This window comes from Nocardioides sp. WS12, from assembly GCF_014108865.1.
GTDB lineage: Bacteria > Actinomycetota > Actinomycetes > Propionibacteriales > Nocardioidaceae > Nocardioides.
Genome location: NZ_CP053928.1, coordinates 1,197,635 through 1,423,881, shown reverse-complemented (window position 1 = coordinate 1,423,881; position 226,247 = coordinate 1,197,635). Strand labels below are relative to the sequence as shown.

General features: G+C 66.9%; 214 protein-coding genes and 1 tRNA gene (2 of these 215 running past the window's edge). 90 read left to right on the top strand and 125 right to left on the bottom strand.

The genetic code is table 11. The features are described from left to right. Positions 1 to 2,408, bottom strand: partial view of a penicillin acylase family protein gene (locus HRC28_RS06640; protein ID WP_237111728.1) — the 5' portion only. Its footprint begins 217 nt before the window's first position; the window shows 2,408 of its 2,625 coding nt (coding positions 1-2,408); the start codon lies at positions 2,406 to 2,408; the stop codon falls past the left edge of the window. 154 nt (positions 2,409 to 2,562) lie between these two features. On the opposite strand from HRC28_RS06640, the gene HRC28_RS06635 reads away from it, so the two are divergent. From HRC28_RS06635 to HRC28_RS06625, 3 genes are read left to right on the top strand one after another with little or no spacing between them, the layout of a single operon-like run. Next, positions 2,563 to 2,892: an FmdB family zinc ribbon protein gene (locus HRC28_RS06635; protein ID WP_182379354.1), complete on the top strand. Its 330-nt coding sequence runs from the start codon at positions 2,563 to 2,565 to the stop codon at positions 2,890 to 2,892. A gap of 51 nt (positions 2,893 to 2,943) precedes the next feature. Further along, positions 2,944 to 3,612 (top strand): SAF domain-containing protein, encoded by a 669-nt coding sequence (locus tag HRC28_RS06630; RefSeq protein WP_182379353.1) that lies wholly within the window; start codon positions 2,944 to 2,946, stop codon positions 3,610 to 3,612. 56 nt (positions 3,613 to 3,668) lie between these two features. After that, entirely contained in the window at positions 3,669 to 4,004 is a 336-nt protein-coding gene (locus HRC28_RS06625) for an MscL family protein (protein WP_182379352.1), read from the top strand. 127 nt (positions 4,005 to 4,131) lie between these two features. Here the strand turns inward: HRC28_RS06625 and HRC28_RS06620 are convergent, their stop codons facing one another. Both HRC28_RS06620 and HRC28_RS06615 read right to left on the bottom strand, forming a co-directional pair. Beyond that, positions 4,132 to 4,299, bottom strand: coding sequence for a hypothetical protein (locus HRC28_RS06620; protein WP_182379351.1), 168 nt, complete (start codon positions 4,297 to 4,299; stop codon positions 4,132 to 4,134). After that, entirely contained in the window at positions 4,299 to 5,612 is a 1,314-nt protein-coding gene (locus tag HRC28_RS06615) for an LCP family protein (RefSeq protein WP_237111727.1), read from the bottom strand. Before HRC28_RS06615 ends, HRC28_RS06620 begins: the two co-directional genes overlap by 1 nt. 210 nt (positions 5,613 to 5,822) lie before the next feature. On the opposite strand from HRC28_RS06615, the gene HRC28_RS06610 reads away from it, so the two are divergent. Together HRC28_RS06610 and HRC28_RS06605 are read left to right on the top strand one after the other, a co-directional pair. Beyond that, a tRNA-Arg gene (locus HRC28_RS06610) sits at positions 5,823 to 5,895 on the top strand. A gap of 114 nt (positions 5,896 to 6,009) precedes the next feature. Then, a complete protein-coding gene (locus HRC28_RS06605; RefSeq protein WP_182376924.1) occupies positions 6,010 to 7,236 on the top strand; it encodes an IS481 family transposase in 1,227 nt (408 codons plus the stop codon). 321 nt (positions 7,237 to 7,557) lie between these two features. Here HRC28_RS06605 and HRC28_RS06600 read toward each other — a convergent pair whose 3' ends face one another. Next, positions 7,558 to 8,655: a lytic transglycosylase domain-containing protein gene (locus HRC28_RS06600; RefSeq protein WP_182379350.1), complete on the bottom strand. Its 1,098-nt coding sequence runs from the start codon at positions 8,653 to 8,655 to the stop codon at positions 7,558 to 7,560. A 170-nt stretch (positions 8,656 to 8,825) separates the two neighbouring features. On the opposite strand from HRC28_RS06600, the gene HRC28_RS06595 reads away from it, so the two are divergent. From HRC28_RS06595 to HRC28_RS06580, 4 genes are read left to right on the top strand one after another with little or no spacing between them, the layout of a single operon-like run. Further along, complete coding sequence (locus HRC28_RS06595) at positions 8,826 to 9,596, top strand: hypothetical protein (RefSeq protein ID WP_182379349.1); 771 nt, start codon at positions 8,826 to 8,828, stop codon at positions 9,594 to 9,596. After that, positions 9,596 to 10,207 carry a cytochrome c oxidase subunit 3 gene (locus tag HRC28_RS06590; protein WP_182379348.1) on the top strand — a complete coding sequence of 204 codons (612 nt, stop codon included), beginning with the start codon at positions 9,596 to 9,598 and terminating at the stop codon, positions 10,205 to 10,207. The genes HRC28_RS06595 and HRC28_RS06590 overlap by 1 nt, the downstream gene beginning before the upstream one ends. A 4-nt stretch (positions 10,208 to 10,211) precedes the next feature. Next, entirely contained in the window at positions 10,212 to 10,514 is a 303-nt protein-coding gene (locus tag HRC28_RS06585; protein WP_182379347.1) for a cytochrome C oxidase subunit IV family protein, read from the top strand. Positions 10,515 to 10,568: 54 nt separating this feature from the next. Continuing rightward, positions 10,569 to 11,144 carry a TetR/AcrR family transcriptional regulator gene (locus HRC28_RS06580; RefSeq protein WP_182379346.1) on the top strand — a complete coding sequence of 192 codons (576 nt, stop codon included), beginning with the start codon at positions 10,569 to 10,571 and terminating at the stop codon, positions 11,142 to 11,144. Between the two features lie 136 nt (positions 11,145 to 11,280). On the opposite strand, the gene HRC28_RS06575 is transcribed toward HRC28_RS06580, so the two are convergent. Both HRC28_RS06575 and HRC28_RS06570 read right to left on the bottom strand, forming a co-directional pair. Next, positions 11,281 to 12,042, bottom strand: a complete 762-nt coding sequence (locus tag HRC28_RS06575; RefSeq protein ID WP_182379345.1) for a hypothetical protein — start codon at positions 12,040 to 12,042, stop codon at positions 11,281 to 11,283. 380 nt (positions 12,043 to 12,422) lie between these two features. Then, positions 12,423 to 13,916: a carotenoid oxygenase family protein gene (locus tag HRC28_RS06570; RefSeq protein WP_182379344.1), complete on the bottom strand. Its 1,494-nt coding sequence runs from the start codon at positions 13,914 to 13,916 to the stop codon at positions 12,423 to 12,425. A gap of 216 nt (positions 13,917 to 14,132) precedes the next feature. On the opposite strand from HRC28_RS06570, the gene HRC28_RS06565 reads away from it, so the two are divergent. The 4 genes from HRC28_RS06565 to HRC28_RS06550 are packed head-to-tail and all read left to right on the top strand — an operon-like array spanning position 14,133 to position 18,226. Then, on the top strand, positions 14,133 to 15,089 hold the full coding sequence (locus tag HRC28_RS06565) for an ABC transporter ATP-binding protein (protein ID WP_182379343.1): 957 nt from the start codon (positions 14,133 to 14,135) through the stop codon (positions 15,087 to 15,089). A 5-nt stretch (positions 15,090 to 15,094) separates the two neighbouring features. Beyond that, positions 15,095 to 15,838 (top strand): hypothetical protein, encoded by a 744-nt coding sequence (locus tag HRC28_RS06560; protein WP_182379342.1) that lies wholly within the window; start codon positions 15,095 to 15,097, stop codon positions 15,836 to 15,838. A 22-nt stretch (positions 15,839 to 15,860) separates the two neighbouring features. Next, the gene (locus tag HRC28_RS06555) at positions 15,861 to 16,595 is read left to right on the top strand and encodes a hypothetical protein (RefSeq protein ID WP_182379341.1); all 735 of its coding nucleotides are present in this window, start codon (positions 15,861 to 15,863) and stop codon (positions 16,593 to 16,595) included. Next, the gene (locus HRC28_RS06550; protein ID WP_182379340.1) at positions 16,592 to 18,226 is read left to right on the top strand and encodes an NAD(P)/FAD-dependent oxidoreductase; all 1,635 of its coding nucleotides are present in this window, start codon (positions 16,592 to 16,594) and stop codon (positions 18,224 to 18,226) included. The genes HRC28_RS06555 and HRC28_RS06550 overlap by 4 nt, the downstream gene beginning before the upstream one ends. On the opposite strand, the gene HRC28_RS06545 is transcribed toward HRC28_RS06550, so the two are convergent. Next, positions 18,117 to 18,806, bottom strand: a complete 690-nt coding sequence (locus tag HRC28_RS06545; protein ID WP_182379339.1) for a TetR/AcrR family transcriptional regulator — start codon at positions 18,804 to 18,806, stop codon at positions 18,117 to 18,119. The two genes, HRC28_RS06550 and HRC28_RS06545, sit on opposite strands and share 110 nt — an antisense overlap. Positions 18,807 to 18,881: 75 nt before the next feature. Between HRC28_RS06545 and HRC28_RS06540 the strand changes: the two genes are divergently transcribed. From HRC28_RS06540 to HRC28_RS06520, 5 genes are read left to right on the top strand one after another with little or no spacing between them, the layout of a single operon-like run. Continuing rightward, complete coding sequence (locus HRC28_RS06540) at positions 18,882 to 19,685, top strand: hypothetical protein (RefSeq protein WP_182379338.1); 804 nt, start codon at positions 18,882 to 18,884, stop codon at positions 19,683 to 19,685. Continuing rightward, entirely contained in the window at positions 19,682 to 20,278 is a 597-nt protein-coding gene (locus HRC28_RS06535; protein WP_202033242.1) for a cytochrome c oxidase subunit 3, read from the top strand. Before HRC28_RS06540 ends, HRC28_RS06535 begins: the two co-directional genes overlap by 4 nt. Before the next feature lie 10 nt (positions 20,279 to 20,288). Then, positions 20,289 to 20,570 (top strand): cytochrome C oxidase subunit IV family protein, encoded by a 282-nt coding sequence (locus HRC28_RS06530; RefSeq protein WP_182379337.1) that lies wholly within the window; start codon positions 20,289 to 20,291, stop codon positions 20,568 to 20,570. A 50-nt stretch (positions 20,571 to 20,620) separates the two neighbouring features. After that, the gene (locus HRC28_RS06525; protein ID WP_182379336.1) at positions 20,621 to 21,322 is read left to right on the top strand and encodes a hypothetical protein; all 702 of its coding nucleotides are present in this window, start codon (positions 20,621 to 20,623) and stop codon (positions 21,320 to 21,322) included. A gap of 10 nt (positions 21,323 to 21,332) precedes the next feature. Further along, on the top strand, positions 21,333 to 22,079 hold the full coding sequence (locus tag HRC28_RS06520) for a hypothetical protein (protein ID WP_182379335.1): 747 nt from the start codon (positions 21,333 to 21,335) through the stop codon (positions 22,077 to 22,079). A gap of 9 nt (positions 22,080 to 22,088) precedes the next feature. Here the strand turns inward: HRC28_RS06520 and HRC28_RS06515 are convergent, their stop codons facing one another. Beyond that, a complete protein-coding gene (locus HRC28_RS06515) occupies positions 22,089 to 22,676 on the bottom strand; it encodes a TetR/AcrR family transcriptional regulator (protein WP_182379334.1) in 588 nt (195 codons plus the stop codon). A gap of 157 nt (positions 22,677 to 22,833) precedes the next feature. On the opposite strand from HRC28_RS06515, the gene HRC28_RS06510 reads away from it, so the two are divergent. From HRC28_RS06510 to HRC28_RS06495, 4 genes are read left to right on the top strand one after another with little or no spacing between them, the layout of a single operon-like run. Then, positions 22,834 to 23,595, top strand: a complete 762-nt coding sequence (locus tag HRC28_RS06510) for a hypothetical protein (protein ID WP_182379333.1) — start codon at positions 22,834 to 22,836, stop codon at positions 23,593 to 23,595. Further along, a complete protein-coding gene (locus tag HRC28_RS06505) occupies positions 23,592 to 24,677 on the top strand; it encodes a spirocyclase AveC family protein (RefSeq protein WP_182379332.1) in 1,086 nt (361 codons plus the stop codon). Before HRC28_RS06510 ends, HRC28_RS06505 begins: the two co-directional genes overlap by 4 nt. A gap of 23 nt (positions 24,678 to 24,700) precedes the next feature. After that, entirely contained in the window at positions 24,701 to 26,329 is a 1,629-nt protein-coding gene (locus tag HRC28_RS06500) for a hypothetical protein (protein WP_182379331.1), read from the top strand. An 11-nt stretch (positions 26,330 to 26,340) separates the two neighbouring features. Beyond that, positions 26,341 to 27,180 carry a CbbQ/NirQ/NorQ/GpvN family protein gene (locus HRC28_RS06495; RefSeq protein ID WP_182379330.1) on the top strand — a complete coding sequence of 280 codons (840 nt, stop codon included), beginning with the start codon at positions 26,341 to 26,343 and terminating at the stop codon, positions 27,178 to 27,180. Positions 27,181 to 27,285: 105 nt separating this feature from the next. Here the strand turns inward: HRC28_RS06495 and HRC28_RS06490 are convergent, their stop codons facing one another. The 3 genes from HRC28_RS06490 to HRC28_RS06480 all read right to left on the bottom strand — a co-directional run bounded on the left by HRC28_RS06490 (position 27,286) and on the right by HRC28_RS06480 (position 30,849). Then, entirely contained in the window at positions 27,286 to 29,226 is a 1,941-nt protein-coding gene (locus tag HRC28_RS06490) for an NAD(P)/FAD-dependent oxidoreductase (protein WP_202033241.1), read from the bottom strand. A gap of 91 nt (positions 29,227 to 29,317) precedes the next feature. Then, positions 29,318 to 30,085, bottom strand: a complete 768-nt coding sequence (locus HRC28_RS06485; RefSeq protein ID WP_182379328.1) for a crotonase/enoyl-CoA hydratase family protein — start codon at positions 30,083 to 30,085, stop codon at positions 29,318 to 29,320. Further along, complete coding sequence (locus HRC28_RS06480; protein ID WP_182379327.1) at positions 30,082 to 30,849, bottom strand: SDR family NAD(P)-dependent oxidoreductase; 768 nt, start codon at positions 30,847 to 30,849, stop codon at positions 30,082 to 30,084. The genes HRC28_RS06485 and HRC28_RS06480 overlap by 4 nt, the downstream gene beginning before the upstream one ends. 101 nt (positions 30,850 to 30,950) lie before the next feature. On the opposite strand from HRC28_RS06480, the gene HRC28_RS06475 reads away from it, so the two are divergent. Next, positions 30,951 to 31,715, top strand: a complete 765-nt coding sequence (locus tag HRC28_RS06475) for an enoyl-CoA hydratase-related protein (RefSeq protein ID WP_182379326.1) — start codon at positions 30,951 to 30,953, stop codon at positions 31,713 to 31,715. Positions 31,716 to 31,738: 23 nt separating this feature from the next. Here HRC28_RS06475 and HRC28_RS06470 read toward each other — a convergent pair whose 3' ends face one another. Genes HRC28_RS06470 through HRC28_RS06460 form a run of 3 tightly spaced genes read right to left on the bottom strand, consistent with a single transcriptional unit; the run spans position 31,739 to position 36,275 of the window. Beyond that, positions 31,739 to 32,884, bottom strand: a complete 1,146-nt coding sequence (locus tag HRC28_RS06470) for a CaiB/BaiF CoA-transferase family protein (RefSeq protein WP_182379325.1) — start codon at positions 32,882 to 32,884, stop codon at positions 31,739 to 31,741. Beyond that, positions 32,884 to 34,680, bottom strand: a complete 1,797-nt coding sequence (locus tag HRC28_RS06465) for an AMP-dependent synthetase/ligase (protein WP_182379324.1) — start codon at positions 34,678 to 34,680, stop codon at positions 32,884 to 32,886. Before HRC28_RS06465 ends, HRC28_RS06470 begins: the two co-directional genes overlap by 1 nt. Positions 34,681 to 34,703: 23 nt before the next feature. Continuing rightward, a complete protein-coding gene (locus HRC28_RS06460) occupies positions 34,704 to 36,275 on the bottom strand; it encodes an aldehyde dehydrogenase family protein (protein WP_182379323.1) in 1,572 nt (523 codons plus the stop codon). A 246-nt stretch (positions 36,276 to 36,521) separates the two neighbouring features. Here HRC28_RS06460 and HRC28_RS06455 point away from each other — a divergent pair, with 246 nt between their 5' ends. Then, positions 36,522 to 37,118 carry a TetR/AcrR family transcriptional regulator gene (locus tag HRC28_RS06455; RefSeq protein ID WP_202033240.1) on the top strand — a complete coding sequence of 199 codons (597 nt, stop codon included), beginning with the start codon at positions 36,522 to 36,524 and terminating at the stop codon, positions 37,116 to 37,118. A gap of 45 nt (positions 37,119 to 37,163) precedes the next feature. Here the strand turns inward: HRC28_RS06455 and HRC28_RS06450 are convergent, their stop codons facing one another. The 17 genes from HRC28_RS06450 to HRC28_RS06370 form a co-directional block, all read right to left on the bottom strand. Further along, on the bottom strand, positions 37,164 to 38,792 hold the full coding sequence (locus tag HRC28_RS06450; RefSeq protein ID WP_237111726.1) for a GMC family oxidoreductase N-terminal domain-containing protein: 1,629 nt from the start codon (positions 38,790 to 38,792) through the stop codon (positions 37,164 to 37,166). Between the two features lie 98 nt (positions 38,793 to 38,890). After that, on the bottom strand, positions 38,891 to 40,081 hold the full coding sequence (locus HRC28_RS06445) for an FAD-dependent oxidoreductase (protein ID WP_182379322.1): 1,191 nt from the start codon (positions 40,079 to 40,081) through the stop codon (positions 38,891 to 38,893). A 3-nt stretch (positions 40,082 to 40,084) separates the two neighbouring features. Continuing rightward, positions 40,085 to 40,279 carry a ferredoxin gene (locus HRC28_RS06440; protein WP_182379321.1) on the bottom strand — a complete coding sequence of 65 codons (195 nt, stop codon included), beginning with the start codon at positions 40,277 to 40,279 and terminating at the stop codon, positions 40,085 to 40,087. 28 nt (positions 40,280 to 40,307) lie between these two features. Continuing rightward, complete coding sequence (locus tag HRC28_RS06435; protein WP_182379320.1) at positions 40,308 to 41,555, bottom strand: cytochrome P450; 1,248 nt, start codon at positions 41,553 to 41,555, stop codon at positions 40,308 to 40,310. Positions 41,556 to 41,658: 103 nt separating this feature from the next. Then, positions 41,659 to 42,066 (bottom strand): SCP2 sterol-binding domain-containing protein, encoded by a 408-nt coding sequence (locus HRC28_RS06430; RefSeq protein WP_182379319.1) that lies wholly within the window; start codon positions 42,064 to 42,066, stop codon positions 41,659 to 41,661. An 87-nt stretch (positions 42,067 to 42,153) separates the two neighbouring features. Then, complete coding sequence (locus tag HRC28_RS06425) at positions 42,154 to 42,687, bottom strand: hypothetical protein (protein WP_182379318.1); 534 nt, start codon at positions 42,685 to 42,687, stop codon at positions 42,154 to 42,156. Between the two features lie 35 nt (positions 42,688 to 42,722). Then, positions 42,723 to 43,169 carry a hypothetical protein gene (locus HRC28_RS06420; RefSeq protein ID WP_182379317.1) on the bottom strand — a complete coding sequence of 149 codons (447 nt, stop codon included), beginning with the start codon at positions 43,167 to 43,169 and terminating at the stop codon, positions 42,723 to 42,725. Positions 43,170 to 43,225: 56 nt separating this feature from the next. Further along, a complete protein-coding gene (locus HRC28_RS06415; protein ID WP_182379316.1) occupies positions 43,226 to 44,560 on the bottom strand; it encodes an MlaD family protein in 1,335 nt (444 codons plus the stop codon). Continuing rightward, the gene (locus HRC28_RS06410) at positions 44,560 to 45,765 is read right to left on the bottom strand and encodes an MCE family protein (protein ID WP_182379315.1); all 1,206 of its coding nucleotides are present in this window, start codon (positions 45,763 to 45,765) and stop codon (positions 44,560 to 44,562) included. Before HRC28_RS06410 ends, HRC28_RS06415 begins: the two co-directional genes overlap by 1 nt. A gap of 43 nt (positions 45,766 to 45,808) precedes the next feature. Further along, a complete protein-coding gene (locus HRC28_RS06405; RefSeq protein WP_182379314.1) occupies positions 45,809 to 47,041 on the bottom strand; it encodes an MCE family protein in 1,233 nt (410 codons plus the stop codon). Further along, a complete protein-coding gene (locus HRC28_RS06400; RefSeq protein ID WP_182379313.1) occupies positions 47,041 to 48,075 on the bottom strand; it encodes an MCE family protein in 1,035 nt (344 codons plus the stop codon). Before HRC28_RS06400 ends, HRC28_RS06405 begins: the two co-directional genes overlap by 1 nt. Continuing rightward, positions 48,075 to 49,109, bottom strand: a complete 1,035-nt coding sequence (locus HRC28_RS06395) for an MlaD family protein (RefSeq protein WP_182379312.1) — start codon at positions 49,107 to 49,109, stop codon at positions 48,075 to 48,077. The genes HRC28_RS06400 and HRC28_RS06395 overlap by 1 nt, the downstream gene beginning before the upstream one ends. After that, positions 49,106 to 50,359, bottom strand: coding sequence for an MCE family protein (locus HRC28_RS06390; RefSeq protein WP_182379311.1), 1,254 nt, complete (start codon positions 50,357 to 50,359; stop codon positions 49,106 to 49,108). The genes HRC28_RS06395 and HRC28_RS06390 overlap by 4 nt, the downstream gene beginning before the upstream one ends. Before the next feature lie 7 nt (positions 50,360 to 50,366). Further along, complete coding sequence (locus HRC28_RS06385) at positions 50,367 to 51,257, bottom strand: ABC transporter permease (RefSeq protein WP_182379310.1); 891 nt, start codon at positions 51,255 to 51,257, stop codon at positions 50,367 to 50,369. Between the two features lies 1 nt (position 51,258). Next, positions 51,259 to 52,044 (bottom strand): ABC transporter permease, encoded by a 786-nt coding sequence (locus HRC28_RS06380; protein ID WP_182379309.1) that lies wholly within the window; start codon positions 52,042 to 52,044, stop codon positions 51,259 to 51,261. A gap of 105 nt (positions 52,045 to 52,149) precedes the next feature. Then, a complete protein-coding gene (locus tag HRC28_RS06375; protein ID WP_182379308.1) occupies positions 52,150 to 53,322 on the bottom strand; it encodes an acyl-CoA dehydrogenase family protein in 1,173 nt (390 codons plus the stop codon). Positions 53,323 to 53,345: 23 nt separating this feature from the next. Beyond that, positions 53,346 to 54,131: an enoyl-CoA hydratase-related protein gene (locus HRC28_RS06370; RefSeq protein WP_182379307.1), complete on the bottom strand. Its 786-nt coding sequence runs from the start codon at positions 54,129 to 54,131 to the stop codon at positions 53,346 to 53,348. Between the two features lie 131 nt (positions 54,132 to 54,262). Between HRC28_RS06370 and HRC28_RS06365 the strand changes: the two genes are divergently transcribed. Beyond that, complete coding sequence (locus tag HRC28_RS06365; protein WP_202033239.1) at positions 54,263 to 55,390, top strand: acyl-CoA dehydrogenase family protein; 1,128 nt, start codon at positions 54,263 to 54,265, stop codon at positions 55,388 to 55,390. A 46-nt stretch (positions 55,391 to 55,436) separates the two neighbouring features. On the opposite strand, the gene HRC28_RS06360 is transcribed toward HRC28_RS06365, so the two are convergent. Continuing rightward, on the bottom strand, positions 55,437 to 56,234 hold the full coding sequence (locus HRC28_RS06360) for an enoyl-CoA hydratase-related protein (protein WP_182379306.1): 798 nt from the start codon (positions 56,232 to 56,234) through the stop codon (positions 55,437 to 55,439). 90 nt (positions 56,235 to 56,324) lie between these two features. On the opposite strand from HRC28_RS06360, the gene HRC28_RS06355 reads away from it, so the two are divergent. Then, the gene (locus HRC28_RS06355) at positions 56,325 to 56,795 is read left to right on the top strand and encodes a PaaI family thioesterase (protein ID WP_182379305.1); all 471 of its coding nucleotides are present in this window, start codon (positions 56,325 to 56,327) and stop codon (positions 56,793 to 56,795) included. Then, entirely contained in the window at positions 56,792 to 57,604 is an 813-nt protein-coding gene (locus HRC28_RS06350) for an alpha/beta hydrolase (RefSeq protein WP_182379304.1), read from the top strand. The genes HRC28_RS06355 and HRC28_RS06350 overlap by 4 nt, the downstream gene beginning before the upstream one ends. 4 nt (positions 57,605 to 57,608) lie before the next feature. On the opposite strand, the gene HRC28_RS06345 is transcribed toward HRC28_RS06350, so the two are convergent. Both HRC28_RS06345 and HRC28_RS06340 read right to left on the bottom strand, forming a co-directional pair. Beyond that, on the bottom strand, positions 57,609 to 58,172 hold the full coding sequence (locus HRC28_RS06345; protein WP_182379303.1) for a TetR/AcrR family transcriptional regulator: 564 nt from the start codon (positions 58,170 to 58,172) through the stop codon (positions 57,609 to 57,611). A gap of 37 nt (positions 58,173 to 58,209) precedes the next feature. Continuing rightward, positions 58,210 to 58,914, bottom strand: coding sequence for a hypothetical protein (locus HRC28_RS06340; RefSeq protein WP_182379302.1), 705 nt, complete (start codon positions 58,912 to 58,914; stop codon positions 58,210 to 58,212). Between the two features lie 114 nt (positions 58,915 to 59,028). Here HRC28_RS06340 and HRC28_RS06335 point away from each other — a divergent pair, with 114 nt between their 5' ends. Together HRC28_RS06335 and HRC28_RS06330 are read left to right on the top strand one after the other, a co-directional pair. Then, on the top strand, positions 59,029 to 60,603 hold the full coding sequence (locus HRC28_RS06335; RefSeq protein ID WP_182379301.1) for an NAD(P)/FAD-dependent oxidoreductase: 1,575 nt from the start codon (positions 59,029 to 59,031) through the stop codon (positions 60,601 to 60,603). A 13-nt stretch (positions 60,604 to 60,616) separates the two neighbouring features. Beyond that, complete coding sequence (locus HRC28_RS06330) at positions 60,617 to 61,339, top strand: hypothetical protein (RefSeq protein ID WP_182379300.1); 723 nt, start codon at positions 60,617 to 60,619, stop codon at positions 61,337 to 61,339. On the opposite strand, the gene HRC28_RS06325 is transcribed toward HRC28_RS06330, so the two are convergent. The 8 genes from HRC28_RS06325 to HRC28_RS25300 all read right to left on the bottom strand — a co-directional run bounded on the left by HRC28_RS06325 (position 61,325) and on the right by HRC28_RS25300 (position 70,907). After that, positions 61,325 to 62,098, bottom strand: coding sequence for a hypothetical protein (locus HRC28_RS06325; protein ID WP_182379299.1), 774 nt, complete (start codon positions 62,096 to 62,098; stop codon positions 61,325 to 61,327). The genes HRC28_RS06330 and HRC28_RS06325 overlap by 15 nt on opposite strands. A gap of 76 nt (positions 62,099 to 62,174) precedes the next feature. Further along, positions 62,175 to 63,215: an acyl-CoA dehydrogenase family protein gene (locus HRC28_RS06320; RefSeq protein WP_182379298.1), complete on the bottom strand. Its 1,041-nt coding sequence runs from the start codon at positions 63,213 to 63,215 to the stop codon at positions 62,175 to 62,177. Position 63,216: 1 nt separating this feature from the next. Then, positions 63,217 to 64,374 carry an acyl-CoA dehydrogenase family protein gene (locus HRC28_RS06315; protein ID WP_182379297.1) on the bottom strand — a complete coding sequence of 386 codons (1,158 nt, stop codon included), beginning with the start codon at positions 64,372 to 64,374 and terminating at the stop codon, positions 63,217 to 63,219. A gap of 11 nt (positions 64,375 to 64,385) precedes the next feature. After that, complete coding sequence (locus tag HRC28_RS06310) at positions 64,386 to 65,573, bottom strand: thiolase family protein (protein ID WP_182379296.1); 1,188 nt, start codon at positions 65,571 to 65,573, stop codon at positions 64,386 to 64,388. Positions 65,574 to 65,612: 39 nt separating this feature from the next. After that, on the bottom strand, positions 65,613 to 66,023 hold the full coding sequence (locus HRC28_RS06305; protein WP_182379295.1) for a nuclear transport factor 2 family protein: 411 nt from the start codon (positions 66,021 to 66,023) through the stop codon (positions 65,613 to 65,615). 82 nt (positions 66,024 to 66,105) lie between these two features. Continuing rightward, positions 66,106 to 67,527: a wax ester/triacylglycerol synthase domain-containing protein gene (locus tag HRC28_RS06300; RefSeq protein WP_182379294.1), complete on the bottom strand. Its 1,422-nt coding sequence runs from the start codon at positions 67,525 to 67,527 to the stop codon at positions 66,106 to 66,108. Beyond that, positions 67,511 to 68,350, bottom strand: coding sequence for an alpha/beta fold hydrolase (locus tag HRC28_RS06295; protein ID WP_272902678.1), 840 nt, complete (start codon positions 68,348 to 68,350; stop codon positions 67,511 to 67,513). The genes HRC28_RS06300 and HRC28_RS06295 overlap by 17 nt, the downstream gene beginning before the upstream one ends. A gap of 232 nt (positions 68,351 to 68,582) precedes the next feature. Continuing rightward, a complete protein-coding gene (locus tag HRC28_RS25300) occupies positions 68,583 to 70,907 on the bottom strand; it encodes a LuxR C-terminal-related transcriptional regulator (RefSeq protein ID WP_182379292.1) in 2,325 nt (774 codons plus the stop codon). A 138-nt stretch (positions 70,908 to 71,045) separates the two neighbouring features. On the opposite strand from HRC28_RS25300, the gene HRC28_RS06285 reads away from it, so the two are divergent. Both HRC28_RS06285 and HRC28_RS06280 read left to right on the top strand, forming a co-directional pair. Beyond that, on the top strand, positions 71,046 to 71,846 hold the full coding sequence (locus tag HRC28_RS06285) for a GDSL-type esterase/lipase family protein (protein WP_346010501.1): 801 nt from the start codon (positions 71,046 to 71,048) through the stop codon (positions 71,844 to 71,846). After that, positions 71,843 to 72,235: a hypothetical protein gene (locus HRC28_RS06280; protein WP_182379290.1), complete on the top strand. Its 393-nt coding sequence runs from the start codon at positions 71,843 to 71,845 to the stop codon at positions 72,233 to 72,235. The genes HRC28_RS06285 and HRC28_RS06280 overlap by 4 nt, the downstream gene beginning before the upstream one ends. Before the next feature lie 206 nt (positions 72,236 to 72,441). Here the strand turns inward: HRC28_RS06280 and acs are convergent, their stop codons facing one another. The 7 genes from acs to HRC28_RS06245 form a co-directional block, all read right to left on the bottom strand. Then, a complete protein-coding gene (acs, locus tag HRC28_RS06275) occupies positions 72,442 to 74,409 on the bottom strand; it encodes an acetate--CoA ligase (protein ID WP_182379289.1) in 1,968 nt (655 codons plus the stop codon). 37 nt (positions 74,410 to 74,446) lie between these two features. Then, complete coding sequence (locus HRC28_RS06270; RefSeq protein ID WP_182379288.1) at positions 74,447 to 74,872, bottom strand: limonene-1,2-epoxide hydrolase family protein; 426 nt, start codon at positions 74,870 to 74,872, stop codon at positions 74,447 to 74,449. Between the two features lie 26 nt (positions 74,873 to 74,898). Beyond that, positions 74,899 to 75,561 (bottom strand): nitroreductase, encoded by a 663-nt coding sequence (locus tag HRC28_RS06265; protein ID WP_237111725.1) that lies wholly within the window; start codon positions 75,559 to 75,561, stop codon positions 74,899 to 74,901. Positions 75,562 to 75,632: 71 nt separating this feature from the next. After that, positions 75,633 to 77,426, bottom strand: a complete 1,794-nt coding sequence (locus HRC28_RS06260) for an NAD(P)/FAD-dependent oxidoreductase (RefSeq protein WP_182379287.1) — start codon at positions 77,424 to 77,426, stop codon at positions 75,633 to 75,635. A 129-nt stretch (positions 77,427 to 77,555) separates the two neighbouring features. Continuing rightward, positions 77,556 to 78,572 (bottom strand): hypothetical protein, encoded by a 1,017-nt coding sequence (locus tag HRC28_RS06255; protein WP_182379286.1) that lies wholly within the window; start codon positions 78,570 to 78,572, stop codon positions 77,556 to 77,558. Further along, complete coding sequence (locus HRC28_RS06250; protein ID WP_182379285.1) at positions 78,569 to 79,120, bottom strand: hypothetical protein; 552 nt, start codon at positions 79,118 to 79,120, stop codon at positions 78,569 to 78,571. Before HRC28_RS06250 ends, HRC28_RS06255 begins: the two co-directional genes overlap by 4 nt. A gap of 131 nt (positions 79,121 to 79,251) precedes the next feature. Beyond that, on the bottom strand, positions 79,252 to 80,175 hold the full coding sequence (locus tag HRC28_RS06245; RefSeq protein ID WP_182379284.1) for an SDR family NAD(P)-dependent oxidoreductase: 924 nt from the start codon (positions 80,173 to 80,175) through the stop codon (positions 79,252 to 79,254). Between the two features lie 149 nt (positions 80,176 to 80,324). Between HRC28_RS06245 and HRC28_RS06240 the strand changes: the two genes are divergently transcribed. Beyond that, a complete protein-coding gene (locus HRC28_RS06240) occupies positions 80,325 to 80,804 on the top strand; it encodes a PaaI family thioesterase (RefSeq protein WP_182379283.1) in 480 nt (159 codons plus the stop codon). An 81-nt stretch (positions 80,805 to 80,885) separates the two neighbouring features. Here the strand turns inward: HRC28_RS06240 and HRC28_RS06235 are convergent, their stop codons facing one another. Together HRC28_RS06235 and HRC28_RS06230 are read right to left on the bottom strand one after the other, a co-directional pair. Next, entirely contained in the window at positions 80,886 to 81,407 is a 522-nt protein-coding gene (locus tag HRC28_RS06235) for a MaoC family dehydratase (protein WP_182379282.1), read from the bottom strand. A gap of 25 nt (positions 81,408 to 81,432) precedes the next feature. Next, positions 81,433 to 82,689 (bottom strand): CoA transferase, encoded by a 1,257-nt coding sequence (locus tag HRC28_RS06230; RefSeq protein ID WP_182379281.1) that lies wholly within the window; start codon positions 82,687 to 82,689, stop codon positions 81,433 to 81,435. A 276-nt stretch (positions 82,690 to 82,965) separates the two neighbouring features. Here HRC28_RS06230 and HRC28_RS06225 point away from each other — a divergent pair, with 276 nt between their 5' ends. Beyond that, a complete protein-coding gene (locus tag HRC28_RS06225; RefSeq protein WP_182379280.1) occupies positions 82,966 to 84,819 on the top strand; it encodes a CoA-binding protein in 1,854 nt (617 codons plus the stop codon). A 70-nt stretch (positions 84,820 to 84,889) separates the two neighbouring features. On the opposite strand, the gene HRC28_RS06220 is transcribed toward HRC28_RS06225, so the two are convergent. Continuing rightward, positions 84,890 to 85,636, bottom strand: a complete 747-nt coding sequence (locus HRC28_RS06220) for an enoyl-CoA hydratase/isomerase family protein (RefSeq protein ID WP_182379279.1) — start codon at positions 85,634 to 85,636, stop codon at positions 84,890 to 84,892. Between the two features lie 126 nt (positions 85,637 to 85,762). On the opposite strand from HRC28_RS06220, the gene HRC28_RS06215 reads away from it, so the two are divergent. After that, on the top strand, positions 85,763 to 86,536 hold the full coding sequence (locus tag HRC28_RS06215; protein WP_202033238.1) for an FCD domain-containing protein: 774 nt from the start codon (positions 85,763 to 85,765) through the stop codon (positions 86,534 to 86,536). 16 nt (positions 86,537 to 86,552) lie between these two features. On the opposite strand, the gene HRC28_RS06210 is transcribed toward HRC28_RS06215, so the two are convergent. From HRC28_RS06210 to HRC28_RS06180, 7 genes are all read right to left on the bottom strand, one after another. Then, positions 86,553 to 87,767, bottom strand: coding sequence for an FAD-dependent oxidoreductase (locus HRC28_RS06210; protein ID WP_202033237.1), 1,215 nt, complete (start codon positions 87,765 to 87,767; stop codon positions 86,553 to 86,555). Between the two features lie 4 nt (positions 87,768 to 87,771). Continuing rightward, positions 87,772 to 87,966 carry a ferredoxin gene (locus HRC28_RS06205; RefSeq protein WP_182379278.1) on the bottom strand — a complete coding sequence of 65 codons (195 nt, stop codon included), beginning with the start codon at positions 87,964 to 87,966 and terminating at the stop codon, positions 87,772 to 87,774. Positions 87,967 to 88,006: 40 nt separating this feature from the next. After that, a complete protein-coding gene (locus HRC28_RS06200; protein ID WP_237111835.1) occupies positions 88,007 to 89,053 on the bottom strand; it encodes a cytochrome P450 in 1,047 nt (348 codons plus the stop codon). A 225-nt stretch (positions 89,054 to 89,278) separates the two neighbouring features. After that, positions 89,279 to 90,115: a mycofactocin-coupled SDR family oxidoreductase gene (locus HRC28_RS06195; protein ID WP_182379276.1), complete on the bottom strand. Its 837-nt coding sequence runs from the start codon at positions 90,113 to 90,115 to the stop codon at positions 89,279 to 89,281. Between the two features lie 193 nt (positions 90,116 to 90,308). Beyond that, a complete protein-coding gene (locus tag HRC28_RS06190) occupies positions 90,309 to 91,466 on the bottom strand; it encodes an acyl-CoA dehydrogenase family protein (protein WP_182379275.1) in 1,158 nt (385 codons plus the stop codon). Positions 91,467 to 91,527: 61 nt separating this feature from the next. Next, the gene (locus HRC28_RS06185; RefSeq protein WP_182379274.1) at positions 91,528 to 92,028 is read right to left on the bottom strand and encodes a MaoC/PaaZ C-terminal domain-containing protein; all 501 of its coding nucleotides are present in this window, start codon (positions 92,026 to 92,028) and stop codon (positions 91,528 to 91,530) included. Positions 92,029 to 92,125: 97 nt separating this feature from the next. Next, a complete protein-coding gene (locus HRC28_RS06180) occupies positions 92,126 to 93,103 on the bottom strand; it encodes a nitronate monooxygenase (RefSeq protein WP_182379273.1) in 978 nt (325 codons plus the stop codon). Between the two features lie 162 nt (positions 93,104 to 93,265). Between HRC28_RS06180 and HRC28_RS06175 the strand changes: the two genes are divergently transcribed. Beyond that, positions 93,266 to 93,718, top strand: coding sequence for a MaoC family dehydratase (locus HRC28_RS06175; RefSeq protein WP_182379272.1), 453 nt, complete (start codon positions 93,266 to 93,268; stop codon positions 93,716 to 93,718). A gap of 24 nt (positions 93,719 to 93,742) precedes the next feature. Here the strand turns inward: HRC28_RS06175 and HRC28_RS06170 are convergent, their stop codons facing one another. From HRC28_RS06170 to HRC28_RS06140, 7 genes are all read right to left on the bottom strand, one after another. Then, the gene (locus HRC28_RS06170) at positions 93,743 to 94,549 is read right to left on the bottom strand and encodes an enoyl-CoA hydratase-related protein (protein ID WP_182379271.1); all 807 of its coding nucleotides are present in this window, start codon (positions 94,547 to 94,549) and stop codon (positions 93,743 to 93,745) included. A gap of 99 nt (positions 94,550 to 94,648) precedes the next feature. Then, positions 94,649 to 95,215, bottom strand: a complete 567-nt coding sequence (locus tag HRC28_RS06165) for an HtaA domain-containing protein (RefSeq protein ID WP_182379270.1) — start codon at positions 95,213 to 95,215, stop codon at positions 94,649 to 94,651. After that, on the bottom strand, positions 95,215 to 95,412 hold the full coding sequence (locus tag HRC28_RS06160; protein WP_182379269.1) for a hypothetical protein: 198 nt from the start codon (positions 95,410 to 95,412) through the stop codon (positions 95,215 to 95,217). Before HRC28_RS06160 ends, HRC28_RS06165 begins: the two co-directional genes overlap by 1 nt. 107 nt (positions 95,413 to 95,519) lie before the next feature. Further along, positions 95,520 to 96,449 carry an SDR family oxidoreductase gene (locus HRC28_RS06155; RefSeq protein ID WP_182379268.1) on the bottom strand — a complete coding sequence of 310 codons (930 nt, stop codon included), beginning with the start codon at positions 96,447 to 96,449 and terminating at the stop codon, positions 95,520 to 95,522. Positions 96,450 to 96,467: 18 nt separating this feature from the next. Further along, entirely contained in the window at positions 96,468 to 97,250 is a 783-nt protein-coding gene (locus tag HRC28_RS06150) for an alpha/beta hydrolase (protein WP_182379267.1), read from the bottom strand. A gap of 190 nt (positions 97,251 to 97,440) precedes the next feature. Continuing rightward, complete coding sequence (locus HRC28_RS06145) at positions 97,441 to 99,039, bottom strand: NAD(P)/FAD-dependent oxidoreductase (RefSeq protein ID WP_182379266.1); 1,599 nt, start codon at positions 99,037 to 99,039, stop codon at positions 97,441 to 97,443. Positions 99,040 to 99,211: 172 nt separating this feature from the next. Continuing rightward, positions 99,212 to 100,099, bottom strand: coding sequence for an alpha/beta hydrolase (locus tag HRC28_RS06140; protein ID WP_182379265.1), 888 nt, complete (start codon positions 100,097 to 100,099; stop codon positions 99,212 to 99,214). Between the two features lie 98 nt (positions 100,100 to 100,197). Between HRC28_RS06140 and HRC28_RS06135 the strand changes: the two genes are divergently transcribed. Next, positions 100,198 to 101,370, top strand: a complete 1,173-nt coding sequence (locus HRC28_RS06135) for an acetyl-CoA C-acyltransferase (RefSeq protein WP_182379264.1) — start codon at positions 100,198 to 100,200, stop codon at positions 101,368 to 101,370. 95 nt (positions 101,371 to 101,465) lie between these two features. On the opposite strand, the gene HRC28_RS06130 is transcribed toward HRC28_RS06135, so the two are convergent. From HRC28_RS06130 to HRC28_RS06095, 8 genes are all read right to left on the bottom strand, one after another. Next, on the bottom strand, positions 101,466 to 102,248 hold the full coding sequence (locus HRC28_RS06130; RefSeq protein WP_182379263.1) for an enoyl-CoA hydratase/isomerase family protein: 783 nt from the start codon (positions 102,246 to 102,248) through the stop codon (positions 101,466 to 101,468). A 45-nt stretch (positions 102,249 to 102,293) separates the two neighbouring features. Continuing rightward, positions 102,294 to 103,388, bottom strand: coding sequence for a CaiB/BaiF CoA-transferase family protein (locus HRC28_RS06125; protein WP_182379262.1), 1,095 nt, complete (start codon positions 103,386 to 103,388; stop codon positions 102,294 to 102,296). A 62-nt stretch (positions 103,389 to 103,450) separates the two neighbouring features. Then, on the bottom strand, positions 103,451 to 104,257 hold the full coding sequence (locus tag HRC28_RS06120; protein WP_182379261.1) for an enoyl-CoA hydratase/isomerase family protein: 807 nt from the start codon (positions 104,255 to 104,257) through the stop codon (positions 103,451 to 103,453). Between the two features lie 2 nt (positions 104,258 to 104,259). After that, positions 104,260 to 105,459, bottom strand: coding sequence for an acyl-CoA dehydrogenase family protein (locus HRC28_RS06115; protein ID WP_182379260.1), 1,200 nt, complete (start codon positions 105,457 to 105,459; stop codon positions 104,260 to 104,262). A gap of 22 nt (positions 105,460 to 105,481) precedes the next feature. Beyond that, positions 105,482 to 107,095: an AMP-binding protein gene (locus HRC28_RS06110; RefSeq protein ID WP_182379259.1), complete on the bottom strand. Its 1,614-nt coding sequence runs from the start codon at positions 107,093 to 107,095 to the stop codon at positions 105,482 to 105,484. A 58-nt stretch (positions 107,096 to 107,153) separates the two neighbouring features. Further along, positions 107,154 to 108,269 carry an acyl-CoA dehydrogenase family protein gene (locus HRC28_RS06105; RefSeq protein ID WP_182379258.1) on the bottom strand — a complete coding sequence of 372 codons (1,116 nt, stop codon included), beginning with the start codon at positions 108,267 to 108,269 and terminating at the stop codon, positions 107,154 to 107,156. A gap of 97 nt (positions 108,270 to 108,366) precedes the next feature. Then, positions 108,367 to 109,146 carry a 3-oxoacyl-ACP reductase family protein gene (locus HRC28_RS06100; RefSeq protein WP_237111724.1) on the bottom strand — a complete coding sequence of 260 codons (780 nt, stop codon included), beginning with the start codon at positions 109,144 to 109,146 and terminating at the stop codon, positions 108,367 to 108,369. 33 nt (positions 109,147 to 109,179) lie between these two features. Beyond that, positions 109,180 to 109,965, bottom strand: coding sequence for an enoyl-CoA hydratase/isomerase family protein (locus HRC28_RS06095; RefSeq protein WP_182379257.1), 786 nt, complete (start codon positions 109,963 to 109,965; stop codon positions 109,180 to 109,182). A gap of 154 nt (positions 109,966 to 110,119) precedes the next feature. Between HRC28_RS06095 and HRC28_RS06090 the strand changes: the two genes are divergently transcribed. The 4 genes from HRC28_RS06090 (at position 110,120) to HRC28_RS06075 (ending at position 113,753) form a co-directional block, all read left to right on the top strand. Then, entirely contained in the window at positions 110,120 to 111,271 is a 1,152-nt protein-coding gene (locus HRC28_RS06090) for an acyl-CoA dehydrogenase family protein (RefSeq protein ID WP_182379256.1), read from the top strand. 87 nt (positions 111,272 to 111,358) lie between these two features. Then, positions 111,359 to 112,105 carry a 3-oxoacyl-ACP reductase FabG gene (fabG, locus tag HRC28_RS06085; protein WP_182379255.1) on the top strand — a complete coding sequence of 249 codons (747 nt, stop codon included), beginning with the start codon at positions 111,359 to 111,361 and terminating at the stop codon, positions 112,103 to 112,105. A 42-nt stretch (positions 112,106 to 112,147) separates the two neighbouring features. Next, positions 112,148 to 113,302, top strand: coding sequence for an acyl-CoA dehydrogenase family protein (locus HRC28_RS06080; RefSeq protein WP_182379254.1), 1,155 nt, complete (start codon positions 112,148 to 112,150; stop codon positions 113,300 to 113,302). Position 113,303: 1 nt separating this feature from the next. Then, on the top strand, positions 113,304 to 113,753 hold the full coding sequence (locus HRC28_RS06075; protein WP_182379253.1) for a VOC family protein: 450 nt from the start codon (positions 113,304 to 113,306) through the stop codon (positions 113,751 to 113,753). 32 nt (positions 113,754 to 113,785) lie between these two features. Here HRC28_RS06075 and HRC28_RS06070 read toward each other — a convergent pair whose 3' ends face one another. Beyond that, the gene (locus tag HRC28_RS06070) at positions 113,786 to 114,160 is read right to left on the bottom strand and encodes a carboxymuconolactone decarboxylase family protein (RefSeq protein ID WP_182379252.1); all 375 of its coding nucleotides are present in this window, start codon (positions 114,158 to 114,160) and stop codon (positions 113,786 to 113,788) included. A 94-nt stretch (positions 114,161 to 114,254) separates the two neighbouring features. On the opposite strand from HRC28_RS06070, the gene HRC28_RS06065 reads away from it, so the two are divergent. Beyond that, positions 114,255 to 115,442 (top strand): thiolase family protein, encoded by a 1,188-nt coding sequence (locus HRC28_RS06065; protein ID WP_182379251.1) that lies wholly within the window; start codon positions 114,255 to 114,257, stop codon positions 115,440 to 115,442. 130 nt (positions 115,443 to 115,572) lie between these two features. Here the strand turns inward: HRC28_RS06065 and HRC28_RS06060 are convergent, their stop codons facing one another. From HRC28_RS06060 to HRC28_RS06045, 4 genes are all read right to left on the bottom strand, one after another. Next, positions 115,573 to 116,784, bottom strand: a complete 1,212-nt coding sequence (locus HRC28_RS06060) for a cytochrome P450 (protein WP_182379250.1) — start codon at positions 116,782 to 116,784, stop codon at positions 115,573 to 115,575. A 35-nt stretch (positions 116,785 to 116,819) separates the two neighbouring features. Beyond that, a complete protein-coding gene (locus HRC28_RS06055; protein ID WP_182379249.1) occupies positions 116,820 to 118,430 on the bottom strand; it encodes an FAD-dependent oxidoreductase in 1,611 nt (536 codons plus the stop codon). 78 nt (positions 118,431 to 118,508) lie between these two features. Then, entirely contained in the window at positions 118,509 to 119,618 is a 1,110-nt protein-coding gene (locus HRC28_RS06050) for an NDMA-dependent alcohol dehydrogenase (RefSeq protein WP_182379248.1), read from the bottom strand. An 80-nt stretch (positions 119,619 to 119,698) separates the two neighbouring features. Next, the gene (locus tag HRC28_RS06045; RefSeq protein ID WP_182379247.1) at positions 119,699 to 121,117 is read right to left on the bottom strand and encodes an aldehyde dehydrogenase family protein; all 1,419 of its coding nucleotides are present in this window, start codon (positions 121,115 to 121,117) and stop codon (positions 119,699 to 119,701) included. Positions 121,118 to 121,775: 658 nt separating this feature from the next. Between HRC28_RS06045 and HRC28_RS06040 the strand changes: the two genes are divergently transcribed. Further along, positions 121,776 to 124,094, top strand: a complete 2,319-nt coding sequence (locus tag HRC28_RS06040; protein ID WP_182379246.1) for a LuxR C-terminal-related transcriptional regulator — start codon at positions 121,776 to 121,778, stop codon at positions 124,092 to 124,094. A gap of 327 nt (positions 124,095 to 124,421) precedes the next feature. On the opposite strand, the gene HRC28_RS06030 is transcribed toward HRC28_RS06040, so the two are convergent. Then, a complete protein-coding gene (locus tag HRC28_RS06030; protein WP_182379244.1) occupies positions 124,422 to 125,648 on the bottom strand; it encodes a cytochrome P450 in 1,227 nt (408 codons plus the stop codon). A 305-nt stretch (positions 125,649 to 125,953) separates the two neighbouring features. Here HRC28_RS06030 and HRC28_RS06025 point away from each other — a divergent pair, with 305 nt between their 5' ends. Continuing rightward, complete coding sequence (locus tag HRC28_RS06025; RefSeq protein WP_202033235.1) at positions 125,954 to 126,712, top strand: FadR/GntR family transcriptional regulator; 759 nt, start codon at positions 125,954 to 125,956, stop codon at positions 126,710 to 126,712. Between the two features lie 10 nt (positions 126,713 to 126,722). On the opposite strand, the gene trxB is transcribed toward HRC28_RS06025, so the two are convergent. Together trxB and HRC28_RS06015 are read right to left on the bottom strand one after the other, a co-directional pair. Continuing rightward, positions 126,723 to 127,706 (bottom strand): thioredoxin-disulfide reductase, encoded by a 984-nt coding sequence (trxB, locus tag HRC28_RS06020; protein WP_182379243.1) that lies wholly within the window; start codon positions 127,704 to 127,706, stop codon positions 126,723 to 126,725. A 40-nt stretch (positions 127,707 to 127,746) separates the two neighbouring features. Continuing rightward, entirely contained in the window at positions 127,747 to 128,535 is a 789-nt protein-coding gene (locus tag HRC28_RS06015; protein ID WP_182379242.1) for an NUDIX domain-containing protein, read from the bottom strand. Between the two features lie 227 nt (positions 128,536 to 128,762). On the opposite strand from HRC28_RS06015, the gene HRC28_RS06010 reads away from it, so the two are divergent. The 5 genes from HRC28_RS06010 (at position 128,763) to HRC28_RS05990 (ending at position 134,083) form a co-directional block, all read left to right on the top strand. Next, the gene (locus HRC28_RS06010; RefSeq protein ID WP_182379241.1) at positions 128,763 to 129,563 is read left to right on the top strand and encodes an SDR family oxidoreductase; all 801 of its coding nucleotides are present in this window, start codon (positions 128,763 to 128,765) and stop codon (positions 129,561 to 129,563) included. Positions 129,564 to 129,750: 187 nt separating this feature from the next. Then, positions 129,751 to 131,421, top strand: coding sequence for an FAD-dependent oxidoreductase (locus HRC28_RS06005; protein WP_182379240.1), 1,671 nt, complete (start codon positions 129,751 to 129,753; stop codon positions 131,419 to 131,421). A 27-nt stretch (positions 131,422 to 131,448) separates the two neighbouring features. Further along, positions 131,449 to 132,306, top strand: a complete 858-nt coding sequence (locus HRC28_RS06000) for a mycofactocin-coupled SDR family oxidoreductase (protein ID WP_182379239.1) — start codon at positions 131,449 to 131,451, stop codon at positions 132,304 to 132,306. A gap of 47 nt (positions 132,307 to 132,353) precedes the next feature. Then, on the top strand, positions 132,354 to 133,382 hold the full coding sequence (locus HRC28_RS05995; RefSeq protein WP_182379238.1) for a cyclase family protein: 1,029 nt from the start codon (positions 132,354 to 132,356) through the stop codon (positions 133,380 to 133,382). A gap of 83 nt (positions 133,383 to 133,465) precedes the next feature. Next, a complete protein-coding gene (locus tag HRC28_RS05990; RefSeq protein WP_182379237.1) occupies positions 133,466 to 134,083 on the top strand; it encodes a carboxymuconolactone decarboxylase family protein in 618 nt (205 codons plus the stop codon). A 107-nt stretch (positions 134,084 to 134,190) separates the two neighbouring features. On the opposite strand, the gene HRC28_RS05985 is transcribed toward HRC28_RS05990, so the two are convergent. The 3 genes from HRC28_RS05985 to HRC28_RS05975 form a co-directional block, all read right to left on the bottom strand. Beyond that, the gene (locus HRC28_RS05985; protein ID WP_182379236.1) at positions 134,191 to 135,171 is read right to left on the bottom strand and encodes a sugar ABC transporter substrate-binding protein; all 981 of its coding nucleotides are present in this window, start codon (positions 135,169 to 135,171) and stop codon (positions 134,191 to 134,193) included. A gap of 376 nt (positions 135,172 to 135,547) precedes the next feature. Beyond that, positions 135,548 to 136,594 (bottom strand): ABC transporter permease, encoded by a 1,047-nt coding sequence (locus HRC28_RS05980; RefSeq protein ID WP_182379235.1) that lies wholly within the window; start codon positions 136,592 to 136,594, stop codon positions 135,548 to 135,550. Continuing rightward, positions 136,591 to 138,138 carry a sugar ABC transporter ATP-binding protein gene (locus HRC28_RS05975; RefSeq protein ID WP_182379234.1) on the bottom strand — a complete coding sequence of 516 codons (1,548 nt, stop codon included), beginning with the start codon at positions 138,136 to 138,138 and terminating at the stop codon, positions 136,591 to 136,593. The genes HRC28_RS05980 and HRC28_RS05975 overlap by 4 nt, the downstream gene beginning before the upstream one ends. A 358-nt stretch (positions 138,139 to 138,496) precedes the next feature. Here HRC28_RS05975 and HRC28_RS05970 point away from each other — a divergent pair, with 358 nt between their 5' ends. Next, positions 138,497 to 139,279, top strand: coding sequence for a glucose 1-dehydrogenase (locus tag HRC28_RS05970; RefSeq protein ID WP_182379233.1), 783 nt, complete (start codon positions 138,497 to 138,499; stop codon positions 139,277 to 139,279). A gap of 122 nt (positions 139,280 to 139,401) precedes the next feature. Here HRC28_RS05970 and HRC28_RS05965 read toward each other — a convergent pair whose 3' ends face one another. Together HRC28_RS05965 and HRC28_RS05960 are read right to left on the bottom strand one after the other, a co-directional pair. Beyond that, positions 139,402 to 140,181: an enoyl-CoA hydratase-related protein gene (locus HRC28_RS05965; protein WP_182380479.1), complete on the bottom strand. Its 780-nt coding sequence runs from the start codon at positions 140,179 to 140,181 to the stop codon at positions 139,402 to 139,404. Positions 140,182 to 140,273: 92 nt separating this feature from the next. Continuing rightward, positions 140,274 to 141,167 (bottom strand): LysR family transcriptional regulator, encoded by an 894-nt coding sequence (locus tag HRC28_RS05960; protein ID WP_182379232.1) that lies wholly within the window; start codon positions 141,165 to 141,167, stop codon positions 140,274 to 140,276. An 80-nt stretch (positions 141,168 to 141,247) separates the two neighbouring features. On the opposite strand from HRC28_RS05960, the gene HRC28_RS05955 reads away from it, so the two are divergent. Both HRC28_RS05955 and HRC28_RS05950 read left to right on the top strand, forming a co-directional pair. Then, positions 141,248 to 142,504, top strand: a complete 1,257-nt coding sequence (locus HRC28_RS05955; protein WP_237111722.1) for an MFS transporter — start codon at positions 141,248 to 141,250, stop codon at positions 142,502 to 142,504. Positions 142,505 to 142,626: 122 nt separating this feature from the next. Next, positions 142,627 to 143,859: an MFS transporter gene (locus HRC28_RS05950; RefSeq protein ID WP_182379231.1), complete on the top strand. Its 1,233-nt coding sequence runs from the start codon at positions 142,627 to 142,629 to the stop codon at positions 143,857 to 143,859. A gap of 47 nt (positions 143,860 to 143,906) precedes the next feature. Here HRC28_RS05950 and mftR read toward each other — a convergent pair whose 3' ends face one another. Beyond that, on the bottom strand, positions 143,907 to 144,485 hold the full coding sequence (mftR, locus tag HRC28_RS05945; RefSeq protein WP_182379230.1) for a mycofactocin system transcriptional regulator: 579 nt from the start codon (positions 144,483 to 144,485) through the stop codon (positions 143,907 to 143,909). A gap of 79 nt (positions 144,486 to 144,564) precedes the next feature. Between mftR and mftA the strand changes: the two genes are divergently transcribed. The 11 genes from mftA (at position 144,565) to HRC28_RS05890 (ending at position 153,180) form a co-directional block, all read left to right on the top strand. Next, entirely contained in the window at positions 144,565 to 144,681 is a 117-nt protein-coding gene (mftA, locus tag HRC28_RS05940) for a mycofactocin precursor MftA (protein ID WP_182379229.1), read from the top strand. Then, positions 144,681 to 144,959, top strand: a complete 279-nt coding sequence (mftB, locus tag HRC28_RS05935) for a mycofactocin biosynthesis chaperone MftB (RefSeq protein ID WP_182379228.1) — start codon at positions 144,681 to 144,683, stop codon at positions 144,957 to 144,959. Before mftA ends, mftB begins: the two co-directional genes overlap by 1 nt. Beyond that, a complete protein-coding gene (gene mftC, locus HRC28_RS05930; protein ID WP_182379227.1) occupies positions 144,956 to 146,224 on the top strand; it encodes a mycofactocin radical SAM maturase in 1,269 nt (422 codons plus the stop codon). The genes mftB and mftC overlap by 4 nt, the downstream gene beginning before the upstream one ends. Continuing rightward, on the top strand, positions 146,221 to 147,483 hold the full coding sequence (gene mftD, locus HRC28_RS05925; protein WP_182379226.1) for a pre-mycofactocin synthase MftD: 1,263 nt from the start codon (positions 146,221 to 146,223) through the stop codon (positions 147,481 to 147,483). Before mftC ends, mftD begins: the two co-directional genes overlap by 4 nt. 6 nt (positions 147,484 to 147,489) lie before the next feature. Next, complete coding sequence (mftE, locus tag HRC28_RS05920; protein WP_182379225.1) at positions 147,490 to 148,176, top strand: mycofactocin biosynthesis peptidyl-dipeptidase MftE; 687 nt, start codon at positions 147,490 to 147,492, stop codon at positions 148,174 to 148,176. 24 nt (positions 148,177 to 148,200) lie between these two features. Next, entirely contained in the window at positions 148,201 to 148,962 is a 762-nt protein-coding gene (locus HRC28_RS05915) for a mycofactocin-coupled SDR family oxidoreductase (RefSeq protein ID WP_182379224.1), read from the top strand. Next, positions 148,959 to 149,663 (top strand): glycosyltransferase, encoded by a 705-nt coding sequence (locus HRC28_RS05910; RefSeq protein ID WP_182379223.1) that lies wholly within the window; start codon positions 148,959 to 148,961, stop codon positions 149,661 to 149,663. The genes HRC28_RS05915 and HRC28_RS05910 overlap by 4 nt, the downstream gene beginning before the upstream one ends. Continuing rightward, the gene (locus HRC28_RS05905) at positions 149,615 to 150,253 is read left to right on the top strand and encodes a hypothetical protein (RefSeq protein WP_182379222.1); all 639 of its coding nucleotides are present in this window, start codon (positions 149,615 to 149,617) and stop codon (positions 150,251 to 150,253) included. The genes HRC28_RS05910 and HRC28_RS05905 overlap by 49 nt, the downstream gene beginning before the upstream one ends. A 444-nt stretch (positions 150,254 to 150,697) precedes the next feature. Continuing rightward, positions 150,698 to 151,855, top strand: a complete 1,158-nt coding sequence (locus HRC28_RS05900) for an acyl-CoA dehydrogenase family protein (RefSeq protein WP_182379221.1) — start codon at positions 150,698 to 150,700, stop codon at positions 151,853 to 151,855. 622 nt (positions 151,856 to 152,477) lie between these two features. Continuing rightward, complete coding sequence (locus HRC28_RS05895) at positions 152,478 to 152,771, top strand: hypothetical protein (RefSeq protein ID WP_182379220.1); 294 nt, start codon at positions 152,478 to 152,480, stop codon at positions 152,769 to 152,771. 55 nt (positions 152,772 to 152,826) lie between these two features. Further along, complete coding sequence (locus tag HRC28_RS05890; RefSeq protein ID WP_182379219.1) at positions 152,827 to 153,180, top strand: hypothetical protein; 354 nt, start codon at positions 152,827 to 152,829, stop codon at positions 153,178 to 153,180. Positions 153,181 to 153,405: 225 nt separating this feature from the next. Here HRC28_RS05890 and HRC28_RS05885 read toward each other — a convergent pair whose 3' ends face one another. The 11 genes from HRC28_RS05885 to HRC28_RS05835 are packed head-to-tail and all read right to left on the bottom strand — an operon-like array spanning position 153,406 to position 162,416. After that, the gene (locus HRC28_RS05885) at positions 153,406 to 154,155 is read right to left on the bottom strand and encodes a 4'-phosphopantetheinyl transferase superfamily protein (protein WP_182379218.1); all 750 of its coding nucleotides are present in this window, start codon (positions 154,153 to 154,155) and stop codon (positions 153,406 to 153,408) included. Positions 154,156 to 154,181: 26 nt separating this feature from the next. Then, positions 154,182 to 154,565, bottom strand: coding sequence for a carboxymuconolactone decarboxylase family protein (locus HRC28_RS05880; protein WP_182379217.1), 384 nt, complete (start codon positions 154,563 to 154,565; stop codon positions 154,182 to 154,184). After that, positions 154,565 to 155,392 (bottom strand): NAD(P)-dependent oxidoreductase, encoded by an 828-nt coding sequence (locus HRC28_RS05875; protein WP_182379216.1) that lies wholly within the window; start codon positions 155,390 to 155,392, stop codon positions 154,565 to 154,567. Before HRC28_RS05875 ends, HRC28_RS05880 begins: the two co-directional genes overlap by 1 nt. Continuing rightward, positions 155,392 to 156,141, bottom strand: coding sequence for an SDR family oxidoreductase (locus HRC28_RS05870; protein ID WP_182379215.1), 750 nt, complete (start codon positions 156,139 to 156,141; stop codon positions 155,392 to 155,394). The genes HRC28_RS05875 and HRC28_RS05870 overlap by 1 nt, the downstream gene beginning before the upstream one ends. 14 nt (positions 156,142 to 156,155) lie before the next feature. Next, the gene (locus HRC28_RS05865) at positions 156,156 to 157,619 is read right to left on the bottom strand and encodes an aldehyde dehydrogenase (protein ID WP_182379214.1); all 1,464 of its coding nucleotides are present in this window, start codon (positions 157,617 to 157,619) and stop codon (positions 156,156 to 156,158) included. After that, positions 157,616 to 158,257 (bottom strand): nuclear transport factor 2 family protein, encoded by a 642-nt coding sequence (locus HRC28_RS05860; RefSeq protein WP_182379213.1) that lies wholly within the window; start codon positions 158,255 to 158,257, stop codon positions 157,616 to 157,618. The genes HRC28_RS05865 and HRC28_RS05860 overlap by 4 nt, the downstream gene beginning before the upstream one ends. Continuing rightward, entirely contained in the window at positions 158,257 to 158,454 is a 198-nt protein-coding gene (locus HRC28_RS05855) for a ferredoxin (RefSeq protein WP_182380477.1), read from the bottom strand. The genes HRC28_RS05860 and HRC28_RS05855 overlap by 1 nt, the downstream gene beginning before the upstream one ends. Continuing rightward, positions 158,454 to 159,827: a cytochrome P450 gene (locus tag HRC28_RS05850; RefSeq protein WP_182379212.1), complete on the bottom strand. Its 1,374-nt coding sequence runs from the start codon at positions 159,825 to 159,827 to the stop codon at positions 158,454 to 158,456. The genes HRC28_RS05855 and HRC28_RS05850 overlap by 1 nt, the downstream gene beginning before the upstream one ends. Further along, positions 159,824 to 160,600, bottom strand: a complete 777-nt coding sequence (locus HRC28_RS05845) for an SDR family oxidoreductase (protein ID WP_182379211.1) — start codon at positions 160,598 to 160,600, stop codon at positions 159,824 to 159,826. Before HRC28_RS05845 ends, HRC28_RS05850 begins: the two co-directional genes overlap by 4 nt. Beyond that, positions 160,600 to 161,820, bottom strand: a complete 1,221-nt coding sequence (locus tag HRC28_RS05840; protein ID WP_182379210.1) for a cytochrome P450 — start codon at positions 161,818 to 161,820, stop codon at positions 160,600 to 160,602. Before HRC28_RS05840 ends, HRC28_RS05845 begins: the two co-directional genes overlap by 1 nt. Then, entirely contained in the window at positions 161,817 to 162,416 is a 600-nt protein-coding gene (locus HRC28_RS05835; protein WP_182379209.1) for a TetR/AcrR family transcriptional regulator, read from the bottom strand. The genes HRC28_RS05840 and HRC28_RS05835 overlap by 4 nt, the downstream gene beginning before the upstream one ends. Positions 162,417 to 162,485: 69 nt before the next feature. Between HRC28_RS05835 and HRC28_RS05830 the strand changes: the two genes are divergently transcribed. Then, positions 162,486 to 163,331, top strand: a complete 846-nt coding sequence (locus HRC28_RS05830; RefSeq protein ID WP_182379208.1) for an LLM class F420-dependent oxidoreductase — start codon at positions 162,486 to 162,488, stop codon at positions 163,329 to 163,331. A 56-nt stretch (positions 163,332 to 163,387) separates the two neighbouring features. Further along, entirely contained in the window at positions 163,388 to 164,644 is a 1,257-nt protein-coding gene (locus HRC28_RS05825) for a hypothetical protein (RefSeq protein ID WP_182379207.1), read from the top strand. Here HRC28_RS05825 and HRC28_RS05820 read toward each other — a convergent pair. Continuing rightward, positions 164,631 to 170,147 (bottom strand): carboxyl transferase domain-containing protein, encoded by a 5,517-nt coding sequence (locus tag HRC28_RS05820; protein WP_182379206.1) that lies wholly within the window; start codon positions 170,145 to 170,147, stop codon positions 164,631 to 164,633. The two genes, HRC28_RS05825 and HRC28_RS05820, sit on opposite strands and share 14 nt — an antisense overlap. A 222-nt stretch (positions 170,148 to 170,369) precedes the next feature. Here HRC28_RS05820 and HRC28_RS05815 point away from each other — a divergent pair, with 222 nt between their 5' ends. The 4 genes from HRC28_RS05815 (at position 170,370) to HRC28_RS05800 (ending at position 174,240) form a co-directional block, all read left to right on the top strand. Then, a complete protein-coding gene (locus HRC28_RS05815) occupies positions 170,370 to 172,082 on the top strand; it encodes a sigma-70 family RNA polymerase sigma factor (RefSeq protein WP_182379205.1) in 1,713 nt (570 codons plus the stop codon). A gap of 74 nt (positions 172,083 to 172,156) precedes the next feature. Beyond that, positions 172,157 to 172,795, top strand: coding sequence for a sortase (locus tag HRC28_RS05810; RefSeq protein ID WP_182379204.1), 639 nt, complete (start codon positions 172,157 to 172,159; stop codon positions 172,793 to 172,795). A gap of 176 nt (positions 172,796 to 172,971) precedes the next feature. Continuing rightward, entirely contained in the window at positions 172,972 to 173,583 is a 612-nt protein-coding gene (locus HRC28_RS05805; RefSeq protein WP_182379203.1) for a hypothetical protein, read from the top strand. Between the two features lie 93 nt (positions 173,584 to 173,676). Beyond that, entirely contained in the window at positions 173,677 to 174,240 is a 564-nt protein-coding gene (locus HRC28_RS05800; protein ID WP_182379202.1) for an NYN domain-containing protein, read from the top strand. 94 nt (positions 174,241 to 174,334) lie between these two features. Here HRC28_RS05800 and HRC28_RS05795 read toward each other — a convergent pair whose 3' ends face one another. Then, positions 174,335 to 175,258: a DUF559 domain-containing protein gene (locus tag HRC28_RS05795; protein WP_182379201.1), complete on the bottom strand. Its 924-nt coding sequence runs from the start codon at positions 175,256 to 175,258 to the stop codon at positions 174,335 to 174,337. Positions 175,259 to 175,467: 209 nt separating this feature from the next. On the opposite strand from HRC28_RS05795, the gene HRC28_RS05790 reads away from it, so the two are divergent. Next, positions 175,468 to 176,145, top strand: a complete 678-nt coding sequence (locus HRC28_RS05790) for a hypothetical protein (RefSeq protein ID WP_182379200.1) — start codon at positions 175,468 to 175,470, stop codon at positions 176,143 to 176,145. A 96-nt stretch (positions 176,146 to 176,241) separates the two neighbouring features. On the opposite strand, the gene HRC28_RS05785 is transcribed toward HRC28_RS05790, so the two are convergent. Then, entirely contained in the window at positions 176,242 to 177,432 is a 1,191-nt protein-coding gene (locus HRC28_RS05785) for a saccharopine dehydrogenase NADP-binding domain-containing protein (RefSeq protein ID WP_182379199.1), read from the bottom strand. 116 nt (positions 177,433 to 177,548) lie between these two features. On the opposite strand from HRC28_RS05785, the gene HRC28_RS05780 reads away from it, so the two are divergent. Both HRC28_RS05780 and HRC28_RS05775 read left to right on the top strand, forming a co-directional pair. Continuing rightward, on the top strand, positions 177,549 to 178,079 hold the full coding sequence (locus tag HRC28_RS05780; protein WP_182379198.1) for a SigE family RNA polymerase sigma factor: 531 nt from the start codon (positions 177,549 to 177,551) through the stop codon (positions 178,077 to 178,079). After that, positions 178,076 to 180,145, top strand: coding sequence for a beta-propeller domain-containing protein (locus HRC28_RS05775; RefSeq protein WP_182379197.1), 2,070 nt, complete (start codon positions 178,076 to 178,078; stop codon positions 180,143 to 180,145). Before HRC28_RS05780 ends, HRC28_RS05775 begins: the two co-directional genes overlap by 4 nt. A gap of 4 nt (positions 180,146 to 180,149) precedes the next feature. Here the strand turns inward: HRC28_RS05775 and HRC28_RS05770 are convergent, their stop codons facing one another. After that, positions 180,150 to 180,980: an alpha/beta fold hydrolase gene (locus HRC28_RS05770; protein ID WP_182379196.1), complete on the bottom strand. Its 831-nt coding sequence runs from the start codon at positions 180,978 to 180,980 to the stop codon at positions 180,150 to 180,152. A gap of 38 nt (positions 180,981 to 181,018) precedes the next feature. On the opposite strand from HRC28_RS05770, the gene HRC28_RS05765 reads away from it, so the two are divergent. Together HRC28_RS05765 and HRC28_RS05760 are read left to right on the top strand one after the other, a co-directional pair. Beyond that, entirely contained in the window at positions 181,019 to 181,285 is a 267-nt protein-coding gene (locus HRC28_RS05765; protein ID WP_182379195.1) for a DUF2277 domain-containing protein, read from the top strand. Further along, positions 181,263 to 182,099, top strand: coding sequence for a Sir2 family NAD-dependent protein deacetylase (locus HRC28_RS05760; protein WP_182379194.1), 837 nt, complete (start codon positions 181,263 to 181,265; stop codon positions 182,097 to 182,099). The genes HRC28_RS05765 and HRC28_RS05760 overlap by 23 nt, the downstream gene beginning before the upstream one ends. 3 nt (positions 182,100 to 182,102) lie before the next feature. On the opposite strand, the gene HRC28_RS05755 is transcribed toward HRC28_RS05760, so the two are convergent. Beyond that, on the bottom strand, positions 182,103 to 182,789 hold the full coding sequence (locus tag HRC28_RS05755; RefSeq protein ID WP_182379193.1) for a metal-dependent transcriptional regulator: 687 nt from the start codon (positions 182,787 to 182,789) through the stop codon (positions 182,103 to 182,105). A gap of 38 nt (positions 182,790 to 182,827) precedes the next feature. Between HRC28_RS05755 and HRC28_RS05750 the strand changes: the two genes are divergently transcribed. The 3 genes from HRC28_RS05750 to HRC28_RS05740 are packed head-to-tail and all read left to right on the top strand — an operon-like array spanning position 182,828 to position 186,281. Next, the gene (locus HRC28_RS05750) at positions 182,828 to 183,547 is read left to right on the top strand and encodes a hypothetical protein (protein WP_202033232.1); all 720 of its coding nucleotides are present in this window, start codon (positions 182,828 to 182,830) and stop codon (positions 183,545 to 183,547) included. Beyond that, on the top strand, positions 183,544 to 185,178 hold the full coding sequence (locus tag HRC28_RS05745) for a glycoside hydrolase family 13 protein (RefSeq protein WP_182379192.1): 1,635 nt from the start codon (positions 183,544 to 183,546) through the stop codon (positions 185,176 to 185,178). Before HRC28_RS05750 ends, HRC28_RS05745 begins: the two co-directional genes overlap by 4 nt. After that, positions 185,175 to 186,281 carry a hypothetical protein gene (locus HRC28_RS05740; protein ID WP_182379191.1) on the top strand — a complete coding sequence of 369 codons (1,107 nt, stop codon included), beginning with the start codon at positions 185,175 to 185,177 and terminating at the stop codon, positions 186,279 to 186,281. The genes HRC28_RS05745 and HRC28_RS05740 overlap by 4 nt, the downstream gene beginning before the upstream one ends. Before the next feature lies 1 nt (position 186,282). Here the strand turns inward: HRC28_RS05740 and HRC28_RS05735 are convergent, their stop codons facing one another. Both HRC28_RS05735 and HRC28_RS05730 read right to left on the bottom strand, forming a co-directional pair. Then, entirely contained in the window at positions 186,283 to 186,747 is a 465-nt protein-coding gene (locus HRC28_RS05735) for a MarR family transcriptional regulator (protein ID WP_182379190.1), read from the bottom strand. After that, the gene (locus HRC28_RS05730; RefSeq protein WP_237111720.1) at positions 186,744 to 188,336 is read right to left on the bottom strand and encodes an MDR family MFS transporter; all 1,593 of its coding nucleotides are present in this window, start codon (positions 188,334 to 188,336) and stop codon (positions 186,744 to 186,746) included. The genes HRC28_RS05735 and HRC28_RS05730 overlap by 4 nt, the downstream gene beginning before the upstream one ends. 104 nt (positions 188,337 to 188,440) lie before the next feature. On the opposite strand from HRC28_RS05730, the gene HRC28_RS05725 reads away from it, so the two are divergent. The 5 genes from HRC28_RS05725 to HRC28_RS05705 all read left to right on the top strand — a co-directional run bounded on the left by HRC28_RS05725 (position 188,441) and on the right by HRC28_RS05705 (position 193,159). Next, positions 188,441 to 189,331: a hypothetical protein gene (locus tag HRC28_RS05725; RefSeq protein ID WP_182379189.1), complete on the top strand. Its 891-nt coding sequence runs from the start codon at positions 188,441 to 188,443 to the stop codon at positions 189,329 to 189,331. A gap of 466 nt (positions 189,332 to 189,797) precedes the next feature. Continuing rightward, positions 189,798 to 190,763 (top strand): MetQ/NlpA family ABC transporter substrate-binding protein, encoded by a 966-nt coding sequence (locus HRC28_RS05720; protein ID WP_182379188.1) that lies wholly within the window; start codon positions 189,798 to 189,800, stop codon positions 190,761 to 190,763. 11 nt (positions 190,764 to 190,774) lie between these two features. Beyond that, a complete protein-coding gene (locus HRC28_RS05715; protein WP_182379187.1) occupies positions 190,775 to 191,803 on the top strand; it encodes an ATP-binding cassette domain-containing protein in 1,029 nt (342 codons plus the stop codon). 79 nt (positions 191,804 to 191,882) lie between these two features. Further along, entirely contained in the window at positions 191,883 to 192,482 is a 600-nt protein-coding gene (locus HRC28_RS05710) for an ABC transporter permease subunit (RefSeq protein WP_237111834.1), read from the top strand. Between the two features lie 53 nt (positions 192,483 to 192,535). Then, a complete protein-coding gene (locus HRC28_RS05705; RefSeq protein WP_182379185.1) occupies positions 192,536 to 193,159 on the top strand; it encodes a hypothetical protein in 624 nt (207 codons plus the stop codon). 82 nt (positions 193,160 to 193,241) lie between these two features. Here HRC28_RS05705 and HRC28_RS05700 read toward each other — a convergent pair whose 3' ends face one another. The 4 genes from HRC28_RS05700 to HRC28_RS05685 all read right to left on the bottom strand — a co-directional run bounded on the left by HRC28_RS05700 (position 193,242) and on the right by HRC28_RS05685 (position 199,392). After that, positions 193,242 to 195,239 carry an ABC transporter ATP-binding protein gene (locus HRC28_RS05700; protein WP_182379184.1) on the bottom strand — a complete coding sequence of 666 codons (1,998 nt, stop codon included), beginning with the start codon at positions 195,237 to 195,239 and terminating at the stop codon, positions 193,242 to 193,244. Then, on the bottom strand, positions 195,236 to 196,975 hold the full coding sequence (locus HRC28_RS05695; protein ID WP_182379183.1) for an ABC transporter ATP-binding protein: 1,740 nt from the start codon (positions 196,973 to 196,975) through the stop codon (positions 195,236 to 195,238). Before HRC28_RS05695 ends, HRC28_RS05700 begins: the two co-directional genes overlap by 4 nt. Next, positions 196,975 to 197,559: a TetR/AcrR family transcriptional regulator gene (locus tag HRC28_RS05690; RefSeq protein WP_182379182.1), complete on the bottom strand. Its 585-nt coding sequence runs from the start codon at positions 197,557 to 197,559 to the stop codon at positions 196,975 to 196,977. Before HRC28_RS05690 ends, HRC28_RS05695 begins: the two co-directional genes overlap by 1 nt. 105 nt (positions 197,560 to 197,664) lie before the next feature. Beyond that, positions 197,665 to 199,392 carry a CocE/NonD family hydrolase gene (locus tag HRC28_RS05685; RefSeq protein WP_182379181.1) on the bottom strand — a complete coding sequence of 576 codons (1,728 nt, stop codon included), beginning with the start codon at positions 199,390 to 199,392 and terminating at the stop codon, positions 197,665 to 197,667. A gap of 131 nt (positions 199,393 to 199,523) precedes the next feature. On the opposite strand from HRC28_RS05685, the gene HRC28_RS25585 reads away from it, so the two are divergent. Continuing rightward, complete coding sequence (locus HRC28_RS25585) at positions 199,524 to 200,642, top strand: hypothetical protein (protein WP_182379180.1); 1,119 nt, start codon at positions 199,524 to 199,526, stop codon at positions 200,640 to 200,642. Here HRC28_RS25585 and pdxH read toward each other — a convergent pair. Further along, on the bottom strand, positions 200,594 to 201,292 hold the full coding sequence (pdxH, locus tag HRC28_RS05675) for a pyridoxamine 5'-phosphate oxidase (protein WP_182379179.1): 699 nt from the start codon (positions 201,290 to 201,292) through the stop codon (positions 200,594 to 200,596). The two genes, HRC28_RS25585 and pdxH, sit on opposite strands and share 49 nt — an antisense overlap. 91 nt (positions 201,293 to 201,383) lie before the next feature. Here pdxH and HRC28_RS05670 point away from each other — a divergent pair, with 91 nt between their 5' ends. Continuing rightward, positions 201,384 to 202,487, top strand: a complete 1,104-nt coding sequence (locus HRC28_RS05670; protein WP_182379178.1) for a citrate synthase 2 — start codon at positions 201,384 to 201,386, stop codon at positions 202,485 to 202,487. 92 nt (positions 202,488 to 202,579) lie between these two features. Here HRC28_RS05670 and HRC28_RS05665 read toward each other — a convergent pair whose 3' ends face one another. Next, complete coding sequence (locus HRC28_RS05665; RefSeq protein WP_182379177.1) at positions 202,580 to 203,236, bottom strand: FCD domain-containing protein; 657 nt, start codon at positions 203,234 to 203,236, stop codon at positions 202,580 to 202,582. A gap of 47 nt (positions 203,237 to 203,283) precedes the next feature. On the opposite strand from HRC28_RS05665, the gene HRC28_RS05660 reads away from it, so the two are divergent. The 4 genes from HRC28_RS05660 to HRC28_RS05645 are packed head-to-tail and all read left to right on the top strand — an operon-like array spanning position 203,284 to position 208,224. After that, complete coding sequence (locus HRC28_RS05660) at positions 203,284 to 204,519, top strand: MFS transporter (RefSeq protein ID WP_182379176.1); 1,236 nt, start codon at positions 203,284 to 203,286, stop codon at positions 204,517 to 204,519. Positions 204,520 to 204,578: 59 nt separating this feature from the next. Further along, entirely contained in the window at positions 204,579 to 205,220 is a 642-nt protein-coding gene (locus HRC28_RS05655) for a TetR/AcrR family transcriptional regulator (RefSeq protein WP_182379175.1), read from the top strand. A 56-nt stretch (positions 205,221 to 205,276) separates the two neighbouring features. Next, the gene (locus tag HRC28_RS05650) at positions 205,277 to 206,509 is read left to right on the top strand and encodes a lipase family protein (RefSeq protein WP_182379174.1); all 1,233 of its coding nucleotides are present in this window, start codon (positions 205,277 to 205,279) and stop codon (positions 206,507 to 206,509) included. Further along, the gene (locus HRC28_RS05645; protein ID WP_182379173.1) at positions 206,506 to 208,224 is read left to right on the top strand and encodes a hypothetical protein; all 1,719 of its coding nucleotides are present in this window, start codon (positions 206,506 to 206,508) and stop codon (positions 208,222 to 208,224) included. Before HRC28_RS05650 ends, HRC28_RS05645 begins: the two co-directional genes overlap by 4 nt. 9 nt (positions 208,225 to 208,233) lie before the next feature. Here HRC28_RS05645 and HRC28_RS05640 read toward each other — a convergent pair whose 3' ends face one another. Then, complete coding sequence (locus HRC28_RS05640; RefSeq protein ID WP_182379172.1) at positions 208,234 to 208,890, bottom strand: response regulator transcription factor; 657 nt, start codon at positions 208,888 to 208,890, stop codon at positions 208,234 to 208,236. Then, a complete protein-coding gene (locus HRC28_RS05635; RefSeq protein WP_182379171.1) occupies positions 208,887 to 210,008 on the bottom strand; it encodes a sensor histidine kinase in 1,122 nt (373 codons plus the stop codon). The genes HRC28_RS05640 and HRC28_RS05635 overlap by 4 nt, the downstream gene beginning before the upstream one ends. A gap of 131 nt (positions 210,009 to 210,139) precedes the next feature. Here HRC28_RS05635 and HRC28_RS05630 point away from each other — a divergent pair, with 131 nt between their 5' ends. Both HRC28_RS05630 and HRC28_RS05625 read left to right on the top strand, forming a co-directional pair. After that, positions 210,140 to 211,054: an ABC transporter ATP-binding protein gene (locus HRC28_RS05630; RefSeq protein WP_182379170.1), complete on the top strand. Its 915-nt coding sequence runs from the start codon at positions 210,140 to 210,142 to the stop codon at positions 211,052 to 211,054. Beyond that, positions 211,051 to 211,947: an ABC transporter permease subunit gene (locus tag HRC28_RS05625; RefSeq protein ID WP_182379169.1), complete on the top strand. Its 897-nt coding sequence runs from the start codon at positions 211,051 to 211,053 to the stop codon at positions 211,945 to 211,947. The genes HRC28_RS05630 and HRC28_RS05625 overlap by 4 nt, the downstream gene beginning before the upstream one ends. On the opposite strand, the gene HRC28_RS05620 is transcribed toward HRC28_RS05625, so the two are convergent. After that, positions 211,940 to 212,425, bottom strand: coding sequence for a GNAT family N-acetyltransferase (locus HRC28_RS05620; protein ID WP_182379168.1), 486 nt, complete (start codon positions 212,423 to 212,425; stop codon positions 211,940 to 211,942). The two genes, HRC28_RS05625 and HRC28_RS05620, sit on opposite strands and share 8 nt — an antisense overlap. 107 nt (positions 212,426 to 212,532) lie before the next feature. Between HRC28_RS05620 and serC the strand changes: the two genes are divergently transcribed. Further along, a complete protein-coding gene (gene serC, locus HRC28_RS05615) occupies positions 212,533 to 213,654 on the top strand; it encodes a phosphoserine transaminase (protein WP_182379167.1) in 1,122 nt (373 codons plus the stop codon). Between the two features lie 67 nt (positions 213,655 to 213,721). Here the strand turns inward: serC and HRC28_RS05610 are convergent, their stop codons facing one another. The 10 genes from HRC28_RS05610 to HRC28_RS05565 form a co-directional block, all read right to left on the bottom strand. Next, positions 213,722 to 213,985 carry a hypothetical protein gene (locus tag HRC28_RS05610; protein WP_182379166.1) on the bottom strand — a complete coding sequence of 88 codons (264 nt, stop codon included), beginning with the start codon at positions 213,983 to 213,985 and terminating at the stop codon, positions 213,722 to 213,724. A gap of 214 nt (positions 213,986 to 214,199) precedes the next feature. Continuing rightward, positions 214,200 to 214,505, bottom strand: coding sequence for a DUF1905 domain-containing protein (locus tag HRC28_RS05605; protein ID WP_182379165.1), 306 nt, complete (start codon positions 214,503 to 214,505; stop codon positions 214,200 to 214,202). Next, positions 214,502 to 215,455: a WD40 repeat domain-containing protein gene (locus HRC28_RS05600; protein WP_182379164.1), complete on the bottom strand. Its 954-nt coding sequence runs from the start codon at positions 215,453 to 215,455 to the stop codon at positions 214,502 to 214,504. The genes HRC28_RS05605 and HRC28_RS05600 overlap by 4 nt, the downstream gene beginning before the upstream one ends. Positions 215,456 to 215,460: 5 nt before the next feature. Further along, the gene (locus HRC28_RS05595; protein WP_182379163.1) at positions 215,461 to 216,696 is read right to left on the bottom strand and encodes an SAM-dependent methyltransferase; all 1,236 of its coding nucleotides are present in this window, start codon (positions 216,694 to 216,696) and stop codon (positions 215,461 to 215,463) included. A gap of 111 nt (positions 216,697 to 216,807) precedes the next feature. Then, positions 216,808 to 218,082, bottom strand: a complete 1,275-nt coding sequence (locus HRC28_RS05590) for a hydroxyacid-oxoacid transhydrogenase (RefSeq protein ID WP_182379162.1) — start codon at positions 218,080 to 218,082, stop codon at positions 216,808 to 216,810. A gap of 54 nt (positions 218,083 to 218,136) precedes the next feature. Then, positions 218,137 to 220,269, bottom strand: a complete 2,133-nt coding sequence (locus HRC28_RS05585) for an SGNH/GDSL hydrolase family protein (protein ID WP_182379161.1) — start codon at positions 220,267 to 220,269, stop codon at positions 218,137 to 218,139. A gap of 53 nt (positions 220,270 to 220,322) precedes the next feature. Beyond that, positions 220,323 to 221,198 (bottom strand): NUDIX domain-containing protein, encoded by an 876-nt coding sequence (locus tag HRC28_RS05580; protein WP_182379160.1) that lies wholly within the window; start codon positions 221,196 to 221,198, stop codon positions 220,323 to 220,325. Positions 221,199 to 221,333: 135 nt separating this feature from the next. After that, complete coding sequence (locus tag HRC28_RS05575; protein WP_272902669.1) at positions 221,334 to 222,578, bottom strand: geranylgeranyl reductase family protein; 1,245 nt, start codon at positions 222,576 to 222,578, stop codon at positions 221,334 to 221,336. Positions 222,579 to 222,624: 46 nt separating this feature from the next. Then, complete coding sequence (locus HRC28_RS05570) at positions 222,625 to 223,236, bottom strand: GrpB family protein (protein ID WP_182379159.1); 612 nt, start codon at positions 223,234 to 223,236, stop codon at positions 222,625 to 222,627. Between the two features lie 255 nt (positions 223,237 to 223,491). Then, positions 223,492 to 226,247: the 3' portion of a DNA-directed RNA polymerase subunit beta' gene (locus tag HRC28_RS05565; protein WP_182379158.1), read on the bottom strand. The gene runs 1,108 nt beyond the window's last position; the window shows 2,756 of its 3,864 coding nt (coding positions 1,109-3,864); its start codon lies beyond the right edge, outside the window; the stop codon is at positions 223,492 to 223,494.

Genomic DNA, 226,247 nt, shown 5'->3' with positions numbered 1-226,247 from the left:
ACGACGTCGTACCCCTCGGTCGCGTCCCAGCCGGTCGCGTTGACGAGCGAACCGCCGCCGCCGACTTCCCAGCCGCCACGGTTGAAGATCCGCTCAATGACACCGATGCCCGACTCCCCCAGCGTCGCCGAGCGGAGCTCGAGCTTGTGCAGTGCACCCCACGTCCACTCCTCGGCGTTGGGTGACTCGCGTGCGGTGAGTTCGTCGCGCGCGGCCTTCATGGACGCGCGCAGGATGTCGTCGCGACCTTCCCGGACGCCGTCGGTCTCGACGTCGTCCCACCAGCTCGCCGATCCCTTGGGCAGGATCGACGCGAGGACGGCGAACCAGCGGTCGCTGCCGTCGGGGTCGAGGGCGTCGGGCAACTCGTCGCCGAAGGTCCGCTGCAGCACCTCGCGCCACACGACGTTGAAGTAGGCGGCCGCGCCGCTCTCCGGGCCCTGCCGGTAGTTCCACGAACGCAGCAACCGCTGGCCGTCGGAGTAGTAGCCGCGCGGCAGGTCGACCCGCAGCAGGTACGGCGTCAGCACCTCGCCGATGGCGTTCCAGTCGTCGAGCTGGATCGCCCCCATGCTGCGCACGCTCAGTTCGTCGTCGGCCTCGAGGAGCTCGTTGATCCGCGCCGAGCGGTAGCCGAGGTCCCAGTCGGAGGTGAGGAACGGCGCGTACCGCTCCGGGTCGATCACCGCCTGGTTCGCGGTCGTGATGATCCCCGAGTCCGGGTCGAGCACGTTCGGAAGGGCGTCGTACGGAACGAACTCGCCGGTCCAGGCGGTGTCGCTCTTCCACCCTGCAGCGGGCATCCGGCCGTCGTTGCCGGGCTTGCGGATCGGGACGAGCCCGGTCGCCTGGTAGCCGATGTGGCCCTTCGTGTCGGCGTACACGACGTTCTGCCCGGGTACGGCGAAGTCGCTGAGCGCGGCACGGAACGACGTCCAGTCGCTGGCGGTGTTGAGCGCGAAGAGTGCGTCCGCCGTGGGCCGCGGCTCGAGTGCGGTCCAGGCGAGCGAGACGCCGTACTCCCGCTGCAGGACGTCGCTCATGTGGTCCTCGAAGGACTCGTCGCCGGAGTTCTCCGGCCCCTGCTCCGAGGCGATGTCGGTGAGCTGGTCGACCAGGCCGTCCTCGGTCAGGTCGACCGCGTCCAGTTCGTCGTCCAGCTCGGCCAGGTCGGACAGCAACGGCCCGTGGCTCGTCGAGCGCACGTCGAGGTCGATCGACGATCCGTCGCGGACCTTGATGACTTCCTTGCGTACGACGAGCGGCAGGTCCTTGCCGTCGGACTCCCACGTGTCGCCCTTGATCCGCTCGACGTAGAGGTCGGTGACGTCCGGGCTGAGGTTGGTGAAGCCCCACGCGATGTCGGCGTTGTGTCCGATGACCACGCCCGGAACGCCGGAGAAGCTGAACCCGGCCACGTCCATCGGGCACTCCGTCGAGACCGTGCGGCAGTGCAGCCCCACCTGTGTCCACACACCCGGGAGCGAGATCCCGAGGTGCGGGTCGTTGGCGAGCATCGGCTCGCCGGTGCTGGTGTGGTTGCCGTCGACGACCCAGGCGTTGCTGCCGATGCCGTCGCCCTGCCCGAGCAGTGGCGGTACGCCGGCGAGGACTCCGCGCACCTCAGCGAGGGCCGCCAGCGCGTCGGGATCGCCGAGGGGCGGACGTTGCAACAGCCTTTGCCCGCCGCCGCTGACGTCCTGGTCGAACTCGTCGCCGAGCAGTCCGCCCTGTTGGACGATCGGGTCGTGCTTCGCGTAGGGGTAGCCGGGATAGAGGTCGGCCATGCGCTGGGTGCCGACGGTTGCGGCCGTGAGGGCGCGCCCGATCTCCTCCTCCATGTTGCCGCGCAGGTCCCACGCCATCGCCTTCAGCCAGGCGATGGAGTCGACGGCGGTCCACTTCGCGGGGGTGTAGTCGAGGCCGCTGAGACCGAGCAGGCTGTACTCCAGCGACATGTCGGAGGGTGAGCGGCCGGCGAGATAGGCGTTGACGCCCTCGGCGTAGGCGTCGAGCGCGCTGCGCGTGGCCGGGCGAAGCAGGGTCAGTTCCTTCTCGGCGACGTCGCGCCAACCGAGGGTCCGCACCACCAGGTCGCTCTCGATCCCGGCTTCGCCGAAGAGTTCCGAGAGCCGACCGGCGGTGGCATGGCGTCGTACGTCCATCTCGAAGAAGCGGTCCTGGGCGTGGACAAAGCCCTGCGCGAGCATCAGGTCCGGCATCGAGTCGGCGTAGATCTGCGGGATGCCGGCCTCGTCACGGATCACCTGCACTTCGCCCTCGAGACCGCTGATCTCCAGCTCCCCGCTGGTCTGCGGCCAGGGCTTGCGCGCGACGACCCATGCCGTTGTCAGGCTGGCCACCAGCGCGATCGTGCACAACACGGCGATCACGGTCAGCCAGCGCACTGAGCGCGACCACCTTCGGGACCCCGAATCCGGGCTGGCGTGCTGATCGACGTTCTCTGCTCCCGACATGGTGGGCGTCATTGTGCCGTCTGTGGGGGTCGTGACGTAGCATTGGCACTCGAAAGTCGAGAGTGCCAACCCGGAGAATCCACCGATGCCGACCTACCAGTACCTCTGCACCGCCTGCAGCCACGCGTTCGAGCAGGTCCAGAGCTTCAGCGACGACGCGCTGACGGTGTGCCCCGCGTGCGAGGGCAAGCTCCGCAAGGTGTTCAACTCCGTCGGTGTCGTGTTCAAGGGCTCCGGCTTCTACAAGACCGACAGCCGCTCCTCGACGACCGCGTCCTCGCCGGCCGCGTCCTCCGAGGGCGCGCCCGCGGCGTCCTCTTCTTCCTCGTCGTCTTCGGACTCGGGCTCCTCGGCGCCCGCGAAGTCGACCTCGAGCAGCAGCACCAGCAGCGGCGCTGCCGCCTCTCCTGCCTGAGCCTGTGGAGGACGCCGGCACGACCGGCGCCAGCGACCTACCGTCGCGGGCATGGATTCTTGGGACCCCTCATCGGCGCGCCCGCCGCGCACCCGCGCCCAGTCCTTCGCTGACGCCCTCGCCGAGGTACGACGACGCGTGCTCCGCCGACGCCGCCTGATCGCGGTTCTGCTGATCGCGGTGGCGGTCGCTGCCTCGCTGCGTACCCTCGCGCCGCCACCACCGGCATCCACCACGATGCTCGTCGCCGCGCGTGACCTGCCGGCCGGGCAACTCCTGCGCATCGAGGACCTCGTCGAGCAACAGGTGGCTCCTGGCGTCGTACCGGAGGGGGTGGTGGGGGCGCCGGCCGGGCGCCTGCTGGCCGCCCCGCTCCGCGAGGGCGAACCGGTGACCGACGTACGCCTGGTGGGCGCGGGCCTCGCTCAATCGCCGCCTCCCGGCACCGTCGTGGTGCCGATCCGGCTGTCCGATGCGGGCCAGGCAGCGCTGCTCACCGTGGGCGACCGGATCGACCTGCTGGCCACCGATCCGCAGGCAGGAACGACCGAGGAACTGGCCCGCGAGGTCACCGTGCTGGCGGTGCCCGAGGCCGGAATCTCAGGCGACGGAGCCCTGCCCGGACGCCTGATCGTCGCCGCTGTGAGCGCGAACGACGCCCCCACGGTCGCCGGAGCGTCGGTGGCGACCTACGTGACTTATACGTGGTGTCACAGATAGGTTGCTGTCTGCTCAGAACGCCTCATCAAAGAGATCTCGGGACAGAGGAGACACAAATGGCTGGATTCAGAAAGTTCCTGCTCCAGGGCAACCTGGTCGACATCGCCGTCGCCTTCATCATCGCCACGGCGTTCGGCAGGGTCGTCACCACCTTCACCGCCTGGCTGACCGACCTGCTGCCCGACGCCATGGACGACGTCTTCAGCGACAGGACCTACTTCGGTGCGTTCATGAACTCGGTCATCGCGTTCGTGATCCTCGCAGCGATCGTCTACTTCCTGGTCGTGACGCCCTACACCAAGGCCAAGGAGCGCTTCTTCCCGGACGCGCCCGCCGGCCCGAGCGAGGTCGAACTGCTCACGCAGATCCGCGACTCGCTCGCCACCCGCTGACGGAGAGCGTCAGCTCCCGCAGCACCCAGCCTGTCGGCAGCGTGGCGGGAGGTGTCATCCGAGCAGCTTGCTGCTCCCCACTACACCGAAGACACGCTCGACCAGCAGACTCTGCGCACGTGCCGTCTCACCCTCCGTGGTGAGGCGGCACCTGTGCTTTCAGCCAGCGTTCGGACGCGGTGTCGTCGCCGTCCTTCACGGGTGACGGCGGGTCCTTCTCGTCCGAGGTCACGGTCGGCAGGACATCACCGAAGATCTCGGCGAGGCGTTGCTTGCGCTTCCACTCGGGCTCCATCAGCACAGACCTGCGCGGGCGCGGGCGTCGTCGGACATGCCCTGGGGCACGTCGGTCGCTTCGCCGCCCGGCGACGCGGTGTCCGTGGGATCCGTCGGATCGGTCGTCCCGGAAGCCGGGGGGCTCGCGCTGCCCGAGGCCGACGACGATCCGTCGGTGTTCTCACCGGCGCTGATCGAGTCGCCGAGGTACTCCTTGGTCAGGCGACGGTCGGTGCGCGCCAGGCGCCACAGCTTGTTGACCGCGGAGGTCCACTCGACCCGGCCCGGCTGGGACGTGGAGTAGACCCACGGCGTCGTGACGAAGGAGATGTTGTCCAGCCCGATGCCGTTGAACGAAGCAGCGATGTCGGCGAGCTGGGCGATGTTCTTGAAGTCGGTCTTGAGCGAGCTGGTCGTCGCGTTGACGAACTTCGTCAGCTTCACCGGCTGCGCGAGGGTGTCGGCCGCGACTGCCTTGCTGATCATGGAGGCCATGAACGCCTGCTGGCGCTTGATCCGCTGCGGGTCGGTGCCGTCGCCGATGTGGCGGACCCGGACGTAGCTGAGCGCCTGCTGTCCCTTGATCTCGCGCGTACCGGCCTTCAGCGTGATGCCGTGCTCTTCGTCCTCGATGTCCTCGGGGATGCAGACCTCGACACCACCCAGGGCGTCGACCATGTCCTTGAAGCCGTTGAAGTCGACGACGATGTAGTTGTCGACGCGGATGCCGGTGAGTTGCTCGACCTGCTGGATGGTGCAGGCCGGTCCGCCGACCGAATAGGCAGCGTTCCACTGGGCAGCCGGCTGGGCGGGGATGATGTCCCCGTTCTTCTTGTAGCACTCGGGTCGGTCAACGACCGTGTCGCGCGGGATCGAGATCCCGTAGGCGAACTTCCGGTCGGCCGAGAGGTGGAACAGGATCGTGGTGTCGGACCCGCCACCACCTTCGCCGTCGATGTCGTTGCCTTCACCGGAGCGGGTGTCGTCGCCCATCACCAGGATGTCGAGGGGACCGGTGGCGACCTTCTCGGGCCGGTTCTTCACCTGGTCCGCGAGGCTCTCGACGGTGAGGTTGCTGTTCCAGTTGTTGTAGACCATGACGACGCCGACACCGGTGGCCATGCCGAGCGCGAGCAGGCTGGTGGCAATCACCTTGAAGACGGTCTTGCCCGGCTGCGGGGCCTTGCGACGACCACGGTTGCGCGCGCCACTACCACGAGCACCGCGATCCGCCTTGGGACGGTGTTCGGCGCGTGACGTGGCGACCCGGCGGGCTCCGCCCGGCGGGCTCTGCTCACCCGCCATCGGGCGAGTGCGTTCGTCCTGCGTCATCGATCACCTGGTCGTGCGGCCGCCTCGGGGCGGGACTGCGGATTCTTCCGGTGCTTCCGAGAGCAACCGACAGCGCTTCCTCGCGCCTGGCCCACCGTACGGTCCGGTCCAAGACCGGCGGTGGATCCACCCATTCTCCCCGCTCGGCGGCCGTGGGCCCAATCCGCTTCGCGGCAGAACACTTCGACCTGACAAGATGGTCCACCGCCAGCCCCAGTAGCTCAGTGGATAGAGCAGCCGCCTCCTAAGCGAAAGGTCGCAAGTTCGACTCTTGCCTGGGGCACCGAAGCAGATGTGTTGCATCGGTTGAAGGTTGACAGTTCGCCTTCGGCTGAGGCCTTACACATGTTCGGCTGATGCTTGACGGCTGCTCCGGTTGAGGCTTGACACTCCCGGAATGCGGGAGATGAGTGTGGCTGAACAGCGTTATCAGGCCGTGCTGGCAGTGATCAGCGACGGCGAAACGGTCAAGGACGTCGCGGCCCGGTTCGGGGTCTCGCGGCAGACACTGCATGCCTGGCTGGGCAAGTACGAAGCCGGCGGGCTGGAGAACCTCGGCGATGCCTCGCACCGACCCAGGTCATGCCCACATCAGATGCCAGGAGTCGTCGAGGTCGCCATCGCCGAACTACGGCGCTTGCATCCAACCTGGGGACCCAAACGGCTGGTCTACGAACTCGACAAGAGGGACGTGGAACCGCTGCCCTCTGCCTCAGCGGTCTACCGGGCACTGGTCCGGATGTCGCTGATCGACCCGGCCGCCCGACGTCCGCGGGACCGGAAGTGGAAACGGTGGGAACGCGGCAAGCCGATGGAGCTGTGGCAGATGGACGTGGTCGGCGGCTTCGCGCTGGCCGATGGCCGCCGGGCAAAGGCACTGACCGGGGTCGATGACCACTCCCGGTTCTGTGTCAGCGCGTTCTTGATGCTGCGCGAGTCCTCCCAACGGGTGTGCGACGGCCTGGCCCTAGCCCTGCGCACCTACGGAGTTCCTGAGGAGATCCTCACCGACAACGGGAAGGTCTTCACCGGCCGGTTCAACCGGCCGCCGGTCGAGGTGCTCTTTGACCGGATCTGTCGCGAGAACGGGATCACCCACCGTCTGACCCAGCCACGCTCCCCCACGACCACAGGGAAGATCGAGAGGTTCCACCGCGCGTTGCGCACCGAGTTCCGTACCGACCGGACCTTTGCCAGCCTCGAGCAAGCCCAAGGCGAACTGGACGAGTGGGTCGCTGACTACAACGCCAACCGGCCACATCAGGCACTCGACATGGCCACCCCCTCGTCGCGGTTCTTCCGTGAGCAGGTCGCACCGGCCATCACGATCCGTCCGACCCGAACGACCAGGGAATCCGGTCATCCCGACACCGGACGCGGTGAGGGGACCTGGGTAGCGCGGCGCGCCAGCAAGCTCGGCGTGGTCTGCGTGAACTGGCAACAAGTCTGTCTCGGCGTCGCAGCCGCAGGTCGCAACATCGACGTCTGGGTCACCGACGACGTCTTGCAGTTCTACGACGGCGACCACCTCCTGCGCACCCAAGCCCGGACCAACACAGGGGAGGTGAGAGTCAAACGAGCCCAAGTCCCCGGCGGCCAACGCCGCCGTAAAGTTCAAGACTGAGTGTCAACGATCAACCGACATTGATCTGTCACCCATCAACCGAAGCTGTTCAGGGGCACCGAAGCAGAAGCGCAGGTGAGCGAGCCGAATCGGCTCGTGACCTGCGCTTTTGTCATCGTGCTCGCCCCGCCGTTCGATGTCGGACCGTGTCGCGGCGGGTCGGTCTGAGGTATGGGAATCCCCTGCCAACGGCCAATCGCCCCAGTGATCTATGGGAATCCTATGTGAAAACTCGATGGAGGCGGCGCCCTCTTTCGAGTCCCCCGCACCACCACGCGGCGGCTGGCCTCGAGCCCTCCTCGCGGATCGGGTTGGGATGGATCATGGCGTCAGGACACCGGCGACACAGTTGCCCGCAGATGTCCGTTGGAGCAGCGAGACCAAGCCCTGGACCGCGCACTCCAGGACCTTCCCAACACGAGTGACCAGGTCGTTCGACGGCGCGGTCGGGGCAGGCTTCGGAGTCGGATCGACAGGTTCTGGCCGCGATCCTGACGATTCGGCGGGCCGATCGTCTCGGCCAGGTGAGGGTTGTTCAAGCACAGCCGTTGCCCGGGTTCGGGTCGGGTTCGACCGCTCGTTGCGGTGCCCGCGCAGCGAGGAACCCTGCGCAACCAGGTAGCCGGCAACAGAGCTGTCCGCTGAGGCCTCATAGGAGCGCACAGTCGACAACACGAGCCGGACGTATGCGCCGGAATGGTTGTAGCGCAGAAGGGCCCGGCGCTGGTCGGCCATTCGGCCCAGGTGGCCCGTGCCGGAGCAGAGGTGGACCCCTGCCGCCAGCGCGGCATCGTCGATGTCCTGCGGGTTGCGGGCGCCGTCACCGTCAGCGTCCACCCCCACGACCCCCCAGGTCGTGGGGATGAACTGCAGCGGACCGACGGCGCGGTCGAAGCTGCGGTCGCCGTCGTACCGACCGCCGTCAGTGTCCGAGATGAGCGACGTCCCTCGCCGGCCATCCAGACGGATCCCGACGATGGCCGGCCGCGCCACGCCTTCGTCATCGAGAACGCTCCCCCCGGCGCGGCCATGGTCGGATTCGACCCGCCCGATCGCTGCGAGGAGCGGCCACGCGAGATGGCAGTTCTCGTCAGCGGAGGCGATGACCGTCGCTGCCCGCTGGTAAGCCGCGAGCGCAGCGGCCGGGATCTGCACCGCGGCCGCGGTCCGGACCACTCCCGGCCCCCGACCCCCGGAGGCAATCGGCCGGGCCACGCTTGCGGCGGGCTCCACCTCGACGTCCGGCACCTGCACCGGGGCACGCGACACATTGTGCTTCGATACTGATGTCCCGGCGGACGGACCACCGACGCCACTGACGTTGGCCGTCCACGTCGCCGAGACCAGGACCAACGGGAGCAACGCGGCTCCTCTGCGCACCCACGGATGGCTGGGCGCTTGACGGTGCAGGGCGTTCATCGTGACCTCCGGACTTGTTATTTGAGTCACACTGTCTCATAAGTATCGGAGCGCCGTCACGCCTTCTTTTGAAGATTTTGAGATACGACGTCGCGACAAACTATGTACAATTGTCGTATGACTTGTTAGCGTGACGAGCACCACGTCCTGCCTTCCCGAGGAGCACACCCATGTCCGCCACGACGTCCCTCTTCTCAGTGAAGAGCCAACGCGCCATCCTGTGGTGGGGAATCGGGCTCGCCGTCGCCTACGCCCTCGCGCTGATCTTTCTGATGCGCATGGTTCCGCCGCCGAGCGCCGACTGGTCTGCCGAGAGCGTCTCGGAGTTCTATCGCGACCATTCAACGAGCATCCGCTGGGGCGCCGTGATCTCCGGCTGGACCGGCGCGTTCATGATGCCGATCCTGGCTGTCGTGGCCATCCAGATGGCCCGCGTGGAGACCGGTGGAGCGAAGATCTGGAGCGCGCTGTCCCTGGTCAGCGGTGCCCTGATGTCCCTGTTCCTCGCGCTGCCTCCGATCTTCTGGGGCGCGGCGGCCTTCACCGCCGACCGGGAGCCCGAGATCACCGCTCTCGCACACCAGATCGGCCTGCTCACCCTCACTACGACCGACCAGTACTACATCTTCATGTGGGTCGGCGTGACCGTCCTGGCCCTCCGACCGGCGACCCAGTTGGTGTCAAACAATCCCTTCCCCCGCTGGTGGGGCTACCTGTCGCTCTGGATCACCGTGATGTTCGAAGCCGGTGCGTTCGCGTTCATTCCGAAGACCGGCCCCCTGGCATGGAACGGCCTGCTCGTCTTCTGGTCACCGCTGACCCTGTTCGGCGTTTGGATCACCATCCAGTGCTGGCTCCTCTTCCGCGCGCTGCGCGGCCAGGAGGATGACCAGCGTTCCGGAGCCGCAAAAGAACGCGACCTCGAGACGGCGTTCCTCTGATGGCCGGCCTCGAGGTTGACCTGCTCGCGCCGGACGCTGGCGAAGACAACCCGAAGCGCCGGGTGCCTGGCGAGGAGGGGACCTGGATCTTCATCTTCGGCGACATGTGCGTCTTTGCTGTCTTCTTCTGCGTCTTCCTGCAAGCCCGGATCTCCGACCCCAGCGGTTTCGCTGCAGACCAGGCCCAACTCAATCAGAACTACGGGGCCCTCAACACGGTCCTGCTGCTGCTCAGCTCCTTCCTCGTCGTCCTGGCGATGCGCTCGATCCGCTCGGCCGACCACCACTCCTGGACGCCGAGACTCCTGATCGGTGCCTGGTTCTGTGGCGCCGGCTTCCTGGGCGTCAAGGTGCTGGAGTACTCCGAGAAGATCAGCCACGGGATCACGCCCCAAACCAGCGACTTCTACATGTACTACTTCGTCCTGACTGGCCTGCACGCCTTCCATCTCATTCTCGGACTGATCGTGCTGACCGTGATGGTCCTGATGGCACGCAAGGCGTCACTGTCCAGGGGTCAGTTCGTCTTCTTCGAAGGCGGCGCCTGCTTCTGGCACATGGTCGACCTGCTCTGGCTCGTCCTCTTCCCGCTGATCTTCCTCGTGAGGTGAACCCATGAGCACTCTCGACACGAACGCCCGCTCCACCATCAACCTGTTCCGCTCCAAAGCCACGGTGGTCTGGGTCTTCTTGATACTCGCCACGGTCCTGTCCTGGGCCCTCGGCACTGATCACGGGTTCGTCGACGACCACACCACGGCAAGCACCATCATCATGGTCGTCGCCTTCGTCAAGGTCCGGTTCGTGGGCCTGTACTTCATGGAGCTCAATCACGCGCCCTTGGCTCTGCGGCTGTTGCTCGAGGTCTGGTGCCTGGTGGTGTGCCTAGCGACGCTGGGGTTCTACTTCGCCGCATGACCACGCAAGGAGGGACGAGCAAACGGAATGCAACCGACCACTAGCCTTTCCGGCATGGATCACTCCGCGGCGCTCCTGACGCGTGCCGCCAGGGAGACCTTCGCCCGTTACGGCGTCCGACGGTCCACGATGGCCGACGTGGCCAAGGCAGCCGGCGTCGTGCGACAGACCGTCTACAACACCGTGTCGAGCCGCGACGAGCTCGTTGAGCTCGCGATCGTGCAGTGCTGCGAAGAGCTCAAGGAGCACCTGACTACTGCAGGCGCCGGCGATCCCGACGACGTTGACGAGGCACTTCTGGCCTTCCTGATGCGCGCGGTGGACACCGCTTCGACTCACACCGAACTCAACGAACTGAATGCGGCCCTGCCCGCTGATCGGGTCAAGGAACTCTTCGGCCACTCGCACCCCATCGAAGAGCTCATCCGCGAGACGGCGCGCCCCGTCCTGGAGCGAGCCAAGTCGGCCGGGCGGCTGCGCGGCGACACGACCGTTGACGAGGCCGGGCGCTGGATCCAGGGGGTACTGACGTTCGCCCTGCTCCACGATGCCGCCCGGGGTGGGCAACTGGAGCACGTCCTGCGCACCTTCGCCCTGCCGTCGGTACTGACCGACGTCGCACACGACTGAACGCGATCGGACTGTTCAGCACCTCGTGCACGCACACCACGGCGGTGACCATCCTGATGGCATAGCTCACCACAGGGAACTCCGATCGGATTGTTCCGTTCTCGGCGAACGGCCACGGGCAACCCCTGGCAACCGGTCAGACAACGATCGGCTGCCGTCCCGAGTTCGACGACTCGAGCGTCTCGTAGTAGCGCTTCTCGGCCGTGATCGCCTTGTAGAACTGCCACCAGGTGATGAGCAGGAAGGGCACGTAGGAACCGACCGGCAGGTAGAAACCGATCGCGCCGTTCCAGGCGAACGGGCCCGAGAAGAAAAAGATCGCCAGAATCCCGGTCGACCCGATGAGCGCCATCCAGAGGTTGAGGTAGTAGAACCAGCGCGGGAACACGGAGGGGCCCTCACGCTGACTGAGACCTGCCATCGCAAGGCAGAACAGTTGCATGCTGAAGGTAGGAAAGAAGAGCAGGAACTCGATCCACGTCATGTCACTGATCAACTGGACCAGTTCGGGCGAGCGGTCAGCCCGGTAGTAGGCCCCGGCCCAGAAGATGAAGGGCAGAATGAAAGCGACCGCGTTCACGGTTCCGGCCATCGCCGAGAAAATCGCCCACAACGGGAAACGTCGCCCTTCCTCCAGCCGTGCAGTCTGGATCGCGACGAGCGCGGACCACGGGACGAGCAGGGTGGCCCCGAGGAGTCCGACGACGATGCCCAACTTGACCATGTTCAGGTTGCCGCCGTACTTGGCCATCAACTCGGCGCCAGACAACTCGGGCGAGGGCGGTGGGATGAACCCGGATAGGGGCGCGAGCCCGACGAAGAAGAGGACTCCGAATCCGATGCCACAGGCCCACATCCCGAGCTGGACCCTGTGGTGGATGAACTGCGACGGGGCCATGACATTTCCTCCGAAAGATTTGAGACTATTCGTCTTAGATTAGTGCTCAGTGATGCAGTTGGGAACCCTCGAATAGGCCTTGCCAACTCGAAACGACGGCGTGGCCCGGAGCAACGCGCCGGTCCGCTCGCAGCCGGAGGCGAGGGCAGGCAATCAGCACCGCTCCTGTTCCTCAGGGGGAGGTGGGTGCCAAGGAATCCGGCACCACCCAGCGGGCGCCACAACTCCTCGCCGTTGCCATCCGCGTCGACCTGCCCCTGAAACCAGACCAGACCGGGCGGGATCCGGCGGACGCCTCCCGAGCACGCGCTCCGCCGTGAAGTCCGGCGGCACCTCGAGTCCCCCAGGAGGTGCCGCCGGCGTCGTACCCGCTGCGTCGATCAGCGGAAGTCCATCCAATGTCCGTGCGGTGTCCAGCCGATCTGGAAGGGCAGCTCGATGCGACAGATGGGTCCGTCGCTCACGTCGTCGGTGTCGAAGATCAGGTACTCACCGCGCTTCTCGGCCCACCACGAGACGGGGACGATGATGTAGCCGTCTCCCTCGGGCGAGTCGATCTTGCGGGGTGCGAAGGTCGCCTCGAGCACGGCGGCGGGCTCGTTGTCACGGATCTGGTAGGTCGACTCGGACAGCGTCTTCATGTTCGTCACGGTGAGGTTGTTCATCTTCATGCCGCTGCGCTTGACCACGCCGCCGACCGAGAAGCCCCACTCGTAACCCTTGCCGTAGAAACGCTCGTCGACCTTCGGGAGTTCGGAAGGTCGGTCCGAGAGCTGCTCAGCACGGGCCTTGCCCGTCGTCAGGTCGATGCACCAGCGACCCAGGTTGCTCTTCGCGATCGAGAAGAACAGTGCAATGTCGTCGCCCGCAGTGAAGTCCTGCTCGAACGGGAACGGGGGCCGGTTGAAGATCGGGCCGTCGAGCTGGAGCTCGTTGCCGACCACGTTGGCCGACATCGTGTGCATGACGTACTGCGGCGGAAGGTCGGTCTTGATCCAGCGGATCTCACCGTGCAGGTCGCGGCGCGGAATGAGGCCGATGATGATCGGCAGCTCCTCGTTCCACTCCCAGATGTTGAGGTCCTTCTCGAAGCGCTTCTTGTCGACGAGGAAGGGCTGGAAGGGCATCACGACCCACTCCGGAGTCAGCCAGATGTCGTGGGCCACGGTGTTGTACGGCGCGTCCCAAAGTTCACGGGTGTCGACGGTGCCGTCGGGGCTCACGTAGTGCATGACGACGTAGGGCGCCTCGTCGCTGTACGTCCAGCCGTAGAGGACACCTGTGTCCGGGTCCCACTTCGGGTGGGCGGAGAACGTGGCGTCGCCGTAGGCGGCGGGGGTGTGCAGCCCCGAAGAGAGCTTCGGCGACCAGGGCACAATGCCGCGCGTCTCGAGGGTGATCGGATCGATGGCGATCGGTGGGCCGCCCTGCTCGCTCGAGGCGAGCATCTCGCCGGCGAACGGAAAGATGTTGATGTTGGAGACACCGCGCGAGACGCCCTGGTTGCCAGCGTCGCGCTTGACCTCGCCGTAAGCCGTGTCGCGCCAATCACCGAAGCCGCCGTCCTGCCACTCGAACATGCCCTGCTTGCGGGCCTCCTCGAGGACGTACTTGGGAGTACGCACCCAGCGGTTCTTGAAGTTGGCAACGCCGTCCTCGAACGTGATCGCCTGGACCATTCCGTCCATGCTGAGGAGCGGGTTCGGCCCCTGCTTCGTGGGGCGCTTCCACGTGGGACCCACCCGGTAGAAACCTCCAGCCAGGTCCTTGGGGATCTCGCCGTGGGTGACGATGCACTCGTCGACCGTCGCCTCGAACCGCATGGGCTGGAACGGCCCTCGCAGTGAGTTCTCGGTCGGGAGGTTGTAATTCATCGTTGCTCCTTGTTTCGACTCAAGCATCCGCTCCCGGACGAGTTCGATCCACCAGGAGCAACATTCTGAACTTGCTCGTCTCAATTTATCTTCCGCGTCCGCGCTGGTCAAGGCATGTCCGCGGCAGCCAACCCTTCGCTGACGGTTGACGTGACGCGCCTCACGCGGTTTATTTAGACAGCAAGATTCATAAATCGTCACGGAAGCGGAAAAGACATGGGCGTCGAGATCAAGATCGAGCACCTGACGAAGAGTTTTGGACGGCAGGTGATCTGGGGTGACGTCTCGCTGACCCTGCCTGCGGGCGAGCTCTCGGTGATGCTCGGCCCATCAGGCACCGGCAAGTCGGTGCTCCTCAAGACACTGATCGGCCTGCTCAAGCCCGACAGCGGCTCCGTGATCATCGAGGGAACCGACCTTGCCACGTGTCGCAAGGCAGAGCTGTTCGAGATCCGCCGCATGTTCGGGGTGCTCTTCCAGGACGGCGCGATGTTCGGCTCAATGAACCTCTACGACAACGTTGCCTTCCCCCTTCGCGAGCACACCAACAAGGGCGAGTCCGAGATCCGCCGCATCGTCATGGAGAAGATGGAACTGGTCGGCCTGACCGGCGCCGAGCTCAAGCTCCCCGGCGAGATCTCGGGCGGCATGCGCAAGCGCGCAGGCCTGGCCCGCGCCCTCGTGCTCGAGCCCGAGATCCTGCTGGTCGACGAGCCCGACTCCGGCCTGGACCCCGTGCGCACGTCGTTCATCAACCAGCTCTTCGTCGACCTCAACGCGCAGATCGATGCCACCTTCCTGATCGTGACCCACGACATCCACACGGCCCGCACGATCCCCGACAACATCGGCCTGCTCTACCACCGGCACCTGGCCATGTTCGGCCCGCGCGAGATGCTCCTCTCCTCCGAGGAGCCCGTCGTCCGCCAGTTCCTCAATGCCCAGAAGGTCGGCCCGATCGGCATGTCCGAGGAGAAGGACGCCGATGAACTGGCAGCGGAGAAGGGCATGGATCTCCCGCCTCTGCCGCCGATCGGGTCCCAACTGCTGCCCTCGAACGGCATCCCCCGGCGCCGCCAGCGCGAACCCGGTGCCTGGTGCCGTGACAACGGCATCACGCCCCCGCCGGGATCATTCACCGACGCTCAGCCCCTGGCCGCGGCTGGTCTCTGAGCTCCATGGCGAGCTACGACGCGGCGGAGACCCTGGCCTCCATCACCGACCACGCGATCCCCATCGTGGCGATCGGTGGCCTCTCGATCGTCGCCATGTGGGTATTCTTCATCGAGGCAGCGCGGATGAGCAGGCGCGACCGGGTGGCCCCGATGGCGTTGTGGATGACCGTGTTGTGGTGGCCCCATGACGGCAACTACCTGCTGCGCCACGAGGACTGGTTCCAGACCTACGACCACTGGTTCATGCAGCTGTTCTGGTTCGCGATCATCGTCACCTTCGTCTCCGAGTCGGTGTACGTCGTCCAGACGATCCGCTATGGACGCGACGAGCTCTCCCCCGGCCAGACCCAGCGTGTGCACACGCTGAGGATGGTGGGCGCGCTCGCCGCCGGAGTGATCAGCTGGTCGCTCCTCAAGGGCGCGCTCGACGACCCGCTCTTCTTGATCTCCTTCATGGGCACGCTGCTGTGGGGCCTGCCCTCCGCGGCGGCCCTCCTCGCGCGACGGCGTGGCCCGGCGGGCATGTCGGTCCTGGAGTACGAAGCATTCGCGGCGATGACGTGGTGCTACTCGATCGCCTCCGTGGGCTTTTTCGGCGACGACTTCTTCCGCTCCTGGCCCTACGTCGGGATCTGTTCAGCGGCCTGCGCCTGGAGCATCGTGGTCGTCGTACAGCTGAGGGCTGCTGGAGCCGTTCGAAGTTCGTGGACCGGAACCTCGCGCCGCGAGCTCGAGCCCGTCGCCTGACCCACCCCCGACAGGACCAGCCGTGTACGAGCCACAGACCATCCTCGACGCGATCGACGACCACACCTGGCCGATCATGATCGGCTTCACCCTCGCCATGATGCTGCAGAACGTCGCCATGGTCACCGCGGTCGTGATGACCAGGCGCGAGGGCTGGATCTCGATCCCGCTCCCCTGCACGTTCCTGTGGTTCGCCCACGACCTCGGCGTCGTCGTCCGCTTCGACACCTGGTTCAACACCTACGACCACTGGTTCCTCAAGCTCTTCTGGGTCGGCCTGGTGACCGCCTTCCTCCTCGAGCTCGTCTTCCTCGCCCAGGCATTGCGGGTCGGACGCAAGGAGTACCTCCCGAACGGCAGCCAGCGGCAGTGGGGCGCGCTGCTCTTCGGCGGAGCCGCGCTGTTCGTGCTCTGCTGGGAGTACCAGAAGACGATCTGGGACGACCCGCTCTACCAGGCCCTGGCCGCGACCACTCTCTACGCGCTTCCCCTGGCCGTGGTCCCGCTGATCCTGCGTCGCCGGTCGGCGATCTCCCAGTCGCCCGTCATCTACGCCTGCTTCGCTGCCATGATCCCGCTCTGGTGGGGCGTCACAGCAGGGGCTTACGGCGATGCCTTCCGCACTTGGCAGTACCTCTCGTCCGGTGTCGTCGCGTTCGCGGGCCTGGTCGGCGTCGCCGTCTGGGTCAGCAGGCTCCGGGCCGACCGGGGTGCTCCCGCACCACGCCTCGACGACCTGGGCGCGAGTGCTTCGTGACGACGCAGACCTTCGACTACGTCGTCGTCGGGGCCGGTCACAACGGGCTCTCGGCGGGAGCGACCCTCGCCGCGAGCGGCCGGACCGTCTGCGTGCTGGAGCAACTTCCGATCCCGGGCGGCCTCTCCGCGAGCCACGCCTACTTGCCCGAGGCCCCGGATCACCTGCTCAGCCTGGGCGCGATGGACGACATGTTCATGGCACAGACGCCCCTGGCCGCCGAGCTCGGCCTGCGCCGCCACGGCTACGAAACGATCCCGCTCGACCACCCCTACGGCTGGGTGGACGAGGACGGCGAGACCCTCCTGCTGTGGCGCGACCCGCGTCGCGCCGTCGAGGAGATCCGGCACTTCTCACACGCCGACGCCCGCACCTACGCCGACCTCCAGGGTCCGATCAACTGGGTGATGGACCTGGTCGATCAGCTGTTCATCCAGCACCCGTCGGCCTGGGGCAAGCGCGACTTCGCCCGCTACCTGCTGCGCCACCGCCCCGACCGCGCCACCCGCCGCCTGCTGGGACAGCTGGCCACCCTGAATGCGTTCGAGTGGATCTCGGAGACCTTCGAGTCCGATGCGATGCGCGGCCTGTGGGCCTACTGGTCGAGCATGATCGGGCCGTCCGACGCGATCGGCAGCGGCGCCTATGTGCTCGGCTTCGCCGGCGTGCACCGCGGTCCGGGAGTGGTGCGCCCTCGAGGTGGGATGACCAGCCTGGTCCGCGCGATGCAGGGGGTCCTCGAGGAGAACGGCGGTGAGCTGCGCCTCGAGTCAGCCGTCGCAGAGATCCTCGTGGAGGGCGGCCGGGCGGTCGGCGTACGACTCCAGGACGGGAGCACCGTGCACGCCCGCCACGGCGTGCTGTCGAACCTCGCCCCGCAGGTGACCTTCGGTCCCCTGCTGGCCCCCGAGCACCTGACCCGCACCGAACACAACCGCGTGGCGATGGTGCCGTCCAACTCGATCAACGTCGCGGCCTTCAAGATCGACATGGCCACCGGCGGGCGGATCGGGTTCCCTGCTGCCGAGCTGCGCCGCAAGCGCCGCGACGACGCCGACGTACGCAAGGCCACGCTCATGACGGGCACTCTTGAGGACCACATCGCTCAGATGCGCGCCATGCGGGTCGGCCTCAACACCGAGAATCCCCCGGTCTACATGGCGATCCTGTCGGCGGTCGACCCGACGATCGCTCCCGAGGGGGGCGACGTGCTCTACCTGAACTCCAACGTGCCGCTGCGCCCGGACGGCGGTTGGGAAACCGCGAAGGACTCGATCACCGACGCCGTCTGGAAATCGGCGCAACGCTTCCTCGGCGGCACGGACACCGAGATCGGCCGCGTGGTGACCTCACCTGCGGACTTCGAGAGCCGCTTCGCCGCCCCAGCCGGCGCCTTCTTCCACGTCGACATGCTGGTCAACCGGCTCGGCGCGCTGCGTCCCGCCCGCGGCTTCGGCGGCTATGACACGCCCGTGGCCGGCCTCTACCTCGCGGGGGCCGCTGCCCACCCGAGCGGCGGTGTCACCGGCTGGCCGGGTCGCCTGGCCGCACAACACGCGCTTCACCGAGAGGACCGAACGCCTCGGGCGGCCACGCACCAAAGATGGTCAGCATCGCCATCTCACGGATGATCGCCTCCGCCCGCGGAGGGGCGTCATCGCCGTACAGCAGGTCACCGAAAGCGGTCTGCGACATCACCAACCCGGCCACGAGCCTAACCACGATCCGCGTGTCAAAATCCCGGAATCCGCGTTGCTTCTGCTCCGTGGTCAACAGATCGGCGAATCGGTCCAGGGCCGGCCCGAGGATCCCGCCGATCGCCTCAGCAGACCCGGAGGGCGAGTCGCCCTGGAAGGACAGGAGTGCCGCGAGTAGGCCCCGGTTCGCTGCGAACACTTCGTACATGCCGCGGTAAAGGTCCGCTGCTTCTTCCACCGCGTCACGCTCTCCCGTCGGCCGTCGCTCCCAGTCAGCGACATACGCATCGAGGTGCTCGACGAATGGAGCCACGGCGGCGGCCTCGAAGAGATTGGCCTTGGATCCGAAATGGCGAAACACCATTTGCTCGGAAACCCCCGCAGATTCAGCGATCTGGCGCGTCGTCACGGAGTCGTACCCGTGCTCGGCGAACAGGTCGCGGGCCGCGGTCAGGAGCAGGTTGCGACCGCGTCCCCAGACCACACTGGCGGGCTTTCGGGAGGGCTGGCTCATCGGCCACACCCTAGGCCGACGGCACCCGCAAAAGAAATGGTGTAGTCGCACTGGATGATGGTGTACCGTTCATGTATGAGCATGACGCAGGCCACGCCACCGATTCCTACCTCGGGCCTCCTGCGGCGTCGGATGATGCCGGTCTCCCGCCTGCAGTGGTGGTTCCTGGTTGCCGGCGGCCACACCCTCACAGTGCTGTTCTTCGTGGGATGGTTCCTGCTGGCGCGGTTCTTCCCGCCACCCTCGCCCGAACTGTCGGCTGAACAGATCGCCCAGCGCTATGTCGAGGACAAGGACGGTATCCGGCTCGGCGCCACCCTGATGTTCGCCAGTTTCGCCCTGTGGGCAGGCTGGGGTGCGGTGATCATCGCCTGGGTGTGGCGCCGGATCTCCGGTGGGCGCGTGTTGGCGATCGCAATGATCATCAGCCTGACCATTGCCGAGATGGTAGGTGTGCTCTGCGCCTTCTTCTGGGCGCTGGCGGCCTTCCGTCCGGGCGAGGTGAGCGCCGACATCACCATGACGCTCAACGATGCAGGCTGGCTGATGTTCGTGCTCCCATGGCCACCGTGGAGCTTTCTGTGTGTCTGCCTGGCCATCGCCATCCTTCGCGACCGGAGCACGGACCCGCCCTTCCCCCGCTGGGTCGCCTACGTCAGCCTGCTCACGGCGCTGCTGTTCGCGCCCGCCGGACTTCCCCTGTTCTTCAAGGGAACCGAGATGGCGTACGACGGCGTACTGGGCATGTTCGTACCCTTCATCGTCTTCTTCGTCTGGGTTGAGTCCGTGACCTGGGCGATGGGTCGGAGCCTGACGACCGAGGATCCCGACGAACCCAACGTCCGGAGCTTCCCGATCGAAGCGGATGGTGCCTCGTGACCGTCGACCTGCGCACGAAGACCGCGACCGCTCGTGGACCACGCCGAATCCCGGGAGAGGCGGGCATCTGGGTCTTCATCCTCGGAGACCTCTTCATCTTTGCGCTTTTCTTCGTGACCTTCGTCGTCGACAGGTCGCAGGAGACGGCCCTGTTCGACGCATCCCGTGCCGAACTCCACATCTCCTGGGGGGCGCTCAACACCCTGCTGTTGCTGACCGGATCGCTCTTCGTCGTGTGGTCCGTCCACGCCGCGCGCGACGGGAAGCTCCCCGAGGCTTCCCGCTTCACGACCTGGGCAATGGGTTGCGGAGTGCTGTTCGGCATCAACAAGGTGGTCGAGTACACCGACAAGATCAGCTCGGGCCACGGACCCGACTCGAACATCTTCTTCACCTACTACTTCTGCTTCACCGGGCTGCACGCACTGCACCTGCTCGTCGCCCTGTGCGTACTCGGCCGTATGCGATGGCTCCTCGCCCAGCCCGACTTCGACCAGCAGGACATGGGCACACTCGAGTCAGCGGCAACTTACTGGCACCTCGTGGACTTGCTCTGGATCGTCCTGTTCGCACTGCTCTACCTGATGACCTGATGGAGTGCCCATGACTTACGCACGGACCATGTTGCGCCACCGATCGACCGTCATCTGGGCGGCACTCATGATCGCAACCATCGCCTCGTGGTGGCTGGGCACCGACCACAACTTCCTGGGTGGCCCGCAATTCGCAACCGCCGCTGTCCTGGCCATCGCCTTCGTCAAGGTCGCCATGGTGACGTCGACATTCATGGAAATCGACCACGCGCCACGACCGCTCAAGGCCTTCGTGCACGGCTGGACCATCCTGGTCTGCGCCCTGCTCGTTGTGCTCTACGTGACTCTCTGACCCAACAGACTCGGACGGCCGCGGCCGTCCTCGCCGAAAGGACACCTCCTGTGCGCCGCTCCATCCACCTCACGGCCATCTGGACGGGGCCTGCGTTCTTCGTCCTGTACCTGATCGCCTTCGGTCTCATCGCCGGATACCTCCCCCCGCCGTCGCCATCCCTGTCCGCGGCCGAGGTACAGCAACTCTTCGAGGACGACGGCCAACGGATCCGGCTCGGCCTGTTGCTGGGGATGGTCTTCTGCACGCTGCTGTTCCCGTTCTTCGGAGCCTTCTCCATCCAGATCGCCCGGATCGAGGGAAGCTCCCCGATTCTGGCCATGCTGCAATTCGGCGCTGCCGTCTTCCTGATCGCGTTCTTCTTCATCTGCCACATGCTGTGGATCGCAATGACCTTCCGGTCCTATGACGCAGCGGCGCTCCAGCAGATGAATGACCTGGCCTGGCTCATCTTCGTCATGGTGTTTCCGACCTACGTGCTGCAGATGATCTGCATCGCGGTCGCGGGTTTCATGGATCGCGACCAGGTCGCCTTCCCACGCTGGTACGCGTACTTCTGCCTGTGGGTCGGGATCGCCGGTTCGGGCGGTGCCGTTGCGGTGTACTTCAAGAGCGGGCCGTTCGCCTGGAACGGCGTCGCCGGCTTCTGGATCCCTATCGTGATGTTCGCGGCATGGCTTTGCCTGTCCGTTCCGGTGCTCGTCAAGGCCGTCAACAACCAATTCGCCCACAACCTCAACCTCGAGAGCTGAGGACATCTCCATGGAAGCACGCACCCAACGCGTCCTGATCTGGTCCGGCCCCCTGATGGTGCTCTTGTTCCTGATCTCGTTCCTGTTCCTGGCGGGCTTCATCCCGCCTTCGAGCCCGAGTGATTCCGCGGCCGACACCTACGACCTTTACGCCGGCTCGCACACCGGCATCAAGGTCGGCATGGTGTTGGCGATGATCGGCTCCGCCCTGCTCACCCCCTGGGGCGTGGCCATCAGCGGTCAGATCAAGCGGATCCGCGGCGCTCGAGCCCTGGCCGACACGCAGATGCTGTCCTCTGCACTGGGGGCGCTCACCTTCATCATCCCCATCACCTTGTGGATCGGCGCCGCCTATCGGTATGACGAGCGGAGCGCCGACGTCACGCAAACCCTCCACGACATCGGCTGGTTGCAGTTCGTCTGCGTGGTCTGGGTGTTGTTCATCCAGATGGTCGCCATCGGTTGGGCGATCCTGATCGATGACCGCGAGGACCCAGTCCTCCCTCGGTGGGTCGGGTACCTTAGCCTGTGGGCGGCCGCGGGCGTCTTCCCGGCCGGCCTGGTGCCCTTCTTCTGGGACGGGCCGTTTGCCTGGAACGGCGCCATCGGCTTCTATCTTCCCCTCGTGGCGTTCTGCTGCTGGATGCTCTCGACCAGTTGGGCGGTGTTCGTTGCCGTCAAGAAGCAGGTGGCGGACGGCACCGAGCCGGGCGTCCTTCGCGCTGGTGCGTGCGCCTGCGGTTGCCCAGAGGCATGAAACCACTCGTCAACCCGTGACGAGGGCAGGGATCAGGAAGTAACGCAGTTCGGCGGCGGTGACCTCCACCGGTTGGCCGCGCCGCGGACGAAGTGACGCCAGCACAGCCTGTATCCAGCGAGCCAAGGCGCGCGTTCCCAACTCTTCGCGAAGGATCCCTCGTTCCCGAGCACGATCGAAGTACGGCCTCAGCACGCCTTCGAGCACCTCGGTCAGTTCCGACTGACCCGCCATGAACTCGAAGGCGTGCTCCTCGGGCATGGACTGCGCCAGCAGCGTGAACTCGGGGTCACTCCCCGACAGCGTGACCATGGCTACGACGACGTCGACGATCTGGTCCTCAATCGCAAGATCATCGCGAACAGGACGTCGCTTGATCATCTCTCCCAGCTCGCGCGAACGCTCAGCCATAGCGAGGTCAACGAGATGATCGCGGCTGCGCACCCAGTCGTAGAGGGTCTGCCTCACGACGCCAGCCTCTTCAGCAATGTCGTTCATCCTGGTTCGTCGCACTCCTCTGGCACGGAAGCATGTGCGCGCTGCCTCCAGGATCCGGGCCTGAGTCGGCGTCTCGACGTTCAGAGACAGTTCAGCCATCTCGCGATCGTAAACGGTCCGTTGGTGGCCACCTCGACCATCCGGGCCACCACCCCATCTTTATGAGACTCTATTGACCAAAAGTCGCACGGGCCCTAAAGTCATAGGCGACAAACATCGGTGTTTGTCGCCTATGACTCACCTTGGGAGACACAGCATGCACAACGACGGCTTCGACCCCCGCGTCATCAGGTTCTGTGCCTGGACGGGCCTGGCCTTCGCGTTCTTTTGGCCCTTCGCTGCGTTCGTCGTCGCGCAGGGCCAGTACATCTTCCCGCCGTCGGCCGCCGACCCGGCGGCGACGGTCGTGGCCGACTACGAGGCGCACCTGACCGGGATCCGGATCGCCACGGTGATCTTCATCTTCTCCAGCGTTCTCTACACGACGTGGAGCATGGCGATCATCCAGATGGTGCGTCGCCGCGAGAAGGACTGGCCGATTCTCTACAACATCATGGTCGTCGCGGTCGCCTGCGAGGTCGTCGTCGTGATGTTCATCGGCTTCTTCTTCGGTGCCGCTGCGTGGCGACCCGGTGAGACCAGCCCTGAGGTGACCCAGGCGTTCAACGACCTCGGCTGGCTGGGCGTGCTGTTCACCGGTGCACCGTTCCTGCTGTTCCAGATCGCGCTCGCAGCGACCACGTTCCTGGCTGGAAAAGAAGCGACCTACCCACGTTGGTCGGCGTACTTCAACCTCTTCACCAGCGTCTTCATGTTCGAGGCCTGCCTGCTGCTGTTCTTCAAGACGGGCCCGATGTCGCAGGACGGCGCCCTGGTGTTCTACGTCCCGATGGTCGTGTTCTTCGCCTGGATCATCACCTTCTCCGTCCTGACGCTGAAGGCGGTCAACCAGGAAGTTGCCGTCCGCGCCGCCGCTGATCGCGAGCCGGCCCGCATTGCAACAGGCGCCTCCCGGTGACAATCCAGCGCGGCGTCGATCGGACAGGCGGGAACCCGCTGTCCGGTGGGCGCCCCACCCTCCGGGCGTCCGCTCAGCCGCCCAGCCCGGCCGTCGCGCTGGCGGTGGTCGGGGTCCTGATCTTCGCCTTCATGATCTTCGTCCTCGGGCGCTGGGTCACCGGTGAAAATTTCACGAGTACGCCGACCGGTCCGGACCCCCTTCCCTCCGGCGAACGAGCGATGCTCATCGGGCTCCAGATCGCCGTCCCTCTCGGTGCTGCGGTCTGCCTGTGGTTCTGGGTCGGTCGGCAGTGGCGCCGCGACCGCCGGCTCAACACAACCAGCATGTTCGTGCTTTCGGGAGCGATGTTGTTCTTCTGGGACATGTCGATGAACTACACATCGGTGTCCCTGTTCTACAACTCGCATCTGCTCAACCGCGGTGCTTGGGCCAACGACGCGTGGCCCGGTTGGACCAGCCCGAACGGCAACCTGCTTCCAGAACCGCTGCTGATCGTCCCGCCTGCCTACACCTGCCTGGTCTTCATCCAGGTCATGGCCATGCTCTGGCTGCTGCGCAAGGCCCGGGAGCGCTGGCCAGAGCTGGGCTTCTACCGAACCTTCGCCATCATCATCGTCGGACTGACCATCTTCGACACCGTGATCGAGGGAGCTGTCCTGCGCACCGGCGTCTACGCCTACCCCGGGGGCATCCGTGAGGTGACCCTCTGGGCCGGTGAGACCTACCAGATTCCCATGACGGAGACCTTCTTCTTCGGTGGCCTCGGCCTGGGCGCCATCACCGCGCTGATGCACTTCCGCAACGACAAGGGCCAGACGATCGCCGAGCGCGGCATCGACCGACTGTCCGTCTCGGAGCGGCAGCGGCAGTGGGTCCGCTTCTTCGCCATCTTCGGGGCCGTCCACCTGTCCTTCTTCGTCGTGTACACGGTGCCCAACCAATGGTTGTCTACCCACTCCGACCCGCACCCGGCCAACTACCCGTCGTATCTTGAGAACGGGATGTGCGCCTCGGGCGCCGACCAGGACGAGTGCCCCGGTCCAGGCGTGCCGATGCCACGTCCAGCCAGCAACCCCTGACCCGCCGGATCCCGTGACCTTCGATGGACACCCTGGCTCTGCTCGCGAGTGCCGTTGCGGGCCGCACGGTCGAACTGCGCATGTCACGGCACGGCGTGTACGCCGACGGCCGGGCGATCCACGTTCCCGAAGGCACCGGGGACGAGATCGTTGCGGCCGTCGCGTGTCAGGCGGCTCTCCTCAGTGCAGGATCCTTTGACCCGACCACGATGAAGCGTCTGGCACGAGCTGGCGATCCTGCGGCAGCCCGGTTCCTCAGCCTCGAGGTGGTACGCGCGTGCCGGACACTCGACGCGGTGCTTCCGCGCCGCATCGTCCGTGACATCGAGGCACACGCGGGTCAGGCAGACCCGACCACGTCGGCCACCGATTCCCTCACCCGCGCGTTGGGCAGGGGACCGGTGTCGGCACCTCCCCCGTGGTTCGGCGAGATGCGCCCACGGGCGGCATGCGCGCCCTCCACGCGAGCCGCTCTCGACCCCAACGAGGTCGCGGAGGCCCTCCGGCGCGCCGCCGCCGAGATGCACGACAGCGACAGCCCGGACAGCGACAGCAAGACCTCGACCGAACTTCTGGATCGACAGACCGCACGTCGCCAAGGAGCCCGACGGCGGCTGCGCCAGCGGCTGACGGCCGGGCGCGTCGATCGCAGCAACGGTGGCGAGGAGGTCGTCGCTGCCAGCCGGCGCACCATCGACGGGACCCGGGTTCCCGAACTGGGCGTGCCGATCGGCCCGGTCATGATGAGCGGACTGCAGGTGAGGGGCCGGAGCTACCCGGAGTGGGATCAGAACCTCGGTGGTTATCGGGACGCCTGGTGCACCGTCGCCGAATTCGATCCTCCCCCGGCAGACAGACCGCTTGCCACGTCGAGCGCCGATGCCTCACTGCTGGGCGCGCTCGCCAGGCTGGGTCTGCGTCACCGCCTGAACCCGCGGGAGACCGAGGGTGACGACCTCGACCTGTCGGGGCTGATCGACCATCGGGTCGATGTCGCTGCCGGCTTCTCTGGCGTACCTCGTGTCCACCGCGCCGAGCGCCGTACCGAGCCGGATCTCGGAGTTCTACTCCTCCTCGACGCCACCGGATCGACCGCTGATGAAGACGGGCCCTCGTCCGTCTTCGAGGCACAACGGGACCTGGCGGCAGCGCTCACGACGGCCTTCGACGAGCTCGGGCAACGCGTGGCGACATACGCGTTTCAGACGCGGGGACGCCACGGTGTGCAGGTCCTGCGTTGCAAGGACTTCGAGGAGACCTGGAGCGGCCGGGCACGACTCCGGCTGCAATCCGTAGAGCCAGCGGGCTTCACCCGCGTCGGCGCCGTGATCCGGCACGGAACCCACCTTCTCGTTCATCAGGCGGGCACCCGCCGGCGTCTGATGGTCGTGATCGGTGACGGCATCCCCTACGACGATGGTTATGAAGGGCCCTACGCCGTCGCGGACGCGCGCCGAGCGATCACAGAGGCCGGTGCGTTCGGCGTCGCCTGCGTGGGGCTGTCCACCACCGCACCGTCCGGCCAGTCTCTCTGGCCCGCTCACGCCGAAGGCCGGGCATCCGATCGCGCTGCCCTCGCCACTCTTGCGCAACCCCTGTTCGCCGGAGCGATCCAGCGCGCTACCCACCACACCCGCCTTCAAACCGGCTGAAAGGGACGATCATGTCCACCGCACCGACGATGACCAGCCCCATCTACCACTCGGCCGGCAACGAGGTCTCGGTCTTCGCAGCCGCTTGGCGGCGCGGGCTCGCGGTCATGCTGAAGGGGCCCACGGGCTGTGGCAAGACCCGCCTCGTCGAGCACATGGCCGACCGCCTCGACGTCACGCTGCACACCGTGTCGTGCCACGAGGACATGACCGCCTCAGACTTGCTGGGCCGGTTCCTCCTGCGCGGAGGCGACACCGTATGGGTCGACGGGCCGCTCACCCGTGCAGCCCGCGAGGGAGGCATCTGCTATCTCGACGAGGTCGTCGAAGCACGGGCAGATGCCGTCGTGGCGATCCACTCGCTGACCGACCACCGGCGCGAGCTCAACCTTGAGCGACTCGGGGGTCAGCGCATCCAGGCGGCGCCCGGATTTCAGCTGGTCGTGTCGTACAACCCCGGCTACCAGTCAATCCTCAAGGACCTCAAGCCGTCGACGCGTCAGCGGATGGTCGCGATCGAACTGGACTTCCCGACCTTCGAGCTCGAACAGAAGATCGTGACTGACGAAACAGGCATGCCCGGCGAGGAGATCGGTGACCTGCTGCGGCTGGCACAGGCAATCCGACGCATCGAGCACCCGGGCTTGCGCGAGGTCGCGTCGACCCGCACCGTCGTCGCCGCGGCAGGCCTGATGGCCGAAGGTCTCGACTTCGAAGCCGCCGCGCACACCGCAATCACCGGTCCCTTGTCGGACGACCCGGAGTTGCGCGATGGCCTGCGCGGCCTGGTCCGGGAGTTCGCGCACCGGACTCCAACTGAGCCAGGCGGCCGGCCTTCCCGGAACAGGTGACTGCGCAACCCTCGTGAAGCATCTCGCCCCATGAGGCCGTGGACCGGGTCGCAGGAGTACTGATGCCCGGACCCCGTGAGGGAGTCCGGGCATCAGTGGTCGCTGCTATCCGCGTGGGTTCGCCGTTGTCTCGTGGTAGTCCGCGAGGTCGAGCTCGCGCATCCGGTTCCACGAGTCCAGGTAGGTCCACGGACTGCTGACCACGATCCGGCCGGCCTCGTTGCGATACCACGTGGTCATGCCCGGGTGGGACCAGATGCACTGGTCCAGCTCGGCGTCGAGCTCGTGGTTGTAGGCCCAGAAGACGTCCTCGTCCACCTCCAGGCTGGCCGCCTCGCCAGAGGCGAGCCGCGCCACGGCCTGCATGATGTAGCGGACCTGGAACTCGCAGGAGAGGATCGCGCTGCCGCCGTGCCCGGCGTTGGTGTTCGGCCCGTTGAGGATGAACATGTTCGGGAAGTCCGGCACCGTCACGCCCAGGTAGGCGCGGGCGTCGTGGTCGCCCCACTGCTCGGCCAGGCTCTTGCCCGAGACGCCGTGGATCTCCATCGGCCACAGGAATTGAAGCGCCTTGAAGCCGGTGGCCCAGACGACGATGTCGGCCTCGTGCAGCGTGCCGTCCTTCGTCACGACGCCCTCGGGCACGATCCGCTCGACGTCGGTCGTCACCAGGTCGACGTCGTCACGCTGCACCGTGCGGAACCAACCGTTGTCGAGCAACGGCCGCTTGCCGTACGGCGGGTACTCCGGGATACAGGCGTCGTGGAGGTCGGTCCGGTCGCCCAGCTGCTCCTTGATGTACTTCGTCAGGTAGATGCGGTGCCGCTCGTTCTGGTCGTTGATCGACAGCTCGGGCTTGGTCCACTCGGGGTCGATCCGCAGCGACGAGTGCAACCGGTCGCTGAAGTTCCAGAACGCCCGGAGCCGGTACCAGCGCGTGTAGAGCGGAAGCCGCTCCATCAGGTGCAGCACGCCCGTCGGCACGTCGCGGTGGTAGTTGGGGTGCGGCACAGCCCACTGCTTCGACCGCTGGAAGACGACGACCTTCTTCGCGACCCCGGCGATCGAGGGCACCAGCTGCATCGCGCTCGCTCCCGTGCCGATCACGGCCACGGTCTCGCCGGCGTACTCGACGGTGGGATCCCACTCGGCGGTGTGCATGATCGGGCCAGCGAAGGAGTCGGCTCCCGCGATGTTCGGGATCGAGGGACGGTTGACCATGCCGACGCCGGTGGCGAGCACCGGCGCCGAGTACGACGTCTCGCGTCCCTCGGCGTCGACGACATCGAGCTGCCAGGTCGTGGTCTCCGGATCGAACGCAGCGCGCTTGACCTCGTGGCCGAAGACGATGTGCTCGCGGATGCCGTAGGTGTCGACGAGCCGGGCGAGGTACTGGTGCACCTCAGGGCGCTTCGCGAAGAAGCGGGTCCACTCCCCGTTGGGCTCGAAGGAGAACGAGTAGAGGTGGCTCGGGGTGTCGACGCCGCAACCGGGGTAGACGTTCTCGAACCAGGTGCCGCCGATCTCGTCGTTCTTCTCGATGATCGTGAACGGCACGCCTGCGCCCTTGAGCTTGATCGCCAGCGCGATCCCCGACAACCCGGCGCCGATGATGAGGGCCTCGAATCCCGGGGGAAGCGGGTGCGGCACGTCGATGTCGCGGGAGAGGACACCGAGTTCCTCGGCGAGCAGGTCGCCGTACTCGGCGGGAATCTCCTCGACCAGCGCGATCTCGAGCATCCGCGTGACTTCGGTCGGCGTCAGGGGCTTTTCGGCGATCAGGCCCGACTCCGCGTCGAGGATGGTGGCCAGCGCCGCCGCGCGAATCTCCGCCTGGACCTCGTCGGGCAGCGAGCCCGAGTCGTTGTCGTCGAGCACCGGCCCGCGCTGGGGACGGTAGGGCTCCTCGAGCCACTTGGCGTCGCCGGTGAGGTGGGTCAGGACAAGGAGCAGGGTGGGGATGTTCGCTTCTTCGAGCGCTGCCGCCAGACGGTCACGGTCCGGGACGGAGCCGTCCTCGACGACGCGATTGATCAACTGGGTCACGTGATTCCCCTTCGTGCTCCCGAGCGCGAGGCCAACCGCGACGCACCCTGGAATCTTATTGAACGTGTATGTCTCAATATTAACGCGCGGATCATGCGCCTGTCCACCGCGGCGAGCGCTTCTCCACGAAAGCCAGGGCGCCTTCGGCAGCATCGGCCGAGGCCCGCACCGGAGCGGTGTGCTCGACCTGACGGTCGAATCCCTCGTCGAGGCTCCAGTCGGCGGACTCCACGACGATCCGTTTCGCAGCACGCACCGCCAGCGGAGCATTGGCGCTGATCGCCAACGCCAGCTGGCGGGCCACCGCCAGCGCCTGCCCGTCGGGGGCAACCCGGTTGACCAGCCCCCAGCCCCGGGCCTCCTCGGCCGTCAACGGTTCGCCGGTCATGATCAGCTCGAGGGCGACCGCCTGCGGGATCCGGCGCGGCAACCGCAGCACCCCGCCCGCAGCAGCCACCAGACCACGCTTGACCTCGGGCAGCCCCAGCCGCGAGCTCTCCGTCGCGACCACCAGGTCGCAGGCCAGAGCGATCTCCAGCCCACCCCCCAGCGCGTTGCCCTCGATCGCAGCGATCAGCGGCTTGTCGCAGGGCTTGCGCACGATGCCGAACGCGCCCCTGCGCTCGTCGATCGGGCGCTCCCTGGTCGCCGCAAAGGCCTTCAGGTCCATGCCGGCGCAGAAGGTCGTGCCCGCGCCAGTGAGGACCGCGACGGTCACGTCACTGCGGTCGTCGACCTCGTCCAGCGCGGCAGCAATCGCCAGCGACGTCGGGAGGTCGATCGCGTTGCGCACCTCGGGGCGATTGAGGGTGATCGTCGCGATCCCGTCGGCGACCTCGAAGAGGACCGCGTCACTCATCGCGGCGACATCCGGATGGCGCCGTCGAGCCGGATCGTCTCGCCGTTGAGCATGCCGTTGTCGATGATGCTCAGCGCGAGCTTGGCGTACTCGTCGGGCTCGCCCAGCCGACTCGGGTGGGGAACGATCTTCGCGAGCGAGTCGCGGACGTCGTCACTGAGGCGGTTCAGCAGCGGGGTGTCGAAGGTGCCGGGGGCGATGGTGCAGACCCGGATCTGCTTGCCCGCCAGGTCGCGCGCGGCGACGATCGTCATGCCCACGATGCCGGCCTTGGCCGACGCGTAGGGAATCTGGCCGATCTGGCCCTCGAAGGCCGCGACCGACGACGTCAGGATGCAGACACCCCGGTCCCCGTCGACGGGCTCGTTGCGCGCCATCCGGGCCGCCGCGAGGCGCAGCACATTGAAGGTCCCGATCAAGTTGATGCCGATCACCTCCGAGTAGAGCTCGAGGTCGCCGGGCGTCCCGTCGCGGTTCACCAGGCGTACGGCGCCACCCCGGCCGGCACAGTGCACGAGCGCGCGCACGGGCGCGATGGCCTCGGCGGCGTCGTACACGGCTTCCATCTCCTCGACGTTGCGGACGTCGGCCGGCACGAACGAGACGCGGTCGCCGAGGTCCTCGACGACGGACTTGCCGTCGGAGGAAGCCAGGTCGGCGATCACGACGCCCTGGGCACCGGCAGCGAGGAGACGCTTGACGGTGGCGAGGCCGAGACCGGACGCGCCGCCCGTGACGACGGCTGAAGATCCTGAGAGGTCCATCTGGACACACCTTTCGATTTTGAGAGATACTGTCTCTATATTAGAAGGACCCGGACCTCCGGGTCAACGACGAGCGGCCGCGGCCGGCGAGAGGACACCCCATGCAGTCGACCGAGCACCTGCTCTGCGAGCGACGCGACGGGTACGCCGTCGTCACGCTCAACCGCCCCGAACGGTTCAACGCGCTCAACCACGCCCTCGTGGCCGACCTGCGCGCGCAGCTGGAGAAGCTCGAGGCCGAGGACGACGTCCGCGCCATCGTGCTCACCGGGGCCGGTCGTGCCTTCTGCGCCGGCGCCGACCTCAGCGCGGGACCCAGCGACGTCGAGGACGTGATCCGCAGGCTCTACGTCCCGCTGGTCGAGCAGATCGCCGCCATGGACACCCCGCTCATCGCCGCCGTCAACGGTCCGGCCGCAGGAGCCGGCTTCTCACTGGCCCTCAACGCCGACTTCCGGATGGCCGCGACCACGGCGTCCTTCACCATGTCCTTCGTCAAAGTCGGACTCGTGCCGGACGTCGGTGCGACCTGGCACCTGACCCGCATCGTCGGTGCCACCCGCGCCACCGAGATCGCCCTGTTGGGCCGCAAGGTCACGGCCGAGCAGGCCCTGGCCTGGGGACTCGTCAGCGAGCTCGTCCCGGCCGACGACCTGCTGCGGCGGGCCACGCTGCTCGCGGCCGAGGTGGCCGCGCTGTCCGCATCCGTGGGCCCGATCCGGCGACTTCTCCGGGCCGGTCAGCACGTCGACCTCGCGACCCAGCTCGACGCCGAGGCGACCGCCCAGGGGCGCGCCCAACAGCACCCGCACTTCGAGGAGGCCAAGCAGGCATTCGTCGAGAAGCGGGCACCCCGCTTCTGGTGAGCGCGGCCCCGGACGAGGTCCGGTCAGCTCTGGACCGCGACCCCGTCGGCGATCAGCGCGCCGACGTCCGCGACGCCCCACTGCTCGAGCACCTCGCGGGTGTCCTGTCCGATGGAGGGCGGCGCATGCGGAATGCCCGAGGACGTCCTGCTGAACCGCGGGGCCGGAGCCGGCTGCGTGACTCCCCCGACCTCGACGAACGTGTCGCGCTTCGCCAGGTGCGGGTGGTCGGCGGCCTCGGTGAGCGAGAGCACCGGCGCGACGCAGGCATCGGTACCCTCGAAGACGTCGGTCCACTCGACCTGGGTCCGGCCGAGGAACGCCTCGGCGATGGCGGTGCGCAGCGCGGGCCAGCGCTCCGGGTCGGAGCGGTCGGCCACGGCCGGGTCGAGCCCCAGCAGCCGGACCAGCTCGGCGTAGAACTGGGGCTCCAGCGCCCCGACGGCCATCCAGCGACCGTCGGAGGTCGCGTAGGTGTCATACCAGGGCTGGCCGCCGTCGAGCATGTTCACCCCGCGCCGGTCGCGCCACAGACCGCCCGCCATCATCCCGTGCAGCAGGCCGGTCAGGGAGGCGGCGCCGTCGACGATCGCAGCGTCCACCACCTGGCCGCGTCCCGAGCGTGCCGCTTCCCAGCAGGCCGCGAGCACGCCCATCACCAGGAAGGTCGAGCCGCCACCGAAGTCGCCGACCAGGTTGACCGGCGGAACCGGTCGTCCGTCCGCGTCGCCGATCGCACCGAGCGCGCCGGTGATGGCGATGTAGCCGATGTCGTGCCCCGCCGCACTGGCGAGCGGTCCCTCCTGGCCCCATCCGGTCATCCGGCCGTAGACCAGGCGAGGGTTGACGGCCCGGCAGTCGTCGGGCCCCAGGCCCAACCGCTCGGTGACCCCCGGACGAAAGCCTTCGAGCAGTACGTCGGCCCCAGCGACCAGTTCGAGCACCGCCGCCACGCCGCGCGGGTCACGGAGGTCGAGCACGACGGAACGACGGTTGCGTCGCAGCACGTCCTTCTCCGGAGGCACCGAACTGCCCTGCGGCCCGGGCCTCTCGACACGGACCACCTCGGCCCCCATGTCCGCCAGCAGCATCGCGGCGTAGGGACCCGGCCCGATGCCGGCCAGCTCCACGACCTTCAGGCCCGCGAGCGGACCGGGAGAATCGTGCATCACTCGGCGTACATCCCCTCGATCGCGTCGGCGTACTTCACGTGGATGACCCGGCGCTTGAGCTTCGCGGTCGGAGTGAGCTCGTCGGAGTCCGGCAACCAGGCCGAGCCCAGCACCGTGAACTTCTTGATCTGCTCGTTGCCGTGGAGCCGCTTGTTGGCACGCTCCACGATCGAGGCGATCTCGGCCTGCAGCACGGGTGAGGCGACCAGGTCGTCGAGATCCAACCCCTCGAGTCCGAGGTTCTTCGCGTGCACCGGAGCGGCTTCCGGATCGAGGGTGATCAGCGCACTGACGAACTTGCGCGCATCACCGATGGCGACGACCTGCCCGACCAGGGAGCTCTCTCCCCGCACTGTCGACTCGATGTTGGCCGGCGACATGTTCTTGCCGGCCGAGTTGATGATGATCTCCTTCTTGCGGTCGACGATCGCGATGAAGCCGTGCTCGTCGATGGTCGCGATGTCGCCGGTGTGCAGCCACCCCTCGGCGTCGAGTGCCTCCGCGGTTGCCTCGGGCTGCTTGCGGTAGCCAGCAAAGTTGAGCTCACCGCGACAAAGCAGTTCGCCATCCTCGGCGAGACGTACCTCGACGCCGGGCAGCGCCTTGCCGGCCGTCCCGGTCTTGTAGTCGTCCACCCGGTTGAAGACGTTGAGCGAGCCCTCGGTCAGGCCGTAGGCCTCGAGCATCGGTACGCCGACGGCGCGGAAGAACTGGGACAACTCCGGGCTCGACGGCGCTCCACCGACGAAGGCGGCCTTGATGTTGTCCAGGCCGAGTCGGGCGAGCAGCGGCGCGATCCGGTCGAGGATCGCGTCGTGGCGCGCAACCAGCTCAGCCGCCACCTCGGCGGGCACCCCACTGCCGGCCTCGACCGCGTTGACCCGCTCGAGACCGAGGTGGACGACCTCCTGCAGGGCCGCGCGCTGTTCGTCGGGCTGCCCGGCGATCATCGCCTCGATGGCGACCTGGAGCTTCTCCCACAGCCGCGGGACCGAGAAGAAGGCATCCGGGTGACTGGTGCCCAGCGCCAGCGGCACCTCCTTCATGTCGGGGCAGGCCGTGATCGTCGCGCCGTAGCCCAACGACATGTAGTGAGCAGTGATCCGGCCGCCGGCGTGCGCCATCGGCAGGAACGAGATGATGCCGTCGACCGGCATCGGCAGCGCCGCATCCAGCGCTCGCTGCTCGGCCATGACCGTGTTGTGCGACCACTGGGCGCCCTTCGGCGGTCCCGTGGTGCCCGAGGTGTAGATCAGGGTCGCCAGATCGGCCTTGTCGACGGCGCGCCAGGCCGCCTCGAAGTCGTGGTCCGGGTCGCCGGCGGCCTCGACGGCAGCGAGCGTCACGACACCGTCGGCCTCGCCATCGACGACGACCACCTTCTCCACCTGGCCCTCGAGACGCGCGACGGCGTCGAGGACCTTCGGGAGGAAGGCCAGTTCCGTCACGACGAAGCGGGCGTCGGCGTTGCCCAGCTGATGGGCGATCTGCTCGGCCGGTGAGCTGTTGAAGATCGCGAAGGGCACGGCGCCGAGGTGCACGGCGCCGAAGTCGATCATGTGGCACTCCGGTGTGTTCGGCAGCATGATCGCGATCGTGTCCTGCCGTCCGACGCCGATGCCGGCAAGCCCTGCAGCGATGCTGCGGACCCGGGTGTCCAGTTCGGACCAGGTCAGGCTGGTCGAGCCGTCGATGCTGCGCAGGGCGACCTTGTCGCCGTACGCCGCCACCGTCCGCTGGAAGGCTTCCGGCACGGTCGCCGCATCGAGCGGGCGGGCTGCGGTGTCGTTCATTTCTGTCTCCTGGTCCTGGGTGATCACTTGGCCGCGCGTCCCAGACGGCGGCGCCAGTCGTGCATGCCGAGCAGCCGGAGTGCCTTGTCGGTCACCTGGGCCTTCCGGCGCGTGTTCGGGTACCAGTGGATCTCCTTCTTGAGATGCACTCGCTCGCTCACGAACGCCTGCTGCCGGCAGTACTTCCGGATGCCGTAGGCACCGCCGAAGCGGTGGCCGAGTCCCGAGGACTTCCAGCCACCCATCGGCAGCGGGAACTGGAAGACGTTCGTCATCGCGTTGTTGACGTTCATGCCGCCGGTCTCGATGCGCCGTCCGACGCGGAGACCGCGCTCGGCATCGCTCGTCCAGATGCTCCCGGCAAGGCCGTACGGCGAGTCGTTGGCGAGGCGCACGGCCTCGTCCTCGTCGGCCACCTTCATCACGGGCAGCAACGGGCCGAAGGTCTCCTCGGTCATCGCCAGCATCGAGTGGTCGACGTCGACGAGAACGGTCGGCGGGAAGAAGAGCCCCTTGGCGAGCCGGCGACCGCCGGTCAACGCGCGAGCGCCCCGCTCGAGGGCGTCGGCCACCTGACGCTCGACGATGCCCATCTGCTGCTCGTTGGCCATCGCGCCGTAGTCGGCGTCGAAGGAGCCCTGGGCGTCGTGGCCGACGCGGATCCGGTCCACTGCGTTGACCAGTCGCTCGACGAACTCGTCGTACACCGGCGCCTCGACGTAGACACGCTCGACGGCGATGCAGGACTGGCCGGCGTTGAACAGGCCGCCCCACACCGCTCCATCGACCGCACGGTCGAGGTCGGCGTCGGCGAGCACGACCATCGCGTCCTTGCCGCCGAGCTCGAGGCTCGCCGGGATGAGCCGCTCTGCGGCGCGGACACCGATCCGGCGGCCGGTCGCAGTGGATCCGGTGAACTGGACCATGTCGACCTCGTCGACCACCGCCGCACCGGTCGGGCCGAGCCCGGACGCGAGACCGAGGACCGGCGGCGCGCCGATCTCCTCATTCCACCCGCGAACGACCTCCGCCCACGCGAGCGGGGTGACCTCGGACGGCTTGGTCATGACCGCGGCGCCGGCCATGAGCGCGCCGGGCACGTCCATCATCGGCATGGCGAGGGGATAGTTCCAGGGCGTGATGATGCCGACCAGCTGGTACGGGCGCCGGATCAGGCGCAGTCGCTTGGTGATCGCCGAGACGTTGTGCGGCGAAGGAGTCTCGTCGGCGAGGAACCTGGCACCGTTCTTCGCGTAATAGTTGATCACCTCGACGGCGACCAGGAGCTCGATCTGCGCGTCGCCCCAGCTCTTGCCCGCCTCACGATGGACCAGGCCGAGGATGTGCTCCTTGTTGTCGACGATCCAGTCGAGCCACCGCAGCAGGTGCACCTTGCGGCCTTCAGGGCCGAGAGCCTCCCACGCGGGCTGCGCGGCGCGCAGCCGCGCGGCAAGATCGGCGACCTCGGTCGCGGTCATGTCGGGCACGGTGCCGACGACGGTGTCGTCGGCGGGATTGCGGACCACGACGACCGACGGTTCCGGGAATGCGGACCGGTCCGGGGTCTCGACCGGCGTCTCAGGGGAAGCGCTCATGTGCAAAGGTTATGAGAACCGGCGTCTCAATACAAGTGGATCAGGTCGACTTGGGCAACGAATCGCGGGTTCGCGCCCCGCGAAGGTCGACACCAACAACGATTTGAGATAGGACGTCGGTAATCTAGGAGCACGGCCGCGCACCGCGGCGATGCAGCGAGAACGCCAGGGAGCCAGCCATGACCGCAGATCCCAGCCCCAAGGCGCCCCGCCCCCGCGGCCGCCCCCGCCTGGACATCGACCCGGATGCCGTCGCATGCCGTCGCCGAGCTTTTCGCCGAGGGCGGCCTCGAAGCCGTCTCCATCCTCGACACCGCCGAAAAGCTCTCGGTCAGCCGCGCGACCCTCTACCGGACCGTTCCCACCAAGGAACACCTGATCGGCATCCTCTTCGAACGGAGCACGGGCGAGCTCACCGAGAACGCCAGGGCCATGGTCAAGGAGGTTGACGACCCGGCCGAGCAACTGCTGGGCCTGGTTCGGCTGCAGGTCGACGCGGCGATCCGGATGCGTCGCTACATGCCGGTCTTCTTCGGCGGCGGCGACCTGCCCCCCGAGGTGCTCGAGCGCTGGCACAAGTGGAGCCGCGAGTTCGAGAAGATCTGGGTCAGTGTCATCAAGGACAACATGGACGCCGGGATCCTGGCCCCCGCCGATCCCGTGATCACCGCGCGACTGCTGCTCGGCTCGTGCATCTGGGTGTCGCGGTGGTACAGACCCAAGGAGAAGTACAGCCCCGACGAGATCACCGAGATCGCCGTCAACATGGTGCGCTCCCTGCAGGCCCCGAAGGCCGACTCCAGGCCGGCGAAGAAGACCGCCGCGAAGAAGCCGCAGAACTAACAGCAGCCCGGCCGGGCAACCGCTGTTGCCGGGCGCTGTGCGCGGTCAGGCCCTCCCGAGGATGAAGTCCGAGGCTCGCTCACCGATCATGTAGCACGGCGCGTTCGTGTTGCCGCCAGTGATGCTCGGCATGATCGAGGCGTCGGCCACCCGCAGGCCCTCGATGCCGCGAACCTTGAGATCGGGGCCGACCACGGCACGATCGTCGACACCCATCCGGCAGGTGCCGACGGCGTGCATGACCGAGACGACGCGACGGCGCAGGGCATCGTTCATGTTGCCGTTCGGCGCGTCAGCGCCGGGATAGATCTCCTCCTTGACCGCGCCACCGAACGCCGCGGCCGCCATGATGGCGCGAGCCATCTCGGTGCCCTCAGCCAGAACCTTCAGGTCGTCGGGCTCGTTGAGGTAGCCGTAGTCGATGAGCGGGGCGACCGTCGGGTCTGCCGACGCCAGCCGCAGTGTTCCGCGGCTCTTGGGATAGATCAGCGTGGCGAAGACGCCCAGGGACGGTCGCGGGTCCGGCTTCTGCTTGCCGTGGTCACCCGCACCCGGGTCCGGGTAGCTCCACGGAATCGCGTGCAGCTGGATGTCGGGCGCGACCGTGGCCAGGGAGCTGCGCACGAAGCCGACGGACTCGAAGATCGAGTGGTTCAGGAACGTGTCCTTGCCCATGAGGTTCCTGGCCATCCCCTTGAGGAAGAACCCCGGCGTCGACTTGTGGCTGATCGACGTCGTGTGGAACGAGAGTGGGTGGAACAGGTGGTCGTGCAGGTTGTCGCCGACCGGGAGGTCAGCGATGCACTCGATGCCGAGGCTGGCGAGGTGCGCGGCAGGACCGATGCCCGAGAGCATCAGCAACTGCGGGCTGTTGACGAAGCCGCCGGAGACGATGACCTCCTTGGCCGCACGGATCGTCCGGCGGCCACCGCCCTTCCCCTGGTCGATGACCTCGACGCCCACGGCGCGGTTGCCCTCGATGACGATCCGGGTCGCCAGCACCTCGGTCTGGACGTCGAGCGTGCGGGGAGCGAGGTCGTGGACGTAACCCCGGGTGGAGGAGTAGCGCACGCCGTCCTTGACGTTCTCCTGCATGAGGGAGATGCCCTCCTGCTCAGCCCCGTTGTAGTCGTCGTTGATCTTGACGCCGAGGGTGTCGGAGGTCGCCTGGATGAACTGATGCGTGCCCTCCTGGGCGATCTTGTTGCGGGTGACCTTGATCGGTCCACCGGAGCCGCGGAACTCGTCCTCGCCGTCCTCGAAGTCCTCGGACCGCTTGTAGGCGGCATTGACCTCGTCGGCGGACCAGCCGGTGTTGCCCTCGGCAGCCCACGAGTCGAAGTTGGCGCGGTTGCCGCGCACGTAGACCATGCCGTTGACCGAGCTCGACCCACCCATGACCTTGCCGCGGGTCACCAGCATCTCGCGGCCACCGGCGCTGACCTGGGGCGTCGACTTGTAGCCCCAGTCGAAGCCCTTCTCCAGGCGCGCCTCGAAGTGCATCGGCGCCACCATGCCCGGCTTCTTCGTGAAGTAGCCGTGCATGCCCTTGTTGTCGGACTTTCCGGCCTCCAGCATGATCACGCTGGCGCCCGACTGGGCGAGCCGGCTGGCGACGACCGCGCCGGAGCTGCCGGAGCCCACGACCACGTAGTCGGCTTCGTTGGCACGCAAATTCCTAGAGGTCGGGCGCTTGGCCATGTCAGGCTCCATCTTTTTCGAGTTCAGGACTTCGTGCGCCATCGCACGGTGAGAGTCAGGGGTGAAACAGGTCAGGAAGGAGCGGGTGCCGCCAGCTGGCGCTGGTAGCCGATGATGCTCCGGTTCATGTTGAACGCGATGGCGCCGACGAGCTCGCCGTTGCGGTGTCCCTCGACCAGGAGCGACGGTTTCTCGGGGTCCTCCGCGACGATCGTCCACGAGTCGGCGGCCCGCAGGAATCCGGCGGACTTGATCTTCACGTCGTACTGGTCGGACCAGAAGGTCGGGACCGAGGCCGTTGCGGCCATCGGCGACCGGTCGCTGATCGGGAGCAGCAGATTGACAGCGGCCAGGTCGGCCATGTCGCGGGCATTCGACCAGTGCTCGATGCAGACCGCGGCACCGTCGCCGTGGTGGTGCGGCCAGGCGGCGATGTCTCCGGCCGCCACGATCTCGGGCACGGGCTGGCCGCTCGCGTCGATCACCGTGCAGGTCGCGTCGCAGACCACGACGCTCCGATCCATGCTTAGTCCGGCGTCCTCGAACCACTCCGAGTTCGGGACCGAGCCGACCGCCACCAGCACGACGGTGGCTTCGAGCAGTTCGCCGTCCTCCAGACGCACGCCGGTCACTCGCTCCTCGCCCTCGAAGCCGGCGACTCCACGTCCGAGTCGGAAGCGGACTCCCTGCGCCTCGTGGATGGCGGCCGCACGGGCACCGACTTCGGAGCCCATGACCGGCATCGGGTAGGCGGCCACGTCCACGACGGTGACGGAGACACCCTCCTTGCGCAGGGTCGCTGCGACCTCGCACCCGATGAAGCCGGCTCCGACGATGACGACCTTGGCGTCGGCGTCGATCGCAGACCTGAATGCTGCAGTGTCCTCGAGGTCGCGCAGGGTGTGCACGCCGGAAGCAGGCATCGGCCCGTTCCAGGTGCGAGCCCGCCGACCGGTCGCGATCAGCAGGCCGTCGTAGGCCACCTCGGCGCCGTCATCGAGGACGACGACGCGACGCTCACGATCGAGCCGCTCGGCTCGGCGCCCCATCACCCAGGTCACGTCCGGTGCGTCGCCCGGCAGGGCGCACTGCTCCTCGGTGTACGTGCCGGCCAGCAACTGCTTGGACAGGGGCGGCCGGTCGTAGGGCAGGTGCTTCTCGTCGGAAACGATGGTGACCCGACCGTCGTAGCCGGCCTCACGCAGACCCTGCGCAAACCGGAAGCCAGCGAGGCCGCCTCCGACAGCCACGACGTCCTGCATCACTCAGCCTTCGATCCGGATCGCGGCGACCGGGCACATCTTGACGGCCTGGACGATGGCCTTGCGGTACTCCTCGCCCGGCTCGGCATTGAGGATCTGGACGACGTCGTCGTCCTCACCGATGTCGAAGATGTCGGGTGCGGCGACGACACAGTCGCCGTGCACCTCGCAGAGGTCAGTGTCCACGGTGATCTTCATGGTGTTCTCCTGGGAATCCGTGGTGCGGTCAGGCCGGGGTGATCGTGACGGGCAGTTCGTAGACGCCACGCGAGTAGGCGTCACGCACGTAGCTGATGGGACCGGCCGGCTCGATGCTGGAGGTCCGCTGGAAGAGCTCCTCGAAGAGGATCTTCATCTCGAGCGCGGCGACGTGCTGGCCGAGGCACTTGTGCGCGCCGCGACCGAAGCTGACGTGCGGGTTCTCGATTCGGTCGGGCTGGAACTCGTCGGGCCGGTCGAAGGCGCGCTCGTCGAAGTTCCCGGCAGCGAACAGCATGGCGACGATGTCGCCTTCCTTGATCTGCTTGCCATGGAGTTCGTGATCGCGAGTGGCGGTGCGGACCAGGTGGGTGAAGGGCGACGCGATGCGCACCATCTCCTGGATGACGGTCGGCGGGAGGTTGTCCTGGTGCGTACGCATCCAGGCCATCGCCTTCTCGTTGCGCATCAACTCGTGCATGCCGTGCGACATGGCCGTGCGCGTGCTCTCAGCCGCACCGCTGGCAAGCAGCGCCACGTTGCCGACGATCTCGTCGGCCGACATCAGCGGGTTGCCGCCCTCACCGGAGGCCACCAACCGAGACATCACGTCGTCGGCCGGGTTCGCCCTCTTCAACTCGGCGAGTTCCTCGGAGTAGACCATGAGGTTGCCAATAGCCTCCATCACCTCGTCGAAGGACGCCGTGATCCGGGTGTCGAACGGAGCTGCGAACTTGTCGACCCAGCCGAAGAATTTGGCCCGGTCCTCCTGAGGGACACCGAGAACATCGCCCAGCGCCTCCATCGGCATGTTGTGGGCGATGGTGTGAACGAAGTTGAAGGTGCCCTTCTCGAGCGCGTCGTCGACAACGTCCTTCGCGTACTTGCGGAACTTGCCTTCCAGCTTGCGCACCATCCCGGGCGTGAACGCCTTCGCGAGGACCTGCCGCTGCTCACGGTGACGGGGACCGTCGGTGGTCAGCATGGCCGGCAGGCCGCCGTTCTTCGGGTCGATGGGAACGACCTGCCAGATGTTCACGTAGCCGCGGTCGGCTGCGTAAAGCTCCGTGTTGCGATCCACCTCCCAGATGTCCTCATTGCGGCTGACCACCCATGCCCGGTCGATCAGCATCGGGTCATCGAACTCCTGCAGGAAGCAGGGCTCCTCGTCACGGAGGTGGCGATACTGTTCGAGAGGCAGGCCGAAGGTCGTCGGGTCTCCCTGGGCATAGGTGTCGTAGTCGAAGATCCGGAGTTCCGGTGCCGTGGTGGTCATCATGTACCTTTCGCTGCCGTACGCATTAATAAGCCGCGCTGTCTCAAAATGTTACGGGGCGCGACGAAAGGGTGTCAATGATCGGCAGCACATTTTCGAGACGTCAGATCTCACGGCCAATGGCGGACAGGTGCTCTCGGTAGAGCCCGTAAGCCGGCTGGAGGGCAGGGACGAGACCCATCAGCTTGGCCACACCGCCGTTCACCTTGATCTTGCGACGAGCGAGAGCAACCGGCAGATTGAGCTGCCCCAGCCAGAACTTGTGGCCATCCTCGGCTGACATCGTCAGGTCCACCTCAGCCTCCCGACCGTCTGCATCCGCTCCGACGTAAAGAACCGGAGGGTCGACCGTGGCGTCGAGCAGGAAGACGCCGTCGGGGTCCTCGTGGATGACACGGAACGACGTGTTCGCAGAAGAGAACTTCTTGCCCACCACCGGGTCGGTCGTCAGGCTCTGCATGAACGGGGTGAAGACCTCATACATCTCGTCGGACGAGGTGAAGACTGACATCGGTAATCCTTTCGGAGGGTTGGGTACTACGCCGCCGACGCAGCGAGTAGCGGCGTCGAACGGGAATCGAGGGTCAGTAGAGGTGGATCAGACGGGCTTGAGGGAACTGATCCGCCACGAACCATCCACCCAGGAGGCCTTGACGACGAGGCGGCTGCCGGCAGTCCGGGCGTCTGCGAGCTCGCTGCTCCGCGTGGTCACGTTGACGAACAGCAGCAGCTCAACTTTGTGATGGCGGGCATCGATCACCCCGCTTGCGGAGACCTTCGCGTCGGTCACCACCTGTGCCTTGGTCGCAGCCGGCGCGATCTTGTCCGTCACCAGGGACCGGTACTCCTCGGCGAAGGACCCGGTCAACCATTTCGACTCCCGCGCGAGATCACTCTCGAGCTCCCGGAAGTCGTAGCTCAGGAGTTCCTCCACGTGGGTGGTGACCACCTTGCGGGCGTCGCTTGCGCCGTGGGCGTTGTCAGCATTGCGATCGTTGACGAAAGCCAGGACTCCGGCGCCGACGAGCAGGACCACGGGGACCAGCCAGATCCTCGGGCCGAGCGTCCGCCCAGCCAGCGGGTTCCGCAGACGCCGAAGGTGCGACTGCCTTGTCGGGGTCTCATCTTCCACGACATTCTCCTCCGCTGCCGACGCTGTCGTCGCACTCATCCGACGAACTCCATGCCCGTGATCAACCAGCCGGCGTCCTTGTGTTCCAGATCGACCTTCATCCGGTAGTCCTTCGTGGTGGCCCTCTTGGCGTCGCCGTGCGTGACCTCCGCAGAGGTCGCGACCAGTATGGACGCCGCCTCGCCGTCGTATTGGTCGACGGCGACCGACTTCAGTTCGCCCGTGGCCCTGATCTTGTCGTCGTTGACGACGTCGGAGAATGTCTGTGCAAAACCTTCGAACTGACGCTTGAAGGCTCCGCTGAGCCGCTTGCCCATCGCGTCAAGCTTGGCGTCGATGGTCTCCGAATCGAGCGTGGTGAGGTCGAGCACCTGGGCACGGGCGACCGCGATCGCCTCGTCACGTCGGTCCTCGTCCTGACGGTCACCGAACCAGACGACGGCCTGCCAGGCGAGCACCGCGGCGGCAATCAGACCAACCACCACTGCAACTCGCGTGCCCGCCATCGCGCGGGAGATCCGGGTTCTGTCGGGCAATCTCATTGCGCCACCAGTCCTGTCAGAAGGTCCTGCCACGTCGTGGCGCCGGGAATGTCGCCACTGAGCAGGAACGAAGTCAGTCCGAGGTCCAGGGAGCCGGAGAGGGGCAAAGGATCGGCGCCGCGAGGCTCGTCGCCCTTGCCGCGCGAGACCACGCTCTTGGTGAACTCCAGGCCACAGATCTTGGCGGTGGCGCCAGTGCCACCGTTCGGGCAGGGGCTGTTGCGCGCGCCACGCGAGGCTCGGACATCATCCGGCTTGACCTTGCACCAGGAATCGCTCGGAGCGTCAGCCGGCGAGATGTCATCGGGGTTGCGCAAGCTCTGGGCATGCTCGAAGCCCTTGGTGCAGGTCGGAGGGTCAAAGCCCAGCTTGAACCAGAGATTGACCGGTGCCCGAGGTCCGGCCCGACGATCTACCGGAGTACCGGCGTTGAACGCCGCCGTCACGGCGGGGAACACGATGAGAATGTGCTCGATGCCGTCGCGGTACACCTTCAGCACCTCCCCGACGTCTGCCAGTTCCGAGAGCATGCCGGGAGCGACCCCGGTGAGGTCCAGGGCGAAGCCGCCAATGGCATCCATGAAGGGCTGCCCGGCTGCGATCAGGCCTTCCAGCTCCCCGTTGCTCGCCTCGAGTTGGCCAGTGAAGGACTCAAGACTGCCCGCCAAGGACCGGATTGCTGGATCGAGGTCCTGCTGGGTCCCTAGGACCGTGGTGGAGTCATCGATCAGCTTGAGCGTCTCCGGCAGGTTCTTCTGCGCAGCGTCCTGGAAAGTACTGCTGGCGTCCACGAAGAGCCCGAGGTCGTCACCCGCACCCTCGAGTGCCTTGCCGAGTTCGTCGACAACAGTCCGCAGGTCCCCGACCGGGATGGACTTCAACAGGCCATCCACCGAAGAGAGCAGGTCGTTGGTCGTCGTCGGAAGCACGGTCTGCTGCGACGGGATCCGGGCACCGTCCGCAAGGATCTCGCGGCTCGGCTCCGATGGAGGCAGGAAGTTGACGTACTGCTCGCCGATGACCGAGGCGCTGCGCACCTCGACGATGGAGTTCGCCGGAATGTCGACGCCGTCATTCACCTGGAGAGATGCCAGAACCGATCCGTCTTCCTGCAGGTCGACGGCCGTGACCTTGCCGACTTCGACCCCCCGGTAGTTGACCATGGCCTGCGGGTAGAGACCGCCCGCGTTGGTCAGCTCGACCCTCAGGTCGTAGCGCCCGATGCCGACCTGCTGGGGCAGCTTGACGTAGTAGAGGGCGGTGACCATCAGGGTGATCGCCGTGATGGTGACGAACGCAAGCAGTTTGGTCTTCGTGACGCGGGACAGCATCAGCTACCTCCCAAGAGCGGCCCGAGCAGGTTGGAAAGCAGGTCGTCGCCGCTAGACGTCGCCGACGAGCTCTTCTTGGCACCCGACTTGTCCTGGGTGAGACCACCGAGGACGTCCCCTACACCGTCGAGCAGGCCTTCCAGCGGGTCGATGGACAAGGGATTACCCGCGTCCGTGGCTGGTCCCGTGGGAGCGCCCTCGATGATGGCCGGGAACAGGCCGTCGAGAGGTGTGCCACCGAGCCAGTACTTGGTCAAGTTGCCAGGGCTGACCTCGATCTCGGTGATCAGGTTGAGGTAGTCACCGTGCACCACCTGGTCAGCCGCTCGGGTGTTGAACGGGTATGTCAGCGCTTCAACGCTCTTGGCCAGATTGTCACCATGCTTCGCCAGCGACTTGGTGATCACCGCCAGGTTGTCCAGGTTCTCCTGGAAATCCCGTTTGGTCCCGTTGATCACCCGGTGGGCCACATCACCGAAGTCATCGACGGCGCGAAGGGCGCGAACCAACTGACGTCGTTCCTCGGTCAGTGCCTGCAGCCCTCCGGGCACTTCCTCGAGGAATCGGTCAACCTTGTTGCGGTCGTTCACCACGGTTCGCGAGAGACGGTTCAGCTGAGTGAGCGTCGACGCGATGTTGTCACGCTGCCGGTCGAGGCGCGAGGTGAAACGGCTAACGGTGCGCATGAACGAACGGACGTCCTGGTCGCGGCCACCGAGAGCGTTGTTGAGCTCGTGGGCGATCGTGCGCAACTGCGGAAGGCCCCCGCCGTTGAGCAGCAGGGACGCCGCCGACAGCACCTCTTCGGTCTCGGGGTAGCGGCCCGTCCGGCTCCGGTCGATCACGTCACCAGACGCCAGATACTCCACCTGCGCCGACGTCGACTCCGCGTCCGGATCCTTGAGTTCGAGATACTCCGCGCCGAGGAGGCTCTTCTGGGCGACCGACGCCGTGACGTCGGCCGGGAGCTTCACATCACCCTCGAGCCCGACAGTCAGTGTCGCGACCCAGTCCTTCAGCTCGATCTTGCGGACCGACCCGATGGTGACCTCGTCGTACTTGACCTCCGAGTTGGGCACCAGGTTCGCCGCGTTCTCGAGCTCAACGGTGATCTCGATGTTGTCGTCACCACCACCCTTGGTGAACGGCAACGACACCGAGTTCAGACCCGTCCAACTGCAGCCGGACAGCAGCAACGCGATCATTGCGCCCAGGCTGAGCGATCGCACTTTCGCCACCGTCGCCATGTCAGTTCCCTCCCAAGAGCTTGTCGAGCTGTGCCAGCAGATCGGCGTCGTCAGTGGAGCTCGACGATCCCCCACCTCCCGAGGAACCGGAGGACGCTTGAGAATCGGGGTCGCCCGGATCCACGACACCACCGTCACCCGCCCCGTTGTTGGTCACAGGGCCAATCCCGACGGGCGGCGCATTGAGAGCGAAATATTTGAGGAGCGGGGTGAGCGCGGTCTGACAAGTCGAGCGGTCGCCGCCAGCCGCCAGGAGCGCACCGCAGATGATCTGGGCCGGTGCCTGCAGGTTGTTGACTGCCAGTTCACCGGTGACCAGCGTTCCCGACCCGCCGCGTGGGTCGAGGATCTGGTAGAAGTTCGAGACGGCGGTCGGCGCTGCCTGCAGAATGTCAGCGATCTCCTGCCGATTCGTGGCCAACAGGGACGTCGTCGACCGCAACTCCTCGATCGTCGAGATCGTGAGGTCCTTGTTCTCCCTCAAGAACCTGTTGACGTTCTTGAACGCGGAGTTGAGACCGCTGAGCGCCCCGTCCAGCACCAGCCGGTCGGCATCCAGGATCGACGCGACCTCGGCCAGCCTCTCGGCGAACTGACGCACCTGCGTGTCGCTGCCCTTGATCGCGGTGACGAACACCTGCAGATTTCGAACGGTGGCGAAGAGGTCGCCGCCGTTGTCCGACAACGTGCTCATCGCCTCAGAGACGTCGGTGATCGTCTGGTTCAGGGTGTCGCCCGTGCCCTCGAGCCACTTCGCCCCGGAGGAGATGAGGTCACTCGTGGCGCCATTCTTGTTGGCCCCACTGGGACCCAGGGCAGACGAAAGGTCGACCAACTGATCCTTGATGTCGTCCCACTCGACAGGGATCGCCGTGCGTGCCAAAGGGATGGTCGCGCCATCCTCCAGTTCCTCCCCGTCGGCCCCGACGGGACCGAGCACGATGGAACGCACCGACACGAGCGAGGACGCGACGACCGCTGCACGGACGTCGGCAGGAACAGGGTGATCAGGATCGATCTCCAGCTCGACCTTCACCCGATCGGCCTGCGGCTCGACCGAGGTGACGGTGCCGATCGGCACGCCCAATGCGGTGACGTCGTCGCCGACGTAGATCCCCTTGAACTGCGCGAAGTACGCCGTGACGTGCACCTTGCTCTGGTCCGCGAACAGGAAGCCTCCGAAGGTGAGGGCGACCGCGATTGCCAAGCCGATCTTGACCATCTTGCTGCTCATCAGAACGCACCTTGCCCTTCGAGGAGTCCGGCGAGGCCGCCGGTGCCGAGGTCCTCGGGAGAACCGATGTTGGCGACGTAAGCCTGGAAGAACGGGCCACCGGCGACGGACTCACCCAACGACCGGATGTAACCACCAGTCGCCTTGAGCGCCAGCTTGAGCGTGCTCCTGTACTCCGTCAGCAAGGTCGCCGTCTGCCGCAGTTCGGTGAGAGCCGGCTTCAGGGAGCTCTTGTTGTCCGTGGCCAGCCCATTCAACTGGACCGTCGCCTTCTGCACGTTGCGCAACAAGTTGCCCAGTACTTCCCGACGCTGACGGAGCTCGTCGAACAGCAAGCTGCCGTCACCGAGGATCGACGTGATGTCCTTGTTGCGCTCGGCCAGGATCGAGGAAACGTTGCTGGCCTTGTCCAGGAGCGCAGCCAGGTCCGAGTCCCGCGAGCTGAGCGTGGTCGACAGTGCGCTCACCCCCTCAAGGGCAGATCGGAACTCCGTCGGGGTCGCGTTGAGCACGGCGCTCACCGACTCGAACGACTTTGCCAGCGCATCCTCGTCAATCTCGGCGGTCGCAGTCGTCAGCTTGCCCAGCTCCTCGTTGACTGCGAAGCCCGCGTCGGTGCGCTCGATCGCGATGTGGTCGATGTCACCGGAGCCCAGGGGTTCGACCGCGAGGAACTTGCTGCCGAGCGCGTTGTCACTCTTGACCGTTGCCCGGGTCTTGTCGCCGAGGTCGATGTCCTCGATACCGAAGGTCACGACCACATGGTCGTCCGCCAGTTCGACGCCGTTGACCTTCCCGACCTTGATGCCGGCGACCCGTACGTCGTCGCCCGAGCGCAGGCCACCTGCCTCGGTCATGTCAGCGGTGTAGGTGGCGTTGCCCACCAGGGACAGCACCTTGCCGATGTTCAGTGCACCAGCGAGGATCGCCACGGTAAGGATCAGCCCGACGAGGCCGATCTTGCCCAGGTCCATCTCGCTGAAGGCCAGGCGCATCGGGCGAACCTTGCCATTGGACTTCTTCCGCGTTGCCATCAGCGTTGCTCCCCGCCACATCGTCCGGTGTTGTCGATGACCCACGGCGTGTAGACGTCGAGGTCCTCACCCGGCAGATCGAGCTTGAGCTTGACCCCGCACAGGTAGAAGTTGAAGAAGGAGCCGTAGGCACCGAGTCGTCCGAGCTTCTTGACCACTCGCGGATAGATGTCCAGCACCTCGCGAACGTCGTTCTCGTTGTCGTTGATCGACCTGGCCAGTCGGCCGATCTGGTCGATATTGGCCTTCACCCCGGGCCGGATCCGTTCAAGCAGGTCAGCCGTGGCAGCCGCACCCTTGTTGATCGACGCCAACGACGACCCGATTGCCTCTCGGTCCTTCGCGAACCCGTCCATCAGGCCGGCCAGGCCGACAACGAGGTTGTCGAGCTCCTCGTGGTGCCCATCGATGACGGTGAGCGCTGCTGAGAGGTTGGTGATCGTTGAACCGATCAGCTCGTCGCGCTCAGCCAGGCGGCTGGTGAATGACCCAACGTTGGCCAGCATCGATTCCACGGCGCCCGACTGTCCTTGGGTAACGTTGATGACGTTGGTGGCGAGCTCATTGACCTCGTCAGCGTCGAGGGCCCGCATCAGCGGGTCGAAGCCCTGGAAGAACTGGTCCAGATCGAGTGCCGGCTGGGTCCGCTCAAGCGGGATCGTCGCGCCCGGCTCCAGCGGCGCAGCGCCCTCGGCACCTGGCGTCAGGTCGAGGTAACGGTCACCCGTGAGGTTCGCGTACCGGATACGGGCATCGGTGGCTTCGTTCAACGCGACGTCCTCGGCGACGGTGAAGGTGACCCGCGCCCGGCCGTCATCATCGAGCGCGATCGCCTTGACGGTGCCCACCGCAACACCGTTGCCGCGCACGTCGCTCCCGGCACTGATGCCCGACGCGTCGGTGAAGAGCGCGTCGAACTCGTTGCTCGGCTGGATCCTGACTCGGCCGAAGACGATCCCGACCATGCTGATCAGGAAGCCCATCGTCAGGACGAAGGCCAGAACCTTGATCAGCGGTCCCCTGGTGATCCTCACTGGTCTACTCCATTCCGCGCCTCGAAGAGCTTCGCAAGGACCTCGCTGCCGAACCAGTCATCGACCAGGTTCGAATAGAGCTGGAGGGGGTTGTCGCCGACCCCGACCGGCTTAGCGGTGTTGGCCTCGGAGTACGTTCCCGCGGTCCCGTCGTCAAAGTCGACATGCGGCACCGTCGGACGCTCAGCCGTTGCCTCTCGATAACAGAGTGGACCGACATCGGTCACAAGCTTGGGCCGGTTCTTCTCCAAGGTGTACGGGTTGATGCTCGGCAGGAACCCCGTCTTGGCATAGAGGTAGTGCTCTCCATCGACCGTCTTGCCGAAGGCCTTGTCGATGATCTCGATGTGCGTACGAACCGACTTGATCAGGCACCCGAACTCCGGGGCGTATTCAGCGCCCAGAGCGGAGAACGGGAGCAACTGGGTGTTGAAAGCACCCAGTGGGCGCTCGACCGCATTGAGGAACCGCGAGATGGAGTCGGCGGCCTTCGGCGTCTCCTTGAGGAGGGCATCGAACTTCGCCTGGTCAGCAACCAGCGTCTCACTCGTCGTGGCGAAGTTGTCGCCGGTCTCGATGAACTGGGGGGCGACATCGGCGTACGTCCGAAACACATCCGGGGAAGCGGACAGGTCGGTCTCGAGCTCGTCGAGGTGGGGTTCGACCGCCGTGAGGTAGCTGTCCCAGTCAGTGAAGAACTGCCCGAACTTCTCGCCACGCCCCTCCAGTGCGGTCGCGGCCGCGGTCAGGGTGGAATTGAGCTTCACGGGATCGACCGCTTCCAGCACTGAGAGCCCGTGCTGGAACACGTCATTCACCTCGACGGTAACGCCGCTGGCCTTGATGACATCGCCATCGGCGATCGCTCCCTTGGCCGTGCGCTCGGCTGGCGTGCGCAAGTCGACGAACTTCGACCCGAAAGCTGTCGTGGCGCGGATGGTCGCGACGGCATCAGCTGGCACCAGAGCCGCCTTGTCGGCGTCGAGGGACACCCCGACCGCGACTGTTCCGTCCTCCTGGACCTTGGTGCTGGTCACCGCACCGACCGGGACCCCGGACATGCGGACGCGGGCACCCTTGTCGAGCAGCAGGCCACCGCGATCGGTCTGGACCGTCACGGTCACCACGTCGGCGAAGACTCGCTGGTAGGTCGCGATCAGGAAGGCAGACACCATGATGATCACCGCGAGGCCGAGGGCTCCGAGGAACTGCGTGTGATGGCGCGCATGGACTGTGCGAGAGGACGTCATTGCTGGATCACCCGGTGATGTTGAGGCTGTTGGACGAGCCGTAGAGCGCGAAGCTCAGCAGCATGTCCGCGAACAGGATGGCGATGAGGGAGAGCCGGACGGCGCTCCCGACTGCTTGCCCGACGCCGGCTGGGCCGCCCTTTGCTGTGTACCCGTAGTAGCAGCAGACAGCCATGATCACGACGGACATGCACATCACCTTCACGAATGAGAGCACGATGTCTCCCGGGATCAGGAAGGTGTTGAAGTAGTGCTGGTATGCACCGCTGGACTGGCCGAAACCGATGGTCACCACCAGCCGCGTAGCGGCATAAGACGCCAGCAGCGCCACAGCGTAGAGCGGGACGATCGAGACGAGTCCCGCGACGATCCGGGTGCTCACCAGGTACGGAATCGACTTGATGGACATGACCTCGAGGGCGTCGATCTCCTCGCTGACCCGCATCGCGCCGAGCTGGGCAGTGAAACCGGCCCCGACGGTCGCGGTCAGGGCGATGCCCGCCAGCGCCGGTGCGGCCAACCTGGTGTTGATGTAGGCGGAGATGAACCCGCTGAGCGCCTCCACCCCAATGTTGCTGAGCTGGGAGTAGCCCTGGAGCCCGAGCTCGATGCCGGCGAAGGCGGTGAGGAAGGAAACAACCACGATCGTGCCTCCGACCAACGCGATCGCGCCGCTGCCGAAGGCGACCGTCGAGATGAGCCGCAGGACCTCGCGTCGGTAGTGCATCAGCGCGTACGGAATGCCCCTGAACGCGGCGGCATAGAACCGCACTTGCTCACCGCTGTGGAACAGGGTTCGGCCAGGCGTGGTGACGATGCGCTTGAGAGCTGCCACCTGACGCGCCCGGATCTCCGCGCTGAGCGCCGTACGCTCCTCGGTCATACCGGCGAGTGCCATGTCAGCCTCCCAGCTGCAAGTAGACAGTGGTGATCGTCGAGTTGATGACCAGCAGCACCATGAGAGTCAGGACCACGGTCTGATTCACGGCTTCACCCACGCCCTTGGGCCCGCCCTTGGCGTTCATGCCGAGGTAGCAGGCGACAAGGGCGGCGGCGACTCCGAAGAGCGCTGTCTTGATCAGAGCTGTGATGAAGGCACCGGTGCCCGTGACCAGGGTCAGGTTGGCGACGAACAGGCCGGGGCTGGCGCCGCCAAGTGTGACCGCGAAGATGTAGGTGCCGATCAATCCGACCACACAGACGATCCCGTAGAGACCGAGGGAAACCACGACAAAGGCAAGGATTCGGGGAGCAACCAGGCGCTGCATGGGGTCGAGGCCGAGCACCTCCATCGCGTCCAGTTCCTCGCGAATCTTGCGCGCGCCGAGGTCGGCGCACACCGCTGTGGCGCCAGCGCCTGCGACCACCAGGACACTGCAGAACGGGCCGAGCTCCTGGATGACGACCAGACCGGCGCCGGCACCCGAGAGGTCCGTGGCGCCGATCTCCTGAAGGAGCTGGTTGATGAAGAACTGGACGACGACCGTGAACGGGATCGTCACGAAGATCGCCGGCAGGAAGGACACGCTTGCGATGAAGACCGTTTGCTCGAGGAACTCCCCCACGGCGAATGGGCGACGGAACATCGCACGCAGCGAATCGCCCGCTAGAGCAAAGAACCCACCTAACGGCACGAACTTTGCGCGCACCGGAGTGGCCTTGGGTGGCCTGACAGTGGTGGCCATTCCTCAACTCCCCTACATTTATAGAACTGTATAACTCAATAGTAAACGACGAAGTGTGATCCCGGTTACTCTCGCTACCGTCTTTTTTGAGACGGGCAGCATTTTTTATCTGTCTCGGGGTGGCCGCAGACCGAAGGTGGCCGAGATGATGTCGCGCTGGATCTCGTTCGTGCCGGCGTAGATGGTCGCGGGAATGGCCAGTCGGAGGTGGCGCTCCATGTCGAACTCCAGCGTGTAGCCGTAGCCACCCATCAACTGGATTCCCTCCAGCGCCACCCGTTTGGCCGTCTCGGTGACCTTGACCTTGGCCATCGACGTCGCACGGATCAGTTGCTCGGGAGGCCCGTCACCGGCGGCAACGCGGTGCGCGGTCGCGTAGGTGAGGGCGCGAGCCGCCTCGATCTCGATGGCGAGGTCGGCCATGCGGTGGCGGACTGCTTGGAAGGACCCGATGGGAGCGCCGAACTGCTCACGCTCGCGCAGATAGCCCAACACATCATCGAAGGAGCGCTGCGCCATCCCCAGTCCCTGAGCGGCGCAGACGATGCGCTCCCCGTTGAGCCCGGACATGACCTGCTTCCAAGCGCCGCCCTCCTCACCAATGACCGCCGACACCGGAACCTCCACGTCGGTGAAGAACAGGTCGTTGACCTCAGCGCCACCGCCCATTGTCCGGATCGGCCTGATCTCCAGGCCCGGGGTGGAGGTCGGGATCTCGAACATGGTGAGCCCGTCGTGCGGACGGTCACCGCGACCAGTGCGGGCGACGAGAAGGATCTTCGCGGCGAACTGCGCGTCGGAACACCAGGTCTTCTGACCGTTGATCCGGAAGACGTCGCCGTCGCGGACGGCCCTGCAGGAGACAGCCGCTGCGTCCGAGCCTGCCCCCGGCTCGGAGATGCTGATCGACATGACCTCGCCCGAGCAGATCGCCCCGAGGACGTCCTTCTTCTGCTGCTCGGAGGCGTAACGCTTGTAGACGCCGGCGACGGTGTGGGACGTGCCGGCACCGTGCACCGGGACCATGCCCCGCCACAACTCCTCGAACAGGATGACCTGCTCGATGATCCCGCCTCCGCTCCCGCCGTACTCCTCAGGAATCGAGACGCCGAGGTATCCGGCGGCGGCGAGCTTTGCGTAGACCGAGTCGTGGTGCTGCTCCCGGTTGTCGTCCGTCAGAGCCGAACGCTGCTCCCGGGTCCCGCACTCCTTCGCCGCGAACTGACGGACAGCCGCCGCGAACTCCTCCTGCTCCTCGGTGAAACCTCGTGCGCTCATGTCTGTCTCCGCCTTCTCCGTCTTCATCGTCCGGACCACCGGGGAGGTCGGCGCTCAACGAACGCCGTCATGCCCTCCACGCGGTCTTCACTGGCGAATGCCAGCTCCATCAGCTTTCGTTCGGCGAGCATCCCCAGCGACAGGGCGCTCTCCTCGGCCGCCAGCACCGCCCTCTTCGCGAGCCGGATCGCGATCGGCGGTCCTGCAGCAACCTCCTGGGCCAGCGCAATCGCCTCGTCACGCCAGTCGGCGGGGGCGACCACGCGGTTCACGAAACCGAGGGTGCAGGCTTCCTGCGCCGAGACCGGGCGGCCGGTGAGGACCATCTCCATCGCGCGGTGCTTGCCGATCGTGCGAGCCAGACGCTGGGTCCCGCCGCCGCCGGGCAGGATGCCGACCTTGATCTCGGCCTGGGAGAACCGGGCGGTCTCCGAGGCCACGACGAGGTCACAGGCGAGCGCCAGCTCACAGCCGCCGCCGAAGGCTGGCCCGGACACAGCAGCGACGAGCGGCGCCTCGATGTCAGCAAGGCGCATCCAGAAGCGACTCGCAGGTGCGGCGAGCACCTCGTGAAGGGTTCGCGAGCGCATGCCCTTGATGTCGGCGCCGGCAACGAACGCACGCTCGTGGCCAGCGATCACGACCGCTCCGACAGTGCTGTCCGCATCGAGCATCCGCAGGGTAGCGAGCAACTCGTCCATCAGCGCCGGCGACAGAGCATTGAGCTGTTCGGGCCGGTTGAGCTGAGCGACGACGACACGGCCGTGGCGTTCGACCAGGACACCAGGTGCATCCGACTGACTCGACATGGCGCTCCCTCCAGGCCCACACCGAACGATCCAGGTGACCGCACGACTTGTTTCTGAACCTGCTTGTCTCAATACTAGGAAGTCGTCGGGACGCACGTCAACCAGCGCCCCGATTTCAAAGGAGGAGCGCCATGCTGACCCGTACCGTCCTCGGCACCGAGCACGAGACCTTCCGCGCGACCGTTCGCGCTTTCCTCGAGGAGGAGGTCGTCCCGGAGTATCCCGCCTGGATTTCAACCGGCCGACCGTCCGACGGCTTCTGGAAGGGCATGGGCGCACTGGGTGTCCTCGGCATCGGCGTGCCGGAGGAATACGGCGGCACGCCGGGCTCCGACTTCCGGCACAGCGTCGTCGTGACAGAAGAGATCCAGCGCCTGGGCCTGGCCATCGGCGGCCTTCGGGTGCACACCGACATCTGCGTGCCCTACCTGTTGCACCACGCCTCGCACGAGCAGCGGCAGCAATGGCTCCCGCGAATGTGCGCCGGTGACGTCGTCGTCGCGCTGGGCATATCGGAACCGGGCGCCGGCTCCGACGTCAAGGCCATCACAACAAGGGCCGAGCGCGACGGCGACCACTTTGTCGTCAATGGCGCCAAGACGTTCATCTCCAACGGCGCGGCCACCGACTTGCTGATCCTCGCGGCGAAGACGGACCCCGCGGCGGGTCGCGACGGCATCAGCCTGCTGCTCGTCGACACAACAACTCCAGGCTTCGCACGCGGGCGAAAGCTGGACAAGCTCGGCGTCGCAGCCCAGGACCTCGCCGAATTGTCCTTCACCGAGATGCGCGTTCCTGTCGAGTGCCTCCTCGGCGAGGAGAACCAGGGCTTTCGCTACTTGTCCTCCAACCTGGCCCACGAGCGGCTGTCCGTTGCCGCCAACTCTCAGGCCGCAGCGGTCGCCGCCTTGGAATGGACGGCGTCCGCCCTTCGCGGGACCGGAGCCGGCCAAGAGGCGAAATTCGTCCTCGCGGCCTGCGCCACCGAGGTCGCGGCCGGTCAGTCGCTCGTCGACCACGCGATCACGGACCACGTCGCCGACCGGCTCAGCGTGGCGGACGCCGCCCTGGTCAAGCTGTTCTGCACCGAACTCCAGGGCAGGGTGGTCGACCGTTGCCTCTCCATCTCCGACCCGCGAACGGCATACTCCGTCGAATCAAAGATCGGCAACGCCTACCTCGACGGACGGGTCAGCCGGATCTACGCCGGGTCGAGCGAGATCATGAAGGTCATCGTCGCCCAACAGCTCGGCCTCTGACCGTCGTGGCGCGGCAGCCACCCCGGCACCACGCCACGACGGGGCTTCAGCGGCCCGCGAAGCGCGGGCTGCGCCGCTCCCTGAACGACGCGATCCCCTCCAGCAGGTCCTCGCTGCCGAGGGTCTGCTCCTCGAAGGCCAGGGCGAGGTCGACGACCTCGTCGGCCCGCTGACGCGAGACCTGGTTGAGGGCCCGCTTGGTGCCTTGTACGGCGAGCGGCGCGAGTCGCGCCATCCGCCGGGCGATCTCGGTCGCGGCCGGGTGGGCCTCCTCGGGGGTCTCGACGAGGTCGGTGACGACCCCGACCCGGAGCGCCGTCTCGGCGTCCAGCGGATCCCCTGTCAGCAGGTGGCGTCGAGCGCGCGTCATGCCCATCGCCTGCGGCCACACCAGGCAGCCGCCGTCCCCTGCAACCAGGCCGATGGCGACGTGGGTGTCGGCCAACACCGCGGACCGGGCGGCCACCACTGCGTCACACAGCATCGCGACGGTCGCGCCCAGACCGATCGCAGGTCCCTGGACGGCAACCACGATCGGCTGCGGCAGGGCGAGGAAGGCGTCGAGGAGATGCCGGGCGTCGCCGATGATCTCGCGCCGTACGGCTGCGTCCTTGTGCGCGGCCTCCATCAGCTCGAAGTCGCCGCCTGCGGAGAATGCCTTGCCCGTGGAGGCCAGCACGACGGCGCGGATCGAGGTGTCCGCTGCGATCTCGCGCAGCACCCGGGTCAGCTCGTGGTGGAGCTCGGGGTCGAACCGGTTCATCACCTCGGGCCGCGACAACACGATCTCGCAGACGCCCTCGGCGTCGGTCGTGAGCCGGAGGGTCTGGTGGACATCACTCATCGGGTTCTCCTTCGTCCGGCCCGGGAGGACCATCGATCCGCTATTATTGCGACGACAAGGATCAATAAGCAACCGCGAGCGGGAGCCCCCATGGACACGACGGCCCAGATGCGCACCCTTCCCCGCCACGAGGACCCGGACGACGCCTGGATCACGTGGGCGGATGCCTACCCCACGTTCTCGGCCGCCGGGCTGCACTGTCGGTCGATGGGACTCACCGAAGCCGCGTTCGACTTCGTCGGGACGCCCTTCCCCCTGAACCCGAACGGTGCGGTCAACGGCGGCATCGTGGCCCTCGCCGTCGACCAGATCATGGGCGTCATGGGTGCCCGCATCGCCCCGACCGGCAGCATGCCGGTCACCGCCGTGCTGCAGGTGCACTACCACCGGCCTGCCATCGAGCCCCTGACGATGACCGCGTCAGCGATCCACAGCGGACGCAACCTCCAGACCATCGAAGTCGTCGTCCACGACGCCCGGGGCCGTCGATGCAGCACGGCCACCGGGACGATGGCGGTCGGCACGCTCGAGCAGCGGATCGCCCCGGCAGTGAAGTCATGACGCTGATCGAGGTCGAGCCCGGCGTCCGGGTCTTCATCCAGGACCTCGGCACGCCGTCCACCCGGCCGCCGGTCGTTCTCGTGCCCGGGTTCGGAATGACCCACGAGGCCTGGGACCGCCAGGTGCGGGTGCTCTGCGCCGCCGGGCACCGAGTGATCGCCATCGACCAGCGCGGCCACGGCCGGTCCGACAAGCCACTGACCGGGTACGACGCACAGGGGCTCAGCGACGACCTCATGGCCGTGCTCGACGCACTCGGCGTGGAACGGTGCTCGCTGGTCGGCTGGTCCTTCGGGGGCCAGGTGGCCTTCCGGACCGCCGCGGCAGCCCCGAACCGGGTGCACCGCCTCGTGCTCGTCGGCTCCAACGCCGTGCGGGCGAGCCGCAGCGAGGCCTTCCCCTTCGGCGCCCCGCCCGGGCCGACGATCGCCGCGATGGTCGACCTGGAGACCCGCGACCGCTTCGCCGCCCGTCGTACGACGATCGCGGGCGGATTCGGCACAGAGCCGTCCCCGGCACTAGTTGACTGGATGGTCGCCCAGTCGCTGCAGATGCCGTCCTGGGCAGCCGTGGCCTGCTACCGCTCGATGCTCAGCGCGGACCTGGTCGACGACCTGCCAGCCGTCACGATGCCGGTCCTGCAGGTCATCGGCGAGGACGACCCGGTGCACTCGGCCCGCGGCGCCCGGTGGCTGGCCGAGCACCTGGCCGACACCCGCCTGCTGGCGATCCCCGCGTGCGGGCACTACCCGATGTTCGAAGCACCGGCAGCGCTGGACGAGCACCTGCTCGAGTTCCTCGCCGACTGAGCCCTCAGTCCACCAGCACCGAGGGCACCGCGAACCGTCGCAGCTCCCGGCGCAGGCGTCCCGGGTCGTCGTACTCCCCGAGCAGGAACAGGGCCAGCACGCCCTGCAGCCAGCGGGACGCGAGATCCACGCTGGCCCCGGGACGCAGGCGGCCGGTCGCTGCGGCCGCGTCGAGAATCGGGTGCAGGCTCTGGCCGATCAGGACCTCCAGCGGCCGCGACCCGGCGAAGACGGACTGCACCCTCTCCTCGGGCAACGCAGCGGACAGTGCGGCGAGCTCGCCGGATCCGGCGGTCACCTCGACCGCACTAGCGAGGAACTCGGCGAGCCGGTCCCCGAGGTCGTCGTACGCCGCGTGGTCGAAGGCGTCCACCCTCGCCTGGAGCTCCTCGCACACCTGGACCATGGCGAGCTCGACGAGGTCATCGCGGTTCGAGACCGACTTGTAGACGGTCTGCCGGACGACGCCCGCGGCCCGGGCGACATCCGCCATCGTGGTCGCCTCGATCCCGTGGTCGAGGAAGGCATCACGCGCGCCGCGGACCAGGCGGGCGGTGGGCGCATCCATGGTGCGGAGCCTAGTGAGCCGACCTCGGCCTGCAGCCTCAGCCGGGCTCGGTGCCTTCGGCGATCTGGCGAGTCAACGCGCGGTGCACCTCGCGGCTGATGCAGACCATCCAGATCGCGAACGCTGCCAGCGGGATGTAAATCCCGACGATGCCGTCCCACGCGAAGGGTCCGTCCTTGAAGAAGAGAACCAGCCCGGCAGGGGTGATCAGGACCGCCGCCCAGGCCGTCAGGTACGCGAGCCAGCGCGGCAGCACCGGCTCCTCGCGACGGTCGATGAGGATCGCCGCGACGATGCACCACATCTGCATCCACAGCGACCAGATGACGGTGACGAAGAGGATCCAGCCCACGTCGTGCAGGGCCTGGGTGACGGCTGCAGGGCGCTCGTCGTACCGGAAGGCCGCGGCCATCCAGACGCCGATGGGTGTGATGAACTCCAGGGACAGCAGGCCGCACGACACGAGCTGCGTCGCCGCGAGGACGCGGGCGCCCTCGATCCGCTTGAGCTGACCCGAGATGGCAGCGGCCCAGGGCACCAGCAGCGCCGAGGCGGCCATCACGACGACGAGGCCGAGCCGGATCAGGGTCGGGTCGTCGGCGTAGAGCTGCTTGATCTCCTCGGCGCTGGCGCTGGGCGCTGAGGGCGGGAAGAAGCCCATCACGAAGATGAAGGTGGCGAACCAGATGGCCACCATCAGGGGACCGGTCCAGATCAGGACCCGGTGCACGCGCGCTTCCATGGCGATCTTCTTTCCAGGGGTGGACAGGTGACATTTCTGAGACGAGACTAGTCAGAAAGGCGTCACTTGTACAGGATCTGTCGTTCTGACGCCGCATCACTTCAGGAGGACCACATGGCATCGAGTCACGACTTCGTGATCATCGGAGGCGGACACAACGGCCTCAGCGCCGCCTGCACGCTGGGCGCTGCCGGCGCTTCCGTCCTGGTCCTCGAACAACAGCCGATCCTGGGCGGGCTCTCGACCAGCCACCCCCATCTCCCCGCCGCACCGGACCACTGGTTGAGCCTCGGCGCGATGGACGACATGTTCATGTCCTGCACCTCGATCGTCGACGACCTGCGCCTGCGCGACCACGGGTTCTCCACGATCACCGTGCCTGCCCCGTACGGATGGCTCGGGCCCGACGGCGAGACCCTGTTGCTGTTCGCCGACCTCGAGCGCACGCTCGCTGAGATCCGCCGGTTCTCGACGGCCGACGCCCGCACGTACGCCGAGCTGCAGCCGGCGCTGTCGTGGATCTTCCGCGCCCTGGTGAGCGTGATGTCGCGCCACCCCGCTGCCCTGCCCAAGCGCGAGCTCGGGCGCCACCTGTTGCGCCTCGCGCCCGACCGCGCCACCCGTCGGCGACTCGGCCAGATCATGACGAGCAACCTCGTCGAGCTGATGGCCGACACCTTCGAGAGCGACAAGATGCGCTCGCTGGCGACCTACTGGGGCAGCATGATCGGCCCGATCGACGCCGACGGTGGCGGCTTCTACTGCGTCGGGCTGGCAGCGGTCCACAGCAGGCCCGGCGTGCAGCGACCACGCGGCGGCATGCGCTCGATCTCCGGCTCCCTCGAGGGCCGGGCCCGATCGCTGGGCGTGCAGTTCCGCACCGGAGTCGAGGTCACCGAGGTGGTCGTCGAGCAGGGAGCGGCACGCGGCGTCCGCCTGGCCGACGGTACGACGATCGGCGCCCGCCGCGGGGTGCTGGCCGCCGTACCTCCGCAGTCGGCGTACGGGCACCTCCTCGCCGACGGCGTCGCCGACTCGAGCGTGCGTACCAAGGTCGCGATGCTGCCGGCGAGCGGCAACAACTCGGCGACGTTCAAGATCGACCTCGCTCTCGCCGGTCGCGTCGACTTCCCGATCGCACAGGCTGCACGCGACCGGATCGACGGCCACGACCTGCGCACCGTGTCACTGATGACCGGCACCTTCGACGAGCAGATCGAGCAGCTGGCGCTGATCCGTCGCGGCCAGAGCCTGCTGCAGCCGCCCTGCTACCTGTCCGTCCTCTCCGGCCTCGACCCGAGCGTTGCTCCGGACGGGCAGGACGTCCTCTACATCGCCTCGAACGTGCCGGCGCAGCCGCGGGAGGACTGGGCGGTGGAACGGGACCATTACGCCCGCGCCGTCCTCGACGCAGCGTCGGTGCACCTGTCCGGGCTCGACAGCGAGATCGGGCGGGTCGTCACCTCCCCCGCCGACTTCGGCTCGCTCTACGCGACCCCCAACGGCTCGTACTTCCACGTCGACATGACGCCGCTGCGCCTGGCCATGAACCGACCGGCCCCCGGACTCGGCGGGTACCGCGGCCCGGTGCCCGGATACTTCCACGCGGGAGCGGGGTCGCACCCCGGTGGTGGCGTCAGCGGGTGGCCGGGACGACTCGCCGCCCAGACCGCGCTCACTGACTGCTGAGGAGCGGAGCACCATGTACGACCCGAACGACGTGATCGACCGGATCAACGACCCCTACCTGCCGCTGCTGGTGTTCACCGCGATCGCGTGGGCGACCGGTTTCGTCCAGATCGTCCAGGCCTTCCGCTGCGGCCGGCGCGACCGCGTGCCGGCGGCACCGATCGGCATGACTGCGTTCCTGCTCGCCCATGACGGCACCTTCGCGCTGCGGGCCGACTACTGGCTGCACGAGGTCGACGTCTGGTACTTCACGATCTTCTGGATCGGCATGGTCATCTCGGTCGGCATCGAGCTGATGCTCGTGCGCCAGTACCTCGCGTTCGGCCAGCCACTGGTCGCGCCCGATCTTCCCCGCTGGATGTTCGTCGGGTCCTACCTGGTCCTGCAGGCCTTCGCGTTCGTCGGTCTGTGGTGGCTGCAGTCCGTCGTGGACGACCCGCTGAAGCTGATCAGCCTCGCGGCCACCCAGATCGTGGCCGTCGTCTTCCTGGTGCCGTGGATCCTGGCCCGCGGATCGGCCCGAGGTCATTCCCGTGCCTTCGCCTGGGCAACAGTCATCGGCCCCGGCGGGCTGGCCCTCGGCCTGTTCCCGGCCCTGTCGCCGGAGCTGTTCAACAACGCCCACTTCTGGGCGCTGGCCGGATCCCTCGTGACGCTGTCGGTAAGCTACCTCTTGCTGCTTGAGCACCACCTGCGTCGGACGAGCAGGACGCCGGCTGCCTCACCTAGCACGTGACTCGGCTTCATGTCCCGCGCGCCCGTCTCGTCCAACGAACGTAGTCCCGGGCGGCGGCAGCGTGCGCTGGAGCCGGATGAGGACGACCGCCATGGCGAGGACGACGACGCTGCAGAGGAGCCACAGTCCGTCACGGAACGGCGCTCCGGCGGGCTCACTGCCGATGACGCCGGTGGTGAGACCTACGAAGAAGACACCGATGAGGAGGTAGGTGGTGGTGAGCAAGGGACTGAGGCCTGCGGAATCGCCCCGACGTGCCACCGCCTGGAAGGTTGCGGGCGCACACATCGCGTAGGTCACCAGGAACGTCATCAGGTAGATCGGGTCGTCGAGATAGGCCTTCGCCACGGCAAAAAAGATGATCCCGACGGCCAGCGCCGCGACGCAGTAGGCGGTCCACTGGCCCTGGGTGAGGCGCGGTGCGTACTCGTTGCGACCGTAGCGAACGGTCTGGCTGAAGAAGACGGCCTCGAAGCTGAACGTGACGATGAGGCCGCACCAGAACAACGGCAGCATCCACGCCCCCGCGACGCCGTCGTAGTCCGTCCACCAGTGCTCGGCGTTGACGAGGAAGCTGCCGTCGTGGGCAATGAAAATTGTCGTGCCCCACAGTGCCATCGGCGAGCACCGGTCGCGACGGGCACCCTGCACGCAGGCGTAGAAGTAGGTCCAGTTCGCCAGGAACGCGAGCGCCCCCAGCGCGCACGCCCAGATGGCGTGGTCGTTGATGGCCTGAAGGACGTCCAGTTCGTCGTACACGGCTCAGGGCCTTTCCTTGTTGCAAGTGCGGCGGCGGGGATGTGAGCGCCCGCTCGAAGCACGCGACGGCTCGCGTTCAGAGGTCAAGAGCCGACGCGAGCAACTGTCGGGGTTCGCTCGTCGCATCAGCCACGACACGCAAGAAGCGGGCGTCGCCGAAAGCGTGGGAGATCGGGTACTCGCGCATGTATCCATAGCCCCCGTGCAACTGCATGCCCTGGTCGACAGTGCGGTCGTGCACGGAGCCCGCGACGATCCGGGCAGCTGCAGCCAGCGCCGGTGTCGGTCCACCGAGAGCGAGCCCGCCCACCGCCTCGTCGACGAGGCCGCGGGCAGCCGTCAGTTCGGCACCGAGCTCGGCCAGCCGGAAGCGGGTGTTCTCAAAGGTCGCGAGCTTGCGACCGAACACCGCTCGCTCCTGCACGTAGTCGACGGTCAGGTCGAACGCCGCACGGGCCGCCGCCACACTGACGACTCCGGACCACAGGTCGAGAGCCGTCCGGAGACCCGCGGCAGGGTGTCCGTCGCCGTCGAGGGCATCGGCGGCAACGACGACATCGGCCACTGCGGACTCGTTCCCGGCGAGCAGGCGCGCATCGACCACGTCGACGGCGTCCCGCTCGAGGACGAGGAAGACCTCGGGTCGTGCAGGATCGACGACGAGGAACACTTCGGCGACCCCGGCCCCGGGAACTCCGGCGGCCCGCAGGTCCGGCCCCAACGCCACGACGCAACCCAGCATTTCACCACTGGCGAGGCCCTGGACGAGCGTTGCGATGCGTCCGTGCGCCGCAGCCAGTGGCGTCAGCGCCGGCAGTACGACGCCGACGTGGCGAGCCGTCACCAGAGCGAGCCCGGCAGCGCCGGTCGCCGCGATCTCCTCCACGAGGATCGCGGCGAAGCGCGGGTCCTCGATGCCTGCGCCGCCCAAGTCCTCGGGCACCGTGGTGGCGAGGAAGCCCCGCTCGCCGGCGGCAGGGAACAGCGTGGACGCGAATCGTCCGGCGGTCCGCCACGCGTCGAGCTCGCCGACGAGGTGGTCGGAGAGGAACCGGCGGACCGACTGGGTGAAGTCGTCGTGGTCCGCGTCGTACCCGGGTCGCCGGACGAGCTCCACGTCAGGCCCGCTGGTCGAATCGGCGGCCGAGGTACTCGGAGACGATCCGGGTCCGCTGGATCTGCGGCGTACCACCCGCGATCGCCCAACCGACGGCGTCGCGGTGCATGCGCTCGATCTCGTACTCCTCGGAGTAGCCGTAGCCACCGTGCAGCTGGATCGCGAGGTCGGTGACGCGCTTGACCATCTCGTTGGAGTAGCACTTGGCGAGCGAGGCCTCGAGCTGCTGCGGGGCGCCGGTGCCTGCGGCGAGCGCGGCGCGGTAGATGAGCAGGCGAGCGATGTCGACCTGGCTGATCATGTCGGCGAGCGAGATCTGGGTCGCCTGGAACTCGACGATCTGCTTGCCGAACTGCTCCCTCTCCTGCACGTACTTAGCTGTGCGGTCGAGCGCCTCCTGAGCAAGGGCGAGGCACATCGTGCTGTTGCCAAGCCGCTCGATCGAGAACGCCGTGAACAGCTTGCCGAAGCCGCCCTCCTCGATGATCACGTTCTCCAGCGGAACGCGGACGTCATCGAAGAACATGTCGGCCGAGCCCACCCCGCGGTGGCCCATGAGGTGCTCCTGCGGACCGAACGTCAGCCCGGGAGTGTCAATGTCGACGACGACTGCTCCCATACCCTTGCCTCCGGGCACGTCACTGAAGCGCACATAGACGAGGTACTGCTCGGCGACACCGCCACCGGAGCACCAGCGCTTGGCGCCGTTGATGACGACCTCGTCGCCCTCGATCCGCGCCTTCGTCTTCACGTCGGTCGCCGCGGAGCCCGCGTCGGGCTCGGAGATCGAGATGGCGATGATCTTCTCGCCGGAGGCGACCGGCGGCAGAAATCTCGCCTTCTGCGCCTCCGTGCCGAAGAGGTGGATGACCCGCGCTGGCCCAGCGTTCGCCTCAAAGATCGGCCATGCACAGAGTGGGTTCGCCTTCGCGAACTCCTCCTGCACGATCAGGGCATCAATCAGGGGTGCACCGGCGCCGCCGTACTCCTCGGGAAGACACATCGCCAGCAGGCCCAGTTCGGCGAGCTTCTGCCGCTCTTCACGAGGGAAGTGAGTGCGCTTTGCATCCATCTCGCGGGCGAGCGGCGCGTACTGATCCCGCGCCACCTTGCGCGCGAGTTTGCGCAGTTCTTGCTGCTCGTCGGTCAAATCGAACACCGTCAGTCTCCTCAGAATCGTTCGATGATGGTGGCGTTGGCCATGCCGCCGGCCTCGCACATGGTCTGCAGGCCGTACCGACCGCCGTTGGCCTCGAGGCCGTTGAGCATGGTGGTCAGCAGCCGGGCACCGGAGGCGCCCAGGGGGTGACCCAAAGCAATCGCGCCACCCCGCGGGTTCAAACGGTCGAGGTCCGCACCGAAGTGGTGGGCCCACGCCAGGGGCACCGGGGCGAAGGCCTCATTGACCTCGTAGTGATCGATCTGGTCGAGGCTCAGGCCTGAGCGCTTCAGCACCTTCTCGGTCGCCGGGATCGGGCCCGTCAGCATCTGGATCGGGTCGTCGCCGGCGAGGCCGAACGAGTGGAACCGGGCGCGCGGAGTGAGGCCGAGCTGGGCTGCGCGCTCCTCGGACATGATCAGCACCGCGGACGCACCGTCGGTGAGCTGCGAGGAGTTGCCTGCCGTCACGTGCCAGCCGAGCTCCGGGAACCGGACAGCCATCTCCTCGGACCAGAACGACGCCTTCAGCTGGCCGAGGCCCTCGACCGTGGTGCCGGGACGCGGCGTCTCGTCGGTGCTGACGACAGTGCCGTCCGCGAGCACGACGGGCACGATCTCGCCGCTTGCGTCGGTGCGGCACGCAAGCTCGTGGGAGCGCGCGGAGAACTCGTCGAGCATGGTGCGGTCGAAGCCCCACTTCGCCGCGATGATCTCCGCCGAGATGCCCTGGGGCACCAGCCCGGGGGCGTAGCGCTCTGCCACGGAGGGACCGAACGGGTCCTGCCCGATCCGGGCGGTGCCCATGGGGATGCGGCTCATCGACTCGACGCCCGAGGCGACGACGACGTCGTACACACCCGACATCACGCCCTGGGCAGCGAAGTCGGCGGCCTGCTGGCTCGAGCCGCACGCGCGGTGGACGGTGACCGAGGGCACCGACTCGGGGAGGCCCGCAGCGAGCCATGCCCAGCGACCGACAGGGCCGGACTGCTCGCCCACCTGGCTGACGCAGCCCGTGATGACGTCGTCGACCATCGCCGGGTCGATGCCGTTGCGCTCCACGAGCTGGCGCATGACCTGGCCGAGCAGGTCGACGGGGTGCAGGGACGACAGCGAACCGCCCGGCTTCCCGTCCCGGGGGGCTCGTCCGCGGCCGAGCGGCGAGCGAACGGCGTCGACGATGACAGCTGTATGCATGGTTCTCCTTGGTTGGGGTCCGCGATCAGGCAGCAGCCGTCAGCGCAGGAGGTCCTGACACGCCGCGGTGTCCCAGTAGTAGGCGCGGACCTCGGTGACGAGGCCTCCGGCGAAGGTCCAGAGCTCGAGAGCGCCGGACGCGATCGTGGCGCCGTTGGCCCGCCAGTCGAACGCGACCTGGGCGACGACCTGGTCCCCGCCGCCGTCGACCACGGAGACGACGGTGAGGTTCTCCGGACCCATGACCGGGTCCGGCGTGGCGAGCCCCGCGAAGACCTTGCGCAGGATCGCCCGGCCCTCGATGCGACCGCCGTACGGCAGGCCCTCGGGCCAGTGCACGGCGGCGTCCTCGTGGAAGCTGCTTTCGAGGAGCGCGTCGAGGGCGCCTGCATCACGCCCGGCGGCGGCTTCGTAGAACGCGGCGACGATCTCGTGCGGCTGGGAACTCATGCAGACTCCTCGAACGGCGTTTAATATTGAAGTGGTGCGTCTCAGAATAACGGGACGGCGTGTCCCCGTCAAAGCCGGGTCGTCACCGACCGAGTGCGAGCACCTCGTCGAGACCCTCCTGAAGGCACTCCCACAGCACGTCGGCGTCCGGGAAGACATCGCCGTCGACGTTGATGCCGATGCAGCAGGTGCCCTCGTGGGTGCACAGGGCGGCGCACATCGACGTACCAGGCAGGGGGCCGAAGACGAACATCCGCTCGAAGGGCACCCCGGCCCAGTACGTCGGGAAGGACACCCCCTGCCAGCTGCTCGTGGTGAGCGTGGCACCCGCGTTGAGCCCGGAGATCGCCGCGGCGACGACCGGCGACGGCGCGAGGTTCATCAGCGGCGTGACCTTGTTCATGATGTCGAGCGCCGGCTCGTGGCGGACCTTCAGTACCCGCTCGTGCATGGCCTGGATCCGGGCGGTCGGGTCCGCGATGCCGGCCGGCGCGGAGAAGAAGGCGCCCGTGAACCGGTTGCCCCCCATGGGGTCGTCGTCACGCCGCATCGACACCGGCATCGAGATCGGCACGTCGCCGAGGGTCGCACCGTGGCGGTCGTGGTATTTCCGCAGGCCACCCAGCACAGCGGAGACGAAGGCGTCGTTGACCGTCCCACCGGATGCCTTGGCTGCGCGCTTGAGGTCCTGGACGTCGCACTCGAGGCTGCCGAAGCGCCACTTCGTACGCGGCCCAGGCGTGAGCAACTCGCTCTCCGCTCGCGGCGGTGGCGTCGCCACCCGCGGCACGGACGAAAGGTAGGCGCCCGCTCCCCTGAGCGCAGCGCCCGGGTCCAACGCGACCTGGGCGATCGCCTTCGCCCCGCCGCGCAGGACCTTTCCGGCTGCCGCAGCCTGCCAGCGCAGACCGTTCTCGGTCGCGGCCTTCCGCGAGACCTGTGGACGCTCGGCCTCGACCGGCGCGCTTCCCGGTGCCTGGTCGGGCCCGCGATCAAGGATCCGCGAGAAGAGCTGCGTCGCGGCCGCGCCGTCCATGAGGACGTGGTGCGCCTGGAGGAGGTACGCCGCGCGCCCGCCCTCGAGCCCTTCGACGAAGACGGCCGACCACGGCGGTCGGGACCGGTCGAGCGGCGTCACGCCCAGTCGCTGCGCATGCTCGAGGAGCTCGGCCATGGTCGCCTCGCCAGGCAGCCGCACCCGACGCAGGTGGTAGTCGAGGTCGAAGTTCTCGTCGGTCGTCCACATCGGCGGACCGGTCGGCAGCAGTGGCTCGACCACCCGTTCGGCGAAACGAGGGACGATCTTGATCCCCCATCGATGGGCAGCCTGGATCCGCTCCCACGTCGGCGTCTCACCGAGCACGATGACCACGACACCAGTCCACGAGTCGGCCGGCGGCCGCTCCGTACGCCACATCAGGGCATCCAGTGGATTGAGGTTCGGCTCCCCCCAATGCGCCAGCTCCGAACGGCCTTGTTCGATGTCCTCATCTGAGATTGCCATCGCCGTACCTTGCCCATCTGTCCGTGTATCGCCTGATCCACTTTCCCCGCCCGCCATCGGGCTTCGTCCACGCGTCGGCAGCTTGCTGCTCGGCGAGAAAATCCAGGGCGAGCGCGTTGAACTCGTCCGCGGCCTCGAACATCGCGCAGTGGCCAACGTCATCAAGCACGACCAGGCGCGCTCGCTCAAGGCACGCGACCAGGCTGCGGCCAGCGGCGAGCGGGAGGATGCGGTCACGCTCGCCCCAGAACAGCAACACCGGGACGTCGACCCGTTCCGGAGCCAGACGCCTCAACTGGGCCGTACCGAGGCGCACCGCCTCCATGAACCCGGGGCCAATCGCTCGGGGCACCATCTGCGCGACCAGCTCGCTGGGCAGGTCCCGCCAACGATGGACCGCCGGAGAGAGTGCGAGCCGTCCAACAACGCTGCGCACCAGCACCTGTCGGGCTCGCGGCGTCAAAAGCACGAGACGGACCAGCCAGAACGCCGCCCGGATGATCCACAACCGCGGCCTCGACAGTTCAACGCCACCAGCCGAGACCAACACCAGGCACGCCGTCCGCTCGGGGCGCGCTGCCGCGAACGACAGCGCAACGAGACCGCCCAGTGAATGACCGAAGACCGCGACGCTCTCGATCTCAAGCTCGTCGAGCAGGCAACGAAGAACGGTGACATATCCGGAGAAGTCGGCGCCTGCCGGAAGCGGCTCGGAACCGCCGAACCCAGGGAGGTCCACGGCAATCACGCGGTGGTGCTCCCCGAGCGCCTCGAGGTTGAGCAACCAGGACTGCCAGGACCCAGCCATGCCATGCACGAGCATGAGCGGCCGACCGGTGCCGTAGTCCAGGTAGTGCACTACCCGACCACCCACGATCACGTCGTGCTCGTGCGCGCTCCAGTCGACATCGGCCCATGAACCCGCGACGGACACTGACCATCTCCTTTGAACGGCAACAGAGGCCGTTTCAAGGAATTTTGCGACGGCAAGCCTCAGTTTGGCATCGTCTGGAGAATTTAGCGACAGTCAATGTCAGAAAGCGAGCGGGCGCACCTCACGTCAGCCGGTCACGGTGCTCCGCCACCCATGAGGCGACGGCCGACCGGGAGTTGAAACCGAGTTTGCGCAGGATGTTCTCGACGTGCGCCTCAGCGGTGCGGATCGAGAGCACCAGCCGCTCGGCGATCTGCTGGTTGCTGAGGCCCTCATGGACGAGCATGGCGACCTCGCGCTCGCGCCGGGTGAGCGGGGAGACACTTGCCGCAGGATCGGGTCGCGCCTTACGCGGCCGCGACGGCGCAGCGGTCTCCCCCAGTGCATAGGCCATCGCCGCAGCCAGCCCCATCGCCGCGCCGGTGCCGACAGCCCGTTCGAAGTCCTCGGGACTCTGGATCGACCGAAGGTGGATTTCACCCTGCTCGTGCCGATCCGAGAAGTGCGGCAACGAGTGCATCGACACGCCGAGGTGATTCCAGACATCCGTCGCCGCCCCAAGGAGGGTTGCCCCCCGCTCGCCCTGATTCTGCACGGCCGCCGCCCATGCGAAGATCTCCAGGATGAGGGCAGTACCGAGCCGGTCTCCCAATTCACGCTTCAATCGCAGCGCGTCACCCAGCTTCGTCGTACAACTGTCCAGGTCGCCCTCGACGAGACCAATTAATCCGAGGATCGACAATGCGTATGCGCGCATGTAGAGCTCGCCACGAGGCTCGGTCAGCGAGACGCACCGCTCCAGCATGGCGCGCCCGCGCTGCGTATCGCCCGTGAACCCGTAAAGCATCCCGCTGGCGACGATGCCAAAGGAGCGCGACGACAGTTCGCCCAGGTCGGCCAGCCCCACGATGGAGCGTTCGATCAGCTCGATGCCGCGCCCCGCCTCTCCCACCCAAGCTGCCAGAAGTCCCTCGGCGAGATCCGACTGCGCCGTCGTCGCGACGTCTGGCTCACCGTCCAATTGACCGACCAGCAGATGCAGGCCTGCGACGATCGCACGCGCCGCGTCGATGTCGACTTGGATCAGCGCGAACCAGGCGCCCACCCGCAGGGCCACGGCCAGGCTCGGCACGTCACCCTGCGGCGCCGCGGCCAGAGCAAGGTCGATCCAGCGGCGCGCCTCGCTGACCAGACCTGCCGTGATCCAGAAGGGTTCGACCGCGCTGATCATCCGCAGCGCATCATCAGCCTCTGACTGGTCGATGGAGTACTGCAGGGCGGCGCGGAGGTTGGCGTGGTCTTCGTGCATCTCGCACAGCCAGGCGACCTGGTGCGCACCCGTCCAATCCTCCTCGAACCGCTTCGCACGCAGGAGGAAGTGGTCGCGGTGTCGACGTCGCACGACGTCCGCGCGGCCGTCCCTGCTGAGCTCGCGCTCGCCGTAGAGTCGCAGCGTCTCCAGCATCCGGAAGCGCGCGCCCTCCCCTTCGATCTCTCGGCGCACGACCGAGCGCTCGACGAGGGAGTCGAGCACGTCCAGGAAGGCCTCGTCCACCGAGGCGCCCGCTACTGCTTCGGCGGCGTCGAACCCGAAGCCGCCACGAAACACAGACAGGTCGGCCCACATCCGGCGCTCGGCGTCGGTACAGAGGTCGTAGGTCCAGTTCACTGAGGCTTCCAGCGAGCGCTGCCGGTCCGGGACCTTGCCCCGGAAACCGCGATTCAACAGTTGGTAGCGGTCCTCCAGCCGTTCGACCATGTCCTGCGGCGTCAGGACGCGGGTCCGGGCGGCTGCCAGCTCCAGCGCGAGCGGGATGCCCTCCAATGCCTGGCATAGCTCAACAATGGCAGCCGCGTTGCCAACAGTGACCTTGAAGCCTGGCTGGACCGTGGCGGCGCGTTCCACGAAGAGGCTGATCGACTCGTACTGGCCGAGCCCATCGATCGGGACGTCGGCGTCCACAGCGGGCATCGACAAAGGCGGCACCTGGAACAGGCTTTCGTTCCGTAGTCCGAGCGCGCGCTGGCTGGTGGTCAGGATGCGTACACCCGGGCAGGTGTCGAGAAGGTCCTCCACCAGTTCTGCGCACGCATCGGCGAGGTGTTCGCAATTATCGAGGGTGATCAGCGCACGGCGGTCGGCCAGGAACCCGGTGAGGAGGCCTGGGTCGAAGTCCGCCGACTTCACCTGGAGACCGATGGCTCGCGCGACGCTGTGTCCGAGCAGCGCCGGATCCTGCACGTCGGCGAGCTCGACGATCCACACCGCGTCCTTGTAAACGCGCGCGAGATCCGTGGTGATGCGATCGGCCAACCGGGTCTTGCCGGACCCGCCCACACCCGTCAGCGTGACCAAGCGATGGCGCTCGAGCAGCTTCTTGATGGTGTCGAGCTCGCGCCTCCTCCCTACCAGCGGACTCGCCCCCGCCGTGCGACCCCCGACCATGTGCCCATCACACACGGCACGAGCTCGCCGTGCAAGCGCGCCCGCCGTAGCGGCGGTCCCGGATCTGCGTGTCGTTCTACGTAGTCGTCCGCATCCGGCGCAACGACCGCGCCAGCATGGTGAGGCCAACTGCAAACGATGGGATACAGACCGATGAAACCGCGCCACTCCAACCAACAGCTGGTGAGGGTCCCCGCGCGCATCGACCCTTCTGGCGAACTACGCGGCTACCTACGCATGGCTGCAGTCGGGGATGGGCTCGCCGGCGGGTCGTCCACGGCGTGGGCTCCCCTGCTCGCGCGCGCTGCCAGACGCCAGCACGATGTGTCCTTCCATTCGGTCGCGCGACCTCGGGCGACTGCTGGCTGGGTCATTCTTGAGCAGTTGGCAGACGTCCTCGCGCACCGACCCCACGTCGTCGTCCTCGCCGTCGGGACCTACGACGTCCGCTCGACGGCGTGGGATCCCGACACCTTCGGCCGAGAGATCCTGACAGTTGGCGACGCGCTCGCCGGCACCGGCGCACTACTCGTCCTCACCAGGCTGGCGCCACTGGCCGGCCACCCTGTGCGCGTTGGCGCGGCGAACGCTGCCCTCGACGCGTTGCACGAGCGTCATGGCGGCGTCGTCGTCGACCTCGAGCATCACCCCGGTGCCCGGGACGCCGAGTTCTGGTCAGAGCCCGGGTCCCGCCTGTCGGAGCTGGGCCAACTCGCGCTGCTGCACGAGGCCGCCGCCCTGCTGAGTTGCCACGGCCTGCTGGTCGACACGGATTCGCTCGAAGGACCGGCGGGCTCCGGAGGAGCCCGTCGGGATCTACGTAACGGTCTAGGTAGTAGTCACCATGTCAGCACTATGACGACAGTCACAAACTACGAACAGGGTCGGAGCGCCACCCCGCTCCCCTTCTGGCCCCTAGGAAAGGTGACACCGTCATGACTGCAACCCTCTTCACCGCCCGTCCCCGTCTCGACCTCACCTCGCCCGCCAATGGCACGAAGCCGCGCCTCCTGGTCGTCCTGGTCGCCCCCGCGAGCGCCGTCCACCAGTGCGACGCGGCGCTTGACAAGGCCCTGCTCGCCGGCGCCGCGACCGTCACCTGCGAGGTCGACGTCACCGATCGCATGCTCACCCAGTCCGTCGGCGACGTGCTCCGGGCCATCGACGACGCATCCGCTACCCGCCCCGGCGTCCCGATCGTAATTGTGGGCCACGGGGACGCCGCAGCAGTCGCCTCGATGGCGGCCGACGCGTGCGGCGACGAAATCTCCGGTCTGGTCCTCACCCACCAGCGTTCCGAGCAGGACCCGACCCGCCACGCTGCCTGACGACACCGGCCGCCGCCATCAGCGGGCGGACCCAGACTCTCAAACCACCACACGAGCAGGGTGCGCGCGGCCTCCCGATGACCAATGATTCAGGCGACCGCGGTGATCGCGATCAACGGAACGCTCAACACCACACGACCCGTTGCTCCGGAACCAAGCCCGGCTCATCAAACCCGCTCTGCCCTTCAGCTCCAAGGGCCTTGGCGTCAATCCTCGGCGCTCGTCGATGCCCCTACAGCGATCAGATTCATCACCGTCGAGTCAGCCAGGGTGGACACATCGCCGACCTCACGGTTCTCGGCAACGTCGCGGAGCAGGCGCCGCATGATCTTGCCGGAGCGAGTCTTCGGCAACTCCGCGACGATCAGGATCTGCCGCGGCTTCGCAATCGCGCCGATCCCACGAGCCACGTGGTCACGCAACTCCTGGACGATGTCGCTTCCCCCATCGCCAGCGGCCTCGCGCAGGATCACGTAGGCACAGACCGCCTGACCGGTGGTCTCGTCATTCGCACCGACGACCGCGGCCTCGGCAACCTTCGGGTGGCTCACCAGGGCCGACTCAATCTCGGTGGTGGAGAGCCGGTGGCCGGAGACGTTCATGACGTCATCGACCCGGCCAAGGACCCAGACGTCGCCGTCCTCGTCCTTCTTCGCGCCGTCTCCGGCGAAGTACATACCCTCCCAGCGTGACCAATACGTCTCCTTGAACCGCTGGTCGTCACCCCACAGCGTGCGCAGCATCGAAGGCCACGGCTCTCGGATCACCAGATAGCCGCCAGTCCCGTCGGGCACTGACGCTCCCTCGTCGTTCACCACGTCGGCCACTATCCCGGGGATGGCGCGCATCGCCGACCCGGGCTTGGCATCACTCACCCCGGGCAGCGGGCTGACCATGATTGCGCCAGTCTCGGTCTGCCACCAGGTGTCCACGACCGGCGTACGGCCGCCGCCGATGGTCTCGCGGTACCAGACGTAAGCCTCCGGGTTGATCGGTTCGCCGACCGAGCCGAGGAGCCGCAGCGATGACAGGTCGTGCTTCGCCGGGATTTCGTCGCCCCACTTCATGAACGTCCGGATCGCGGTCGGCGCCGTGTAAAGGATCGTGACACCGTACTTTTCGATGATCTCCCACCAGCGACCCTTGTGTGGGCTGTCCGGAACCCCCTCGTAGATGACCGACGTGGTCCGGTTGATAAGAGGTCCGTAAACCAGGTAGCTGTGCCCGGTCACCCACCCCACGTCGGCGGTGCACCAGTAGACGTCGGTCTCCGCCTTGAGGTCGAAGACGCCCCAGTGCGTGTACGCCGCCCCGGTCAGGTACCCGCCCGTCGTGTGCAGGATTCCCTTGGGGGCCCCGGTCGTGCCGGAGGTGTACATCACGTAGAGCGGATGCTCGGAGTCGAAGGACTCGCACGTGTGCTCGACAGACTGCGAGGCAACCAGTTCGTGCCACCACACGTCCGTCACTTCGTCGAAGGGAATGGTCTGCCCGGTACGCCGTACCACGAGGACGTGATCCACGGCGCTCCTGCTTCCCAGCTTGGCGAGCGCCTCGTCCACAGCAGGCTTCAACGCAGAGGGGACGCCCCGACGGTAGCCACCGTCCGCCGTGATCACGATCTTGGCCTGACAGTCCTCGATTCGCGAAGCCAGCGCCTCGGCGGAGAAACCGCCGAAGACCACCGTGTGCGGCGCTCCCAGTCGCGCGCAGGCCAGCATCGCGACGACCGTCTCGGGGATCATCGGCATGTAGATCGCCACCCGGTCGCCAGCCTGCACGCCCAGGTCCACCAGTGCGTTGGCCGCCTGGCAGACCTCGTCCTTCAACTCTGAGTAGGTGATGCTCCGTGCATCATCGGCAGGCTCACCGATCCAGTGGAAAGCGACTTTGTCCCCTGCGCCCTCCTCGACGTGCCGATCGACCGCGTTGTAAGCCGCGTTCAGCCTTCCACCCACGAACCACTTCGCGAACGGCGGATTCGACCAGTCCAGGACCCGGTCCCATCTGGTGTCCCAGGTCAGCCGCTCGGCCTGCTTCTCCCAGAAGCCGAGCCGGTCCCTGGTGGCCTCCTCGTACGCCACGGCGGTCAGGTTCGCGTTGGCCGCAAACTCCGCAGGCGGCGCGAACCGGCGCTCCTCCCGGGAAAGATTGGCCAATGTTTCGATGTCCATCCGACTACTCCTCTGTGTGCTGCCAATCTCGCCGAGATCAAGCGTCGGACGCGCGCCGCTCCAGGTAGGCACCGAATCCCCCGTTGAAATTGCGGTGCCACTGGTCAGCGTCGAAATAATCACGCCACAGCGTGATCTTCCCGTCAGTCACCTTCCACCTGCCCATCACGCGTACTTCTGCGTAGAGCCCATCGTCGAACCAGTGGCGGTCCAGTCGCTCGTTGACAATCGCGCCGTCGCGCTCGATCTCGAAGTGGATCTCGTACTCCGCTCGGACAAGCCAGGTATAGGCGCTCTCGAGGCGAGCTCGGATGACGTCCCTCCCACGATTGACCGACGGCTCGAACGGGACGTTCTCGAACTCCATGTCATCGGCGCACAGCGCGAACGCGCTCTCGAAGTCGCGCGCACACAGGAACCCAATAAAGGCATTAACTGTTTGCACTGGAGTCAATCTGTTCATTCCTTCAGGCTGTTGTGTGGACTCTGCTATTTCGCCCGATGGCTGACAACGCCACCGGCCTCAGCCCGATCGGTTCTGAAGCCGTTCACCGGGTGCTGCTCATCGGCGTAACCGAAGGAGACCGCGCAGACCACCACCTGATCATCGGGGATGTCGAGCCAGGTCCGAACGAAGTCGGAGTACGCCGCGATGGCTCCCTGAGCCACCGCCCCCAGCCCAAGATGCTGGGCAGCGAGAAGAAGTGTGTTGACGTATCCCCCACAGTCGACAGCGCCGTAGGGACCCTGGTCGCGGTCGCTGGTGATCACAGCCACATGGGGCGCGCCGAAGAATGTGAAGTTCTGGAGCATCTGATGACGGCGGCCCTCCGCGTCGGCTCGATCAATCCCGAGCGCACCGTACAACTGATGGCCGGTCTCACGACGGCGCTTCTGATACACCTCCGAATAGACCGTCGGGCGCTCGATGTCCGACTTCGGCTCACTCGTGGACACATGCTCACTCAACGCCTGAGCGAAGCGAGCCGTAGCTGGACCACTGGTGAGATGGACGTGCCACGGCTGGACGTTGCACCACGAAGGAGTGCGCTGCGCCAATCCGAAGAGCTCATCGAGCGTCTCGTCCGCCACCAGTTCCCGCTTGAAGGCGCGGCAGCTGTACCGCGCAGCCAGCAGGCCGGGGAGATCCAAGGTTTCACTCCTCAGTGAAGCAAGCGAAGGCTGCCTCGGGCGGAAATGAGAGTCTCCGGCCGAAACGGCACTCACTTGGCTGACTTGTAGCCCGGCAGGATGCCCAACTGCTCGGCCTTGAGTTGAAGTGCAAGGACCGGAGAGTAGGTCCGGGCCTGCGCCACACCCGAGATCATGAACCAGAGGCCCTTCTGCGCAGTCGGCTTCCACGCGTTGCGCAATTCACCGTCTTCGCCGAATCGGGACACGTCCCCGAGTTGCGCAGCCAGTTCGTCGCCGAAGTAGCGCTGCGCTTCTGCACCCTGGTTCTTGTAGCCCGTGGCCATCACGATCGCGTCGACCGGCACATGGGTCCCGTCAGCCAGCTGAGCACCGTTCGCATCGAGCCTTAGGAGGTCCTCCGTCTGAACGAGACGGATGTCCCCGCGCGCGACAACATCGCTTGCGCCGACATCGATGTAGTAGCCGCCACCCGTCTGGAAGAACTTGTACATGAAGCCCGTGCCGTCGATTCCCGAGTCGAGCTTCATGCCGACCGCACGCAGCCGGTCGAGAAGGACCTTGTCCTTCTCCTCCATGATCTTGGTACCGGCCTGCATCGCCGGAACCATGAGCGGGTGGATGAAGTTGCCGGCCGAGATCATGTCGGCCTCTTCGATCGGGGTGCCGTCGAAGTACTGGCCATAGGCTGCATTTGCGGTCTCCAACGAGACGACGATGGACGCCGACCGCTGGAGCATCGTGACCGTCGCATCGTTCTGGTAGAGATCCAGGGCGATGTCGTGCGCGCTCGTGGCAACGCCGACGACCACGACGTTCTTGCCCTGGAAGCGGCGCCCACTGTCGAACTGCGAGCTGTGGATCACCTCTCCCTTGAAATCCTCGAGCCCTGGCAGCTCCGCGAACCGCGGCTGGCCACCGGCGCCGCCCGTTGCCACGACGACGTGCCGCGGGTGAAGGGTGCGCTCGGTGCCGTCACCGCGCCGGACCTTTACAGTCCAGACCTCTTCGACCTCGTCGTAGTCGGCGCCGAGGAACTCCGTCGACGTCCAGGTGTTCAGGTTCATGTTCAGCGCATATGCCTCGAGCCAGTTCGCGAACTGATCCTTGGGGAGGTACTCCGGGAAGGTCCGAGGAAACGGCATGTACGGAAGCTGGACCATGTCTGTGGGGTTGTGCAGCGCGAGCGAGTGGTAGCGGTTTCGCCAGTTGTCGCCGATGCGATCGTTCTTCTCGACGATGAGCGCGTCGACTCCCAGCACGCCCAGGTGCGCGGCCAGCATCAGACCGGACTGGCCGGCACCGGCGATGACCACCTCGGGCTCACGGTCCTCATAGGCAACGGACTGGGCGCGCCTGTCTGCCCAGTTGTCGGTCGACCCCTCGCGGTCGTAACCGCGACCCGGGTGACGCTCCCCGACGCCGGGTACCGGAACCCCATGGATCGAGCGAATCTTGGTGAGAACCGTCCAGGCGCGTAGCGCCGTCTCGTTGTCTTGGTTCGGCTCAAAACGGATGACACCTTGGCCCGTGCCGACGTTCGTCGTGAATTCGAAATACGCCTCGACGACCTCCCGCATGAGCCGTGACTTGAGCCGCGGCGTCGTCCGATGGAGCGCTACATGCAAGTCACGGACGTCGTGGGTCAACCTGGCGTCCAGCAGAGCCTTCGCGATCTGACCTGAGCCACCCACGTGACCGAGTCGCCACGTGAGCGCAATCAGGTCCCGCCAGTAGGCATCGTCGCAGAACAGGTCTTCGATCTGATCCGGGTCCCCGCCTTCGAGCGCCGCATTCAGCGCCTCGAACCAGTGCCCCACAAGTGGAGCGAAGTCAGTTTCAACCGCCGACTCGTTGTTCGTCATAACCGTTGCTCTCCTGATCGTCAGGCACCGGGACCCGCTCCCGGGACCCGAGGTCAATCAACTGTATTTTCTACTGTTTGGAATTCATCAAGACCGTCCGACCACGCATCTGACGAGCCCTCCGAGCAGCTACTCGAAGACGCGTGACACGGTCTTGGACACTCCATAGCTCGGAGAGATCATGCTGTGCTTGCCTTCCCCGCCGGCCACGACGAGAACGAGTTCGTCCGCAGTAACCACAGGCACGTCCGTGAAGTCATCCGCCCCGGTGTAGAGGCTTGGCCACTTCTCGGCGAAGTGTCCGTCGATGTTCACCCGCGACCAGTGACGCAGGGGAACCCGGGCGTGTCTCGCGATGTACTCCCGCGCGTCCTGGCGGGACCAGCCGTCCCCTGCGATGGTCCGCGCGTGCTCGGGCCCGAGCACGACGACAGGGGTGGAGTCCGGGAAGAAGAGCGCATCATTGGTGCCGACGTTCGCCAACGAGAACGCGATCTGCCGGAGTAGGTCATGTGCAGTGAAGCTGCGGTGATCGTTGACCTCGTGCGGACCTTCCGTTGCCACGACAGTGACCACGTTTGCGCCGTCACCAGCGAACTCCGCAGCACGCGTGGTCCAGTTCACCCCGTCGGACTCCACGCCCTTCTCGGCGAAGACCATCGACGACTTGTGGGGGGTTCCGAAGGTCGCCCGATCAAGCCCCCCGGCACGAGCGCCTCCGACGTTCTGGAGAATCAACCGCACGGCACGTCCGACACGGACGTTGCCAGCATTCCCCGGACCAAAGCATCCCTGACCACTGGTGACGCCCGCATCGGTGGCAGCAGGGCCGCTGAAGATGATCGTCGGCCCGACGGGATGTGTGGTCGCCTGGATTGCGTAAAGATTGAAGGCTGGCTCCAGCATGGCTGCGAGCGCCTCGGTAACGAGTAGGAACTGTTCGGGCGTACACCCGGTCATCACGGCGTTCGCGGCCGCGACCTCGTAGGTCAGAAGACCATTTCGCGGCGGCACCGCACCGATGACGGCCGCGGGGTCCCACCCGCGGTAGTCGAGCAGTTCGTGAACTCGTGCCTTGGTCGGCGCAATGATCGGAAGCCCGTCTGAGACCTCGGTGGAGGTCCAGTCCAGCGTGGTGGTCGTCATGACACCTTCCCCACTACCTCAAGCACCCGCGCGGCCATTCCGCGTCCGATGACTCGGGCCTCGCCCTCGGACCGCCCACCGAACGGATGCTCCCCGACAACGATCTTGGCTTCGAGGTTCGCCTCGTCGAACAGTGCCTCGGCCAGCGGGACGAACTTGTCGCTGACGAACATCACCGCCGGGATGCCGCGACTCTCCAGTTCAATGGTGTCGCGCACTGTCCAGGCGGTGCAGGACCCGCAATCCCCGGTGCCGGTCACCACGACGTCGCACTCCTGGACCAGGCGCGCCATGACGTCGGCAGCTGCAGGCAGACTGGCAGTCGGCTTCCGAATGACCGTGAAAGTGAGCTCCGTATTTGCCGCAGCCAAGGCAGCCCGTGCTTCGTCGAGCAGGAAGCGCGCGTTGGCCTTGCCGTTGTCAAGAATCCCGACGTGCAGTTTGCGCCACACCACAGGGCCGGCCGAGACCTTCCCGGATTCGTTGAGCCGGACCGCACCGCGAGGGTCGAGGAGATTCTCGGCCACCCACGAGTCTGGATCAATCACGTCGCGCCAGGATGGCACCTCGTTCTCCGCAACCACAGCCACCACACACCTCTTTCCTCGGCCGCGTCGGGACCGAACCTCCCGCGCTTGATAGATGGATCATATAAACAATTACGGTATTTGAACAGAGGTCAGCGACGCTCAGTGCCCGACGCGTTGATCGCAGGCATGGCCTCCAGCTCAGCGAGCTCCAGGATGGCGTGGAAGTTGTCGCGCACCGCCTCGATCGTGAGGCTCGCATCGGCGTAACCAGCAGCAGACGCGTACGAGATCCGGTTCACGCGACCAGCCTCGGTCTCGAAGAACTCACCCGTAGCCATGCAGTCCGAGTGGCACAGAAACGCGACGACCGCCGAGATCACCGCCGTCGAACGTTCGGCAAGCAACCGCTCATCCGCCTCGTCCACCCCCAACTGCCTGGCGATCCTGGCCCGGACACGAAGACGCACCTCGCCGGCAACACCGTCAGTCGCCTTGCTCATCTCGGTGAATGCCGCCGGATTCACAGCGTTGACGCGGACCCCAGCAGCAGCACCCTCTGCAGCGAGCTGCCTCGTCATGCCCAGCATCGCACCCTTGGAAGCCGCGTAGTGGGTCAGGTTCGGCGCGCCCACCATCGCCCCCCTCGACGCGACCATGACCACGCGTCCGGCGCCACTCGCCACCAGGTGCGGCCACGCGTGGTGAGTCACGAAGAACGCTCCGTACGCGTTGACCTTCATCGTTCGGTCGAAGATGTCAGGCGTGAGGTCCGCGAGCGGCACGTGGTGGGAAATCCCGGCATTGTTGACGATCGCATCGATTCGCCCATAGGCCCCGAGTCCCTGCTCAACAAGGGCTAGAGCCTCATCGGGGTCCGAGATGTCGTAGGTCGCGGCGACCGCTCGCCCGCCTCGTGTCTCAATCTCGGCGACAACGGATTCTGCACCTGCGACGTCGTTCACGACCACCGCGGCGCCGCGGTTGGCAAGCAGCAGGGCGTGGGACCTCCCCATTCCCGCCGCAGCGCCGGTCACGACTACGACCTTCCCGTCGAAGGACAGGCCTGTCGTCACGGAGCTCCTCCTCGGTCGCGGTGCGTCCCGGTGAGCAGATCTTCACCAGGACTGAGACGTCGATTACACTAGTTAGGTTAGATCTTTATATCAATGGACCGCGACAGGAATATTCCTGAAACGGTCGCGCCGCTAGGAGAGCAGCCGCGATGACCGAGACCTTCACCGACGCACAACAGGAAGAGATTCGAGTGTGGTTCCGCGACCACTTCGACAGGAATGTGCCCTTCTCACGCTTGTGCAACATCAATGTCGTGAGGTGGGAACGCGATGAGGTGGTGCTGCGCTCGCAGTACGCCGACGACCTGTCCGCCCACCCCGGAGTGTTCCATGGTGGGGTCATCGCAACGCTCATCGACACAGCCGGCACCTGCGCCATTCTCGCGGGACAGGACTACAACAACGGATCTCGCCTGTCGACCATCAGCCTCAACGTGAACTATCTGTCCGTGGGCCAGTCAGAAGACGTGGCGGCAACCGCGCGATGCCTCAAGAGGGGCCGGACGATGCACGTCGCCGACATCCAGGTCCACGGTGTCAACAGCGGTCGCCTCCTGGCAGTCGGCCAGATGACCGCCAGCGTTTCCGGAACGCGGTCCGGCCTACTGGGACCGCTGCCGCCTGCTTGATTCAAACCCGCCCGAGAAAGACGCATGCGGTGCCGGACGCCCGGCACCGCATGTCGCACGATGAGCCCAGCTCGCTGACATCTACTCGGCCGGCGTGCGCCGCTTCACAAGGAACCGCTGCTCTCCGAGCATCAGCAGTTCACCGCGCTGATTGTGCACTGTTGACTCGAGAATCATGACGCCCGTGTTGCGCTGCGGGACGAGCTCAGCGATCTTGATGGCCGGGTAGACCGTGTCGCCGCGATAGAGGGGCTTGAGGAACTTGCTCGACTGCTCGATGAACCCCATCATCGCCCCGCCGGTGACGAAGACAAAGTCACTGGCTCCCGGCGCAGTGAGTGCCACCATCTGCAGTCCGTGCGCCTGGAGGTCGGGCCAGCCCTTGGAGCGACTGAACTCCATGTCGTAGTGGCTCGGGTGGTTGTCACCCGAGATGACCTGAAATGCCGCGAAGGCGGCGTCAGTGACCGTGCGGCTCGGCATGTAGAACTTCTCGCCGAGGATCATGTCCTCGAAGAACCGTGGCTGGCCGCTGGTCCTGCGGAAGTTGTAGTGGTGGAAGGTCGGATCGAAATCCGTGTCCTGCTGCGCATCGGCGCTCATCGAGTCCCCTTCGGATTGGTGGTGATCACAAGGCCTGAGTCGCGATGCCGTCCGAGATCAGACCTGCGATCTCGGCGTCACTCAGTGCCAGCCAGTCCCGGAGGACGACTTCGGTGTGCTCGCCGAGCAGTGGAGCAGGTAGGACCCGGACCAGGCGATCGTCGACCTCGACGGGCCAGGTCTGCACTCTCAAGTCCTCGATCGACGGGTGCGCCACGTCCTGGAACAGGCCGCGCTCCGCAAAGCTGTTGTCCGCGAGCAGATCGCGCGTGTCCAGGACCGGGCCTGCCGGGATCTGTGCGTCACCCAGCGCCTGCATCGCTTGTTGCTTCGTCAGCGTCCTGGTCCACGCGGTGATCATCGCGTTGACCTCATCGACGTTCGCGACGCGGGCCGCGGCGGTCTCGAGTCGTGGATCGCCGATCAGCTCCGGCCGGCCGATCAGGTGCAGCAGGCGGTGCCAGTGCTCGGAGCTGGTCGACCGCGTGTAGATGAAGATGAAGTCGTTCGGACCTTCGGGACTGCAGAGGTATGTGTCACTCGGTACGTTGGCCACACTGACACCGCCGGAGCCCGCTCGCTTGGGCGGACTACCCGTCGACAGCTGCGAAGCAAACGCACCACGCAGGAAGTGCATGACCGCGTCCTGCATCGACAGCCTCAGTCGGGCACCTTGGCCGGTCCGGGCCTTACGGTTCAGGGCGCCCAGGATGCTGGTCACCATGAGCATCCCACTGCCACTGTCTGCGATGTTCAGGCCTGCCCGGATCGGGCGTCCACCCGGCTCGCCCGTCACGCTCATGACACCACCGGTTGCCTGACCAACACCGTCGAAAGCCAGGTACTTTTCGTACGCGCTGCCCGGCCCGAAGCCTTTGATCTCAGCGAAGACGAGGCCCGGGTTCACAGCGACCAGGGAGTCGTATCCGAGTCCCATCTCCTCCATCCGCCCCGGCGCGAAGTTCTCGACCACGACATCTGCCTCCGCGGCCAAGGCCCTGGCGAGCTCGATGCCCCGCGTGCTCCTGAGATTCAACGCGATCGACTGCTTGTTGGAGTTGTACTCCTGGAACCAGGCGCCATAGGGGTCGGCCCCCTTGCGCCCGATGGCCCGACCGGGGTCGCCTCCGCGGCCGGCCTCGGCCTTGACAACCGAGGCTCCGAGCCATGCGAGGGTCTGCGTGCAGGTCGGGCCAGACTCGAAGCGAGAGAAGTCCAGGACGCGGACGCCCTCGAGGCAGTTTGCAAACGTCTCGTCGGCGAGCACTCGTGATCTCCTCATGCAGATAGCGGCCAAAACCGGGCGCCTGCCAGCCGAAGATCGGGACTTCGCCAGCCGCTGAACTCCGAGGTTCCCGGAGATACAACCAGATTAGTTGAATGATTTGTGTTGTGTCAATCAGCATCACGTCTCACACCTAGACACCAAACAGTCTATTCATTAAGATAATGAGGGGTGGTGCGCACCAGACTTGCCGAGCGCCCCGGATAGTGATCCGCCGGTCGATGCCGGGAACCGATGCGGCACGACGCCGCAGCTAACGACAAAGGATGACCGATGACGGACATGCGTTCGCTGGACTGTCTCTTTGCCCCCAAGAAGATCGCCGTGATCGGCGCCTCCGACAACAAGGCCCGGATTGGGGGGCGGGTGCTCGACTATCTCCTCACACAGTTCCCCGGACAGACCTACCCGGTCAACCCAGGCAGAGCGACTGTGCAGGGCGTGCCCGGCTACCCGACCGTCGCAGACCTCCCCGAGACACCTGACCTGGCGATCGTCGCAGTACGTAGCGAGGACGTCCTCTCGGTGGTCGACCAGCTTGGCCAGCGAGGTACCGGGGCGGCCATCGTGTTCAGTTCGGGATTTGCGGAAACCGGAGACGAAGGGCGGCACGAGCAGGAAGAGATGCACGCGATCGCCAGAAAGTACGGAATGCGGCTGCTCGGCCCCAATTGCATCGGATTGGTCAACCGAAGCGAAGGCCTACTGGCGACGTTCGCCGCGATCTCAGCCCCCGCCGACGAAGGTGGCGGGGTAGCCATCGTGAGCCAGAGCGGCGCAGTAGGCGCGTTCTTCTGGCGCGAGGTCCACCGCGTGGGCCTCGGCGCCAACTATCTCTGCACCACCGGGAACCAGTCCGATGTGACCGCAGCCGAAGCGGTGTCCCACCTCATCGAGCAGCCGGACGTGAAGTCGGTCCTTCTCTTCCTGGAGGGCCTCCCGGACCCCGACGTGCTCCTCAGCGCCGGTCTTCGAGCCCTGGAGCTCGGCAAACCCATCGTTGCCATGAAGTCGGGATTCTCGGCCGGTGGCGCGGCGGCAGCCGCGAGTCACACCGGCTCGGCCCCTTCTGACGATGCGCTCGTCGAAGCGCTTCTGGAGCGTGCAGGGATCGTCCGTGCGGAGACACCGGCGGAGCTGGTGTACTTCTCGGCGGCCTTCGCTGCGGGACGCTTTCCGACTGGCAACAAGCTCGGCATCGTCACGGGCAGCGGCGGGCTCGGTGTCGTCATGGCCGACGAGGCGGCGCGGGCAGGGCTGGTGCTCAACCGTCCGAGCCCGTCCACCGAGGCGAAAATCAGGGAGCGCATTCCGCCGTTCGGCTCCTCGCGCAACCCGATCGACTACACGGCCAACTCGGTCAACGACCCGACCATCTTCGACTCGGTTGTCGACACAGTGCTCCAGGAGGCCGGCTACGACGGCGTCTGCATCTCGGGAATATCACCCACGACCTCCGCGGAGCGCGCCGCGGCCGTGCGCGACTCGGTCGAACGCAACCAGAAGCCGGCGCTGGTGCACACCGCCGACCCCGAGGTCGTCCGCTACCTGATCGCCAACGGAGTACCCGCATTCACCGATGCGCCCACCATGGTCCGCGCAATGGCGGCCTTGAGCGAGTATGCGCGCAGGCTCGCCCAGGGGTCGAAACCCGCGCCGACTCTTGCCGTCGGCCGTGTCGACGACGCTGGGGCCGGGACAGTCCTGACCGAAGACGCGTCGGCTGATCGTCTCTCCTCCTTCGGAATTGCCGCTTCTCCGTCGGCCCTGCCGCATGAGGCCGTTGAGTTTCGACTCGAGGCCACCCACGACGCTCAATTCGGTCCGATTACTTCGGTCTCACTCGGCGGCACGCTCGGCGAACTCATGACTGAGTCTGCCCACGCCCTCCTTCCGCTGCGATCCGGGGAAGCGCAGCGGATGCTCGAACGGCTGTGCCGAGGGCGTCTGACCGACGGTCCCGCCGCGCTGACTCCGGGCGGGGTGTCTCAACTGGCCGACCTGATCGAGCAGCTCAGCCTCACCATCGATTCCGGGACGGGAGTGACTCGGGCGACTCTCAATAGAGTCGTCATCAGCGGAGCCGAGGTTCGCGCGCACGGCGCAGAGGTCACCGCCTCAGCGTGACCTTACAGAGGACGTCGCCAACAGGAAGCGAGGCCAAGCCGGCCTCGCCCCCTGTGTCGGTGTCCGGACGTCAGGCCTCCCGCGCTGAACGTGCCGCGGCAAGGCCGAGTCCCTCGACCGCCAGACCGTGGCTCAGGTCATTGAGCAGCATCCGACGACGACCCAGATTGAGCGCTTCTCGCGTGTATCTCAGGACGGGGAGCGGGCGCTGCGCGAAGCACGCCGCGAGTTCCCAGGCCCGCTCGCTGACCTGGTCGAGGGGTAGCACCTCATTCACCGCACCAAGTGCTAGAGCATCCGCGGCAGTCAGCACCTGGCCCGTCATCAGGAAGTAGTTCGCCCGTGTCGTTCCAATGAGGTGGGACCAGACCAGATTGACACCGTCGCCGGGCACTCCCCCGGTCTGGAAATGTCCAGAGTCCTGGAATACGGCGTGGTCAGCCGCAATCACAACGTCCGCAAGGAGCGGAATCTCGGAGTGGATCAGCGCAGGGCCATTGACCACCCCGATGACAGGGACGTCGATTCCAACGAGGTCCTGAAGTAGACGTTTCCCCTCGTACCAAGTCGGATCCCACCCACCCCCACCTGCACTGCGCGCCTTGAAGGCAGCCATGTCCACGCCCGCACAGAAGGAACTACCGGTACCTGTCACAATTACCGTCTTGACGGTGATGTCCGCGCCAACCTCCGCGAACGCGATAGGGAGTTCGCGGTGCACCGTCGGCGTCCACAGGAGTTCCCCCCCGTCGGAGTGCAGCCGCACCTCGACGACAGCATCACGACGCGTCAACACGACCTGCTCGTAACTACCCATGAGAACTCCACAACCTGATGTCTTTAAAAGATCTGACTAGGTATTACAGTCTAGTCGATGGCCTCGGAAGGCCTTCTTAGATATAGTTAAATCTACCATCTTGGTCAGCCGATATTGGGGGTGCGTGTGGAGCAACCAGAGCAAGACGCCCGGATAACGCGAGTCCACGCCCCGAAGATCGCCAACCTCGTCGCGAGTCAGCTCCGGCGCCAGGTTCTCATCGGCACCTTGAAGAACGGCGATGTTCTCCCACCCGAGGCGGATCTCATCGACCAGTTCGGAGTCTCGAGGCCGACTCTGCGCGAGGCGCTTCGCGTGCTGGAGTCCGAGCAGCTCATCGAGGTTCGACGGGGTGCCCACGGCGGTGCGCGCGTTCGCACACCGACCACGGACGTCGCCGCGAAACATGTAGGCATCGTGCTGCAGCTCCACGGGGCGACCCTGGCCGACGTCTACAACGGTCGTACTGTGATCGAACAGCACTGCGCCCGCCTGCTTGCTGAAGGGCGCACCGACGCAGACTTGAGTAGACTCTGGGCTGAGATCGAGCACGGCGAAGCGGCGATGGACGATCCTTCGCGGTTCATACGTGCGCACACCAGATTCCACGCCGTCGTCGTCGACCTCGCGGGCAGCGCAACCCTCAATGTGCTGTCCGGGTTGCTCCGGGAGATCGTCGACGCCGGCAACTACTCGCGCATTGCCGAGGATCACGTTGCCGAGAGCCTCGGACGGGCCACACACAAGGGAGCTCGGGCTCACCGCAGGCTTGTCGAGCTGATCGAGGCAAAGGACGCCGATGGAGCCGAACAACTCTGGCAGAGTCACCTCACGGATGCAGACGACTACTTGGCCAGCGGGACGGCGAAGACGATCCTCGACCTCTTCGAGTACGTCTGAAGGTTGCGCGCTGGCCTCAGATCGAGCCCGCCTGCACGCGTTCCACAGCGTCATGCCAGGACATGTCGCTCCCGATGGCGGCCCGCCACGGAAGGATTCTCTTCACTGGCATGCCGACACTCACGACTCCGGTGATGCGGTCCGCTGTGCGGTAGACCGCGACGAAACTCCATTCAGCCAGGTCGCCCTCGACGACGAGCATCTCTTCGTGTCCCGCCAGACTCCCGTAGGCCTGCAGTTTGAGGTCGTACTGGTCGGACCAGAAGTAGGGAACTGGTGAGTATGCCGTTGGCACACCGTTTGCCAACAGGTTCCGCGCAGCTGCCATCCCCTGCTCGGCAGCATTGGTGCGGTGCTCAATCCTCGTGGACTTTCCCAGACGAGGATGGTGCCACCGCGCGACGTCGCCAGCCGCGTAGACACCGGGAGCTGCCATCAGGAACTCGTCGCACACGACACCGTTGTCCACCGTCAGACCACTGCCCTCCAACCATTCGGTGTTCGGCAGGGATCCGATGCAACTCACCACGTCGTCTGCGTCGACGACCGAGCCGTCTGCGAGCCGGACTCCAGTCACACACTCGCCGTCGACGACCAGTTCACTCACGCCGATACCGAGACGCACGTCCACGCCGTGATCACGGTGGAGGTCGGCGATCATTGCACCGACCCTCTCCCCGAACACCTGGGCCAACGGCACGGGCGCCGGTTCCAGCAGCGTGACGTTCGCGCCGACTGCGCGGGCGCTGGCCGCGACCTCGCAGCCCAGGAATCCCGCCCCGATGACCACGAGGTTGCCGCCAGGAGCCAGCCTTGTCGCAATCGCTGCGGCGTCATCAAGAGTCCTCAGCACGTGGGCGCCACGTACCGCCGAAGCAGTCGGGAACAGACGCGGCCGGACACCGGTCGCCACGATCAATCCATCGAAGTGGGCCTTTGATCCGTCGCCGAGGACGACAGAGCGATCGACGAGGTCAAGGCCCAGCGCAGGCACGCCAAGTCTCCAGTCGGCCGCCAAGGCATCCACGTCGGGCCGTGCGCGCAGCGCCAACCGATCCGAGGTCCACTCACGCTTGAGGATCTGCTTCGACAGTGGTGGCCGGTCGTACGGCAGGTGCGACTCGTCGCCGATCATCACAAGGCTGCCCTCGAAGCCCTCCCTGCGCACGGTCTCAGCGGCCGCGAGGCCCGCCGCAGAGGCTCCGACGATGACGACCTTGCGCAGAGACATCTGTTCAGTCCTGACGCAGGTGAATCGCCGCCGCCGGGCACACGGCCGCGGCTTCCTTGACGTTCTCGTGCTCATCCGCCCCAGGCGTCTCTTCCAGAAGAAGCACGAGGCCTTCGTCGTCCTGATCGAAGACCTCGGGAGCGATCAGTACGCACTGGCCGGACGACACGCACTTGTGGGCCTCGACGCTGACATTCATGGACATGGAAGTACCTCTTCTAATTGAGCCGAAGGCCGGGCTACCAGGTGACCGGTAGTTCGTAGATGCCGTTGTTGTTTCCGTCGTGCTTGAACGAGAGCTGGTCCAGCGCGGCGTCGACCTTGAGAGTCGGAATCCGCCGGAACAGGGTCGTCAGCGCGACCTGGAGCTCCACTCTCGCGAGCGGCTGGCCCAGACACTGGTGGACGCCGTAGCTGAAGGTCACGTGACGCCGCGCATCACGAAGAAGATCCAGCTTGCCTGGATCAGGGAAGACTGCGGGGTCCCAGTTCGCGGCATCGGCCGCACAGATGATTCCCTCGCCGGCCTTGATCTCCTGACCACCGATGACCAGGTTCTCGGTCGCCACGCGGCGCCGCCCAAGGTGCGGGATAGTCAGATAGCGAAGCAACTCCTCGACGGCACTCGCTACCACCTTCGGATCATCCGTCGCCTTGAGGATCTCGAGCTGGTCGGGATTGCGCAGCAGCAGCACCGCGCTGAGCGCGATCATGTTCGCGGTTGTCTCATGACCCGCGAACAGGAGGAAGGCCCCGAGCTCCGCCGCACGACGGCGGGCCACCCGTCCGTCCGAGACCAGGCGCGCAAGGTCGGAAAGCACGTCTGAGGCGCCGTTCTCCCGCTTCGATTCGATCAGCGTCTCGAGATAGTCAATGAGTTTCATGTTGGCTTCGATGCTCGCCTCAGGCGTCGAGTACCGATTGACCAGGACGGCCGACAACTCCTGGAAGAACTCGTGGTATTCCTCCGGGACGCCAAGGAGTTCACTGATGACCTCCGACGGGAGGGGCAGGGCGAAGGCAGCGACGAGGTCGGCCTCGTTGGGTCCGGCCAACATGTCATCGATGAGCTTGTCAGTGAGCGCCTGGATACCCGGCCGCATCGCCTCGACGTTCTTGACCCGAAAGGCCGGCGTGACCATGCTCCGGATGGCGCGGTGCTCGGGATCGTCCATCGCCACGAGGGACGGGGTGTGCTGCCACCGAGCCATCGTTCCGGCGCCTCGGTGGGGATACCCGGGCCTCATGGCATCCGCACTGACCCTGGAATCGCCCATGGCCGCCAGTAGGTCGGCGTGGCGGGTGATCAGCCACGGCTTGCTGCCATCCCAGATCCTGACCCGCGTCACCGGCTGAGTCTCCTGAAGGCCCAGGAGCTCGGTCGGTGGCTCGAAAGACCGGTCCCGGTCCCTGGCCATGGGGTACTCGTGCAACGCGTCAGATTCAGAAGGGCCGCTGAAGTCAACGTTCGTCATCAAGGTGCTCCTCGAAAATGGGTGGGAAGCGAGCAGCTACTTGGTCGAAGCACCGGCGTCGACCGGCAGCGAAGCGCCCGTGACGTAGCGCGCACCGTCGCTGACGATCCAGGCGATTGCGTTGCTGATGTCGATGGGATCGATCCACGCGACGGGCAACAGGTTCTTGCCGGCGTGCCGGTCCCAGACGTCTTCCTTGCCCATCTTGGTCGCGTCCTTCTCGGGGTAGAACAGCTGGTAGCTTCCGAGGTTGTGGACCATCATCGTGTCGGTGCTCGTGGGGCTGATCGTGTTCACACGGATGTTGTTCTCCGCGAGCTCGATGGCCAGGCACTTCATCATCCCGACCAGCCCGTGCTTCGCAGCGGAGTAATGGGCCACGTTCCGATTGCCCTTGAAGGCGCCGAGCGAGCCGATGAAGACGATGGACCCGCCCTTCTCGTTCTTCTTCAGGTGCGGGATGGCGGCACGCACGGTTCGGAACGAGCCGCTGAGGACGATGTCGACGACGTCGTCCCACATCTCATCACTCATGTCCTCTACGAACGAGAAGGAGACGATCCCGGCATTGGCGATCACGATGTCGAGGCGCCCCAACTCAGCGACGCCGGCGTTGACAGCGGCCGTCATGCCTGCGCCGTCACGGACATCGACCTTTGCCGACACGATTCGTCGACCGAGGGCCTCCACCAGACGAACCGTCTCCTTCAGATCGTCTTCGCTGGCCATGGGGTACCCAATGGTTGCGATGTCAGTCAGCGAGTCGAGAGCGATGATGTCGGCGCCCTCCTCGGCCAGCCGAATCGCGTGCGATCGACCCTGACCACGGGCCGCACCGGTGATCAGAGCTACCTTTCCTGCAAGGCTAGACATGTGTTCACTCGCTTCCTTCGAAACGTCGGACGCAGCGTCCCGACCGTCATCACCCCGGACTCGCACGGGGACTCAGGACGACTATACGCTGAATCAGGTAGATGAATCAATAGATATGGCTAGGTGGCGTGGTGGAGGCCGAGCAGAGACGCCCGCTTCGATCACTCGAAACGGACGCCTCGTCAATGCCCAATCAGCCTTTGACGGACGGACCGATCACACCGCGCGCAACCTGGCTCCGCAGCATCTCCGTGGTCCCTTCGACCACACGAGCAACTCGAAGGTCTCGCAGCCACTTCTCGAGCGGAACCTCCCGCGACATGCCCATGGCGCCCATGATCTGCATCATCCGGTCGACGACGCGGAAGGACATCTCGGTGCAGTAGAGCTTCGCCATCGCAGCATCCAGCCTCGCGTCCTCACCCTGGTCGTCTTTCCAGGCAGCACGCCAGGTCAACATCCGCCCGGCGTCGATTTCGACCTGAGCATCGGCCACCTGCCACTGGAGCCCCTGCCGCGTTGCCAGCGTTGCGCCGAACGTCTCGCGATCCTTCATCCACTCCACTGCCAAGCGCAGAGACTCGGCGGCAAGCCCAACGGATCGCGCGGCATAGGTCAATCGACCTCGCACGAGCCACTTGGATGCCAGCATCAGCCCTTGGCCCTCCTCGCCAACGAGGTGCGAGCCAGGCACCCGGACATCATCGAGGATCAGCTCCACCGGCCAGCGGTCCCGGATCACCGGGATCTCATGGCTGCTGAGACCAGCGGAGTCCGTGTCCACGACAAAGGCACTGATGCCTGACTGGGTCCGGGCATAGACAACGCCGTACTTGGCCTTCTCGACGTTGGTGATGAACAGCTTGCGGCCGTTGATGATCCAGTCGTCACCATCCCGCCGGGCCGAGGTCTTGATGGCCCGAGCGGGATCGGAGCCGCCTGCCTCCTCCCCGATGGCTGTGAACGACCCCCATCCGTGCTCGATCGTGGGTCGAACGTAGTTCTCGGTCAGGTAGTCGCTCTGCCCGTACAGGACGACGGGCGGACTCTGCCCAAAGGCCCCGGCTCCGGCATGGGGGAAGCACATCCGGTGCTTGCACGCCTCCTCCAGAACCACGACGAGCTGGAAGGCGCTCAGCCCCGCTCCGCCGTACTCCTCGGGCGCATCGAAGCACCAGAGATCAGCACGCCTCGCCTGCTCACGCAGGCCCGCCAGAACGTCGTCTGGCAGATACGCATCCGTGACCGGCAATGATGCCTCTGCTGGGACGACTCTCTCCGTGACGAACTTCTTGACGACGTCCCGCATCGCCTCGAGCTCTTCGGGCAGGTCGTATCCGGCGAACGTCATTTCGGATTCTCCATCGGGGTTCGGGGGCACTTTCACAGGAGCGCGAGTCGGAGCCTTCCGGCTACGACTGAAGGTCGTCGAAGTCGTTCCCGCGGATCAGGCGCACCGGCGTGAAAACCAGCACTTCCTCGTCACGCTGATTACGGACGCTCACGTGCGAGCGCACGACACCACGGCCGGGCTTGCTCGACTGGCGAGCCTCGACCGTCGAGACGATCGCATGGAGCGTGTCGCCTACGAATACCGGGCGCTTGACTGACAGGTCCATCTGCATGAAGGCCAGCCCAGTGCCATTAAGGACGTTGCTCTGCAGGATGAGGCCCTCGGCAATGCAGTAGATCATCGCACCAGGAATCAGACGGCCCGCATAGCCTGCCTGCTGGGCGTGGTCGGCGTCAAAGAACAGCGGCTCGTTGAACCCGGCCCACGTGACGAACTGGATCAGATCCGCCTCAGTGACGGTCCGTCGGGCAGTACGGAAGACCTTTCCATCCATGTCCTCCCAAGTGAGGCCCTGGCTCAGCAGCTCCGCCTGAGCCGTCTCGGTGTTGGTCGATGTCATCGTCACTTCTCCTTGTTTGCCGTCCGGCAGTACCCGAACGATGTCGTTGGGCCCGGTTCTTGTAGTTGCAGCGTCCTTGCATGGACAGTGCAGGGAATCAAGCAGGTCGCACCATGGCCGCGAGCCGGCCGGTGATCGTGTCCTCCGCCTCGCGCAGGATCCGGCGAAGTACGTCGGCCACAGGGGCCACGTCGTGAATGAGGCCCTGAGACATGCCGGCATACCAGACGCCGGCTTCCGGATCCCCAGTCTCGTAGACGGTCCGACCCCGGGCTCCGGCGACGAGATGCCGGACGTCCGAGAATTCTCCGCCGGCTTCGAGGATCTCCACGACCTCGCGACTGACCCTGTTGTCAGCGACACGAGCGGTGTTCTTCAGGGGTCGGAATATGAGCTGCGTGCTGGACGTGTTGGATTCGACAATCCGCTGCTTGATGGCGTCATGAATGGGCGCCTCGGTGGTCGCCATGAACCTGGTTCCCATGTTGACGCCGTCCGCTCCGAGAGCAAGCGCGGCGGCAAGACCGCGACCGTCAGCAAATCCCCCGGACGCGATCATGGGAATCGTGATCTGGTCGCGGGCAGTCGGAATCAGCAGCAGTCCAGGTATGTCGTCCTCGCCGGCGTGACCCGCACACTCGAAGCCGTCGATGCTGATCGCATCCACACCGATCGCCTGCGCACTGACCGCGTGCCTGACGCTCGTGCACTTGTGCAGCACCTTAACGCCGTTGGCATGCAGCAGCGGTAGGCGTTCTGCAGGGTTGGAACCGGCAGTCTCGACGATGGTGATGCCTGAGTCGATGGCCGCGTGGAGGTACTCATCGTACGGCGGAGGGTTGATCGTCGGGAGGATCGTCAGGTTCACGCCGAACGGCTTGTCCGTCAGGTCTCGGCACCGCGCGATCTCCTTCGCCAGCGCCTCTGGATCGGGCTGGGTCAGGGCCGTGATGAAGCCGAGCGCGCCCGCGTTGGCGACGGCAGCGACCAGTTCTGCGCGTCCGACCCACTGCATTCCGCCCTGAGTGATCGGCGCCTCGACGCCGAACAGCTCAGTGAAAGGCGTGGTGATCATGGGTCATCCCTTTCTCTATAGTCTTCGCTTGACCAAGGTAATAGAGTGGAATGATACAACGAATTTAGTCGATGAGTACAGGCCCAACGGCGGGCGCTGTTGTCGGCACACTCACAATTCGGCCGACCCGCGGCACCCTTCAGCGAAGACGGAGAAACCCCTGTGCACATCTTCACCCGGACAGACGAACTGCTCGAGAGCAAGGAAACGGATCTCGGCGCCAGCGACTGGCTGCTCATCGAGCAGACTCGCATCGACTCGTTCGCCGAGGCCACCGGCGACCTGCAATGGATCCACACCGATCCCGAGCGCGCAAGGACTGGGCCATTCGGAACGACGATCGCCCATGGGTACCTCACCTTGTCGCTCATCCCCGTTCTGGTGGCTCAGGTGTACCGTGTCGAAGGAGCGAAGATGATTGTGAACTACGGTCTTGACCGCGTACGTTTCCTGTCACCCGTCGCTGTGAACTCGCGCCTGCGGGCCCGACCCTTTCTCGCGAACGTGGACGTCACGGACACCGGTGCTCAGGTCAAGCTCCGCACGACCATCGAGATCGAAGGGTCGGAGAAGCCCGCCTGCATCTCCGAGACGATCTCCCGGATCTACTTCTGAGCGATTCCGTCCGCTTGTCCGCGGTCACAATTCTCGGGGCGGCCACGGCCCAAATGAGGGCGTAGTCTTGCTCACCAGGCTCTTGATTCCCTCAGCGAAGTCCGGGTGGGGCTTCAACGTGGAGTTCCACAAGTCGATCGCTGCAATGCGCGACTGATCCAGAGTCTTCTCGGTGTCGTGATGCAGTTGCTGCTTGATGGTCGCCATCGCTAGCGGCGAGCAGTTCTGAGCAAGCTCCGCCGCGTAGTCGAGCGTAGCGGGAAGAAGGTCTGCCGCTTCGAACGACCGATTCACCAGGCCGATTCGGAGAGCCTCGTCCGTCGTGAACGTTCGAGCCGAGAGCAAGAGTTCCATCGCATTGGAGAAACCAACGACCTTGGGAAGCGCCCAGGAGATGCCCTGCTCTGCCATGATCCCACGACGCGCGAAGGCCGTGGAGAATTTGGCACCGCTCGCCGCGAACCGAATGTCACAGAAAAGCGCATGGACAAGCCCCAGCCCTGCGCACGCGCCGTTGATCGCAGCGATCACCGGGGTCTTGAGGGTGGTGGGCAGCAGTGAGGGCGTACGGTCCTGTGGTCGAGTGTCCAGATGTCCCTGCGACATGTCGTCCAGGAAGTTGGCATCCATGCCCGGACAGAAGCTCCGCCCGGCGCCGGTGACCACAATGACACGAACAGCTGGATCCGCCTCGGCATCGCGGAGGGCCTGAAAGTACTCAGCCTCCATCGACAGCGTCCATGCGTTGTGGCGGTCCGGCCGGTTCCAGGTGATCAGAGCAACTCCGCGGTCAACGTTCACGAGCACGAGGGCGGACTGGGGGGAAGTCATATGGGCTGCCTTTGAGGATTCTGAGCTAGATGAACGGGAAGGATCCGAACCATCCAACGTGGTTTGATGATCGCGCTTTGCGACCGGATCTCAGCGGCGCTAGAGGGTCACCCGCATGTGCAGGGGCTCAAAGAGCTCACCGGGCGGATACACCTCGTTGAACACGGACACCGCCTCTGTACGCAATGAGGTTGGTATCAGCTGCCAGTCGCGGATGCCGTGCGCATCGACGTACCCGGGGTAACCGAGTCCGAGCATCGGACGCCGGGCACTGTCGTCGGCAAGCTCAGGGTCTGCTTCGACATCGTGAAAGCTCAACGTCGCGAGACCGTCGTCGAAAGTCACCCATGGATCAACGAGCATCACGAACAGGAACCCGAAGTGACCAGAGAAGCGGAGGTCTCCCTGGAACTTCAGCGTCCCCTGGCCAGTGCCATAATCGTAGGCGTCACTGGATGCGAGCGGGAAGTGGTACAGGCCAAGCTCCGGCGCGACTGACGCTCCCCCGCTCACCGAGCTCTTGAGGTCCGGCATCCGCGACAAGTACGCCAGAAAGCTCCGCTTGATTCCCCAGATCAGGCCCGTTGACATGTCTGCGCCGGCAAACGAACCGAGCTCACCTTTGGAAGACCGCAGATCCTCGATCGGACGCTCCACTTCCGACATCAGGAGGTCTTGGGCGGGTATTTGACGACGACCTCTTTGGGCTCGATGCCGGATTCCGACAGCAGGCTCCGGATAATGCGTTCGAGGATCGCAGGCGGCGTCAGGCAGTCTTCGCATGCATCCTCGCCGGCGGCGATGTCGAACGTCAGCACGTCGTCAACAAGGTCCACCGTGACGTGATAGTCGTCCGCAGACATCGGTTCAATGATGGGCGCCAAAGCAGTTTCGGCCGACACCTTGTCTCCTATTCGGGCGGACGGTCGGCCCCAGGGCACGACCGCGCGATATAACTGATTTATTTAGCCTAATCGTTTGAATCGGCCTCGTCAACGGCCTTCAGCGGTTTGGCGTCAGGCTCGGCGGCCGCTCGATTACCCGGTCGGATCTCCCGCCGCGCGAGGCGTTCCGCGTAGGCCTGTTGAACGTCGTCGTACGTCCACAGATGGCCTCGGGCCAGCGAAGCCTCGATGCGACTCGGGTGCGACATCAACGAAAGGCCGTCAAGGTCAACACGGAGAACCTGTCCGCGGACTCTCCCGGAAGCCGGCGAGAGGAGGAATGCGATCGCTCCCGCATTGTTCTCAGCGGGCGGGAGCGCCACCGTGCCACCGCTGAATTTGTTGGCCTTTCGGAACTGACGTGTCGACTCGGTCATCGGGGTTGTTGCAAGGGGAGCGATGGCGTTGACCCGGATGCGGGTGTCCGCAAGATCCAATGCCGTTCCGTATGTGAGGGAGGCGACACCTCCCTTGGTGGCTCCGTAGACGTTCAGGAGCGGCATGCCCGCCTGCGCACCGGAGGTTGTGTTCACGATCGAACCGGTTCCCCGAAGCCGCATCACACGCAGGGCTGACTGCGTGCCGAAAATGACGCCGAGAAGGTTGATCTCGACGACCCGGCGCACCTCAGCAGGATCCAGGTCATCGAGCTCGCCCATGACCTGAATCCCGGCGTTGTTGACCCACCCGTCCAGGCCACCGTATGCACTCACGGCCAGGTCGGCCAGACCGTCCATAGCCGCAGCATCCGCCACGTCAACGACCGCAGCCACGACCTGCGCCCCTGACGACGTCAACTGGCCGCGGATCTCCTCCAGGGACGCCGGATCGACATCGGCGATGACCAGGCGCGCCCCGAGCTCGGCGCAGTAGCGCGCATACGAGGCGCCGAGCCCGCGGCCCGCTCCCGTAATCACCACACTCAGGCCCTCAAGAGGCTTCGTCGAACTCGGCACTTGACACCCTCCTTGGGCCTATTGAGACGGGCGATCAAGCTCGGTGACCATGAGGTCGGCGAGCCGGGTCAGCCACACACGTGCATCACTGAATGCGTCGATCATTCCCAAGAAGCCATGCAGCTGGCCAGGTACGCGGAACCTCTGAACGCGACATCCAGCCGACGCCAGCCGATTGGCATACAGCTCACCCTCGTCCCTCAAGGGATCGAGCTCGGAGGTCAACACGATCGCTCGAGGCAGACCCGCCAGCGACTCTGCGTGCGCTGGCGACAACAACGGGTCATCCTTCGGCGCGTCGCCGATGTACTGGTCCCAGAAGAAGCGCACCTGGGCGCGCTCGAGAAAGTGGCCGTGCGCGTACGTTTCCAGAGACTTGCCCCGCATGGCCGAATCAAGCAGCGGATTGACCAGTACCTGCAAGGCGATCTTCGGCCTACCTGCGTCGCGCGCCTTGATCGCGACTGACGCCGCGAGGTTTCCTCCTGCGCTGCTCCCCATGACAACCAGGCGTCCCGTATCGGCGCACAGTTCCTCAGCGTGTGCCTCCGCCCACTCGACGGCAGCGAAGCAGTCATCGAGGGCCGCGGGGAACCGATGTTCAGGTGCCAGCCGATAGTCGACGTTGACGACGCTGGCCCCCGCCTCTCGTGCCAGGAACCGACACGTCAGGTCGTGCATGTCGAGGTTGCCGAGAATGAAGCCACCACCATGGAAGTACACCAGCAGCGGGTGCGGTCCATCACCGTCCGGGACGTAGGTCCGGACGCGGACACCCTTGGCAATGTCGTGTTCTGACACTCGGCGCACCGGAAGCCGACTCGCCCCATCAGTCGGATAGTTCCCGGCACGGGCACGCGCAACATACTGCTCCGCGACCGCGGGGTCGGACAGCGCCGCGGCGGGAAAACGTCGCTGCCGTCCCGCTCCCTCCAGAAAAAGTGCAACCTCCCGAGCTGTCTGAGTCCGAGTCTCCACCTTCGATACCTCCCTACCGGAAGGACAGGCCCGGGTAGCCCGCATCCGCGGCCTCGTTGGACAGCTCCACGAAACGACCGAAGCCTCCGGCGTAAGGCATGAACGTCCTCGTGCCGTCATCGCTCACGTGCACCATGTAGTTCTGCACGTTAAGACGGAGCAGCTTTCCCGACGCTGCGGCGACCTCTGCCGCCCAGTCGTCGAGGCCGATCTCGGTGGGCTCGACACGGGTCAGCCCGTTGGCCTTCATGTGCTTGATGAGTTGGACGACGTAGTCGGCCTGGAATGTGTTGAGCTGGATCATGTTGGCCAACACCGACGGACTGCCCGGGCCCGTCGGGATGAACAGATTGGGGAAACCGCTCGCCATCAAGCCGAGGAAGGTTCGTGGGCCCTTTGACCATCGGTCGCTGGGCTGCTCGCCGTCCTCGTTACGGATGTCAATCGCATCGAGGGCACCAGTGAAGGCATCGAATCCGATAGCGAAGATCAGCAGGTCGAGTTGGTAGTGGTGACCGCTCTGGGTCACGATCCCGTCCTCAACGATCCGATCGATCGGATCAGCCTTGACATCCACGAGCGTCACGGACTCCCGGTTGAACTGCTGGTAGTACCCGGTGTCCACACAGAGCCGGCGAGTCCCAATGGGATACTCCGTCGGGATAAGTCGCTCGGCCACCTCTTGGTCAACGACGATGCCGCGGATCTTGCTTCGCACGAACTCCGACACGACGGCGTTGGCAGTTGGTTCGGTGCCCTGATCGGTGAAGACGCGGTTCATGCATTGACCCCCCAGCGCCCACCGCTCCTCCAGGATGGCTTGCCGCTCCGCGGGATCGAAATCGGTGGTCGCGCCCGGCGGATCAGGGAACAGGCTTCCCGATCGGTCCGTCAGGATGCGACCGTACGCCTTCGGAACGTCGGAGCTGATCTCGTCGAACCGATCTTGGTCGAACGGGCCGTTGTGAGCCGGCACCGAGTAGTTGGCCGTGCGCTGGAACACGTAGAGTTGTTCGGCTCGGGGAGCCACTGCAGTGACGACCTGGACCCCGGTGGATCCGGTTCCGATCACCCCCACGCGCCCAGACAGGTCGACGTCACCCTCCGGCCAGTGCGCTGTCTGGTGCCAGGCGCCCTTGAAGGTCTCGAGACCCTTGAACGGAAGTTCTCGGGGCGCCGAGAGCTGGCCTGTCATCAGGACCACGTATCGACAGATGATCGTGTCGCCGTCGCTGGTCGTGACACGGTAGTGGTCCTGCTCGGGAACCCACTGCGCCGCGATCATCTTGGTGTTGAAACGGAACCGCTCCTTGACTCCGGTGCGCTCGGCGATCCAGTCAAGGTAGGCGCGGATCTCCGGCTGAGCGGCATAGCGCTCGGTCCAGGTCCACTCCCGGAACAAGTCAGGGGAAAAATAGAAGCAGTAGTACAGGGACTCGACATCCACACGGGCGCCTGGGTAGCGGTTGTGAAACCAGACACCCCCGACTCCGGAACCTGCTTCCAGGCCCTGGACGGAGAAGCCGGCATCGTTGAGCGCATGGACGGCGTAAATGCCGCCCATGCCGGCACCAACGACAACGGCGTCGACGTCGACCTCGGTGACCATCATCAATTCGTCCTTCTCTGCTGCATGGATCGGGGCGCGGTCACACGTGACGGAGTGGACGTGCCCATCGACGCGGATCGCATTAAGATCATTTAGTTATATTATCCAACGGCTCCAACGGTATGGCAGTGATCACTTGGCGTCAACCGGCGAGCGAGTGTTCACCCGTCGGTCATCAACCCACACGCCTGCCGGTCCCCTGAACGGCCACCAAACAGCGGAGAGCCGTGACCAAGGCGATCGGCTGATCGAGCATGCAGTGGTGCCCAGCCTGCGGTATCCGAACCATCGGTGTCCCCGGCGGCACTCGCTCGCGGACCTGAGCATCGATCTCCGGGCCAACAAGACCGAACTCGCCGTTCAGGAAGGCGACCGGCACTGTCAAACCCTCGAGCAGCGCGAGGGACTGGCTCTCGCGCGTGAATATCCTGCTGTCGAACTTCCACCCCCACGTCCCGTCACGCTCGCGGACGGAGTGCGCCGCGATGTGGTCGGTGACGTAGGCCAGCGCCGGCTGCGACGGCACCAACCGGAATCGAGATGTAGCCTCCGCCGCACTCGCATATCGCGAACGCGGCTTGGCCGCGACGGCATGGCGTCGCTGGATCGCCGGGTCGGGCACATCGCGAACGGCTGAATCAACGCAGACAACTGCCTTGAGCGATGACTCCGCCCGCGTTCCCACCTTGAGCGCGGGAAACCCTCCCATGCTGTGGCCGACCACGGTCCAAGGACCAGAGCCACCTGCGACCCTCCACGCACCGCGAATCTCCTGCGCCCAGACATCGAGCCCGTACTCGTCCCGCCAGGCACTGTCTCCGTGCCCGGAGAGATCAAGAGCGACGACCCGGTGATCGCTCGCCAAGAGCGGTCCGATGTGATCCCACCAACGACTGTTCCCACCGGCGCCGTGAACGAGAACCACACCGGGGAGTCTCGTGTCGCCCCACGCACGCCAGGCAATCTGAGCGCCGAGCACCTCCACCGAACCCGACTCCGGCACCTGCGCGACGGCATCGACGAACCACAGAGGAGCCGCTTGCCCCGGCGCAATTGGCCTCATCGAACCACGCTCCCAACTCGGCGATATGATATCAATCATCTTACTTAATCAGGTTTTGGGCGTCCACGCCCTTTCCTGCCACATGAAGGAGACGGACCATGCCCGAAGTTGTCATCGTTGAAGCGGTCCGGTCGGCCGTCGGAAAAAGGAAGGGCACCCTGACGCACACAGAATCGCCCGACCTGCTCGCGGATGTCTACGCTGCGCTCTTTGACCGCGTCGCCCTTGATCCGGTTCTGGTGGGGCAGGTACTCACCGGATGCGTCGGCCAGGTCGGCCAACAGTCGGGGAATGTCGGCCGGACCGCGTGGCTCAGTGCAGGGCTGCCGTTGACCGTGCCAGCGACGACGATCCAGACCCAGTGCGGATCTTCGCAGCAGGCCACCACTCTGGCTCACGGTTTGGTCGCATCCGGCCTGGTTGATATAGCTGTCGCTGCCGGCGTCGAGTCGATGAGTCAGGTGCCGCTGGGCGCCGCCAACAACGATGACTATGGCGTTGCCCGCAACGACCGCTATGCAAATCACTACGAGGTCACCTCCCAGTTCGAAGGCGCGGACAGGATCGCGCAGAAGTGGGGCCTCACCCGCACTGACCTAGAGGCGTTTGCGCTCCGGTCCCAGCAGTTGGCGGCCAGCGCCGTGGCAGACGGGCGTTTCGACAGCCAGATCGTTGCGATCGAAGCGATCAGTGTTGATGAAGGGGGCAACCGTTCCGGCACGGTCAGTTTCAGACGGGACGAGGCACCACGCGAGTCATCGCTCGAGGGCCTTGCTGGTCTCAAGACGAACCTTCCCGACGATGGCCTGCACACCGCGGGCACCAGTTCTCAGATTGCTGACGGCGCTTCCGCTCTTCTGCTGACGACCCCGGAAGCAGCCGAGCGCCTTGGCCTTCGCCCGCGAGCGCGTGTGGTCGACTCCGTCCTGGTGGGCAGCGACCCGGAGCTGATGCTCACTGGTCCGATTCCGGCGACCCACACGCTGCTCGAGCGCACTGGACTGAGTGTTGACGACATCGACGTGTTCGAGGTGAACGAGGCATTTGCCTCGGTCGTCCTTGCATGGCAGCGGGAGATCGGCGCATCACTCGAGAAGGTCAATCCCAACGGCGGCGCAATCGGTCTCGGGCATCCCCTCGGCGCCACGGGTGGCATTCTGCTGACAAAGGCGCTCAACGAGCTCGAGCGGACCTCGTCGCGCTACGGACTGGTCACCATGTGCTGCGGTGGTGGCGTCGGCACGGGAACTATCATCGAGCGACTCGACTGAGAGTCTGGCTTCCGTCGGCATCGACGGCCTCAACATGTCAGGGCGCCGAGGGTCACAAACCCCGGCGCCCTGAACACGTGTCGGATCACACCTGATCAGTTGGTCCAGACCTCCGACACCAGGTCGTGCCCGCCGCCGCCCAGCGATGCCTGCGCTCGATCGGCAAAGTCCGGATCCGTGAGCAATGGAAGCTGGATCTTGAGCACCTTCTCCAGATACTCGTCCAGACCGCTCCGGACTCCGGTGCGCCCCATCCGAGCGTAGTGAGTGACGACGTTGCGCGGCATCGGCTCGAGAGCCTGCCCTCGCGCGACGGCAACTTCCACAGCGGTGGGTTCGGCACGCTCTCCAAGTCCGAGCCGCTCTGCCACCGCTCCGTCAACCTTGCGCTGGCCGGGCAGCATCTGCCACATGGCATTCGGCGCCTTCAGACGGAGAAGGAGTTCTCCGCCAGTGCCGGGCAGAAGACCGAGGCCGCCCCAACCCTGACGGCACCATCCATCCGGGCCGAACAGACGCCAGTCGCACGCAAGCGCCATGTCGAGCCCAAGACCGACGGCGGGGCCATCGATGGCGGCGAACGTGGGCACCGGACAGTCAAGGAGAGTCCGGACAAGATTCTGGTAGATCGAGTACACGAGCGCCTTGCGCTCGGCCGCGGGCATGTCCTTGCGCGAGACCATTCCCTTCAGGTCACCGCCGGCAGAGAACGCGCCGTTCCCGGTCAGGACAAGCGCCTTGATCTCCTGATCAGCTGTGGCCCCGTTGATCGCGAGGATCAGCGCGCTCGCGTCGTCGGGAGGGAGCGCATTTCGGCGCTCCGGCCAGTCTAGGGTGATGAGCGCGCAAGCGCCCTCCTTAGTCACCTGAATACCCATGGAGTCACTCCTTCAATGTGCGGTTTCGAGCAGGCCGCCGTTGCTTCATGCAATGCGCCACGCATCCTTGACGTCCTCAATCGGCGACACCGATCCAGCGGGTACGACGGGCGGGTCCTGAACACTCCTCGAGAAGCGGGGCGCCGGGTGCGACTGAGTCTCCCCGGCGACTTCCAGAAGCGTGTTGCGAGCCGCCAGATGCGGATGCACCTGAGCTTCCGCGAAGCTGAGCACCGGCGTGACGCACGCATCGGTGCCATCGAAGGTCGCCGCCCACTCGTCACGGGTCCGTGAAGCGAAGATGTCCGAGAATCGGCTGCGGAGAGACGGCCATGTCTGCTCGTCCAGCTGCGCCGGAAGTTCGTCCTCAACCAAGCCGAGTCCCTGGACCAGCAGCGAGTAGAACTGCGGTTCAATGGCACCCACTGCGACATAGCCGCCGTCGGAGCACTCGTACGTCCCGTAGTAGGGAGCAGCGCCGTTCAGCATGTTGCTCCCCCGCTCATCAGCCCACAGGCCCCCGCTGCGCAGGCTCCACATGTGCTGCGTGAGGACCGCGACCCCATCGACCATGGCCGCGTCGATGACCTGGCCGAGGCCGGACGTGCTGCGTTCGACCAGCGCTGCGAGAATCCCGGAGACGGCCAACATCGAACCGCCGCCGTAGTCTCCAAGTAGGTTCAGGGGTGGTGTAGGCCGTTCGTCGGCACGTCCGATGGCGTGCAGCACGCCTGTGATCGAGATGTAGTTGATGTCGTGCCCGGCCTGCTGCGCGAGTGTGCCGTGCTGCCCCCATCCAGTCACGCGCGCGTACACAAGGCGGGGATTGACCTCAAGGCAGGTCTCCGGCCCCACGCCGAGTCGGTCAGTCACTCCGGGCCGGTAGCCCTCGATCAGCACATCGGCCGTAGCAACAAGGTCCAGCAGACTGTCGCGCTCTGCAGGATCCTTGAGGTTGACCTCGATGATGCGCTTGCCGCGACGCAGCAGATGATCACGCTGACGACCCCGCGCCGCCCAGCCGGGAGCTTCCACCCGGGCCACGTCGGCCCCGAGGTCCCCCAACACCATTCCCGCGTGTGGTCCGGGGCCAATGCCACCGAGTTCAATGACCTTGAGTCCGTTCAGAGGGCCTGACATGTTCACTCCTTGCGTAGCGTGCCGGCGCACTTTCGCCGGGCAGATTGACCGATCCCGAAGGATCAGGACGTGGCCTTGCCGCTCCCGGGAGCGTTGTCATCACTCGTTCCGGCCAAGAACGAGATGGTCTCGGTGGCGAGGCCGAGGTGCAGGCGCTCGACACTCGCGGCTCGCAGCGGCTGATTGAGGAGCATCTTGGTGTCCTGGACTGCCTGCGGAGGCAAGGCGGCCATCTTGTTGGCGAACTCCAGCGACGTCGACATCACCGATTCGGGCGCAACGACCCGGTTCGCGAGGCCGATCTCGAGCGCTTGGGAAGCACTCAACCGGTCACCGGTCAGGAGATACTCCTTCGCTCGGAGCAGTCCGGTGTGCAAAGGCCATACGACGGCACCACCGTCTCCGGCAACGAGGCCCACCAACACGTGTGTATCGGCCAGGAAGGCGTTCTCCGACATGACGACCAAGTCGCAGGCCGCGACCAGTGTGGCTCCCAGACCGACGGCGGCACCGTTGACGGCCGCAACTACAGGGACGTGCAGGGAGACCAGGGCTTCGAACAATCGGCCAGCCCGGCGCATGCGACGCCGACGGTCGTCGACCGACGCAGCCCACTCCCCGCGGCGCCCCCCCGTGCTGAAGGCTCGGTCACCGGCACCGGTGAGGATCACCGCGCGCACGTCGACATCATCCTCGAGCTCGGCCAGGATCGCGACCAGGTCATGGTGCATCGTCTGGTCGATGGAATTGAGTTTGTCCGGGCAATTGAGGGTGATGACACGCACGTGCGCATCCCCTGTCACGGAGACCTGGTCCGTACCGCCGAGGATCGTCCCCTCACCCGGAGCACTGGGTGCGTCGGTCGTCATCGTCAGCTCCTTCCTGCTGTAGTGGCGACCTTGGGCTCTCGCGGCATGCCGAGAAGCCGCTCGCTGATGATGTTCAAGTGGATCTGGTGCGAGCCGCCGTAGATCGACTCCGCCCGGCTCAGCAGCCATGACCGCTGGAACTGACTCAGGTTGTAGTCCTCGCCAACCAACTGGGCGGCTGGACCGGCGATCTCCATTGCCAACTCGCCCATCGACTTGTGCAGGTCGGGCCAGTAGAGCTTGAGAAGCGAGGTCTCGGCGCCCAAGGTGCCGGTGCGCATCAGCTGGGACAGCATTCGGAAGGTGTTGAGTTGCATCACCTGAAGGCCGATGGCGGTGTCTGCAAGCTTCTGCCGAAGAAGTGGATCCCGATCCTTGGCGTTCTGGCGGGCCAGTTCGACGATGTTGTCGAACTCGGACTGGAATGCCATCTGATAGTTCAGCGTCGCGACTCCGCGCTCGGACTGCAGCGTGGTCATGGCAACGTTCCAGCCGTCGTTGAGCGCCCCCACAACCATGTCTTTGCTGGTCCGAGCGTCGGTGAAGAAGACCTCATTGAAGTGGCTTCCGCCGGCCATGTTCTTGATCGGCCGGATCTCAATGCCGGGTTGGTCCATCGGAAGGAGGAGCATCGTGATGCCCCTGTGCTTGGAAGCGTCCGGGTCCGTCCGGCAGAGAATGTACATCCAGTCAGCATGGTGAGCCCCACTGGTCCAGATCTTCTGCCCATTGATGACCCATTCGTCATCAACCAGGGTCGCCCGCGTCCGCAGGCTGGCGAGGTCGGATCCGGCACCCGGCTCGCTGAACCCCTGACACCATTCCTCTTCGCACGAGAGAATCGGCGGCAGGAAACGCGCCCTTTGCTTTTCGGTCCCGTGAGCGAGCAACGTGGGGCCGATCAGGGTCATTCCGTGGACGCCGACGCGGTGCGGAGCCCCGGCCTTTGCGTACTCGTACTCAAAGACGATCCGCTCGTTCAGGGTCGCTGGTGAGCCGCCGAACTCCTCGGGCCAGCCCAGCCCCTGCCAGCCCGCTTCGAAGAGGGCCTTCTCCCAAGCACGCCGATCGTCGTGGAACTCGTCGTTCTGCGAGCCGCCCTTACCCGCCAGATGAGCGAACCGCCCGGCAAGGTTGTCCATGAGCCAGGTGCGGGCTCGCTCCGCGAACCGCTCCTCTTCCTCCGTCAAACTGAGTTCCACGCAAGTGTCCTCTCGTGATGATCTAGATGCTGGCGGCGGTGGGCAGGTTGGGCGTGGGGCCCTGCTCGTCCTCGCTGGCCAACTTGAACTTCTGGACCTTTCCTGACGCGTTGCGAGGAAGCTGCTCCAGGAACTCCACGTAGCGCGGGACCTTGAAGTTGGCCAGGTTCTCGCGGGCCCAGGCGATCAATTCGTCGGCCTCCAGGTGGGCGTCGGGCTTCCGCACCGCGTACACCATGCCGACCTTGCCGAGCCGTTCGTCCGGGACGCCGACCACAGCGACCTCGGCCAGTCCACCGTGGGTCATCAAGATCCGCTCGATCTCGGCCGGATAGGTGTTGAAGCCGCCAACGAGGAACATGTCCGTGCGACGGTCCAGAACGCAGAGGCGCCCTTGGTCATCGATGAGTCCGACGTCGCCGGTGTGAAGCCAGCCTTCTTCGTCGATCGCTTTTCTGGTCGCTTCGGGGTCTTCGAAGTACCCCTTCATCACGGTGAAGCCCCTGACCGTGATCTCACCAGCCTCGCCAGCGGCTGCCTCCGCGCCGTTGTCGTCCAGAATCCTCACCTCGATACCTGGAACCGGACGGCCGGACGAGAATGCCACCGTGTCGAAGTCGTCATGTGGATAACTCCGGGTCACGATGCCGTGCGTCTCCGTCAATCCATACGCCGAGCCCAACTCCTCCGATCCGAGCTCATCGCGGATCCGGGCAAAGTTCTCCGGTGCAAATCCTGCAGACCCGACCGAGCTGATCCGGATTGACTTCAGCCGGCTGCGGTCGACCCGCGGGTCGTCGAGCAGGCCCATGTGCAGCGGCGGGGGACCCTGGACGACGGTGATCTGTTCGTCCCCGATGAGTTTGCCCACCTCAACGATGTCGAAGACGGTGACCGGGTACATACAAGCTCCGGCCAGCACGCAGGCGAGAAGGCCCGCTTTCAGGCCGTAGATGTGGAAGTACGGGGGTACGCCAAGCACCCGGTCGCCATTGCGAATCGAAACCGAGTTCAGGTACTCGGTGTAGCCGCGCACGCTGGTGCCATGCATGAGCATGGCGCCCTTAGGCCATCCGGTCGTTCCCGAAGTGAACTGGATGTCGGACACGCTGTCGTACTCGAGGGCCGCGATCCTCTCCAGGACCGTCTCCCGGGAAACGGTCTCTCCCAGAGCCAGGAACGCGCTCCGCGTGAGTCCAGACGCCGTCTCAGGACCCCGGAGGTTGACGGCCAGGTCCACGTCATCGAGGACGCCGTTCTCATGCAAGGAACCGAGGTAATCGGTACCGAGCAGATCGGAGAACGCGAAGACCGCTGCAGCGCGTGAACGACGCAGAATGTCCGCCGCCTCCGCAGCCTTGTACCGCGTGTTCAGTGGGACGAGCACCGCACCCGCGAAGTAGACACCGAAGGCCGTGGCGGCATACTCGATCGAGTTGGGAGCCCACAGGCCGACGCGATCACCCGGCTTGATACCAGCCGCGATGAGCGCCCTCGCGGTGTCGAAAGCGGCGTCACAGTATTCTGCGAAGGTCAGCCTGACATCGCCGTCTACAAGGGCTTCAGAATCCGGCCACCGCTCCGCAGCCCTCAGCAGGGCACCTGGGATGGTCTCGGGAATGTTGCTGTCGGACATCATTCTCATCTCTTGGGCACGACGCCGCCATCGCGGCGGCCTGACAAATGCAACTGGTTCAGATTGCTCGCTGATTCAGCAGGTTTTCGCGATGCTCACTCGGCTCGGCGAAGAACGCACGCGAGGTCTGGGCACGCTTGAAGTAGAGATGGGCCGGATGCTCCCAGGTGACCCCGATCCCGCCGAGGATCTGGATGCACTCACCCGCGACATGGCACAGGTGCTCCGCTGTGAATGCCTCGGCGACGCTGGTTGCCTCGCCGAGGGCCTGGGGCTGCTCGTCCGCCGTCCGCAGCGCGTAGTGCACGACCGACCGCATGGACTCGATCTCGAGCATCATCTCCGCACACATGTGCTTGATCGCCTGGAACGAGCCGATGGGCCGGCCATACTGCTCACGGACCTTGGCGTATGCGACCGTGATCTCGAAGATCCGCTCCGCCGCTCCGAGCCTTTCGGCAGACAGAGCTGCACCTGCGTCCTCGAGCGTCCGTCGCACCACAGACCAGCCCTCCCCTTCGACGCCCAGCAGCACCGCAGGCACGTCAGAGAGAACGACCTGCGCTTGCTTACGGGTCTGGTCGAGGGTCGGCACGGAGACCACGGTCAGCCCCGGTGCCTTCGCATCAACGAGGAACAGCGAGAGTCCCGCATCCGTGCGAGCTGCCACGAGGAGCACTTCCGCCGAGGCGCCATCCAGTACGAACTGCTTGGTGCCGTCGATCCGGAACCCGTCGCTTTCGTGGCGGGCCGTCGCGTCGACCGCGTCTTCGGCCCACTGCCCGGTCTTCTCTGTGACGGCCAGAGTGGCGATCAGCTCGCCAGCCGCAATCCGGGGAAGGTACTCGGTCTGGGCCCCGACGTCGCCGCTGTGAACGAGCGCGCGAGCCGCCAGCACCACCGTCGACAGGAACGGGCCGCCATAGAGGCTCCCTCCGAGCTCCTCAAGCACCACTCCGAGCTCGGCGAGTCCGAAGCCCGCCCCGCCGAACTCCTCCGGGATGGCGAGCCCATGAAGCCCAAGCTCTTGGGCCATCCGTGTCCAGATTGCAGGGTCATAACCTTCGACGGTGTCGGCGAGCTCGCGGACCCGCTCCTCTGGCAGTGCCTTCTCCAGGAAGCTGCGCGTGATGCTGCGCAGCTCCTCTTGGTCATCGGTGAGCACCAGCTCCATTGGGTCTCCTCTGTGAACGATCCTGAGAGATGGCGTCATCCATTCCCAGCGTCATGACACGTGCTTCTTGGGGGTCTTGGCGAACAGATCCGGGCAATCAGCTCATCGTGAGGCCGCCGCTGACCGACAGCGTCTGGCCGGTGATGTAGCTCGCCCCGTCGCCGGCCAGGAACACAACGGCAGGGGCGATGTCCTCCGGCTGACCAATCCGTCCGATCGGCACCGCGCGAGCCAGGCCGTCGTACATTTTCTGACTTCGTTCGGCGATCTGGTTGAGCAGGGACGTGTCGGTCGGGCCAGGACATACACAGTTGACCGTGATCCCCTTGCGCGCCGTCTCCCTGGCAAGCGCCTTGCTGAAGGCGATGACGCCACCCTTGGTGCCGGAATAGACGACCTCGCCCGATGATCCGACGCGTCCTGCGTCAGACGAGATGGTGATGATCCGCCCTCGACCGAGGTCGATCATGGAATCCAGGACCTCGCGTGCACAGGTGATCGATCCGATGAGGTTGACATCGATGATGCGACGCCACGTCTCTTCCGTGCTCTCGACGAACGGTTCGATCTTGTCGATTCCGGCATTGTTGACGAGTACGTCGATCGGGCCGAGCTCTGCCGTGATCGCAGCCACGCCCGCGCGTACGCTGTCGCCGTTGGCAACGTCGATCTGCTGACCAATTGCCTGGACACCCAGTTCACGAAGCTCCTTGGCTACCGCCTCGGCGCCTTCGGCATTCAGATCACAGGCAGCGACCAGTGCGTTTTCCTCGGCGAAAGCCGAGCACAACGCACGCCCGATCCCACCCGCCGCGCCGGTCACCATGACCACGCGTCCCGCCAGTCCAGTGTTCGCCATGTCGTTCGTCTCCTTCATGCTCTCTGATTGGGATGTCGCGCAGGAGCGCGCCTAGAACTTCGGCTGACGCTTCTCAAGGTGGGCGGCGAGGCCTTCGCGGACTTCCGGTCCGCCAAAGCCGAAGAACTCCATGCCGAGGGACGCGTCGAAGATCGGGCCCGCATGGCGGTACCAGTTGTTGAGGCTGTACTTGGTCCACTGGATCGCGGTCGGCGCTCCAGCCGCCAGAGTGGCGGCAACCTCGCGAGCGCGCTGGTGCACCTGGTCATCTTCGACACACAGCGACACCATGCCGATCCGCTCAGCTTCCTCCCCACTCAACGGCTCGCAGGTCAGCAGGTAGTACTTGGCCTTGGCCATTCCCGCGAAAAGGGGCCAGCAGATGGCTGCATGGTCACCAGCCGCCACTCCGAGGCGGGTGTGGCCGTCGATGATCTTGGCCTTGCGGCCAGCAATCGAGATGTCCGCCAGCATCGCTACCACGAGTCCTGCACCTACCGCGGGGCCGTGGATCGCCGAGATGATCGGCTTGCTGCAGTTGATCACGTTGTAGACCAGGTCGCGTGCTTCGCGCATGGTCCGCGCGCGCATGTCGTAGTCATCGATCATCCCCTTGAGCAGTTCAAAACTGCCGCCGGAGGAGAATCCCTTGCCCGCGCCCTGAACCACGACGACCCGAACATCCGGATCCCGATCGATGACGGGCCAGATGTCCGCTATCTGGCCATGCACTTCGGGCGTCACTGCATTGAGCCCCGGTGCGTCGAAGGTAATGGTGAGGACACCGCTCTCGTCGAGCTCGGTACCGAGGCCGTCGAACTGGCTGTATGCGTTCATGTTGGGGAGGGACTTCCTTCTGGACCGACTGTCACTGGCTCTAGAACTTCTCTGCGAAGTAGTTATATCATTCTGTAGTTGTAACTACTAGTGCCGCGAAGTTCCGGGTCAGTTGGACCTGGACCGCGTGCGATCTCCCGAAGGAGCAAATGCCGTGGACTTCGGCTATACCCCCGAGCAGAAAGCCCTCGAGCAGGTTGCTCGCGAGTTCGTCTCTTCCGTCTGCCCACCCGAACGCGCGAAGGAGTGGGACGAGCAAGGCACGCTGCCTCCCGAACTTTTCAAGGGATTCGCCGACATGGAGTGGCTCGGCATCCCCTTCCCCGTTGAAGCAGGCGGTGGCGGAGGCGGTGCCATCGAACTTGCGATTCTCGCCGAGGAGCTTGGCCGGGCCAGCCTGGACGTGTCGATGTGCTTCACCGGGACAATCATCAACAGCCTTTGTGTCTTCGAGCACGGGACCGATGCGCACCGTGAGCTCCTTGCTCAAGAGGCCTTCGACGGCAAGATCAGGTTTGCCGTGTCGATGAGCGAACCCGACAGCGGGTCGGACGTCGCTGCGCTACGAACGCGAGCGGAGCGCGATGGTGGCGACTTCGTCCTCAACGGTCAGAAGATGTGGTGCACGGGTGCCGGGCTCCCGGGCACCCAGATCGTCATGTACGTACGAACCGGCGAGGGCGACAAGAAGCACGATGGCATCAGCGCCATCCTTGTCGACCCTTCGTCGCCGGGTGTCGAAATGCACCAGACGCCGACCTTGGCGCGCCACATCCTCGGCACCTACGAGCTCTACCTCTCCGATGTGCGTGTTCCCGTCGACAACCTGATCGGTCCCCTCGACGGCGGCTGGAAGGTGATGCTGACGAACCTCGAACTCGAGCGGGCGATGATGAGCGGTGCCTACGTCGGGGTCGCGCAGGCGACGCTCGATGAAATGCTCGCCTACTCGAAGCAGCGCACCCAGTTCGGCAGGCAGATCGGCAATTTTCAGGCACTGGCCCACCGGATGGCTGCACTGCAGGTCGACATCGACGCCGCTCGCCTTCTGGCCCGCCGCGCTGCCTGGATGGTGTCGGCAGGAATCCCCTGCTCGCGGGAGGCAGCGATGGCCAAGTACAAGGGATCAGAGACATATGTCGCCGCCGCCCGGCTCGGCATGCAGGTGCTCGCTGGCCACGGGTTCTCCACCGAGAGCGTCATGAGCTTCCGTTGGCGTGAGTCGATCGTGGCCACCATCTCCGGCGGCACGAGCGAGATCCAGCTCAACGGGATCGCGCGGTCCATGGGCCTGCGCAGTTACTGACCGACCGCACGCCGCCAACGGGACGCATCAACACGACCCCCTCCAAGCACTACGCCAATTCATACTCGAAGGGAAAGCTGAACTCATATGGGACTTCTGGAAGAACGCTCTGTGGTTGTCACCGGATCTGCCCGCGGCCTGGGCTTAGCAATGGCTGAACGCCTCGCCGCCGAAGGCGCGAGTGTCGTCATCAGCGACATTGACGAGGCCGCGCTCAAGGACGCGGAAACTCGGCTGCGCGATAGCGGCCTCTCTGTGTGCGCCAAGGCAGCCAACGTCACCGATGAGGATGCTGTCGAGGCGCTCATCCAGCATTGCGTATCCACGTTCGGAAAGATCGATGTCATCGTCAACAACGCAGGTATCACGCGGGACAGCGTGATGCGCAAGATGTCGCTGGCGGACTTCCGAACCGTGGTAGACGTGCACATGACAGGGGCCTGGCTCGGCACCAAGTTCGCAGCGCAACAGATGCGCGACCAGGGTCATGGTGGATCGATTGTCAACATCTCGTCGATGTCAGGCAAGGTCGGCAACGTCGGCCAGACCAATTACAGCGCGGCCAAGGCCGGGCTCATTGGTCTCACGAAGGCTTCCGCGAAGGAGGCCGCCCGCTATGGAGTGCGCGTCAACGCCGTGCAACCCGGCCTGATCCGGACTGCGATGACCGACGCGATGCCTCCGGACGTTCTCGCGGCCGGCGTGTCACAGATCCCGCTCGGCCGGATCGGCGAGCCAGTCGACATCGCCAACGCCGTCCTCTTTCTCGCGAGTGACCTTTCGGCCTATATGACCGGTTGCACGCTCGAGGTCCACGGCGGCCGCAGCATGTGATTTCACCTTCCCCGAAGACAAGGCCCAACCCAGGAGCAACACATGGACCAGGCAGATCTGAATGCAATCCTGAGCGAAGCGCGCCGCTTCATTCGAGAGGTGGCAGTGCCCGCCGAGCCAGAGATCGACGAGAAGAACGCAATCCCGGAAACGCTCCGCGCTCAGGCTGCCGACATGGGCTTCTTCGGGTTCGCCATTCCGGAGGAGTACGGCGGCCTCGGACTCACGATGCACGGCGAGGCGCAGCTCGTCTTCGAGCTGGGCTACACCAGTCCGGCGTTCCGCTCGATGTTCGGAACCAACAACGGCATTGCGGGGCATGTGCTGCTCGAGGGCGGAACGGAGGAGCAGAAGCAGCGCTACCTCCCGCGGCTCGCCAGCGGAGAGTGGATCGCGGCGTTCGGCCTCACCGAGGAGGACGCGGGTTCTGACCCGAGTGTTCTCAAGACCACGGCGGTCCGGGACGGCGACCACTGGATCATCAATGGCACGAAGCGGTTCATCACGAATGCCCCGGTGGCGGAGGTGATCATGGTGTTTGCCCGGACCACGCCAGACGTGCCCGCCAGCAAGGGCATCTCCGTATTCTACGTTCCTGTCGACACCCCCGGTCTCACTGTCGGCCCCCCTGACAGCAAGATGGGCCAGTCGGGCGCATTGACGGCGGACGTCATGCTGGACAACGTCCGCGTACCGGCGAGCGACCTGATCGGCGAGGAAGGTCGTGGATACACAACGGCCATGCGGTGCCTCGCTCACGGCCGCCTTCACATCGCGGCGCTTTGCGTCGGCCTGTCGCAGCGCTTGGTCGACGAATCGGTCGAGTGGGCGACGACCCGGCACCAGGGCGGGTCGGTTATCGCGGAGCACCAACTGATCCAGGCACTCATCGCGGACTCGCAGACGGAGCTCATGGCGGCACGCGCTCTCGTACTCCAGGCGGCCGCTGCCTATGACGATGGAACCGACAAGAAGATGGGTCCTGCGTGCGCGAAGTACTTCGCGTCAGAGGCGGTCGGGCGGATCGCTGACCGTGCCGTCCAGATCCATGGAGGTTCGGGCTACATGCGCGGCGTCGCCGTCGAGCGGTTCTACCGAGACGTGCGCCTGTTCCGGATCTACGAAGGCACGAGCCAGATCCAGCAGCTCGTCATCGCGCGCCAGTTGATCCGGAATGCCCAGAGCAAGGGCGCTTGAGATGGACGCCAACTACTTCCACGTCGCGATCGTGGTGGAGTCCCTCGAGAAGTCCCGGGAAGCCTTCAAACGCACGATGGGACTCGAGTTCACCGAGCCGAGCACCGTTGAGTTGAACGTCGCCCTGGACGGCGAGGTCGCCCAGCGCACGTTGCAGGTCTCGTTCTCCACGGCACATCGTCCCTACATCGAGCTGATCCAGCGAACCGAAACACCGTGGGACCAACTCGGTCTCAACCACGTGGGCGCCTGGTGCGAGCACCCCGAATCCGAGGTGGCCGCGATCGTCGAGCAGGGCGGACGAATCGTGACGCGACGCGTGCACCCGGACGGAACACCGTTAGGTTTCATCTACATCGAGATGCCGGGCGGAGGCGTCATCGAGGTCGTCGACAGCGCCCGAAAGGCCGACATGCAGGCGATCATGGGTCCGGACGTCAGAGTCATCTGACACAACCCTGCGGAGGCGTCTCGTGGCATGCCCTACGGGACGCCTTCCCTTTCGGCAATAACCTCTCGGAGAGCCTGATTCACGACTGAGGCTCGTGGCCAGCCCTGGTACACCGCGAACTGCAGCACGAACTCACGCAGCTCGTCAGGCGACAGGTCCCCACTCTCGATTGCCGCACGCAGATGCGCCCTGATCGCACCAATAGCGCCGACTCCGGCGGCAGCGGTCAGGCTGATGAGGCGTCGATCCCGAAAGCTCAGCCCGGGACGGGAGTACACCTCAGCAGCGACGAAGTCGATGGTCGCCTCCCGGAGTGGATCGCCCGGGTCTCCGGGGTCGGTTCCCATCACTCGGGCCCAGATCTCCTTGCCCGCGGCGCGGCGGGCCGGATCGACGGAATCACTCATGCTGACCTCCTTGTAGGCGGATGAGCCATTACTCGTCCCACCCATGCCATGGCATTGCATTGCCATTATAGGTAATATAATCTACCTTTTTATCATGCCCTCGACTACCTCCTTTCTCTACTCGTCGATCCGAACCCCCTTTGGACGATTCGGTGGGGCCTTGAGCGCTGTCCGACCGGACGACCTCGCGGCGCACGCCATCTCAGCACTCCTGGAGACCACCCCGGGCCTCCACGGAGGCTCCATCGGGGAGGTGGTGTGGGGCTGCGCGAACCAGGCCGGAGAAGACAACCGGAACGTCGGACGGATGGCAGCCCTGCTTGCCGGTGTCCCCACTGAGGTTCCTGCGACCACGGTCAACCGCCTGTGTGGTTCATCCCTTGATGCCGCCATCCACGCTTCGCGGCTGATTGAAACCGGCGACGCGGACATTGCCCTGGCCGGCGGTGTGGAGTCAATGACCCGTGCTCCTTGGGTCCTCCCGAAGCCGGTACGTGCGTTCCCGGCCGGTGACCTTCTGGCACCATCGACCACGATTGGCTGGCGGCTCGTCAATCCATCCATGCCTGCTGAGTGGACAGCCTCGCTGGGCGAGTGCAACGAACGTCTGGCAGACCAGACGGGAATCTCGCGGGACCGGCAGGACGAGTTTGCGGCCGCGTCGCACCAGCGAGCTGCAGCCGCTTGGGACGCTGGCTTCTATGACGACCTCGTTGCGCTAGTCCCAGGCGTGGATCTCGACCGGGACGAGAGCATTCGCCCCGCAACGACGGAGTCGACGTTGTCCGCGCTCAAGCCCTCATTCCGCGAGACTGGCACCATCACCGCAGGGAACGCCTCGCCGCTCAACGATGGCGCCTCGGCCTTGCTCATCGGGAGCGAAGCTGCTTCAGCCGCGATCGGGCGCGCTCCGCTGGCACGGATCGCAGGGCGTGGTGTCGCAGCCAACGAACCGCCGATGTTCGGCATCGCTCCGGTCCTCGCAGCCGAGCGCGCTCTGAAGCGAGCGGGCATCACGTGGTCCGACGTCGCGGCTGTTGAGCTGAATGAGGCATTTGCCGTCCAATCCCTGGCATGCATCGATCAGTGGGGTGTCAACCCGGAGATCGTCAATGCCAAGGGGGGAGCGATCGCCATTGGCCACCCGCTCGGCGCTTCCGGCGGGCGCGTGCTCGGCACCCTCGCCAAGCGGCTGGTCGAGTCCGGAGATCGCTGGGGAGTCGCGGCCATCTGCATCGGTGTCGGCCAAGGGCTCGCGGTCGTCCTGGAGAACGTCTCCTGACGTATCCCGCTGCCTGATAGGCATTGCCACTGAACCTGCGCGCGGTCGTCGCAACTCCCCGAACTCGAGGTGTTGCGACGACCGAATAGACCCACCGGCAAGGTCCTGGCTCATTTCGCGATCGCGACGCCTAGTGCGCCTTGAATGTCACTGGCAGCGCCACGATCTCGCGAGTGATGCCCGGCATCCGCTGGATCTCGGTGCCCTCCACCAGCTCGAAGTCGGGGATCTCACGCAGCACCGTCTCAACCATCGCGTTCAATTCCAGTCGAGCGAAGTGCTCTCCCACGCAACGGTGGACGCCGGCGCCGAACGTCAAGTGGTGGTTGATGTTCGGCCGTTCGAGGACGAACTCATCGGGACGCTCAAACACAGAGTCGTCGCGGTTCGCGGAGCCCCAGAGCATGAGGACGATGTCACCATCACTCACCTCCGCGTCACCCAGCTTCGCGTCGCCGTCAACGGTTCGCGACAGGCACGTCACCGGTGCGTCGAACCGAAGGCTCTCCTCAACCGCGCTGGGAATGAGCGACGGATCCGCGATCAACTGCTTGCGCAGCTCAGCATCCGTGGCGAGGATCGCGAAGATGTTCTTCGCGGCCGAGATCGTCGTCGGGTGCCCGGCCTGAAGCAGCGTCGAGCAAATGCCCGCGAGCTCCTGCTCCTCGAGGAGCTCGCCGTCGATCTCCACGTTGGCGACCTTCGTCAGGAGGTCGTCGCCCTCCTTGCCGCGGCGACTCATCACGGCCTCGCGGAGATAGCCGTCGATCTCCCCTGCGACTCTCATGACAGCCTCCATGTCGCCCTGAGCGGCGAGCTGAAGGACTGAGCTGCTCAGGTGCTCGAATCGCGGCCAGTCCGCTTCGGGAAGCCCGAGGAGCATCCCGAGCGCGATCGCAGGTACGGGCACGCTGAAGTCAGCGACGAGATCGAGCTCACCCTTGGCCAGATGAGGCGCGAGCGTGTCACGGGTGATCTGCTCGATGGTTGCACGCCACGGAGCCATGGCCTTGGGGTTGAAGTGACTGAGAAGGAAGCGACGGAACTTGGGGTGCCGCGGAGCGTCGATCTCGTTGGGAATCTGATTGTGCTGGCCCCGAACTCGCGGGATGTGGTCGCCGTTGGGCTCGGACTTATAGCGGTCGGTGTCCAGCGCGACCGCCTTGACGTCCTCGTAACGGGAGACGGCCCAGAAGCCACCCAGGGCCTCGCTGCGCGCCACCGGGCACTGCTCACGCATCTCGCTCATGACCTCGTACAATTGGTCGGCCATATGGGGGTTGGTGTGGTCGAAGTTGCGGGCCAGGTCGGAAACCGTCGGCACTACCTCGGACTGCGTCATGACATTCCTTTCATTTGGGGACAGCAAGGCACCGATCACAGACGCGAAGACGCCAGCAGATCAGCCGTACTGACAAACTTTGTTCGATTCCGACCGGCTTCCCGACCCAGCCGGCGTTCGCTCTTGTCGATGCGCGCCCAGCCGGCCTTGTCGACGACGTCGGGCTGCCTCTCGGCCAGGAGCCTCTGCAAGTGCTCGAGATCGTGAATCGGGTCTGGAAGCCGACCGCTGGCAAGGTCAGTGAGGATCGATTCGACGGTCTCCACGGCATCAACCTTGTTGCTGCCGATCATTCCGTTGGCGCCCCGCTTGATCCATCCGGTGCAGTACAGGCCGGCGACATCCTCTCCCGATTGCGGGTCGTAGATGCTGCCCCCTCGATGCGGGAACGTACCGGCGACCTCGTCGAAAGGCAGTCCCGCGACAGCGCGGCCGCGATAGCCGACGGCTCGCAGGACCAAGGAGGTTGCTATGGTCTCGAGCTCACCGTTGCCGCGGGAGAAGGTGACCGACTCCACCGCATCGGTGCCGTTGATCGAAACCGGCGACAACCCATATCGGAGCGTGATCGTACGGTCCTCTTCGGCCGGACTACGCACGGCCGCCGCCGCGACAGCCGCGGCTCGGTGTTCGTCGTTGGAGCGCGGGTCTGTCGGCGCACCGCCAACCTCGTCGGCCTGCGCCAGCAGCGCCACCCGCTCGATGCGATCCAGAGCAAGCAGCTCGCCGGTCGTGTAGGCGGCATGCTCCGGCCCACGGCGTGCAGCAACGACCACGTCCACGACGTTGCTGCGAGTGAGCGCGTCGATGCTGTGCAGAGCGATGTCGGTCTTGACCAGCATGTCGACGGGTTGAGCGAGGATCCGTGCAACGTCCAGGGCCACGTTGCCGTTCCCGATCACGACCACGCGCTCGCCGTCGAGCTGGAACCGATGGTTCGCATGGTCCGGATGCCCGTTGTACCAAGCCACGAACTCGCGCCCCGAGTGGCACCCAGCCAGGTCCTCCCCCGGGATTCCCAGGCTTCGGTCGTCATCAGCGCCTCCTGCCCAGAGCACCGCGTGATGGTGTTCAAGCAACTCCTCGATCGAGACGTCATTCCCGACCTCGACATTGAAGAAGCAACGCACGTTCGGCAGGCCGAGGACAGCGTTGAATCGCTCGGCGACTCGCTTGGTCTTGGAATGGTCAGGTGCGACCCCGCTCCGGACGAGCCCGAACGGCGTCGGCAACCTGTCGAACACCGACACCTTGACGTTGCTGATCCGTGCAAGTTCGGCAGCCGCGTAGCACGCAGCCGGACCTGACCCGACAATCGCGACATTCAGCGCCAGATGTGCTGCATCGAGCTCACGGCGGACCGGCTTGGGCGGCTCGCTCTTGGTGATCGGGTTGGCCTCGAAGTAGCCGGCGTTGATGTCGAGGTAGTCCTCGAGACCGTCGGGCAGGTCCCACTCTGAATTGATGGCGTCGACCGGACATTCGTTCATGCAGACGCCGCAATCGATGCAGACAGCCGGATCGATGTAGAGCTGCTCGGCCGTGGTGAAGTCCGGGTCCTCCGGCCGCGGCCGGATGCACTGGACCGGACACACGGGGATGCATGCCGCATCCTTGCAGCATCCACGGTCGATGACGAACGTCACGATTGCTCCTCTCTAGCAGGCAGGGGTCGGGTTGCGCGCCGAGAGCGCGTCCCGCCCACTCGCCCCTGTGCACGGGCTTCAGAAGGTGATGACGCCGCGCAGGTTCTTGCCCTGCCGGAGATCTTCGTATCCTTGGTTCACGTCATCGAGGGCGTAGGTCCGCGTTACCAACTCGTCCAACTTCAGTTGGCCGCGGGCGTAGTAGTCGAGAAGTTGCGGGATGACCACCCGGGCGCTGGCGGACCCGAACAGGCACCCGACGATCTCCTTCTCCATGAGCGTCAGATCCAGTCCGCTCATCGTGAACTGCATCTCGGCGGCAGGATGGATGTTCGTCACGACCACCCGACCCCGCTTCGCGGTCATGGCGAGTGCCGCGCCGACCATCTCGCCGCTTCCGACGCCCATCGTCATGATCACCTTGTCAGCCATGCGGCCGGCCGTCGCCTGACCGATGATCTCGGCGGCCTCCTCAACGGACGGGCTCGTGTGGGTGGCACCGAACACCTTGGCCTGATCCAGCTTGAAGGCAACCGGGTCGATCGCGAACACCTGGGATGCACCAGCCATGGCCGCACCCTGGACTGCGTTGATCCCGATTCCGCCGACGCCGATCACCGCGACGGTGTCGCCGGGCTTCACCCCACCCGCGTACACGGCAGAGCCCCAACCTGTCACGACTCCGCACCCGAGGAGGCACGCCTTGTCCAGCGGCACATCCGGGTCGATCTTGACGCAACTGGCTTCGTTCACGACGGTGTGCTCGGCGAAGGCGCCGACCAGGCACATCAGTCCAAGATCAGTGCCTCGAGCGTGGTGGCGCGACGTGCCGTCGAGGATCTGGCGGCCGGCGCCGAGTTGCGCACCGAGGTCACAGAGGTTGGCGTGCCCCGTCGCACAGGAGGGACAACGCCCACAAGACGGCAGGAAGCTAAACACCACGTGGTCGCCCGGCGTGAGCGTGTCGACATCCGGACCGACCGCCTCGACCACGCCGGCACCTTCGTGCCCGCCAATCATCGGGAGCGCGAACGGAAGGTCCCCCGTTACGACGTGCTCTTCGGAGTGGCACAGTCCGGAACCCACGATGCGGACCATCACCTCACCGCGCTTCGGGGGATCCAGTTCGATGTCCTCGACGCTCCACTGATTGCCGCTTTCCCACATGACGGCTGCTCTGCTCTGCATGATGCTCCTAAAGGTTCGCTTGAAGAATGTGAGAGAGGCGGGCCGTCCCGACCCGCGCTCGGAGAAGGCCTGAGGTTCCGCTAGAGCTGCAGCGACTTGATCTCGAAGAACTCCTCAAGACCGATCGAGCCGTTCTCACGACCGTTGCCCGACTGCTTGTAGCCACCGAAGGGGGCGATCAGGTTGAAGTCACCGCCGTTCACCTCGATCTGGCCGGCACGGATCTTGCGGGCGACAGCGATCGCACGGGCACGGTCGGCTGACCAGACTGCCCCCGCGAGTCCGTAGATCGTGTCGTTGGCGATCTCGATCGCTTCCGCCTCCGTGTCGTACGGCTCGATCGCCAGAACCGGCCCGAAGATCTCCTCCTTGTGGATGGTCATCGCAGTGGTGACCTCCGAGAAGATGGTGGCGCGGACGTAGTAACCACGTTCCAGGCCTTCTGGCGCCTCCGGGCCACCGGTGATGAGCTTCGCGCCCTCCTCGATCCCCGTTCGGATGTATCCGCGAACCCGTTCACGCTGGAGGTCGGAGACCAGGGGGCCCAGAACAGACGTCTCCGACGTCGGGTCACCCATGGGGATCGACTCGGCCACCTGCTTGGCAAGCTCCTCGACCTCGGCAAGCCTGGACCGCGGCACAATCAGCCGGGTCAATGCGGAGCACGTCTGCCCCGAGTTGAAGTAGGCCTTGTGGACCGCGTTCGTCACCGCCGCAGGAAGATCAGCGTCCTCGAGGAGCACGTTGGGGCTCTTGCCGCCAAGTTCGAGCGTCACCCGCTTCACCGTCTCCGCAGCCAGCTGCTGAACACGCTTGCCGGCCCGGGTAGATCCGGTGAACGTCACCATGTCGACGTCGGGATGCGCCACGAGTGCTTCTCCCACCCCCGGCCCTGAGCCGAGGACCAGGTTGAAGACACCCGGCGGCAGGCCGACTTCGTCAATGACCTCGGCGAGGACGCAGACGCCCAACGGTGTGATCTCGCTCGGCTTGAGCACGACGGTGCACCCAGCAGCCAAGGCCAGTGCGACCTTGGCGGAACTCTGCTGGAGAGGGAAGTTCCAAGGGGTGATGGCAGCAACGACGCCGACAGGCTCGCGAACGATCAGCGATTTCCCCAACGTCTGTTCGGCTTCGTAGTTTTCCAGGACCGAGGCCGTAGCGGCAAAGATCGCCGACGCGAAGCCGACCTGGATCTGCCGGGCCATGAGTACGGGCATGCCGACTTCTGCTGAGAGCAGGTCACCCAACGTCTCGCCGCGGGCGGCGAGCCCCTCAGCGATCAGGTTGAGGCACTTGACGCGATCAGCAACCGGCGTCGTGGACCAGGAGTCGAACGCGGCGCGTGCCGCGGCGACCGCGGCATCCACGTCTACCGGGTTGCAGTCGGGGATCGTGCCGATAACCTCTTCGGTCGCGGAGTTGATCACCTCGAGCCTGTCTGTGCCGTGGGGACGAACCCAGGCGCCATTGACGTAGATTTCGTTCCGGTTGTGCATTCCTGTGCCTCTCTTTGGTAGAGCATTGCTCTGCGTCGCCCGGTCCGGCAGCGGTCAGTAGGGCCGCGGGCAGGACAGGACCCCATCCGGGCCCCTGGGGCCGTCGTCAGCCAGCTGCGGTCGGCCATTGGTGGCAGGTTCCGCATCCAGCGGCGACGACCTGAGCCGGCCGTCCTGCTCTTCGGACGGCTGTTCCGCAGCGGCTTCCTGTGGGGAGCTGCCAGGGTCCGGGCCATCGAAGTCCGCATGAGTTCCGCAGAGTCTCTGGATCTGCTTCAGGCCGTCTTCCGGGCCGCTTACGGCGTAAGAGAACTGTCATCTGGACCCGGATTCATGTCAACGAACCTGAGGTCGAACCCGGTACTGATTTGTAACGCGCGCCACATGAATTACGTGTACGTACGTACCCCAGCGGGACCACCGGGACCGAAAGGCCGGAAGAATACGAACCGGCTCAAGCAGCGCGGGGGAGGGCTTCGCGATTCTCCCGGCCCACGATCACTTGCACCCCTCGGAGGCCTTGGTGCGTCGGACTTGGAGCATCTCGTCGCCCCCTGCGGAGGAGAGCAGACAGTGGAAGGTCAGCCCGGGAAATTGCGACGAGCCCGGTCTGGATATTTAAACAATGTTACCTATTAGACTGCAGGGGATGCGACACATGTGGGAGTCGACCGCGGGTCGACGGGCGGGCTACTCGCTGCCTGCGGAACTGACCAGCTTCGTTGGCCGCGAGTCAGATCTGGCGCGCGTAAGTGAACTGTTGGTTGGATCGCGGTTGCTTACGCTGACCGGCTTCGGCGGAATCGGGAAGACGCGCCTCGCATTCCGCGCGGCGGCTGACCTGAAGGACACCTACGTCGACGGGGTCCACTTCGTCGCCCTGGGTGCTGCGAGCGACCCCAACAGCGTCCCGGACATGATCGCTGCGACCCTGGGTCTGCTCGAGCGCTCGTCGCAACCAGCCATCCAGGCAGTCATTGACTACCTCAAGACCCGTTCCTCGCTGCTTCTTCTCGACAACTGCGAGCACCTCATCGACGCGTCGGCGACGGTCGCAGAGGTGCTGCTTCGCCAATGTCCTGACCTCCACATTCTCGCGACAAGCCGCGAAGCGTTGCGAATTGATGGCGAGGCCATCTACCCCGTTGCCTCCCTGAGTCTGCCAAGCCCAGATGCGCTGGATCCGTCGACTGTCGAGAGGTTCGAAGCAATCCGGCTTTTCGTGGATCGGGCACGAGCCGTGTCTCCGGACTTCGAGCTCACCGATCAGAACGCCTCCTCGGTGGCTGCGGTGTGTCGGAAACTCGAAGGTATCCCTCTCGCCATCGAGCTCGCCGTCGCCCGACTCACCACGCTCTCCCCCGCTGAGCTCGATCAACAGCTTTCAAGCCAGTGGGAGCTGCTCAGCCGCGGAAGCCGCACCGCTCCTCACCGACAGAGCACCATGGCGGCATGCATCGAATGGAGTTTCGACCTGTGCACGCCCGCGGAGCAGGAACTCTGGGCCAAGGCATCCGTCTTCCCGGACGGATTTGAACTGGACGCTGCCAAGGCTGTGTGCTCAGACCCCGCCGATCTTCGGCCGGTCACCGACACCTTGGCGTCACTCATTGAGAAGTCGATCCTGATCACGGTTCGGTACGAATCTTCGAGTCGCTTCCGGATGCTTTCCCCGATCAGACATCGCGGACTTCTCAAGTTGGAAAGTATCGGCAATGAGGAGGAACTCCGGCGCAAGTACCTGACCTTCTACGCCGATCTGGTCCAGCGTGCCCGTCAGGCGTGGATGAGCGAACGCCAGCGAGACTGGATCCATCGCCTCAGGAGGGAGAGCTCGAACATCCGGGAGGCGATTGAGCAGTGCGCGTCCTCGGCGCCTGACACTGACATCGGCATCATGACGGTGGCGCCACTCATGGAGTTTGGCCTCATCGAGGGTCAGGTCCGCCAGAACCGCAGGCTCATCGAGCGGCTGCTCGCTGCCCCTTCAAGCGACCCGGCCATCAGGTTCACGGGCCTCCGCGCAGCCTGCTGGTTGGCGTCGATCCAGGGCGACATGGATACCGCCGACATCCACCTATCCGAGGCCAAGCTTCTTGCGAGCCAGTTGGACGACGAGGCTCAGGCGCTGCTCAAGCAGGCTGAAGGTCTGGTCGCCCTGTTCTCCTTCGACTATGCACGAGCCGACCCGCTGTTGGACGAGGCCGTTCGGGCGTTCCGGGCGACGGGCAAGGGCTCAGAACTGGCGCTGAGCAGCAGCCTCCTCGCATTGAACCGAATCGTCCTGGACGACATCGATGGAGCGCTCGAGTGTTACCGCGTCGGCCACACCATCACGGAGGCAGCCGGCGAGACCTGGCAACGCTCGTGGATCCTGTGGGAAGCAGCACTGGCCCATTGGATGCGCGGAGATGTCGAAGAGGCGAAGGCCCTGTTGCGGGTCAGCCTCCCCTTGACGCGATCAATCACCGACCGGCTCGGAATGGCGGTAGGGCTCGAACTCAGCGCCTGGACCTTCGCCGAGACAGACCCTGAACGGGCCGCGAAACTGCTCGGGGCAGCCCAGAACGAGTGGGACCGGGTCGAGACATCAACCGTCGTCCTGCCCGGCTTGGACATTCCGCATCAGGCGTGCGTCTCCGGAGTGGCGGCCAAGCTGAGTCGGGAGACCCTCGCAAGGGCGACTGCTCAGGGACACCTGCTCGATCACGACGCAGCGATCGAACTGGCATTGAACGACGTCACGACCTCCGCCAAGAGGACCGGTGGGGAGTCGAGCCAGACCGACCTCACGCCACGGGAGGTCGAGATCGCCGAGTTGGTGCGAAAAGGTCTCACAGACAGGCAGATCGCAGACGTCTTGGTGATCTCGCCACGTACGGCCGAAACGCACGTTGCGCACATTCTGGCGAAACTGAAGTTCACCAGCCGCAAGCAGATCGCCCGCTGGGTTGCTGAACTCCCGGATCGGGGCTGATCAACGCTCCCAGCGTGACACCCAGGCAAGGAAGAGGTGGGCGGCGCGCGTCGCGATCCCACCTCGGCGGACCGACGCGCCCCGCTCACCTACTGGAAGACGACCGCCCGCTCAGGACAGACACCGACAGCGAGTTGGGCGGTCTCGACAAGAGAGTCCGTAACCTCACCGTTGTTGAGGACATGCGCATTCTCGCTGTCATCCGCGATGTCGAAGAGTTGCGGCGCAAGGGCGACACAACGCGCATGACCCTGGCAGCGGGCACCATCGACACTCACTCTGCGGGGCGTCATGCTCCGTCTCCGTTCAGTTCCGTGGTCATCCGGTTCACTGGACTCGTGGACCGGGCGTAAAAGTCGCCGGAAGGTTGATGTAGCCGTTCATGATTCCGAGGCTCGGGTACTTCTGGGCGCGCTCATAGTCGATCTTGAAGTCAGGGAGGCGGTTCAGGACCTCCTGGATCAGGATCTCGAACTCCATGCGCGCGAAGTGCGAGCCGATACAACGGTGCGCACCAATCCCGAATGACGTGTGCCTGTTCGGCACACGCTCAAGGTTGACCTGGTCGGGGTCTTCGAACTCTTGCGGATCATGGTTCGCGCCGAGCCAGGACATCATGACGCGCTCACCGGGAGCGAAGATGTTCCCGCGCATGTCGTATTCGTTCTTCATGGTCCTGGACAGCGCCGGCGTTGGCGCGAAGCAGCGCAGGAACTCTTCAGTCGCGGTGACGTAGAGGTCGGGTTCATCCCTCAAGCGTTGAATGGCATCGGGGTTCTGGCCCAGCCATGCAAGCGTCGTCGCGGTCAGGCTCGCCGTCGTGTCAAGGCCGCCGCCGAGTAGCGCTCGCATGTTGTCCTTGATCTGCTGCACCGTGAGCTGCTCACCCAGGACTTCTGAATGGACCAGAGCGGAAACGATGTCGTTCTCACGCGGCGAGCGGCGCCTGTCGTCGATCATGGCCTCGACGTCGGCGTCGATGATCGCCATGTTCTCGATGACCTGGTGGTGCACGTCGGGATCCGACGCGGCGTACATGTGCATGTGGAAAGTCTGCGCATACATCTTGGCATCCACGTGCTCCATGTTGTAGAGCGCGAGAGTCGCGACGGCAGGGACCTCGGAGGCGAAGTCATGCACCAGGTCGCACACACCAGTCTCGATAAACCGGTCGATCGCCACGGTAGCTGCCTGACGGACGACGGGTTCGAGATCATCGGCCTTGCTTCGCGAGAACCAGGGGAGCAGCAACTTGCGCATGGCGCCATGGAGCGGCGGGTCGTACTCGATCGGCGCAAACCGCTGCGAAGTCGGCGGAATCATGATGCCGCAGCCCGCCTGGCGGTCGTTCTCGACGTCGTGATTACTCGAGAAGTCCGTGTCATTGCGGGCCACCTCGGCGACACCTTCGTAGTCGCTGACAACCCAGAAGCCGCCGTGCTTTGAGGAGTACGCAATCGGGGATGCTTCTCTCAGCGCGTTCCACGCATCGACACCCTGCTTCGCCACTTCGGGCGAGTGGTGGTCGAAGTCAACGATGACCTTGTTGGACATGATCTGCGCCTTCTTAGAGGTTGTTCCGGATGAGCTCTACAACTGACGGGGCCTGGCCCTGTGCGATCTACAAATAATACTGTTTTGCTCAACCAGCGCAATGGTTCAACGAATTTAGATTGATACGAACCATGATCTGGCGGCACCGGCCACGCGGTTGCCGATCGGTCCATGCGCCACACCCCTGCCCGGTCCGGGGCCAGCCCCAACTACGACACGCGACGCAAACAGAGGAAACCAGTAGACTGGGCGTAAGATTCAAAGGAGTTGAACTTTACTTGAGCGAGAGGGCATACCCAGTGACGTTGGCGAGCAACGAGGACTCGAGAAGCGCCATTGAGCAGGTACGCGCTCCCAAGATGGCAGACCTTGTCGCCAAGCAGCTCCGTCGGCAGATCATCAGCGGCGCCCTTCGCGATGGAGATGCACTCCCCACGGAGACCGAGCTCCTCGAACAGTTCGGCGTATCTCGGCCAACCCTTCGCGAAGCACTGCGCGTGCTCGAGTCCGAACAGTTGATCGAGATCCGCCGTGGGGCGCGCGGCGGCGCCCGCGTGCGCATCCCCACTGCGGATGTCGCCGCGAAGAATGTCGGCCTGCTCTTGCAGCTCCGTGGAACGACCTTGGCGGACGTCCTCAACGCTCGGGAACTGATCGAGCAACACTGCGCGCCGATCCTCGCGCGGAAGCGGACCAAGTCAGACCTGGCGCGCCTCTGGAAAGAGGTCGAGCACGGCGAATCAGCCGTTCACAACTCGCGCGAGTTGATCCACGTTCACGCCGATTTTCATGGCTTGGTCGTGGAACTGGCAGGGAACGAGACCCTACGGATCCTCTACGGCCTCCTGAGGGAGATTGTCGAGGCCGGGACCTACACACGTATCGCCGAAGAGCGCACCGCATCATACAAGGGCGCGAGCTCACATCGCCATCTCGTCGAGGCAATCGAGGCCCGCGATGCCGATGCGGCCAGAGAGCTGTGGCGAACACACTTGAGCGAGGTCAGCAAGTACGTTTCTGGCGGATCAGCGAAGACCGTCATCGATCTGTTCGACTACGTCTGACAGACCCGGGTTAGAGGCCAACGGGGATGGCCGCGGCCGCGACGTGCTCCTTGTGAGCCAGGTACCGCTCAGCATCGAGGGCAGCCGCGCACCCGCTGCCGGCGGCTGTGATCGCCTGGCGGTAGGTGTGGTCGACGAGGTCACCGCAGGCGAAGACGCCGGGCACGTTGGTCTTGGAGCTCCGCCCGCTGGCCAGCACATAGCCGTCACCGTCCAGATCCACCTGGCCCGGCAATAGTTCCGAGCGCGGGTCGTGCCCGATCGCGATGAACAGGCCGGTGGCGTCGAGCTCACGGGTTTCGCCGGTCACAGTGTCGTTGAGCGTCAGGCCGGTCAACTTCTCCTCGCCGTGGATTCCCTCAACGACCGAGTTCCAGACGATGTCGATCTTCGGGTCGGCCAAGGCGCGGTCCGCCATGATCTTCGAGGCGCGCAGTTCGCCACGGCGCACGATCAGCGACACCTTGGAGCCGAACCGCGACAGGAAGGTAGCCTCCTCAACGGCCGAGTCACCGCCGCCGACGACAGCGATGTGCTGCTCGCGGAAGAAGAACCCGTCGCAAGTGGCGCACCACGAGACACCGCGGCCGGAAAGCCGGTCCTCGTCAGGGATGCCGAGCTTCTTGTAACCCGAACCCATTGCCAGGATGACGGCGTTCGCAGTGAAGATCCCCTCCTCGGTCCGCACCACCTTCACATCGCCGGTGAGGTCGACCTCGATGACGTCGTCGGCGATCAATTCGGCGCCGAAGCGCTCGGCCTGGGCGCGCATCTCGTCCATCAGCGCGGGCCCCTGGATGCCGTCACGGAAGCCGGGGAAGTTCTCGACCTCGGTGGTGTTCATCAACGCACCACCGGCGGTCACGGATCCCTCGAATACCAGCGGCGCGAGATCCGCCCGGGCGGCATACACGGCCGCGGTGTAGCCGGCCGGGCCAGAGCCGATGATGATCACATGACGGGGTTCTTGGGTGACCGCGGTGGCGTCCGACATGGTTCGTCTGCTCTCGGTGCTCGTTGTCTGAATGGCACATCTAGGGGATGACCACGTCTGGAGTGTCATCAAGAAAATATCCGCCCTCGTGCACGACAAGACGCGGCTGGATCGGCTCGATGGTCCGGGACGCGGCCTCTGCAACCACATCGGCCGCCCGGTGCCCGACCAGATCCAGACACGTGTGAATCGTCGGCGGCAGCATGGCCAGGTCTCCGTCCTTGACCATGCGCAGCGTGTCCGTCAGCGAATGCCACTCCCCCGCAGCGGCCTCGGTCGCCAGAGCACCGACGGACTGGCCATCGGGCATCCTCGCGACGAAGAATCGGGTGTCGTAGCGACGGGGTTCGAACTCAGGGGTGATCCAGTGGGCCCACGCTCCGAGCAGGTCTGAGCGGAGCACCAACCCTTGCTCGTCCAACAGGTCAGCGAACCCGATCTTCTTCGCCTCGAGAGCGTCACGAGCTCGCAGGAAGACCGGCGCTGACACGTCCCCGACCACTGTGCTCTCGTCTGGCCCAGCGAGCAGGATCCCCGTCTCCTCAAACGTCTCACGAACGGCAGCAACGACAAGGGCGACAGCCATCCTGGGCTCGCAGCTCAGGATTCCTGCCCATTCATCGGGAGTCGGTCCAGCCCAGCGGACCGGCGCCTCGTCCGAAGCCTGTACGCCACCGCCAGGAAAGACGTACATGTCAGGAGCGAACTCCATCGTGCTCTGGCGACGAAGGAAGAAGGACTCGAGCCCGCCGTCACCGTCGCGGAGGATGGCCACCGTCGCAGCATCTCGCGTCGGGGCGGGCTGGCCGACGTAATTCTTGGCGTTCACGAGCAGTGATTCCGGGACGGGTCGCATCGTGGACCTTTCTCAGGGCTATTCCGACGGCAAACCTTACACTCATTATGCTGTTTTGTGGAGCGGGCTCGCAATCGGCGTGACTCCGTTGACATTACTGGGTCCCGATGGCAGATTCCGAGTACTATCATCTAGATCATTCAATAGTTCGGCGCGCGCGGGCCACGGGGCACCGACGGCCGAGAGATGGAGCTGGCGCCGTGATCGACGTACTCGCTTCTTATGCAGGTCGTACCGTCTACGTGACCGGGAGTTCGTCCGGTATCGGCGAGGCCGTCGCACGCACACTCATCGAGGGTGGCGCCGATGTCGTCGGAGTCGACCTGAAGGAACCCGGCTACCAGGGCTTGTCGGGGTTCGTGCCGGTTGATTTGGGAGAGGCAGCCTCCATCGCTGCCGCCGCAAGTGCGCTGCCCGCCCACCTGGATGCGATCTTCCATTGCGCCGGCATCGCCACCGCCGCCGCCGACCCACTCACCGTCCTGCGCGTCAACTTCATCGGTCTCCGGGAACTACTTGAACTAACAGTCGATCGCGTGCCTCGCGGAGGCGCAGTGGCTCTCACCGCGTCCACGGCATCGCGCGACTTTGCGGACACGGTGGATGACGTGATCGGGCTGGTCCGCACCACCGGTTTCAGCGAAGCCGTCGCGTGGGCCGAGGCGCACGAGGACTACGTCACGAGCCGTGGCGGCTACCCCGTCTCGAAGGACGCCATTGCCTTGTTCACCGTTGATCGCTGCTTCGACTTCGGCGAGCGTGGAGTTCGTCTCAACACTGTCGCCCCCGGTCTGACTGCTACCCCGATCCTCGACACGGTTGCCAAGAACAAGGGCGCAGGCTTCACCATCACGCCGCCAGCACCCCTCGGCTACATCTGCACGGCGCAGGAACAGGCGAACCTGCTGATCTTCCTGAACAGCCCCTGGGCCAGCTACGTGAACGGGCTGACGATCTTCAGCGATGGCGGCGCTCTCGCTCGTCGCATCTTGCCCGACTGATCTGTTTGCCAGCCGACATGCCGCACACAAACGCCCCAGTTCGCCACTCCGACCGAGCAGTTCGTCGACACGGCTGCGAGGCGGCGCCCCTCCTCCGTCGCCGTAGTCGCCAACGTCTTGGCGCTCCGGCGAATCCGCCTGGTGTGCCACGTCCAAACCCAGAGGCTGTTCAGGAGAGGACCGATCGATGACCCATGTGATCACGCAGACCTGCTGCAACGATGCAACCTGCGTTCCGGCGTGCCCCGTCAATTGCATTCACCCCACGCCGGACGAACCCGACTACGCCACCGCGGAGATGCTCTACATCGATCCCGACGGTTGCATCGACTGCGGCGCTTGTATCGACGTCTGCCCCGTCAACGCCATCTACCCCGATTACGAGCTGCCAGATCATCTGGCACCGTTCACCGACCTCAACTCGGCCTACTTCGAGGCGCCACAACGTCGCGACTACGAGCCCGTCCACCCGCCACGGCACACGCCGACAGTGCCGCCGTCCGACGAACCACTTCGCGTTGCAGTGGTCGGCTCGGGACCAGCGGGGCTTTACGCGGCCGAGGAGCTGCTCGGCATCCGGTCCGCTGGCATCAAGGTCGATGTGATCGAGAAGCTGCCCGTTCCGGGTGGCCTGGTGCGCTACGGCGTGGCACCAGACCACCAGTCGACCAAGACGGTCTGGAACCAGCTCGCGCGAACGATGGGCAAGCCTGGCTTTCGGCTGCTCGCCAACGTGGAGGTCGGTCGCGACATCAACCATGAAGACCTCGCCACCCGCTACCACGCGGTCGTTTACGCAAACGGCGCCGATGCCGATAAGTGCCTGGGAATTCCTGGCGAGGACATGCCGGGCAGCCACTCCGCTGGCGAACTCGTGGGCTGGTACAACGGTCACCCAGACTTCGCGGAACTGCGCTTTGACTTCTCCAACGAGCGGGTCGTGGTTCTGGGCAACGGCAACGTCGCAGTGGACATCGCTCGCGTGCTGCTGAGCAGCGTGGACGACCTGCGACGTACCGACATTTCGGCAACCGCTCTCGCGCAGATCGCGGAGAGCCAGGTGCGCGAGGTCGTCATCGTGGGCAGACGTGGCGTTGCCGAAGCCGCCTTCACGACTGCCGAACTGCTCGGATTGGCTCGGGTCGAGGGCTTGTCGATCAGCTCCGAGGTCGACGAACTCAGCGCTGAAGGGTCGTTGAGCGACGTCGTCGCAAGTCGGTTCACCACGGCGCCACAGAAGAACCGTCTACTCCACGAACTCTCAGCCAGAGCCACATCGGACAGCAAGATGGTTTCCTTCCGGTTCCTTCACTCGCCGATCGAAATCGTTGGCAACGATCGCGTTGCCGGGGTGCGCCTCGCGCGCAACGAAATGGTTCGAGAGGGGACAGCAGTCGTCGCTCGACCAACTGGCGACGTGGAGGAGATCAAATGCGGGATGGTGGTGCGCTCGCTTGGGTTCCAGGGCAGACCCATTGGTTCGCTACCGTTCGACGCCCAGCGTTCTGTGCTTCCGACGCGGGAAGGCCGCGTGCTCAGCAGCGGAGGCGATCCCATTGCAGGTGTCTATGCAGCGGGCTGGATCAAGCGGGGCCCATCTGGCGTGATCGGAACCAACAAGGCATGCGCCATCGAGACAGTGCGGGCGTTGTTGGACGACTACGCCGCCGCCAAGCTCACCCCTCCCGCCGTGGGCGGTGATCTCCTTGACCTGGTTTCGCCGGCAGTCGACGTGGCGGGGTGGCGGGCGATCGACTCCCGCGAGCGCTCAACCGGCAAGGCCGAGGGCCGGCCACGGACAAAGATGACGTCAGTCACGTCGATGCTCGAGGCAGCTTCGATCCACCACCGTTCTTGACGCTCAAACAGAAGGATGTGATGGGCTATGGGCCTGCTCGACGGAAAGGTCGCACTGATCACGGGGGGCTCCCGAGGCCAGGGACGCGCGCATGCGGTTACCTGTGCACGCGAGGGCGCCCATGTGGTGATCGTCGACGTCACCAAGCCCACCACCGAGGTCGACTACGCGCTCGCCACGGACGAGGACCACCACGAGACGGTGCGCCAGGTTGAAGCCCTTGGCCGCCGATGTGTCAGCGTCGACGCGGATGTGCGCGACCAGGCGTCGCTTGACGGCGCAGTGACGCTGGCCGTGCAGGAGTTCGGCCGTATCGACATCCTGATCGCCAATGCAGGGATCTGGACAAAGGCGCCCTTCTGGGAGATGTCCGAGCAGCAGTGGCACCAATTGGTCGACGTCAACCTCACCGGGATCTGGAAGTCAGCCAAGGCTGTCGCTCCCCACATGATCGAGCGACGGTCAGGGTCGATCGTCGTGATCTCCTCGAACAACGCGATCGAGCCCCTCATCGATTCAGCGCACTACAACGCCTCGAAGTCGGGGGCGCTGGGGCTCATGAAGTCCATCGCGCTCGAGCTTGCTCCCTACGGGGTGCGCTGCAATGCCATCTGCCCAGGGTTCATCAAGACACCGATGACCAGCCACCAGCGAGCGTGGGACATGTTCGCTGGTCGGCCCGGTGGCACCGAAGCCGATATGGCGCCTGCAGGCAGGTCGTACACAGCGCTTCGCAACACGGAGGCACTCGACCCGTCGGAGATCGCGAGCACCGCGCTCTACCTCAACTCGCACCTCGCGAACAAGGTGACCGGCGTGGTCATTCCAGTGGACGGTGGGCATTTGTTGCTTCCCGCGACGAATTCGCGCCCCGTCGTGGAGTAGCAACACCAAGATTCACGCACCAGAGTCGCAACGAAGGAGACCTACACATGACCACCACCGACGCCAACGTCTCGGACAGCAGCAACGGACCCGAAGAGGACGACTGGCGAGCGGTCGCCACCCGGGTTCGAAACTGGGGTCGATGGGGCGACGACGACGAGCTCGGCACGCTGAACCACATCACTCCGGAGGCAGTGCAGTATGCCGCTACTCTCGCGCGACGCGGCAAAGTCATCCCGCTGTCGGTCCCACTCAACTCCGACGGGCCGCAGGATGCATTCGGACTGCGGCGCAATCCGGTCCACCTGATGTCGGTCGACGGCGGTGACGATGATGCGGCTGAGCACCTGCACGGCTGGGGAGGCCGCAAGGAAAAGGGCATCGCCACGCTCTATGACGCAGGCCCGGCCCGCTATGCCGATGACTGGATCATGATGCCGTGTCAGGCGGGCACCCAATGGGACGCCCTCTCCCACGTCTTCTATGAAGGGAAAATGTACAACGGATACCCTTCGTCGGCGGTCACCAGCCTGGGTGCCACCAAAGCCAGTATTGAGCCGATCGGGATGGCTGGCGGCGTGGTCGGTCGAGGAGTGCTTCTGGACGTGGCCCGGCACCGGGGCGTGGACCGTCTGGAACCGCACACTGCGATCACGCCCGAGGAACTCGACGATGTCGTGGCCACCCAGGGCGTCGAGCTTCGAACCGGCGACATCATCGTCATCCGAACGGGGTGGTGGCAGGAGTACGACGAGAAGCAGGACGGACACCAATGGTTCGTCGACACGCCGGGTGTGCACTGGCGGGTCGCGGAATGGCTCCACCTCCACAACGCTGCAGCCGTCGCGGCCGACAACATCAGCGTCGAGTCCCAGCCCCCCGCAAACGGTGTCCGGCTGTGCTTCCACATGCTCGCGATCCGGGACATGGGCATGATGCTGGGCGAGATCTGGGATCTGGAGGAGCTGGGTGCGGACTGCGCTTCTAACGGCACCTACGACTTCCTCCTCGTCGCGCCCGCCTTGCCCATCACTGGCGCTGTCGGGACGCCCGTCAACCCCATCGCCATCCGGTGACTTCGCCACGTCCCGGAACCTGCACGGGCTATCATTCATACCTGTCCCCACAGGCTCGCGCTCTCGATCCGTCCTTCGCAGAGGTGTACGACCGCTTGGTCGATGCTGCGATCCGGGCGCGCGGCCAGTTGGCTCCTCTGGATCTGGAGTTGATCGGTTTCGCCGTGAACACTGCGGCCTCCGGGCCCGGTTCGGCTGGGGCAGCGGGTCACGCCGCGGCTGCCCGGCAACTCGGTGCCTCTGACGATCTTCTCGTCGAGGTGGCCCAGATCGTGGGCGTGGTCGGGATACACACCCTTGCCTCGTGCATGTCCATCGTCGACGAACTCAGCGGTGAGCACTCAGCAGCTTCCGACGACGAGCTGGGCCGCCTCCAGGAGGACTTCGAGCGTCGCCGTGGCACATGGTCGCCCTTCTGGGAGGCATTGCTCAGCAGCGACCCTGCGTTCTTCGCGGCCTATGCCAACTACTCGAGCCACCCGATCGAGCGTGGCCAACTCCCGCCAATGCTTCGCGAGCTCATGGTCTTCGCAATGAACGCGACGACGACCAAGCTTTTCGTGAAAGGCGTGCGCGGCCACGGCGGCGCCGCGATGCGACTCGGCGCGACGAGGGAAACGCTGATCCAGGTCCTGGAACTGGTGTCCCTCGTCGGCGTCGGATCCTCGACAAGCGCGGCACTAATTCTCAGCGAGGGCTGAAACCGGCAGCCGCGGTGCTGACGACCTCACGGCGGTCTGGACGAGATCAAAGGGGTGGCGCGTGCAGTTGCACGCGCCACCCCTGGTGAAATCGATTCGCTACCGAGTCACTTGAGACCCCAGAGCGTGTTGAAGCGCTGCGGGATGTCTTCCGGCTGGAAGTAGTCCGAGATCGTCTCCTCGGTGTTTTCCTCGGTGAAGATCTGCTGCGGCATCACGGTGTACTCCGCCAGCGGGAGCTCCGCCTTCTGCACGATCCGGAATGCGGCATCCATGGTGACGTAGCCGAAGTACTTGGCAGCGGTCACGAGGCAGGCGTCGACCTTACCGTCCTTGACGTCCTGGAGATTCTCCTGCGAGCAACTGGAACTGGTGACATGAATGTCACCGCGTCCGGCCGCCTCGAGCGAGTTACGCAGGCCGACAAAGACGCTGCCGAACGGGAGGGAGAGCCAGTCCGCGTCAGCGCTGCGCTGCGCGATCGACGCCGCAGTTGCCGCGCCGTTGGTGAAGAGATCCTTCGTGCTCACGTTCTCCACAGTCATCGAGCAACCAGCACAAGCGTCGAGTGCCTTCTTGATCCCCTCGTTGTACTTGCCGAAGATGGGGATGTCCGGAGAATCGATGGCGACGACCTTCGCCTTGCCGCCGGAGCTGGCCACGATGTAGTTGCCGATCTGCTCGCCCCGCTGCTCCTGAGTGTCACCACCCCACAGGAAGTCACCGGTCGGAACGGCCGGTTGTGCCTCGATGCCCGTCGTGCCGATCGGGATGATGGCGACACCGGCCTCCTCAAAGTCCGGGATCACCGACTGCCAGACCTCCGGGGAGACCGAAGTCACCGTCGTGGCCACCGGCTTGGGGTTCAGACTCAGCACTTGCTCGAGCGCAGTGACGACCGTCTGCGGCTGGTCCTGCTTGAAGCCGATCGTGACGACCTCCCAGCCGACCTGCTTCGCAACTTCCTTGATCGCATCGGCGATCGCAGTAGAACTCTGGTCGCCACCAGTGAGGACCGCGATCGTCTGGCCACTTGCCGGCGGTGCGGGCAGCGGCGTCTTGACGCCGATTTCCGTGGCCGGCTCCATGTACGGAGCGATGAAATCCTTGGCTGCCTGGATCGACTCGGGCGAACTGCCAGAGCCTGACGAGTCATCATTCCCGTCGGATCCGCAGGCGCTCAGCGAGCCTGCGACGACAAGGCCTAGGCCAGCCATCAGAACCCGAATGACTCCGCGGGTGCGGGGTCGCTTGACCGAGTGAATCACGGTTGTCTCCTTTGAGTTGGACGTCTCGGGCGATTGCCCGGACTACCGGCATGGATTCGCCTCGTCAGCCGAGGCAGAAGCGCAGCGACCTCCGGCCGGGTCGCGCCCGGTCGGGTCGACACGCAAGGCCGGCTCCCGAATCGCCGGGCCGCATGAAGGGATATTTAGTTGCCGGTTTGCCATGGCCCCGTGGGACCTACTCGGCGTTGGCGGGCTGCGTGATGTCCTGCGAGGAGCTCGTCTTCAAGTCCTCCGCATTGTCGGGGTGCACACCACTACGTGCTCGAGGACTCCTCTTCGCATTGCGCTGTCGCCAACCGGCGAAAGCGACTGCAAGAATCAATGCCACTCCGTTGAACATGTCGTTGAGCCACGGTTCCCCGGTGACAAGCTGCATGCCCTTCACACCAGTGGCAAGGACGTACACCGCGATCAGCGTGCCCCAGACATTCGGGCGACCCGGGCGCACTTGGGTGGTCCCCAAGAAGGCCGCAGCGAAGGCCGGGAGAAGCAGTGCCATGCCGTACCCGGACGATGGACCGCTGTACGAGGCAAAGACGACGCCAGCGAAGGCAGAGATGACGCCTGAGATGATGAAGGACATCCACTGCCAGCGATCAACAGCGACACCAGCCAGCCGGGATGCCTCGCGATTGCCGCCGATGGCGTAAAGGTAACGACCGATCTTTGCGTGGTCGAGCACCCAGTACAGGACAAGACCGACCGCCAGCACCCAGAACACGATGACCGGGAACCCGAGTACACCTTCACGAGCGGTGAGGTTTCGCCATGTCTCGTCGACGACCGGCATCGGGACCGCTGGTCCCATGACGATTGCAGTCACAGCTCCGATGACAGTGGCGGAGGCCAGTGTGGCTATGAAGGAGTCGACCTTCAGACCGACGACGATCAGACCGTTCATGAAGCCCACAGCAGCTCCAACCAGGAGCGTCGCCGCGATCGCCGTCCACATGCCCCACTCATGGCGAACCTGGAGCACAATGACAACGATGGTCGCCAGGTTGGCCGTGGCGCCGACGGACACGTCGAAGCATCCAGTAGCCATCGGCACCAGCAAGGCCAGTGCCAGCAAGGCAGGAACTGCGTACGCAGAACCGATCGAGTGCGCAGTCGCCGACGTCAGGAACAGTTCAGGGCTCCAGATGCCGAACAGAATGATGAACGCAGCCCAGAGATACAGGCCGCTGAAGCGGTCGAGACCGATGTTCGGCAGACGGCTCATGCCGACGCCTCCTTCCAGGATTTTTGCATTTGCTTTCCGATCTCACCCACGTTGATGTCATCGCCCGCCAGGGCGCAGGCCAGCCGTCCTTCCGCGAGGACGAGCACCCGGTCAGAGATCGCAACCAGTTCGTCGACGTCCGCTGACGCCACGAGCACTGCGGCACCGCTGCGAGCGACCCCCACGATCTCCTCGTGGATGCGGGCGCGGGCAGCCACGTCTACGCCTTGCGTCGGCTCGTCGAGAAGGAAGACCTTCGGGTTCCGCCGGAGCCACTTCGCAATCACGACCTTCTGCTGGTTCCCACCGCTGAACAACTCAAGCTTCCGCTCGATGTCCTCAGCAGGCCGCACGTCCAACCGTCGGAAGGACTCACTTGCAAGTTCACGTTCTTTGCGACGTCGCACGAACGGGGCCCGCCAGATCGAGGCCAGGTCGCCGATGCTGAGGTTCTCGCGGGCGGTGAGCGACATGATCCCGCCAGCCGCGTGCCGGTCGGGTGGCACATAGGCCATGCCCAGCGCCATCGCGTCGGCCGGGCGGAGGGGCCGTAACTGCTTGCCGCCTACGGAAACCGTGCCGCTGCGCTCCAACGCACCGAAGATCGCGCCCAGCGCTGACTCCCGGCCCGAGCCCGTGATACCAGCGATCCCGACTACCTCGCCCGGACATGCCTCGATCGTCATACTGGCCAACGACCCCGAACCCACGCCGTTCACCGTCATCAGTGGCGGAGCGTCGAGGAACTCGAGCGGAATGGCGGGCGCCTCGACGGGGACGTCACCCTCGGCCTCGGTCAACAACTGCAGCAGGGCCGGACGATCCAGCGCGGCCACCTTGCGCCGCGCAACCGTGATCCCGTCGCGTAGCACCGAAACGTTGTCGGCGACCTGGAAGACTTCGCCGATTCGATGCGTCACATAGATGACAGCGACACCCGCGTCGGACGCCCGACGAACGAGTGCCAGCAATGTGTCGACCTCATCGGGCGGCAAGGACGCGGTGGGCTCGTCCAGCACAAGCAGACTGATCTCGCCGGGCTGAGCAGTGCCAATCGCACGCGCGATCGCCACTCCCGTGCGCTGAGAGGCCGTCAACGTGGCGACCAGTCGGTCGGGGTCGAGGTTGAGCGAGATGCGCTGCAGCGCCGAGGTGGCAATGCCCCTCGCTTCCTTGCCCAGGACTGTCCCGAACCGGGAAGGGAAATCCGCACCGATCAAGATGTTGTCGGTGATCGACAGGGTGTCCACCAACCCGAGGTCCTGGTGAACGAAGCGGCAACCGAGAGCGGCCGCATCATCCGCTGAGCCCACGTTCAACTGCTTCCCCGAGATGAACACCTCACCGCCGGAGTCGGGCCGGTGATAGCCGGACAGCATCTTGATGAACGTCGACTTGCCAGACCCGTTCCCACCCAGCAATGCATGCACTTCACCGACGGCAACCTCGAAGTTGAAGTCCCGCAGCGCATAGGTGCCGGCAAACGTCTTGCTCAGCCCGGCAACACGCAGCGCGGGCGGCGCGGTGGTGGTGGAGGCGTCCATGGAACTGGTCTCCTTCTACGAGGCGGCAAGAGACTGGGGAGTTCGACACTCTTGGCCTCGGATTTCGGGCCGAGCGGAGTGCGATGAACCGGTGAAAGTGTGGCGAGCGTAACAATAAATCAGCACAATGAACAGAATCCGCCAAATATTTGCACCTGTCCACATTCCTCGTGGAACCGGTTCCAGAAGCACGGCCTCGCCATGTCACCCCCGGCGCGCCCTCCAGTGCAGCCAGACCGCCTGCAGATCCATTCTGATCTTCCAATTGATCTAGCGGTCTCGGGCCAACGGACGTTAACGTCCGGCTAGCGTGGCCTCAGTCGTGGCTACGCCGACAGAGCCTCGAAGGAGCTTGGGCATGAGAGCAGGACTGACCGACCATGTGAGCATCGTGACTGGCGGAGCCGGCGGCATCGGCGCTGCGGTCGCACGGAGCCTGGTCGCAGACGGCGCACGCGTCATGGTCACGGATGTCCAGGATGACCTGGGCCGCTCGTTGGCCGAGGAACTGGGCGACGCCGCGACTTTCGAGCACCACGACGTCACCGACGAATCAGCGTGGGCTGGCGTCGTCGACGCGACGATCAACAAGTTCGGTCGAGTCGACTCCTTGGTCAACAATGCCGGAATCCTCGGCATGAAGCCGTTCCTCGAGATGACAGTGGCGGACTTCGACCGGGTGATGGACATCAACGCTCGTAGCGTGTTCCTCGGCATGCACGCCGTCGCCCCCGCATTCGCCCAGCAGAAGCGAGGCGTCATCGTGAATCTTTCCTCGACCGCCGGACTGAGCGGTCAGGTTGGCGGATTGGCCTACTCGGCGTCCAAATGGGCCGTCCGGGGAATGTCGAAGAGCATTGCGTTGGAACTGGGCGGTCACGGGATTCGGGTCGTCTCGCTTCATCCTGGAACGATCGTGACGCCCATGACCGAGCAGGTTGGGGCGTCCTTGGACCAACCTGCCCCGGCCAGCGCGCTCGGGCGCAACGGGAAGCCGGAGGAGATCGCCGCCGTCGTCGCGTTCCTGGTGTCGGAGGACGCTTCGTACATGACAGGGACCGAGGTCGTCGTCGACGGGGGCTGGAGCGCAGGCCTCAGCCCGGCGATGTACGGCCTCATGCGGCAGGCACGGGAACGCTGAATTCACCGGGCTCGCCAAGGGAAGGGACCTCAGGTCACCTTGCCTCCTTGAAGCACGAAGGCCCCAGCCCTTCTCCACCTGATGGCCTATCACCAGGCCATCAGGTGCATCGGGAAAGCGGCTCAACGGCCGACGAACTCAGCCCTTCCCGGCCCGTTCTCAACGAAGGAGCCCATCCCGATGCTGCGGTCCTCGGTCGCGAACAGGCCCGCGAAATGCTGCCGCTCGATCTCCAGGCCGGTCTCCAGATCGACCTCGAGACCACGGTCGATCGACTCCTTCGCCGCCCGCACGGCATACGTCGCCGCCTTCGCGAACTGGCTCGCCCAGACGACGGCTTCGGCGTAGACGTCAGCGGCTGGAACCAGACGGTCAACCAGCCCGATGGCCAGTGCTTCGTCAGCCTTCACGAACCGGCCGGAGAAGATGATGTCCTTCGCCTTGCTCGGGCCGACCAGACGGCTCAGCCGCTGCGTCCCGCCAGCGCCCGGGATCACGCCGAGAAGCACCTCCGGCTGACCCAGCGTCGCATTGTCGGCCGCGATCCGAAAGTCAGCACAGAGCGCCAACTCACAGCCACCACCCAGCGCATACCCATTGATCGCAGCCACGACAGGCTTCGGGATTCGTGCAACTGAGGAGAACGCCGTGGTCAGCCCTGAGGACCTCTGGATCATCGCCGTGTAGGACATGTCGGCCATCTCCTTGACATCGGCCCCTGCAGCAAACACACGCTCGCCGCCCCAGACCACGACGGCCTTGACATCGTCGCGCGCCGTCGCCTCGGCGGCCGTCGCACGGATCTCCTCCTGCATCGCTTCGTCGAGTGCGTTCAACTTTGGCCGGTCCAGCCGAAGTGTCCCGACACCGTTCGCCACCTCAAGCCGTACGAAGTCACCCATGGGACCAACTCCTCTCAATAATCCAGTTGTTTTAGCGCATTCTCCCATGGCTCTCACCATGACGCCAGAGATCGCGACGTTAGGCGGCCGGCTCAGATTTCGCGGACGCAACAAGCACCAAGGGCCTGGTCGACGACGAATTTCCTGAAGCGCGCGGCAGCCGGCTCCATTTCACGATCAGTGCGCCACGTCAGCCCGACCGTTCGTCGCGCTCTCGGGCTGGCGATGGCAAGGCCGATCGTGTCCGAGGAACCTGCGAACGCCTCGGGGAGAATGGCAACGCCGAGTCCGGCAGCGACCAGTCCTTCGATGGTGCCGAGGTCGGCACTCTCGAAAGAGATCGCCATCGTGATGCCAGAGTCCGCAAGTAGGTTGTCGACCAGATTGCGGAATCCAAATCCGGACGGAGTCGTGATCAGCTGGTCGTTCACGAGGTCAGACAGATCGACGCGCTTACGACGACGGAGCGCATGAGTCGGAGGCACCACGACAACCAAGCGCTCGTCCTGGAGGGTCACCCAGCCGTAGTCGCCGGGAGGTCGTGCAGAAGTGATCGCCAAGTCGACCGCTCCGGCCGCCAATTCACGCTGCATGATGTGGGCAGGTTCCTGCGAGAGGCTGACACGTACAAGTGGTGCCTCCTGGTGAAACCCCCGCAGGATCCTCGGCACGAGCGACGTCGCCATGGAGTCGAGAAAGGCAAGACGAACGGTTCCCCGTTCGGCGTCCAACCGAATTTCGACCTCGGAGAGCAGTCGGCGATAGCGCCCAATGAGTTCGCGACTCGCGTCCACAACCAATTCGCCATTGGGCGAAATGACGAGGCCGCCGGGAACGCGCTCGAAGAGCACTGCGCCGATTTCTGCCTCGACGCGTGACAACGCGCGTGACAACGTCGGCTGACTGACGCCGAGAGCCACGGACGCCGATGTGACGTGGAGGTGTTCAGCGAGCACGACCACCCATTCCAAGTCGCGAATGCGCATGCCGCATTATGCGGTCTGCGCATGCAGATACCAATTTTGATGCATTGGACGTATGCGTCGGCAGGATCCAACCTGAACCGGTGAGCACCCCAGCCGCGCCCGCCGGTGAATCGGCCGCGCCCCATGCAACTGCCGCCGCCGGCCACCGCCCGGGATCGCGCGAGTACCGACGCATCATGGTCGCGCTGATGCTGGCAGGGATGGTCACGTTCGTGCTGCTCTACGACACACAGGCCCTTCTACCAGCGTTGTGCACTTCTTTCCAGGTGACACCAACGCAAGCGACACTCTCCATGTCTTTGGCCACTGCCGGCCTCGGACTCGGGCTACTCGTGGTCGGCCCTGCGTCCGAGATGTTCGGCAGGACCCGCCTGATCCACGCCGGGGTCTGGGCAGCTGCACTGGTCGCCCTGCTGTGTCCCTTTGCCTGGTCGTGGAACTCGCTGCTCGCGCTCCGCTTCCTTCAAGGTTTCGTGCTTGCCGGCCTTCCCGCGGTGGCCACTGCCTATCTGCGTGAGGAGCTCCATCGCTCGGGTCACGCCCGGGCAGCTGGAATCTACATCGGTGGAACAGCCTTGGGTGGCATGGTTGGCCGGCTCCTCACCGCACCCATCACCGATGCCCTCTCCTGGAGGTGGGGGCTCGGAGCCGCGGCCGCTCTTGCGTTGGCGTGCGCGGTCGCAGTAGGCCTCACCCTTCCCCCCTCAACCAACTTCCGACCGCGGCGATGGGGGGAAATTGGTTTCGGCGCAATGTCTCGCGCAGTCCTGACCGATCCAGCACTGCGTCGGCTCTACGTCGTGGGAGCATGTGCGATCGGCGCGCTGGTCATCGTCTTCAACAATCTCGGCTTCCGGCTCGTGGGCGCCCCGCATCACTTGGGCATCGGCGCCATCAGCCTGTTCTACCTCGTCTACCCGCTGGGCACGCTCAGCTCCACGGTTGCCGGCGCTTGGGCCGATCGCATCGGCCGGCGCGCGGTGATGCCAGCGGGCTGCCTGCTCGCAGTCGGCGGAGTCGCACTCACCATCCCGGACTCTCTCTTGAGCATCGTCCTCGGTCTTGCCGGACTCATCGCAGGCTTCTTCGTCGTTCACGGCATCGCCAGCGGTTGGGTGGCTGCCCGGGCGCACGCAGCAGGGGGCAGCGCCAGCCAGGCCGCGTCCTTCTATCTGATTGCTTATTACGCCGGCGCCTCCGTTTTCGGCAGCCTTGGAAGCAGCGCGTGGTCGGCTGGGGGGTGGACCGGAACCGTCGCGCTTGCCCTCGGCCTCATGGTGGTTGCCGGCCTCCTGTCGCTGAGCCTGCGCAACATTCCGGTTCTGGTCCAGCACTAATCGATCGCCGGCGCCCATATTCAGTTAACTCATACAACGGTATAGTCGGAAGGGCCCACCCCTACGAGTAGTCACCGGCCGGCGATGCCTGGTCGGCTGCTCCCAAACGAAGGTCGACGTTCATGAGCGAGGGGGTGATCGGTCGCCGTTCAGCTGGCCAACTCCTCCTGTCCCGGGACTTCGGACTCTTCAATACTGCGAAGACCTTCTCCACTCTCGGCATCTGGGTACACAGCGTCGTCGCCGCGATCGCCATGTTTAGTGCCACGAACTCCACCGCTGCGGTCGGCCTCGTCAGTGCGGTGCAGTTCCTGCCACTACTCTTGCTCGCCCCATTGAGCGGCAAGTGGACAGACATGGGCAGCACGAAACGGCAACTTCTCTTCGGCAGGATCATCAGTACAGCCGGGAGTGCCGCCGTCTCCGCGTATTATCTCGTTGACCATCCGACGGGGCACCGCGCAGCGGTGATCCTTCTCGCCGCGTCGACCATCGTGGGTATCGGTGGCGCGCTCGGCGGACCAGCGTGGCAATCGGCTGTGAGTGAACTCGTCACCGTCGAGGAGCTCCCTTCCGCCATCGCCATCAACGCCTCTCCCCTCGTCGTCGGGCGCCTACTTGGCCCACTCCTCGGCGCCGGTTGCGTCGCAATCTCCGGCGACGCCCTCGGATTCGCGGTCGCCGGGCTCACACAGGTGGTCTGCCTCGCCCTGCTCATGCCGGTACGATTCCCTCGTCGTACCACAGCTGTCGATGGTGACGACACCATCCTGACCGGTGTCCGCCACGTCCTCACCCATCGCTATCTCCTCCTCATGATGTTTGCGATCACAGCTGTGGGCTTCGGCTCAGAGCCCACCTTGACCGTTGCTCCAGCCATTGCTGCTTCACTCGGCGGAGGAGCTGCGCTGGTCGGAATTCTCACCGCTTCCTTCGGCGTAGGCGCCGCCGTGGGAATGGCCATCACGGCCGGATTCGCTCCCCATTTCAGGTCTGAGGAACTTGCCCTGTGGGGGCTGACTAGCATGACAGTCGGCGCGCTGGCCATGGCCGCCTCGCCTTGGCAGTCATCGACCATGCTGGGGTTCGGACTCGTCGGCATCGGGTTCAGCATGGCGTCGACGTCAGTGGGGACAGCCGTCCAGGTCAGCGTGCCCCCACGCCTACGCGGTCGGATCATGGCACTGTGGCTTGTCGGATTTGTTGGCTCCCGCCCGCTGGCATCGGTTCTCGTCGGTATCACTGCTGACCTCACCTCCGCTCGCGCGGCCGTCCTTGTCATGGCGCTCCTCCCGGCCAGTGCGGCCTTCCTCTGCCGCCCCCGTGCGCTTCCTCCGAAGCCGGAGCTGAACTAACGAAATGGCCTCCGGTCGGGCCGGGACCCTTCCCAGCAGGGGATCCGTCAGGCGTGGCTGCGGAAGAGGACGACCCTGAGAATCTCGAGCAATTCAGCGTCACCGGCGGCGAGCCACTGCTCGTAGGCACACAGCGCCCGCGCGAGGGCCAGGTGGGAGACCAGTTGAGGCCCGATGGACCCCGCCGGTTCACCGGTGCGCACGGCGACGAAGTCCGCGATCACCTGCCGCCAATCGCCGTACCGCAGGACCGAGTGGGCCTGCAGCGCAGGGGTGTAAAGAATCAGTCGCATCCGGTCACGGTGGTCGATCGGGCCGCCTGGCGAGAAGTCGTTGAAGGCCAGGACACCGCGGAGGACAGCCTCGTTCGGGTCGAGATCGTCCGGCAAGGCAGCAAGCAGCGAACGAAAATGATCGAGGGTGGCGTCGAAGCGACCCCAGGCAATGTCGTTCTTCGAGGGGAAGTAGCGGAACAGGGTACGGCGACCGACGCCGACCTCCGCCGCGATCATGTCGAGCGTCGTACCCTCGAAGCCGTGCTCGGCGAACAGCCGGAATGCCGCCAACTCGATGTCCTCGTGCGTGGTCACCTCGGGCCGCCCCACACCACGCCGACCGTGACTCACGCACCGATCCTCTCACTCTGCCAACAACTTCTGACCGCAACCTCTTGATTATGACCCCGAGTGCATTTAATATCCAGGTATGACGCACACCACAGAACCCGCCCCGCAGGACGCCGCGGCTGACGCCACTGACCCGATCGCTGCCGAGGACCTCATCGAAGAGGTCTCGATCGATGGCATGTGCGGCGTCTACTGATGCTTGACCAGGCCTGGGCAATGTCGCCGTCGGTCGCGTTGCGACCGGAGCCGTTTGGTGCCTTGGCCTACCACTTCGGCAACCGCAAACTGACCTTCCTCAAGCGTCCCGAGCTGGTTGTCGTGGTGCGCAGCCTCGGCGAGCAGCCCGACGTGCGGTCCGCCCTCGTCGCGGCCGGCATCCCCGAAGCCCAGCACGCCGCCTACGCCAAGGCCCTCGAGGGCCTGGCCGCGACCGACATGATCCGCCGCCGTACCGCAACCGAGGACGCCGCATGACGATTGCACTTGAACGGCCCATGCGCCCGCAGGGCGGCACCTTGATCGAGCAGTTCGAACTTGGCCTCGATGCCCCGATCTGCCTGACCTGGGAGCTCACCTACGCCTGCAACCTGGAGTGCGCGCACTGCCTCTCCTCATCGGGCCGCCGCGACCCGCGCGAGCTGAGCACCGAGCAGTGCGAAGCGGTGATCGACGAGCTGCAGCGGATGCAGGTCTTCTACGTCAACATCGGCGGCGGCGAGCCCACCATCCGCCCCGACTTCTGGCAGCTGCTGCAGTACGCCGTCGACCACCAGGTCGGCGTGAAGTTCTCCACCAACGGCGTGCGGCTGACCCCCGAGCGTGCGGCGTACCTCGCCTCCCCGGCCTGCAACGGGTACGTCGACGTACAGATCTCCCTCGACGGCGCGACCGCCGAGGTCAACGACTACGTGCGCGGCCCCGGCTCCTACGACATGGCACTGACCGCCCTGCAGAACCTGCAGGACGCCGGCTTCACCGACGCGAAGATCTCGGTCGTCTGCACCCGGCAGAACATCGGCCAGCTCGACGAGTTCCAGGCCCTGGCCGACCGGTTCGGCGCGACCCTGCGCCTGACCCGGCTGCGCCCGTCCGGCCGCGGTGCCGACGTGTGGGACGAGCTGCACCCGCTTCCGCATCAGCAGCGCGAGCTGTACGACTGGCTGATGGCCAAGGGCGACAACGTCCTGACCGGCGACTCGTTCTTCCACCTCGCTGCGTTCGGTGAGTCCCTGCCCGGCCTCAACCTCTGCGGTGCGGGACGCGTGGTCTGCCTGATCGACCCGATCGGTGACGTCTACGCCTGCCCGTTCGCGATCCATGAGGAGTTCCACGCCGGCAACCTGCTCGACGACGGTGGCTTCCAGAAGGTCTGGCAGACCTCCCCGCTGTTTCAGGAACTGCGGTCCCCGCAGACCGGTGGTGCGTGCGCGAAGTGCCAGTTCTACGACTCGTGTCGCGGTGGCTGCATGGCCGCGAAGTTCTTCACCGGTCTGCCGCTCGACGGCCCCGACCCCGAGTGCGTTCAGGGCTACGGCGAGCAGGCGCTGCTCGCTGGCGACCGCGTCATCCCGGCCGCCAGCCAGGACCACTCAAAGGCCAACCCCACCCGCAATCAGCCGGTGATGCTGCAGCTGATGACCCGCCCGCCCGTCTCGGCCTGCGCCGAGAACCCCCTCGCCGGCTTCGATCCCACCCCCGCAGGCACTTCCGCCTGCGCTACCGAAAGTTGCTGTTCGTGAGCAAGCCCGACTGGCTGGAAAACCCCTGGAAGCAGAACCCTTGGTTCGAGTCCGTCGCCGTTGCCCAGGACCGTGCCCGCAAGCGACTCCCGCAGCCGGTGTACAGCGCGCTGGTGTCTGGCTCGGAGCGGGGACAGAGCGTGAACGCGAACGAGGCGGCGTTCGCCGAGCTCGGCCTCGCCCCCCACGTGGTGGGCCAACTGCCCGAGCGGTCGCAAGCAACGACTGTGTTCGGCCAGCTCATCAACAGTCCCGTGATCATCAGCCCCACCGGCGTCCAGGCCGTGCACCCCGACGGGGAAGTCGCCGTTGCCCGCGCGGCGGCCGCACGAGGCACGATCATGGGCCTGTCGAACTTCGCATCGAAGTCCGTCGAGGACGTCACCGCCACCGGCGCGACCACGTTCTTCCAGATGTACTGGACCGGCGACCGCGACACCATGATCCAACGGATGACCCGCGCCCACACTGCAGGCGCCAAAGGCCTGATCGCCACCCTCGACTGGTCATTCTCGATGGGACGCGACTGGGGAAGCCCCGAGATCCCCGAGAAGGTCGACCTCAAGGCCATGATCCGCCTCGCGCCGAAGGTAGCCACCAAGGGTCGGTGGATGTGGCAGTTCGGCAAGGAGTTCAAAGCCACCGGCAAGCTCCCCGACCTGACCGCCCCCAACCTGCGCCCCGCGGTGGGCAATGGGCAGCTGGGCGAGGCGCCGACGTTCTTCGGTGCCTACTACGAGTGGATGACCACCCCACCCCCGACCTGGGACGACGTCGCCTGGATGCGTCAGACATGGGCACAGATCTCCGGCACACCGTTCGTGCTCAAGGGCGTGTGCCGTGTCGATGACGCGCTGCGGGCCGTCGATGCCGGTGTTGCCGGGATCTCGGTGTCCAACCACGGCGGCAACAACCTCGACGGCACCCCGGCAGCGATCCGGATGGTCCGCCCCATCGCCGAAGCGGTCGGTCACGACATCGACGTGGTCATGGACGGCGGCGTACGCCGCGGCTCCGATGTGGTCAAGGCCGTTGCGATGGGAGCGAAGGCCGTTCTCATCGGCCGCGCGTACCTCTGGGGCCTTGCCGCGAACGGACAGCCCGGCGTGGAGAACGTCCTCGACGTCCTCTCCGGTGGCATCGACTCCGCCCTGCGTGGTCTCGCGCTCTCCTCGGTCCAGGACCTGCGGCCCCAGCACCTACTGATCCCCGACGGGTTCGACAGGACCCTTGGCGCCACTGCCCCTTCCACCGTCTGACCCACCATGGAGCTCTCGTCGACCGTCTCACCGCGCACCGCCGGCACGCGCCTTGTTTTGGTACCGGTCGGGTCGCTAGAGCAGCACGGACCCCATCTGCCCCTCGACACCGACACCGTCATCGCCACCGCGGTCGCGAAATGCGCCGCTGAACGTCTCAACGCGTGGGTGGCACCAGCGATTGCCTACGGCTCGAGCGGTGAGCACCAGTCCTTCCCCGGCACTGTGTCGGTCGGCACCGAAGCCCTGGCCCACACGGTCATCGAACTGGTCCGGTCCATGCGAACCTGGGCAGGTCGCGTCTTGCTCGTCAACGGCCACGGCGGCAACATCACTGCACTCAAGCGGGCCGTCGACCAGCTGACCCACGAGGGCCATGACGTCGACTGGGTGGCGTGCCGCACCGAGCAGGAGCACGGGAAGTCCGACCTGCACGCGGGCTTCGCCGAGACGTCACTGATGCTCCACCTGCATCCCTGGGACGTGCGCGTCGACCTGGCCGAGGTCGGCGACACCCGACCGCTCGCCGAGACCCTGCCGTTGATGATGAGCGGCGGCGTTGCGGCCGTGTCGGCCAACGGCGTGCTCGGCGACCCCACCGGCGCGACCGCAGGATGGGGCGCCCAGTTGTTCGAACTCATGGTCACCGCCGTCGTCGCTGCCGCCTGGCCCCCGGTGAATGCAGCACCATGAAGATCGAACGATGAGAGTCGCCTCATGAGGGTCGCACTGGTCACCGGTGCCGCCCGGGGCATCGGTGCGGCCACTGTTCGGCGACTGGCCGCCGACGGCTTCCACGTCGTCGCGCTCGATTCGTGCGCCGGTCCGCCGCTCGCCAGTCCTGGCGACCTCGAAGCACTGGTCGCCGAGCTGGGCGAGCACGTCGTTCCGGTCATCGCCGACGTACGTGACCGCCCTGCTGTCGACAAGGCCGTCGCCGATGCCGTGGCCCGCTGGGGCCGGCTCGACGTGGCGGTCGCGGCCGCTGCCGTGGTCCGCGGCGGCGTGCCGTTGTGGGAGACCACCGATGCCGACCTCGAGGACCTCTGGGACGTCGACGTCCGCGGAGTGTGGAACACAGCCGCGGCCGTCGTACCCGCGATGTTCGCTGGACCGGACCCGAGCGGCTGCCGGTTCGTGGCCGTCGCGTCCGCCGCTGGCCACACCGGCCTGTTCCACCTCGCCGGCTACAACGCCGCCAAGCACGCCGTCGTCGGGCTGGTCCGCGGCCTGGCCGCCGACCTGCAGGGCACCGGTGTCACGGCCTGCGCCGTGTCCCCCGGCTCCACGGACTCCGCCATGCTGGATGCCACCGCGGCGCTCTACGACATCGACCGCGCCGAACTCATCGAGCACCAACCACTTGGCCGCGCCCTCACCCCCGACGAGATCGCCGCCACCATCGCCTTCGCCTGCTCCCCGGCCGGTCTGGTCTGGCACGGCGCCGACATCCACGCCGACGGCGGCTTCACCGGATGAACCCGCTGCGGGTGCGCCTCGACCCGCGCACCCGCGTGCTCGAAGACGGACGACTCCTCATCGGCGGCACGCCGCTCACGGTTCAGCGCCTCCGACGCCCAGTCGCCGAAACGACATCTGACACCAAGCTGGGACACCGCTGGCTGGCAACCGGACTCGGCGTACCCGTGCTCGACGACACTCCCCCCGTGCCCCCGGATCAACTGACCGTCGTTGTCCCTGCGCACGGGCGAGCCTCACGTGTCTCTGCGTGTGTTGCTGCGCTGACCGGACTCAAGGTCATCGTGGTGGACGACGCATCGGACCCGCCGATCGACGGCGCAACCGTGCGACTGGCCGTCAACGGCGGACCCGGCGCGGCACGAAACGCCGGCTTGGCACGGGTTTCGACGCCGTACGTCGCCTTCGTCGACTCCGACGTTGACGTCTCCGCCGACGCGCTGCTCGCCCTCACCCGCCACCTCCACGGCTCCGACGTCGCCGTCGTCGCGCCACGCGTGCGCGGCACCGGCGGCCCCCGCTGGTGGCAGCAGTACGACGCCGCCTTCTCCCCCTCGACCTCGGACCCCACCCCGCCCCAGTCCGCCCCGGCTCATCGGTGTCCTACCTACCCAGCGCCTGCCTCGTGGCCCGCACGACTAGTCTGCGCGAGGTGGGCGCATTCGACCCCGAACTACGACTCGGAGAAGACGTCGACCTGATCTGGCGGCTCGCGGGTGCTGGGCACCGAGTTCGCTACGACCCATCCGTCGTCGCACACCACGACACCAGACCGTCGATCAGTGCCTGGGTGCGCCAAGTGTTCGAATACGGCACCAGCGCCGCCCCCCTGGCTGCTCGTCACGGCGACGCCGTCGCACCCGCCGTGCTCAACCCAGCACTCGGACTCGCGGGACTCACGCTGCTCCTACGCCAATGGTGGGCACTACCGTTCGTCGCTCTCGTCTGGGCCTCGACATGTCGACGCCTCGCTCGCACCGTGCCCGTGCGTGAAGCAGCCCGGCTGGCTGGCTTGAGCCTCGTCTCCGCAGTACAGCAGGAGTCTTCGCTGGTCGTCCGCCACTGGTGGCCACTGGCCACGATCGCCATCACGACCCGCCTCGGCCGCCGTGTAGCGCTCGGCGCGGTCCTGGTCGACAGCACCGTCACCCTCACCGAACGACGAGGCCTCGACCCGCTCGCCAGGCTCGGCGGCCGGCGAATCTCTGACCTCGCCTACGGCGCTGGGGTGTGGTCGGGGTCGATGCGTCAGCGGACGGTCAAGGCACTCACACTGCGCAGGTCCCGCTGACGTTCCAGCAGCAACCGCCCCGCCGCGGTTGGGCACCGGGCTATGCGAACCCAGAGCGCCGCCGCGCCCTACTCGTCGGATCAGCGCAAGAGGTGGAGAACCAAAGCAAAGCGAATCGGGCTGACCGCACCACCATCGCGAGATCGCGATCAACTGAGCGACATCGGGGTTCAACCCGTTTGAACCGACATCCCATAGAGCCGCGCCGGCTCAGAAATCCCATCGAACGAGGCGATAGGGAACGCGCGCGCGAGGTGTTGAGGTTCGGGCTCTCCCTCGGAAGGACGTCTCACCCTGCCGCAGCCTCGCCAGCAGCGGACGACCACAAACCTCAGGGCGCCCAAGTCGGTTGGTGACACACGCGACGTTGACCTCGCTAATTCTTTTAATCTATCTTAAACGAAGTTGGGCAGGCAATCGAGACCTCGGAGGTACGAACACACCATGGCAAAGCTATCGTCGGAAGAACAGGACGTCGTCGCCCTGGTGCGCGACTGGATCGACCGGGACGTGCGCGGCAAGGTGGCCGAACTCGAGCACGCCAACGAGTACCCCGAGAAGTGGATCGAGCAGATGAAACAGCTCGGCATCTTCGGACTAGCGATCCCCGAGCCGTACGGCGACGTGGCAGTGTCGATGCCCTGCTACGTCGAGGTCACCACCGAGGTCGCCCGCGGCTGGATGAGCCTCGCCGGCGCGATGGGCGGGCACACCGTCGTCTCCAAGCTGATCCTGCAGTTCGGCACCGAGGAGCAGAAACAGCGCTACCTGCCCCGGATGGCGACCGGCGAGCTGCGCGCCACGATGGCGCTCACCGAGCCCGGCGGCGGGTCGGACCTGAAGGCGATGAAGACCGTCGCCCGCCTCGACGGCGACGAGTACGTCGTCAACGGATCAAAGACCTGGATCACCAACGCCCGCCGCTCCGGCCTCATCGCACTGCTCTGCAAGACCGACCCGAAGGCAGAGCCGCGGCAGAGGGGTGTTTCGATCCTGCTGATCGAGCACGGCCCGGGGCTCCATGTCTCACGGGATCTGCCGAAGCTCGGCTACAAGGGCGTCGAGTCCTGCGAACTCTCGTTCGACGACTTCCGCACCCCCGTCGACACGCTGCTCGGCGGGGTCGAGGGCAAGGGCTTCTCGCAGATGATGCGCGGCCTCGAGACTGGACGCCTCCAGGTTGCCTCCCGCGCCCTCGGCGTGGCCCAGGCCGCCTTCGACGACTCACTCGCCTATGCCCAGACCCGCGAGTCCATGGGCAAGCCGATCTGGAAGCACCAGTCGATCGGCAACTACCTGGCCGAGATGGCGACCAAGCTGACCGCCGCGCGCCAACTGACGCTCTACGCCGCCGAAAGGTACGAGTCCGGCGAACGCTGCGACATGGAGGCCGGCATGGCCAAGCTCTACGCCTCCGAGGTCGGCATGGAGATCGCACTGAACGCCGTACGCATCCACGGTGGCTACGGCTACTCGACCGAGTACGACGTCGAGCGCTACTTCCGCGACGCCCCGCTGATGATCGTCGGCGAGGGCACCAACGAGATCCAGCGCAACGTGATCGCCGCCCAACTGGTCAAGCGCGGCCGACTCGGCCGCTGACACCGCGCGTCCCGACTCGCAATTCGGCACGCTACAAACCCGAATGGTGTCGCGTTCACGGAGCACGGCAACAAGAAGGGACTGAACCAATCTTCGGCCTCTGGCCCCGCGGTCTGGTGTGCGCCTCCACTCAGATCGCTGTGGAGACGAGGGCAGCCTCGCTGCCTACGGTGTCGGAATATTCCGACTCGATGCGCTCATGCGAGATCGCGATGCTCTTCCCCAACGGGCTGCATCGGATGCTTCAGACATCGCCCGAAGCGCGAACCGCCGGTCGGTGCGCTGGGCATCACACGACACTTCTGCGCCTGCGGGAAGGTCGGAGGTGATTTGGTACCGCTCACGGTAAGCGGCGACCGTCATCGCCCCAGCGAGCCAACGAGCGTTTGCCGCTGGATCGTCAGACGGCTCTCCCAACCGCCTCAGCCAGGAGGTCTGGCTGGCAACCGCCCGGTCCACGAGTGCGTGCGTGCGCGCGGTTCTCGATGAGCTCCGCCCGTTCAGCGATCGCCTGCCTGTCTTCATTGCTCAGGGGGCCGATCGGCTCGGGGATGAATCCCGCGATGAAGCGCGGGCGTAGCCGGCAGCCAAGCGGAGGCGCGGACGCCGCGTTCGTCAACCGGTGGCGCAGGACCGCAGCTATGTCATCGGCGTCACCCAGGCCATGTTGAACAACGATGCGGGCTACGAGACGGTCGAGGTCGTGGTGGTTGGCCTCTGCACGTCGGAGGGTAGCGACGAGCGGGCCGAAAGCAGGCGGCACCACGGCCGCGGAATGCTGCGCGGGAGTGAGACCGGAGCGCTGCAGCAGGTCGACGAAACGGTTGCGCTGGGCCTCCGCTGCGATGGTCTCGATTTCCGCGGCGAGGCGGTCGATACCTCCATGGAGTTCGTACTCGGTTTCGAGCGTCTGTAGTCCCGACAGGTGTGCTCCACTGTGCTGGAGCACACTGAGCAACACCGAACGTGCAGTGACCCACCTGAGAGTTCTGGCCCCAGTACGCGTCGCCGATGCCGAACTCGGCCCACATGGATTCCCAGTACTCCTTGAACGCCTTGATCTCCGGGTCCTCGAACAGGTCGATCGGATCACCGTCGGTCTCGATCACCAGGAAGTCGATGTAGGTGAATCCGACGGATCCGACCTTCTGCTCGGTCACCTTCCAGTTCGTGTAACTGACACCGGGATACTTGTTGAAGTGCGGGTTGTCGACCTCGCGCAGGAACTTGTCGTACGCCTCGGCGTCGCTTCCTTCTTTGATGTTGTAGGTCACCAGAAGGGTGTGCTTCTTCATGATGTTCGGATCCTTTCGATGGTGGAATGACCATCCAGAGGCTAAGGACGCCGTGAGCCCCCACACCAACAACAATCTGGTCGGGATTCACCGGAGACTGGACCGCGCCCGGGCACACAATCTCAAACGACGACGCAACCGATCCGGGCGCCAGAACGTCTCTATACATGTGATCTGGACAGCCGGAATCCTGATGTGGTCAATGGTCCTGCTCGTCGCCGCGGTGGCGATCGCACGACGCTGACCCGGTTGCACTCAGTTGTGCAGGGCGAGCGCGGCGCCGTACCCCTCGGGGACGACGACGTCGTTCAGCACCCAGCCATCGAGCGTCCGGCCCGGCGCGTCATCCGTGCCGAGGTAGTCCAGGTGCGGGTCGCGGCCCAGACCGATGCCGATGCCCTTGAGGTACGCCTCGGTCCGTGACCAGGCGCGGGTGAAACGGACGGCAGCGCGACCGCCGTCGAGCGTGCCGCGCGCGGCGGCCTCGATCTCCGCGGTCTCCTGCGGGTGCAGGACCCCGGCGAGCGCGGTCGGGTCGTCCGGGTGGATCTCGACGTCCACGCCGACCGGGACATCGGCCACCGCGACCAGGATCTGGCCGGGAGTGTGGGACAGCGAGAACTCGATCGCGGTGCCCTCGGCACGCGGGCGTCCGTGCGGTTCACCGCAACCCGGGCAGGCGTGGCGTCCCCACACGACCTTCTCCGGCGGAGTGTCGGTCGACGCGCCCACCACGAGGCGAGCGGCGGCATGGGCGATCTCATAGGCCCGGCGCAGCTCCGCCCGAACGTACTTCGACGCTTGCTGGCGCTCCGCCTCATCGAGCCAGCTGCGGCCGATCTCGAGTTCATGGTCAGCGACGCGAGCCGTGTCGATCAACCACACGCCGAGACCGGCGCCGGTGACCTCCCGCGGGTGCGGCTCACCCAGGAACGACGCGAGGGTCGCGGGGACGATCGCGATCGCGGAGCGATCAGGCACGGCTTCCGATGTTTCTCGGCTCATCACCACCGAGGTTAACAAGAGGTCGGTCAACGCCCCTGGGTCCGGTTCGCCTTTGCGATCGTCTCCTCGACGATCGAGTTGAGCTTGGCGCCGTTCGGCCATCCCGCGTAGTGGCTGACGAAGACCACGATCTCGCGGAGCGCCTCGTCGTCCAGGTCCCCCGAGGCGTGCGCGGCCGGGATCTGGATGCTGAGGACGTCGGCCGCGCCCTGGCCGGCGAGCATGCCGATCAGCAGCAGCCTGCGATCGCGGTCGGAGATGCCCGGGCGGGTCCAGATGTCGGCGAACAAGTGGTCCGCGGTGTAGCGGAAGAAGTCGCCTGCACCGTCGGTCATGTCGAAGCCGTAGACCTGTTCCATCTTCTCCAGGCCCTTGCGGCGGGTCTCGGGGAGGTCGTCGAACTTGCCCATCAGTCGTGTCCTTCAGTGGCGGAGAGCCCCAGTCCGGGGCCGAGGCGGTCGATGGCCAGTTCGGCCAGTGGTACGTCGACGCCGAGCTGGTGGGCGAGGTCGATGGCGAAGCCGAGGTCCTTGACCCCGAGCGAGGTCACGTTCGTGAACACGCCGTGCCAGAAGTCGTCGGGGTCGAGGGGGGCTGCGGTCTCGCGGTGCATGATCGCGCCCGGTCCCCCGGTGATCGCGTCCGTGTGGCGCACCACCTGGCCGAGAGCCTTCAGGTCCAGTCCCGCGGCCTCGGCCAGCCGCTGCGCCTCGGTGGTCGCGGTGAACGCGATGAAGTGGAGCATGTTGCGGGCGAGCTTGAACTTCGTGCCGGCGCCGATCGGGCCGGCGTGGACGACCAGGCTGCCGAGGGCGTCGAGCACCGGCTTAGCCGCGGCGAAGGCCTCGTCGGTCCCGCCGACCATCACAGCCAGCGTGCCATCGGCTGCCCCCATCGCTCCTCCAGACACCGGGGCGTCGAGGATCCGGTGCCCGGCGGCCGCGAGCTCGGCCGGCGTCCCGGGTGCGACCGTCGAGTGGACGACCAGCACCGTGTCGAGGGGTACGTCGGCCGCGACCGATCGAACCTGGTCGTCGTCACGCACCATCACACACACGACATCGACGTCCAGCGCGGCGACCGAGTCCACGGCAACGGCCCCGGCCGCCACCAGTTCGGCCACCGGGTCCGGCGCGACGTCGTACACCTGCAGGTCGATGCCAGCGGTGCCAGCGAGCCGCAGCGCCATCGGCTTGCCGATGTTGCCGAGACCGACGAACCCCACTCTTGTCGTCATCAGAGACGGAAGGTCTGGCCGCCGTCGACGGCCAGGATCTGGCCGGTGACCCACGACGCGTCGTCGGACAGCAGGTAGAGCAGGGCGCCGACCATGTCGTCGACCTTGCCCATCCGCTTGATGGCGAGCGAGTTGCGCACGATGTCCTTGGCCGCGTCGCCGGCCTGGGTGCGGGTGGCCTCGGTGTCCGTGGGGCCGGGGGCGATCGCGTTGACCCGGATCCGCTGGCCGCCGAGTTCGTGGGCCAGTTGCTGGGTCAGGCTGTTGGTGGCCGCCTTGGCGAGTCCGTAGAAGCCGGAGTAGAGGTAGGCCGCCGTACTCGACTGGTTGACGATGGCTCCCCCGCCGCGCTTGGCGATCTCGGGGTAGATCGCGCGGGTCATCACCAGGGCGCCGTCGAGGTTCACGCTCATGAACTTCTTGTAGTAGTCCCAGTCGACGGCGATGAGGAGGTTGAACTCCATCGCGCCGTAGATGGCGGCGTTGTTGACCAGGTGGTCGATCCCGCCGAACTCCTCCACGACGCGCGCGACGAGCGCTTCGGCGGACGCCGACGAGGACACGTCGCACGGAACGAAGACAGCCCGGCCGCCCTCCTCGTTGATCGCCGCAGCGACCTTGGCGCCGGACTCCTCGTTCATGTCGGCGACCACGACGGCCGCGCCTTCGTTGGCGAGCGCGCGGGCGTAGGCCTCACCGATGCCCTGTGCCGCGCCCGTGACGACGACGACCTTGTCCTGGAACCTCATTCGTGTCTCCTCGCTCATGCCGGTTCGGCGATCGTCTTGGTCTCGAGGTACTCCTCGAAGCCGGCCACGCCCATCTCCCGGCCGAGGCCGGACTGCTTGTATCCACCGAACGGCGCGTCGGGGCTGAACCAGACGCCGCCGTTGACGGCGAGCGTGCCGGTGCGGATCCGTGCCGCCACCGCTTTGGCCCGCCCGAGGTCCGCAGAGTCCACTGAGCCCGAGAGGCCGTACGCCGAGTCGTTGGCGATCCGGACCGCGTCGTCGTCACCGTCGTGCGGGATGACCACGAGGACCGGACCGAAGATCTCCTCCTGCGCGAGGCGCGAGGAGTTGTCGAGTCCGGCGACGACGGTGGGCTGGATCCAGTTGCCGGGCTGGTCGATGACCGCACCACCCGTGGCGAAGGTGCCACCCTCCGAACGCGCGACGTCGAAGTACGCCGCCACCCGCTCGCGCTGCAGCGGCGAGATGACCGGTCCGCAGATCGCACCGGGGTCGGCCGGGTCCTTGGCGCCGATGGCCTCCATCGTCGCCGCCGCGACCTGGACCGCTTCGTCGTACTGCGCCCGCGGGACGATCAGTCGCGTCGTGAGGGCGCAGCCCTGGCCGGCGTGGATGCAGGCCGCGAACGCCGTGCCGCCCGCCACCGCAGCGACATCGGCGTCGTCGAGCGCGATCGCCGCGGACTTCCCGCCGAGCTCGAGGAACACCCGCTTCAGGGTCGGTGCGGCCGCGGCCATGATCGCCTTGCCGACGGCGGTCGAGCCGGTGAAGGACACCATGTCGATGCGCGGGTCGGTGGCCAGTACCGCCGCCACGTCATTCGACTTCGGCGTCACCACGTTGAAGACGCCCGCCGGGATGTCGGTGTGCTCGGCCATCAGGCGTCCGAGTTCGGCCGCCACCCACGGGGTGTCCGGGGCCGGCTTCAGCACGACGGTGCACCCGGCGGCGAGCGCCGGGCCGATCTTGGCGAGGTTGATCTGGGTCGGCACGTTCCACGGCGTGATCGCCGCGACGACGCCGATCGGCTCGCGTCGTACCGTCCGGCGGGAGGGGATGCCCATCGGCGCCGCCACACCGAGGTCGGTCTCGAACTCGTAGGTCTCGGCCAGGTCGGTGACCCATTTCAACGAGTCGACCGGGACGTCGAACCCCGCCGCCATCATCATGAAGCCGGGTATCCCGACCTCGGCGGTGGTCAGCGCGCGGAAGTCGTCTGCGTTGTCGAGCAGCGCCTGGTGCAACTGGCGCAGGCAGCGCACCCGCAGCTCGCGATCGGTCGACCACGACGACTCGTCGAACGCCCTGCGGGCAGCAGCGATCGCGGCCTCCATGTCGGCCGCCGTACCGTCCGGGGCACGGCCGATCTCCTCACCGTTGGCCGGGTTGAAGATCGGGTACGACGACCCGTCGGATGCCGCGACGAGCTTGCCGTCGATCAGCTGCTGGGCAGCGGGCGTGTTGATCGAGCTCATGACGTCGGCTCCTGGGTGATGTGGTCGCCGCGCTCCACGGGTGGCGGCCAGACGGTCGAGGGCAGGTCCTTGAGGTGGTAGTGCCCGGGCACCTCGTGACCGAAGACCGACATCCGCTTCAACAGCGTGTCCGAAGCCTTGTCGGCCTTGAGGATTTCCATGAACGTGTGGGTGGTCGACGGCATGTCGAACCAGTCGCGCTGCCAGGCGATCTTGATCTGCCCGGCGTCCGCGCCTTCGGTCTGGCGCTCGACGCCGAACCAGGAACCGCCGATGCCGAGGATCTCGTACTCGCCACCGGTCTCGTCGTTGGTGATCCCGGACTTCTGCTTCCAGAAGCCCAGCACCATCGACTTCTTCTCGTCGATCATCGTGCAGACGTAGTCGTAGTGCCAGCCGTCGAAACCGTCCATCTCGATGCCGATCGCCCAGTCCCGGATCTGGTCGCGGCCCACCGCCATGAAGTGCTCGTCGTGGCTGTACATCCAGCCGTAGTTGGCGTCCTCGGCGTACCACTCGGCCATCACGCGCCAGTCGCCCGAGCGTTCGGCTTCGCGGTTGATCTCGAGCCAGGAGTCCCAGAACTCCTCGATCTCCTCCCGCGTCAATTGGCCGGTGGTTGAGCTTGTCGAAACCATCAGTTCTCCTCGATCGACAGGGCGAAGGCAGGGCAGTACTTCACGGCAGTGGTGACATCAGCGCGGCGCGACTCGTCGGGATGTTCCTCGAGTACGACGACCACGTCGGCGGCCTCGTCGAACCCGAAGACATCGGGGGCCTCGCCCTGGCAGAGCTGGTGGCCCTGGCAGACGCTGGCGTCGGCGATCACCTTCATCACGCTCGACCACCTTGGCGCCGGCGGTAGCGGACCTTCGCGGGCTGGGCGAGCTGGATGACCATCTTGGAGACGTCGTCGCGGTAGGAGTCCAGCGGCTGCACGGGCTCGAACTCGAAGTCGCGCAGGATCACCGAGAAGATCGCCTTCATCTGCATCATCGCGAACGCGTTGCCGACGCAGCGGTGCTTGCCGGCGCCGAACGGGATCCAGGTCCAGCGGTTCTGGAGGTCCTCCTGGCGCGGGTCGACGTAGCGGCTCGGGTCGAACTCGTCGGCCTTCGGGAAGTCGTCCTCGATCCGGTTCGACACCCGCGGCGAGGCGGCCAGGACGGTGCCCGCCGGGATCGTGTGACCGAGCAGCTCGAAGTCCTCCTGCACCAGTCGCATCAGGATGACCAGCGGCGGGTGCAGGCGCAGGGTCTCCTTGAGCGTGGCCTCCAGGACCGGGATGGAGCGCAGCGCCTGGAAGGACACCTCGGACCCGTCGGCGTACAGGCCATCGAGCTCGGCGACGACGTCCTGCATGACCGCGGGGTTGCGGAGCAGCTCGATCATCGCCCAGGACGCCGTACCCGAGGACGTGTGGTGCCCGGCGAACATCATCGAGATGAAGATGCCGGTGATGTAGTCGGCGTCCATGCCGACCGCGATCAGGACGTCGAGCAGGTCGCGCTCCTCCTTGGGCACCTCGCCACGCGCGATGCGGGCGTCGAGGATCGCCTGCACCTTGGCGACGAGCTGCTCCCGAGCCTCGTCACGGAGGCGGAAGTTCTCGATGTCGGCGTACGGGTCGACGTACGCGATCGCATCGGTGCCGTGCTCGAGCTGGTGGTAGACCGCGGCGAAGGAGCTGTCGAGCTGGTCGCGGAACGGCTTGCCGATCAGGCAGGACGACGTCGTGTAGATCGTGAGCTCGGCGAAGAAGTCGAGCAGGTCGATCTCGCCCTCGTCCCCCCAGCCGGCGACCATCCTGCGGATCTCCGCCTCGATGGTCTGTGCGTGCCCGCGCATCATGTCGCCGCGCAGGGCCTGGTTCTTCAGCATCTGCTGCCGCTCCTCGGGCGAGGCGTCGAAGACGACGCCCTTGCCGAAGATCGGGGTCATGAAGGGGTACGCCGCGGCCTGGTCGAGCACATTCTCCGGCGCCCGGAAGAAGGCTTCGTTGGCCTCGCCACCCGTGACCAGGACGACGTTCTTGTCGGCCAGCCGGAACCGGCCGATGTCACCGCACTCCTCGCGGACCCGGTGGAACAAGGTGATCGGGTCGACCCGCATCTCGGGGAGGTGGCCGGTGCCCTTGATGATGTCGGGCACCGACGGGTCCTGGTCGTCCAGGACGGTCGAGACCGAGGGGATCTGGTCGAGACTCATCGCTTCTCCAGTGGTGCTTCGGGGTTCACGTCGACAGGACTGATGTGCACGCCGCGCGGCGCACTGACCACCGTGACGATCGCGTCCGCGATGGCCGTGGCCTTGAGGAAGTGCGAGTGCCGGGCGTGGCCCCACTTGATCCATTCGGTGAGGACCTTCGCCCCCGCGTCTGCATCCCAGTCCGAGCCCATCTCCGACCAGGTCGGCCCCGGGCGCACGACCGATGCGCGCACCCCGGAGCCCTCGAGCTCCATCTGGAGCGCCTCGACCAGTCCCTCCAGACCGGACTTGGTGGCGCTGTAGCCCCGCATGAAGGGTCGGGCCCGCAGCGCCGTGTCGGAGGAGATGAAGACGAGGTCGCCACGCTGCCGCTCGACCATCCCCGTGCCGAAGGCGCGGATCAGGCGGTGGGCGCCCAGGACGTTGACGTCGAACTCCGCGGCGAGCTGCTCCGTTGTGGCCTCGACGACGCTGCCGGGAGCGAGCAGTCCCGCATTGCAGACCACGACCTCGGCTTCACCTAGCTCGGTGGCGACCGCGGCAGCGAACTTGTCGACGGACTCGGTCGACGCGACGTCGAGCGCGTGCACGAACGCCTCACCACCGGCGGTCCGGATCTCAGCGGCCAGCTCCTCGAGCTTGTCGACCCGGCGCGCGCCGAGCGCCACCGGGAAGCCGGCGGCAGCCAGCGCCTTCGCCGTCTCGGCGCCGATCCCCGAGGACGCACCGGCGACGACGGCGGGACGGCGGTCGGGGTGGACGGGCTTGGGCATCAGACACTCCGCTCGCGGAACGTCGTCGGCAGCGCGGCGAACCCGCGCACGTTGACCGAGTGCACGCGCACCGCACGGTCGGCGTGGACCTCGAAGCCCTCCACGCGGCGCACGAGCTCAGCCAGGACGATCCGCGCCTCCAGTCGCGCCAGGTTGGCGCCGAGACAGAAGTGCCGTCCGGTGCCGAAGCTCAGGCTCTCGCTCAACTCCTCCTTCGACCGGGAGATCAGGAAGTCGGTCGGCCTTGTGAACACCCGCTCGTCACGGTTCGCGGACCCGAGGAACAGCAGCAGCTTGGAGCCGGCCGGCATCGTCCGTCCGTGCAGGTGCACGTCCTTCGTGACGTAGCGGGCGAGCATCTGCGTCGAGGTGTCGAAGCGCAGCGTCTCCTCGACCCACGGTGCGACCAGGTCGGTCCCGGCCGACGGCGCGAAGACGGCCGCCTGCTGGTCCGGGTGCGCCGACAGGTGGAAGAGCGCGTTGCCGAGCAGCTTGGTCGTGGTCTCGTTGCCGGCCACCACCATCAGGGTCAGGAACGCGATGATCTCGTTGTCGGTCAGCCGGTCGCCGTCGAGCTCGGCCTCGACGAGGGCAGACGTCAGGTCCTCCGACGGGGCAGCGCGGCGCTGCTTCACCATCTCGCCGTAGTAGGCGAAGAGCTCGAACGCGGCTTCCATGCCGGCGGGCGGCACGTCCCTCACGCCGGCCTCGCGGTGCACCAGCAGATCAGCGAGGCGTCGTACCTCGTCGCGATCGGAAACGGGCACGCCCATCATCTCGGAGATGACGTCCATCGGGAGGCGGCCGGCAACGGCACTGATCCAGTCGACCTCACCCTGGTCCGCGTTGGCGGCCAGGGCCTCGCCCAGGTAGTGCTCGGTCAGGCGCTGCACCTCGGGCTCGAGCTCGCGCACCCGTCGCGGCGTGAACGCGGCGGACACCAGCCGACGGATCCGCGACTGCTCAGCGCCGTCCAGAGCCAGGAACGACATCACCCGGTGTGCCTCGGGACTCCACGCGCTCGCGTCGAGGGTGACGCCCATCTGGTTGGAATAGGTGGCGTCGTCGCGGAAGGCGTCGAAGACGTCGGCGTGCCGGGTCAACGCCCAGAAGTCGTCGGCCTCGCTGTGGAAGAGCGGGGCTTCGTCACGGAGCCGCGCATAGAGCGGGTACGGGTCCTCGTGGAAGTCGTAGTCGTAGGGGTCGAGAGCGATGGTCATGAGTTGCCTCGCAGGATCGTGTCGACGGCGGACGAGAGCCGCTCGGCGAACTGGTCGTAGGTCATCAGGTCCATGCCGACCTGGAGCAGCGCGCCGATGAAGGTCATCCCCAGCACGTCGAGGACGGCCGGATCGGCCGGCTGACCAGGGCGGTCCGGGTCCGCCAGGGCAGCCTCGAAGCGGGCCAGGAACTCGCCACCGATCTTGAGCCGCAGCCGCGCCACGTCGGGGTCGGTGCCGAGCAGGGCCGGGGTGACGGCGGCCGCCAGCGCCTCTTCCTCCCGGATCCTGGACGTGAGCACCCGGACGGTGGCCTGCAGGCGCTCGACGGCGGTGGCGCCCGGCTGGGGGGCGCGCACCTCGTCGGCCGTCAGGTGCCGCCAGAACAACTCGGCGAAGAGATGGTTCTTCGAGGCGAGATACGTGTACGCCGTCGCAGTGGAGACTCCCGCGCGCACCGCGACCGTGCGCACGGTCAGCGCCTCGTGGCCGACCGCTCGCAACTCCTCGAGTCCGGCGGCGAGCAATCGCTCGACGGTCTCCGCCTGACGCGGGTTGAGCCCCTGTCGCGGGGTTTCGAACACTTGACTGGACACGTGTCCAACATAGGAGACGTTTTCGTCCGACGCAAGCATTTTCCTAGAACACGTTCTACTCTTCGAGTCATGCGCAACGGCATCGTCCTCTTCACTTCCGACCGCGGCATCACGCCGGCCGATCTCGCCAAGGCCGCCGAGGAGCGGGGCTTCGACACGATCTACGTGCCCGAACACACCCACATCCCCGTCCGGCGCGACGCGCTGCACCCGACGGGCGGCGAGGACCTCCCCGACGACCGCTACCTGCGCACCCTCGACCCGTGGGTGTCGCTGGCCACCTGCGCGGCGGTCACGACGAAGATCGGCCTGTCCACCGCGGTCTCGCTCCCGGTCGAGTCCGACCCGATCACCCTGGCCAAGACCCTCGCCACGCTCGACCACCTGTCCGGCGGCCGGGTCACCATCGGCGCGGGCTTCGGCTGGAACACCGACGAGTTGACCGACCACCACGTGCCCGCGGAGAAGCGTCGTACCGTCCTCAAGGAGTACCTCGAGGCGATGCGGGCGCTGTGGACCCAGGAAGAGGCGTCGTACGACGGCGAGTTCGTCTCGTTCGGACCGAGCTGGGCCTACCCCAAGCCCCCGCAGGGCCAGATCCCCGTGATCATCGGCGCCGGTGCCGGCCCGAAGACCTTCGCCTGGATCGCCGCCCACGCGGACGGCTGGATGACGACGCCCACGACGAGCGATGTCGCCGCCAACGCCGACAAGCTCCGCAAGGCCTGGGCCGACGCAGGCCGCGAGGGCCAGCCGGACGTGCGGATCCTGGTGGCGAAGCGGCCCGAGGCCGAGGACTTCGCCGACTGGATGGCGGCGGGGGCCTCCGAGCTGATCTGGGGTGTCCCCGACTCCGACGAGACGGCGGTCATGAAGTACCTCGACAAGCTGGCCGGCCGCCTGGGGCTCGGATGAGCGACGTACCAACCGAATTTGTCGGCGATGCCGACGATTCGGAACAAAATCGGTTGGTGAACCGCAACCCCAGCCGGTACGCCGATCTGAGCCGGGCCGAGCTCGCCGTCCTCGTACCCGAACTGCTCCTGATGGGGCAACTGATCGACCGTTCCGGCATGGCCTGGTGCATCGCCGCGTTCGGGCGCGAGGAGATGGCGCAGGTCGCCATCGAGGAGTGGGCGGCCTCGAGCCCGATCTACACGCGGCGGATGCAGCACGCGCTCGGGTATGCGCCGGACGTGGCCGGGCAGGGCGACGTGGTCACCATCTTCAAGGGGCTGCAACTCGACATCGGCGCTCCCCCGCAGTTCATGGACTTCCGCTACACGGTGCACGACCCGTGGCACGGCGAGTTCCACCTCGACCACTGCGGCGCACTGATGGACGTCGAGCCGATGGGTGAGGACTACGTCCGCTCGATGTGCCACGACATCGAAGACCCCACCTTCGACGCAACCGCGGTCGCATCCCACCCGAAGGCGCAGATTCGTCCGATCCACCGGCCGCCGCGGACCACTGCCGCGATCGCCAGCGGCGCCAGTCCGCACTGCGCGTGGTCGGTCATCATCGATGACGCCCATCCGGAGGCGCAGCCGATCCCGGCGCTCGAGGTCAACGAGCGGTCGCGGGCCGCGTCGCTCGAACTCGACGCCATCGATCGGGCCGACGACGGATTGGCCGACTACCGCGGACCCCTGCTGTCCGACATCGACTTCGCCGCCTTCTCGAAATCCGCCCTCGTACGGATCGCCGACGAGATCTGTCTGCAGATGCACCTGCTCGACCGCGCCTTCGCGCTGGCCGTTGCGGAACGGGTCGAGACCGAAGCCGAACTGGACAAGATCCGGACCAAGCAACTGATCGGCGTTGCGGGGATCGGGTCCGACCGGATCGCCCGGGCGCTGGGCGTGAAGGATGCCGTGCGGCTGCTGGCCCTCCACCCGCTGCTCAATCCGGCCGCCTACGTGACGGCAGATCTCACCGACGACACCATGATCGTGCGGCCGTCGCCCGCCCACGAGGACGCAGCCTGGATCTCGCTGTGCGGCCCCGGCCGGACGGCTCCGCTGCAGGCGATCGTCCGCGCGATCGACCCGCACCTCGACGTGGAGGTGGAGCCGTTGGGTTCCGCGGACGAAGGCTGGCGCCTCACCGTCGTACGACGGAACGAGGCGGAGCCCGAGGCGGACGAAGTCGCCGTGACCCGGTTCAGCACCGGGGCCACGTTCGCGTTCGAGCCCCGGCGCTCGATCCCGATCACCCCTGTGTGAGACCGCGTTCGATCGTCGCGATCACCTTCGGGCGCAGGTCGCTGGCCGCGATCACCTCGTCCACCGAGCCGACCTCGACGGCACGGTGGATGTTGTGGACGCCGTCGAACTCGGCGGCGACCTCGGCGATCTTGTCCGCACGCAACTGGGCACGCAGGTCAGCCAGTTCGACGACCAGTAGGCCTCGCTCGCCGTCCTCGGCGCTGTCGATCCGCTCCTCGAGTGCCGCGACCCGGGGGTCGGCGGCGGCCCGCTTGGCGACCTCGGCTGCGAACACCACGGCTGCCGCCGGGGCGCCACCGAGCACGGAGGCGAAGGAGCCCTCGATGGCCAGCACGGTCATCGACGGGTTCAGCCGCTTGGAGAACACCACGAACGCACCACCGTGGTAGCGGGAGATCACGCAGAAGACGATCGGGCCGCGGAAGTTGACGATCGCGCGACCGATCTCGGCGCCGTACTCGAGCTGCAGGTTGCGCATCGACTCCGGTGACCCGTCGAAGCCCGACAGGTTCGCGAGGACAACGACCGGCCGGTTGCCCGATGCGGCGTTGATCGCTCGGGCGACCTTCTTCGACGACCGCGGGAACAGCGTGCCCGCGGTGTAGGTGTCGGGTCCGTCGGTGGGCGGGAACCCTGCGCGCGGAACGGGCTTGGACTCGATCCCGATCAGGCTGACGGGGTACCCACCGATGCGGGTGCCGACGACCACGGCGGTGTCGGCGTCGGCCATGCCGGCCCAGCGCTCGAGCATCTCGTGGTCGGCGTCGGCCAGCGCCCGCATCACGGTGCGGATGTCGAAGGGCCGCTTGCGGTCAGGGTTGTGCACCGCGGAGAAGATCTCGCCGACGGTGGTGAAGTCACCCTCGTGGGGGTGCGTGGTGATGTCGCGATCGACCGGGTCGGTCGACGGCGCGCGTCGCGGTCCGGCCTCGCCGGGCAGGACGTAGGTGTGCTCGTAGTGCGACATCAGCACGCCGAAGGCACCAGCGAGGTCGGGCACCCAGTACTGCGCCTGGCCGTTCGGGCCCATGACGCGGTCATAGCCGCCGATGCCGAAGTTGTCCTCGGCCGACACCCCACCGGAGAAGTCCAGTGACTGCTTGCCCGTCAGCACCATCGCGCTGTCCGGCGTCATCACCAGGATGCCCTTGGTGTGCATCAGCATGGTGGCTTCGGCGTTCCAGTACGGCTGGGCGCCGACGTTGATCCCGGCGACGACGATGTTGATCTCGCCACCGGCCTGGGTGAACTGCACGATCCGGCGCAGCGCATCCGCGACCCAGTCCATGTTCTCGGTGCCGCTCTCCATGGAGATCCGGGCACCGGCCGAGACGGCAAACCACTCCAGCGGTACGTCCAGCTCGTCCGCCAGGTCGATCGCTGCGATCACGCGGGCGCACTCGGGCTCTGAGAGCGCACCGAGGGACTTGATCGGATCGCCGCAGAGCACGACCCGCTTGATCCCCTCGGGGTACAGCTTCGTCGGGGTGGTGACGACCGCGACGAGCAGGGCAGCGGAGTTCTGCCCGCGCGGGCGGTCGACCGGAGACAGCAGGCCGTTGGCGTCGAAGTCGTACTCGACCAGCGAACCACCGCCGGCCAGCACGGACTCCAGTTCGTAGGGGTAGACCAGCCCGCGGCGACGAGCCCGCAGCACCTTGCCGGTGTACTCGTCGAGCGGCGCCAGCGGCTCGGTCGGCGGAGTGATCACGTCGGCGACCACGCCCGCGCCGGGCTTGGCGTGGAACCGGATCGCCACCGGCACGGGCGTGCCGTCCGGACCGGCGATGCGGCCCTCGGCGAGAACCTCTTCGATCCCCGCACCCTCGCTGAGCGGCGTGATCTTGCCCTGCAGCGCGGTGAGCTGGTCGAGGTCGGCCTCGATGACCGGCCACACGGTGACCCACACGTGGTTGACGTCGAGCTTGGTGCCCTCGCGGCCCCGCGCCGTACGCACCCGCCGGATCGCCTCGAGGCAGTTCTCGATGGCGCGCTCGGCATGAGGTACGGCGATGACGCGGCCTTCTTCGTCGCGGACGACCGCGAGCTGGCGGACCTGCGCGGCGGCGACCAGGCGGCGGTCGGCCCGGTTGGACTTGGCGACGCACTCGTAGAGCAGGACGTCGTCGGGGGCGTCGAGACGCGTGACGTCGAACTCCGACAGACGCGACAGGTTGAGCCGGCGTCCGACCATCGGGTGCATGCCGCGGATCAGGGTGTCTTCCACCAACTCGGTGGTTGAGGTGCGAGCGGAGCGAGCCTCGAAACCACCCTCCTCGGCACGGAACGTGTAGTAGCCGATCTGTTGCGGCGCGGCCGGGCAGACGACGACGGAGACGCGACGGACGCGGCCAGCGAAGTCGTGCGCGGCCAGCAACTTGGCCGCTTCGGCCGAGGCGACGTCCGGGTCCGCAGGGGCGTCCGGCCACCGCAGGTAGATCTCGACGACGTCGTCGTGGTCCTCGGTGAGGGCCGATCGGATGGCCGCGCCGAGCGGGCCTTCTGCGTCAGCGAGCTCGGACACGTCGCCGATCGTGGAGACGACGCGCGTCGCGCCCTTCTCGTCGGTGGCGTACTCGGCGTGCACGACCGGGCGTCCGGCGTACTCCTCGGGTGCGCTGAGGGTCAGGTCGTGCAGGTCGTACTCCAGGTAGTGCCGACGGATCAGCACCTCCAGCAACGGCTCCCGCTCCGGCAATCCGTCGACCAACCGGTCGCGGAGGAAGCCGACCAACGGCTCGGGGATCTCGGTGAGCGCATCGATCCGGGCGTCCCGCTCGGGGGCAGCCAGGTCGGCGAGCGCGGTGACCTCGGCGGCCACCCCTTCGAGCACGGTACGGCGCTCGTCATCGACCAGCGGCTGGTCGAACCAGGCGAACCGGATCGACCGCGCGAGGTCGCCGACCACGGCGAAGCGCAGCTGCGTGGCGCGCACCAGTCGGTCGAGCAGGGCCCGCGCCGCAACGGCATCGTCCGCAGCCGGCGGCGGGTTGCCCAGCCAGCGCTGCAGGACGCCGACCGCGACGTCGACGTCGGACGGGTGCTGCTGGGCGAGGAAGACGCGGAACACCGCGCGCTCGAGCTCGGGGGTCCGCTCGAGGTCGGTGATTCCGTAGTGGGCCAGGACCCGCTGCAACTTGTCACGGAAGTGTTCCGGCAGTGCGCCGCGCTCGGGGTCGAGGCTGCTCAGGTAGGTGTGGAAGTACTCGCGCGAACTGTGCACCCGCAGCTCGGTGTGCGGCTCGTCCCCCGCCGGGCGGTTGCGGCTGAGCTCGGCGAAGTCGGCGAACAGCGCCAGCAGGTCCATCTCGGCGCCCAGCGTCGGCGGCTGGGCCGAGGAGAGGTAGTTGGCGAGCAGCCTTCCGCGCTGGTCCGGCGCGACGTCGTACCCCATCAACTGGCCGGAGAGCACCGCAATGCTGTCGGGCTCGCTGGAGGACACCGGCTCCGGCAGGTCGAGCTCGGCGGCCGGCGCTGCGTTCGCTTCCTCAGCATCCGCGTCCCCGGTCGGTTCGAGCCGCACCAGCGGCATACCCGTCTCGACCTGGCTGCCGACCCGGACCAGCAATTCCTTGACCCGACCGGTGAACGGCGCGTACAGCGCCGTCTCCATCTTCATCGACTCCAGCACCATCACCGGCTGTCCGGCGGCGACCTCGTCGCCGACAGCCAGAGGCGTCGCGACCACCAGGGCGGGCGCGGGCGAGCGGACGACGCCGCCTTCATCCCGGCTCACCCGGTGCATCACGTCGTTGACCTCGACCATCTGGACGGGGCCGTGGGTGGCCGTCACCAGCCGGAAGCGGGCGCCGTCGACGGTGAGTCGGCCGTGGACGTCGTCAATGCGGTCCAGCACCGCGGTGACAGTGCGCACCGCGCCGCCGCCGGCGACGGTGACGCGGTAGCGCGACGGTCCAGTCTGGTTGACGGTGAGGCCGTACGTCGACCCGCGCAACTTCAGTTCGAAGGTGCGCGAGGGGTCACGCTGGACGTGCGGGCGACCACCGTGGGCGACCTGGAGGAAGCGCGCGATCTCGGCGTTCTCCTCTTCGGCGTACACCTCGATGGCGGCGGCAACGAGGGCGACGCCGGAGTGACGGGCGGCCTGCAGACGACCCTCGCCACGCACCCGGTCGATCCAGCCAGTGTCGGCCCACGAGGGCGTACCGGTGGTGACCTCGGGCTGGTCGAGGAGGTCCAGGATGAAGCTCTTGTTGGTGGCACCGCCGTCGATGACGACGGTGGTCTCGCCCATTGCTCGACGCAACCGGGCCAGCGCCTGCTCGCGGTCGGCGCCCCAGGCGATCACCTTGGCGATCATCGAGTCGAAGTCGGCGGGGATCGTGTCGCCCTCGCCCACCCCGGTGTCGACCCGGATGCCCGGGCCGGTGGGGAACTCGAGGCGGCTGATCCGGCCGGGGGACGGCGCGAAGTCGCGGTCGGGGTCCTCGGCGTTGAGCCGGGCCTCGACGGCGTGGCCGCGCTCGGACGGTCGCTCGCCGGTGAGCGGGATGCCCCGTGCGACCTGGATCTGCAGCGCCACCAGGTCGGTGCCGGTCACCTCTTCGGTGATCGGGTGTTCGACCTGCAGGCGGGTGTTGACCTCGAGGAACGCGAACGCCTGGTCCCCGGGGTGGTACAGGAACTCGACGGTGCCCGCGCCGGCGTACCCGACGGCGTTGGCCAGCCGCTCCGCGGACGCCTTGACGTCGGCAGTCTGGGTCTCGGTGAGCAGCGGGGAGGCGGACTCCTCGATGACCTTCTGGTTGCGGCGCTGCACGGAGCAGTCCCGCACGCCGATTGCCCAGGCGGTGCCCTGGCCGTCGGCGATCACCTGGACCTCGACGTGGCGGGCGTCGGTCACCAGCTTCTCGAGGAAAACGATGCCGCTGCCGAACGCACGCTGCGCCTCGTCGCGGGTCCGCTGGTAGGCGTCGGTGAGTTCCTCGCGGGAGGTCACCTTGCGGATGCCCCGTCCACCGCCACCTGCGGTGGCCTTCAGCATGAGCGGGTAGCCCACCTGGTCAGCGCTGGCCAGCGCGTCCTCGAGGGTGTTGACACCGCTGCGGCTCCACGGCGCGACGGGGACGCCGACCTCTTCGGCGATCAGCTTCGAGCCGATCTTGTCGCCGAGCTTGCGCATCGCGTCGGCGCTCGGACCGATGAAGGTCACGCCCAGCCGGTCGCACAGTTCAGCGAATGCCGGGTCCTCGGCCACGAAGCCCCAGCCGACCCAGGCCGCGTCGGCCCCGGACTCGACGAGCGCCTGCTCCAGGACCGCGAGGTCGAGGTAGGGACGGTCGGCCGCTGCTCCGAGCAGGTACACCTCGTCTGCCTCACGGACGAACGCCGATCCGGCGTCGACGTCGGTGTGGAACGCAATGGTTCGGATGACCTCGCCACGGGACGTGTCCCGTGCGTTGAGGTCACGAACGGCGTGGATGAGCCGCATGGCGGCTTCTCCGCGGTTGACAATGGCGATTCGCGAGACCTGTGGCACGGTTCTGACGCTGCCATCTCACGAGGCCCCCGTGACAGTCGAGATCCCACAGGATTCTGCCGCGATTCTTGTTGGCAGGGCTGAATGACAGTCAGGCGGTCGGCAAAAAACTGCAAGATTGCGCCCGCTCGGTGCTCTCACAGGTGTCCATGCCGCACGAGAACCCGAGGGGACCGATGTGCAATCGAGCCGGAGCGCGCCTGAATTCCCTAGGATCGCGCCATGACCTTCTCGGACGCGCCGACCGACGACGCGGATCTCGTTTCCGGCGTCCTGGCCGGGGACCGGGCTGCGTTTGCCGGCGTCTACGAGAAGTACGCCGACCGGCTCTACGACTTCGCGTTCTCGATGCTCCGCAACCGGGAGGAAGCCTCCGACTGCGTGGCGGACTCGTTCGTGGTGATGGCGGAGAAGCTCGGACAACTGCGCGACGCGAGCCGGTTGCGACCGTGGCTCTACTCCGTCGTACGCAACGAGTGCCTGCGCACGCTGCGCGGCCGAGGCCGACTGGCCCACGACGACGAATGGCTGGAAGCCATGCCTGACGAGACGAACGGACCCGAGCAGCAGGTCGTGCAGGGCGACGTCCAGGCCGAGCTCAGCGAGCTCGTCTGGGCGGCGGCCGAGGGCCTCAACGACCGCGACCGCGCGCTCCTGGACCTGCACCTGCGCCAAGGCCTCGACGGCGCCGAACTCGCCGCGGCCATGGACGTGACCCCCGCCAACGCGTACGTGATGCTGAGTCGGGTCCGCGACCAGGTCGAGCGCTCGCTGGGCGCGCTGCTGATCGCCCGACGCGGCAGCGACGACTGCGACGACCTCGCCGAACTCCTCAAGGACTGGGACGGCGGGTTCTCGCCGCTCATCCGCAAGCGCGTGGCCCGCCACATCGACGGCTGCGACGTCTGCGAGAGCCGCCGCAAGCTGATGGTCAGCCCGCTGGCCCTGCTGGCCGGCGTCCCGGCCTTCGCCGCCCCGGCTGCCCTCAAGGACCGGGTGCTCGACGACCAGCGCCTCGTCTCCTACTACGTCGACGCCCCTGTAGTCCCTGCTGCTCCCGTGGTGCCGGGTGGTCCGACGCAGGGCGACTCGAGCGACAAGCGCCGCGCCCTGCTGGTCGGCCTGATCGTGCTGCTGCTCGCCCTCGGGGGTACGGCGGCGCTGGTCCTGTGGCCCGACGGTGACGACGACCTGATCGGTGTCGACAGCCCCACCAGCTCCGCCCCGACGACGCCCGCGTCGGAGCCGACCCCGCCGACTCCCTCGGTGACCGCCTCGGGCATGCCGACCAAGTTCGCCCCGTCGCCGACCGAGCCGTCCAGCACGGCCACGAGCGATGCCCCGACCGTGGCCGCCCCGGCGGACCTGCAGGTCTCCACCCGGTCCATCCGCCTGGGCGCCAGCAGTACGTCGGGGACGACGCGGCTCAGCAACGTCGGCGGCACCGCGCTCGACTTCACCGCTCAGTCGCGGGCGAAGTGGCTGTCCGTCTCCACCGGCTCCGGTTCACTCGATCCGGCCGCCCAGACGACGCTCCGGATCCGGGCCAACCGCTCCGGGCTCTCCGAGGGCGCGCACAGCGGGCAGGTCGCCATCAACTGGAGCGGCGGCACCGTGCTGGTCACGGTGAGCCTGACCGTGAACCGGCCGCCGGTGATCGGGACGATCACTGCGACGGGGACCGACTGCACGGGCCGGGCCATCGCCGCAGCCATCACGGACAAGACCGGAGTCCGCTCGGCCCGCGTGAACTGGAGTGGTCCCAGCGGAACCGGCCAGGCGACCATGTCCTTGTCGAACGGAAAGTGGCGGGCGAACATCGGGCCATTCCCGATCGGTGGCGACGATGTCACCGCGACGATCACGGCAACCGACCGCGCCGGCCTCCGTTCCACCCGGAAGCTCAGCTTCAACGTCGACCCCTGCCCGGGCTGATCCTCGAAAACCTGCAAGGTTCGCCCCGCGACCTGCTCCTACCTGCGTAGGCACTCAACGCAGGAGGACAGGTCATGGGCATCAAGGCACGGCTGACCCGGATCGTGGCAGCGATCGGCATGCTCGCCGGACTGGCGGCCGGGACGTTCGGCATCGTCGAACTGACGCAACGGCCGGAGCCCGTCACGCCACCCCCGACGACTGCGGTCTTCGCCGACAACGCCCCCGCGCCCGTCGTACCGGCGGCTCCCGAGCCAGCGGTACGGGTCGCCGTACCGACGCGGCTCGAGGTGCCGGCGATCGGCGTGGACGAAAAACTCACCGGCCGCGGCCTCAAGGCCGACGGATCGCTCGACACCCCGGACTTCGGCAAGGCCGGCTGGTACCGCCCCGGCCCGCGGCCCGGTGAACCCGGTGGCGCCGTCGTGGTCGCCCACGTCCACGGCCCCGACGGCCCCGACGTGTTCTGGGACCTGGCCACCCTGCAGCCCGGCGACGTCATCCGCATCCACCGTGCCGACGGGATCGCGACCTTCGTCGTCGACGAGGTGGACGACGTACCGAAGGAACACCTGCCCTACGACAAGATCTGGCCGGACACCGACGAACCGCTGCTCCGCCTGATCACCTGCGGCGGCAAGCGCACCTCCGCCGGCTACCCGGACAACACGGTCGTCTACGCGCGCCTGGCCTCGACAGAATCGCTGAGCTGACCAACTGCACCGAGATCGGCGCGATGGGCATCAACCTGGTTGATGCGAATCGCGCCGATCATCTTTTTCCAGAACTTCTCGAGGTTTCTGCAAGGTCTCGCTCGCGGGTTGCTCCTACCCCCAACGAACCAAACAGACGGAGCCGCCAAGAGGCCCCGACCAACCGAGGAGACACCATGAACACGACCACCCGCACCGCGCTTCGCCTGCTGATCGCCACCCCGCTCGCTGCGAGCGCGCTCGCCATCGGCGGCTTCGCCGGGGCCGCCCACGCCGAGACCCCTGGCTTCGACCCCAACCCCGGCCCGGTCATCGTCCAGCCGCACGACGACGAGGACCCCCGTCCGGAGGGACCCGGCGACATCGCCCTGCCCGAGGACGACGAGGACCCGCGCCCCGAAGGACCCGGCGACATCACCAACCCGGAGGACGAGGACGAGCCCGAGGTCCCGGACGACAAGGACGGCCCGAACCCGGGTGACGACGAGCCCGAGGTCCCCGGCGACAAGGACGGCCCCAACCCGGGCGACGAGCCCGAGGACGTCCCGGCCGACGAGGTTCCCGGCGAGGACGTGCCCGCGGACAAGAAGGACAAGGGCAACAAGGGCGGCAAGAAGGACTCGGTCGTCGAGGAGGGCGACGCCGTCGTGGTCCCGACCCGGATCGACGCCGGCGCCGGCCCGGTCGAGGAAGAAGGCTCCGGCCTGACCTGGCTCATCGTCGGTGGCGGCGCTGTCGCCGCCGCGGGCTCCGTGCTCGCCCGGAAGCGGACGGTCGCGACCCGCTGACCCACCGCCTCACCCACGCAACAGCGGCCTCCCGGAACACCGGGAGGCCGCTGTTCGTCGTGGTCCGGGGGCAACGAGCCCTAGTCTCAGGACATGTCCGACTCCCCGCGCACGACGTACGTCCTGGTCGACGGCGAGAACATCGACGCCACGCTCGGCCAGTCGATCCTGGGTCGACGGCCCCGACCGGACGAGCGGCCGCGCTGGGAGCGGTTGCTGCAGTTCGCGAGCGAGGGTGCCGACAAGCCCGCCAACGGACTCTTCTTCCTGGCCGCCAACAACGAACTGCCCATGTCGTTCGTGCAGGCGCTGATCGCGATCGGGTACAAACCGATCCCGCTGTCCGGCGACGCCGGGGAGAAGGTCGTGGACATCGCCATCCAGCGCACGCTGGTGGCCCTGAAGGAGCGCGACGCCGACGTCCTCCTGGTCAGCAACGACGGCGACTTCGTCGACCAGATCCGCGACCTGCTGGACGGAAGCCGTCGGGTCGGTGTCGTCGGGTTCGCGGAGTTCCGCAACAACGCGTTCCTGCAGCTCGCCAACCAGGGCCTCGCCTTCTACGACCTCGAGTACGACGTGCAGGCCTTCAACGAACGCCTCCCGCGCGTCCGGATCATCCCGATCGAGGAGTTCGACCCGATGCAGTTCCTCTGACCCACCTCGAGGTGCAGGATCGCCCCCACGGGCGATATTGCACCCCGATCTGATGCGTTTTGGCGGGGAACATCGCCCGCGCGGGGGATCTTCGTCATCGGTGCCCCGGGAAGTGGCGGCGCCAGTCAGGCCGCAGTCGCGCCGGTACACCCGGCAGCCGGCGCGCGAGCAGCAGACGGTGAATCCGTTCCAGGGTCCGCCCCGGGTCGGCGTAGATCCCGGATGAAACCACAACCAGGATCCGCCACCCGGAGTCGTCGATCGCTTCGCGCCGGTCCAGGTCGGACTCCCACTGCTCGATCCGCTCGATGTGGTGTCGACCGTCGTACTCGACGATGACCTTCACCTCGGGCCAGCTCAGGTCGTAGCGGCGGTAGGACAAGCCGTCGTCCTCGCCGTAGGTGATGTTCACCCTCGGCTCAGGCAGGCCAGCGAGGAGAATCAACATGCGCAGCCTGGACTCCATCGGCGAGTCGACCTTCTCACGGACGAAGGACGCCGCCACTCGCGCGTGCGCTGCACGACGACCGGTCCAGCCAGCGCAGAAGTCGCGGAGCGCATCGATCCGGACGCGGCCGTTGCGGACGAGGTGGTCGCCGACGACCACCAGGTCGACGAGCGAGAGCTGTCCTGCGAGCTCTACGAACACCTGGGCAGGGGCCGACACCCGGATCCCATCGACAAGTACGACGCTCGGGGCCGACCCCCGCGGCACCTGGTGGCACCGCACACCGGATCGACTCCGGCGATCGCCATCGCCCGGTACCGTCACGTGCTCCTCGGGCAGGGTCGGGATCGGGATGCGCAGCAATCGCGCAGCGGTGGCATGGCTCGCAAACGCCTCCGCACAGAAGGGCAGGAGTGCTGCCTCTGCCCGAATCCCCGGCGTCAGGTCGACGTCGGCATCCAGATAGATGCCCACGTGCAATCGCTGGAACCGCGACGACTGCAGCTGCTTGTCACTCCATCCCGCAGCGAGTGCGTCGGTCCGCAGGAAGGGTCGGCGTAAGTCCGGCACCCCAGCAGGATGGCCCGGATTCCCCGCGGACGTCAGCGCTCATCCACAGGTCTCACAGAGCGCTCGGGCCCACGGCCCGGGAACCCCGAAAAAGAAATCCGGAAAGTTCTCCAGAAAATCTGCAAGGTCCTCAGGCCGGCGTGCTCTTACCACCAAGAACACCAAGCCACCGGGCTCCGCAAGGGCCCAGCCAACCTGAGGAGAACACCATGAACACCACCACCCGCACCGCGCTCCGCCTGCTGATCGCCACCCCGCTCGCCGCGAGCGCCATCGCCTTCGGCGGCTTCGCTGGAACCGCTCACGCCGACGGCTTCGAACCCGGCCCGATCATCATCGCCCAGCCCCACGACGACGAAGACCCCAAGCCGCAGGGCCCCGGCGAGATCGCCATCCCGGAGGACAACGACGACCCGAAGCCGCAGGGCCCCGGCGACATCGCCATCCCGGAGGACAACGACGACCCGAAGCCGCAGGGCCCCGGCGACATCACCAACCCCGAGGACAACGACGACCCGAAGCCGCAGGGCCCCGGCGACATCACCAACCCCGAGGACAACGACGACCCGAAGCCCGAAGGCCCGGACGACCTGACCAACCCCGAGGACAACGACGACCCGAAGCCCGAAGGTCCGGACGACCTGACCAACCCGGAGCCGGGCGACAAGCCCGAGGACGTGCCCGGAGACGAGGTCCCGGCCGACCAGAACGACGCGACCGACGAGGTTGCCGGCGTCGAGGACGTCCAGCTCCCGAACCGGATCGACGCCGGAGCCGGCAGCGACGACGAGGGTCTCAGCCTCGCGTGGATGCTCGCCGGTGGCGGCGTGGTGACCGCGGCGGGCTCGCTGCTCGCTCGCCGTCGGATGGGTGGCGCCACCCGATGATCGTCTGCTGAGAAGTGGGGACGCAGCACACGACGGCAACGGCCGACCGGTGATCCCGGTCGGCCGTTGTCGTTTTCGTACGTTCTGGTGGGAGTGTCAGCGACGTTCGAAGCTGATCCCGGCCCGCTCCAGGCGCGCGAGCAGGGTGTCGCCCATCGCGGCGGCGGTGGTGACCTGGCCCGACACGTTCGGGTTGTCGTCCAGCGCCAGGCACAGGGCCGACTCGGCGAGCATCTTCGCGGTCTCGGTGTAGCCGGGGTCGCCGCCAGAGACGCGGGTCCGCACCGACTTGCCGGCGCTCTCGGCCACGAAGTCGACGGTGAACCAGGACTTCTCGCGGCGGCTGGCCGACGGGCCCTCGCCCTGCGGCACCCGCTTGAGCAGCGCATTGCGCAGCGGCGCCACCTGCGAGGCGACGGCCAGGCTGCTCGCGCCGACGGCTCCGCCCGCGGCGTACCGCAGGGTCTTGGTGCCAGCGAAGTGGGAGTACGTGAAAGCAGGCCCGTACGACGACAGCGCGGCCCCGCTGCGCGCCACCACGAACGGGTCGATGGTCGGCAGGGGCAGCAGCCAGTAGCCGAGCTCGCCGTCGCGGCGGGGCCGTCCGGCAGTCGCGCGCGAACGGCGACCCTCGGGCCGCGGCTCCATCTTGCGGCGTGCGCCGGAGGCCTCCTTCATCTGCCGGGCGCGGGAGAAGGCGGTGAGCGCAGAATGGAAGGTGCCACCGGAGAAGCCGGCCTTGGAGCGCACCACGCCGCGCATCTCGACCGGCGCGGTCAGCTCGCCGCCGACCTCCTTCTCCAGTTCCTTGATCGTGAAGTACGCGCCGAGGTCGTGCGGGATCGAGTCGAACCCGCAGGAGTGCACGATCCGCGCCCCGGAGCCTTCGGCTGCGGCGTTGTGCTCGACGTAGGTGCGGTCGACGAACTCGGGCTCGCCCGTCAGGTCGACGTAGTCGGTGCCGGCAGCCGCGCACGCAGCAACCAGCGGGCCGCCGTACTCGATGTAGGGACCGACGGTCGTGGCGACGACCTTCGTGGTGGCGACGACCTCGGCCAGGGCGGCGGCGTCCGTTGCGTCGGCGACGAGCAGCGGCAGGTCGGCGAGGGCCGGATTCACGCCAGCGAGGCGCGACCGGACCGCTTCGAGCTTCGCCTGGCTGCGACCGGCGAGCGCCCAGCGAAGGTCCTTGGGGGCATTCGCGGCGAGGTAGTCGGCGGTCAGTCCGCCCGTGAAGCCAGTGGCTCCGAACAGGACGATGTCGTAAGGGCGAGCAGAGGAAGCCATGGCTCACTCTTTCATTGAGGTGGAAGTCGATGGAACCCCGCAGCGGGTCCGGTGCGTCATAGGTTCAGCACCAGCCACCAGGCCCAGCACTGACGGGCCAGAACAACGGAGCGCACGTGGATCCCGAGACCGAAGCGGTCTACGCCGACTATGTCGAGCAGAGTTGGCCGACCCTGGTCCGGGCGGCGATCTTCCTCGGCGCCCGGCCGCACGAAGCCGAGGATCTCGCGCAGACCACCCTGGTCCGCTGCTACACCGGCTGGGACCGGGTCAACTCGGCCGAGAACCGCGAGGCCTACGTCTACCGGATGCTCCTCAACTGCCTGCGCGACACCCGCCGCACCCGGTGGTGGAAGGACCGGCAGTACGACGACCCGCGCTCCCTCGAGCGCAGTGACCGCCCCGTGGGGGGCGATGCGGCAGAGCGGGTGGCCGTCGCCGATGCCGTGCACCGGGCGCTCGGAACCCTGACCAAGCCCAACCGCGATGTGGTGGTCCTGCGCTACTTCGTGCAACTGAGCGAGAAACAGACCGCCGAGGTACTCGGCGTGCCCGCCGGCACCGTGAAGAGCCGATTGTCCCGGGCACTCGCCCACCTGGCCTCCAATGACCACCTCCTCGATCTGTCCGGAGGGACGAAGAAATGACCGACCTCGAGAACCTCTGGGACGACTACCCCACCGGCAAGGCGCCGACCGGCGCGATCCTCGCCGCGGCGACCAAGGGACAGCAGTCGCACCGACGGCTGGTCGCCCGACCGCTGATGACGGCGGCGGCCGTGACCGGCCTGGCGGGCGCGTTCCTGACCGGGACGCTCGTCAACGACGGATCCGGGGGCGGCGGCAATCCACCGGGCGCGGAGGCGCTGCCGAGCCATGTGGCGTTCCAGGCCGACCTCGAGCCGGCGAAGAACTGTGACGACCTGCTGCAGACCTACATCGACAGGGCGCTCGACCTGGTCGGGCCGTACGGCTGGGGCGGCGGCCTGCCCATCTACTACGGGGACGGACGCGAACTGATCGACCCGGTGACGGATCAGCTCAGCGACGCCGTGCCAAACCCCACCGGCGGCATGAGCAACTCGTACAAGAGCCTCGAGCGGGGTGCCACCCCGCAGTCCAGCCGCCAGGAGAGTAGCGAGACCGGCACCAACGTGCAGGAGATGGCGGTCGACGAACCCGACACCGCCAAGACCGACGGCAAGATCCTGGCCCTGGTCCGCGACGATGCCCTCTTCGTGTACGACGTCACCGGCTCCTCCACGAAGAAGCTCGGCCGGATCGCCCTGCCGGGGATCGAGGACGCCGAGATCCTGCTGAGCGGCGACACCGTCGTGGCGATCGGCGCCGACGACGACGCCGAGGCGCGGCCGAGCGACAAGCACGTCTACGGGTACACCCAGCCGACCGGCACCCGGGTGCTGACCATCTCGCTCGCCGACCCCGCGACGCCGAAGATCGCCCACGACGTCACCTATGACGCCGGCCTGTCGTCCGCCCGCCAACACGACTCCACCATCCGGATGGTGCTGTCCTCGGGGCTGCCGGACCTCGACTTCGTCGAGCCGCGCGGCAAGCGCAGCGACAACGAGGCGCTCAAGCACAACCGCACGCTGGTCGAGGACTCGAAGATCGAGGACTGGTTGCCCACGATCACCACCGACGACAGTGCCGACGCGAAGGGCCAACAGCTCCTCGACTGCACCAATGTCGCCATCCCCTCGGACGATCTCGCACTCGACACCACCAGCGTGGTCGGCTTCGACGCCGCGTCGCCCGACAAGGTCGACGCCATCGGCCTGGCCGGCCAGACCGGCATCGCCTACGAGTCCGCGGACCATCTCTACCTCGCCACGAGCGCCGGTTGGGGCAACGGTCTGCTGGACCGGTGCGTCGAGGGGTGCATGGGCAGCCCGATCCGCGGCACGACCAGCGGGTCGTCGTACCTCTTCGACTTCGAACTGGACGGCAAGCAGGCCACCCACGTCGCTTCCGGCGAGGTCGAGGGCGCGATCCGCGACCGCTGGTCGATCGACGAGGCCGACGGCGTGCTCCGGGTGGCGGTCGGGGCCACGGAGGAGACCGGGAACTTCAACTCGATCGTCACCTTCCAGCGCGACGGCGACGAACTGGTCGAGCACGGCCGCCTCGACAACCTCGGGCGCAACGAGGAGATCAAGGCGATGCGCTGGTTCGACGACCTCGCGATCATGGTGACGTTCCGGCAGGTGGACCCGCTGTACGCGATCGATCTCACCAACCCCGCGGCGCCCAGGCTGCTCGGCAAGCTCAAGATCCCGGGCTTCTCGTCGTACCTCCACCCGCTCGGCCCGAACCGGATGATCGGCGTCGGCGAAGGGCCGGTCAAGAACGGCTGGGGCGCGCAGATCGGCCTGTTCAACGTCCGCGACGTGACCAACGTCCGGCGGATGGACGTCCACAACTACGGCACCGACACGGTGGCCCGCGCCGGCCTGGACCCGCGCGCCTTCACCTGGCTGCCGGACCAACGCACCGCGATCACGGTGCTGGAGAAGCACACGAGCCGCCGCGTCGGCTATGTCTCCGTGGTCAAGGTCAAGGACGGCAAGCTCCACAACCGCCTCCGGCAAGTGGAGTACGGCGACGACGTGGACGACGTCCGCGCGCTGCCCATGCCCGACGGGCGGGTGGTGCTGGTGACCGGCGAGGACGCGCAGTTCTTCGAGCTCTGAGCTCCTAGCCGCGGATCCAGGCGGCGACGGTCTCGGCGAGCGCAGTGGGCTGGTCGTCCTCGTCGAACAGCAGTGCGTAGCCGTGACCGGACTCGGCCGGCTCGAACCGGCTGCCCGCCGGTGCCAGGTCGACGATCGCCTGTGACCCGACCACCGCCTCCTCACCTTCGTCATCGGCCATCGCCACCAACACCGGGACCCGGAGGCCACGTCCACCGTCGATGACCTCGATGCCGGCCCAGTCCACCGGGCCGGACAGGTCCACGGCCGTGTCGATCATCGCGTCACTCGCCGCCGTCATCAGAGCAACGCTGCCGCCCATCGATGCACCGACCACCACGACGCGGGTGGCCTGCAGTCCGGTCCGCGCCTCCCGCACAGCAACACGGACCGCGTCGGCCTGCGCGGGCCCCGACCGGCGGCCACCGTGGCAGGTCGACTCACCGAACCCGCAGAGGTCGATCGCCAGGACCTGCACCCCCGGCTCGGCGACCAGGTCGGCGGCGTACGCCAACCAGCCACACAAGCCGTTGCCATCGGTCTGGTGGAGCAGGATCGCGACCGTCGGGCCGGTCCCGGCCGTCACGGCGGTGATCTTCCCGACCTTCTCGTCCTGCAGCACGGTCGGCGCGAACCCCGCATCGGCCACGTCCGCAGGCTGAGGCCCGCAGCGACCGAGCGGGCCGTCGAGGGCCTGCCAGGGCTCCTGGGTGGGTGCGCTCGTCGTACCCGTCGACCGGGCGTCGTCGGCCTCGCCCTTCGAGCCGTCGTCTCCCCCACAGCCGCCGAGCAGACTCGCCGCAAGGACGACCACCACCCCGATCCGAGATCTCATCGGGCCATTGTGCGCCCTGCGCGGCGTAGGCTCGGAGCATGTGCCGCAACATCCGGACACTCCACAACTTCGAGCCGCCGGCGACCAATGACGAGGTGACGGCTGCTGCCCTGCAGTACGTCCGCAAGGTCAGCGGATCGACCAAGCCGAGCCAGGCCAATCAGGCCGCGTTCGACAAGGCCGTCGCCGAGATCGCCCACATCACCCAGCACCTGCTGGAGGACCTGGTCAGCGCGGCGCCGCCGAAGGACCGCGAGATCGAGGCCGCGAAGGCCCGCGAACGTGCCAAGCTCCGCTACGGCTGAGCTGGCTGGGTCGGGCGCGCTCGAGCAGTGCTCGCGCGGGCCGCTCGTGGTCCTGACCGGCGCCGGCCTGTCCACCGACTCGGGCATCCCGGACTACCGCGGACCGGACGCGCCCGCGCGGATGCCGATGACGTTCCAGGAGTTCGTGGCGAGCCCGGCCGCGCACCAGCGGTACTGGGCGCGCAGCCACCTCGGCTGGGCACGCATGGGGCACGCCGAGCCCAACGCCGGCCACCTCGCCGTTGCGGCCCTGGGCGCCGACCTCGTCATCACCCAGAACGTCGACGGCCTGCACGAAGCCGTCGGCACCCCGCACCTGGTCGCCCTGCACGGCCGCGTCGCCGACGTCATCTGCCTCTCCTGCAGGAGTACGACGCCCCGGACCGCGCTGCAGGAACGACTCGAGCACGCCAACCCGGGCTGGGCCGTTCGGCATGCGGAGGTGGCGCACCGACCGGACGGCGATGTCGCTCTCGAGGAGACAGCCGGCTTCGTCGTACCCCCGTGCGAGGAGTGCGGTGGCCTGCTGAAACCTGACGTCGTGTTCTTCGGCGAGAACGTGCCGAAGGAACGGGTCGAACGCTGCTACGCGGCCGTCGACGCACTGGCGGAGACCGGCGGCACGCTGCTGGTCGCGGGGTCGAGCCTGACGGTGATGAGTGGCCTGCGGTTCGTACGCCGGGCAGCGCAACGCGAGGTGCCCGTGGTGATCGTCAACCGTGGGCCAACGCGCGGCGACGCCCTGGCGACCCACCTCGTTGCCGAGGGGACCAGCCAATGGCTGCCGCGGCTGGCGGCGGCCAGGACAGCCTGAGTGTCAGAGTCGCTTGACGAAGATGTGGTCAGCGGCTTCCGGGAAGATCTCGGCGGTCTCGCCGCCGGAGCCCACGAGTACGCCATCGGCCGTGGCCTGGATCGTGATCGTCTTGTCGGGCAGCGCACCGACGCGACGCATCGCGCTCATCAGCGCCTCGTCCTTCTGCATCTCCTCGGAGATGCGGCGGACCAGGGCCCGCGAGACCTCCGGACCGGCGGCCTTGGAGAGCGGCTCGACGTCGGCCATGAACGTCTCGCCGACCTTCTCCTGGCCGAGCTCGGCCAGGCCGGGGATCGGGTTGCCGTAGGGCGACTCGGTCGGGTGGTTGAGCAGTTCGAGCAGGCGACGCTCCACCGTCTCGGACATGACGTGCTCCCAGCGACACGCCTCCTCGTGGACGAGCTCCCAGTCCAGGCCGATGACGTCGACGAGAAGTCGCTCGGCGAGGCGGTGCTTGCGCATGACGCGGGTGGCGAGGCGCTGGCCGTCCTCGGTGAGTTCGAGGTGGCGGTCGCCTTCAACGGTGAGCAGTCCGTCGCGCTCCATGCGGGCAACCGTCTGCGAAACCGTCGGTCCGCTCTGGTGCAGGCGCTCGGCAATCCGGGCGCGCAGCGGCGTGATGCCCTCCTCGATCAATTCGTAGATCGTGCGGAGGTACATCTCGGTGGTGTCGATGAGATCGCTCACGTAACCCATTCTGTCCTATCGGCTGGCAGGCTGGGCGCGTGACCACGCTCGCTGTCCCCCGTCGCTTCAACGGTCCACCCCGCTCCGGCAACGGAGGCTGGGTTGCCGGTGCCCTGGCGGCGACCCTTCCCGGCCAGGGGATCGGTCGCGCCGTCACGGTGACCCTGCGGCAGCCGCCGCCGCTCGAGACGCCGATGCATGTCACCGCGACGGCTGCCGGAGCCACGCTGACCCATGACGGCCGGACGGTCGCCGAGGCCGTCTACGCCGAGATCGCACCCGCCACGGTCGCGCCGGTCCCGGTCGGGATCGCTGCGGACGCGGAGGCCGCGTTCGGCGGTCACCGCAAGCACCCGTTCCCGACTTGCTTCGTCTGTGGCACGGCCCGACGCGTGGGCGACGGACTGCGGATCTTCGCCGGCCCGCTCCCGCCGGTGGCCCGGACCTCCCCCGAGGACGCACGCGTGGCGAGCACCTGGTCGCCGTACGAAAGCAGCGTGGCGCTCGCCTGGGCCGCACTCGACTGCCCCGGCGGCTGGGCCAGCGACCTCGAGGGACGGCCCTCGGTGCTCGGCCGGATCACCACCGAGGTACGTCGACTGCCCCGCACCTCGGAGCGCTACGTCATCGTCGGCGAGCAGCGGCGAATCGACGGCCGCAAGACCTTCACCGCAGCAACGATGTACGGCGAGAACGGCGAGGCCGTCGCCACCGCCGACCACGTCTGGATCGCCGTCGACCCTGAGGAGTTCCGATGACCGCCCCGGCTCCGTGGTGGCGCGACGCCGTCGTCTACCAGGTCTACGTCCGCAGCTTCGCCGACGAGATGGGGGCCGACGGGATCGGTGACCTGCCCGGGATCACGTCGCGGTTGCCGTACCTGCGCGATCTCGGCGTCGACGCCCTGTGGATCACGCCGTTCTACACCTCGCCCCAGAAGGACCACGGGTACGACGTCGCCGACTACACCGACGTCGATCCGCTGTTCGGCAGCCTGACCGATGCCGATGCCCTGCTCGAAACGGCGCACGGTCTCGGGCTGCGGGTGATCGTCGACCTCGTCCCGAACCACACCTCGGACCAGCACGTGTGGTTCCAGGCGGCCCTCGCCGCTGCACCGGGCTCGCCCGAGCGTGCGCGCTACCTGTTCCGCGAGGGTCGCGGCACCGACGGGAGCGAGCCGCCGAACAACTGGCTGTCGATCTTCGGGGGTCCGGCGTGGACCCAGGTCCCTGACGGGTCTTGGTATCTCCATTTGTTCGACACCTCCCAACCCGACCTCGACTGGCGCAACCCCGAGGTCGGCGACATGTTCGAGGGCGTGCTGCGGTTCTGGCTGGACCGCGGCGTCGACGGCTTCCGGGTCGACGTGGCGCACGGCCTCTACAAGGAGGCGTCGCTGCGCGACCAGGTCCGGCCGGAGCCGACCCCCGACAAGGCAGGCAAGACGGGCAAGGCGGGCAAGGCGCGCAAGAAGAAGCCGAAGGCCGCCGAGTCCATGGTCGAGCGCGTCCTCAAGGACGAGCCGATGTGGGACCAGCCCGAGGTCCACGACGTCTACCGCCGCTGGCGCAAGGTCCTCGACTCCTACCCCGGCGAACGGATGGCCGTCGCCGAGGCCTGGACCCAGACCGCCGAGTCGATGGCACTCTTCATCCGCCCCGACGAACTCCACCAAGCCTTCAACTTCGGCTGGCTCGGCACCCCGTGGAAGGCGAAGGACTTCGCCGAGGTCGTCACCAACTCCATCGCCGCGGTCGGCGCGGCCGACTCCGCACCCACCTGGGTGCTGTCGAACCACGACGTGATCCGCCACCCCACCCGGTACGGCGGCGGGCCGGTCGGGCTCGCCCGCGGCCGCGCCGCGACGCTGGCCATGCTGGCGCTGCCCGGTTCGGCCTACCTGTACCAGGGCGAGGAGCTCGGGCTCGAGCAGGTCGACGTGCCGCCCGAGGCGCGCCAGGACCCGTCCTGGTTCCGCACCGGCGAGCCCGGTCGGGACGGCTGCCGCGTGCCGTTGCCGTGGTCCGGGTCCGCGCCGCCGTACGGCTTCGGGGGGCCCGACAGCTCAGAGGGATCGCAGCCGTGGATCCCCCAGCCGTCCGACTGGGCGGGTCTCACCGTCGAGGCGCAGCAGGGCGACGACGCCTCGAGCCTGGCCTTCTACCGGCGGGCGCTGGCCGCCCGCCGCGAGGTCTTCGCCGGAGCCGACGAGACCACGGAGGCCAGCGCGTTGGGCAAGCTGCTCGTCGTACGACGGGCGGGCGTGACGGTGCTCGTCAACACCAGCAAGTACCCCAAGGCGCTGCCTGACGGCGACGTGCTGATCAGCAGCGGACCGATCATCGACGGGCTGTTGCCACGCGACACCGCGGCGTGGATCAGGTGACCACCTCCCACGTGGAGGTCTCGGGGGATTCCATCCGGAGGGCGTGGAAGGCGCGCGGCCACGACGACTTCTGGTTGCGTCTTCGTACCCCGCAGACCGGAGAGCTCGACGCAGTTGAGAGGTCCGTTGCCGCGGCCAACGCCGCGGCAGAGCAGGACGCCATCGACCCCAGGGCGTATTCGTTCACGCCGTGCCCCGGCGGCTTCGCCATCGAGATCGGCCCCGTCGCTGACCGCCCACAGATCGACCGTTGGGTCGACCTCTTCACCGGCGCACTCGAAGCTCACGGCCTGAGTGGCAGCCTCGGCGGAGCGACAGAAGCCCGGCGGATGCCGAAAGCAATCAGGGACGGTCGACCCGTCCCGACGCTGTTCGCTCAATTTCGGCTGCCTTCAACCCACTCGACGAGTCAGCCTGGATGGCACGTCGGCGTCGCGCAGACCGAGGAGATCGTGCGCCGCACTGTTGAGTGGGCAACGACTGATCCCGGCAAGGTCGTCCTGACGCAGAACTCCTTCTCTGTGGCGGTCGACGCCAGCCTCGGCCTCCAGGCACCGATGGAGCGCGCACTCCACGCCGCAGGCTCTGCCGGCCTCGACGTCTCAGACACCCGATCAGCACGCGTACGACACGCGGTCCTAGGTCCGAACGCCGTCGCCCACTACCAATCGATCGGCCCACGGTGGGACGCCGTCGTCGACGAGCTCCGGGATCTGGCGACGAGCCTGCCAGCCCCGCTCGACTATGCATTTCTACGAGTGGCCAACCGCGGGATCCTGGGTATTCACGGGATCGACACCGTGCAGCCTCTCGACGGGATCCAGGAACTGCACGTGCGATACAACGCCCACCTGCTCGACCGCTTCCTGCCCGACGCACACGGCTTTCAAATCGTCACCGACACCCACCTCCACGCCGCACACGACCTGTCCGATTGGGTCGTGACCGACCTCGGAAACGGCCAGCACCTAGTGACCGCTTCAGATCTCGATCCTTGGTACAGCGCAACACAACCGGACCCCACCACCCTCGCCCGAGCGCGGTCCGACTGGGCGGGAGCGCTGCTCACGCTGGCGAACTTCGAGGCCTACGGACCTCGCTGACTCAGCGGTCGGCGGGGATCCCGAGCGCGTCGTTGTAGCGTCGCAGCGACGTCGAGAACGCGGTCAGTTCGTCGTACGACCAGTCGGAGAGCCGCTCGGCGAGGAGTTCACGGCGCTCAGCCGCAACACCCTCGAGGCGCTCCTCGCCTTCCTTGCTGGTGGTCAGCAGGGTCGCCCGGCCGTCCTCCGGGTCGGGATGGCGGTCCAGGAGACCGAGGTCGAGCAGGTGCTGGACCTGACGGCTGATGGCGCCCTTGTCGATGTCGAAGACCGCGCACATCGCCGAGGCCCGCAGCGGTCCGTGGTCGCGGACGTAGGCGAGCATCAGGTACGACGCCGGAAGCAACTCGGGATGCACGGCGCGGGCCCGTTCGCCGATGACGCGGCGGATCCTGCGGATCAGGACGCCGACCTCGGACTCGAGGTCCTTGAGGACGTCGATCCGGTCATCGGTCTTCGGGCTCATTGCACCGTCTCCAGTTCGGACTCCTCGGCCACCGCTCCGGTGGTGGTGCGCAGCGGCACCTCCTTGATGAACAGGATGCAGAGGAACGCCACGATCGTGAACGGTACCGACACCCAGAAGATGTGGCCGACAGCGTCGCCGAAGGAGTTCTCGTAGAGGGCGCGGATCGGGAGCGGCAGGCTGGCCAGGTCCGGGATGTCGCCCGTGGAGTGCTCCATCGTGGCCAGCTGCTCGGGGGTGACCTTGCCGGCCTTGACGAGGCTGAGGAGGCCGTCCTTCACACCGCCGGTGACCTGGTGGGCGAGCACCGCACCGAGGGCGGCGACGCCGACGGAGCCACCGATCGAGCGGAACATCGCGACGAGCGAGCTGGCCACTCCGAGGTCTTCCGGTGCCGTGTTGTTCTGCACCGCGAGCACCAGGTTCTGCATGGTTGCACCCAGGCCGATGCCGACGATCGCCATGTAGCTGGCGACGACCCACAGCGCGGTGTGCGCGTCGATCGTGCCGAGCAGGGTGGTGCCGACCATCACCAGCACCATGCCGCCGACGAGCCAACGCTTCCACAGGCCGGTCGCGGAGATGGCCCGGCCGCTGATGATGCTGGAGACGAGCAGGCCGCCGACCATCGCGATCGACATCAGGCCAGCCTCGGTGGGGCTCATCCCGCGGGCGAGCTGGAAGTACTGGCTGAGGTAGACGGTCGCGGCGAACATGGCCACGCCGACCATCACGGAGGCCGCCGTCGCGAGCGCGATGGTGCGGTCACGGAACAGGCGCAACGGGATCACCGGTTCGCTCGCCACCCGCGCCTCGACCCACAGGGCCGCAGCAATGAGGGCCACGCTGCCTGCGACGAGCGCCGCCGACGTACCGGAGATCCAGTCGAAGTTGGTGCCGGCCAGGCTGACCCAGACGAGGATCAGACTGATGCCGCCCATGATCAGGGTCGCGCCGGCGTAGTCGATCTTGACCTCGCGCTTGACCACCGGCAGGTGCAGCGTCTTCTGGAGTACGACGAACGCGAGCGCCGCCACGGGAAGGCCGATCATGAAGCAGCCGCGCCACCCGAGGGGGCTGTCGACGACGAGGCCGCCGAGCAGCGGGCCGCTGACGGTGGCGGTGGCGAAGACCGCGCCGATGTAGCCGCTGTAGCGGCCGCGTTCGCGCGGGGAGACCATCGAGGCGATGACGACCTGCACCAGCGCGGTCAGGCCACCGATGCCGAGACCCTGGATCGCACGGGCGCCGATCAGCACGCCCATGCTGGGCGCGAGGGCAGCGATCACGGAGCCGATCGAGAAGATGATCAGCGCGACCTGGACGAGGAGCTTCTTGCTGAAGAGGTCCGCCAGCTTGCCCCAGATCGGGGTGGTCGCAGTCATGGTGAGCAGGGTCGCGACGACGATCCAGGTGTAGCCGGTCTGGCTGCCGTGGAGGTCGGTGACGATCGCAGGGAGGGCGTTGCTCACCACGGTGCTGGAGAGCATCGCCACGAACATGGCGAGCAGGAGCCCGGTCAGGGCTTCCATGATCTCGCGGTGGGTCATCTGGCCCGGTTCCGCGGTAGCGGGTTGATTGGTTGCCATTCGGCAACCATAACCCCTGATGGTTGACGAGGACAACTTGTTGTGACCGGGGAGACATTCGCAAATCAGGTGCGCCGTAGCGGCCGGCCCCGAACCATGGCACGGTGACCGACTCCTCGGACGAGCATCCCTGCTTCCGCGCATCACTTGAGGTGTTCAGCCGGGACCTCCGCCTCGCGGAGATCACCCGCGCGCTGGGGCGAGATCCCGACCGGGAACACTCGAGCGACGTCGGCGACCCGCTGCTCCAGCCGGGCGCCCCGCCCCGTACGTCCGCGGCATGGCGAACAGAACTGGTCTTCGACGACGCCGTCCACCGCGGCTGCCATGGCCTCTCGATGGCACTGCGCGACCTGGGCTACGACCTCGCCGATCGTGCCCGCGAGCTGTCAGAACGTGGATGCGATGTCTCTGTCTCCGTCGAGCAGCACCTCGACCCAGAGGATCCCGCGACCGACGGCATTCACCTGGACGAGTTCGCCCTTGCCTGGCTGGCGCGGGCCGGGGCGAGCCTCGACATCGACCAGTACGCCAAGGACGCCACCCTCGCCGCAGCCGTCCGCGGGTGGGCCGACGACCGCATGTGGAATCTGCGCGAACTCAAGTGGGGCGCACGCAAGATGTCCCGGGCCATCCCGGTCCTCCGCCATCTCGTGCCCCTCGGGCCCGAGGAGACCCGACCTCCCGCGCGCGCCCGTCTGATCAACGAAAGCCTGCGACCCCTGGCCCTGGACCTGCTGGAGGAGATCACTGCCACCAGACAACCGCCGAATGACACCAGCGACGCAGAACGGGACGACTGGCTCGCCCTGATCGAAGCCACACGTCAGTACGCCGACATGCTCAGCGCGGTGGCGGCGAAGGGAATCGTGGACCCGACGGATCTGCGTCGGGCTCGGGAGCTCCGCATGGGCGCCCTCACGTCCGTCCGGCGATGGCCCACTCAATGGAGTCTTCTCACCGAGGCGGACGACCTCCTCGACAGCGCAGCATGAGGAACGTCGGTCAAAAAGCAGCGACCCGCAGGCGTGGTCCGGTGGACCGACCGGGGGACGTCCCGGTGCACCTGCGGGTCGGGTGGCTGCTGTGGTTTTCGCGAGCAGCCCTGGTCGCACGAAGCCGACCAGTTCATTACTCGGGCTGCTAGCGGGCAGCCACCTCACGCGTCCTCAAAGAAATCATTCTTCGGACCACCTCCTTTCCCGTGTGCGACAACGGTAGGTCGGCACTCGCCGGGACACAACGGGATTTCCGCACCTGGATTTCAAAGAACCGCAGTGTCTGCCCGGTCACACCCGGGAATGGCTCCCCGTCGCGCTTCCTTGTCACCACCATCGGGTCCACCAACCCCGATTAACTCACTAGAGTTACTTGCCTTAGAGTGAGCGACTCCCGCGGCACACCCCGGCCGCTCCCCCGGCGCGATCACGAGTCGCGCCCGAACCGAGAAGGAGGACGACGATGTCCGACGACATTCCCCTCATCGAAGCCCCGAAGTCCCGACTGCCCCTGCTGGTCGGCGTTGGTGTCGTGGTGATCGCCCTCATCGGCGCGGTGATCTTCTTCGCCACCCGCGGCGACGACGCACCCCGCGCCACCGGCAAGGACGCCACCACCGAACTGGACAAGGACAACCCGGTGAAGGTCGTGCTCGGCACGGTCGGTGCCTCCGACGCGTACTGGAAGACCCTCACGGACGCGGCCAAGGAAGCCGGCATCGACCTGGAGGTCAAGGACTTCGCCAGCTACCCGCTGCCGAATCCCGCGCTGAGCGAGGGCGAACTGGACGCCAACCAGTTCCAGCACATCGTGTACCTCGCCGAGCACAACGTCGCGAACAACGACGACCTGGTCCCGATCGGTTCCACCGCGATCTACCCGCTCGGCCTCTACTCCAAGAAGTACGACGACGTCGCCGACATCAAGGACGGCGACACCGTCGTGGTCCCCGACGACGACTCCAACCAGGCGCGCGGCCTGCTCGTGCTCCAGTCGGCCGGCCTGGTCACGCTCAAGAACGGCGGCACGATCTTCTCGACCGTCGCCGACGTCGACGAGTCCGCCTCCCGGGTGAAGGTCAAGGCCGTCCAGGCGGACCTGACCGTCACGTCGCTGCCCGACGTGGCCGCCGCGATCATCAACAACGACTTCGTCACCGACGCCGGCCTGAAGTTCGACGACGCCATCGCCCAGGACGACCCGTCCTCGGACAAGGCACTGCCGTACGTGAACATCTTCGCGGTTCGCGCCGAGGACAAGGACAACCCGGTCCTGTTGAAGCTGGTCGAGATCTACCAGCAGACGCAGGCAGTACTCGACGGTGCCGACGAGGCATCCGGCAACACTGCGGAGTTCCTCACGATCAGCCAGGCGGACCTCGAGAAGAGCCTGCACCAGGTCGAGGACCAGATCCGCGAGAAGAAGTAGGCGCTGCACTGATGGGACTCGTGGAACTGCGGGGCGTCGTCAAGGAGTTCGCTCCGGCGCGACGTGGCGACGCCCCGATCCGCGCCGTGGACAACGTCGACCTCACCGTTGAGCAGGGCGAGATCTTCGCGATCGTCGGCTATTCCGGCGCTGGCAAGTCGACCCTCGTCCGACTGGTCAACGCGCTGGAGCCGGCGACGTCGGGCAGCGTGGTGGTCGACGGCGTCGACGTCACCACGCTCTCCGAGCGCGAGCTGCGCAAGGTCCGGCTCGGCATCGGGATGGTGTTCCAGCAGTTCAACCTGCTCGACTCACGCACCGTGTGGGGCAACCTGGCCTTCCCGCTCACCGTGGCGGGCACGCCGCGGCGGGAGCAGCAGAAGCGGATCTCCGAGCTGCTGCACTTCGTCGGCCTCGGCGACAAGGCGCATGCCCGCATCGACGAGCTGTCGGGCGGACAGAAGCAGCGCGTCGGCATTGCCCGCGCACTGGCCACCAACCCGCAGCTGCTGCTGGCCGACGAGGCCACCAGCGCACTGGACCCCGACACGACCCGCGACGTGCTCGACCTGCTCGCCAAGGTCAACCGGGAACTCGGGATCACGATCCTGCTGATCACCCACGAAATGGACGCCGTACGACGGATCGCGCATCGCGTTGCGGTGATGGAGAACGGGAAGGTGGTGGAGGAGGGCGTGACGGCCGAGCTGTTCGCCGAGCCCCAGCACCCGGTGACCCGCCGCTTCGTGGGCTCGGTCGTCGACGACGTCCCGTCACCAGTCGCACTCGACGCCCTGCGGGAGCGGCATCCGGGCCGGTTCATCCGGATCGCGTTCCGCGAAGGAACGGCGCGCCAGTCCGAGGTGTTCGCCGTACTCCTGCGGCACCAGGTCGAGTTCGAGCTCATCTTCGGCGGCATCGAGGAGATCCAGGGCCACACCTTCGGGAACCTCACCCTTGCCCTCACCGGCGATGACGACGCGATCGAGCGAGGACTGACGGATGTCAGCGCGCTCGTCGCCTGGACGGAGGTGGCCTGAGATGGACGTCCTCGCCATCGACACCCGACTCGGGGAACTGCAGTCGGAGTTCTGGTCGGCCACCGGGGGAACCCTGGTCATGGGCTCGATCGCCCTCGTGATCGGCGGCCTGCTCGGCCTCGGACTCGGCCTGGGCCTGTTCCTCACCCGCAAGGGCGGACTCTTCGCCAACCGCCCCGTGTTCGTGGTGCTCAACGTGCTGGTCAACTTCTTCCGGCCGATCCCGTTCGTGATCTTCGTGGCCGCCCTGCAGCCACTCGCGCGCCTCGTGATCGGCACCGGCATCGGGATCTGGGCAGCGACCTTCGCGATCACCATTGCCGCGATCTTCGGGATCAGCCGGATCGTCGAGCAGAACCTGGTGACGGTCAACCCGGGCGTGATCGAGGCGGCGCGCGCGATGGGCGCCAGCCGGACCCGGATCACGTTCACCGTCCTGGTGCCCGAAGCCCTCGGTCCGCTGATCCTCGGCTTCACGTTCGCCTTCGTGGCGATCATCGACATGACGGCCATCGCCGGCGTCATCGCCGGCGGCGGACTCGGCTCCTTCGCCCAGGTCTACGGCTTCCGCCAGTTCGACGAGATCGTCACCTGGGGCTCGATCCTGGTCCTCGTTGCCATCGTGATGGTGATCCAGTTGTCGGGCAACCTGCTGGCCCGCAAGGTGCTGCGGCGCTGAAGAAGGTCCGCTTGGCCGACAACCAATCCGCAGGCCCCGGCATCACACGAAGCATGAACCTGCACTCGCGCCGTACGCCGGCAGTCCTTGCCCTCCTCCTTGCCGGCACCGCACTGTTCACGGGCTGCACCGACAACGGAAGCCCTGCCGAGGCGAAGGACAAGGCGACCTCGACGGCCACCAGCGACCCGACGAGCACCCCGTCCACACCGGACGAACTGGTCATCCTGCCCGGCTCGATCGGTGCGGCCCGGGTCGGCATGACCCGCGCCCAGTGGACGCCGACCGGGTTGTTCGAGGACGGCGCGGTGCTCTGTGGCGGCGAGTTGATCCACTGGGCGGCCGACCCGACAGCCGAGAAGCTCCTGGTCCTGACCGACAAGGACGCCACCATCACGCAGCTGTTCGTCTCGGCCCCCGGGCCGCACACCGAGCACGGCGACATCGAGGTCGGGTCGACGTACGGCGAACTCAAGCGGGCGTTCCCGGCCATCACCCAGCCCGTCGCGGACGGATTCGGGGAGACGTCCTCGGTCTACCCGCCGTCCGAGGAGGACGGCCTGGCCTACCTCGGGTTCCTGCTCAACGCACTGCCCGGCGACGTCACCGACGCCACCACGATCGCCAGGATCGCCGTCACCGGCGGCGAGAAGCCCTACTTCCAGTACGGCTGCTAGGCCGGCTGGTCGGCGTACCAACCGAATTTGTCCTCCGAACGGGCGGAGAGGGACAAATTCGGTTGGTACGCCGCCTGCAGGCTCAGATGGAAGCGGCTGCGAACTGCGCTGCGTGGAGGTGGGCGAAGGGACCGTCCGCCTCGAGCAGTTCGGCGTGCGACCCCTGCTCCACGATCCGTCCGTCCTCCATCACCAGGATGAGGTCGGCGTCGCGGATCGTGGAGAGCCGGTGGGCGATCACGAACGACGTCCGGTCGGTCCGCAGGGCGGCCATCGCGTGCTGCAGCAACAGCTCCGTACGGGTGTCGACCGACGACGTCGCCTCGTCGAGGATCAGCAGCGCCGGCTGGGCAAGGAACGCCCGGGCGATGGTGATCAGTTGTCGCTCGCCGGCGGACAGGTTCGAGCCCTCGTCGTCGACCTTGGTGTCGTAGCCGTCGGGCAGCGAGTGCACGAAGCGGTCGACGTACGTCGCCTTGGCTGCGGCACGGATCTCGTCCTCGGTCGCGTCGGGGCGGCCGTACGCGATGTTGTCGCGGATGGTGCCCTCGAACAGCCAGGTGTCCTGCAACACCATCCCGATCCGGCTGCGCAGTTCGGCCCGTGAGAGCGCGGTGATGTCCGTGCCGTCGAGGGTGATCCGGCCTGCGTTGAGTTCGTAGAACCGCATGATCAGGTTGACCAGCGTGGTCTTGCCCGCGCCGGTCGGTCCCACGATCGCGACCATCTGGCCGGGGTGCGCGATGAGGGACAGGTCCTCGATCAGCGGCTCGTCGGGGTCGTACGAGAACGACACGTCCTCGAAGGCCACCTCGCCGCGAGTCTCCTCGCGCACGGCTTCAGACGCACGCGCGTCATCAACCGTTGCGACCACCGACGGATCCACCTCCTCCTCGGCGTCCAGCAACTCGAACACCCGCTCCGCCGACGCGACTCCCGACTGCAGGAGGTTCGCCATCGACGCGATCTGGGTGATCGGCTGGGAGAACATCCGGGAGTACTGGATGAAGGCCTGGACGTCACCGATGCTCATCGACCCGGACGTCACCCGGAGCCCGCCGACGACGGCGATGATCACGTAGTTGATGTTGCCGACCAGCATCATCACCGGCATCACCAGCCCGCTGATGAACTGTGCCTTGAACGACGACTGGAACAGCGCCTCGTTGGCTTCGTCGAAGCCCGCCTCGACGCTCTCGCGGCGACCGAAGACCGACACCAGTGCGTGGCCGGAGATGGCCTCCTCGACCTGACCGTTGAGCTTGCCGGTCTGGCGCCACTGGTTGATGAACTGGCTCTGGGAGCGCTTCATGATCCGGCCGCTCGCGAACATCGCGATCGGTACCGACACCAGCGCGATCAGGGCCAGCAGCGGCGAGATCCAGAACATCATGCCGAGGACGCCGACGACCATCAGCAAGGACGTGAGCAATTGGCTCATCGTCTGCTGGAGGTTCTGTGCGACGTTGTCGATGTCGTTGGTGACCCGGCTGAGAAGCTCGCCGCGCGGCTGCTTGTCGAAGTACGACAGGGGCAGGCGATGCACCTTGTCCTCCACGTCGGACCGCATCTGCCGCACGGTCTCCTGCACGACATCGTTGATGTAGTAGCCCTGCAGCCAACCGAGCACCTGACCGCCGATGTAGATCAGCAGGGTGACCAGCAGCAACTGGCCGACCTGGCCGAAGTCGACGCCCTGGCCGGGGATGATGTCGAGGCCGCGCAGGAAGTCGGCGAACTGACCGTCACCACGCGACTCAGCCGCGGCGATGGCGTCGGACTTGGTGGCGCCCTCCGGCAATTGCTGGCCGACCTCCTTGCCGATGTAGCCGGTGAAGACCGCATCGGTGGCCTTGCCCAGCAGCCACGGGCCGATCGCGACCGAGGCGACCGAGCCGATGCCGAGGAGGAGTACGGCGAACGCCCGGCCCCGCGCGGGACGCAGCAACCCAATCAGGCGCTTCGCCGAGGCGCGGAAGTTGTCGGCCTTCTGGCCGACCATGCCGCCCATCGGGCCGCGGCCGGGTCCGCCCTGCTGGACGATCCGCTCGGTCGACTTCATCGTCTTCGAGTCACTCATGCGACGACCTCCTCGCTCGTGATGCCCTGTGAGGCGGCGATCTCCTGGTACGTCGGGTCGTCCGCCATCAGCTCGTCATGGGTGCCGCGGCCGACGACCTCGCCGTCCTCGAGCACGAGGATCAGGTCGGCGTCGCGGATCGTCGCGATCCGCTGGCCGACGATCACGACGGTGGCGTCGCGGGTGATCGGGCCGAGGGCTGCCCGCAACCGCGCGTCAGTGGCGACGTCGAGCGCCGAGAAGGCGTCGTCGAAGAGATAGATCTCCGGTCGTCGTACCAATGCGCGGGCGATGGCGAGCCGCTGGCGCTGACCGCCAGAGACCGTCGTACCGCCTTGGGCGACGGCGGTGTCGAGACCGTCGGGCATCTCGCGGACGAAGCCCGCGGCCTGGGCGATCTCGAGCGCCTCCCAGAGTTCTTCGTCGGTGGCGTCCTCGCGGCCGTAGCGCAGGTTCGTCGCGACGGTGCCGGAGAACAGGAAGGCACGTTGCGGCACCAGCCCGATCTTCGACCAGAGCAGTTCGGGGTCGAGGTCGCGTACGTCGACGCCGTCGACCCGGACGACGCCCTGGGTGGCGTCGAGCAGCCGGGGAATGAGGTTGACCAGCGTGGTCTTGCCGGCGCCGGTGGAGCCGATCAGCGCGATCGTCTGCCCGGGGCGCGCACTGAAGGTCACGTCGCGCAGCACGGGTGCCTCGGCACCGGGGTAGGTGAGACCCACGCCCTCGACGTCGAGGTGACCGGCGACGTCGACCGACGTGACCGGATGGGCCGCCGGGATGACGCTCGAGTCGGTGTCGAGCACCTCGGCGATCCGGACGGCACCCACGGAGGCGCGCGGGATCATCATCAGCATGAACGTGCCCATCATCACCGACATCAGGATCTGCATCAGGTAGGAGAGGAACGCGGTCAACGCCCCGACCTCCATCTGGCCGTTGTCGACGCGGTGCCCGCCGAACCAGATCACCCCGACCATGGCGACATTGGTGACACCCATGACCAGCGGGAACATCAGCGCCATCCAGCGTCCGGCGCGGATCGACACCTCGGTGAGGTCGTCGTTGGAGTGGGCGAACCGGGCGGTCTCCTGCGGTTCGCGCACGAACGCGCGGACCACGCGGATGCCCGTGATCTGCTCGCGCAGGATGCGGTTGACGTCGTCGATACGGGACTGGACCGTCTGGAACGCCGGCACCATGCGCGACACCACGAACCCGATGCAGAGGAAGAGGACCGGTACGACGGCGAAGACCAGCCACGACAGGCCGAGGTCCTCGCGCATCGCCATGACGATCCCGCCGATCATCATGATCGGGATCATGACGCCCATCAGGCAGACCATCATCGCGAGCATCTGGACCTGCTGGACGTCGTTCGTCGCACGGGTGATCAGCGAGGGTGCGCCGAACGTGGAGACCTCGCGGGCGGAGAAGCCGCCGACGCGCGCGAAGACGGCCTTGCGCAGGTCGCGGCCGAACGCCATCGCAGCCTGTCCACCGAACCAGGCGGACGACATGGAGCATGCGGCCTGGACGAGCGAGACGCCGAGCATGACGGCGCCGATCTTGATGACGTAGCCGGTGTCCCCTTCGGCGATGCCCTTGTCGATGATGTCGGCGTTCAGGCTGGGCAGGTAGAGCATCGCGGCCGTCGCCGTGAACTGCAGCAACACGATCGCCGTCAGCCAGCCCTTGTACGGCGACAGGTAGGTGCGGAGCAAGCGGGGAAGCATCAGGCGTCCCTCCTCTCGACGCCGTTCAGGACGGTGTCGACGATCTGGGCGGGGGTCAGCAGGTCGTTGTCGGCGATCTCCTGGTGGGAGCCGGCGAAGGTGAGCAGGCGCCACACGTGCAGCACCTGCTCGGGCGGCAGGGTCAGGTGATCGGCGTCCGGCTCGATCAGCGCGAGCAACCGGGCGCGCACGTCCTCGAGGCCCTTCTTGAGCTCGGGCCGGTCATGCAGGTGCTGCGGCGGACCGACGGTCCCCATCGCGCGCATCAGCCCGAAGATCGCGAGGAACCGCTGCTGGAGGATCGAGGTCATCGCGAGCATCCGCTCACGCAACGGCAGTTCGACGTCGATCTCGTCGAGCCGGCGCAGCACGTCGCCGGGCTCGAAGGCCCGGGTGACCGTGGCGTCGATCAACTCCTCCTTGGAGGCGAAGACCCGGAAGATCGTGCCCTCCGCGACACCGGCGGCCTCGGCGATCAGCCGCGTGGTGACGGCACGCCCGTGCTCGTAGAGCAGCGGCCGGGTGGCCGTGATGAGGGCTTCGCGCCGGTCCTCGGGCGAGAGCGGGGCAGCGCGTGGTGGCATCTCACCAGAATAGATGAGTGAGCACTCACTCACCAACCACTATTTGCGCGACTTGGGGTTTGTGTCCCCCGACTTGGGGTTTGTGTCCCCCGACTTGGGGTTTGCCTACGGCGTGAGCGCGCTGCCGAGGTCGCTGCCCGGGAGCACGGGCACCCGCAGCCGCGCACCATCGGCCCCACCGATGCGCAGGTTGTGGATCGCGGGCAGCGCCAGCGGGGACGCGAGCGACGTACCGACGATCTGGATCCGGATCCGGTGGCCCTTCTCGAACCGGTTACCGACCGGCCACAACTCCACCTGGTAGCGGCGGAATTGGAGCGGCGTGGCCGGCGAGGTGTGGGAGTAGTCGCCGTACGGCTGGACGATCCGGCCCTGGCTGTCGGTCATGGACTTCCCGGGTACGACGCCCGGGTAGTTCGTGTTCAGCCGGCCGACCGTGAGCGGGCTGGACGTCCCGTCAGGAGCGACATCGGACAGGACGGCCCAGATGCCGGAGCCCGGAGTCGTGGTCGACAGGTTCAGGTCCAACGCGACCGGACCGGCGAGGTCGACATCCGCGTCGAGCGCGCCCGTCGTATAGGTCAGCCCGGTCACGCCGTCGATGCTGGCGAGCGTGGTCTGGCTGAGCAGCGGCAACGCACCCGCCGCACCGGCGTCGATCAGCGCGATGTTCGGGACGTCGGTCATCGTCGGCAGGGACGGGACGGTGACGTACGACGCCGTACCCCTGGTCGTCGGCGGCGTCAGCGCGAGCGCCCGTCCCGGCGCGAAGGCGAGTTCGGTCCACTCCGTACCCGGCAGCGGCCAGTCGGTTCCCCGGACGGTGACGTGCTCGCCCTTGAGGTACGACGGCCGGTCGCCCTTGGCAAGGGTGAGACTGACCCGAGGCTGGCTCTCGATGCCGTTCGCCTCGCCGCGGACGAAGTGGTCGAGCCACGCGGCGGCCTCGGCCGCTCCCCCGTCGGTGCCCACGGGCACGCCGTCGTGGCCGCCCTCCATCAGCAGGTGAGCTCCGTCGGCCCGCAACGCCCGGTAGCCCTGGAACGCGCCGCGCGACTCGACGTCGTAGAACCCGTTGATCATCAGCACCGGGATGTCGTTGGCGTCGCCGCGCCAACCGCGCTCGGCCCACCAGGCGTCGAGGCTCGGATGGGCGAGGCCGGCGTTGACCCCGGAGGTGAAGAGTCCGCCGATCACGTCGAGCGAGGAGGCGGGGTTGCGCTGCAGGCGTTCGACGCCCTGCAGCAGGGCGGGGGCACCGATGAGGCTGATCACGCCGGCACCGGGCACGAGGTTCATCAAGCCGCCGGGCACGAGGAGGTCCCGGTACAACTCGTGGGTGCCGGACCTGAGGATCGCGGCCTTCACGCACGGCAGCTCCTGGTGCCAGGAGTTGTAGAGCACGATCGCACTGGCCGAGAAGCCGTTGAGTGCCAGTCGTCCGTCGCTGAAGGGCTGCGTGCACGCCCACTCGAGCACCTCGACGACATCGCTCTGGCTCTTCGGGCCGAGCGCGTCGAACGAACCGTCGCTGCCACCGGTGCCGCGGATCTGGACGAGCAGGTAGTTGTAGTCCGGGCCGACCTCGAGCGTCTGGCTGTTGTTGCCGTACGGCGAGAACTCGACCACGGTCGGCTTCGCCTCGACGGCGCCGGTACTGGTGCCGGTAGTGGTCAGCGTGGTCTGCAACTGGACGCCGTCAGAGGTCGTGAACCAGTGGTCGACGACGACCGGCGCAGGGGTGTCCTCAGCGGCCGCCCAACCAGGTGCCACCGTGATGCCGGCAGCGACCGTGACGACGGCAAGGGTGAGTGCTCCGAGTCGGGTGCCCATGCGTTCTCAACGACAGGAGTTGGTGAGCGCTATGTCAACCCCTCCCTACCACCAATCGACAGAATCAGTTCCGTGTGACCGGTCTGGCGAATTCGGTCACACGACGGCTCGACGCGGGGGAGGATGCGGCCATGGACATGGGGCTTCCGTCTGACGAGCGCGCCACGCTACGTGCGCTCATCGACGCGACCGCGCCCGCGCCCTTGCCTGCCGATCAGGTCCTCGCGCTGCTGCAGGGCGTCAAGGGCCTGGAGGCGGAGCCGCTGGGACGTCTCGCCTATCACGCACTGACGGGCGTGGACCCCGGCACCGCCGACCCGGCCGCGCCGAGCGAGGTCCTGCCCGGCTTCCCGCCGTTCGCCGCCGAAGTACTCATGCGCGCCATCTGCGGCCCGGACCACCGGCGCCCGACCGCCCAGGCCGTCCTGATCGTGCTCGACACCGTCCCCGCCTCAGCGTGGCCGACGTCCGGGCGACCGCACGTGGCTCTGAACGGTGCGCCGGTCGAGGCTCCCGAGGTTGAGGTCGAGATCGTTGAAGAGGTGGCGGTCGAGGCGTACGTCGAACCCGAGCCCGAACTCGTCGTCGAACCCGAGCCCGAGCCGATCGTCGAACCGATGGTGGTCGACGTCGTCGGCCAGGACCAGGAGTTCCGCAACCTGATCGCGCCCGCCCGCCCGATTCCGCGGTTCGACCCGCTGTCTGACCCGTGGGAGCCGGAGCCCGAGTTCGGAGCCACGCCGGAGGCCGAGGTCGAGCCGGAGGTCGAACCGGACCCGGAACCGGTCGTCGAGCCCGAGCCAGTTGTCGAACCGGACCCCGAGCCGATCATCGAGCCCGAGCCCGTCCCGGCGCCGATCCCCGAACCCCTGCCGGTGCCCGCGCGCCCCGACATCCGCGGCATCGACCCGCCCACAGAGGGCGGCATGCACGCGGAGTTCCGGAACCTGGTGCCCGCGTCCTTCGAGGTACCCCACTTCGAGAGCCTGCCCTCCTCGGGCAGCTTCGAGGCGCTCGCCGAGGACCCGCGCATGCACACCAGCGGACGCCGACGCAGCAGCCGCGGCGCCGCTTCCAAAAGCAAGCGCGACAAGAACCAGGTCCTGCTCCTGGTCGCGGTGGTCATCGTGATCGGCCTGCTCGCGGCGGTCTACCTCGCCACGAAGAGTGCCAAGGAACAGGCGGACGACCCGGCGACGCCTCAGGGTGCGAGTCGCGTGACGTCCCAGCCGGTCGACACCCGGCCGTAGTGGACGCGGTCGTGCAGGCGCCCCTGCCGACCTTGCCAGAACTCGAACGTCGTCGGCCGCACGCGGTAGCCACCCCAGGTCGGCGGGACGGGCACGTCCTGGCCCTCGAACCGCGCCTCCGCGTCGCGGTAGGCCTGCTCGAGCTCCTCGCGGCCGCTGACCACCCGCGACTGGGGCGAAGCCCAGGCACCGAGCTGTGAACCCCGCGGCCGGGAGGCCCAGTAGGCGTGCACCGCGGCGGCGTCGAGCGGGATCGCGAGGCCCTCGACGCGCACCTGCCGTTCGAGCGGGTGCCACGGGAACAGCAGCGCGCACAACGCCTCGTTGGCCAGCGCGCGCCCCTTGCGGGACGCAGTGTTGGTGAAGAACGTGAAGCCGTCGTCGGGTCGCTCCGAGGCAACGCCCTTGAGCAACACGGTCCGCGACGACGGCATCCCGTCGGGGTCAACCGTCGCGAGGATCATCGCGTTCGGTTCGTGGATCCCGGCGGCGGTCGCGTCGTCGTACCAGCGCTGCCACTGGACCCACGGATCCGGATCGACCTCGGACTCGTCGAGCCCGGCCGCGCCGTACTCCTTGCGCAGCATGGCAAGGTCGGGCGCAGGCGGTACCGCCGTTGGTGTCGCGGGCGTCGTTGGGTCCCCGGGCATGTCCCCAAACTACCGAGTGCGGCAGAATGCCGGGTGGCCTGCGTGCCGTTGGCAACCCGAACGACGCGCCCCACGGATGAAGGAGATGTCGATGCCTGAGGTACACCACGGACTTGAGGGCGTCGTTGCCTTCGAAACGCAGATCGCGGAGCCGGACAAGGAAGGCTCGGCGCTGCGCTACCGCGGTGTCGACATCGAGGACCTCGCTGGCCGGGTTCCGTTCGAGAACGTGTGGGGCCTGCTGATCGACGGCTCCTTCACCCCCGGCCTGCCGCCCGCCGAGGCCTTCAGCCTCCCGGTGCACACCGGTGACGTCCGCGTGGACGTCCAGGCCGCCATCGCGATGCTCGCGCCGGCCTTCGGCTTCGGCCAGACCTACGACATCTCCGACGAGCAGGCCCGCGAGGACCTCGCCCGCGTCGCCGTCATGGTCCTGTCGTACGCCGGCCAGTCGGCCCGCGACCTGCACCTGCCCGTCGTCCCGCAGCGCCTGGTCGACGAGGGCCAGACACTCGCCGAGAAGTTCCTGATCCGCTGGCGCGGCGAGGCCGACCCGAAGCACGCGCACGCCATCGACGCCTACTGGTCCTCGGCTGCCGAGCACGGCATGAACGCCTCGACGTTCACCGCGCGCGTCATCACCTCCACCGGCGCCGACGTCGCCGCAGCCTTCTCCGGCGCCATCGGCGCGATGAGCGGCCCGCTGCACGGCGGTGCGCCCTCGCGCGTGCTCGGCATGATCGAGGACGTCGAGAAGACCGGCGACGCCCGCGCCTACGTCAAGAACCTGCTCGACTCGGGCGAGCGCCTGATGGGCTTCGGCCACCGCGTCTACCGCGCCGAGGACCCCCGTGCCCGCGTGCTGCGTCGGACCGCCAAGGAGCTCGACGCCCCGCGGTACGCCGTGGCCGAGGCTCTGGAGCAGGCCGCACTGACCGAGCTCCGCGAGCGTCGCCCCGACCGCGTTCTCGAGACGAACGTCGAGTTCTGGGCGGCCATCGTCCTGGACTTCGCCGAGGTCCCGGCGCACATGTTCACGTCGATGTTCACCTGCGCCCGCACGGGTGGCTGGTCGGCGCACATCCTGGAGCAGAAGACCACGGGCCGCCTGATCCGCCCGTCGGCCATCTACACCGGTCCCGCCACCCGCCCCGCGAGCGAGATCGAGGGCTGGGACAGCGCCTGGGCGAAGTAGCCCTTCCCCGCACCACTCGCGACGTCATACGAACTGGTCGCTCCGGCAGCCAGTTCGTATGACGTTGTTGCGTTTCCGGATGAGCGAGGACGTCACCCGGCGACGTGCTCCAGCAGGACGGCGCTGGCGACCGCCGCCGCGTCGACGTCACCCGCGCGGATCGCGTCGAGTACCGCGTCGTGCTCCGCCTCCAGCGCATCGGGTCCCGCGGGGGTCTCGATGCTCGCCGTGAGCGTCTCGACAAGACCGTCGTAGAGCTCGACGAGCAGCGGGTTGTGGGCAGCTGCCACGACGCCGATGTGGAAGGCGACATCAGCCGCCACGAATCCGGCCGCGTCTCCCGCAGCAAGGGCGGTGCGCTTGCTGGCCACGGCTGCGTCGAGCACGGCCAGGTCCTCGGTCGTACGACGCTCGGCAGCCAACGCGGCCGCCCTGACCTCGATGGCGTGGCGGACCTCGAGCAGGTGGGCCAGTTCGACGCGGTCGACCTGGCGGCGCATCAGCGCCTGCATCTCGGTGGCCGCAGCGACATAGGTGCCGTCGCCGCGTCGTACCTCCAGCAGACCGACGTGGGCGAGCGCCTTGACCGCCTCGCGGACGGTGTTGCGGCTGACCCCCAGGGACGCGCCGAGAACGGGCTCGGGCGGGATCCGGGTCCCGACGGTCCACTCACCGCTGGCGAGCAGCGCGCGCATCCCCTCGATGGCCTGGTCGACCAGGGAGGCGGTGTGCGTGGGGGCGAGCGGCATGGGCGTCCTTTCGTCCAATCATCCTACGTCTGTCTACACTAGTCGACATGCCGCCCACCGCGCAGCCGTCGCGCCTCTCGCACTTCCTCCGGGGACATCTCTCCGAAGGTGCCGAGGTGAGCCCGCTGACGCGGCGTCGAGCCACCGTCAGTCTGGTCGTGGCCGTCCTGCTTGTCGCGTTCAACCTGCGCATCGCGGTCACCAGCCTCGGCGCAATGCTCGATCGCCTCGGCTCGATGGGCCTCTCTGCCACCACGCAGGGGGTGCTGACGTCCCTGCCCGTGCTCTGCTTCGCCGCCGTCGGCGCCACCGCCATGATCGTCACTCGCCGCGTCGGCGTGGACCGCGGCCTCGAAGGTGCACTGGTCCTGCTCGCCGCCGGCCTGGTGCTCCGCGTCGTCGACGGCACCCCGGCCCTCATCGCCGGCACCCTGGTCGCCTGCGCCGGCATCGCCCTGGCGAACGTGCTGATCCCCGCGATCGTCAAGGAGCACTTCCCCACCCGCGTCGGCGCCATGACCGGCGCCTACAGCGCGGTCCTCTCGCTCGGCTCGGCCTTCGGCGCCGCGCTCACCGTCCCGATCGCCAACGCGACCGGCAGCTGGCGCGTGGGACTCGGCATCTGGGCGGCCCTCGCCGTCGTCGCTGCGGTCGCCTGGGCGCCGTACTGCCGGGGACGCAACAAACAGCGCTCCACCGCCCGCGGCACCTCGATGTGGCGCAACCCCACCGCGTGGGCCGTCACCGTGCTCTTCGGCACCCAGTCGCTGTTCGCCTACGTGATGATGAGCTGGCTCCCGAGCGTGTACGTCGACGCCGGCTTCAGCGACGAAACAGCCGGCCTGTTGCTGGCCGTGAGCATCCTCATCGGCGTCCCGTGCTTCTTCATCGTCCCGAGCATCGCCGGCCGGATGCGCCACCAGGGCCACCTGGTCGCCGTACTGACGTCGCTGACCGTGCTCGGCTGGCTCGGCCTGTGGCTCGCGCCGGCCGGCGGCGCCTGGCTGTGGGCCGCGCTCCTCGGCGTCGGCGGCTCGGTCTTCCCCGTCGCCCTGTCCTTCTTCGCACTGCGGACGACCTCGTCCGTCGACACCGCCGCGCTGTCGACGATGGCGCAGAGCATTGGCTACCTGCTGGCCGCCAGCGGCCCGTTCGTCGTCGGCGTCCTGCACCACGCCACTGGCGGCTGGACGCTGCCTTGCGTGCTGCTCGCGGGTCTCGGCGTGATCCAGCTCGGCACCGGCTACCTCGCCGGACGCCCGGTCCGCATCGGCGCCCACTGACCCCTTTCCGACAGGGCACCTTTTCGGATAGCGTCGACCTCGGAACAGGGAGGCGCCCGATGGAGACCACTTCAGCTCGACGGTACGGCGGCCAGTCGGCCGAAGAACGCGACCACAGTCGCCTGGTGCGCCTGAGGGCAGCAGCCCTCGACCTGTTCGGCACCCACGGCTACCAGGCGATCTCGATCGACCGGCTCTGCTCGACCGCATCGGTCTCCACCCGGCACTTCTACCAACAGTTCAGCTGCAAGGAGGACCTCCTCCTCGACCTCTACGGAGCCATCACCGCCGAGGCCTACGACGCGGTCGCCCAGTCCCTCGCCACGACCGAGGGCGAGGACTTCCGGCGGCGCATCGACGCCGCCGTCCGTGCCTACCTCCGACCTGTGCTCGCCGATCCCCGGACCGCCCGGATCGCGTTCGTGGAGATCGTCGGCGTCAGCCCGCGGGTGGAGCAGAAGCGGCTCGACTTCCGGGCGACCATCGTGGCGCTCGTCGAGGAGGAGGGACGCCAGGGAGTCGCCCGACGCGAGATCGACCAGCGGGACTTCCACTTCCTTGCCCTGTCCCTGAGCGGTGCCATCAACGTCGTGGTCCATGACTGGATGCTCCAGCGCAAGCGGGCGCCGGCCGAACGGCTCGAGGACCAGTTGTGCGCACTCGCCGTCCACCTGCTGACGGGCGACGCGACGCCGATCTGAAAAGCCATCCGAAAAGGCATCTGGCTGGCCGCCCGGATGCCACCTACGCTCCGATCATGCGAAAGACCATCATTTCGCTTTGCGAGCTGCTTGCGGTTCTCATCGCTGTCGTCCTGCTTCCCCCTGTCGCCATGGCCGAGCCCGTGCCCCTCCCCGAGGACGATCCCTTCTTCGCTGCGCCGGCCGACCTGGCGTCGTACCGACCGGGCGAGGTGATCGCGTCACGGAAGGTCCAGGTCAAGGCGTTCGAGGTGCCCGTGCCCGCCGCTGCGTGGCAACTCGTCTACCGGACCTCCGACCGCGTCGGGACGCCGACCGTCACCGTGACGACGGTGATCGTGCCGACGGCTCCGTGGAGCGGTCCGGGCACGCGCCCCCTGGTCTCGTACCAGACCGCCGAGGACGGCGTCTCGACTCGCTGCGCACCGTCGTACGCGCTGACCGCCGGTGGCCAGGGCGGCCTGACCGGTTCCTATTCGGAGACTCCGATCATCGTCACCGCCCTGCTCCAGGGCTGGGCCGTGTCGGTGCCGGACTACGAAGGCATGCAGTCGCAGTTCCTCGTCGCCGACGTCGCCGCGAAGGCCGTCCTCGACGGCCTCCGCGCAGCCCGCCAGTTCACCGCTGCCGGGCTGCGCGACGCACCCGTCGCGATCTGGGGCTACTCGGGAGGAGCGTTCGCCACGGCCAACGCGGCGCAGCTCCAGGGTGCCTATGCCCCGGAGCTGCCGATGCGGGCCGTGGTCCTCGGGGGACTGCTCGGCGACGTCCGGGCGACCATCGATGCATTCGACGGCAGCATCGCCGGCGGAGCGATCCCGATGGGCATGCACGGCTTCGACCGGGCCTATCCCGCGATCGGCATCCAGCAGTACCTCAACCCGCTCGGCCGGCAGCTCTTCGAGACGATGCGGGACGACTGCCTGTTCGACGCCGTCCCGCGGCGCCCGTTCCTGCGGATGCGTGACATCGAGAGCATCCCGAACGCCCTCGACACCCCGGCCGTGGCCGCGATGCTGCGTGAGAACAGTCCGCGCCATCGTGCGGGAACTCCGACCGCACCGGTGTACGAGTACCACACGCTCCTGGACGAGTTCGCTCCGATCGGACCCGCGAAGGACGCGCTCCGCAACTACTGTCGGGGCGGCGTCGCCGTCCAGCAGGACGTCAAGCTGCTCGGCGAGCACCTCACCGAGATCGTGCTCGGCGTCCCGGGAGCGATCGGCTATCTCCGCGCCCGGTTCGCCGGGAAGCCTGCGCCGAGCAACTGCGCCGGGCTGCTCCGGTGAGCAGGCTCCGGGTAGCTGTTGCGACCGCCGCAACCGGTGTCCTGACGACGGGGCTGCTGGTCACGGGCTGGACGACCGCCGGCCCGGCCGCGCCGGCCGTGGGCACCTGGTACGTGAAGGCAGGCGCCACGACCTCCGCCGGCACCGCCACCCAGCCGTTCGGTTCGCTCACCCAGGCGGAGAGCGCCTCACGAGCCGGCGACACGATCGTCGTCCTGCCCTCAGGCGGGGTCCTGGACGGCGGCATCCAGCTCAAGTCGGGCCAGACCCTCCAGGGCTCCGGACCCTCCGTGTGGACCGCAGGTACGACGGCCCCGCGGCTCACCAACACGACCACCCGGTTGGCGGGGGACGCCGTCCGGCTCGCCGACGGGACCACCGTCGCCAACCTGCGCTTCACCGGCGCGCGCCGCGGCGCCGTCTACGGCGTCGACGTGACCGGGGTGCACATCGCGGGCAACGACGTCTCCGGACAGAACGCCGACTGCATCGACGGCTACCTGATCCCGCCCTTCATGGCGCCCACCAACCTCCCCGGCATCGGGATCCCGATCGCGAACGGGCTGCAGAACGGCTGGGCCGGCATCATGGTCGACGCCTCCAGCCGACAGGACGTCGCCGTGAGCATCACCGGGAACCTGGTGCACGACGCGATGTGTGGAGATGGCATCGACGTACGCCTTTCCGGAACGGCCACGGGTACGGCGACCATCACCGACAACACCGTCCGCTCCCTGCGTCAGGGCAAGGACTTCCGCTCGGTGCTCGCCATCGGCCTCCAGGCGCGCGACTCGGCCCGGCTCCGGGGTCTCGTTCACCGCAACACGCAAGCGCTGCTCGGCAACCCCGACGACCTCAATCTCGCGGTCGAGGGCGCCGACTCCGAGGGCGTCTTCCTCAACGCGGTCGGACCGGCCCAACTGACGGCGACGGTCACCCACAACACGTACACGAACGAGCACGGCTGGGGCGGCTTCTCGGCCAACGGCCTCGAAGCGGTGACCATGGGCTCAGGCGCGCGGCTGGACGTGCTGGTCCAGGACAGTTCGTTCTCGGGCTCACCCGGCGACGTCATCGAACACGGGGGCCTCGGCACCGACGCCGTGATGACGATGACGCTCGAACGGGTGACGGCCGAGCGTTCCACGGGCATCGGCAACACCGTCGTACTCCCGTTCAACAACGGCGACTGCGTGCTCGCCGGAAGCCTCGGGGCACGCAACACCATCCGGCTGGCCGTGCGCGACAGCGTGCTGCGGCGCTGCGCGAACAACGGCCTGTCCCTGGGCAGCAACGTCGTCAACGGCAAAGGACCGACCACGGAGATCACCGCCACGGTCGACGGATCGACGATCACTGACAACCGCGGCGCCAACATCGGCATCCGCAACTTCACTGCGCTCGAGAAGCTGTCGGTCAAGGTGCAGCGCACCGACCTCTCGCGGGCCGGCGGGCTGGGCTCGGGGATCGCCGACTTCTCCGCCGAGGACCTGGGTACGACGCGCACCCCGGTCATCGACATCGGCGGCGGACCGCTCGGCAGCATCGGGCAGAACTGCCTGGTGGGCGGCCTGCTGGCGGCCAACGTGGTGAGGTACGACGTCTCCGCGCGCCACAACTGGTGGGGGCGACCGGGAGGACCGGCCCTGTTGCGGACCCTCACCCTCGGCGGTGTGCTCGACACCTCCGCCCCCCTGCCCTCCTCACCCTGCTGACCCGCGAGGTCAGCGGCGCAGTCCCGATTCGATCGCGAACACCACGAGCTGGGCGCGGTCGCGGGCCTGCAGCTTCACCATCGCGCGGCTGACGTGGGTGCGGACGGTGTCGGGGCTGACCACGAGTTCGGCGGCGATCTCTCCGTTGGAACGCCCGGTGGCGACCCAGCCGAGGATCTCGCGCTCGCGCTCGGTCAGCTCGCCCAGGCGCGGGTGCGGGCTCTCGGCTCGGCTCGATCCGAAGTGCTCGATCACGCGACGCGTGACGGACGGGGCCAGCAATGAACCGCCCTCGGCCACCACGCGGATCGCGTCGAGCAGAGCGACCGGCTCGGCGTCCTTGAGCAGGAAGCCGCTGGCGCCGTTGCGCAGCGCTTCGAAGACGTACTCGTCCAGCTCGAAGGTCGTCAGCATGACCACCTTGACCCCGGCGAGAGCAGGATCCGACGCGACCTCGGCGAGCAGGGCCAGTCCGTCGAGCACCGGCATCCGGATGTCGCAGAGTACGACGTCCGGCAGTGTGCGACGCAGCAGAGACAGGCCTTCGCGCCCGTCGGCGGCCTCCCCCGCGAGCTCGAGGTCGGCCTCGGACGCGATCAGGGTCGCCAGACCCATCCGCACCAGCGGCTGGTCGTCGATCAACGCGACCCGGATCGGCGTACTCATGCGGGGAGATCCGCGACAACCTGGAAGCCGCCGTTGGCGTGGGGCCCGACGTGGAGGCCGCCGCCGATCCCCTCGACCCGTGCGCGCATGCCGCTGATGCCCATGCCCTCATCCTGCACGTCTCCCCCGCGACCGTCGTCGGTCACCGACAACACCACGAACTCGGGTTGCTGCGCCCAGGCCACCTGGGCCCATGAAGCCCCGGCATGGCGGAGCACGTTGGTCAACGCCTCCTGGACGACGCCGTAGGCGGCCGCCCCCGATGCGGCGGGCAGGTCACCCGGGTCACCGACGACGTCAACGGCAAGCCCTGCCGAACGCACCCGATCGATCAGGGCGGGGATCGCGTCGAGGCCAGCGGCCGGGCGACGCGGCGCCGGCTCCCCCGCGATGGTGGCCAGCTCGGACCGCAGCGCGTCCAGCGCTTCCTTGCTCGTCGCCCGGATCGCTTCCAGGCTCTCCCGCGCCGCGACCGGATCGCGGTCGAGCACGTGCAGCGCGACACCGGCCTGCATGGCGATCACGGCCAGTCCGTGGCCGACGCCGTCGTGCAGGTCCTGCGCCATCCGGAGTCGTTCCTCGGTCGCGGCACGGCCGACCCGTTCGGTGTGGGCGTCCATCCGACTGCGTGCCGCGGTTGCGATCGCACCGGTGGCGGCCACGATGGCCACCGCCCCCACGGCCTGCCAGAAGTGCTGGTGGCCCGCATCCCGCTCCCACCACGCCCAGCGACCGGCGAGGCCGAGCGCGACCAGCACGAGGGCCGGCACCGCCCAGCGGATCCAGCCCGCGACCGGCGTACTGATCGCCACCACGAACGTGACGGCCGGCAGGGCCAGGAAGATCGGGCCGTCGGAGTAGCCCGCCGCGAAGTACACAGCAGTGAAGGCACCCGAGGTCAGCAGGAGCGCACCCGCCGGCACCCCCCAGCGGTGCGCGAAGCCCGGCACCACCGTCGGCAACATCGCGGCCGTGGCGAGCAGGACGGCCACGGGCACCGGGCCCGGCGATCCGATCGCCTGGTTCGCGGCCGCCGTACCGACGAACAGCAACGCGGTCAGCACCCACGGCCACACCCGCAGGCTCGCGGTGAGGGCAGGGGTGGGTGCTGAGGTCATGCTCCGAGGCTAGAGGGATCCGCCCCCGTCGTCGTACGACGACAGGCAGCATCGCCGTACGCAGAACTGCGTACGCAGCGACCGCCTGCCAGCGGACGCGTGAACGGCTCCGGCACCGCAGAGTTGGAGTCATGGAAACGAACCTGAACCCGGTGGTCACCACCGATGCGCTGACCAAGCGGTACGGCGACCGACTGGCCGTCGACGGCGTCAGCATGACGGTGCAGCGCGGCGAGGTCTACGGCTTCCTCGGCCCGAACGGGGCCGGCAAGACGACCACGCTGCGGATGATGCTCGGTCTGATCCGGCCCACGTCCGGATCGGCCACCATCCTGGGCCGCCCCTCCGACAAGCCACACGCCGCGACCTCCGTGGGTGCGCTGATCGAAGGGCCCGGCTTCTATCCGTACCTCTCCGGCCGCGCGAACCTGCGCACCCTCGCTCGGCACCGCGGCTTCGCGGAGACCGAGGTCGAGCGGGTCCTCGAACGCGTCGACCTGGTCGACCGGGGCGAGGACAAGTTCAAGGGCTACTCGCTCGGCATGAAGCAGCGCCTCGGCGTCGCTGCTGCGCTGATGGGTGACCCGGAGCTGATCGTCCTCGACGAGCCCACCAACGGCCTCGACCCGGCCGGCATGGCCGACATGCGAGCGCTGATCGTCGAGCTCGCCCGCGGCGGCCAGACCGTTCTTCTGTCCAGCCACCTGCTGGCCGAGGTGCAGGAGATCTGCCACCGCGTCGGTGTCATCAACGGCGGTCGCCTGCTGCGCGAGTCCACCGTCGCCGACCTTCGCGGCGGCATCTCGCTGCGGGTCCGAGCCACCCCGGAAGCCGACGCGCTGGCGGTCGCGATGCGGATGGCCGGCGACGACGGTGTCCGTCGTACCGACGACGGCGCCCTGCTGCTCAGCCTCTCCCCCGACCGCGCCCCCGACGTGATCCGTGCCCTGGTCACCGCCGGCGCCGACGTCCACGAAATCACCGCTGCCGAGCGCAGCCTCGAAGAGGTCTTCTTCGAGATGACCACCAAGGAGTCCGTGTCATGAGTACGACGACCAGCACCGCCGCGCCCGCAACGACGGGCCTGTTGACGGCAACCCTGCACAGCACCCGCGCGGAACTGATGCGACTGCGTGCCTGGCCGGCCGCGTGGATCACGCTCGGCGCCTGGCTCGCGCTGAGCGTGATGTTCGGCTACTTATTCACGTACCTCTCCTACACGAGCGGCGACCCGGGCTTCGCCGACGAGGGCACCACCCAGGCCGAGCAACTGGCGCGGATGCTGCCGGACGCCGTACCCGATGTGTTCCTGCAGGGAATGCCGATGTTCGGCGGTGCGCTGATGATGGTGCTCGGCGCGCTGGTGGCCGGGAACGGCTACGGCTGGGGCACCTGGAAGACGCTGTTCTCCCAGGGCGTGCGCCGCGGCCCGGCCGTGATCGGCTCGGTCAGCGCCCTGACCGCGGTTGTCGTGGGCACGCTCGTGGTCACCCTCGGCCTCGACCTGAGCATCTCGCTGCTGATCACCGCCAGCGAGGGACAGGACGTCGTGATGCCGTCGTTCGGCTCGGTGGCCGAGGCATTCGGTGCCGGCTTCCTGGTCCTGGAGATGTGGGCCGTCCTCGGCTTCGCCCTCGGCACCGTGGCCCGTGGCCCGGCGCTCTCCGTCGGCCTCGGCCTGGTCTGGGCGCTGGTGATCGAGAACCTGCTGCGCGGTGTCGGGACGCTGCTCGGCTGGGTCGAGACGCTGACCGAGTTCATGCCCGGTACGTCGGCCGGTTCGCTGATCGGTTCGATCGTCGGCGTCGGGTCCGGCGACGGGACGCCGGGTGTCCTGGACACCGTTCCGGCCGGTCAGGCCGCGATCACGGTGGCCGTCTACATCGTGCTGGCCGTGGTCCTCAGCCTCGCCCTGGTACGACGCCGCGACGTCACCTGATCCGCTTGCCGTAGGACCGGGCGAGCACGTGGCCCGCGTAGAAGCCGAACACGGGGATCTCCTCGTAGCCCTCACTGAGGTACAGCGCGATCGCCTCGGGCTGCATCGTCCCGGTCCCGAGCAGGAGGGCATCGTGGCCGGCCGCCGCAGCCGTCGCTTCCAGTTCCGCGAGGATCCGGCGGGCGAAACCCCGGCCACGAGCCTCGGGTACGACGTACATCCGCTTCAACTCCGCTGCGTTGGTCGCCCCCAGGGCCTGCTCGGAGGATCGCCGCCAGGCGCCGGTCACGACCGGCGTCTGGCGGTCGTCGTACCCGACCAGGAAGAGGCCGTTGGGTGCGTCGAACTCGCGCAGGTCCACGGCGCCTTCGTCCGGGGAGCCGTAGCGCTCGGCGTACTCCAGCTGGACCCGGGCGACCAGCGCGACGGCATCGGGGTGGTCGTAGCCGACGGCGCGCAGCTCCAGATCGTGGTCCATGACGGCTAATGATTTATCACCGGTGTGATGCGGCTGTCACACTGGAGCCATCTCTGACAGCGTCGTCAGCCTGCCCCTCCGCTCACTCTGATGAGAAGGTTGAACTCGTGACTGACGCGATCGTGATCCCCGCCGACATCAAGCCCGTGGACGGCCGCTTCGGCGCCGGCCCCTCGAAGATCGCTCCCGGCGCCCTCGACGCCCTTGCTGCGACCGGCACGTCCCTGATGGGCACCTCGCACCGCCAGGCGGCCGTGAAGAACACCGTCGGTCGCGTGCGCGACGGCCTCGGCACGTTCTTCGACCTGCCCGAGGGCTACGAGGTCGTCTTCGGCAACGGCGGCGCGACCGCGTTCTGGGACATCGCCACCTTCGGTCTGATCCGCGAGAAGTCGCAGCACCTGACCTTCGGCGAGTTCTCGTCGAAGTTCGCCAAGGCCGCCGCGGACGCTCCGTGGCTCCAGGCGCCCTCGATCATCAAGGCCGACCCGGGTTCGCGCCCGGTCTCGGTCGCCGAGGACGGCATCGACGTCTACGGCTGGGCGCACAACGAGACCTCGACCGCCGTGATGGCGCCGGTCATCCGCCCCGCGGGCATCGCCGACGACGCGCTGGTCCTGATCGACGCCACCTCGGGCGCCGGCGGCCTGCCGGTCGACCTGAACGAGGTCGACGTCTACTACTTCGCGCCGCAGAAGTGCTTCGCCTCGGACGGCGGCATCTGGTTCGCGATCATGTCGCCGAAGGCCCTGGCCCGCGTCGAGGAGATCAAGGCTTCGGGCCGCTTCATCCCCGCGTTCTTCGACCTGCAGACCGCGGTCGAGAACTCGCGCCTCAACCAGACCTACAACACCCCGTCCATCGCGACCTTCTTCCTGATGGCCGAGCAGCTGGACTGGATGAACGCCAACGGCAGCCTCAAGGGCATGGTCGAGCGGACCACCGCCTCCTCGGACGCGCTCTACGGCTGGGCCGAGAAGACGTCGTACACGACGCCGTACGTCGCCAACGCCGAGGACCGCTCGCTCGTGATCGGCACCATCGACTTCGACGACAACATCGACGCCTCGTCGATCGCCAAGGCGCTGCGCGCCAACGGCATCGTCGACACCGAGCCGTACCGCAAGCTGGGCCGCAACCAGCTCCGCGTCGCGATGTACCCGGCGATCGACGCCTCGGACATCGAGTTGCTCACCGCGTCCGTCGACTACGTGGTCGGCCAGCTCTGACGAACTGCCGAAAAACGACTTCAGGTCATCTCCCCCACGCGGAGATGACCTGAAGTCGTTTTGGGAGTCAGGCGAAGGTGTCGACGCGCAGGCCCACCGCGGCGACGAGTTCAGAGCGGGCGCGGCCGGAGACGGCACCCGGGGTGGCGAGGACCTGGGCGACGGTGCGCTCGAGGTCCTTGTGCTGGTGGAAGTGCTCGAGGGCGGCGGAGCGCCACTCCTCGACGTCCGGGCCGGCAGCCTGGACCCGGGGGCCCGACCGCAGCAGGGAGACGGCGCAGAAGCACGCGAGGACCATCAGGAGGAACGCGGAGGTGAGTTCGAACGGCATGGTCGTCTCCTTTCAGCAGTACCGGGGGTTCGGTAGCTGAACAACGACGCCAGTCGGCCAAGGGTGACGATCGGTCACCAGAATAGGGACTTCGTCCCGATGGGCGGCGTGAAAGATCGCACCTGGGTGGCGTTTCAACAGCGAAACGGGCCGACAGGGCGTGCGACATCCCACGCAGGTGCGATCTTTGACGGTGGGGCGGCACCGGCACCGATCAGACAGTCCGCACCTGCACGCGGCACGAGCCACCCTCGTCGAGGCCCTCGGCCGTCCGTACCGCCTTCTTGATCGGCAGCACGTAGGTCTTCTCCTCCGCACTGGGGAACACCGAGGTCCGCCACGTGGTCGAGCCGATGGTCACCTCGACCTTCACGCTCCCGAACCCCTTGCCGGGCACCGCCTCTGCCTCGATCGCATCGGACGCCTCGAAGGGCAGGCTGACGAAGAACCAGGCGCCGCTCTTCTCCTCGTCCTTGGCGGCCCAGCGCCAGAGTTCAGCGGTGAAGACGTGCTCGGTCATGGCCGCGGCCGCAGCGACCGCAGCAGGACGGCGATGATCGCCACACCGGCAACGCCGCCGAGTGCCCACGGCCACAGCGAGCGGTCGTCGGCGGCCGTCACCGGGACGGCCTCGCTCGACGAGTCAGGGGTCGGCGTGGGTGCGGGGGACTCATCCGTCGGCTCGTCGATCGGCACCTCCACCCGGAGCACCTCGGAGTGCGCACCCTCGGAGCCGATCAGCACTTCACCCGACTCACTGACCGCGATCCCCTCGCCCTGCTGCTGGGACGGGAGGTCGACCATCGCGACCCGGTCGAGGTCCGGCCACGTGTAGACCGCAGCCTGCCCGTAGTTGCGGAGCACCAGGTGCTCGCCGTCGGGGAAGAACGCGCCGTCGGTCGCGATGCCAAGCACCTCGTCGACTGCGGTCAGTTCGTTGCGGCCCGTCTCCTTCAGGTCCTCCGGAGCCGCGTAGAGCCGGCCGATGAACTCCTTGGCCACCACGAACACCTGCCCGGTCTTCGGGTGCACCAGCAAGGACTCCGCGTCGTGCGGGCCGTCGGGATAGACCAGGTCGTACGTCGCCGCGTCGACCGCCTGGTTGCCGCGACCGAAGGGCACGCGCGCGATCTCGATCTCGCCGCGCTTGGCCTCGTTGTCACCGATGTCGCCGACGTAGACCTCGCCGTTGCCGGCCGGGGCGAGCGCCTCGATGTCGCGGGCATCGCCCTGCCAGCGGGTCACGCCGACGGTGTCGCCGGTGGTCGGGTCGACCGTGAAGATTCGGTTGCTGTCGCCCGAGTCATTGACCGTGACCACCAGGTCGTCACGGGCGACGAGTCCGCTCGACTCGACGATGTCGGGATCGGTGTAGCTGAAGACGACGGCGCCGGGCACCGGTTCAGCCGCAGCACCCGGCATCAGGAAGCCGATGCCGAAGGGCAGCGCCAGCAGGAGCAGCTTCTCCATGCAGGTCAGGCCTCGCGCGTGGGAGCGTGGCCGAGCAGTTCACCGAGACGCGGCTGGATCGCCCACGTGGCCACCAGGTCGTCGTACTCCGCGACGGCGGAGCCCTGAGCCTCGCCGGTGCGGATCGCCCGCAGCAGGGTGTTGCGCGGGGTGTGCTGGCTATCGACGAACTCCATCACGTCGACGCGGTAGCCCTGCTGGCGCAGCAGCAGCGAGCGCAGCGCGTCGGTGAGGGTGTCGGCGAACCGTTCGCGCAGGATGCCGTCGCGGACGAGGGCGGAGTACGGCGCCGGGGCGGGCGTACGACGGAGCTGGGCCGCGATGTCGTGATGGCAGCAGGGCGCAGCGAGCACCAGCGGTGCCTCCCAGGCGACGGCCCGGGCGAGGGCGTCGTCGGTGGCGGTGTCGCAGGCGTGCAGCGCGAGCACGACATCCGGTGGTGTCGTGAGCGCGACGTCGCCGATGGTGCCGGCGACGAACTCGGCGTCGATCCCGAGCTTCGCAGCGACCGATGCGTTGTGGTCGCGGGACTGCTCCTTCACGTCCACACCGGTCAGCCGGACCGGCAGACCGCTGCGCCCCGACAACATCCGGTGCGCAGCGAAGGTGAGGTAGCCGTTGCCGCAGCCGAGGTCGACGACGTGGAGCGGCTTGTCCTCGGTCGGCTTGCGCAGGTGTCCCTTCGCGCGGGCGTCGGCGACCGAACGGTCCAGGATCCGCAGGAAGTCCTCGACCTGGCGGTACTTCGCCATCCGGCTGGGCTTGATCCGGCCCTGCCCGTCGGTCATGCCGAGGGCAGCGAACACCGGGTCGTCGGCCGGGAGCATCCGCTCCTTGGCGCGGTCGTGGCTGTGGTCCACGTCGTTGGTCGAGCCTGTCGAGACCGCCGAGGCCCGTTCGTGCAGGGCCGCGTCGCCCTTCTTCGTCACCCGCAGGGTCAGTTCGTGCTCGGTGGTCTCGACCGTCCAGTTGCCGAAGGGTTCGGCCAGCAGGGTGTCGACCGCGGAACGGGCGGCCTCCCCGGCGAGGTGGTTCGCGGTGTGGGCCTGGGTGGCGTCGTACCGCACGATCTGGAGGCTGCGGCCGGCCTTGAGGTCCACCCAGCGCAGTTCGACGCGTCGCCACGGCGGCACCGCCGTACGACGGCGCCCCGACCCGACCGCGCGGATCAGGCGCTCGGACAGCAGGTCCTCCGCGACGCGGGCCAACCCGGTTTCGAGGGACGCGGTCGTGCTGCTCACAACGCCGCCAGCACCACGATCAGCAACAGGATCACCAGCGCGGCCGGAATGATGAGTCGACGGTGGCGCGGGTTCACTGCTTGATCGTAGAGGGGCGAGCCCCCCGGAGCCTCACCAGTGCGACAGGGAAGACCGGATGATGCCGGCCAAGTCCTCGCCGGTGACGTCCTTCGGGGCGGTCGCGAGCAGGCGTTGCTGCTGCAGGGCGCCGTCCACGAGGTTGTCGACGTCGCCCTCGCCGTAGCCCACCTCGGCCAGTCCGTTGGGGATGCCGATGTCCTGCATCAGGCGGGCAAGAACGGCCGGGAGCACCTCGGGACCGTTGCCCTCGGCGGCCGGATCGAGCAGTCGCGCCGCCCGCAGGTGGCGCTCCGGGGCCGCGTCGAACGTGAACCGGAACGCCTCGGGCGCCGTCAGCGAGACCGCCATCCCGTGCGGCACCATCGGCTCGTCGTCGGGGTAGTCCGCGGGCCGGAAGTCCCGCACCCGACCCGCGATCGGGTAGGCGTTGGCGTGCGGGATGTGGACGCCGGCGTTGCCGAATCCGAGGCCCGCGAAGGTCGCAGCCAGGGCCATCTGGTCGGCAGCCTCGGCCGCATCCGCACCCTCCAGATCCCGTCGTACGGCGGCCCGGAACGCCGTGGCCAACAGACCCAGCGCGCGTTCGGACCACAGGTCCGCGATCGGGTTGGACCCGCAGTAGGGCACCCGCTGCTCGGGGCTCTTGGCCGCGAAGTCGCCGTACCAGCGGGCGGTGTAGCTCTCCAGCGCGTGGCAGAGGATGTCCATCCCCGCAGCCGCTACGACGCCAGCCGGCTGGGTCGCCGAGAAGGTCGGGTCGACGACCGCGAGCTTCGGGCGGAGCGCCGCGTGACTGATCCCGGTCTTCACCTTGAGTGCCAGCACGTCCATCACGCAGATCGTGGTCGACTCGCTGCCCGTGCCGGTGGTCGTGGGCACGGCCACCAGCGGGAGGACGGGCTGCTCGGGGGCGCGGGCCTTGCCGACCGGTGCGTTGACGTAGTCCATCAACTCGCCGGGGTTGGTCACCAGCAGCGCGACCGCCTTCGCGGTGTCGATCGCCGAGCCTCCGCCCACCGCCACGACCGCGTCGAACGGCCCCTCGGCACGGGCGAACGCCACCGCCTCCTCCAGCGAGACATCGGTCGGCTCGACGCGCGCACGGTCGAAGATGACCACCTCGAGGCCGTGGCCACGCAGCGACTCGGCCACGGTGTCGGGGTGTCCGGCGGCGGCCACCCCGGCATCGGTCACCAGCAGGACCCGCTTCGCGCCCCAGCCGCGGACGTCGTACCCGATCTCGGCGGCGGCGCCGCGGCCGAACTTCAGGGCCGGCGCGGCGTAGGTGAAGATCTGTTCGCTCACCCGATGCACGTTAAGGCATGGCCCGAAGGTTCGGCAGGAGGCCTCGACGGCGTCTCAGTCCGGGCGCGGGACGGACATCGGTCCGAGTTCGGCGACGATGCGGTCGACGTAGTACGCGACCCCGGCTGCGCTGGGGTGCACCCCGTCCGTGCCGATGTACCGGTCCTGGTTGCCGTCGCCCTTCGGACTCACGATCGAGCCCGTCCCGGTGAACCACCGGTCCGTGTAGGGATCGATGAAGCCGACGACGTTCTGATGACGCCCCACCGTGGCGGCGAGATTCGCCGTCATCGCCCGGGCCTTGGTGTCCCAGGAGGCCGTCTGCCAGATCCCCAGCGGTTCGATGCCGACCAGCACGACGGGCAGGTCGGGACGGATCCGCGCCACATCGGTCAGGAACCGGTTGACCGCGTCCGCGTGCGCCGTCGCCGAGTACGTCGGCGCGGACGCGTCATTGATCGACCCGTTGACCAGCAGTACGTCGATCGGCGCGGCCGCAATCGCTTCCAGGCGCCGCGTCGACCCGAACACCCCGGGCCGGTACTCCCCGTACGTCGGTCCGGACGACGGTGACAGGTAGCCCGTGCCCGCCTCGGCCAGGTTCCAGACCCGGAAACCGGTGCGGGTGCTGAGCGTCGGGGCAGCCGCCCGGCTGTGACAGAGGGCCTCGCTGCAGACGTCGAAGAACGAGTCCGAGAGGACCCCGACGGTCAGCCGAGGTGCGGCTGCTCGCACGATCACGTTGTCGGCCGCGGGCGCGTCGACGCCGGTGAAGATGATCGGCCCGGCGAAGCGGACGGTGACGGTCTTGCGCTCCGGGAGTTCGATGGTGATCCAGTTCGGGGCGTACCCCGTGGTCGGGCTCTGGCTGGGGATCGGCTGCGCCGCGACCGGGCGCCCGTCGACCCACACCATGGCGTCCATCGTCCGGGTGCCCTGGTAGGCGATGGCGAAGCGCCGGGCAGTGACCGTGAAGCTCACGTCGGCGTTCTTGAGGGAGGCATTCGTGCCGGGGTACTCCGCGCCCAGGGCCGCCCTGGCCCAGTCCTGCCCGTAGGCGACGCTCGAGAGGGTGAAGGCCGGCTTGGGCACCTGGGCGTGGGTGAACGCGCCCGGCGCATCCCAACGGGTCCGGACCGTGCTGGTCCAGGCCGGCGCAACCAGACCAGCGGTGTGCTTGACCTGCGTGGTCGGCCAGGGAGTGGTCGCGGCGGGCGCCATCAGTTCGGCGAACGTGGTCTCGGGTGGTGTCACGGCCGGCACCGCCAGGGCCGCACTCACCACATCGGTGGCCGCGACTCCGGGGGCCTCCGCATGGACGGCGACGGTCAGGGAGCGTCCAGCGTCCTCCCCCGCGACGACGTACGTCCCGCCGGTGGCGCCCGCGATGGGCTGCCCATTGCGCCGCCACTGGTAGGCCGTCGACGTGGGGGCTGGGCTCCAACCCGCGAACTCGACCCGCAGGTCGGCCCCGACGGCTGCCCGTCCGACGATCTCCGGAGGCGGTGCCGTGAACGTCCCCGGCACCACCCGTCCCGTCGGACGGCTGTCACGGTAGGTCAGCGTGGTGGCCGTCTTCGGGAACCCGATGGCGGTCACCGTCAGGCGGTGGCCCAGGTCCTCGGCCTTGACGACGTACGTCGACCCGGCAGCGCCGGTCCAGACACCGTCCCGGTTCCACCGGAACCCCAGGTTGGCTGGCGTGGGCGTCCAGATCCCCGCGCTGGCTCGCAGCAGCGACCCCACCGCGTGCGTGCCCGTCGTCGTCGGCAAGGTGACCGTCGTGAACGGCGGATTGCCCGGCCCGAGGATGAAGACACCGAACGGGTCCGAAGTGACGGCCGCCTGGTCCCCCGTCGCGGGCCGGACCGCCCGCAGGTAGAAGTACCCGCCGCGGTCGTAGGGGGCGGTGGTCAGCGGAACGGTGGCGAACCAGGTGCTCCCGTCGGCCGTGACGGTGGCCGTCACCGGATGCCATTCCTGGCCCGAGATCCGGCCCTGGATCGCCGCGGGGAGCCCGTCGGTCGGCGCCTGGCCCCACAGGACCAGCTCACCACCGGCCTGCGGCAGCACCGTGAGTGACGCGATCGTGACGGACGGCGCGGCGACCGCCGTACCGGTCAGGGCGACCAGCGAGGTCGCGCAACCGAGAACGACCGCGAGCAGGGCCCGACTGATGAACCGCACAAACCTCTCCGATCCCCTCCCCAAGGGGCACCGAGGGTCGCGACGCTAGCAGGTCAGGCGTCGCCTGCGGCGGCGATTGCGGCACGCACTGATCCGTAGACCTTCAGCTTCCCGGCGGCGATGTCGGCCAACGGCACCCAGGCCACCGCGTCCGTCGTACCGCCCTCTTCGACGACCCGCGGCTCCCCGGCGCCGACCGTGGCGCGGTAGATGATGCCGATGGCGTGGAAGTCCTCGGCACGCCCGTTCGGCGCCGTACCGGTGAAGTGGTGGTCGAGCACGGTCAGCAGCTCGCCGGCCTCGCCCTCGAGTCCACATTCCTCCCACAGTTCGCGGACCACCGTGGCGGCCGGCGTCTCGCCGTGATCGATGCCGCCACCGGGCAGGTGCCAGGTGCCCGGATCGGGCGCCAGGTCGGACGTGCGGGTGAGCAGGATGGCGTGGTCGCGGACGACGTACGCGTAGGCGGCGGCCCGCTGCCGCTGCCTGATCTGGTACGACGCCAGGGCCTCGTTCACGAGGCCGACCGTCGGCACCGTGCCGTCGAGCACCTCGGCGATCGGCTTCCAGGCCGCCTCTGCGGTCGAGCCGTCGACCTCGGTGACGCGGGGCTTCGGCGAATCCGCCGGCACCCAGCCTTCGTAGACGATCCGCACGGAGTGGGCATCGACGCGGCGACCGCGGCGCCACGAGTCGGCGACATGCAGGGAGAAGACGTGCGCAGTGAGGTCGACCTCGACCCGCAGCCCGGCTTCCTCGTAGACCTCGCGGACCACTGCGTCGCGCGGGTCCTCGCCGTGGTCGACGCCGCCGCCGGGCAGGGACCACAGTTCCTTCGTGGTCACCTTCTCCGACAGCCGCGAGAGCAGGATCTGGTCGTCGCGAACGATCACGGCGTAGGCCGCCAACCGCTGCACCCGCTGACCCATGTCCACCACCCTAGCCACCGCCGAGTTGGGGTTTGTCACCGGCGACTTGGGGTTTGTCGCGCGCGACTTGGGGTTTGTCGTCGTACGACGCGTCGACAAGGCACAACTCGCCGGTCAGAAACCCCAACTCGCGCTTCAGGAGAACGGGGGACGGGCGTCGCGGGCCAAGGAGCGACGACCGGCCCAGCGCCACACGCGCGCGGAGCGGTCGCGGTCCTCGTCGGTCACCAGGTTGCCCATCCAGCGCAGCGCGAGCGTCATCAGCAGGTCCGAGCGCATCCCGATGGGGCCGAGGGCCGGCAGCAGGCGCGGCACCGTCACGAGGCCCGCGAGACGACGGGCGACGGAGAACGACTCGCCGTAGTGCTCGCGCAGCAGCGCCGGCCACGCCTGGCTGAGGTCGATGTCGGGCGTGTCGGCCAGCAGTTCCGCGATCACCCGGCCGGTCTCGAGGCCGTAGTCGATCCCCTCCCCGTTGAGCGGGTTCACGCAGGCGGCGGCGTCGCCGATCAGCGCCCAGTTGCGGCCGGCGACATTCGACACCGCCCCACCCATCGGCAGCAGGGCCGACGTCGGGGCACGCAGTTCGTCGCCGAGTCCGAACTCCTGACGGAGCCGGTCGGCGTACAGCTTCATCAACGGCTTGATCGCCACGTCGGTCGGACGCTTGGCCGTGGCCAGCGTGCCGGCACCGAGGTTGACCTCGCCGCTCTCCTTGCCGAGCGGGAAGATCCAGCCGTAGCCGGACAGGATCTCGTTCTCCTCGCCACGCAACTCGAGGTGCGAACTGATCCACGGGTCGTCGGCCCGGGTGGAGGTGACGTAGGCGCGGCCGGCGACGCCGTAGACGGTGTCGCGGTGCCACTCACGGCCCAACACCTTGCCCAGCGGGGAACGCACACCGTCAGCGACGATCAGCTTCTTGCAGGCGACTTCGCGACCGTCCTTGAACAGGACCGAGGCCACCCGATCCCCGTCCATGCGTACGTCGACCGCACGGGCGCCGTCCAGAGCGGTGGCACCGGACTTCAGGGCCGTCGTGCGCAGGTGGTCGTCGAGTTCGGTACGCGGCACCGCGCTCCCCCAGTTGGGGAGGTTGCCGCCCGGCCAGGGCAGGTGCAGCGTCCGCCCGAAGCCGTGCGCACGCAGGCCCTGGTTGACCGTGTGCGAGCGCACCCAGTCACGCAGACCGAGGCGGTCCAGTTCCCCGATCGCGCGGGGCGTCAGGCCGTCACCGCAGGTCTTGTCGCGCGGGAAGATCGCTGCGTCCGCCAGCAGTACGTCGGCGCCCGCACGAGCCGCCCACGCGGCCGCAGCCGATCCAGCCGGGCCCGCGCCCACGACGAGGACGTCGGTGCTCATCGCGGTGTTGTCGCTCACCCCCCGATTGTCTCAGGACGCGGCAACACGAGGGCGTACGGGTCCGTCAGGTGTCCAGCAGGCCCGCCGCCCGGAACGCGCGGTCGTAGATCTCCCGAATCACCGCCTGCTTCCGGGCGTTGTACTGCATGGTGTGTTCGCCCGCGGCATTCGCCGCCTCCGCTGCCTCGACCTTGGCGTCGCGGTACCGCGCGAGATCATCGGGGTTGCCCCGCAGCCAGTCCCGGAACAACCTGTGCCGCACCGGTTCCGGAGCCGCAGGCCCCCAGACGTGCAGGTTGCAGCGCGGCTCCTCGTGCCGCAGCATCCGGTGCCCCCACGCCCACGGCTCACGCACCCGCAACACAAAACCCGCCGCCACGAGCGCCGGCACATAGCCGCCCTCGGCCCCCGAATCAGCCACGACCAGGTCCACGTCGATGATCGGCTTCGCAGGAAGGCCCACCACGGACGTCGACCCCACATGCTCGACCTGCAACGCCCGCCACCCGAGCGCCCCACGGACCAGCGCCCCGATCCGCTCGAAGTCACCCGGCCACCGGTCGTCGTACGACGCCAGGGTGATGCCGGTCTCCGGAGTTGCCCCATCCACCCAAGGATCAGCGCCAGGTGGCGCCGGCGGCGAGGTGAAGTCAACGATCTCCGAGGGCAAAGGCATCCGGCGATGCTAACCGGGCACCTGAGCGCCTTCGGCGCAGGACGACAGACCGTCGCCGGCGCTTCGGGTCCCGCCGTCGGCGTCGTCAAAACAGAACCGCAACCCACACGCCCAAGGCCCGACGCCGACGTCGGGACCCGCTCCTAAGCCGGCGACGGTCTGTCGGCAGGCGCCGAAGGCGCCCAACCCACCACCCACGCAAAACGGCACGAGGCCCTCCCGAGCGAACTCGGGAGGGCCTCGATGCTGGTGCGATCAGCTCTGGTAGGAACCAAAGTCGAAGTCGTCGAGGGCGACAGCCTGGCCCCCGGCGTTGCCGAACTCGTAGTCGTACGACTCGTAGCCCGTGACGGCGTACGCCGCGGCGCGCGCCTCCTCGGTCGGCTCGACACGGATGTTGCGGTAGCGCTCCAGACCGGTACCGGCCGGGATGAGCTTTCCGATGATCACGTTCTCCTTCAGGCCACGGAGGCTGTCGGAGCGGCCGTTGATCGCGGCGTCGGTGAGCACCCGGGTGGTCTCCTGGAAGGAGGCCGCCGACAGCCACGACTCGGTCGCGAGCGACGCCTTCGTGATACCCATCAGCTCCGGACGACCCGAGGCCGGCTTGCCGCCCTCGGAGACGACGCGACGGTTCTCGGTCTCGAACTTCGCGCGGTCCACCAGGTCCGAGGGGAGCAGGTTGGTCTCGCCCGACTCGAGCACCGTGACCCGGCGCAGCATCTGCCGCACGATGATCTCGATGTGCTTGTCGTGGATCGACACACCCTGGCTCCGGTAGACCTCCTGGACCTCGTCGACGAGGTGCTGCTGCGTACGGCGAACACCGAGGATGCGGAGCACCTCCTTCGGGTCAGGCGTACCGACCGTGAGGGGCTGGCCGACCTCGATGTGGTCACCATCGGCAACGAGCAGACGCGAGCGACGGCTCACGACGTACTCGATGACATCGGCGCCGTCATCGGGGGTGACCAGGACCTTGCGGCTCTTGTCGGTGTCCTCGATCTCCACACGGCCAGCGGCCTCGGAGATGTGGGTCAGACCCTTGGGGGTCCGCGCCTCGAAGAGCTCGACCACGCGGGGAAGACCCTGCGTGATGTCGCTTGCGGAGGCCACACCACCGGTGTGGAAGGTACGCATCGTCAGCTGCGTGCCGGGCTCACCGATCGACTGGGCCGCGATGATGCCGACGGCCTCACCGATGTCGACGAGCTTGCCGGTGGCCAGCGAACGGCCGTAGCACTTCGCGCAGGTACCGGTCTTGGCGTCACAGGTCAGCACCGAACGAACCACGACGTCAGTGATGCCGGCCGCGATCAACTCGGCGATCTTGACGTCGCCCAGGTCGTCGCCGCCCGCGGCGAGGACTTCGCCGGTGGTCGGGTGGGCGATCTCGGTGGCCGCGCTGCGGGCGTAGGCAGCGGTTTCGGCGTTGTCGTCCTTGACGACCACACCGTCCTCGTTACGCACACCGATGACCTTCGACAGACCACGCTCGGTGCCACAGTCGTCTTCACGGATGATGACGTCCTGCGACACGTCGACCAGACGACGCGTGAGGTAACCCGAGTCGGCCGTACGAAGCGCCGTGTCGGCCAGACCCTTGCGGGCACCGTGCGTGGAGATGAAGTACTCCAGCACGGACAGGCCCTCGCGGAAGTTGGCCTTGATCGGGCGCGGGATGATCTCGCCCTTCGGGTTGGCCACCAGACCACGCATGGCACCGACCTGGCGGATCTGGTTGAAGTTACCGGAGGCACCCGAGTAGACCTGCATGTAGATCGGGTTCGACGGCTGGGACTTGAAGGCGTCCTCCATCGCGTCTCCGACCTTCTTGCCGGCTTCGGTCCAGATCTCGATGAGCTCCTGACGACGCTCGTCGTCGGTCACCAGACCGCGCTCGAACTGCGTCTGGATCTTGGCGGCCTTCTCCTCGAAGACCGACAGGATCTCGATCTTGTTGTCCGGGGTGACGACGTCGTCGATCGAGACGGTCACGCCGGAGCGGGTCGCCCAGTGGAAGCCCGTGTCCTTGAGCGCGTCCAGCGAGGCAGCAACCTCGACCTTGCCGTAACGCTCGGCGAGGTCGTTGACGATCGAGCCGAGGCGCTTCTTGCCCACTTCCTCGTTCACGTACGGGTAGTCGGCCGGCAGCGTGTCGTTGAACAGCGTGCGACCCAGCGTGGTCTCGAGCAGCACACGCTCGCCCGGCTCCACACCATCGACGACAACGTCGGTGAGGCGGATCCGGACCATGCTCTGCAGCGCGATCTCGTTGCGGTCGTAGGCCATGATCGCCTCGGCCTGCGAGGAGAACACCCGGCCTTCGCCGATGGAACCGGGACGCTCGGTCGTCATGAAGAACAGGCCGATGATCATGTCCTGGGTAGGCATGGTCACCGGACGGCCGTCCGACGGCTTCAGGATGTTGTTGGTCGAGAGCATCAGGATCCGCGCCTCGGCCTGGGCCTCGGCCGACAGCGGCAGGTGCACCGCCATCTGGTCACCGTCGAAGTCCGCGTTGAACGCGGTGCAGACGAGCGGGTGGATCTGGATGGCCTTGCCCTCGATCAGCTGGGGCTCGAACGCCTGGATGCCGAGACGGTGCAGCGTGGGCGCACGGTTCAGCAGCACGGGGTGCTCGGTGATGACCTCTTCGAGGACGTCCCACACGACCGGGCGGCCGCGCTCGACCATCCGCTTGGCGGACTTGATGTTCTGCGCGTGCGACAGGTCGACGAGGCGCTTCATCACGAACGGCTTGAAGAGCTCGAGCGCCATCTGCTTGGGCAGACCGCACTGGTGCAGCTTGAGCTGCGGACCCGACACGATGACCGAACGGCCCGAGTAGTCCACGCGCTTGCCGAGCAGGTTCTGACGGAAACGACCCTGCTTGCCCTTGAGCATGTCGGACAGCGACTTCAGCGGCCGGTTGCCCGGGCCGGTGACGGGACGACCACGGCGACCGTTGTCGAACAGCGAGTCGACGGCCTCCTGGAGCATCCGCTTCT

Excerpts from the sequence above, each read along its gene's own strand:
- HRC28_RS06635 (WP_182379354.1), top strand. The coding sequence starts at position 2,563 with ATGCCGACCTACCAGTACCTCTGCACCGCCTGCAGCCACGCGTTCGAG.
- HRC28_RS06630 (WP_182379353.1), top strand. The coding sequence starts at position 2,944 with ATGGATTCTTGGGACCCCTCATCGGCGCGCCCGCCGCGCACCCGCGCC.
- HRC28_RS06625 (WP_182379352.1), top strand. The coding sequence starts at position 3,669 with ATGGCTGGATTCAGAAAGTTCCTGCTCCAGGGCAACCTGGTCGACATC.
- HRC28_RS06620 (WP_182379351.1), bottom strand. The coding sequence starts at position 4,299 with ATGGAGCCCGAGTGGAAGCGCAAGCAACGCCTCGCCGAGATCTTCGGT.
- HRC28_RS06615 (WP_237111727.1), bottom strand. The coding sequence starts at position 5,612 with ATGACGCAGGACGAACGCACTCGCCCGATGGCGGGTGAGCAGAGCCCG.
- HRC28_RS06605 (WP_182376924.1), top strand. The coding sequence starts at position 6,010 with ATGCGGGAGATGAGTGTGGCTGAACAGCGTTATCAGGCCGTGCTGGCA.
- HRC28_RS06600 (WP_182379350.1), bottom strand. The coding sequence starts at position 8,655 with ATGAACGCCCTGCACCGTCAAGCGCCCAGCCATCCGTGGGTGCGCAGA.
- HRC28_RS06595 (WP_182379349.1), top strand. The coding sequence starts at position 8,826 with ATGTCCGCCACGACGTCCCTCTTCTCAGTGAAGAGCCAACGCGCCATC.
- HRC28_RS06590 (WP_182379348.1), top strand. The coding sequence starts at position 9,596 with ATGGCCGGCCTCGAGGTTGACCTGCTCGCGCCGGACGCTGGCGAAGAC.
- HRC28_RS06585 (WP_182379347.1), top strand. The coding sequence starts at position 10,212 with ATGAGCACTCTCGACACGAACGCCCGCTCCACCATCAACCTGTTCCGC.
- HRC28_RS06580 (WP_182379346.1), top strand. The coding sequence starts at position 10,569 with ATGGATCACTCCGCGGCGCTCCTGACGCGTGCCGCCAGGGAGACCTTC.
- HRC28_RS06575 (WP_182379345.1), bottom strand. The coding sequence starts at position 12,042 with ATGGCCCCGTCGCAGTTCATCCACCACAGGGTCCAGCTCGGGATGTGG.
- HRC28_RS06570 (WP_182379344.1), bottom strand. The coding sequence starts at position 13,916 with ATGAATTACAACCTCCCGACCGAGAACTCACTGCGAGGGCCGTTCCAG.
- HRC28_RS06565 (WP_182379343.1), top strand. The coding sequence starts at position 14,133 with ATGGGCGTCGAGATCAAGATCGAGCACCTGACGAAGAGTTTTGGACGG.
- HRC28_RS06560 (WP_182379342.1), top strand. The coding sequence starts at position 15,095 with ATGGCGAGCTACGACGCGGCGGAGACCCTGGCCTCCATCACCGACCAC.
- HRC28_RS06545 (WP_182379339.1), bottom strand. The coding sequence starts at position 18,806 with ATGAGCCAGCCCTCCCGAAAGCCCGCCAGTGTGGTCTGGGGACGCGGT.
- HRC28_RS06540 (WP_182379338.1), top strand. The coding sequence starts at position 18,882 with ATGAGCATGACGCAGGCCACGCCACCGATTCCTACCTCGGGCCTCCTG.
- HRC28_RS06530 (WP_182379337.1), top strand. The coding sequence starts at position 20,289 with ATGACTTACGCACGGACCATGTTGCGCCACCGATCGACCGTCATCTGG.
- HRC28_RS06520 (WP_182379335.1), top strand. The coding sequence starts at position 21,333 with ATGGAAGCACGCACCCAACGCGTCCTGATCTGGTCCGGCCCCCTGATG.
- HRC28_RS06515 (WP_182379334.1), bottom strand. The coding sequence starts at position 22,676 with ATGGCTGAACTGTCTCTGAACGTCGAGACGCCGACTCAGGCCCGGATC.
- HRC28_RS06510 (WP_182379333.1), top strand. The coding sequence starts at position 22,834 with ATGCACAACGACGGCTTCGACCCCCGCGTCATCAGGTTCTGTGCCTGG.
- HRC28_RS06500 (WP_182379331.1), top strand. The coding sequence starts at position 24,701 with ATGGACACCCTGGCTCTGCTCGCGAGTGCCGTTGCGGGCCGCACGGTC.
- HRC28_RS06495 (WP_182379330.1), top strand. The coding sequence starts at position 26,341 with ATGTCCACCGCACCGACGATGACCAGCCCCATCTACCACTCGGCCGGC.
- HRC28_RS06485 (WP_182379328.1), bottom strand. The coding sequence starts at position 30,085 with ATGAGTGACGCGGTCCTCTTCGAGGTCGCCGACGGGATCGCGACGATC.
- HRC28_RS06480 (WP_182379327.1), bottom strand. The coding sequence starts at position 30,849 with ATGGACCTCTCAGGATCTTCAGCCGTCGTCACGGGCGGCGCGTCCGGT.
- HRC28_RS06475 (WP_182379326.1), top strand. The coding sequence starts at position 30,951 with ATGCAGTCGACCGAGCACCTGCTCTGCGAGCGACGCGACGGGTACGCC.
- HRC28_RS06470 (WP_182379325.1), bottom strand. The coding sequence starts at position 32,884 with ATGCACGATTCTCCCGGTCCGCTCGCGGGCCTGAAGGTCGTGGAGCTG.
- HRC28_RS06465 (WP_182379324.1), bottom strand. The coding sequence starts at position 34,680 with ATGAACGACACCGCAGCCCGCCCGCTCGATGCGGCGACCGTGCCGGAA.
- HRC28_RS06460 (WP_182379323.1), bottom strand. The coding sequence starts at position 36,275 with ATGAGCGCTTCCCCTGAGACGCCGGTCGAGACCCCGGACCGGTCCGCA.
- HRC28_RS06455 (WP_202033240.1), top strand. The coding sequence starts at position 36,522 with ATGCCGTCGCATGCCGTCGCCGAGCTTTTCGCCGAGGGCGGCCTCGAA.
- HRC28_RS06445 (WP_182379322.1), bottom strand. The coding sequence starts at position 40,081 with ATGCAGGACGTCGTGGCTGTCGGAGGCGGCCTCGCTGGCTTCCGGTTT.
- HRC28_RS06440 (WP_182379321.1), bottom strand. The coding sequence starts at position 40,279 with ATGAAGATCACCGTGGACACTGACCTCTGCGAGGTGCACGGCGACTGT.
- HRC28_RS06435 (WP_182379320.1), bottom strand. The coding sequence starts at position 41,555 with ATGACCACCACGGCACCGGAACTCCGGATCTTCGACTACGACACCTAT.
- HRC28_RS06430 (WP_182379319.1), bottom strand. The coding sequence starts at position 42,066 with ATGTCAGTCTTCACCTCGTCCGACGAGATGTATGAGGTCTTCACCCCG.
- HRC28_RS06415 (WP_182379316.1), bottom strand. The coding sequence starts at position 44,560 with ATGCTGTCCCGCGTCACGAAGACCAAACTGCTTGCGTTCGTCACCATC.
- HRC28_RS06410 (WP_182379315.1), bottom strand. The coding sequence starts at position 45,765 with ATGATCGCGTTGCTGCTGTCCGGCTGCAGTTGGACGGGTCTGAACTCG.
- HRC28_RS06405 (WP_182379314.1), bottom strand. The coding sequence starts at position 47,041 with ATGAGCAGCAAGATGGTCAAGATCGGCTTGGCAATCGCGGTCGCCCTC.
- HRC28_RS06400 (WP_182379313.1), bottom strand. The coding sequence starts at position 48,075 with ATGGCAACGCGGAAGAAGTCCAATGGCAAGGTTCGCCCGATGCGCCTG.
- HRC28_RS06390 (WP_182379311.1), bottom strand. The coding sequence starts at position 50,359 with ATGACGTCCTCTCGCACAGTCCATGCGCGCCATCACACGCAGTTCCTC.
- HRC28_RS06385 (WP_182379310.1), bottom strand. The coding sequence starts at position 51,257 with ATGGCACTCGCCGGTATGACCGAGGAGCGTACGGCGCTCAGCGCGGAG.
- HRC28_RS06380 (WP_182379309.1), bottom strand. The coding sequence starts at position 52,044 with ATGGCCACCACTGTCAGGCCACCCAAGGCCACTCCGGTGCGCGCAAAG.
- HRC28_RS06375 (WP_182379308.1), bottom strand. The coding sequence starts at position 53,322 with ATGAGCGCACGAGGTTTCACCGAGGAGCAGGAGGAGTTCGCGGCGGCT.
- HRC28_RS06370 (WP_182379307.1), bottom strand. The coding sequence starts at position 54,131 with ATGTCGAGTCAGTCGGATGCACCTGGTGTCCTGGTCGAACGCCACGGC.
- HRC28_RS06365 (WP_202033239.1), top strand. The coding sequence starts at position 54,263 with ATGCTGACCCGTACCGTCCTCGGCACCGAGCACGAGACCTTCCGCGCG.
- HRC28_RS06360 (WP_182379306.1), bottom strand. The coding sequence starts at position 56,234 with ATGAGTGATGTCCACCAGACCCTCCGGCTCACGACCGACGCCGAGGGC.
- HRC28_RS06355 (WP_182379305.1), top strand. The coding sequence starts at position 56,325 with ATGGACACGACGGCCCAGATGCGCACCCTTCCCCGCCACGAGGACCCG.
- HRC28_RS06350 (WP_182379304.1), top strand. The coding sequence starts at position 56,792 with ATGACGCTGATCGAGGTCGAGCCCGGCGTCCGGGTCTTCATCCAGGAC.
- HRC28_RS06345 (WP_182379303.1), bottom strand. The coding sequence starts at position 58,172 with ATGGATGCGCCCACCGCCCGCCTGGTCCGCGGCGCGCGTGATGCCTTC.
- HRC28_RS06340 (WP_182379302.1), bottom strand. The coding sequence starts at position 58,914 with ATGGAAGCGCGCGTGCACCGGGTCCTGATCTGGACCGGTCCCCTGATG.
- HRC28_RS06335 (WP_182379301.1), top strand. The coding sequence starts at position 59,029 with ATGGCATCGAGTCACGACTTCGTGATCATCGGAGGCGGACACAACGGC.
- HRC28_RS06330 (WP_182379300.1), top strand. The coding sequence starts at position 60,617 with ATGTACGACCCGAACGACGTGATCGACCGGATCAACGACCCCTACCTG.
- HRC28_RS06310 (WP_182379296.1), bottom strand. The coding sequence starts at position 65,573 with ATGCATACAGCTGTCATCGTCGACGCCGTTCGCTCGCCGCTCGGCCGC.
- HRC28_RS06305 (WP_182379295.1), bottom strand. The coding sequence starts at position 66,023 with ATGAGTTCCCAGCCGCACGAGATCGTCGCCGCGTTCTACGAAGCCGCC.
- HRC28_RS06300 (WP_182379294.1), bottom strand. The coding sequence starts at position 67,527 with ATGGCAATCTCAGATGAGGACATCGAACAAGGCCGTTCGGAGCTGGCG.
- HRC28_RS06295 (WP_272902678.1), bottom strand. The coding sequence starts at position 68,350 with ATGCTCGTGCATGGCATGGCTGGGTCCTGGCAGTCCTGGTTGCTCAAC.
- HRC28_RS25300 (WP_182379292.1), bottom strand. The coding sequence starts at position 70,907 with ATGGTCGGGGGTCGCACGGCGGGGGCGAGTCCGCTGGTAGGGAGGAGG.
- HRC28_RS06285 (WP_346010501.1), top strand. The coding sequence starts at position 71,046 with ATGGGATACAGACCGATGAAACCGCGCCACTCCAACCAACAGCTGGTG.
- HRC28_RS06280 (WP_182379290.1), top strand. The coding sequence starts at position 71,843 with ATGACTGCAACCCTCTTCACCGCCCGTCCCCGTCTCGACCTCACCTCG.
- acs (WP_182379289.1), bottom strand. The coding sequence starts at position 74,409 with ATGGACATCGAAACATTGGCCAATCTTTCCCGGGAGGAGCGCCGGTTC.
- HRC28_RS06270 (WP_182379288.1), bottom strand. The coding sequence starts at position 74,872 with ATGAACAGATTGACTCCAGTGCAAACAGTTAATGCCTTTATTGGGTTC.
- HRC28_RS06260 (WP_182379287.1), bottom strand. The coding sequence starts at position 77,426 with ATGACGAACAACGAGTCGGCGGTTGAAACTGACTTCGCTCCACTTGTG.
- HRC28_RS06255 (WP_182379286.1), bottom strand. The coding sequence starts at position 78,572 with ATGACGACCACCACGCTGGACTGGACCTCCACCGAGGTCTCAGACGGG.
- HRC28_RS06240 (WP_182379283.1), top strand. The coding sequence starts at position 80,325 with ATGACCGAGACCTTCACCGACGCACAACAGGAAGAGATTCGAGTGTGG.
- HRC28_RS06235 (WP_182379282.1), bottom strand. The coding sequence starts at position 81,407 with ATGAGCGCCGATGCGCAGCAGGACACGGATTTCGATCCGACCTTCCAC.
- HRC28_RS06230 (WP_182379281.1), bottom strand. The coding sequence starts at position 82,689 with ATGAGGAGATCACGAGTGCTCGCCGACGAGACGTTTGCAAACTGCCTC.
- HRC28_RS06225 (WP_182379280.1), top strand. The coding sequence starts at position 82,966 with ATGACGGACATGCGTTCGCTGGACTGTCTCTTTGCCCCCAAGAAGATC.
- HRC28_RS06220 (WP_182379279.1), bottom strand. The coding sequence starts at position 85,636 with ATGGGTAGTTACGAGCAGGTCGTGTTGACGCGTCGTGATGCTGTCGTC.
- HRC28_RS06210 (WP_202033237.1), bottom strand. The coding sequence starts at position 87,767 with ATGTCTCTGCGCAAGGTCGTCATCGTCGGAGCCTCTGCGGCGGGCCTC.
- HRC28_RS06205 (WP_182379278.1), bottom strand. The coding sequence starts at position 87,966 with ATGAATGTCAGCGTCGAGGCCCACAAGTGCGTGTCGTCCGGCCAGTGC.
- HRC28_RS06195 (WP_182379276.1), bottom strand. The coding sequence starts at position 90,115 with ATGTCTAGCCTTGCAGGAAAGGTAGCTCTGATCACCGGTGCGGCCCGT.
- HRC28_RS06190 (WP_182379275.1), bottom strand. The coding sequence starts at position 91,466 with ATGACGTTCGCCGGATACGACCTGCCCGAAGAGCTCGAGGCGATGCGG.
- HRC28_RS06185 (WP_182379274.1), bottom strand. The coding sequence starts at position 92,028 with ATGACATCGACCAACACCGAGACGGCTCAGGCGGAGCTGCTGAGCCAG.
- HRC28_RS06180 (WP_182379273.1), bottom strand. The coding sequence starts at position 93,103 with ATGATCACCACGCCTTTCACTGAGCTGTTCGGCGTCGAGGCGCCGATC.
- HRC28_RS06170 (WP_182379271.1), bottom strand. The coding sequence starts at position 94,549 with ATGACTTCCCCCCAGTCCGCCCTCGTGCTCGTGAACGTTGACCGCGGA.
- HRC28_RS06165 (WP_182379270.1), bottom strand. The coding sequence starts at position 95,215 with ATGTCGGAAGTGGAGCGTCCGATCGAGGATCTGCGGTCTTCCAAAGGT.
- HRC28_RS06160 (WP_182379269.1), bottom strand. The coding sequence starts at position 95,412 with ATGTCTGCGGACGACTATCACGTCACGGTGGACCTTGTTGACGACGTG.
- HRC28_RS06145 (WP_182379266.1), bottom strand. The coding sequence starts at position 99,039 with ATGATGGTCACCGAGGTCGACGTCGACGCCGTTGTCGTTGGTGCCGGC.
- HRC28_RS06140 (WP_182379265.1), bottom strand. The coding sequence starts at position 100,099 with ATGAGGCCAATTGCGCCGGGGCAAGCGGCTCCTCTGTGGTTCGTCGAT.
- HRC28_RS06135 (WP_182379264.1), top strand. The coding sequence starts at position 100,198 with ATGCCCGAAGTTGTCATCGTTGAAGCGGTCCGGTCGGCCGTCGGAAAA.
- HRC28_RS06130 (WP_182379263.1), bottom strand. The coding sequence starts at position 102,248 with ATGGGTATTCAGGTGACTAAGGAGGGCGCTTGCGCGCTCATCACCCTA.
- HRC28_RS06125 (WP_182379262.1), bottom strand. The coding sequence starts at position 103,388 with ATGTCAGGCCCTCTGAACGGACTCAAGGTCATTGAACTCGGTGGCATT.
- HRC28_RS06120 (WP_182379261.1), bottom strand. The coding sequence starts at position 104,257 with ATGACGACCGACGCACCCAGTGCTCCGGGTGAGGGGACGATCCTCGGC.
- HRC28_RS06110 (WP_182379259.1), bottom strand. The coding sequence starts at position 107,095 with ATGTCCGACAGCAACATTCCCGAGACCATCCCAGGTGCCCTGCTGAGG.
- HRC28_RS06105 (WP_182379258.1), bottom strand. The coding sequence starts at position 108,269 with ATGGAGCTGGTGCTCACCGATGACCAAGAGGAGCTGCGCAGCATCACG.
- HRC28_RS06100 (WP_237111724.1), bottom strand. The coding sequence starts at position 109,146 with ATGAAGGAGACGAACGACATGGCGAACACTGGACTGGCGGGACGCGTG.
- HRC28_RS06095 (WP_182379257.1), bottom strand. The coding sequence starts at position 109,965 with ATGAACGCATACAGCCAGTTCGACGGCCTCGGTACCGAGCTCGACGAG.
- fabG (WP_182379255.1), top strand. The coding sequence starts at position 111,359 with ATGGGACTTCTGGAAGAACGCTCTGTGGTTGTCACCGGATCTGCCCGC.
- HRC28_RS06080 (WP_182379254.1), top strand. The coding sequence starts at position 112,148 with ATGGACCAGGCAGATCTGAATGCAATCCTGAGCGAAGCGCGCCGCTTC.
- HRC28_RS06075 (WP_182379253.1), top strand. The coding sequence starts at position 113,304 with ATGGACGCCAACTACTTCCACGTCGCGATCGTGGTGGAGTCCCTCGAG.
- HRC28_RS06070 (WP_182379252.1), bottom strand. The coding sequence starts at position 114,160 with ATGAGTGATTCCGTCGATCCGGCCCGCCGCGCCGCGGGCAAGGAGATC.
- HRC28_RS06065 (WP_182379251.1), top strand. The coding sequence starts at position 114,255 with ATGCCCTCGACTACCTCCTTTCTCTACTCGTCGATCCGAACCCCCTTT.
- HRC28_RS06060 (WP_182379250.1), bottom strand. The coding sequence starts at position 116,784 with ATGACGCAGTCCGAGGTAGTGCCGACGGTTTCCGACCTGGCCCGCAAC.
- HRC28_RS06050 (WP_182379248.1), bottom strand. The coding sequence starts at position 119,618 with ATGCAGAGCAGAGCAGCCGTCATGTGGGAAAGCGGCAATCAGTGGAGC.
- HRC28_RS06045 (WP_182379247.1), bottom strand. The coding sequence starts at position 121,117 with ATGCACAACCGGAACGAAATCTACGTCAATGGCGCCTGGGTTCGTCCC.
- HRC28_RS06040 (WP_182379246.1), top strand. The coding sequence starts at position 121,776 with ATGTGGGAGTCGACCGCGGGTCGACGGGCGGGCTACTCGCTGCCTGCG.
- HRC28_RS06030 (WP_182379244.1), bottom strand. The coding sequence starts at position 125,648 with ATGTCCAACAAGGTCATCGTTGACTTCGACCACCACTCGCCCGAAGTG.
- trxB (WP_182379243.1), bottom strand. The coding sequence starts at position 127,706 with ATGTCGGACGCCACCGCGGTCACCCAAGAACCCCGTCATGTGATCATC.
- HRC28_RS06005 (WP_182379240.1), top strand. The coding sequence starts at position 129,751 with ATGACCCATGTGATCACGCAGACCTGCTGCAACGATGCAACCTGCGTT.
- HRC28_RS06000 (WP_182379239.1), top strand. The coding sequence starts at position 131,449 with ATGGGCCTGCTCGACGGAAAGGTCGCACTGATCACGGGGGGCTCCCGA.
- HRC28_RS05995 (WP_182379238.1), top strand. The coding sequence starts at position 132,354 with ATGACCACCACCGACGCCAACGTCTCGGACAGCAGCAACGGACCCGAA.
- HRC28_RS05985 (WP_182379236.1), bottom strand. The coding sequence starts at position 135,171 with ATGGAGCCGGCCACGGAAATCGGCGTCAAGACGCCGCTGCCCGCACCG.
- HRC28_RS05980 (WP_182379235.1), bottom strand. The coding sequence starts at position 136,594 with ATGAGCCGTCTGCCGAACATCGGTCTCGACCGCTTCAGCGGCCTGTAT.
- HRC28_RS05975 (WP_182379234.1), bottom strand. The coding sequence starts at position 138,138 with ATGGACGCCTCCACCACCACCGCGCCGCCCGCGCTGCGTGTTGCCGGG.
- HRC28_RS05970 (WP_182379233.1), top strand. The coding sequence starts at position 138,497 with ATGAGAGCAGGACTGACCGACCATGTGAGCATCGTGACTGGCGGAGCC.
- HRC28_RS05965 (WP_182380479.1), bottom strand. The coding sequence starts at position 140,181 with ATGGGTGACTTCGTACGGCTTGAGGTGGCGAACGGTGTCGGGACACTT.
- HRC28_RS05960 (WP_182379232.1), bottom strand. The coding sequence starts at position 141,167 with ATGCGCATTCGCGACTTGGAATGGGTGGTCGTGCTCGCTGAACACCTC.
- HRC28_RS05950 (WP_182379231.1), top strand. The coding sequence starts at position 142,627 with ATGAGCGAGGGGGTGATCGGTCGCCGTTCAGCTGGCCAACTCCTCCTG.
- mftA (WP_182379229.1), top strand. The coding sequence starts at position 144,565 with ATGACGCACACCACAGAACCCGCCCCGCAGGACGCCGCGGCTGACGCC.
- mftB (WP_182379228.1), top strand. The coding sequence starts at position 144,681 with ATGCTTGACCAGGCCTGGGCAATGTCGCCGTCGGTCGCGTTGCGACCG.
- mftC (WP_182379227.1), top strand. The coding sequence starts at position 144,956 with ATGACGATTGCACTTGAACGGCCCATGCGCCCGCAGGGCGGCACCTTG.
- mftE (WP_182379225.1), top strand. The coding sequence starts at position 147,490 with ATGGAGCTCTCGTCGACCGTCTCACCGCGCACCGCCGGCACGCGCCTT.
- HRC28_RS05915 (WP_182379224.1), top strand. The coding sequence starts at position 148,201 with ATGAGGGTCGCACTGGTCACCGGTGCCGCCCGGGGCATCGGTGCGGCC.
- HRC28_RS05910 (WP_182379223.1), top strand. The coding sequence starts at position 148,959 with ATGAACCCGCTGCGGGTGCGCCTCGACCCGCGCACCCGCGTGCTCGAA.
- HRC28_RS05900 (WP_182379221.1), top strand. The coding sequence starts at position 150,698 with ATGGCAAAGCTATCGTCGGAAGAACAGGACGTCGTCGCCCTGGTGCGC.
- HRC28_RS05885 (WP_182379218.1), bottom strand. The coding sequence starts at position 154,155 with ATGAGCCGAGAAACATCGGAAGCCGTGCCTGATCGCTCCGCGATCGCG.
- HRC28_RS05880 (WP_182379217.1), bottom strand. The coding sequence starts at position 154,565 with ATGGGCAAGTTCGACGACCTCCCCGAGACCCGCCGCAAGGGCCTGGAG.
- HRC28_RS05875 (WP_182379216.1), bottom strand. The coding sequence starts at position 155,392 with ATGACGACAAGAGTGGGGTTCGTCGGTCTCGGCAACATCGGCAAGCCG.
- HRC28_RS05870 (WP_182379215.1), bottom strand. The coding sequence starts at position 156,141 with ATGAGGTTCCAGGACAAGGTCGTCGTCGTCACGGGCGCGGCACAGGGC.
- HRC28_RS05865 (WP_182379214.1), bottom strand. The coding sequence starts at position 157,619 with ATGAGCTCGATCAACACGCCCGCTGCCCAGCAGCTGATCGACGGCAAG.
- HRC28_RS05860 (WP_182379213.1), bottom strand. The coding sequence starts at position 158,257 with ATGGTTTCGACAAGCTCAACCACCGGCCAATTGACGCGGGAGGAGATC.
- HRC28_RS05855 (WP_182380477.1), bottom strand. The coding sequence starts at position 158,454 with ATGAAGGTGATCGCCGACGCCAGCGTCTGCCAGGGCCACCAGCTCTGC.
- HRC28_RS05850 (WP_182379212.1), bottom strand. The coding sequence starts at position 159,827 with ATGAGTCTCGACCAGATCCCCTCGGTCTCGACCGTCCTGGACGACCAG.
- HRC28_RS05845 (WP_182379211.1), bottom strand. The coding sequence starts at position 160,600 with ATGCCCAAGCCCGTCCACCCCGACCGCCGTCCCGCCGTCGTCGCCGGT.
- HRC28_RS05840 (WP_182379210.1), bottom strand. The coding sequence starts at position 161,820 with ATGACCATCGCTCTCGACCCCTACGACTACGACTTCCACGAGGACCCG.
- HRC28_RS05830 (WP_182379208.1), top strand. The coding sequence starts at position 162,486 with ATGCGCAACGGCATCGTCCTCTTCACTTCCGACCGCGGCATCACGCCG.
- HRC28_RS05815 (WP_182379205.1), top strand. The coding sequence starts at position 170,370 with ATGACCTTCTCGGACGCGCCGACCGACGACGCGGATCTCGTTTCCGGC.
- HRC28_RS05810 (WP_182379204.1), top strand. The coding sequence starts at position 172,157 with ATGGGCATCAAGGCACGGCTGACCCGGATCGTGGCAGCGATCGGCATG.
- HRC28_RS05805 (WP_182379203.1), top strand. The coding sequence starts at position 172,972 with ATGAACACGACCACCCGCACCGCGCTTCGCCTGCTGATCGCCACCCCG.
- HRC28_RS05800 (WP_182379202.1), top strand. The coding sequence starts at position 173,677 with ATGTCCGACTCCCCGCGCACGACGTACGTCCTGGTCGACGGCGAGAAC.
- HRC28_RS05790 (WP_182379200.1), top strand. The coding sequence starts at position 175,468 with ATGAACACCACCACCCGCACCGCGCTCCGCCTGCTGATCGCCACCCCG.
- HRC28_RS05785 (WP_182379199.1), bottom strand. The coding sequence starts at position 177,432 with ATGGCTTCCTCTGCTCGCCCTTACGACATCGTCCTGTTCGGAGCCACT.
- HRC28_RS05775 (WP_182379197.1), top strand. The coding sequence starts at position 178,076 with ATGACCGACCTCGAGAACCTCTGGGACGACTACCCCACCGGCAAGGCG.
- HRC28_RS05770 (WP_182379196.1), bottom strand. The coding sequence starts at position 180,980 with ATGAGATCTCGGATCGGGGTGGTGGTCGTCCTTGCGGCGAGTCTGCTC.
- HRC28_RS05765 (WP_182379195.1), top strand. The coding sequence starts at position 181,019 with ATGTGCCGCAACATCCGGACACTCCACAACTTCGAGCCGCCGGCGACC.
- HRC28_RS05745 (WP_182379192.1), top strand. The coding sequence starts at position 183,544 with ATGACCGCCCCGGCTCCGTGGTGGCGCGACGCCGTCGTCTACCAGGTC.
- HRC28_RS05735 (WP_182379190.1), bottom strand. The coding sequence starts at position 186,747 with ATGAGCCCGAAGACCGATGACCGGATCGACGTCCTCAAGGACCTCGAG.
- HRC28_RS05730 (WP_237111720.1), bottom strand. The coding sequence starts at position 188,336 with ATGGCAACCAATCAACCCGCTACCGCGGAACCGGGCCAGATGACCCAC.
- HRC28_RS05720 (WP_182379188.1), top strand. The coding sequence starts at position 189,798 with ATGTCCGACGACATTCCCCTCATCGAAGCCCCGAAGTCCCGACTGCCC.
- HRC28_RS05715 (WP_182379187.1), top strand. The coding sequence starts at position 190,775 with ATGGGACTCGTGGAACTGCGGGGCGTCGTCAAGGAGTTCGCTCCGGCG.
- HRC28_RS05710 (WP_237111834.1), top strand. The coding sequence starts at position 191,883 with ATGGGCTCGATCGCCCTCGTGATCGGCGGCCTGCTCGGCCTCGGACTC.
- HRC28_RS05705 (WP_182379185.1), top strand. The coding sequence starts at position 192,536 with ATGAACCTGCACTCGCGCCGTACGCCGGCAGTCCTTGCCCTCCTCCTT.
- HRC28_RS05700 (WP_182379184.1), bottom strand. The coding sequence starts at position 195,239 with ATGAGTGACTCGAAGACGATGAAGTCGACCGAGCGGATCGTCCAGCAG.
- HRC28_RS05695 (WP_182379183.1), bottom strand. The coding sequence starts at position 196,975 with ATGCTTCCCCGCTTGCTCCGCACCTACCTGTCGCCGTACAAGGGCTGG.
- HRC28_RS05690 (WP_182379182.1), bottom strand. The coding sequence starts at position 197,559 with ATGCCACCACGCGCTGCCCCGCTCTCGCCCGAGGACCGGCGCGAAGCC.
- HRC28_RS05685 (WP_182379181.1), bottom strand. The coding sequence starts at position 199,392 with ATGGGCACCCGACTCGGAGCACTCACCCTTGCCGTCGTCACGGTCGCT.
- HRC28_RS25585 (WP_182379180.1), top strand. The coding sequence starts at position 199,524 with ATGGACATGGGGCTTCCGTCTGACGAGCGCGCCACGCTACGTGCGCTC.
- pdxH (WP_182379179.1), bottom strand. The coding sequence starts at position 201,292 with ATGCCCGGGGACCCAACGACGCCCGCGACACCAACGGCGGTACCGCCT.
- HRC28_RS05670 (WP_182379178.1), top strand. The coding sequence starts at position 201,384 with ATGCCTGAGGTACACCACGGACTTGAGGGCGTCGTTGCCTTCGAAACG.
- HRC28_RS05665 (WP_182379177.1), bottom strand. The coding sequence starts at position 203,236 with ATGCCGCTCGCCCCCACGCACACCGCCTCCCTGGTCGACCAGGCCATC.
- HRC28_RS05660 (WP_182379176.1), top strand. The coding sequence starts at position 203,284 with ATGCCGCCCACCGCGCAGCCGTCGCGCCTCTCGCACTTCCTCCGGGGA.
- HRC28_RS05655 (WP_182379175.1), top strand. The coding sequence starts at position 204,579 with ATGGAGACCACTTCAGCTCGACGGTACGGCGGCCAGTCGGCCGAAGAA.
- HRC28_RS05650 (WP_182379174.1), top strand. The coding sequence starts at position 205,277 with ATGCGAAAGACCATCATTTCGCTTTGCGAGCTGCTTGCGGTTCTCATC.
- HRC28_RS05640 (WP_182379172.1), bottom strand. The coding sequence starts at position 208,890 with ATGAGTACGCCGATCCGGGTCGCGTTGATCGACGACCAGCCGCTGGTG.
- HRC28_RS05635 (WP_182379171.1), bottom strand. The coding sequence starts at position 210,008 with ATGACCTCAGCACCCACCCCTGCCCTCACCGCGAGCCTGCGGGTGTGG.
- HRC28_RS05630 (WP_182379170.1), top strand. The coding sequence starts at position 210,140 with ATGGAAACGAACCTGAACCCGGTGGTCACCACCGATGCGCTGACCAAG.
- HRC28_RS05625 (WP_182379169.1), top strand. The coding sequence starts at position 211,051 with ATGAGTACGACGACCAGCACCGCCGCGCCCGCAACGACGGGCCTGTTG.
- HRC28_RS05620 (WP_182379168.1), bottom strand. The coding sequence starts at position 212,425 with ATGGACCACGATCTGGAGCTGCGCGCCGTCGGCTACGACCACCCCGAT.
- HRC28_RS05610 (WP_182379166.1), bottom strand. The coding sequence starts at position 213,985 with ATGCCGTTCGAACTCACCTCCGCGTTCCTCCTGATGGTCCTCGCGTGC.
- HRC28_RS05605 (WP_182379165.1), bottom strand. The coding sequence starts at position 214,505 with ATGACCGAGCACGTCTTCACCGCTGAACTCTGGCGCTGGGCCGCCAAG.
- HRC28_RS05600 (WP_182379164.1), bottom strand. The coding sequence starts at position 215,455 with ATGGAGAAGCTGCTCCTGCTGGCGCTGCCCTTCGGCATCGGCTTCCTG.
- HRC28_RS05580 (WP_182379160.1), bottom strand. The coding sequence starts at position 221,198 with ATGGGTCAGCGGGTGCAGCGGTTGGCGGCCTACGCCGTGATCGTTCGC.
- HRC28_RS05570 (WP_182379159.1), bottom strand. The coding sequence starts at position 223,236 with ATGCCTTTGCCCTCGGAGATCGTTGACTTCACCTCGCCGCCGGCGCCA.